The sequence below is a fragment of the Herbidospora mongoliensis genome, from assembly GCF_001570545.1.
Taxonomy (GTDB): Bacteria; Actinomycetota; Actinomycetes; order Streptosporangiales; family Streptosporangiaceae; genus Herbidospora; species Herbidospora mongoliensis.
This window is the reverse complement of sequence record NZ_BBXD01000008.1, coordinates 579610-810295: the sequence shown is the minus strand read 5'-3', so window position 1 is coordinate 810295 and position 230686 is coordinate 579610. Positions and strand designations below refer to the sequence as shown.

The 230686-nt window shown below is 68.1% G+C and carries 217 protein-coding genes and 3 pseudogenes; 79 read left to right on the top strand and 141 right to left on the bottom strand.

Translation table 11 applies throughout. From position 1 onward, the window contains the following. Positions 1 to 191 precede the first annotated feature (191 nt). Together AW272_RS03985 and AW272_RS03975 are read right to left on the bottom strand one after the other, a co-directional pair. Positions 192 to 386, bottom strand: a complete 195-nt coding sequence (locus AW272_RS03985; protein ID WP_066361059.1) for a hypothetical protein — start codon at positions 384 to 386, stop codon at positions 192 to 194. A gap of 714 nt (positions 387 to 1100) precedes the next feature. After that, the gene (locus tag AW272_RS03975) at positions 1101 to 1349 is read right to left on the bottom strand and encodes a hypothetical protein (protein WP_066361057.1); all 249 of its coding nucleotides are present in this window, start codon (positions 1347 to 1349) and stop codon (positions 1101 to 1103) included. 1366 nt (positions 1350 to 2715) lie between these two features. Between AW272_RS03975 and AW272_RS41730 the strand changes: the two genes are divergently transcribed. Beyond that, positions 2716 to 2946, top strand: coding sequence for a hypothetical protein (locus AW272_RS41730; RefSeq protein ID WP_157518270.1), 231 nt, complete (start codon positions 2716 to 2718; stop codon positions 2944 to 2946). A 682-nt stretch (positions 2947 to 3628) separates the two neighbouring features. On the opposite strand, the gene cas7c is transcribed toward AW272_RS41730, so the two are convergent. From cas7c to AW272_RS03950, 4 genes are read right to left on the bottom strand one after another with little or no spacing between them, the layout of a single operon-like run. Further along, positions 3629 to 4492, bottom strand: coding sequence for a type I-C CRISPR-associated protein Cas7/Csd2 (gene cas7c, locus AW272_RS03965; protein WP_066361055.1), 864 nt, complete (start codon positions 4490 to 4492; stop codon positions 3629 to 3631). 20 nt (positions 4493 to 4512) lie between these two features. After that, entirely contained in the window at positions 4513 to 6267 is a 1755-nt protein-coding gene (gene cas8c, locus AW272_RS03960) for a type I-C CRISPR-associated protein Cas8c/Csd1 (RefSeq protein WP_066361054.1), read from the bottom strand. Between the two features lie 4 nt (positions 6268 to 6271). Continuing rightward, positions 6272 to 6961: a type I-C CRISPR-associated protein Cas5c gene (gene cas5c, locus AW272_RS03955; RefSeq protein WP_245657178.1), complete on the bottom strand. Its 690-nt coding sequence runs from the start codon at positions 6959 to 6961 to the stop codon at positions 6272 to 6274. Beyond that, positions 6958 to 9162, bottom strand: a complete 2205-nt coding sequence (locus AW272_RS03950) for a CRISPR-associated helicase/endonuclease Cas3 (protein WP_066361052.1) — start codon at positions 9160 to 9162, stop codon at positions 6958 to 6960. Before AW272_RS03950 ends, cas5c begins: the two co-directional genes overlap by 4 nt. A 538-nt stretch (positions 9163 to 9700) precedes the next feature. Here AW272_RS03950 and AW272_RS03945 point away from each other — a divergent pair. Together AW272_RS03945 and AW272_RS03940 are read left to right on the top strand one after the other, a co-directional pair. Continuing rightward, complete coding sequence (locus tag AW272_RS03945; RefSeq protein ID WP_066361051.1) at positions 9701 to 9910, top strand: hypothetical protein; 210 nt, start codon at positions 9701 to 9703, stop codon at positions 9908 to 9910. A gap of 1441 nt (positions 9911 to 11351) precedes the next feature. Beyond that, complete coding sequence (locus tag AW272_RS03940; RefSeq protein WP_066361050.1) at positions 11352 to 12068, top strand: SDR family oxidoreductase; 717 nt, start codon at positions 11352 to 11354, stop codon at positions 12066 to 12068. 98 nt (positions 12069 to 12166) lie between these two features. Here the strand turns inward: AW272_RS03940 and AW272_RS03935 are convergent, their stop codons facing one another. Next, positions 12167 to 12385 (bottom strand): hypothetical protein, encoded by a 219-nt coding sequence (locus tag AW272_RS03935; RefSeq protein WP_066361049.1) that lies wholly within the window; start codon positions 12383 to 12385, stop codon positions 12167 to 12169. Positions 12386 to 12473: 88 nt separating this feature from the next. Here AW272_RS03935 and AW272_RS03930 point away from each other — a divergent pair, with 88 nt between their 5' ends. Together AW272_RS03930 and AW272_RS03925 are read left to right on the top strand one after the other, a co-directional pair. Next, entirely contained in the window at positions 12474 to 13463 is a 990-nt protein-coding gene (locus AW272_RS03930; RefSeq protein ID WP_157518268.1) for a hypothetical protein, read from the top strand. Positions 13464 to 13482: 19 nt separating this feature from the next. Further along, entirely contained in the window at positions 13483 to 14058 is a 576-nt protein-coding gene (locus tag AW272_RS03925; protein ID WP_066361047.1) for a pyridoxamine 5'-phosphate oxidase family protein, read from the top strand. Here AW272_RS03925 and AW272_RS03920 read toward each other — a convergent pair. The 7 genes from AW272_RS03920 to AW272_RS40295 form a co-directional block, all read right to left on the bottom strand. Then, the gene (locus AW272_RS03920) at positions 14055 to 14870 is read right to left on the bottom strand and encodes a M48 family metalloprotease (protein ID WP_066361046.1); all 816 of its coding nucleotides are present in this window, start codon (positions 14868 to 14870) and stop codon (positions 14055 to 14057) included. The genes AW272_RS03925 and AW272_RS03920 overlap by 4 nt on opposite strands. 606 nt (positions 14871 to 15476) lie before the next feature. Next, positions 15477 to 16892: an NADH-quinone oxidoreductase subunit N gene (locus AW272_RS03915; protein ID WP_066361045.1), complete on the bottom strand. Its 1416-nt coding sequence runs from the start codon at positions 16890 to 16892 to the stop codon at positions 15477 to 15479. Positions 16893 to 16941: 49 nt separating this feature from the next. Continuing rightward, a complete protein-coding gene (locus tag AW272_RS03910; protein WP_083958002.1) occupies positions 16942 to 18423 on the bottom strand; it encodes a complex I subunit 4 family protein in 1482 nt (493 codons plus the stop codon). Between the two features lie 220 nt (positions 18424 to 18643). Then, positions 18644 to 20470 (bottom strand): NADH-quinone oxidoreductase subunit 5 family protein, encoded by a 1827-nt coding sequence (locus AW272_RS03905; protein ID WP_218010773.1) that lies wholly within the window; start codon positions 20468 to 20470, stop codon positions 18644 to 18646. Continuing rightward, the gene (gene nuoK, locus AW272_RS03900) at positions 20467 to 20775 is read right to left on the bottom strand and encodes an NADH-quinone oxidoreductase subunit NuoK (RefSeq protein ID WP_066361043.1); all 309 of its coding nucleotides are present in this window, start codon (positions 20773 to 20775) and stop codon (positions 20467 to 20469) included. The genes AW272_RS03905 and nuoK (AW272_RS03900) overlap by 4 nt, the downstream gene beginning before the upstream one ends. Positions 20776 to 20779: 4 nt before the next feature. Beyond that, positions 20780 to 21229 (bottom strand): NADH-quinone oxidoreductase subunit J family protein, encoded by a 450-nt coding sequence (locus AW272_RS03895; RefSeq protein ID WP_083958000.1) that lies wholly within the window; start codon positions 21227 to 21229, stop codon positions 20780 to 20782. Positions 21230 to 21309: 80 nt separating this feature from the next. Continuing rightward, positions 21310 to 22098 carry a 4Fe-4S binding protein gene (locus AW272_RS40295; protein WP_083957921.1) on the bottom strand — a complete coding sequence of 263 codons (789 nt, stop codon included), beginning with the start codon at positions 22096 to 22098 and terminating at the stop codon, positions 21310 to 21312. 156 nt (positions 22099 to 22254) lie between these two features. On the opposite strand from AW272_RS40295, the gene AW272_RS03885 reads away from it, so the two are divergent. Beyond that, positions 22255 to 22875 carry a ComEA family DNA-binding protein gene (locus AW272_RS03885; protein ID WP_066361041.1) on the top strand — a complete coding sequence of 207 codons (621 nt, stop codon included), beginning with the start codon at positions 22255 to 22257 and terminating at the stop codon, positions 22873 to 22875. A 39-nt stretch (positions 22876 to 22914) separates the two neighbouring features. Then, positions 22915 to 24294: a serine/threonine-protein kinase gene (locus AW272_RS03880; protein WP_157518266.1), complete on the top strand. Its 1380-nt coding sequence runs from the start codon at positions 22915 to 22917 to the stop codon at positions 24292 to 24294. Here the strand turns inward: AW272_RS03880 and nuoH (AW272_RS03875) are convergent, their stop codons facing one another. Genes nuoH (AW272_RS03875) through AW272_RS03860 form a run of 4 tightly spaced genes read right to left on the bottom strand, consistent with a single transcriptional unit; the run spans position 24295 to position 26625 of the window. Continuing rightward, positions 24295 to 25242, bottom strand: a complete 948-nt coding sequence (gene nuoH / locus AW272_RS03875; RefSeq protein ID WP_066361039.1) for an NADH-quinone oxidoreductase subunit NuoH — start codon at positions 25240 to 25242, stop codon at positions 24295 to 24297. It abuts the gene before it with no gap. Further along, positions 25235 to 25756 carry an NADH-quinone oxidoreductase subunit C gene (locus AW272_RS03870; protein WP_066361038.1) on the bottom strand — a complete coding sequence of 174 codons (522 nt, stop codon included), beginning with the start codon at positions 25754 to 25756 and terminating at the stop codon, positions 25235 to 25237. The genes nuoH (AW272_RS03875) and AW272_RS03870 overlap by 8 nt, the downstream gene beginning before the upstream one ends. Further along, the gene (locus tag AW272_RS03865; protein WP_066361037.1) at positions 25753 to 26250 is read right to left on the bottom strand and encodes an NADH-quinone oxidoreductase subunit B; all 498 of its coding nucleotides are present in this window, start codon (positions 26248 to 26250) and stop codon (positions 25753 to 25755) included. The genes AW272_RS03870 and AW272_RS03865 overlap by 4 nt, the downstream gene beginning before the upstream one ends. Before the next feature lie 3 nt (positions 26251 to 26253). After that, positions 26254 to 26625: an NADH-quinone oxidoreductase subunit A gene (locus AW272_RS03860; RefSeq protein ID WP_066361036.1), complete on the bottom strand. Its 372-nt coding sequence runs from the start codon at positions 26623 to 26625 to the stop codon at positions 26254 to 26256. Positions 26626 to 26722: 97 nt separating this feature from the next. Between AW272_RS03860 and AW272_RS03855 the strand changes: the two genes are divergently transcribed. The 4 genes from AW272_RS03855 (at position 26723) to AW272_RS03845 (ending at position 31299) form a co-directional block, all read left to right on the top strand. Beyond that, complete coding sequence (locus AW272_RS03855; RefSeq protein ID WP_157518264.1) at positions 26723 to 28165, top strand: polysaccharide deacetylase family protein; 1443 nt, start codon at positions 26723 to 26725, stop codon at positions 28163 to 28165. Between the two features lie 28 nt (positions 28166 to 28193). Further along, positions 28194 to 28277, top strand: coding sequence for a putative leader peptide (locus AW272_RS45925; protein ID WP_369408714.1), 84 nt, complete (start codon positions 28194 to 28196; stop codon positions 28275 to 28277). Positions 28278 to 28412: 135 nt separating this feature from the next. Further along, positions 28413 to 30260, top strand: a complete 1848-nt coding sequence (locus AW272_RS03850; RefSeq protein WP_066361034.1) for a 2-oxoacid:acceptor oxidoreductase subunit alpha — start codon at positions 28413 to 28415, stop codon at positions 30258 to 30260. Further along, on the top strand, positions 30253 to 31299 hold the full coding sequence (locus AW272_RS03845) for a 2-oxoacid:ferredoxin oxidoreductase subunit beta (RefSeq protein ID WP_066361033.1): 1047 nt from the start codon (positions 30253 to 30255) through the stop codon (positions 31297 to 31299). The genes AW272_RS03850 and AW272_RS03845 overlap by 8 nt, the downstream gene beginning before the upstream one ends. On the opposite strand, the gene rfbC is transcribed toward AW272_RS03845, so the two are convergent. The 5 genes from rfbC to AW272_RS03820 all read right to left on the bottom strand — a co-directional run bounded on the left by rfbC (position 31292) and on the right by AW272_RS03820 (position 40769). Continuing rightward, a complete protein-coding gene (gene rfbC / locus AW272_RS03840; RefSeq protein WP_066361228.1) occupies positions 31292 to 31879 on the bottom strand; it encodes a dTDP-4-dehydrorhamnose 3,5-epimerase in 588 nt (195 codons plus the stop codon). The genes AW272_RS03845 and rfbC overlap by 8 nt on opposite strands. 62 nt (positions 31880 to 31941) lie before the next feature. Then, a complete protein-coding gene (locus AW272_RS03835) occupies positions 31942 to 36114 on the bottom strand; it encodes a LamG-like jellyroll fold domain-containing protein (protein WP_066361032.1) in 4173 nt (1390 codons plus the stop codon). A gap of 119 nt (positions 36115 to 36233) precedes the next feature. Continuing rightward, positions 36234 to 37910: a right-handed parallel beta-helix repeat-containing protein gene (locus AW272_RS03830; RefSeq protein WP_066361031.1), complete on the bottom strand. Its 1677-nt coding sequence runs from the start codon at positions 37908 to 37910 to the stop codon at positions 36234 to 36236. Further along, on the bottom strand, positions 37907 to 39535 hold the full coding sequence (locus tag AW272_RS03825) for a hypothetical protein (protein ID WP_066361030.1): 1629 nt from the start codon (positions 39533 to 39535) through the stop codon (positions 37907 to 37909). The genes AW272_RS03830 and AW272_RS03825 overlap by 4 nt, the downstream gene beginning before the upstream one ends. A 10-nt stretch (positions 39536 to 39545) precedes the next feature. Next, complete coding sequence (locus AW272_RS03820) at positions 39546 to 40769, bottom strand: O-antigen ligase family protein (protein WP_157518262.1); 1224 nt, start codon at positions 40767 to 40769, stop codon at positions 39546 to 39548. A 147-nt stretch (positions 40770 to 40916) separates the two neighbouring features. Here AW272_RS03820 and AW272_RS03815 point away from each other — a divergent pair, with 147 nt between their 5' ends. Beyond that, positions 40917 to 41813, top strand: coding sequence for a sulfotransferase domain-containing protein (locus tag AW272_RS03815; RefSeq protein WP_169807484.1), 897 nt, complete (start codon positions 40917 to 40919; stop codon positions 41811 to 41813). Here AW272_RS03815 and AW272_RS03810 read toward each other — a convergent pair. Then, positions 41791 to 42648: a phosphotransferase gene (locus AW272_RS03810; RefSeq protein WP_157518260.1), complete on the bottom strand. Its 858-nt coding sequence runs from the start codon at positions 42646 to 42648 to the stop codon at positions 41791 to 41793. The genes AW272_RS03815 and AW272_RS03810 overlap by 23 nt on opposite strands. After that, positions 42645 to 43736, bottom strand: coding sequence for a DUF1972 domain-containing protein (locus AW272_RS03805; RefSeq protein WP_066361026.1), 1092 nt, complete (start codon positions 43734 to 43736; stop codon positions 42645 to 42647). The genes AW272_RS03810 and AW272_RS03805 overlap by 4 nt, the downstream gene beginning before the upstream one ends. Before the next feature lie 72 nt (positions 43737 to 43808). On the opposite strand from AW272_RS03805, the gene AW272_RS03800 reads away from it, so the two are divergent. From AW272_RS03800 to AW272_RS03775, 6 genes are all read left to right on the top strand, one after another. Continuing rightward, on the top strand, positions 43809 to 44918 hold the full coding sequence (locus AW272_RS03800) for a glycosyltransferase family 4 protein (RefSeq protein ID WP_066361025.1): 1110 nt from the start codon (positions 43809 to 43811) through the stop codon (positions 44916 to 44918). Between the two features lie 62 nt (positions 44919 to 44980). Next, a complete protein-coding gene (locus tag AW272_RS03795) occupies positions 44981 to 46123 on the top strand; it encodes a GumC domain-containing protein (protein WP_157518258.1) in 1143 nt (380 codons plus the stop codon). Continuing rightward, positions 46123 to 47391 carry an MATE family efflux transporter gene (locus tag AW272_RS03790; RefSeq protein ID WP_066361023.1) on the top strand — a complete coding sequence of 423 codons (1269 nt, stop codon included), beginning with the start codon at positions 46123 to 46125 and terminating at the stop codon, positions 47389 to 47391. The genes AW272_RS03795 and AW272_RS03790 overlap by 1 nt, the downstream gene beginning before the upstream one ends. Further along, the gene (locus tag AW272_RS03785) at positions 47366 to 48382 is read left to right on the top strand and encodes a YncE family protein (RefSeq protein ID WP_066361022.1); all 1017 of its coding nucleotides are present in this window, start codon (positions 47366 to 47368) and stop codon (positions 48380 to 48382) included. Before AW272_RS03790 ends, AW272_RS03785 begins: the two co-directional genes overlap by 26 nt. 19 nt (positions 48383 to 48401) lie before the next feature. Beyond that, positions 48402 to 50021, top strand: coding sequence for a PQQ-binding-like beta-propeller repeat protein (locus AW272_RS03780; RefSeq protein WP_066361021.1), 1620 nt, complete (start codon positions 48402 to 48404; stop codon positions 50019 to 50021). 82 nt (positions 50022 to 50103) lie between these two features. Then, positions 50104 to 51060, top strand: coding sequence for an FkbM family methyltransferase (locus tag AW272_RS03775; RefSeq protein WP_066361020.1), 957 nt, complete (start codon positions 50104 to 50106; stop codon positions 51058 to 51060). Here AW272_RS03775 and rfbD read toward each other — a convergent pair. After that, complete coding sequence (gene rfbD / locus AW272_RS03770) at positions 51057 to 51863, bottom strand: dTDP-4-dehydrorhamnose reductase (RefSeq protein ID WP_066361019.1); 807 nt, start codon at positions 51861 to 51863, stop codon at positions 51057 to 51059. The two genes, AW272_RS03775 and rfbD, sit on opposite strands and share 4 nt — an antisense overlap. After that, positions 51860 to 52789 carry a dTDP-glucose 4,6-dehydratase gene (gene rfbB / locus AW272_RS03765; protein ID WP_066361018.1) on the bottom strand — a complete coding sequence of 310 codons (930 nt, stop codon included), beginning with the start codon at positions 52787 to 52789 and terminating at the stop codon, positions 51860 to 51862. The genes rfbD and rfbB overlap by 4 nt, the downstream gene beginning before the upstream one ends. A gap of 116 nt (positions 52790 to 52905) precedes the next feature. Here rfbB and AW272_RS03760 point away from each other — a divergent pair, with 116 nt between their 5' ends. After that, on the top strand, positions 52906 to 54075 hold the full coding sequence (locus AW272_RS03760; protein ID WP_157518256.1) for an RNA-guided endonuclease InsQ/TnpB family protein: 1170 nt from the start codon (positions 52906 to 52908) through the stop codon (positions 54073 to 54075). Between the two features lie 52 nt (positions 54076 to 54127). On the opposite strand, the gene AW272_RS03755 is transcribed toward AW272_RS03760, so the two are convergent. Continuing rightward, complete coding sequence (locus tag AW272_RS03755) at positions 54128 to 55195, bottom strand: glucose-1-phosphate thymidylyltransferase (RefSeq protein WP_066361017.1); 1068 nt, start codon at positions 55193 to 55195, stop codon at positions 54128 to 54130. 5 nt (positions 55196 to 55200) lie between these two features. Then, positions 55201 to 56646 (bottom strand): sugar transferase, encoded by a 1446-nt coding sequence (locus AW272_RS03750; RefSeq protein WP_066361016.1) that lies wholly within the window; start codon positions 56644 to 56646, stop codon positions 55201 to 55203. Positions 56647 to 56995: 349 nt separating this feature from the next. On the opposite strand from AW272_RS03750, the gene AW272_RS03745 reads away from it, so the two are divergent. Continuing rightward, a complete protein-coding gene (locus AW272_RS03745) occupies positions 56996 to 57931 on the top strand; it encodes an LCP family protein (RefSeq protein ID WP_169807483.1) in 936 nt (311 codons plus the stop codon). Here AW272_RS03745 and AW272_RS03740 read toward each other — a convergent pair. The 7 genes from AW272_RS03740 to AW272_RS03710 all read right to left on the bottom strand — a co-directional run bounded on the left by AW272_RS03740 (position 57924) and on the right by AW272_RS03710 (position 63584). Beyond that, positions 57924 to 59030, bottom strand: coding sequence for a hypothetical protein (locus AW272_RS03740; protein ID WP_066361014.1), 1107 nt, complete (start codon positions 59028 to 59030; stop codon positions 57924 to 57926). The genes AW272_RS03745 and AW272_RS03740 overlap by 8 nt on opposite strands. Before the next feature lie 29 nt (positions 59031 to 59059). Continuing rightward, entirely contained in the window at positions 59060 to 59620 is a 561-nt protein-coding gene (locus tag AW272_RS03735; protein ID WP_157518254.1) for a DUF4365 domain-containing protein, read from the bottom strand. A 46-nt stretch (positions 59621 to 59666) separates the two neighbouring features. Further along, on the bottom strand, positions 59667 to 60566 hold the full coding sequence (locus AW272_RS03730; protein ID WP_157518252.1) for an NmrA family NAD(P)-binding protein: 900 nt from the start codon (positions 60564 to 60566) through the stop codon (positions 59667 to 59669). Between the two features lie 44 nt (positions 60567 to 60610). Next, entirely contained in the window at positions 60611 to 61675 is a 1065-nt protein-coding gene (locus AW272_RS03725) for an aminoglycoside phosphotransferase/kinase family protein (RefSeq protein WP_066361012.1), read from the bottom strand. 71 nt (positions 61676 to 61746) lie between these two features. Then, positions 61747 to 62088, bottom strand: a complete 342-nt coding sequence (locus AW272_RS03720) for a hypothetical protein (protein WP_066361011.1) — start codon at positions 62086 to 62088, stop codon at positions 61747 to 61749. Between the two features lie 45 nt (positions 62089 to 62133). Further along, a complete protein-coding gene (locus AW272_RS03715) occupies positions 62134 to 62742 on the bottom strand; it encodes a GntR family transcriptional regulator (protein WP_066361010.1) in 609 nt (202 codons plus the stop codon). Continuing rightward, positions 62739 to 63584, bottom strand: a complete 846-nt coding sequence (locus AW272_RS03710; RefSeq protein WP_066361009.1) for an EamA family transporter — start codon at positions 63582 to 63584, stop codon at positions 62739 to 62741. The genes AW272_RS03715 and AW272_RS03710 overlap by 4 nt, the downstream gene beginning before the upstream one ends. Positions 63585 to 63804: 220 nt before the next feature. Between AW272_RS03710 and AW272_RS03705 the strand changes: the two genes are divergently transcribed. The 3 genes from AW272_RS03705 to AW272_RS03695 all read left to right on the top strand — a co-directional run bounded on the left by AW272_RS03705 (position 63805) and on the right by AW272_RS03695 (position 67086). After that, on the top strand, positions 63805 to 64179 hold the full coding sequence (locus AW272_RS03705) for a barstar family protein (RefSeq protein WP_066361008.1): 375 nt from the start codon (positions 63805 to 63807) through the stop codon (positions 64177 to 64179). 421 nt (positions 64180 to 64600) lie between these two features. Further along, entirely contained in the window at positions 64601 to 66748 is a 2148-nt protein-coding gene (locus tag AW272_RS03700) for a sensor histidine kinase (RefSeq protein WP_066361007.1), read from the top strand. Further along, positions 66745 to 67086 (top strand): DUF742 domain-containing protein, encoded by a 342-nt coding sequence (locus AW272_RS03695; RefSeq protein WP_218010772.1) that lies wholly within the window; start codon positions 66745 to 66747, stop codon positions 67084 to 67086. Before AW272_RS03700 ends, AW272_RS03695 begins: the two co-directional genes overlap by 4 nt. Here AW272_RS03695 and AW272_RS03690 read toward each other — a convergent pair. Next, complete coding sequence (locus tag AW272_RS03690) at positions 67061 to 67426, bottom strand: hypothetical protein (RefSeq protein ID WP_066361005.1); 366 nt, start codon at positions 67424 to 67426, stop codon at positions 67061 to 67063. The two genes, AW272_RS03695 and AW272_RS03690, sit on opposite strands and share 26 nt — an antisense overlap. A 109-nt stretch (positions 67427 to 67535) precedes the next feature. Between AW272_RS03690 and AW272_RS03685 the strand changes: the two genes are divergently transcribed. Beyond that, on the top strand, positions 67536 to 69893 hold the full coding sequence (locus AW272_RS03685) for a right-handed parallel beta-helix repeat-containing protein (RefSeq protein ID WP_218010771.1): 2358 nt from the start codon (positions 67536 to 67538) through the stop codon (positions 69891 to 69893). Here the strand turns inward: AW272_RS03685 and AW272_RS03680 are convergent. From AW272_RS03680 to AW272_RS03665, 4 genes are read right to left on the bottom strand one after another with little or no spacing between them, the layout of a single operon-like run. Next, positions 69875 to 70990: an acyltransferase family protein gene (locus tag AW272_RS03680; RefSeq protein WP_066361003.1), complete on the bottom strand. Its 1116-nt coding sequence runs from the start codon at positions 70988 to 70990 to the stop codon at positions 69875 to 69877. The two genes, AW272_RS03685 and AW272_RS03680, sit on opposite strands and share 19 nt — an antisense overlap. Positions 70991 to 71018: 28 nt before the next feature. Then, complete coding sequence (locus AW272_RS03675; RefSeq protein ID WP_066361002.1) at positions 71019 to 71954, bottom strand: NADP-dependent oxidoreductase; 936 nt, start codon at positions 71952 to 71954, stop codon at positions 71019 to 71021. Beyond that, positions 71951 to 72343: a VOC family protein gene (locus AW272_RS03670; RefSeq protein ID WP_066361001.1), complete on the bottom strand. Its 393-nt coding sequence runs from the start codon at positions 72341 to 72343 to the stop codon at positions 71951 to 71953. The genes AW272_RS03675 and AW272_RS03670 overlap by 4 nt, the downstream gene beginning before the upstream one ends. Further along, positions 72336 to 72671, bottom strand: a complete 336-nt coding sequence (locus AW272_RS03665; RefSeq protein ID WP_066361000.1) for a winged helix-turn-helix transcriptional regulator — start codon at positions 72669 to 72671, stop codon at positions 72336 to 72338. Before AW272_RS03665 ends, AW272_RS03670 begins: the two co-directional genes overlap by 8 nt. 57 nt (positions 72672 to 72728) lie before the next feature. On the opposite strand from AW272_RS03665, the gene AW272_RS03660 reads away from it, so the two are divergent. Next, positions 72729 to 73547, top strand: a complete 819-nt coding sequence (locus tag AW272_RS03660) for an NAD(P)-dependent oxidoreductase (protein ID WP_066360999.1) — start codon at positions 72729 to 72731, stop codon at positions 73545 to 73547. Here AW272_RS03660 and AW272_RS03655 read toward each other — a convergent pair. Both AW272_RS03655 and AW272_RS03650 read right to left on the bottom strand, forming a co-directional pair. After that, the gene (locus AW272_RS03655) at positions 73544 to 73987 is read right to left on the bottom strand and encodes a hypothetical protein (RefSeq protein ID WP_066360998.1); all 444 of its coding nucleotides are present in this window, start codon (positions 73985 to 73987) and stop codon (positions 73544 to 73546) included. The genes AW272_RS03660 and AW272_RS03655 overlap by 4 nt on opposite strands. A 4-nt stretch (positions 73988 to 73991) precedes the next feature. Then, the gene (locus AW272_RS03650; protein WP_066360997.1) at positions 73992 to 74444 is read right to left on the bottom strand and encodes a hypothetical protein; all 453 of its coding nucleotides are present in this window, start codon (positions 74442 to 74444) and stop codon (positions 73992 to 73994) included. Between the two features lie 39 nt (positions 74445 to 74483). On the opposite strand from AW272_RS03650, the gene AW272_RS03645 reads away from it, so the two are divergent. Next, positions 74484 to 75398, top strand: a complete 915-nt coding sequence (locus AW272_RS03645; protein ID WP_066360996.1) for a helix-turn-helix transcriptional regulator — start codon at positions 74484 to 74486, stop codon at positions 75396 to 75398. On the opposite strand, the gene AW272_RS03640 is transcribed toward AW272_RS03645, so the two are convergent. Both AW272_RS03640 and AW272_RS03635 read right to left on the bottom strand, forming a co-directional pair. Further along, positions 75350 to 75685 carry a hypothetical protein gene (locus tag AW272_RS03640; protein WP_066360995.1) on the bottom strand — a complete coding sequence of 112 codons (336 nt, stop codon included), beginning with the start codon at positions 75683 to 75685 and terminating at the stop codon, positions 75350 to 75352. The genes AW272_RS03645 and AW272_RS03640 overlap by 49 nt on opposite strands. After that, a complete protein-coding gene (locus AW272_RS03635; protein ID WP_066360994.1) occupies positions 75678 to 76208 on the bottom strand; it encodes a DUF6232 family protein in 531 nt (176 codons plus the stop codon). Before AW272_RS03635 ends, AW272_RS03640 begins: the two co-directional genes overlap by 8 nt. Before the next feature lie 73 nt (positions 76209 to 76281). Between AW272_RS03635 and AW272_RS03630 the strand changes: the two genes are divergently transcribed. Both AW272_RS03630 and AW272_RS03625 read left to right on the top strand, forming a co-directional pair. Further along, positions 76282 to 76731 (top strand): MSMEG_6728 family protein, encoded by a 450-nt coding sequence (locus tag AW272_RS03630; protein WP_066360993.1) that lies wholly within the window; start codon positions 76282 to 76284, stop codon positions 76729 to 76731. Between the two features lie 9 nt (positions 76732 to 76740). Beyond that, positions 76741 to 77055 (top strand): nucleotide pyrophosphohydrolase, encoded by a 315-nt coding sequence (locus AW272_RS03625; protein WP_066360992.1) that lies wholly within the window; start codon positions 76741 to 76743, stop codon positions 77053 to 77055. Here the strand turns inward: AW272_RS03625 and AW272_RS03620 are convergent. Next, positions 77033 to 78136 (bottom strand): carboxylate-amine ligase, encoded by a 1104-nt coding sequence (locus tag AW272_RS03620; protein WP_066360991.1) that lies wholly within the window; start codon positions 78134 to 78136, stop codon positions 77033 to 77035. The two genes, AW272_RS03625 and AW272_RS03620, sit on opposite strands and share 23 nt — an antisense overlap. 65 nt (positions 78137 to 78201) lie before the next feature. On the opposite strand from AW272_RS03620, the gene AW272_RS03615 reads away from it, so the two are divergent. Next, positions 78202 to 78534: a metalloregulator ArsR/SmtB family transcription factor gene (locus tag AW272_RS03615; protein ID WP_066360990.1), complete on the top strand. Its 333-nt coding sequence runs from the start codon at positions 78202 to 78204 to the stop codon at positions 78532 to 78534. Continuing rightward, on the top strand, positions 78531 to 79004 hold the full coding sequence (locus tag AW272_RS03610; RefSeq protein ID WP_066360989.1) for an SRPBCC family protein: 474 nt from the start codon (positions 78531 to 78533) through the stop codon (positions 79002 to 79004). The genes AW272_RS03615 and AW272_RS03610 overlap by 4 nt, the downstream gene beginning before the upstream one ends. 73 nt (positions 79005 to 79077) lie before the next feature. Here the strand turns inward: AW272_RS03610 and AW272_RS03605 are convergent, their stop codons facing one another. From AW272_RS03605 to AW272_RS03585, 5 genes are all read right to left on the bottom strand, one after another. Then, positions 79078 to 79371 (bottom strand): PASTA domain-containing protein, encoded by a 294-nt coding sequence (locus tag AW272_RS03605; protein WP_066360988.1) that lies wholly within the window; start codon positions 79369 to 79371, stop codon positions 79078 to 79080. 31 nt (positions 79372 to 79402) lie between these two features. Beyond that, complete coding sequence (locus AW272_RS03600) at positions 79403 to 80389, bottom strand: right-handed parallel beta-helix repeat-containing protein (RefSeq protein ID WP_157518250.1); 987 nt, start codon at positions 80387 to 80389, stop codon at positions 79403 to 79405. A gap of 59 nt (positions 80390 to 80448) precedes the next feature. Next, positions 80449 to 81228, bottom strand: coding sequence for a maleylpyruvate isomerase family mycothiol-dependent enzyme (locus AW272_RS03595; RefSeq protein WP_066360986.1), 780 nt, complete (start codon positions 81226 to 81228; stop codon positions 80449 to 80451). Between the two features lie 81 nt (positions 81229 to 81309). Further along, a complete protein-coding gene (locus tag AW272_RS03590) occupies positions 81310 to 82827 on the bottom strand; it encodes a gamma-glutamyltransferase family protein (protein WP_066360985.1) in 1518 nt (505 codons plus the stop codon). Between the two features lie 129 nt (positions 82828 to 82956). Continuing rightward, positions 82957 to 86277, bottom strand: a complete 3321-nt coding sequence (locus AW272_RS03585) for a S8 family serine peptidase (RefSeq protein WP_245657177.1) — start codon at positions 86275 to 86277, stop codon at positions 82957 to 82959. Between the two features lie 414 nt (positions 86278 to 86691). Here AW272_RS03585 and AW272_RS03580 point away from each other — a divergent pair, with 414 nt between their 5' ends. From AW272_RS03580 to AW272_RS03555, 6 genes are all read left to right on the top strand, one after another. After that, a complete protein-coding gene (locus AW272_RS03580; RefSeq protein WP_083957912.1) occupies positions 86692 to 87420 on the top strand; it encodes an MBL fold metallo-hydrolase in 729 nt (242 codons plus the stop codon). 287 nt (positions 87421 to 87707) lie between these two features. After that, on the top strand, positions 87708 to 90206 hold the full coding sequence (locus tag AW272_RS03575; RefSeq protein ID WP_157518248.1) for a Z1 domain-containing protein: 2499 nt from the start codon (positions 87708 to 87710) through the stop codon (positions 90204 to 90206). Then, entirely contained in the window at positions 90203 to 91189 is a 987-nt protein-coding gene (locus tag AW272_RS03570; RefSeq protein ID WP_066360983.1) for a PD-(D/E)XK motif protein, read from the top strand. Before AW272_RS03575 ends, AW272_RS03570 begins: the two co-directional genes overlap by 4 nt. Continuing rightward, positions 91186 to 93078, top strand: a complete 1893-nt coding sequence (locus AW272_RS03565; RefSeq protein ID WP_066360982.1) for a hypothetical protein — start codon at positions 91186 to 91188, stop codon at positions 93076 to 93078. Before AW272_RS03570 ends, AW272_RS03565 begins: the two co-directional genes overlap by 4 nt. After that, complete coding sequence (locus AW272_RS03560) at positions 93068 to 93955, top strand: hypothetical protein (RefSeq protein WP_157518246.1); 888 nt, start codon at positions 93068 to 93070, stop codon at positions 93953 to 93955. The genes AW272_RS03565 and AW272_RS03560 overlap by 11 nt, the downstream gene beginning before the upstream one ends. 41 nt (positions 93956 to 93996) lie before the next feature. Continuing rightward, positions 93997 to 94704, top strand: coding sequence for a DUF6339 family protein (locus tag AW272_RS03555; protein ID WP_157518244.1), 708 nt, complete (start codon positions 93997 to 93999; stop codon positions 94702 to 94704). A 15-nt stretch (positions 94705 to 94719) separates the two neighbouring features. Here the strand turns inward: AW272_RS03555 and AW272_RS03550 are convergent, their stop codons facing one another. Next, entirely contained in the window at positions 94720 to 95148 is a 429-nt protein-coding gene (locus tag AW272_RS03550) for a very short patch repair endonuclease (RefSeq protein ID WP_066360979.1), read from the bottom strand. Positions 95149 to 95442: 294 nt separating this feature from the next. On the opposite strand from AW272_RS03550, the gene AW272_RS03545 reads away from it, so the two are divergent. Both AW272_RS03545 and AW272_RS03540 read left to right on the top strand, forming a co-directional pair. Continuing rightward, entirely contained in the window at positions 95443 to 96543 is a 1101-nt protein-coding gene (locus tag AW272_RS03545) for a DNA cytosine methyltransferase (protein ID WP_083957909.1), read from the top strand. A gap of 57 nt (positions 96544 to 96600) precedes the next feature. Beyond that, positions 96601 to 97497, top strand: coding sequence for an IS982 family transposase (locus tag AW272_RS03540; protein WP_066360978.1), 897 nt, complete (start codon positions 96601 to 96603; stop codon positions 97495 to 97497). A 141-nt stretch (positions 97498 to 97638) separates the two neighbouring features. Here the strand turns inward: AW272_RS03540 and AW272_RS03535 are convergent, their stop codons facing one another. After that, positions 97639 to 98637, bottom strand: a complete 999-nt coding sequence (locus AW272_RS03535) for a hypothetical protein (RefSeq protein ID WP_066360977.1) — start codon at positions 98635 to 98637, stop codon at positions 97639 to 97641. Positions 98638 to 98803: 166 nt separating this feature from the next. Here AW272_RS03535 and AW272_RS03530 point away from each other — a divergent pair, with 166 nt between their 5' ends. Together AW272_RS03530 and AW272_RS03525 are read left to right on the top strand one after the other, a co-directional pair. Next, positions 98804 to 99811, top strand: a complete 1008-nt coding sequence (locus AW272_RS03530; protein WP_066360976.1) for a sensor histidine kinase — start codon at positions 98804 to 98806, stop codon at positions 99809 to 99811. Further along, on the top strand, positions 99808 to 100461 hold the full coding sequence (locus AW272_RS03525) for a response regulator (RefSeq protein WP_066360975.1): 654 nt from the start codon (positions 99808 to 99810) through the stop codon (positions 100459 to 100461). The genes AW272_RS03530 and AW272_RS03525 overlap by 4 nt, the downstream gene beginning before the upstream one ends. Here AW272_RS03525 and AW272_RS03520 read toward each other — a convergent pair. Further along, positions 100449 to 101348: an SDR family oxidoreductase gene (locus tag AW272_RS03520; RefSeq protein ID WP_066361224.1), complete on the bottom strand. Its 900-nt coding sequence runs from the start codon at positions 101346 to 101348 to the stop codon at positions 100449 to 100451. The genes AW272_RS03525 and AW272_RS03520 overlap by 13 nt on opposite strands. A gap of 99 nt (positions 101349 to 101447) precedes the next feature. On the opposite strand from AW272_RS03520, the gene AW272_RS03515 reads away from it, so the two are divergent. Beyond that, positions 101448 to 102014 carry a TetR family transcriptional regulator gene (locus AW272_RS03515; RefSeq protein ID WP_066360974.1) on the top strand — a complete coding sequence of 189 codons (567 nt, stop codon included), beginning with the start codon at positions 101448 to 101450 and terminating at the stop codon, positions 102012 to 102014. Positions 102015 to 102087: 73 nt separating this feature from the next. Here the strand turns inward: AW272_RS03515 and AW272_RS03510 are convergent, their stop codons facing one another. Beyond that, positions 102088 to 103299 (bottom strand): cellulose binding domain-containing protein, encoded by a 1212-nt coding sequence (locus AW272_RS03510; RefSeq protein ID WP_066361223.1) that lies wholly within the window; start codon positions 103297 to 103299, stop codon positions 102088 to 102090. Between the two features lie 312 nt (positions 103300 to 103611). Continuing rightward, positions 103612 to 104559, bottom strand: a complete 948-nt coding sequence (locus AW272_RS03505) for a PaaX family transcriptional regulator (RefSeq protein WP_066360973.1) — start codon at positions 104557 to 104559, stop codon at positions 103612 to 103614. 193 nt (positions 104560 to 104752) lie between these two features. Here AW272_RS03505 and AW272_RS03500 point away from each other — a divergent pair, with 193 nt between their 5' ends. The 3 genes from AW272_RS03500 to AW272_RS03490 all read left to right on the top strand — a co-directional run bounded on the left by AW272_RS03500 (position 104753) and on the right by AW272_RS03490 (position 107049). Then, positions 104753 to 105601 (top strand): TNT domain-containing protein, encoded by an 849-nt coding sequence (locus AW272_RS03500; RefSeq protein WP_218010770.1) that lies wholly within the window; start codon positions 104753 to 104755, stop codon positions 105599 to 105601. A gap of 78 nt (positions 105602 to 105679) precedes the next feature. Then, positions 105680 to 106018, top strand: coding sequence for a PadR family transcriptional regulator (locus tag AW272_RS03495; RefSeq protein ID WP_245657175.1), 339 nt, complete (start codon positions 105680 to 105682; stop codon positions 106016 to 106018). Next, positions 106015 to 107049 (top strand): hypothetical protein, encoded by a 1035-nt coding sequence (locus tag AW272_RS03490; RefSeq protein WP_157518242.1) that lies wholly within the window; start codon positions 106015 to 106017, stop codon positions 107047 to 107049. Before AW272_RS03495 ends, AW272_RS03490 begins: the two co-directional genes overlap by 4 nt. 155 nt (positions 107050 to 107204) lie before the next feature. On the opposite strand, the gene AW272_RS03485 is transcribed toward AW272_RS03490, so the two are convergent. The 3 genes and pseudogenes from AW272_RS03485 to AW272_RS44805 all read right to left on the bottom strand — a co-directional run. After that, positions 107205 to 107987, bottom strand: a complete 783-nt coding sequence (locus AW272_RS03485) for a hypothetical protein (RefSeq protein WP_157518240.1) — start codon at positions 107985 to 107987, stop codon at positions 107205 to 107207. Positions 107988 to 108210: 223 nt separating this feature from the next. After that, positions 108211 to 108801: a DUF6461 domain-containing protein gene (locus tag AW272_RS03480; RefSeq protein WP_066360969.1), complete on the bottom strand. Its 591-nt coding sequence runs from the start codon at positions 108799 to 108801 to the stop codon at positions 108211 to 108213. 507 nt (positions 108802 to 109308) lie between these two features. Next, positions 109309 to 109407 (bottom strand): annotated as a pseudogene (locus AW272_RS44805) (peptide-methionine (S)-S-oxide reductase MsrA); the annotation flags it as partial. Positions 109408 to 109447: 40 nt separating this feature from the next. Here AW272_RS44805 and AW272_RS03475 point away from each other — a divergent pair. Both AW272_RS03475 and AW272_RS45920 read left to right on the top strand, forming a co-directional pair. Continuing rightward, complete coding sequence (locus tag AW272_RS03475; protein WP_066360968.1) at positions 109448 to 110956, top strand: recombinase family protein; 1509 nt, start codon at positions 109448 to 109450, stop codon at positions 110954 to 110956. A gap of 583 nt (positions 110957 to 111539) precedes the next feature. Then, positions 111540 to 113036 (top strand): annotated as a pseudogene (locus tag AW272_RS45920) (replication initiator). Between the two features lie 554 nt (positions 113037 to 113590). Here the strand turns inward: AW272_RS45920 and AW272_RS03465 are convergent. Continuing rightward, entirely contained in the window at positions 113591 to 114541 is a 951-nt protein-coding gene (locus AW272_RS03465; RefSeq protein ID WP_066360967.1) for a helix-turn-helix domain-containing protein, read from the bottom strand. A gap of 221 nt (positions 114542 to 114762) precedes the next feature. Between AW272_RS03465 and AW272_RS41720 the strand changes: the two genes are divergently transcribed. Next, complete coding sequence (locus AW272_RS41720; protein ID WP_157518238.1) at positions 114763 to 115131, top strand: hypothetical protein; 369 nt, start codon at positions 114763 to 114765, stop codon at positions 115129 to 115131. Between the two features lie 465 nt (positions 115132 to 115596). Here AW272_RS41720 and AW272_RS40290 read toward each other — a convergent pair whose 3' ends face one another. The 3 genes from AW272_RS40290 to msrA all read right to left on the bottom strand — a co-directional run bounded on the left by AW272_RS40290 (position 115597) and on the right by msrA (position 119386). Continuing rightward, complete coding sequence (locus AW272_RS40290; protein ID WP_169807480.1) at positions 115597 to 117969, bottom strand: tetratricopeptide repeat protein; 2373 nt, start codon at positions 117967 to 117969, stop codon at positions 115597 to 115599. A 4-nt stretch (positions 117970 to 117973) separates the two neighbouring features. After that, positions 117974 to 118465, bottom strand: coding sequence for a hypothetical protein (locus tag AW272_RS41715; RefSeq protein ID WP_157518236.1), 492 nt, complete (start codon positions 118463 to 118465; stop codon positions 117974 to 117976). Positions 118466 to 118723: 258 nt separating this feature from the next. Continuing rightward, positions 118724 to 119386 carry a peptide-methionine (S)-S-oxide reductase MsrA gene (msrA, locus tag AW272_RS03460; protein ID WP_066360966.1) on the bottom strand — a complete coding sequence of 221 codons (663 nt, stop codon included), beginning with the start codon at positions 119384 to 119386 and terminating at the stop codon, positions 118724 to 118726. Positions 119387 to 119505: 119 nt separating this feature from the next. On the opposite strand from msrA, the gene rarD reads away from it, so the two are divergent. Next, positions 119506 to 120408, top strand: a complete 903-nt coding sequence (gene rarD / locus AW272_RS03455; protein ID WP_066360965.1) for an EamA family transporter RarD — start codon at positions 119506 to 119508, stop codon at positions 120406 to 120408. Here rarD and AW272_RS03450 read toward each other — a convergent pair. From AW272_RS03450 to AW272_RS03370, 17 genes are all read right to left on the bottom strand, one after another. Then, complete coding sequence (locus tag AW272_RS03450; protein ID WP_066360964.1) at positions 120405 to 121388, bottom strand: polyprenyl synthetase family protein; 984 nt, start codon at positions 121386 to 121388, stop codon at positions 120405 to 120407. The genes rarD and AW272_RS03450 overlap by 4 nt on opposite strands. 12 nt (positions 121389 to 121400) lie before the next feature. Beyond that, positions 121401 to 122951, bottom strand: coding sequence for an NADH-quinone oxidoreductase subunit NuoN (gene nuoN, locus AW272_RS03445; protein WP_066360963.1), 1551 nt, complete (start codon positions 122949 to 122951; stop codon positions 121401 to 121403). Beyond that, a complete protein-coding gene (locus AW272_RS03440; RefSeq protein ID WP_066361222.1) occupies positions 122948 to 124459 on the bottom strand; it encodes an NADH-quinone oxidoreductase subunit M in 1512 nt (503 codons plus the stop codon). Before AW272_RS03440 ends, nuoN begins: the two co-directional genes overlap by 4 nt. Continuing rightward, positions 124459 to 126324 carry an NADH-quinone oxidoreductase subunit L gene (nuoL, locus tag AW272_RS03435; RefSeq protein ID WP_066361221.1) on the bottom strand — a complete coding sequence of 622 codons (1866 nt, stop codon included), beginning with the start codon at positions 126322 to 126324 and terminating at the stop codon, positions 124459 to 124461. Before nuoL ends, AW272_RS03440 begins: the two co-directional genes overlap by 1 nt. Positions 126325 to 126372: 48 nt before the next feature. Further along, the gene (gene nuoK, locus AW272_RS03430) at positions 126373 to 126669 is read right to left on the bottom strand and encodes an NADH-quinone oxidoreductase subunit NuoK (protein ID WP_066360962.1); all 297 of its coding nucleotides are present in this window, start codon (positions 126667 to 126669) and stop codon (positions 126373 to 126375) included. Next, positions 126666 to 127418, bottom strand: a complete 753-nt coding sequence (locus tag AW272_RS03425) for an NADH-quinone oxidoreductase subunit J (protein WP_066360961.1) — start codon at positions 127416 to 127418, stop codon at positions 126666 to 126668. The genes nuoK (AW272_RS03430) and AW272_RS03425 overlap by 4 nt, the downstream gene beginning before the upstream one ends. Continuing rightward, entirely contained in the window at positions 127411 to 127926 is a 516-nt protein-coding gene (nuoI, locus tag AW272_RS03420; RefSeq protein WP_083957905.1) for an NADH-quinone oxidoreductase subunit NuoI, read from the bottom strand. Before nuoI ends, AW272_RS03425 begins: the two co-directional genes overlap by 8 nt. Then, on the bottom strand, positions 127919 to 129262 hold the full coding sequence (gene nuoH / locus AW272_RS03415; protein WP_066360960.1) for an NADH-quinone oxidoreductase subunit NuoH: 1344 nt from the start codon (positions 129260 to 129262) through the stop codon (positions 127919 to 127921). The genes nuoI and nuoH (AW272_RS03415) overlap by 8 nt, the downstream gene beginning before the upstream one ends. Further along, complete coding sequence (locus AW272_RS03410) at positions 129259 to 131601, bottom strand: NADH-quinone oxidoreductase subunit G (RefSeq protein WP_066360959.1); 2343 nt, start codon at positions 131599 to 131601, stop codon at positions 129259 to 129261. Before AW272_RS03410 ends, nuoH (AW272_RS03415) begins: the two co-directional genes overlap by 4 nt. 41 nt (positions 131602 to 131642) lie before the next feature. After that, entirely contained in the window at positions 131643 to 132929 is a 1287-nt protein-coding gene (gene nuoF, locus AW272_RS03405; protein WP_066360958.1) for an NADH-quinone oxidoreductase subunit NuoF, read from the bottom strand. Continuing rightward, complete coding sequence (gene nuoE, locus AW272_RS03400) at positions 132926 to 133579, bottom strand: NADH-quinone oxidoreductase subunit NuoE (protein ID WP_066360957.1); 654 nt, start codon at positions 133577 to 133579, stop codon at positions 132926 to 132928. Before nuoE ends, nuoF begins: the two co-directional genes overlap by 4 nt. Further along, positions 133576 to 134892, bottom strand: a complete 1317-nt coding sequence (locus AW272_RS03395) for an NADH-quinone oxidoreductase subunit D (protein WP_066360956.1) — start codon at positions 134890 to 134892, stop codon at positions 133576 to 133578. The genes nuoE and AW272_RS03395 overlap by 4 nt, the downstream gene beginning before the upstream one ends. Further along, positions 134889 to 135542, bottom strand: a complete 654-nt coding sequence (locus tag AW272_RS03390) for an NADH-quinone oxidoreductase subunit C (protein WP_066360955.1) — start codon at positions 135540 to 135542, stop codon at positions 134889 to 134891. The genes AW272_RS03395 and AW272_RS03390 overlap by 4 nt, the downstream gene beginning before the upstream one ends. After that, positions 135539 to 136090 carry a NuoB/complex I 20 kDa subunit family protein gene (locus tag AW272_RS03385; protein WP_061300494.1) on the bottom strand — a complete coding sequence of 184 codons (552 nt, stop codon included), beginning with the start codon at positions 136088 to 136090 and terminating at the stop codon, positions 135539 to 135541. The genes AW272_RS03390 and AW272_RS03385 overlap by 4 nt, the downstream gene beginning before the upstream one ends. After that, entirely contained in the window at positions 136090 to 136449 is a 360-nt protein-coding gene (locus AW272_RS03380) for an NADH-quinone oxidoreductase subunit A (protein ID WP_066360954.1), read from the bottom strand. The genes AW272_RS03385 and AW272_RS03380 overlap by 1 nt, the downstream gene beginning before the upstream one ends. A gap of 53 nt (positions 136450 to 136502) precedes the next feature. Next, positions 136503 to 137768, bottom strand: coding sequence for a geranylgeranyl reductase family protein (locus tag AW272_RS03375; protein WP_066360953.1), 1266 nt, complete (start codon positions 137766 to 137768; stop codon positions 136503 to 136505). Positions 137769 to 137948: 180 nt separating this feature from the next. Next, a complete protein-coding gene (locus AW272_RS03370) occupies positions 137949 to 138677 on the bottom strand; it encodes a demethylmenaquinone methyltransferase (RefSeq protein ID WP_066360952.1) in 729 nt (242 codons plus the stop codon). Positions 138678 to 138777: 100 nt separating this feature from the next. Here AW272_RS03370 and AW272_RS03365 point away from each other — a divergent pair, with 100 nt between their 5' ends. Further along, positions 138778 to 139992, top strand: a complete 1215-nt coding sequence (locus tag AW272_RS03365; RefSeq protein WP_066361219.1) for an NHL repeat-containing protein — start codon at positions 138778 to 138780, stop codon at positions 139990 to 139992. Here AW272_RS03365 and AW272_RS03360 read toward each other — a convergent pair whose 3' ends face one another. Next, positions 139993 to 140199, bottom strand: a complete 207-nt coding sequence (locus tag AW272_RS03360) for a DUF4229 domain-containing protein (protein WP_066360951.1) — start codon at positions 140197 to 140199, stop codon at positions 139993 to 139995. A 240-nt stretch (positions 140200 to 140439) separates the two neighbouring features. On the opposite strand from AW272_RS03360, the gene AW272_RS03355 reads away from it, so the two are divergent. Beyond that, on the top strand, positions 140440 to 140664 hold the full coding sequence (locus tag AW272_RS03355) for a BldC family transcriptional regulator (RefSeq protein ID WP_030456135.1): 225 nt from the start codon (positions 140440 to 140442) through the stop codon (positions 140662 to 140664). Between the two features lie 127 nt (positions 140665 to 140791). On the opposite strand, the gene AW272_RS03350 is transcribed toward AW272_RS03355, so the two are convergent. Further along, positions 140792 to 141040 (bottom strand): hypothetical protein, encoded by a 249-nt coding sequence (locus AW272_RS03350; RefSeq protein WP_066360949.1) that lies wholly within the window; start codon positions 141038 to 141040, stop codon positions 140792 to 140794. A gap of 11 nt (positions 141041 to 141051) precedes the next feature. Then, positions 141052 to 141756, bottom strand: coding sequence for a hypothetical protein (locus tag AW272_RS03345; protein ID WP_066360947.1), 705 nt, complete (start codon positions 141754 to 141756; stop codon positions 141052 to 141054). Positions 141757 to 142071: 315 nt separating this feature from the next. Between AW272_RS03345 and AW272_RS03340 the strand changes: the two genes are divergently transcribed. Next, a complete protein-coding gene (locus AW272_RS03340) occupies positions 142072 to 142368 on the top strand; it encodes a PLDc N-terminal domain-containing protein (RefSeq protein ID WP_066360945.1) in 297 nt (98 codons plus the stop codon). A gap of 5 nt (positions 142369 to 142373) precedes the next feature. Here AW272_RS03340 and ccsB read toward each other — a convergent pair whose 3' ends face one another. The 4 genes from ccsB to AW272_RS03320 are packed head-to-tail and all read right to left on the bottom strand — an operon-like array spanning position 142374 to position 146133. After that, complete coding sequence (gene ccsB, locus AW272_RS03335) at positions 142374 to 143297, bottom strand: c-type cytochrome biogenesis protein CcsB (RefSeq protein ID WP_066360936.1); 924 nt, start codon at positions 143295 to 143297, stop codon at positions 142374 to 142376. After that, positions 143287 to 144831, bottom strand: a complete 1545-nt coding sequence (gene resB, locus AW272_RS03330; protein WP_066360934.1) for a cytochrome c biogenesis protein ResB — start codon at positions 144829 to 144831, stop codon at positions 143287 to 143289. The genes ccsB and resB overlap by 11 nt, the downstream gene beginning before the upstream one ends. Next, positions 144828 to 145556 carry a cytochrome c biogenesis CcdA family protein gene (locus AW272_RS03325; RefSeq protein ID WP_066360932.1) on the bottom strand — a complete coding sequence of 243 codons (729 nt, stop codon included), beginning with the start codon at positions 145554 to 145556 and terminating at the stop codon, positions 144828 to 144830. Before AW272_RS03325 ends, resB begins: the two co-directional genes overlap by 4 nt. Then, a complete protein-coding gene (locus tag AW272_RS03320; protein ID WP_066360930.1) occupies positions 145543 to 146133 on the bottom strand; it encodes a TlpA family protein disulfide reductase in 591 nt (196 codons plus the stop codon). Before AW272_RS03320 ends, AW272_RS03325 begins: the two co-directional genes overlap by 14 nt. Positions 146134 to 146831: 698 nt before the next feature. Here AW272_RS03320 and AW272_RS03315 point away from each other — a divergent pair. After that, positions 146832 to 147488 (top strand): C39 family peptidase, encoded by a 657-nt coding sequence (locus AW272_RS03315; protein ID WP_066360929.1) that lies wholly within the window; start codon positions 146832 to 146834, stop codon positions 147486 to 147488. A gap of 17 nt (positions 147489 to 147505) precedes the next feature. Further along, positions 147506 to 148090 (top strand): hypothetical protein, encoded by a 585-nt coding sequence (locus AW272_RS03310; protein ID WP_066360927.1) that lies wholly within the window; start codon positions 147506 to 147508, stop codon positions 148088 to 148090. 843 nt (positions 148091 to 148933) lie between these two features. Here the strand turns inward: AW272_RS03310 and AW272_RS03305 are convergent. From AW272_RS03305 to AW272_RS03260, 10 genes are all read right to left on the bottom strand, one after another. Continuing rightward, a complete protein-coding gene (locus tag AW272_RS03305; RefSeq protein ID WP_083957901.1) occupies positions 148934 to 150094 on the bottom strand; it encodes a DegT/DnrJ/EryC1/StrS family aminotransferase in 1161 nt (386 codons plus the stop codon). A gap of 42 nt (positions 150095 to 150136) precedes the next feature. After that, on the bottom strand, positions 150137 to 150763 hold the full coding sequence (locus AW272_RS03300) for a histidine phosphatase family protein (RefSeq protein WP_066360925.1): 627 nt from the start codon (positions 150761 to 150763) through the stop codon (positions 150137 to 150139). A 39-nt stretch (positions 150764 to 150802) separates the two neighbouring features. Next, positions 150803 to 151723 carry a LysR family transcriptional regulator gene (locus tag AW272_RS03295; protein WP_066360922.1) on the bottom strand — a complete coding sequence of 307 codons (921 nt, stop codon included), beginning with the start codon at positions 151721 to 151723 and terminating at the stop codon, positions 150803 to 150805. Positions 151724 to 151911: 188 nt separating this feature from the next. Next, entirely contained in the window at positions 151912 to 153204 is a 1293-nt protein-coding gene (hemL, locus tag AW272_RS03290; protein ID WP_066360920.1) for a glutamate-1-semialdehyde 2,1-aminomutase, read from the bottom strand. Positions 153205 to 153215: 11 nt separating this feature from the next. Then, positions 153216 to 153839: a bifunctional DNA primase/polymerase gene (locus AW272_RS03285; RefSeq protein WP_066360919.1), complete on the bottom strand. Its 624-nt coding sequence runs from the start codon at positions 153837 to 153839 to the stop codon at positions 153216 to 153218. A 100-nt stretch (positions 153840 to 153939) separates the two neighbouring features. Further along, entirely contained in the window at positions 153940 to 154926 is a 987-nt protein-coding gene (hemB, locus tag AW272_RS03280; protein WP_066360917.1) for a porphobilinogen synthase, read from the bottom strand. Positions 154927 to 154948: 22 nt separating this feature from the next. After that, positions 154949 to 156529 (bottom strand): bifunctional uroporphyrinogen-III C-methyltransferase/uroporphyrinogen-III synthase, encoded by a 1581-nt coding sequence (locus AW272_RS03275; protein WP_066360915.1) that lies wholly within the window; start codon positions 156527 to 156529, stop codon positions 154949 to 154951. Beyond that, positions 156526 to 157431, bottom strand: coding sequence for a hydroxymethylbilane synthase (hemC, locus tag AW272_RS03270; protein WP_275527275.1), 906 nt, complete (start codon positions 157429 to 157431; stop codon positions 156526 to 156528). Before hemC ends, AW272_RS03275 begins: the two co-directional genes overlap by 4 nt. After that, the gene (locus tag AW272_RS03265) at positions 157428 to 158708 is read right to left on the bottom strand and encodes a glutamyl-tRNA reductase (protein WP_066360913.1); all 1281 of its coding nucleotides are present in this window, start codon (positions 158706 to 158708) and stop codon (positions 157428 to 157430) included. The genes hemC and AW272_RS03265 overlap by 4 nt, the downstream gene beginning before the upstream one ends. Continuing rightward, entirely contained in the window at positions 158705 to 159403 is a 699-nt protein-coding gene (locus AW272_RS03260; RefSeq protein WP_066360911.1) for a redox-sensing transcriptional repressor Rex, read from the bottom strand. Before AW272_RS03260 ends, AW272_RS03265 begins: the two co-directional genes overlap by 4 nt. A gap of 157 nt (positions 159404 to 159560) precedes the next feature. Between AW272_RS03260 and AW272_RS03255 the strand changes: the two genes are divergently transcribed. Continuing rightward, positions 159561 to 159800 (top strand): glutaredoxin family protein, encoded by a 240-nt coding sequence (locus AW272_RS03255; protein ID WP_066361216.1) that lies wholly within the window; start codon positions 159561 to 159563, stop codon positions 159798 to 159800. On the opposite strand, the gene AW272_RS03250 is transcribed toward AW272_RS03255, so the two are convergent. Next, positions 159790 to 161391: a putative quinol monooxygenase gene (locus tag AW272_RS03250; RefSeq protein WP_066360908.1), complete on the bottom strand. Its 1602-nt coding sequence runs from the start codon at positions 161389 to 161391 to the stop codon at positions 159790 to 159792. The two genes, AW272_RS03255 and AW272_RS03250, sit on opposite strands and share 11 nt — an antisense overlap. A 166-nt stretch (positions 161392 to 161557) precedes the next feature. Between AW272_RS03250 and AW272_RS03245 the strand changes: the two genes are divergently transcribed. The 3 genes from AW272_RS03245 (at position 161558) to AW272_RS03235 (ending at position 163912) form a co-directional block, all read left to right on the top strand. Next, entirely contained in the window at positions 161558 to 162193 is a 636-nt protein-coding gene (locus AW272_RS03245) for a sigma-70 family RNA polymerase sigma factor (protein WP_066360906.1), read from the top strand. Between the two features lie 81 nt (positions 162194 to 162274). Then, positions 162275 to 162964 (top strand): DUF5667 domain-containing protein, encoded by a 690-nt coding sequence (locus tag AW272_RS03240; RefSeq protein WP_066360904.1) that lies wholly within the window; start codon positions 162275 to 162277, stop codon positions 162962 to 162964. Between the two features lie 57 nt (positions 162965 to 163021). Continuing rightward, positions 163022 to 163912 carry an HAD family hydrolase gene (locus AW272_RS03235; protein WP_066360902.1) on the top strand — a complete coding sequence of 297 codons (891 nt, stop codon included), beginning with the start codon at positions 163022 to 163024 and terminating at the stop codon, positions 163910 to 163912. Here AW272_RS03235 and AW272_RS03230 read toward each other — a convergent pair. The 13 genes from AW272_RS03230 to AW272_RS03175 form a co-directional block, all read right to left on the bottom strand. After that, positions 163909 to 164730: a lysophospholipid acyltransferase family protein gene (locus tag AW272_RS03230; RefSeq protein WP_066360900.1), complete on the bottom strand. Its 822-nt coding sequence runs from the start codon at positions 164728 to 164730 to the stop codon at positions 163909 to 163911. The two genes, AW272_RS03235 and AW272_RS03230, sit on opposite strands and share 4 nt — an antisense overlap. A gap of 31 nt (positions 164731 to 164761) precedes the next feature. After that, complete coding sequence (locus AW272_RS03225) at positions 164762 to 165748, bottom strand: NAD-dependent epimerase/dehydratase family protein (RefSeq protein ID WP_066360898.1); 987 nt, start codon at positions 165746 to 165748, stop codon at positions 164762 to 164764. 40 nt (positions 165749 to 165788) lie between these two features. Then, complete coding sequence (locus AW272_RS40285) at positions 165789 to 165887, bottom strand: 30S ribosomal protein bS22 (protein WP_018654693.1); 99 nt, start codon at positions 165885 to 165887, stop codon at positions 165789 to 165791. A gap of 138 nt (positions 165888 to 166025) precedes the next feature. Further along, complete coding sequence (locus tag AW272_RS03220) at positions 166026 to 166229, bottom strand: helix-turn-helix domain-containing protein (protein ID WP_030456159.1); 204 nt, start codon at positions 166227 to 166229, stop codon at positions 166026 to 166028. Positions 166230 to 166532: 303 nt separating this feature from the next. After that, complete coding sequence (locus tag AW272_RS03215) at positions 166533 to 167303, bottom strand: phosphatase (protein ID WP_066360897.1); 771 nt, start codon at positions 167301 to 167303, stop codon at positions 166533 to 166535. Next, positions 167300 to 168484: an acetoin utilization protein AcuC gene (locus AW272_RS03210; RefSeq protein ID WP_066360895.1), complete on the bottom strand. Its 1185-nt coding sequence runs from the start codon at positions 168482 to 168484 to the stop codon at positions 167300 to 167302. Before AW272_RS03210 ends, AW272_RS03215 begins: the two co-directional genes overlap by 4 nt. 21 nt (positions 168485 to 168505) lie before the next feature. Beyond that, positions 168506 to 169690 carry an ABC transporter permease gene (locus AW272_RS03205; protein ID WP_066360894.1) on the bottom strand — a complete coding sequence of 395 codons (1185 nt, stop codon included), beginning with the start codon at positions 169688 to 169690 and terminating at the stop codon, positions 168506 to 168508. Then, positions 169687 to 170367, bottom strand: a complete 681-nt coding sequence (locus AW272_RS03200; protein WP_066360891.1) for an ABC transporter ATP-binding protein — start codon at positions 170365 to 170367, stop codon at positions 169687 to 169689. Before AW272_RS03200 ends, AW272_RS03205 begins: the two co-directional genes overlap by 4 nt. Next, positions 170364 to 171677 carry an efflux RND transporter periplasmic adaptor subunit gene (locus tag AW272_RS03195; protein WP_169807478.1) on the bottom strand — a complete coding sequence of 438 codons (1314 nt, stop codon included), beginning with the start codon at positions 171675 to 171677 and terminating at the stop codon, positions 170364 to 170366. The genes AW272_RS03200 and AW272_RS03195 overlap by 4 nt, the downstream gene beginning before the upstream one ends. Positions 171678 to 171769: 92 nt before the next feature. Continuing rightward, the gene (locus AW272_RS03190; protein ID WP_245657172.1) at positions 171770 to 172972 is read right to left on the bottom strand and encodes an MFS transporter; all 1203 of its coding nucleotides are present in this window, start codon (positions 172970 to 172972) and stop codon (positions 171770 to 171772) included. 68 nt (positions 172973 to 173040) lie between these two features. Beyond that, positions 173041 to 173841, bottom strand: coding sequence for a pyrroline-5-carboxylate reductase (proC, locus tag AW272_RS03185; RefSeq protein WP_066360882.1), 801 nt, complete (start codon positions 173839 to 173841; stop codon positions 173041 to 173043). Between the two features lie 9 nt (positions 173842 to 173850). Next, positions 173851 to 174585 carry an ABC transporter permease gene (locus AW272_RS03180; RefSeq protein ID WP_066360881.1) on the bottom strand — a complete coding sequence of 245 codons (735 nt, stop codon included), beginning with the start codon at positions 174583 to 174585 and terminating at the stop codon, positions 173851 to 173853. 67 nt (positions 174586 to 174652) lie between these two features. After that, positions 174653 to 175381 (bottom strand): ABC transporter ATP-binding protein, encoded by a 729-nt coding sequence (locus AW272_RS03175; RefSeq protein ID WP_218010769.1) that lies wholly within the window; start codon positions 175379 to 175381, stop codon positions 174653 to 174655. 79 nt (positions 175382 to 175460) lie between these two features. Between AW272_RS03175 and AW272_RS03170 the strand changes: the two genes are divergently transcribed. From AW272_RS03170 to AW272_RS03135, 8 genes and pseudogenes are all read left to right on the top strand, one after another. Further along, a complete protein-coding gene (locus AW272_RS03170; protein ID WP_245657171.1) occupies positions 175461 to 175889 on the top strand; it encodes a hypothetical protein in 429 nt (142 codons plus the stop codon). Beyond that, positions 175886 to 176254 (top strand): hypothetical protein, encoded by a 369-nt coding sequence (locus AW272_RS03165; protein ID WP_083957898.1) that lies wholly within the window; start codon positions 175886 to 175888, stop codon positions 176252 to 176254. The genes AW272_RS03170 and AW272_RS03165 overlap by 4 nt, the downstream gene beginning before the upstream one ends. 162 nt (positions 176255 to 176416) lie before the next feature. Beyond that, a complete protein-coding gene (dnaK, locus tag AW272_RS03160) occupies positions 176417 to 178291 on the top strand; it encodes a molecular chaperone DnaK (RefSeq protein ID WP_066360878.1) in 1875 nt (624 codons plus the stop codon). Next, the gene (gene grpE, locus AW272_RS03155; protein ID WP_066360876.1) at positions 178288 to 178887 is read left to right on the top strand and encodes a nucleotide exchange factor GrpE; all 600 of its coding nucleotides are present in this window, start codon (positions 178288 to 178290) and stop codon (positions 178885 to 178887) included. Before dnaK ends, grpE begins: the two co-directional genes overlap by 4 nt. A 91-nt stretch (positions 178888 to 178978) precedes the next feature. Then, positions 178979 to 180151, top strand: coding sequence for a molecular chaperone DnaJ (dnaJ, locus tag AW272_RS03150; protein ID WP_066360874.1), 1173 nt, complete (start codon positions 178979 to 178981; stop codon positions 180149 to 180151). Positions 180152 to 180154: 3 nt separating this feature from the next. Next, positions 180155 to 180413: pseudogene (locus tag AW272_RS03145) on the top strand (heat shock protein transcriptional repressor HspR); the annotation flags it as partial. Between the two features lie 105 nt (positions 180414 to 180518). Beyond that, on the top strand, positions 180519 to 183098 hold the full coding sequence (gene clpB, locus AW272_RS03140) for an ATP-dependent chaperone ClpB (protein WP_066360872.1): 2580 nt from the start codon (positions 180519 to 180521) through the stop codon (positions 183096 to 183098). Positions 183099 to 183197: 99 nt separating this feature from the next. Beyond that, positions 183198 to 183899: a hypothetical protein gene (locus AW272_RS03135; RefSeq protein WP_066360870.1), complete on the top strand. Its 702-nt coding sequence runs from the start codon at positions 183198 to 183200 to the stop codon at positions 183897 to 183899. A gap of 168 nt (positions 183900 to 184067) precedes the next feature. Here AW272_RS03135 and AW272_RS03130 read toward each other — a convergent pair whose 3' ends face one another. Beyond that, on the bottom strand, positions 184068 to 184598 hold the full coding sequence (locus tag AW272_RS03130) for a tetratricopeptide repeat protein (RefSeq protein ID WP_245657170.1): 531 nt from the start codon (positions 184596 to 184598) through the stop codon (positions 184068 to 184070). A gap of 158 nt (positions 184599 to 184756) precedes the next feature. Here AW272_RS03130 and AW272_RS03125 point away from each other — a divergent pair, with 158 nt between their 5' ends. Then, positions 184757 to 185155 (top strand): hypothetical protein, encoded by a 399-nt coding sequence (locus AW272_RS03125; RefSeq protein ID WP_066360868.1) that lies wholly within the window; start codon positions 184757 to 184759, stop codon positions 185153 to 185155. Here AW272_RS03125 and AW272_RS03120 read toward each other — a convergent pair. Genes AW272_RS03120 through AW272_RS03110 form a run of 3 tightly spaced genes read right to left on the bottom strand, consistent with a single transcriptional unit; the run spans position 185106 to position 188245 of the window. Beyond that, the gene (locus AW272_RS03120) at positions 185106 to 185801 is read right to left on the bottom strand and encodes a TetR/AcrR family transcriptional regulator (protein ID WP_066360866.1); all 696 of its coding nucleotides are present in this window, start codon (positions 185799 to 185801) and stop codon (positions 185106 to 185108) included. The genes AW272_RS03125 and AW272_RS03120 overlap by 50 nt on opposite strands. 22 nt (positions 185802 to 185823) lie before the next feature. Beyond that, on the bottom strand, positions 185824 to 187119 hold the full coding sequence (locus tag AW272_RS03115; protein ID WP_066360865.1) for a DUF2252 domain-containing protein: 1296 nt from the start codon (positions 187117 to 187119) through the stop codon (positions 185824 to 185826). A 55-nt stretch (positions 187120 to 187174) separates the two neighbouring features. Next, entirely contained in the window at positions 187175 to 188245 is a 1071-nt protein-coding gene (locus tag AW272_RS03110) for a CapA family protein (RefSeq protein ID WP_083957894.1), read from the bottom strand. Between the two features lie 150 nt (positions 188246 to 188395). Here AW272_RS03110 and AW272_RS03105 point away from each other — a divergent pair, with 150 nt between their 5' ends. After that, positions 188396 to 189844 (top strand): catalase, encoded by a 1449-nt coding sequence (locus tag AW272_RS03105; protein WP_066360863.1) that lies wholly within the window; start codon positions 188396 to 188398, stop codon positions 189842 to 189844. A 64-nt stretch (positions 189845 to 189908) separates the two neighbouring features. On the opposite strand, the gene AW272_RS03100 is transcribed toward AW272_RS03105, so the two are convergent. From AW272_RS03100 to AW272_RS03095, 3 genes are all read right to left on the bottom strand, one after another. Next, positions 189909 to 190109 carry a DUF397 domain-containing protein gene (locus tag AW272_RS03100; RefSeq protein ID WP_369408712.1) on the bottom strand — a complete coding sequence of 67 codons (201 nt, stop codon included), beginning with the start codon at positions 190107 to 190109 and terminating at the stop codon, positions 189909 to 189911. Positions 190110 to 190235: 126 nt separating this feature from the next. Further along, entirely contained in the window at positions 190236 to 190424 is a 189-nt protein-coding gene (locus AW272_RS40280; protein ID WP_439649132.1) for a DUF397 domain-containing protein, read from the bottom strand. A 2-nt stretch (positions 190425 to 190426) separates the two neighbouring features. After that, complete coding sequence (locus AW272_RS03095; RefSeq protein ID WP_066360862.1) at positions 190427 to 191329, bottom strand: helix-turn-helix domain-containing protein; 903 nt, start codon at positions 191327 to 191329, stop codon at positions 190427 to 190429. Positions 191330 to 192069: 740 nt separating this feature from the next. On the opposite strand from AW272_RS03095, the gene AW272_RS03085 reads away from it, so the two are divergent. Genes AW272_RS03085 through AW272_RS03075 form a run of 3 tightly spaced genes read left to right on the top strand, consistent with a single transcriptional unit; the run spans position 192070 to position 195869 of the window. After that, the gene (locus tag AW272_RS03085) at positions 192070 to 194286 is read left to right on the top strand and encodes a molybdopterin-dependent oxidoreductase (RefSeq protein WP_066360859.1); all 2217 of its coding nucleotides are present in this window, start codon (positions 192070 to 192072) and stop codon (positions 194284 to 194286) included. Between the two features lie 23 nt (positions 194287 to 194309). Next, on the top strand, positions 194310 to 194912 hold the full coding sequence (locus AW272_RS03080) for an HD domain-containing protein (protein WP_066360855.1): 603 nt from the start codon (positions 194310 to 194312) through the stop codon (positions 194910 to 194912). A gap of 48 nt (positions 194913 to 194960) precedes the next feature. Continuing rightward, the gene (locus AW272_RS03075; protein ID WP_066360854.1) at positions 194961 to 195869 is read left to right on the top strand and encodes a Rieske (2Fe-2S) protein; all 909 of its coding nucleotides are present in this window, start codon (positions 194961 to 194963) and stop codon (positions 195867 to 195869) included. On the opposite strand, the gene AW272_RS03070 is transcribed toward AW272_RS03075, so the two are convergent. From AW272_RS03070 to AW272_RS03055, 4 genes are all read right to left on the bottom strand, one after another. Next, positions 195853 to 196080, bottom strand: a complete 228-nt coding sequence (locus AW272_RS03070) for a DUF8836 family protein (RefSeq protein ID WP_066361211.1) — start codon at positions 196078 to 196080, stop codon at positions 195853 to 195855. The two genes, AW272_RS03075 and AW272_RS03070, sit on opposite strands and share 17 nt — an antisense overlap. Positions 196081 to 196121: 41 nt before the next feature. Next, the gene (locus AW272_RS03065; RefSeq protein WP_066360853.1) at positions 196122 to 196868 is read right to left on the bottom strand and encodes a sulfite exporter TauE/SafE family protein; all 747 of its coding nucleotides are present in this window, start codon (positions 196866 to 196868) and stop codon (positions 196122 to 196124) included. A gap of 134 nt (positions 196869 to 197002) precedes the next feature. Then, positions 197003 to 198052, bottom strand: a complete 1050-nt coding sequence (locus AW272_RS03060) for an SPFH domain-containing protein (RefSeq protein ID WP_083957888.1) — start codon at positions 198050 to 198052, stop codon at positions 197003 to 197005. Between the two features lie 75 nt (positions 198053 to 198127). Next, entirely contained in the window at positions 198128 to 198916 is a 789-nt protein-coding gene (locus AW272_RS03055) for an ABC transporter ATP-binding protein (protein WP_066361210.1), read from the bottom strand. Positions 198917 to 198976: 60 nt separating this feature from the next. Here AW272_RS03055 and AW272_RS03050 point away from each other — a divergent pair, with 60 nt between their 5' ends. Together AW272_RS03050 and AW272_RS03045 are read left to right on the top strand one after the other, a co-directional pair. Continuing rightward, a complete protein-coding gene (locus AW272_RS03050) occupies positions 198977 to 199702 on the top strand; it encodes an Rv1486c family protein (RefSeq protein WP_174551787.1) in 726 nt (241 codons plus the stop codon). Positions 199703 to 199794: 92 nt separating this feature from the next. Beyond that, on the top strand, positions 199795 to 200715 hold the full coding sequence (locus AW272_RS03045; RefSeq protein WP_066360852.1) for an aldo/keto reductase: 921 nt from the start codon (positions 199795 to 199797) through the stop codon (positions 200713 to 200715). On the opposite strand, the gene AW272_RS03040 is transcribed toward AW272_RS03045, so the two are convergent. Further along, positions 200690 to 203461: a WD40 repeat domain-containing serine/threonine protein kinase gene (locus tag AW272_RS03040; protein WP_083957886.1), complete on the bottom strand. Its 2772-nt coding sequence runs from the start codon at positions 203459 to 203461 to the stop codon at positions 200690 to 200692. The genes AW272_RS03045 and AW272_RS03040 overlap by 26 nt on opposite strands. 154 nt (positions 203462 to 203615) lie before the next feature. Between AW272_RS03040 and AW272_RS03035 the strand changes: the two genes are divergently transcribed. Beyond that, entirely contained in the window at positions 203616 to 204260 is a 645-nt protein-coding gene (locus AW272_RS03035; protein ID WP_157518231.1) for a hypothetical protein, read from the top strand. Positions 204261 to 204264: 4 nt separating this feature from the next. Here the strand turns inward: AW272_RS03035 and AW272_RS03030 are convergent, their stop codons facing one another. Both AW272_RS03030 and AW272_RS03025 read right to left on the bottom strand, forming a co-directional pair. Beyond that, entirely contained in the window at positions 204265 to 204867 is a 603-nt protein-coding gene (locus AW272_RS03030; protein ID WP_066360849.1) for a response regulator, read from the bottom strand. Further along, positions 204864 to 205952, bottom strand: coding sequence for a GAF domain-containing sensor histidine kinase (locus AW272_RS03025; protein ID WP_245657169.1), 1089 nt, complete (start codon positions 205950 to 205952; stop codon positions 204864 to 204866). Before AW272_RS03025 ends, AW272_RS03030 begins: the two co-directional genes overlap by 4 nt. Before the next feature lie 128 nt (positions 205953 to 206080). On the opposite strand from AW272_RS03025, the gene AW272_RS03020 reads away from it, so the two are divergent. From AW272_RS03020 to AW272_RS03010, 3 genes are all read left to right on the top strand, one after another. Next, the gene (locus AW272_RS03020) at positions 206081 to 206743 is read left to right on the top strand and encodes an SDR family NAD(P)-dependent oxidoreductase (RefSeq protein WP_066360842.1); all 663 of its coding nucleotides are present in this window, start codon (positions 206081 to 206083) and stop codon (positions 206741 to 206743) included. Continuing rightward, complete coding sequence (locus AW272_RS03015; RefSeq protein ID WP_066360840.1) at positions 206740 to 207705, top strand: S-adenosylmethionine:tRNA ribosyltransferase-isomerase; 966 nt, start codon at positions 206740 to 206742, stop codon at positions 207703 to 207705. The genes AW272_RS03020 and AW272_RS03015 overlap by 4 nt, the downstream gene beginning before the upstream one ends. Positions 207706 to 207819: 114 nt before the next feature. Then, positions 207820 to 208359: a DUF11 domain-containing protein gene (locus AW272_RS03010; RefSeq protein WP_066360835.1), complete on the top strand. Its 540-nt coding sequence runs from the start codon at positions 207820 to 207822 to the stop codon at positions 208357 to 208359. Positions 208360 to 208426: 67 nt separating this feature from the next. Here the strand turns inward: AW272_RS03010 and AW272_RS03005 are convergent, their stop codons facing one another. The 4 genes from AW272_RS03005 to AW272_RS02990 are packed head-to-tail and all read right to left on the bottom strand — an operon-like array spanning position 208427 to position 212211. Beyond that, on the bottom strand, positions 208427 to 209476 hold the full coding sequence (locus AW272_RS03005) for an ABC transporter permease (RefSeq protein ID WP_157518228.1): 1050 nt from the start codon (positions 209474 to 209476) through the stop codon (positions 208427 to 208429). Next, positions 209473 to 210378, bottom strand: a complete 906-nt coding sequence (locus tag AW272_RS03000; RefSeq protein WP_083957884.1) for an ABC transporter ATP-binding protein — start codon at positions 210376 to 210378, stop codon at positions 209473 to 209475. Before AW272_RS03000 ends, AW272_RS03005 begins: the two co-directional genes overlap by 4 nt. Positions 210379 to 210436: 58 nt before the next feature. Then, a complete protein-coding gene (locus tag AW272_RS02995; protein ID WP_066360829.1) occupies positions 210437 to 210880 on the bottom strand; it encodes a GNAT family N-acetyltransferase in 444 nt (147 codons plus the stop codon). Then, positions 210880 to 212211, bottom strand: a complete 1332-nt coding sequence (locus AW272_RS02990) for an MFS transporter (RefSeq protein ID WP_245657188.1) — start codon at positions 212209 to 212211, stop codon at positions 210880 to 210882. Before AW272_RS02990 ends, AW272_RS02995 begins: the two co-directional genes overlap by 1 nt. Positions 212212 to 212302: 91 nt before the next feature. Between AW272_RS02990 and AW272_RS02985 the strand changes: the two genes are divergently transcribed. Further along, positions 212303 to 212959 (top strand): TetR/AcrR family transcriptional regulator, encoded by a 657-nt coding sequence (locus AW272_RS02985; RefSeq protein ID WP_083957882.1) that lies wholly within the window; start codon positions 212303 to 212305, stop codon positions 212957 to 212959. A gap of 8 nt (positions 212960 to 212967) precedes the next feature. Here AW272_RS02985 and AW272_RS02980 read toward each other — a convergent pair whose 3' ends face one another. Then, positions 212968 to 213852 (bottom strand): lysophospholipid acyltransferase family protein, encoded by an 885-nt coding sequence (locus AW272_RS02980; RefSeq protein WP_218010768.1) that lies wholly within the window; start codon positions 213850 to 213852, stop codon positions 212968 to 212970. After that, entirely contained in the window at positions 213849 to 214580 is a 732-nt protein-coding gene (locus AW272_RS02975) for a GNAT family N-acetyltransferase (RefSeq protein WP_066360825.1), read from the bottom strand. Before AW272_RS02975 ends, AW272_RS02980 begins: the two co-directional genes overlap by 4 nt. A gap of 145 nt (positions 214581 to 214725) precedes the next feature. Here AW272_RS02975 and serB point away from each other — a divergent pair, with 145 nt between their 5' ends. Beyond that, on the top strand, positions 214726 to 215946 hold the full coding sequence (serB, locus tag AW272_RS02970; RefSeq protein WP_066361206.1) for a phosphoserine phosphatase SerB: 1221 nt from the start codon (positions 214726 to 214728) through the stop codon (positions 215944 to 215946). Here the strand turns inward: serB and AW272_RS02965 are convergent. The 5 genes from AW272_RS02965 to AW272_RS02945 form a co-directional block, all read right to left on the bottom strand. Further along, positions 215930 to 218005 carry an FUSC family protein gene (locus AW272_RS02965; RefSeq protein WP_066360823.1) on the bottom strand — a complete coding sequence of 692 codons (2076 nt, stop codon included), beginning with the start codon at positions 218003 to 218005 and terminating at the stop codon, positions 215930 to 215932. The two genes, serB and AW272_RS02965, sit on opposite strands and share 17 nt — an antisense overlap. Further along, on the bottom strand, positions 217989 to 218447 hold the full coding sequence (locus tag AW272_RS02960) for a SixA phosphatase family protein (protein WP_066360821.1): 459 nt from the start codon (positions 218445 to 218447) through the stop codon (positions 217989 to 217991). The genes AW272_RS02965 and AW272_RS02960 overlap by 17 nt, the downstream gene beginning before the upstream one ends. Before the next feature lie 192 nt (positions 218448 to 218639). Next, a complete protein-coding gene (locus AW272_RS02955; RefSeq protein WP_066360819.1) occupies positions 218640 to 220940 on the bottom strand; it encodes a sodium-translocating pyrophosphatase in 2301 nt (766 codons plus the stop codon). A gap of 383 nt (positions 220941 to 221323) precedes the next feature. Continuing rightward, a complete protein-coding gene (locus tag AW272_RS02950) occupies positions 221324 to 221779 on the bottom strand; it encodes an ATP-binding protein (RefSeq protein WP_066360815.1) in 456 nt (151 codons plus the stop codon). A gap of 2 nt (positions 221780 to 221781) precedes the next feature. Next, a complete protein-coding gene (locus AW272_RS02945; protein ID WP_030456213.1) occupies positions 221782 to 222132 on the bottom strand; it encodes an STAS domain-containing protein in 351 nt (116 codons plus the stop codon). A gap of 157 nt (positions 222133 to 222289) precedes the next feature. Between AW272_RS02945 and AW272_RS02940 the strand changes: the two genes are divergently transcribed. Continuing rightward, the gene (locus AW272_RS02940) at positions 222290 to 224599 is read left to right on the top strand and encodes a DEAD/DEAH box helicase (RefSeq protein WP_083957876.1); all 2310 of its coding nucleotides are present in this window, start codon (positions 222290 to 222292) and stop codon (positions 224597 to 224599) included. Positions 224600 to 224674: 75 nt separating this feature from the next. Here the strand turns inward: AW272_RS02940 and AW272_RS02935 are convergent, their stop codons facing one another. The 5 genes from AW272_RS02935 to AW272_RS45915 form a co-directional block, all read right to left on the bottom strand. Continuing rightward, positions 224675 to 225292: a hemerythrin domain-containing protein gene (locus tag AW272_RS02935; RefSeq protein WP_066360811.1), complete on the bottom strand. Its 618-nt coding sequence runs from the start codon at positions 225290 to 225292 to the stop codon at positions 224675 to 224677. A gap of 65 nt (positions 225293 to 225357) precedes the next feature. Continuing rightward, on the bottom strand, positions 225358 to 228465 hold the full coding sequence (locus AW272_RS02930) for an ATP-binding protein (RefSeq protein ID WP_066360810.1): 3108 nt from the start codon (positions 228463 to 228465) through the stop codon (positions 225358 to 225360). Positions 228466 to 228950: 485 nt separating this feature from the next. Continuing rightward, positions 228951 to 229310, bottom strand: coding sequence for an Rv3654c family TadE-like protein (locus tag AW272_RS02925; protein WP_066360809.1), 360 nt, complete (start codon positions 229308 to 229310; stop codon positions 228951 to 228953). Between the two features lie 72 nt (positions 229311 to 229382). Continuing rightward, the gene (locus tag AW272_RS02920) at positions 229383 to 229739 is read right to left on the bottom strand and encodes a TadE family type IV pilus minor pilin (RefSeq protein WP_066360808.1); all 357 of its coding nucleotides are present in this window, start codon (positions 229737 to 229739) and stop codon (positions 229383 to 229385) included. Then, on the bottom strand, positions 229736 to 230107 hold the full coding sequence (locus tag AW272_RS45915) for a DUF4244 domain-containing protein (protein ID WP_369408711.1): 372 nt from the start codon (positions 230105 to 230107) through the stop codon (positions 229736 to 229738). Before AW272_RS45915 ends, AW272_RS02920 begins: the two co-directional genes overlap by 4 nt. Between the last annotated feature and the right edge of the window lie 579 nt (positions 230108 to 230686).

Genomic DNA, 230686 nt, shown 5'->3' with positions numbered 1-230686 from the left:
ATGTCACTGGCCATCTTGTACTGGCCTTGACGTTTAGCAGATCGAAATGCTCCCGTTGCGGTACCCATAACTTGGAGTGGCCGACGCTGGCGGGCATCCATTGCCCATCGTCCTCCTAAAGATTGCGTTCCTCACCGACCATGGCGGGCCGGTGCTGGGTCACCACGACTCCCGGCCGCGCTCGGGTCCATTCACACGTTGCGATCCTCACCGACCGCAGCGGGCCGGTGCTGGAGTCGCAGCCGGAGCAGCCGGCCGGTGTGCAACGAGTTGCGATCCTCACCGACCACGGCGGGCCGGTGCTGGCTGGCCATGCTGTACGGGACCGGCACCTTCGTGGCGTTGCGATCCTCACCGACCACGGCGGGCCGGTGCTGGCGCAGCACCGGCCCAGCGTCGGCCGGGTTCCGCGCGTTGCGATCCTCACCAACCCCGAAGGGCTGGTGCTGGAAGGGAGAGAAGATCCAGCAGCTGATTATGCTGACAGAGTTGCGATCCTCACCGAGCTCGAAGGGCTGGTGCTGGGCGGGCGATGTTCTCTGCGCGGGCCAGGCCGCCGTTGCTGCGATCCTCACCGGCTACGGCGAGTCGATGCTGCCCGGGTCCATCCGGGTCGACGTCATCCTAGAGGCCTCAGCGACCTTAGGGGCCGTCGCTGGCTCCGACTGGGGTTCGTGTCCGGCCCGCAGTTGACGAAGTTGCGGTCCTCCCGACCTCAGTGGGCCAGCGCTGGTTCATTGCGCCCGCCATGTCCTCGGCCCTAGTCCCGTTGCGATCCTCGCCGACTCCAGGGCGGGTGAGGGTGTTCCGGCTAGCCTCTCTGGTGGCCGTGCACGTCATTGCGATCCTCAGCGATCCCGAAGGGGTCGGTGCTGGCCCCCGTCACAGTCGGAGGGCACACGTAGGTGCCGGAGTTGCGATGCTCACCGGCCTCGAAAGGCCAGTGCTGGACGACCTCACACGCCTGCAAGACCTCGGCATCGTCCGGTTACGATCCTCACCGACCCCAAAGGGTTGGTGCTGGTGGCGTCACCATGCCGGAATTGGGCTTCTCGGAGGCGTTGCGACCCTCATGGACTCCGAAGATCAGGCGCTGACCTCTACCAGCGGCACCTGCTTATCACGGGTGTGTCGTTGCGATCCTCACCCACCTCGGAGAGCCGGTGCTGGCCGTCGGTCGTGCTGGAGTATTCACCGCCCGGGTAAGCGTTGTCATCCTCGCTGGTCCCGGAGGGCTGGTGCTGGTTCCAGGACGGCCAGTCGACGTTCTGGCTGAACGAGTTGCGATCCTCACCGACCCCGAAGGGCCGATGCTGGTGGCTGACCTTGAGAAGGAGACGCGTCTCCAACGTGTAGTTGCGATCCTCACTAACCGCGAAGGGCCGATGCTGGCCGGATTCGGTGATCGAGTTCCGGAACTCGTCCCAGTGGTTGCGATCCTCACCGACACCGAAGGGCCGATGCTGGGCTGGAGTCCGTGCCGCCGGTCGTGTCGTTGTCGTAGGCGTTGCGACCCTCACCGACCCCGAAGGGCCGATGCTGGCTTCCGAAGGCTTCACCACGGCAGCCCACTGCGGGTTGCGATCCTCACCGACTCCGAAGGGCCGATACTGGCCGAGATCACAGAACGCCTTCGACGCGTGGTCGCGCGCGTTGCGATCCTCACCGACCCCGGAGGGCCGGTGCTGGCTTGGCGGCCTGGTCCCAGTGCTGGCGGTAGACGCTGTTGCGATCCTCACCGACCTCGAAGGACCGGTGCTGGCTGTTCACGCCGCACGCGTCGGCCGGCGTCGCGCAGGTATTTCGATCCTCATCGACCCCGAAGGTCCGGTGCTAGCCGTCCTGGACCCCGTAGACAGGGTCGTCGAGTGTGAAGTTGCGGTCCTCACTGACCCCGGAGGGCCGGTACTGGCCTCTCCCCACGGTGCTGTTCTTCGGTCCCGAAGAGGAGTTGCGATCCTCACCAAATCCTGGAGGGTCGGCGCTGGGATCAAGTTGCGGCCGATCTTCACGTAGGTGTCGACATTGTGCGAGCCTCGCCGACCACGGCGGGCCGGTGCTGACCCGATCGTCGAAATCGGACATTACGAGACGATTCACAAGTTGCGATCCTCACCCGACCTCGAAGAGCCGGTGCTGGCGGGCATCATTGCCCATCGTCCTCCCAAAGATTGCGTTCCTCACAGACCATGGCGGGCCGGTGCTGGTGATGGTCTTCTGCCTCCCTCAGGAGGGGAAGTCGCAGTTGCGATCCTCACCGACCACGGCGGGCCGATGCTGGTGAAGCATCTCGTACTCCCAGTCCTGGCCGGTCACGTTGCGATCCTCGCCGACCACGGCGGGCCGGTGCTGGCCACGATCGCGCCCAAGGACATCCCCGTCCCGAAGTTGCAATCCTCACCGACCACGGCGGGCCGGTGCTGGGTCACCGCGGACGGGCTTCGCAGCGCCGTCGACGTGTTGCGATCCTCACCGACAAGGCGGGCCGATGCTGGTACTGGTACGCAGATAGAGGTCACCATCGACATGCAGTTGCGATCCTCACCGACCACACGGGCCGATGCGGGCCGTATGACCGAGACCGGGGCCAGCGCAGACCGGATGCGGTTACGATCCTCACCGACCATGGCGGGCCGGTGCTGGGGCTGATCCTGGTCCGCCGAGACGACCTCGACGCCTACGTGTTGCGATCCTCACCGACCACGGTCCTGCAACATGGCCCGCGTCGAGGGCATGTCCGAGGTTGCGGTCCTCACCGACCACGGCGGGCTGGTGCTGGTCCTGAGTTGCGAGTTCTTCGCCCCACCAAATGCCGCAATTGCGATCCTCATCGACCACGGCGGGCCGGTGCTGGTGCCACGAGACGACCGCGTTGTTGATGATGATCGGGTTGCGATTCTCACCGACCACGGCGGGCCGGTGCTGGGATCAGGACCGTGGCGCTGATGTACCGCTGCTGGCCGTTGCGATTCTCACCGACCACGGCGGGCCGGTGCTGGTGGATGAGGTCGCCCTGCTCGCGGGAGCGGACGTAGTTGCGATCCTCGCCGACCCCGACGGGCTGGTGCTGACTCGGCAACCGTCACCAGGTAGGGGGCGGCCTTCTCTTGGTTGCGATCCTCACCGACCCGAAGGGCCGGTGCTGGGGGACGACACTGCGACCGAGACGCTCTCGGTGTCCAACACGTTGCGATCCTCACCGATCCCTAAGGACCGGTGCTGGTCGCGATGAATACCTCGATGAAGCGCGTCCAGGGAAGGGGTTGCGATCCTCACCGACCCCGGATGGCCGGTGCTGCTGTCGGTTTGTCGTGCCGCTAAGCTGCTATGAATCGGGGTTGCGACCGTACTGCTCGGTACTGTAGGCCGACCAGGTGTCGTCGCCCGTGTTGCGATCCTCGCCAACCCCGAAGGGTTGATGCTGGCCGTCGGTCGTGCTGAAGTATTCACAGCCGGGCTAGGTGTTGCGATCCTCACGGGCTCAAGATCAACATCTTCACAGGCGCCGACGCAAAGGTTGCGCATTGGCTCCTTGCGGGGTTCTTAAGCAATTTACTTATCAAGTAACGGACAATCAAATCGGATGAACAAATGAATCTCGACTAGCACTGCGACTATCTATGCGCGACTATCCGACGATGCGGGCGAGTGTCACTCCATCCGGAATGACAGCTTCATCAATATCGATTCTGTAGTTATTGAAGTCCCGTACCGGCTGGCCGTCCGGGATGACGAGGGTGCTCGTAATCGCATCTGTGAGCACGTGAGCAGGGACTGTGCCGAACGCGTCTGCATGAGTGAACACGTAGAGGCCTCGCAGCGCCATCTGCGCCCGTCCCGAAGCTCGGTCGTGTTCGAACATGAAGGTGAGGGCCTTCCAGAGCATGGACAGGTCTTCGGAGGTGACGCCGGTCCTGGCGGCGAGTGGGGCGCTGAAGTGGCCGAGGCCACGGTAGAGGCCGTAGGCGATGGCGTGTTTGCCGCCCATCTCCGTTTCCTTGCTGTCGTCTTCCCTGGTGCGGGTTACCCGGGTGATTCCGTGTTCCTGAGGAAGGACAGGGTGGATGGAGCGGGAGAAGGTGAGCTGAAGCGGCCCCCTGACCCGGCCTGCTGTCTTTTTTCCGGTGGTCATGACGGCGCCGAACATGCGGACGTCGTAGAAGGTCTGGCACATCCATTGTTGGGCGGAGATCTCGGACGCCTTGCCGTCGGTCAGGCCGAGTTCGGCGTAGGAGCGTTCGTGTTGGGAGTTGAGGGAGACGCCGGCTTCGACGTAGATGTCGTAACCGGGTTTGCCTTCGCCCAGCAGGGTGATCATGTTGCGGATCTTCCGTTTGATCGCGACGTCGGTGACCAGCCCTTGCATGGTTTCGGGGTCGGTGCGGGGCATTCCGGCGGCGTCGGGGTCACCGTTGGGGTTGCCGTCGTGGATGTCGAAGTAGAAGACGAAGTCGTGCTTGCGGGTGGGATCCAGGTGGATGTCTCGCGTCATCTTCAGGTCTCCTTGCCGGATCAGGCGTCGGGGGTTTCGGAGGTGTTCTTGGCCGCTTTGGCTGCGCGTGCGGCTGCCATGTCGGCGGCGCGCTGATGGTCGTAGCCCAGGATGAACTGGACCTGTCCGCGGGCGTCCAGGTGGGCCGGGAGCCCGGTTTCGCGGTCGATGAGCTGGCTGATGTCGGCCAGCCGGCCATCGAGAGCTCGTCCGGCGGGGCGGGTGGCTTGTTTGCCGAGGAGTTTCTTCAAGTGCCCGTTGGCGTTGGTCCGCAGCATGCGCATGGTGGCGGCGGGCTGGGTCATGGCCAGGCCGAAGTAGCGGTCGCGGATGGTGGCGTTGGTGTCGGGGAGGGCTCGACGTTGGATCGCCTCCAGCAGGGCGAAGAGCCGTCCCCAGACGTAGGCGGGTTCGGTGGCGGTTTCGTCGAGGCCCGGCATGATGTTCTCCTCGTACGGGGGGCGGTTGAGCGCGAGCCGGAGCATCGCGGTTCTGGGCAGGTCAACGTGATGGTCGTTGCGGATGCGGTGCAAAAGTTGCGGGATCAGGCTCGGAGGTGGGGACGCTCCATGGAGGGCCGCGTGCAGCAGGTCACGTTCGATGCCATGGACGGCGGTACCCGGCTGGTACAGATTGCGTGCCCGGTTCCAGCGCCCGCTGGCTCGGACCATCTGCCACAGCGGAACGTATTTGACGCTGTCGCTCCAGAGTTCGACGGAGCGATGGTCCAGGAACCAGGCGGCGAATCGTCTTTTAATTTCTGGGAGGGGGACGTCCAGCCAGTCGCGGATGACCACTCGACTTTGGTTGGCCGACAGGGTTAAGGCATAGAAATGGTTTTCGTCGATTTCTGTGCCGGTCTGTCCGCGCCGGACTTCGTCGAGGAGTCGTTCGACGTCCTTCAACTCCGGGACGTCGATCATGATCGGGCTGAAGTAGTCGGGTTCGCGGAGCCACCAAGTGAACACGTTGTCATCGCCGCGACGGCGGTGCTGGTCGCTGGACAGCAGATGGTTGAGCCCGGCCATCGCCGAGCCGCCGCATTCTTCACAGATTGGCGTGTTGGCGAGTTGGAGCGTTCCCCCTCGGCCTTGCGCTGCCGTGTTCACCGACACCAACGCGGCGTCTCGGCCTCGCTTCGGTCGGCCACCCGCGTCGAGACCGACGGGGATGAGGGTGCTTTTGACCATGTCGGGGATCGTCTTCAGCAGCGGGCCCAGTTGGCCGCACGCCAAGCACAGCCCGTCATCACCGGAGCTTTTTCGCTGGCGGGCGACCTGAGCCCAGAAGCTGATCGCCGAGGGACGCAGGTGGGCCCATTCGCCGTCCACCAGGATGGCGACGATGTCGGAGGACTTGGCTTCCTCCGGAAGGTCAGACAGGAGACCAAGGTGACGTTCTTGTGCGAAGGTCTGCCACACCAGATCGGCGACCGGGTCGTTGCTGGCGTCCTTCCACGCCTTGAGGAGGTCGAGGTAAGCGTCGTTTCGACGGTCGGCCCCTGTTTGGGCTTTGTCGGTGTCGTCTTTGGCGACGGCGAAGACGTATTCCAGGGTGTCCACGAGGAGCATCGCGGCCACACCACTGGTACGAGTCACATACGGGGTCGCCAGTGACGATCCGGCTTTGTTGGTCGCGTCAGCACGGTTGATCAGCGAGAGCTTCCCACCGGGGTTGAGCATGATCGCCCACTGGACCGTGCGGTTCCGGTAATAGCGGGGAGTCGTGTCCCCTGCCGGCCTTTCGGCGTGCTCGGCCAGTCGCTGGATCAGCATGTGATCACGTCCGCGTCTTCGCGGCGGTGGAGGAGGGGAGTTCGAGGCCGTTCAGCGGCACATCCAAGACACCCTTGTCCAGTTTTGCAAGGAACCAGCGGTAGGTCTCGTTGGCACCCTCGTAGCCGATGCTGTGCAGCATGACGCCGAGCTCACGGTCCTCATTGATCGGCTTGAGGGAGCTGGGCATGCCAAATCGGGCCGAGAATTCCCGGGTGCCCAGGAAGGGCTGGGAGTAGCAGGCGCCTTTGGCGACTCTCCTGCGGAATTGCTCGCGGTACTTCGCCTCGTGACTGTCGGCATGCGGCCGAAGACGTACTTGAGCGTAGATGCGGTAGGCGACATCTCGCAGGGCCACAGTGTTGCGCTGGTCTCGGTCGTTTTCCACGTCGTAGCGGAGGCTGGGGTCGACCATCGCTCGCCGGACCCAGTCTTCAGAGATCACTGACTTGACCTCATTGCGGCGAATGGACAGCCATCGGATCGGTTGGAGGACCTCGATCCGGCAGATGGCGTAGTCGAACTCTGGCTTCCAGAAGATCGCGTCGAGGATGCCGCGGGCGGCCGATGGGGTCATGACCTCGTAGCTGAATCGTTCGGCTTTGAGCTCAGGCCGGGTGAAGCAGGCCAGGTCCCCACTGACCTCGACGACCAAAGGGGGATGCTGGTAGTTCGGGTGCTGATGAGTGCTCACCTGTTGTCGTCCTCCGGCTCGGGATAGGTGAACTCGATTCCACGGTTGGGGTGGTAGGTGCCGTGCCACTCGTATAGGTCGCCGAGTAGTTCGGTGGCTTTCCCGTCTTTGACCGCCTGCTGCGCAAGGCGTGTGGGGAGGGCGGCGAGGTAAGGCTGGATGCGCCGCAGAACCCATGGCTCGATGTGGTCTGCCCTGCGGAGCCGATTCCGGAGGCTGTTTCGTTCGACGTCGTTGCCATAAGGGACGAGCACGGGAACCGTCAACTCGTCGATCATCTTGAATTCCTTCGCCACGACAGGAAAGTCAAGAACGGCGCGGCGGTCCTGGATTCGCTTCCCCACTCCGCTTCCTTCCAGGTTCGTCACCGTGTACCTGGCCTTGTAGTACGTCCTTAGCGCGTCCAGATCATCAGGATCTTTTCCATGGGGGCCGATGTGAGCCCTGCTGGTTTCCAGGGCAGCGCCGTACACCATCTGGGTGCCCCAGACGTTTCCGTCGGCCGGCTCGAAGACGATCACTCGTCCCTCGGCGAGACGTCCATTGCGGTTCGACCGACCTGCCGCCTGCTGCAGCGCCTCGGCCGGGGCCATCGCCCGGTAGACCACGGGAAAGTCCAGGTCCACACCCGCCTCGATTAGTTGGGTACTCACCACAGCAACCGGGAGATCCGCGTTGAGCAACTCCCTGACCTTGTCCAGGATGTCGCGGCGGTGTGCTGCCGCCATGCGGGTGGACAAGTGCAGCACCGGACCGTTGTGCTTCCAGACCTTGGCGAGGGCGCCGTGCAGTTTGCCCGCATCCCCGGTGGTGTTCACGATGAGCAGCACCTGAGGTTCTTGTGCTGCCTCGTCCGCGATCTGCTTGAGGGTGGGTTTGGGACTGCAGCGCCACGTGTAGCGAACTCGCCGCAGCCGGTCATAGAGCGGTTGCGGTTGCGTGATCACCTCCCTCGGTTCCAGGTCGCGGAAGATGTCCAGGTCGAAGAAGGCCGGCTGTGTGGCCGAGGCCAGCACCACGCTCGCGCCGAAGTACTCGGTTAAGTGACGTAGCGCCGACAAGATCGGCAAGAGCATCTTGTCGGGGAGCGACTGGACCTCGTCCAGAACGATTACCGAGCCGGCCAGGCGGTGAACCTTCCGCATCGCCTCAGGTCGCCGGTCGAAAAGGGATTGGAACAGCTGAACGGTCGTCGTGACGACGACCGGCGCATCCCAATTCTCCGCAGCAAGGCGCTGCCATCGTCTGTTCGCCGGAAGCCGGTCCAGGTCCACGCTGCTGTGATGTTCCAGCACGTTCGCATCACCGAACAGAGTTCTGTATACGGTGGCATTCTGCTCGGTGATCGACGTGAATGGTACGGCGATGATCACCCGGCGCATGCCGTGCCGGGCCGCGTGATGCACCGCGAAACCGCCTGCGGCGATCGTCTTCCCGGCGCCGGTGGGAGCGGGGAACGGAAAGATTCCTCTCTCCTGTGATGCGGCGGCGACAACCTCTTCGTACACAGCCGTCCGAACGCCATCAACCGGGGAAGGCCGATGGCCAGGCTTGCGGAGATAGGCGGTCCGAGCGCGCTCGAACGCGTCCGCCAGTGCCGCCAGCGAAACCGTCGACGGCCGCTGCTGGCCTACACGGTGCCGAGCGGTGTCCAGACGATCAGCATCCACAACAGCGCTGAACACCATCCTCACCAAGAGCTCGAACGCATGCCGATCGGGTCGAGACCTCGCCCAGGCCGGGATTGACGGAATGGGCCCGCTGACTATCTCTGGCACTAGGGCGGCTACCTGGTCAATTGCTTCCCGGACCTGTTCCTTGGCGTCTGTCTTTGCCGTCTGAAGGCAGCGTTTGAGGTCTTGAGTGTCGGGAAGCCCGCCGTGGTGACCGAGCACCGGCATGCTGAGGGTGCCTAGATCTGCCCGATGGGCTGCCAGCCATGTGCCAGCCATCTTGTGATCGATGCTTTGACCCTGAGCATCACGCACTCTTCCGTTCGTGGGCTCCGCGACGAGAAGGCCCTCCTGCCAGATGCACTGGCCCTTGCCCACGTCATGGACCAGCCCGAGGTAGGCAGCTAGGTCACGAGCACCGAACGCATCCGCGAAATCGCCCGCCAGGGCAGCTGTGCCACGCAAGTGATCACTAAGGGCATGCCGCTGACCAGCATGATTCTTGCTGTGAGCCCACAGCTCCGCCATTACAGTCCGATCTAGGCCGCTAACGAAGAGTCGTTCCGGGACTATAGGGCCAGGGACCGACAAATTCGCCACACAGCAAAACATCACTTAGTGGAGACGCCGAAAATACTGTTACCACAGGCCGAAATAGCAGCCTGCGGTAACAGCGAGTGATCCGGTCAAAGGGCACCCGAACCAACCTCTTAGTTGCGATCCTCGACATACCACGACAAGTGGCGTCGCCATTAACTGTCCAGAGCGTAGCTCCTGCGGCCGTAGCCCCACGCCACTTCTAAGACGTCAGTCGGGGTACCATGAGAAATCGATCATTTCGTCGATCTAGCAGACGGCTGAAGCTCCCGGCCAGTAGCCTCTCGATCGCTCAGACGGGAAGACAAGGGCATCGCCCGGTTCTTGCAGCGAGCAGATGCGATGTCATTTGGTAGGGCGGGGAACACTGCGTGGACCAACTTCCTGTGTTGGCCAGCAGACCTGGGTTGCGGGTAAAGCCCTGTATGGGCAAAGGGCTGAGGATTACCCTCGATCGAGAGAGGCGTTTATGTACTTACTGACGATCCGTGCTGCGGTTGTCATTCTCGCGGCGTTCGTCGTGGCGGTGGTTACGGCAGGCGTGGTCCTATCGACCGGGAGCTTGTGGCAAGCGGCTGCCCTGTCCGCAGGCCCAGCTTTTGGGTTCAGTGTGATGTTTTTCAACGCGATCATCCCGCCGGCCCAAGCCAAGAACGACGAGGACCAGCAAGCCCGTTAATGATCGCCCTCACCAGCCCCGAAAGGGGCAGATCGATGTGGTTCCGATCCTCATCGGCCTTCAGAGGCCGGTCCTGCAGTTCGGCACACGCCCTAAGTCGACGCGCTACCTGCCGTGTTGCGATCCTCACCGGCCGCCAAGGGCCGGTGCTGCAGCCACCCCCCAACGCCCCGCCACTCGAACACCTCGCGGTTACGATCCTCACCGGCTACCAGGGGCCGGTGAGGCGCGATGGCCGCGCTCGTCGACCTCGTAGGCGTCCACAATGTTGCGATCCTCACCGGCCGCCAGGGGCCGGTGCTGCAGCCGTCACCGGCCTGCCGATCGACTTCCAGATCCAGTTGCGATCCTCACCGGCCGCCAGGGGCCGGCGCTGCGAGCCACCGAGGAGACCGCGGTGACGGGCCCTCCTGGGACGTTGTGATCCTCACCGGCCCAGGGGCCGCTGCTGCTCCCGACGAGCAGGAAGCACTTCACAGAGTAGCGTTATGACCTTTCTCAACTGTTCCCCATGTCCACATTTGAACCTTGGGGAGTTGGGCGCGACCTGCGTTTCGCGGACCCAATTGAGGTTCCTAGATCATTTTCGGCCCCGTCACGCGATCGCCGCATTGCGCCAAGGGTTGGCGCTGTACTTCGAATCCACTCAGTGCCACCAGCTGGCCAGCCGCGGCTCCCTTAGCGTGAAAGAGCGACGAGAACTCACCGAAACTGGTCGCTGCACCCGAAAGTAGACGCTCAAGCATGCAGCCCCGCAATCCGCCCGAATGATCGCTTTGAGAGGGCTTCTGCCGCACCGCTTCCGATGCTCGGGCCTGACGGCCCTGCGCTCCGGGTCGGCTTGCCACCGGGTTATCAGAGTTGATCACCGAAAAATGCCACATAGATGCACGTGGCTCCAGAGGCCGACAGGAAACACTACTGGGACCAAACGGCGCACGCTTCAGTCGGATCAACCCCGATCTAAGCGGCAGCGACAAGATCCGGAGCATACGTGGATTGATCATTACATCAGGCACGCCGCATATCACTTTCTGTCCAGTTCAGCGATCCGCTTACTTCAGCAAGACGCTCGGCTTCCTAAGCCCGGTGTCTTGTACCCGTGCCACCGGGTAAGTCGGGTTGATCACCGCAGGGCACAACGAGGGCACACGAGACCGAGAAACAGCCGCAGGGGACGACAACAACCGGCAGACATCTCCCAGGTCACCACCCAGATGCCGCGATCACCCCAGGTCACAGCGCCCCCCACGCAGTTCAAGAACTACCGCTGACCTCGCCGGACACGGCACATTCAGGGCACACGACCGCCGATCTCCAGACGGTCATGTGCCCTGAGCCTTTTCGAGCCCCCGACCAGCGAAGACGCCCGGCCCGGCGGCAGCCCCGCCGCACCTCCACTCGTTAGCATCGAAAGACAACGATCTTGGAGGGGGCCGCGATGTCATCGTCGCTGGACGGGCGTACCGTCGTCGTGATCGGGCGCGGCAGCGGGATCGCCCGCGCGGTCACTCTGGCCACACATGCCCACGGGGCCCGCGTCGTCGTCGCCGGGCGTGATCAGGATTCGCTCCGGGCCGCCTATAACGACGAGGGGATCACCGCCGAGCGCGTCGACATCACCGATGACGACAGCATCGCGGCGCTCGCGGAGCGGCTCGGGCAGGTGGATCATGTCGTTTCGACTGCTTCCGCGCGAGCTCGGGGCCGGCTGGCCGAGCTTGATCGGGAGGCGCTGCTGCGGTCGTTCGACACCAAGGTCATCGGGCCGGTCATGCTGGCCAAGCATTTCGCGCCGCGCATCGCCGAAGGCGGGTCCTTCGTCCTGTTCTCCGGCGTCGCCGCGTTCAAGCCCGCCGTCGGGTACCTCGGCGTGGCCATCACCAACGGCGCGGTCGACTTTCTGACCCGGTCGCTGGCGCTCGAACTCGGGCCCATCCGGGTGAACACGATCTCCCCCGGAGTGGTCGACACCGGCATCTGGGACTCTCTGGGCGAAGACGCCAAAAGCGCCTACTTCACCGACCTCCGCAGCCGCAATCCCGCGCGGCGGATCGGTGTCCCCGACGACATCGCCGCCGCCGTCATCTTCGCGATGACCAGCCCGTTCCTCACGGGCGTGACACTCCGAATCGACGGCGGCGAGCCGCTCACCTGACCTCTGGTACATCGGCCGCGCACAGGTGCGGGGGTCTCAAAAGCCGTTTTCTTTTACGGCTCCCGCACGCCCTCAAACCAGGGCGACCGCACGCCGCTCTACGAGGAGTGGAGCTGGCGCACCAGCAGACCACCGCGCACATCGAAGCTGATGTCCAGGACCGACTCGTAGCCTCCGGGCATCATGACGCCCCGAAGGGGCTCGTAGCTGCCGGAATAGGGCACAACATCGTCCGTGATCGCATAGCGGCCGACCAGGAAGGCACCGCCCCTACGGAGGATCAGGAGGTCGCCCAATAACTGGCGTGCGCGTTCCATTCGCCCGATCTCATCACATACCGGAAATCGAATCGCTGCCAACTTTCCCACCGGTTCCCGCATCTACTCCGGTGACGAAAGGAAACAGATGAAGACTCGCGCACTCGTGACCGCCGCCGTGACGGCGCTCGCGGTCATGTCGCCGGCGACGGTCGCGGAGGCGCGGACGGGAGCCGCCTCTGCACCGGCCCGGTATGTCTGGCTCAAGGCGTGCCCCAAAGACGACTACACGGTCCCGTGCGGCCAGTGGATGATCTCTCGCCGGGACGGCACCACGACGGCGCTAGCCGACGCGCAGGTCCACCGGGTCACGGCGTCGGGGGGCGTCGACCGGGAGAGCGCGCTGCAGCCGGCGCTGAGCGGGGACGGCACGCGGATCGCCTACTTCACCGCGAAGACCAAGAAGCTGGTCATCCGCGACCTCACCACCGGAAAGGTCGCCGCGATGCGCGGCGCGGCGGCGAAGCTGCCGAAGGGCATCTCGATCAACGACGTCGACACCCAGCTGTCGAACGACGGGAAGCACATCGCGGTCGACTACATCGACGAGGACGGCAAGCTGCCCACGAAGATCGTCGAGGTGGCGTCCGGCCGCTACTACACGCTGCCGGCCGACACCTCGCTCCAGGGGTTCGGCGCCGACGGGTCGTCGGTCATGGTGACCAGCGTTTCCGACCAGAACACGACGCTGTTCACGTCGATCGACGCGGACGGCGAGCTGAACAGCCAGGAGGTGCCGCAGGTCGTCGACCACAATTATCCGCTGGCCCTGGCCGGCGACGGACGTAGCGTCGCGGTGTTCATCGAGGGCCGCCAGGCGGCGTTACGGATCTACGACCTGTCGTCCGACTCGGTCGGGCCGCCGATCAAACTGACGATGCCGAAGGGCGAGCGGGCGAACAAGCTGGCCTGGGACTCCTCTGACCGGCTACGGCTGTGGACGTACCGGAACACCGGCGACGGCGTCGTCATCGGGGGCGGGGTGCGGACGATCGACATCCGTACCGGCGAGATCAAGAAGATCGACACCTGGTCTTTGAAGTCCAGCCTGTGGATATGGTGGCTGCCGGGCGAATGATCCGGGTTATCGTCCGTTTATGGGCAAGCAATATGACGTGATCAACGACCGGCTGCGGACGTTCGTGACCTCTCAGCCGGTCTATTTTGTCGCCACCGCCCCTGAGAGCGGCGGGCATGTGAACGTGTCGCCCAAGGGCTACGCCGACACCTTCGCCGTCCTCGACGACACCACCGTCGCCTACCTCGATCTTGACGGCAGCGGCGTCGAGACCATCTCCCACCTGCGAAACAACGGCCGCATCACCATCATGTTCGCGGCCTTCTCCGGTTCGCCGAACATCGTCCGCCTGTACGGCACCGGCGAGGTCGTCATCCCCGACGACCCCCGTTTCGAGGCGCTGCTGAAGAACTTCGGCCCGCATCCGGCCGTCCGGTCGGTGATCGTGGTCAGCTGCGACCGCATCACCGACTCCTGCGGCTATTCGGTGCCGTTCATGGAGTACGAGAAGGATCGTCCCCTCCTCGACGACCACCATGAACTCGCCAGCTCGAAGAAGCGCCTGGCCGAACGCTCCGGTGCGGCCAGGGAGAGCATCGACGGCCTGTTCGCCCTGCACGCCGGGGAGACCGACCCGGCGAACCGGCACAGCTAACGCAGCCGCTCCAGGTTGGCGACCCGCTCGGCGGTGGTCGGCCGGGTCGCGAACGGCCCGGCGAACAGCATGTGACTGGCGCTGGCGATCCGCCCGTTCCTCGGCAGCGGCCGGGCCCTGTTACTGGCGTCGACGCGCCTCAGCGCGGAGGCGAGAGCGAGCGGGTCACCCGTCATCCGCGCCGACGCCTCGTCGGCCGCGAACTCGCGGTCGGGCGGCAGCGCCAGCCTGACCAGGCCGGTAGTGATCGGCTGGAGCACCGCGCCGACGACCCGGGTCAGCGTGGCAGGGGTCTCGTCGTCGGTCCGCCGCACCCCGAAGATCGGGCCGAGATACCCCGACGTGGTGAACATCGTCGCCAGCGCTCCCGCGACCGAGGCGAGCAGGGTGTCATGGTTGTGTACGTGGGCCAGTTCGTGCCCGATGACCCCTCGCAACTCCCGCTCGTCGAGCAGCGAGAGCAGCCCGTGTGTGACGATGACGGCGGATTTGCGGGGCGTGCGGCCGGTGGCGTAGGCGTTGGGCTGGGCCAGCGGGGAGACGTAGAGGCGGGGCATGGGCCGCCGGGCCTGCGTGCAGAGCTCGCGGACGATCGCGTAGAGGACGGCGTGCTCGACCTCGCCGACGGGCCGCGCGCGGAGCGCCGCCAAGGCGAACCGATCAGAGAAGAAGTAGGCCACCCAAACGGTGACCACGGCGAGCGCCATCCCCGCCACCAGCCCGGTGATCCCTCCGAGCAGCCCCGCCACCAGGACGATCAGCACACCGGACGCGCCCAACACCCCGGCAGTACGCGCCCCGTTGCTCCGCATCGCCCACCTCCTCGCGCTCCTCCCTTACCCAACGTGAGGGGAGGTTTGGGCGTTCCCGTCCTAGATCATCCGAAGGCCTGGAGCCTGCTGAGTTCGCTCGATGCGAGAACGCCGAACCGGCTAGCCGCCGCGGCGAACATCACAGGTCAGAGCGGAACTCCACCATCGCGCCTTCAGACGCGGAGTGCGAGGAACGCGGCCGGGCGGAGAAAAGGCGACGGCAATCAGGCCGTTGACGTACTCCCCCGACGGACAACGCCACAACGGTGACCTCCCCTGCCTGAACACCGGCGAGAGTTACCCATGACGGGAGGGCATCGCAACAGGGCACACGCGGCGGGGGCGACGATCGCCCATACGCGTCGCACCAGCCTTCACCACGACCGACTCGCACGCGTGGCGCAGGTGACCATCGCTCATATGCGTGTCGCCTCGCGCCAGCGTTCACCACAGCCAACTCGCACGCATGGCACAGGCGACGATCGCTCATATGCGCGTCGCCTCGCGCCGACGTTCACCACAGCCAGCTCGCACGCCCCAGCGCAGGCGACGATCGCTCAGACCCTCATCGCGCCGGCGTTCACCACACGCGTGGGCGACGATGGCTCATCCCAGTGCGGAGAGGACGAGTTGCGGCGCGACCGAGAACGCCACCGCCACTGCCGTGGCCGCCCCCACCGCGATCCAGGCGGGCCCGGTCGTGGCGGGTCTGGTGGCGTCGGCGGGTGTGAAGAGGCGGGCCGTCCAGGCGATGTAGTAGTAGAGCCCGATCACCGTGTTGACCGCCATCACCACCGCCAGCCAGCCGAGCCCACCGGCCACGACCTCGCGGAACACGACGACCTTGGCGAACAGCCCGGCGAGCCCGGGAGGCAGCCCGGCCAGGCAGATCAGCGCGAAAGCCAGCGCCAGCCCCGCGCCCGGACGCCCGAAGGCCAGCCCCCGGTAACCGTCGAGCGTGTCGTGCGGGACGGCCATGACCACCGCGAAGGCCGTCAGGTTCATGGCGGCGTAGAAGACCAGATAGGCGGTGGCCGCCTGGGTGTCGGTGGTCGCGATGGGCGCGAGGATGTATCCCGACTGGGCCACCGACGACCAGGCCAGTAGCCGAACCGGATGGGTCTGCCGGAGCGCCAGCACGTTCCCGACGGTCATGGTCAACGCCGCCAAGACAGCCACGATCGGCGTCCAGGTCGCCGACTCACTCGGCAGCGCCTGGGTGAGGACGAGGATCAGCCCGGCGAACCCCGCCGCCTTCGACACGACCGACAGCAGGGCCGCGACCGGGATCGGAGCGCCCTGGTAGACATCTGCGGCCCAGAAGTGGAACGGCACGGCGGCGATCTTGAACCCGAACCCGGCGATGACCATGACGGCCCCGACCGCCACGACCGGCCCGGCCCCCGGGCGCTCCGGCTGCGCCAGCGCCGCCGCTATCGCGTCGAGGTGGACGGCGCCCGTGATGCCGTACAGGAGACTGACGCCGAACAGCATCACCGCCGTGGAGACGACGGAGACGACGAACAGCTTCAGCGCCGCCTCGGCCCCGCGGCCGTCGTAGCGGCGCATCGCGGTCAGCGCGAACACCGGCAGCGAGACGAGTTCGAGCGCCACGACCAGCATGATGAGGTCCCGCGACGCGGGCAGCGTGACGGCTCCGGTGAGGGCCGCGAGCAGCAGAAAATACCACTCCCCGACAGGGATATCGCCTTCGGCGAGTTGCCCCATCGACAGCAGCACCACAACGATGCCGGCACCCAGCGCCAGCCCCGCGAACACGATCGTGGTCGAGTCGACGACGTAGGAGCACCCAACAGACGGGACGCAGAACGTCTCCCTGGTACCTCTCTGGCCCACCACCACGGCGAACGCCCCCACCAGCGCGGCCAGTGTGACACAGCCGAGAGCCGTCCTGACTCCGCGACGAGCGGGCAGGAAGGCATCGAGCAGCAGAACGAGCCCGGCGGTCAACGCCAGAATCAGCGGCGCAGCGATCGCCCCGTAGTCGATCGACTGGATCACGACACCTCCCCAAAACCCTGCCCCTGCGGGAAGCACGCGGCCGGCGGGATCACGGCACCCCCAAAAGGCTCTGCACAGCCGGTGTGGTCAGGCCGAGCAGTGCCGAAGGCCACAGTCCGAACACCAGGATCAGCACGACCAGCGGTACCCAAGCGGTGAGTTCGACCCGAGTGGCGTCCTTCAGCCCCGGACCCGGCCCGCCCCACGGGCCGTGGGTGACTTTCGACAGCATGACCAGGAAGTAGGCCGCCGTCAGCACCGCCCCGAGCCCGCCGATCACCATGAACGTCAGGAACAGCGGCCGGGGCAGCCCGGCCGCCGGTTCGTAGGCACCCTGGAGGGCGAGCATCTCGCCCCAGAACCCCGCCAGCCCGGGTAGCCCGAGCGAGGCGACGCAGGCGAAGGTCAGCAACGACCCGACATAGGGCAGCCGTCCGAGCAGGCCGGACCCGAGCTGGTCGAGGTCAGCGGTGCCGTGCCGCTCTTTCAGCGCCCCCACCAGGAAGAACAGCAGGCCGGTGATCAGCCCGTGGGCGACGTTCCCGTAGAGGGCGGCGTTGATTCCGACCGGGGTGAGCGTCGCGAAGCCGAGCAGGACGAACCCCATGTGCCCTACGGACGAATAGGCGATCAGCCGCTTCAGATCCCGCTGCGCCAGACAGGCGAGCGCGCCGTAGACGATACCGACGACGGCCAGCGCCCCCAGCCACGGCGCGACGGCGGCGGCGCCCTCGGGCAGGATCGGGATGGCCACCCGGGCGAACCCGTAGGTGCCCATTTTGAGGAGCACCCCCGCGAGCAGCACCGATCCCACGGTCGGGGCCTCGGTGTGCGCGTCGGGCAGCCAGGTGTGCAGCGGCCACATCGGCGTCTTGACGGCGAGCCCGAGCCCGATGGCCACGAACGCGAGGATCTGCGCCGACCGGCTCATCGGATGCTCGGCCGCGAGCCGGACCATGTCGAGCGTCCCGGTCTGCGCCCAGACGAACAGCAGCCCGACCAGCAGCACGGCCGACCCGAGCAACGTGTAGAGAATGAATTTGTACGCCGCCGCCCGCCGCCCCGGCCCACCCCAGATGGCGATGACGAAGTACATCGGGATGAGCACGACCTCGAAGAACACGAAGAACAGCAGCAGGTCGAGCGAGAGGAACGTGCCGAGCATCCCCAGTTCGAGCAGCAGCAGCGCGAAGACGAACTCCCGAGCGCGCTCGGGTTCGTGTCCTGCCAGATAGACGAAGCACAGCAGGGTCAGCAGCGCGGTCAGCACGACAAGCGGCAGCGAGATCCCGTCGATCCCCAGGTGGAACCGCACCCCCAGCCCGGGGATCCAGGCGAAGTCGACGTTTCCCTGAATGCTCCCGGCATCGGCGTAGTCGAACACGGAAGCCGCCGCGACGGAGACCGCGAAAACCACACCGGAAACCAGGATCCCGAACCGCACCGCCGCCTTGCCCAGCGGCCCGGGAACGAGCAGGGCGGCGGCCCCCAGCAGGGGAACGGCAAGCAGCACAACCAGCAGAACACTCACGGCCACACCACCCCAACCACTCGCCGACGTAGCGGAACGACACCCTCGAATGCGGCAAGCTCAGGCGACCCGTCTTTCGCGTCAGCGAACGCCGCCTGGCACGCGTCAAGCGGCTGTCTCGACAATGTGAACTCGCTCAGTGAAGGCTGCGGACCCGCCGCGTTGCCAATGGGCGGTCCGGGAGCACGCGCCGTTCGTCTCAGCGGAGGGCGTTGGATCCTCATCCCAGCATCACCGCCCCGACCGCGATCAACAGCACCCCGGCGAGCACCCCCGTCACGTAAAGCTGCGCGTTGCCGTTCTGCAGGTGGCGGAGCAGCCCCGACAGCCCGACCGTCGCCCGCCCGGATCCGCGCACCGCCCCGTCGACCACGCCGTCGTCGGTCCGCACCACTCCACGGGCCAGCGCGAGCACCGGCCGCACGAACAGGGCCGCGTACAGGCGATCGACGTAAAAAGCCTGCTCGCACGGGTCTCGGAAAGCTCCCAGCAACCGGGCCGGGTCTCGTTCGGGCGACCCGCGCCAGACCACGTAGACGAACGCCGCGCCCAGCAGTGCCACGACCAGCGCGGTCACCGCGGGGGCCAGGTGGAACTCGCCGACGTCGGTGAAGCCGAGGAGCAGGGCCGGGACGGCCAGGACGCCCAAGGGCCACAGCATCGACGGCGGGGCCTCGCGGCCGTCGAAGATGTGGGCGGTGCCGGGGGCGGGTTCGGGGAGGGCCTGGATCTTGCCGGTGCCGAAGAAGGTCATCAGCCACGCCCGGGTCGCGTAAGCGCCGGTCACGCCTACGGTCAGCAGGGCCGAGCCGTAGAGGAGGAGCTGGATGGGGCTGGTCGAGCGCTCCAGGCCGTACAAGATCGCGTCTTTGCTGAAGAAGCCGCTGGCGGGGGGCAGGCCGATCAGGGCGGCGTAGCCGATGGTCATGGTCCAGAACGTCACCGGCATCGAGCGGCGCAGGCCGCCCATGTGGTGGAGCAGGTTCGAGCCCACGTGGTGGATGACCGCGCCGGCGCACAGGAACAGCAGGGCCTTGAAGGCGCCGTGGGTGACCAGGTGGAAGACGGCCGCGTCGCGGGCGCCGCCGGCCAGGGCGGCGGCCATGTAGGCGAGCTGGCTGATCGTCGAGTAGGCCAGGACGCGTTTCAGGTCGTTCTGGGCGAAGGCCGCCAGGGCCGCGCCAAGCATGCCGATCGCGGCGGCCACGCCCAGCACGTCGAGGGTGGGCTGCGGGAACAGCACGTAGAGGCGGGCCACCACGAAGATGCCGGCCGCCACCATCGTGGCGGCGTGGATCAGGGCGCTGATCGGGGTCGGGCCCGCCATCGCGTCGGGGAGCCACGTGTGCAGCGGGACCTGGGCGCTCTTGCCGGCCACGCCCGCGAGCAGCAGCAACGTCGCCAGGACCAGCGTCGACTGCGGGATGTCGGCGGCCAGGATGTCGGAGATGCGGAACGAGTCGGCCGCGAAGCCCAGGACGAAGATGCCGAACAGGAAGCCGACGTCACCCAGGCGCGTCACCAGGAAGGCCTTGATCGCGGCGCGGGAGTTGGCCCGCTCCTCCCACCAGTGCCCGACCAGGAGGTAGGAGCACAGGCCCATGATCTCCCAGCCGACGTACAGGACCATGAGGTCGGCGGCGAACACGACCAGCAGCATCGCGCTGGTGAACAGGCTGATGAAGGCACTGAAGGAGGGGTAGCGGGACTCGCCCCGCATGTATCCCACCGAGTAGACCTGCACCGCCAGCGCCACCACGCCGACGAGCATCGCCGTCAGCACCGACAGTTCGGTGACCTCCAGCCCGACGGTGATCGATATTCCGCCGGTGTCGATCACGGTCAGCACGTTCGTGGACGGCGTGTTCTCCCAGGCCAGCCAGCCGATGAGCGCGGCCGACAGCGCGGTCGGCACGACGCCGAACCAGGCCGCGCGCTTGTTGGCGGCCAGGTTCTCCGCGGGGCTGCGGCCGTGCGGGTAGCGGGACAGCAGCAGTCCGAGCAGGGCCCCCGCGAACGGCAGGACCACGATGAGCGCGGCGATCACGGCTCCCCCAAATCGCGCAGCCGGTCGAGTTCGATGGCCTTCCTGGTCCTGAAGACGGCCAGCACGATGGCCAGCCCGATCCCGACCTCGGCGGCGGCGATGACGATCACGAACAGGGTCAGGACCTGGCCGGAGTGCAGCACGTCCCGCAACCAGACGTCGAAGGCGATCAGGTTGAGGTTGACCGCGTTGAGCATGAGCTCGACCGACATCAGGACGAGGATGGTGTTGCGTCGCGCGAGGACGCCGTACACCCCGATGGAGAACAGGAGCGCGGCCACGACGGCGGGATAGACGACGTGCACGCCCTCACCCCCGGCCCTTGATGTCGGTACGCGACAGCACGATCGCCCCGATCAGCGCGGCCAGCAGCAGCACCGAGAGCGCCTCGAACGGGAGCACCCAGTTCCGGAAGATGCTCGCACCGAGTGTTTCCGCCGATCCGGCACCGGGCTGAAGATCCGCGTAAGCGTGCTGAAAACCGCCCACGACGACACTGACCAGCACTCCGGCGGTGGCCACGGCGACGACCGCCGCAGCCACCCGATTACCGGAGTCGAGATCGTCACTGCGCCCGATGGGCGCTCGCGTCAGCATGATCCCGAACAGCAGCAGCACCACAACGGCGCCGACGTAGATCAGCACCTGCACCCACGCGACGAACTCGGCCGTCAGCACGAGATAACACCCGGCCAGCGCCCCGAAACAGACCACCAGCCACAGCGCGGCGTGCACCAGTTGCTTGGTGGTCACCACCATCAGCGCCGAACCGACGGCGACCAGCCCGAGCAGCAGAAAGACAACCTCAAGCGTGGACGGCGGCCAGAAGCCGACACCGCTCACGGCCCCTCCTCATCGGACCGCTCCCCGCCCCCCGGCTCCCCCGATTCCGCTGAATCCGAAGAGCCGCCCGGCTTCCCCGGCCGACCCGGTTCATCGGCGTCTGAAGACGATCGCTCCGCAGATGTCCTCGACTCAGGCAACCGCCCCGGTGGCCGGATCGATCGCACATCGCGCGGCGGACGCGCTTTGGTCTCCGCCGGAGTCGTCGTGGCGTCGCGTGGGGCGCGGGCCTTGGTCTCCCCGGAACCCTCCGCTTCGGGCGGCGACGGCTGGGCTTTCGGGGCGTCGGAACTCTCCGCGGGTGTTTCGGGCTTCGGCGTGCCGGGGCCTCCCGGGCCGCGAGGAGGCTTGCGACTGGCCGTCAGTTCCTTCGGAGGTTCGGCGTTGTCCTCGTGTCGAGGCGGCACCGGGACGCTGGCCGCCCACTCGCCCAGCCGGTCTTTCTCGTGGAGGAGGTTGCGGATGTCGCCTTCGGCGTATTCGAACTCCGGGGCCCAGAAGAGCGCGTCGAACGGGCACACCTCGATGCAGATCCCGCAGTACATGCACAGCGAGAAGTCGATGGCGAAGCGGTCGAGCACGTTCCGTTGCCGGGGACGGCCGCCTTCGGGTGCGGGCAGGGTCTCCTTGTGGGAGTCGATGTAGATGCACCAGTCGGGGCACTCCCGTGCACAGAGCATGCACGACGTGCAGTTCTCCTCGACCAGCGCGATCACGCCGCGGGATCGGGGCGGAAGGTCCGGGCGGACCTCTGGGTATTGCTGCGTCACGGAGCGACTGAGCATGTGTCGCAGCGTTACGGCCAAGCCTTTGGCCAGGCCTGTTCCTGGTATGCGCGCCACGATCCAACATCATCCCCTAGAAGAGGGTCCCCGTGAATGTGACGACCCGGCCCTTTCGGTTTTCTCCAGGTCGAGACAGAAAGTCCGTATCCTTCGCATATGGACCAGGTGCCGCAGTCGGCGGCTCGCGGACTTCTGTGGGCGGTGGCGCCCCTGGTCACTATTGGTTTCGCGACGCCGTTCACCTTCCTGTGGGCCGCTTTCTGGCGGCGCAGCTGGTGGCTGGCCCTTTCCGGGCTTCTGTACGCCACCTCGATGGCCGCCTGGCTCCTCATCGGCAACGCGACGGGGACCGTCTCCGGGATCTGGGCCGTGGTGATGGTGCTGGGCCTCTTCGTGTCGTGGCTGGGCGGAACGCTCCACGCGTTCACGGTCAGGAAGAAGGTGTTCGGGCCCGCCTGCCCGTTCGAGCGGGCGCGGCTGCTGCGGCGGGAGGCGCGGGCGCTGGCCGATCGGAATCCGGGCCGGGCGCGGCGGTTAGGGGTCGGCCGGCCCGACCTGGGACTGCGGTTCGACGACGGCGGGCTGGTCGACATGAACCACGCGCCCGCGATCGTGCTCAGGACCGTTCCCGGGATGACGCCCGATCTGATCGAACGGGTGCTGGAGGCGCGTAGCCGCACAGTTACGTTCACGTCGGCCGAGGACCTGTCGGACCTGCTGGAACTGCCGGTCACATTGAATGATGAGCTCTCCGAATACGGCGTCTATCTCCCGTAATAGAGGCGCTTGCCGTCGGAAGTACGTATTGTTCGCGCTGTGCATCCGTACTGGCAACCGCCGCAGCAGCCGCAGAAGCCCGCGCCGAACGCGGCTGTCTCCTGGGTGTGGGCGCTGGTTCCACTGTTCACTTGCGGGTTCGGCACACCGTTCGTGATCGGGTACGCCGCGGCCAAGAAGCGCAGCCCCTGGCTGGTCGTCGCCACCGGTTTCTACGCCCTGAACTTCATCGTCTTCTTCATCGCCATCGGCAGCTACGAAGAAATCGACATGATGCCGACCTGGCTGGACACGACGACGACGCTGGGACTGCTCGCGGGCTGGTTCGGCGGGCTGGCCAACACGTTGATCATCCGGCGGAGCGTGTTCGAGCCGGGCCACGCCTGGCAGCCCGTCCAGCAGCAGCCGCAGCCGCAGCACCAGCAGCGGCCGATGCACATGCCGCCGCCCCGGCCGGCCTACCCGCCGCAGCATCACCCTCAGCAGCACCCCCAGCAGACGCATCAGCCGCCGCGGCCGGCCTATCCCCCGCAGCAGCAGCACATGAACACGCCGCCACCGCCGCACATGATGACGCCCCCTCCCCGGCCCTACACGCAGCCGACCCATCCCTCGACGATGGGGCCGCAGCCCCGCAGCGGGCATGGGCCGAAGTTCATCGGGCCCTACCAGGTGATCGGGGATCTCGGGCAGGGCGGTCAGGGGGCCGTCCACCTGTGTGTCGACCAGCGGGGGCGGAAGGTCGCCGTCAAGGTGCTGCACGCCCACATGGCCAAGGACAAGGACGCCCAGGCGCGGTTCCTGCGTGAGGTCGACGCGGCCCGCCGGGTGGCGCCGTTCTCCACGGCCCGGGTGCTCGACGTGAACATCACCGACGACCTGGCCTATGTCGTGTCGGAATACGTCGAGGGCGTGTCGCTGGAGCAGCTCGTCAAGGACCAGGGTCCCCGCAACGAAGACGGGCTGACCCGGCTCGCGCTCGCGACGTCGGGCGCGCTGGCCGCGATCCACAAGGCGGGGATCGTGCACCGCGACTTCAAGCCCAGCAACGTGCTGATCGGCTCCGACGGGCCGCGCGTGATCGACTTCGGCATCGCCAAGGCGCTCGACCAGGTCAACGCGACCGCGAGCCAGGTCATGGGCACCCCCGCCTACATGTCGCCCGAGCAGGTCGGCGGCCGGGTGGTCGGGCCGGAGACCGATATCTTCGCGTGGGCGGCCACGATGGTGTTCGCGGCGTCGGGCAAGAACGCGTTCGGCGAGGACACCATCCCGGCGATCCTCAACCGGATCATCAACCACCAGCCCGACCTGATGCGGCTGCCGCCCTCGTTACGGGACCTCGCGGCCTCCTGCCTGGACAAGAACCCGCAGAACCGGCCGACCGCGTCGGACATCATGCTGCGGATCGTCCACTAGCTAGAGGACCTTCACCACCCCGGTCAGCGCGAGCTGCACCAGCGCGAGAGGCACCAGGCCGACCCAGGCGAGCCGCTGAAGCTGGTCTTCCCGCATGCGCGGGAAACTGACCCGGACCCAGATGACGACGAACGCCAGCGCGAAGACCTTGATCAGGGTCCAGACCGGGCCGGGCAGCAGCGGGCCGTGCCAGCCGCCCAGGAACAGGACGGTCGTCAACGCCGACAGGACCACGATCCCGGCGTACTCGGTCAGCATGAACAGGGCGAACCTGATGCCGGTGTATTCGGTCATCGGGCCCATGATGAGCTCCGACTCGGCGATCGGCATGTCGAACGGCGGCCTGCGCAACTCGGCCAGGCCCGCCACGAAGAACACCACCGCGCCGATCGCCTGCCAGGCCAGCCACCAGGGCTCCCAGGCCTCCACGATGCCCTGGAGCGAGAGTGTCCCGGCGGCCATGGCCACGCTGGCGGCGGCCAGGACCAGCGGCAGCTCGTACGACATGAGCTGCGCCGCCGACCGCATCCCGCCCAGCACCGAATACTTGTTGCCGGACGACCACCCGGCCATGATCGACCCCAGCACGCCGACGCCCATCACGGCCAGCACGAAGAAGATCCCGGCGTCGAGATCGGCCCCGAGCAGACCGGGCCCCACCGGGATCACGACGAGGACGACCAGATAGGGCACCAGGGCCACGGCGGGGGCGAGCTTGAAGACGGTCCGGTCGGCCGCCGCCGGGATGATGTCCTCCTTCTGCATGAACTTGACGCCGTCGGCGATGAGCTGGGCCCAGCCGTGGAACCCGCCGGCGTACATGGGGCCGAGGCGCGACTGCATGTGGGCCATGACCTTGTGTTCCATCTGGCCGACGATCAGCGGCAGCAGCAGGAACACCCCGACGATCACGACCAGTCTGATCGCGACTTCCAGCAGTTCAGGCATTGCGCCCCCAGTCGGACGGCACTCCGGGCGGCAGCATCTTCCGTCTGGACGGTGAACTCGACTCGCCGGGCTCCTTCGCGCCGGGCCACGTCTTGGCGACCCGGGCGGCCAGCACGAAACTCTTGCGGAGCGGGTGACCCTCGAAGCCGTCGGGCAGCAGCAACGGCTTGAGGTCGGGATGGCCCTCGAAGATCACGCCGAACATCTCGAAGGTCTCCCGCTCGTGCCAGTCGGCGCCCCGGAACACGCCGACCGCCGTCGGGAGCACGGGATGGGTCAGCGGCACGTGGGCGCGTACCAGCAGACGACGGTGTTTCTCCTGGTCGGCGAGGTGGGCGACGACGGCGAAACCTTCGGGCGGGTCGTCGACGGCGGTGAGCCAGTCGAAGAAGGTGAACCCGTCATCGCGGCAGAAGGTGAGGACCTCGATCCAGTCGCCGGGACCGACGTCAGCGGTCGTCTCGCCGAAGGACTCGGAGATCACCACCCGGGAGCCGAACTCATCGAGAATCACGCCATGCCCTCCGCCGCGATCTTCTCCTGCAGCTTCATGATGCCGTTGAGCAGCGCCTCGGGCCGGGGCGGGCAGCCCGGCACGTAGACGTCGACCGGGATGATCTGGTCGACGCCCTTGGTGACGCAGTAGGAGTCCCAGTAGGGGCCGCCGGTGTTGGAGCAGGCGCCGAACGAGATGACGTATTTGGGATCGGGCATCTGCTCGTAGAGGCGCAGCACGGCGGGGGCCATCTTGTCGGTGACCGTACCGGAGACGATCATCAGGTCGGCCTGGCGGGGGCCGTTGGCGAACGGGATGACCCCGAAGCGGATGAAGTCGTGGCGGCTCATCGAGGTGGCGATGAACTCGATCGCGCAGCAGGCCAGGCCGAAGTTGAAGACCCACAGCGAGTAGCGGCGGCCCCAGTTCAGCACGAACTTCATCGGCTTCGGCGCCAGCCGGGCGGCGGGGCCGCCGGGAGGCCGGAACGTCGGGGTGGGGAGGTCAACCATGGGTCACGTCCAAGTCAGAACGCGCTTGCGCCACGCGTAGACGATGCCGAGGGCGATGAACGCCAGGAACACGAACATCTCGACGAGGGTGGTCATACCGAACCCGGGCGCGGCGAACACGGTCGCCCAGGGGAACAGGAAAACGGCGTCGACCGCGAAGACGACGTAGAGATAGGTGAAGACGTAGTACCTGACCTGTGACTGGGCCCAGCCGTCGCCGACGGGGTCGACGCCGCACTCGTAGGTGGTCAGTTTGGCCTCGGTCGGGTTGTCGGGGCGCAGCAGCCGGTTGATCAGCAGCGCGCCCGCGAAGATCGCCGCCCCGATAGCCAGCAGCACGGCCACGATGGCGTACGACCCGAAGTATCCGTCCACCCCTTGATAATCGCGCACCTGTGAGCTGAACCAAAGAAGCTCACGGACACTGCCAAGTCACAGCAAACCACTCGCTACCGCCAATAATCTGACATTCATGCCCTCTTTGCGATTCACCGGAGGAATCGCGCTCCTCGCCGCCGCCAGCTGCGCGTGTGGGGTGGCCTTCAACCCGCCGGGAGACGAACTCCCACCGTCCGAGCCGACGGTGCTGACTTTCGTCGACCCCGCCGCCGTTCCCGGCCTCCAGGTCAGGACGATCTATGAAGAGACGGGCACTTCCAACGTCCACCTCACCTACCCCGAGGTCCCCGGCACGACCCCTCTGAGCGACCAGGTAAAGGCCGAGCTCACCGCCGAGGCCAAGGCGTTCAGCGCGAAGGCCGCCAAGGGCAAGGCCACCCTCCCCAAGTCCGAGATCAACGTCGACTGGCAGCTCACCGCCGTGTCGCCGAAGGCCAGCGGCGTCCGCCTGCGCACCGGCCGCTACGAGGGCGCCACGTGGCTCAACGAGACCAGGACCCTCTGGTTCGACGGAGAGAAGGTCGTGAGCTCCGATCTGCTGGTCAAGGACCTGAACGGGCTCGCGCGGGCGGTGAAGGCCCGGCTGGCCGGCGACGCCGAGGTGAACCAGGCGGCGATCAAGGCGGACCCGGAGCTGTTCGACTCGCTCGACTTCAACTCGCGCGGCGACCTGGTGGTGGAGTTCGACGACTACGAGATCGGGCCGGGCGCCCTCGGCCGGATGGCCACCGCGATCCCGAAGAAGGACGCGGCGCCGCTGCTGTCGGACTTCGGCAGGGCCGCCCAGCAGTCGGTCGAGTCGGCCCGGCCGACCACCCCGCCCGAGCTGCGGGAAGCTCCGGAGGCCACCGCGCCGGCGGTGCCGGGGAAGGTCGACTGCCGGGTCGCCCGCTGCGTCGCCCTGACGTTCGACGAGGGGCCGGGGCCCTACACCGACCGGATCCTGACCGCGCTCGGCAGCGTCCGGGCCACCTTCTTCACCACCGGCACCAGCGCGGCCGCCCGTCCCGACCTCCTCAGGAGGATGGCCGCCGACGGCCACCTGGTCGGCAACCACACCTGGTCGCACCGCGACCTGACGACGCTCCCCGACAACCGCGTCTACGAACAGCTCTCCCGCGCCCAGGACGTCATCGCCCAGTCGACCGGCAACCTGCCGGCCCTGATGCGGCCCCCGTACGGCGCCGTCAACCCCGACGTCGCCAAGATCGCCGCCGAGCTCCACCTGAGCGTGGTCACCCATGACGTCGACAGCGGGGACAGCGGCGACGCCAAGGCGGCCGACATCGTCAAACGCGTCGTCTCCGGCGTGAAGCCCGGTTCGATCGTGCTCATGCACGACCTCGGCCCCGCCACCCCCGAGGCCCTCCCGCTGATCCTCAAGGAACTCAGGGACCGCGGGTACGTTTTTGTCACCGTTCCCGAGTTGTACGGAACACGCCCGATGCAGCCAGGCCGAACCTACGAATCGGCTGTGGACAGCGCCGTCTCGCGCTATGGTCGCCCGCTACCTTGAGCCAGGCGGGGACATATAGTTAGGCACCGTGACCCGAATCATCCTCTTCGCTCGTCGGCACGTCGACCTGTGCCGCATGGCGTCGGGACTGTGTCAAGCCCTTCCCGACTGACTCACGACCCCAGACGAGCGACCCAGGTCACAACCCCTACGCATTCGTACATGCGTGGCAAAGGGATCTAGCATTGAACTCACACATGTGCCACGAGCAGACCTTGCCTTGGTCTGTCGAGGAGGACTGAGCGCTGTGACCAAGCAGGTGCAGCAACTCGACCGCGTGATCATCCGGTTCGCGGGTGACTCCGGCGACGGTATGCAGCTGACCGGAGACCGTTTCACGGCGGAGACCGCGTCGTTCGGCAACGACCTGTCGACGCTGCCCAACTTCCCGGCCGAGATCCGCGCCCCGGCAGGCACGCTCCCCGGAGTGTCGAGCTTCCAGCTCCACTTCGCCGACCACGACATCCTCACGCCAGGCGACGCGCCCAACGTCCTGGTGGCGATGAACCCGGCCGCCCTCAAGGCGAACATCTCCGACCTGCCGCGCGGCGCCGACATCATCGCCAACGCCGACGAGTTCACCAAGCGGAACCTGCAGAAGGTCGGCTACGACGCCAACCCGCTCGAAGACGAGAGCCTGGCGGAGTGGCGGCTCCACTCGGTGCCGCTGACCTCGCTGACGGTCAAGGCGCTCGAAGAGTTCGACATCTCCAAGAAAGACGCCGAGCGCGCGAAGAACATGTTCGCCCTCGGCCTGCTCTCGTGGCTCTACGGCCGCCCGGTCGAGGCGACCATCAAGTTCATCGAGACCAAGTTCGCCAAGAAGCCCGCCATCGCCAAGTCCAACGTGGCCGCCTTCAACGCCGGCTACAACTACGGCGAGACGACCGAGGCGTTCTCGGTCTCGTACGAGATCAAGCCCGCCCCGCTGAAGGCGGGCCTCTACCGGAACATCTCCGGCAACCAGGCACTGGCCTACGGGCTGATCGCGGCGTCGGTCCAGGCCAAGCTGCCGTTGTTCCTGGGCTCCTACCCGATCACCCCGGCCTCCGACATCCTCCACGAGCTGTCGAAGCACAAGCGGTTCGGCATCCGCACCTTCCAGGCCGAAGACGAGATCGCCGGCGTCGGCGCCGCCCTGGGCGCCGCCTTCGGCGGCGCGCTCGGCGTGACCACCACGTCGGGGCCCGGTGTGGCGCTGAAGGCCGAGACCGTCGGCCTCGCGGTGGTCACCGAGCTGCCGCTGATCGTGGTCGACGTGCAGCGCGCCGGTCCGTCGACCGGCATGCCGACCAAGACCGAGCAGACCGACCTGCTGATGGCGCTCTACGGCCGCAACGGCGAGTCGCCGGTGCCGGTGATCGCCCCGGCGACGCCGTCGGACTGTTTCGACGCCGCCATCGAGGCCGCCCGGATCGCGGTGAAATATCGCACCCCGGTGATGCTGCTCTCCGACGGCTACCTGGCCAACGGCTCCGAGCCGTGGAAACTGCCCACCGCGGCCGAACTGCCCGACATCTCGGTGCCCTACACCGTCGAGCCCAACGGCGAAGACGGCGTGACGTTCCTGCCGTTCAAGCGGGACACCGAGACGCTGGCCCGCCCGTGGGCGATCCCCGGCACGCCCGGCCTCGAACACCGCATCGGCGGCATCGAGAAGGCCGACGGCACCGGCAACATCTCCTACGACCCGAACAACCACGACCTCATGGTCCGGCTGCGCCAGGCCAAGATCGACGGCATCGACGTGCCCGATCTCGAGGTCGACGACCCCGACGGCGACGCCCGGGTGCTGGTGCTCGGCTGGGGTTCGACCTACGGCCCGATCGCCGCGGCGACCCGCCGGGTGCGCCGGGGCGGCGCCAAGGTCGCCCAGGCCCACCTGCGTCACCTGAACCCGTTCCCGAAGAACATCGGCGAGGTGCTGAAGGCCTACGACAAGGTCCTCCTGCCGGAGATCAACCTGGGCCAGCTCGCGCTGCTGCTGCGGGCCAAGTTCCTCGTCGACATCATCAGCTACAACCGCGTGCGCGGACTTCCGTTCAAGGCCGAAGAGCTGGCCGGAGTGATCCAGGAAGTGATCGACAGTGAGTGAATCATTGAACGGCAAGGGCCTGGCGCTGGTGCCGAGGGCCGAGGGCAAGCAGACCCTGAAGGACTTCAAGTCCGACCAGGAGGTGCGCTGGTGCCCCGGGTGCGGTGACTACGCCATCCTGGCCGCCGTGCAGTCGTTCATGCCGGAGCTGGGGATCAAGCGCGAGAACACCGTGTTCGTGTCGGGCATCGGCTGCTCCTCGCGGTTCCCCTACTACATGAACACCTACGGGTTCCACTCGATCCACGGCCGCGCCCCGGCCATCGCGACCGGCCTGGCCGCCTCCCGGCCCGACCTGTCGGTCTGGGTGATCACCGGTGACGGCGACGCCCTGTCGATCGGCGGCAACCATCTGATCCACGCGCTGCGCCGCAACATCAACCTGAACATCCTGCTGTTCAACAACAGGATCTACGGTCTGACCAAGGGCCAGTACAGCCCCACCTCCGAGATCGGCAAGATCACCAAGTCGACCCCGATGGGCTCGCTCGACAAGCCGTTCAACCCGATCTCGCTGGCCGTCGGCGCCGAGGCCGGGTTCGTCGCCCGGACCATCGACTCCGACCGCAAGCACCTGCACAGCGTGCTGCGCGAGGCCGCCGCCCACCAGGGCACCTCGCTGGTGGAGATCTACCAGAACTGCAACATCTTCAACGACAACGCGTTCGAGCAGCTCAAGGACCCCGAGAAGCGTGACGTGATCACGCTCCGCCTGGAGCACGGGCAGCCGATCGCCAACGCGACCCAGGCGGTCAAGGTCGCCCCCACGGGCGGTCTCGAGGTCGTCGCGCGTGACTCGATCGCCGAGTCGGAGATCCTCGTCCACAACGTGCACAACCCCGACCCGTCGCTCGCGTTCGCGCTGAGCCGGCTCGACGAGCCGGCCTTCCAGCACGTTCCGATCGGCATCTTCCGGTCGGTCGACCGGCCGTCCTACGACAGCCTGATGAGCGAGCAGCTGGAAATGGCCGTGGCGCAGCGGGGTCAGGGCGACCTCGACGAACTGCTCCAGGGCGGCGACACGTGGAAGATCAGCTGAGGGTTCTGTAGAAGGTCGTACACGCATCGAGATCAGGAAGCAGGCCCTCGTCGAGGGCCTGCTTCATTGATGGCGCCTGTACGTCTTTCTCCGACAGCACCGGCTCGGAGACCTGCCAGTCGATGTTCAGAGCCGGGTCGAGCGGGTTGATGCCGCGCTCCCGCGCCGGGGCGTAGGGCTCCGAGCACAGGTAGAAGACGGTGGCGTTGTCGGTGAGGGCGGCGAAGCCGTGGCCGAGGCCCTCGGAGATGTAGACGCTCTGGAAGCTCTCCGCATCCAGCGGAACCGTCGTGTGCCGCCCGAACGTGGGTGAGCCCACGCGGAGGTCGACGATCACGTCGAGGATCCGGCCCGACACGCAGGTCACGTATTTTGCCTGGCTCGGCGGCACGTCGGCGTAGTGGATGCCCCTGATCACGCCCTTGGCCGAGACCGAGACGTTGGTCTGGGACAGGCGCAGACCATGGCCGGTGGCCTCGGACAGCTCGGTGGCCCGGAACGACTCCATGAACGTGCCCCGGTCGTCGCGGAACAGCCTCGGGGTGTACAGGTAGGCGCCCTTGATCGGCAGTTCTTCCATGCAGAACTCCTTCACATGACAGATGCCCCGCCGGTCTTCACCGGCGGGGCATCAGCGATCGATCAGGCGACGGTCACGGGATGGACCACGACCGAGGTCCGTCCGTCGGTGCCCGTCACGGTCAGGGTGATGTTGTAGGTGCCCGGAGCGGCGAACGCGTGCGAACCGGTCTGGCCGGTGCTGGGTGCACCGCCGTCACCGTAACTCCAGGTGTAGCTCGCGATCGCCGACGAACCGGCGGTCGAAGCCGAGGCGTCGACGCCGCAGGTCAGACCGGTGCAGCTGGAGGTGAACGCGGCCGTCGGGGCGGCGGCCAGGTTGCTCGCGGCGAGGTCGTCGACCGTCAGGGAGATCGGGGCGTTCGTCGCGGTGCCCGACAGGTAGGCGCCGATCCCAACACCGCCGGCGACCTGCATGTTCGCGGTGGCGTCGGTGGTGGTGGCCTGCCAGCCGGCGGGCTCGGCCCCGGCGGCGTTCCAGACCTTGCCGGAGATCGTCGTCGGGTTGGTGCCGGTGACGAGCACCCGCATGTTCAGCACCAGGCCCGGGGTGTAGGTCAGGCCGGGGACGGTGGTCTCCGAGGTGATGAGGGTGTCGGTGCTGGCCCCGGCGGTGCGGATCAGCGACAGGCCGACCCCCGACGGGAGCAGCCGCGCCCGGACCTTGTATTCGCCGACGCCCGCGACGCGGCGGCCGGAGGCGAACAGGTAGGTGCCGTTGCCGGTGCCGACCTTGTCGGAGGCGATCGAGAACGACAGATCGGTGGTGGTGCTGGACACGCCGTCGAGGTAGGCGCGCGGGTTGGCCGCCGTCGCCGGGAGGGCGAGCTTGGCCGCGTTGCCGTCGACGGCGAAGTTGCCGTTGCCGCCGACGAGCGTCCACGGGCCGCCGGTCTGGGCCGAGCCGAGCGAACTGGCGAGGGTCCGGCCGAACGTGTCGTTCGCGATGATCGACGGGGGGTTCGGGGCCGGGCGGGGCACGACCACGCCGCCGGTGTTGGCGGTGGCGTCGTCGTTGTCGGTGACGGTCAGGGTGACGGGGTAGTCACCGGCGGCCGGGTAGGTGTGGCTCGGCGTGGCGCCGGTGCCGGTCTGGCCGTCGCCGAAGTCCCAGGCGTAGCCGTCGACCGTGCCGTCGGAGTCGCCCGACGCCGACGCGTCGAAGGTGCACTCCAGGTCGGTGCAGCTGGAGGTGAACGACGCCGTCGGCGGCTGGTTGGCCGGGCCGGTGCCGCTGCCCTCCTGGTAGTGCTGGGCGACCTCGGCGGGGGTGAGGACCTTGGCGTAGATCGCGCCCTCGTCGAGGAAGCCGTTGAAGTTGTCGGAGGCCGGGCGGTCGGGCCAGGCGTTCAGGTTGTCGCCGCCGAAGCGCCAGTAACCGGAGTAGCCCTCGGCGCTGGTCTGCGCGTGGGTGCCCACGAGCGCGCCGTCGACGTAGAGCTTCATGCCGTCGGCGCCCTGCGTCGCCACGAGGTGGTGCCACTGGTTGTTGTTGTACGCGGCCGTCGTGGTGATCAGGTTGAACGCGCCGGTGTACGCGCCGAAGACCAGGCGGCCGTCGTTGCGCATGTAGACGTGGCGGTCGTAGTTGCCGCTGGTGCCGCTCGCGGTGTTGCCGAAGCCGACGATCTTGCCGCCCTGGTTCGACGAGCTGCGGAACCAGGTCTCGGCCGAGTAGGTCGTCGGGTTGCTCGTCAGGTTGCCGGAGAAGACCCGGCCGCCGCTCTGCACCCGGACCGCGTTGTTGGTCAGGCCGACGATCGCGCCGGTCTGGCCGTAGGTCACGCCGGTGCCGGTGTAGGAGCCGTTGACGCCGCTGGTGCTGGCGTCGACGGCCGTCGGGCCGGTGGCCTCGCCGAACCGGAGGTAGGTGACCGGCTCGTCGTCGTAGACGACACGGCCGTAGTCGTCGGCCGGGCGGGGCGGGATCGGGCTGGTGCGGCCCGAGGCGACGAAGTGGGCGTCGACCTTCGACGCCGCGAGGGCCGTCGGATAGATCGCCACGTCGTCGATCTGGCCGTTCAGGTAGAGGCTCGTCGGGCGGTTCGGCCAGCCGTTGAGGTTGTCGCCGCCGATGCGCCAGTAGCCGGAGTAGACCTGGGCACTGGTGACCGAGGGGTCCTGGCCGACGCGACGGCCGTCGACGTAGAGGGAGATGCCGCCACTGCCCTGGGTCGCGACGATGTGGTGCCACTGGCCGTCGTTGAAGCCGGGGGCGCTGTTCACCGTGCGGACCGCGTTGGGATAGACGCCGAAGTAGATGCGGCCGGCGTTGTCCATGTAGACGTGACGGTCGTAGCTGCCCGACTCGCCGGTGGGCGAGCCGCCGTACCCGACGATCTTGCCGCCCTGGGTCGACGTGGTCTTGACCCAGCTCTCGATCGAGAAGGCCGGGGTGGTGGCGACCGTGCTGTTGGTCTTCACCAGGCCGGTACCGGTGCCGTTGAAGCTGGCCGCGGCGTCGGCGTCACCGTTGATCGCGCCGGGGGTCGCCTGGGAGGTGCCCGCGTCGCGGGTGGCGTCGGTGAAGGCGGCGTAGTCGAAGGCGGTCGTGCCGGACGCCTCGCCGAGACGCCAGTAGGCGCTCGCGCCGTCGTCGATCACGGCTTCGGCGTAGTCGCTGAGCGCCCCCGCGGAGGCGATCGTGACGGGCGCCGAGGTCGCGCTGCCGACGGTGTTGCCCTGCGGGTCGACGGCGCGCACGCGGTAGGTGTGCGTCGATCCGGGTGTGAGACCGGTGTCGATGAAGCCGGTCGACGGGAGGGTCCAGAAGTTCGAGTCGACCTCGACCTCGCCGACGGGCGTGGTGCCGCCGTCGCGGAGCACCTGGTATTTGAGCTTCGCGTGGTCGCGGTCCCAGGTGGTCTGCCAGCTGATCCGGGCGGTGCCCGCGTTGAGCGAGACCGCGGTCGGGGTCAGGTCGGCGGAGGCGATCGGCCCGGAGGTCCTCGGCGCGTTCGGCTTCACCGCGAACCGGGTCAGGCCCTGCTGGGCGCTGCCGTTGACCGTGGTGAACTCGCCGCCCATGACCAGGTAGTTGCTGTTGCCCGACAGGGCCCAGCCACCCTGGTTCATGCCGGTGTAGGAACCGGCGTTGACCTGCGGGAACCAGTGGAGCAGCGTCGGCGTGGGCTGGCCGCTGTACTGGCTGTTGTTCGACGGCGGCATCGGGTCGGTGCCGGTCGGCGCGATCGTGGTGGCCAGCGCGCGCTGCCAGCGGGTCGGCGAGACCTCGGGGAAGCCGCGCACCGACTCGCAGTCGTGGGCGTGGCCGACGCTGTAGAGCACCTGGTTCATCGGGAAGACGCTGTAGCTGGCGCCGTAGCAGTTGTCGAGCCAGATCAGGTCGCCCGTGTTGGGCTCGACCGCGAACCGGCCGTCGAACCAGTGCCAGCCCTCGCCGTCGGCGGCGGCGTAGATGTTGGTGCCGTCGGTGGCCAGGTCGTAGGTCATGGAGTAGTCGTTGCCGATCCGGGCCGGGATCGGGTTGCTGCTCCACGGCTCCGAGGCGCCCGTGGTCGGGTTGAGCGCGCCGATGCCGATCCGGGTGACGTTGTTGAGCTGCTGGAACTTGCCGCCCACGATGACCCGGCTCTGGTCGGGCGACATGATCAGGGCGAAGACCTCGTCGTCGGTGTCCGGGGCCCACGGCTGGTTGGCGCCGTTGCTCCGGTTGACCGCAGCCAGGCGGTTGCGGCTCTGGCCGTTGACGTTGAAGAAGTTGCCGCCCAGGTAGACGGTCGAGGCGCTGACCGTGATCGCGCGGACCACGTTGCCGACCGAGGGCGCGAAGGATTCGAGGTTGCCGGTGGCGACGTCGAAGGCCGCGACGCGGTTGCGGGTCTGGCCGTTGACCTGAGTGAAGTCTCCACCGATGTAGATCTTCGTCTGGTCGGGCGAGACGGCGATGGTGCGGGCCTGCGCGTTCAGCGTCGGCGCGAAGCCGGTGACGTTGCCCGTGGTGATGTTGAAGGCCAGGATGTTCGACCGCACCACCTCGGCCGCGTTGCCGGGAGCGGTGCCCGGGGGCCGGGCGCGGGAGAAGCTGCCCACCGCGTAGACGGTGTTTCCGACCGTGGCCATCTTCCAGACGACGCCGTTGATCTGCCACGTGGGCAGCGCGTCGGCGGTGACGGTCTCGGGCACACCGGGGGCCGGGTCGATGTCGGCTCGGGCGGGGAGCGGGATCGTCGCGAGCGACGCCCCCAATAAGGTCGCGGCCAGGAAAGCGGCCACACGCGATGATCGAATTACCACGGTTACCTACATCTCAGAAGATCGTCCTCACACCGATGCAAGAGTAATGGAACGGTTTAATCAAGTCTGGAGTAACCCGTGTGTAACTTAGTAACGATTTAAAGTTCACCTTCCGGAGCGCCGGATTTAACGACGGCCCCGGCTTCCACCCCGAACAACCTGGCGACATCAGCGGGCAACGGCGCACCATCGGGCGAATCACCATATTCAGGCGATTCATAGCCGTTCATTTCCTGACCAGTCACCCGGCGGAGGTCGGCCAGCGTGCGCACCGTCGCATCGCTGCTCCTCCAGTCGGCCCAGTCGGCGAGCGGGGCGTTCCCGCGCCGGTAGTAGACGTTGTGGTCGAGGTCGGCCATGTCGCCGGCGCTCTTGCGGCGGGTCAGATCGCGGACCGCCACGAGCGGCTCGGCGCCGGCGGCGGAAAGCACGTTGTTGCGCACTTCGACGCCGCTCACATTCCAGCTCACTCCCGGTACGAGTTGCTGCCGCGCCCCATCGATCGCATAGATCTGGCGGCCTTTGTTGTCGGCCACGGTGTTGTTCCAGATCCGCACGTCACTTGACTCGTTGACATAGATCCCGTTGCTCCCGTTGCCGGTCACGACGTTTCCGGCGATGAGCGCGTCGGCGGAGATCTCGAAATGAATGCCGTGGTGGGCGTTGTTCCTGGCCATGTTGCGGGCGACCACGGCGCCGACGATCGATTCGTCGAGCCAGATGCCGGGGCCGCGGTTGTCCTCCATGAGGTTGCCGACGACCGCCATGCGCCGCGACTCGGTGATCTTCAGACCGCCGGAGACCGGGGTCATCATGAACCGTTCGACGTTGTTGCCCCTGCTGATGTTGCCGACGATCGTGGCGTCGTCGGACTTGTGGCCGCCGAGGCCGACCTGGCCGTTGCCGGCGAACAGGTTGTTCCTGACGGTGATCCGGGCGCCCTTCAGCGAGAGGCCGGTGACCGAGGTCTCGGCGAAGACGTTGTTCTCGATGGTCATGTCGTCGGCGAACGCCTTCACTGCGGCGATCCTGGCCAGGGAGGTGGCGTAGCGGCGTACACCCACGCCTTTGAGCGAGGAACCGTGGGCGCCCTCGAAGTAGAGGGCCTCGTCGAGAGTGGTGGCGCGCACCTCGCGGCCGACCGGGTCGTCGCCGATGAAGAGCTGCCGGGTCTGGTAGTCGACGAAGAAGGCGCCGGGGCCGACCTCGTCGGCGGTCCGGACCTGGGCGAGCTGCCGGTCTTCGACGAAGACCTGGTCGGGCCAGTTGGCCATCGGGAACGCCGGGTCGACCATGTGCCAGTCTTCGCCGCCGCCGGCGGTGAAGTCGGTGTTGTCGAACTGGACGGCCCAGTCGTCGCGGCGCCAGCGGGAACCGTCCTTCACCCAGCCGTCGACCGGTTCGCTGCCGTCGAACCAGACGACCTCGCCGGGACGGTTCTGGATGGCCAGCCGTTTCCGGAAGATCTCCACCTTCTCGTGGTAGACGCCCTCGCGCAGCACGATCGTCGCGCCCTCGGGGGCGGTCTCCACCGCGTGGGCCAGCGTCCGCCACGGTTCTTCGATGTCGCCGGGCGAGGCGTCGTCGCCGGTCGGCGCGATGAAGAACGCGCCGTCGGGGACGGGATAGTCGGCCTGGCCCAGCGGGACCGGCCCGGCCGTCTCCCAGGACGGCTGGGCCGGCACACTCGCACCGGGCCGCATCAGCGCGGCCCAGATCAGGACGCCCGCCGTCGCGAGGGCCACGGCCCCCGCGACGGCGAGCCCCCGTCTCACGAAACCGTCACCGGCGCGCTGGTCGGAGAGGAGACGCGGTTGTTGTACGGGTCGATCGCGCGCACCCGGTAGGTGTGCGACGCGCCGGGGGTCCGGCCGATGTCCTGGCACGACAGGTTCGGCAGGCTCCAGAACACCGAGAAGCTCTCGGCGGTGCAGGCGACCTGACCGTCGTTGCGGAGCACCTCGTAGCTGACCTTGCGGTTGTCGAGGTCCCACGTGGCGCCCCAGCGGATGGTCACCTTGCCGCCGCCGTTGGCCTGGAGGGTCGGCGCGCCGAACCCTGCCTGGATGGGACCGCCCACGTCGGGGCTGGTCTCGTGGAAGGTCCAGCGGGTGAGGCCCTGCTGCGCCACGTCGTTGACCTCCAGGAAGTCACCGCCGGCCCACAGGTAGGTGCCGTCGTTGGCCATCGTCCACGGGCCCTGCACGTAGGGGTAGACGGTGCCAGGCGCCGAGTTGGGGAACCAGTGCAGGATCGTCTGCTTGGCGCCCTGCGCGGTGCCGGTCGGCTCGGCGATGTAGCGACGGTGCGGCTTGGTCTCGGGGAAGGCGTCGCCGCCATAGTAGGACTGCATGTTGCAGCGGTGGGCGTGGCTGCCGCTGTAGAGCACGCCGCCCATCACCGAGATCGCCTGGGTGGCGCCGAGGCAGTTGTTGATCCAGATGCGCGACCCGTTGTCGGGGTTGAAGGCCAGCCGGCCGTCGAAGGTTCCCTCGCCGTTGGCACTGGCGTACATGCGGGTGCCGTCGGAGACGATGTCGGTCACCCACGAGCGGCTGCTGGAGCTGTTGGCCGGGATGTCGTTGCTGTTGAACGTGCCCTTGGAGCCGTCGCTGACGTTGACGGCCGACAGGCCGTGCTGCTTGATGTTGTTGATGCGGTCGAAGTCGCCGCCGACGATCAGCCGGTTGCCGGCCGGGGTCAGCGCCATGGCCAGGACGCGCTTGTCGGCGGTCGGCGCCCACGAGGTGAGGGTGCCGCTGGGGTCGAAGGCCGCCAGCCGGGTGCGGGTCTCGCCGTCGACGGTGGTGAAGTGGCCGCCCGCGTAGACGGTCGTGTCGGACACGGCCAGCGCGCGCACCCGGTTGTTGACCACGGGGTTGAAGTCGGGGTCGAGCGCCCCGGTCGCGGTGTCGAAGGCCGCGATGCGGTCGCGCCGCGAGCTGTCGATCTTGTTGAAGTCGCCGCCGACGTAGATCTTCGAGCCGTCGGGCGAGGCCTTGATCTCGAAGACCGTGTCGCAGCGGTATTGGTTGGTGGCGATCTTGTCGCACTCGTTCTGCGCCTGGTCGTCGGTGAACGTCGGCGAGAACGCGACCGGGTTCCACGGCAGCAGATCGCCGGTGGCGGCGTCGAACGCGGCCAATCCGACCCGCGAGACCTCACCCGCGCCCCCCTTGGGGACGCCCGGCGGGCGGACATTGTCGAAGTTGCCGCCGACGTAGGTGACGCCGTTGACGATCTCCATCGCCAGCACGACGCCGTCGGTCTGCCAGGTCGGCAGCGCGTCGGCCGTGACCGTGGCGGGCTCGCCGGCCGCGGGTGCCGTGTCAGCCATGGCGGCGGGGACGGGGGTCACCGCTAGCGCGGCGAGCAGCCCCAATAAAAGGGTCTTGCGCATTTGGTCCCCTTCAGGGCACAGGTGAGGTCACATCGGCCCCACGCGTATCGTGACGCTCTTCGCGTCTCTCAGGTTTACGTGTGATAACACATGTCCACGCCACGATGAGGAACATCCAGATGGATGCGACGTTCGCCGCACCCGCCATCTGGTCGGCCGTCAGGCCGTCGACCACCAGGAAGATCAGCAGACCGAGGAGCAGCGCCGCCTCGACCCGCACCTCTTTGACCCTGGTGAACGACAGGTTCACCGTCAGCACGACGACGAGGAGCAGGCAGAAGATCGCCGCCCCGGTGAGCCCGCCCTCGACGACCACGTTGACGAAGATGTTGTGGCCGCCGCCGAGCCCGAGGGCGTCGAGGAACAGCCCGCGCGCCGACGACATGCCGTTGCCGAACACCGGCCGGTTCATCACCGCCTGGTAGGCGAAGGTCCACAGGTCGGTGCGTGAGTTGAGGCTTTCGAGCTGCGCGACGGTCTCGCCCCGGGTGGCGAACTCGATGAGCTTGTCGCCGTACAGCAGTGGCAGCAGCACCACGATCGGCACCCCGACCATGATCACCTCGGCCCGGCCGCGCGATCCCCGGGCGGTGAGCAGGAACGCCGCCACCCCCGCGACGATGCCGATGGCCGCGCCGCGGGTGCCGGTGGCGACCAGCGCCGCGCCCGAGACGACCGCCGAGACAGCGTAGACCGGCCATGGATAGCGCCTCGGCAGCCCGTTCGGCACCAGGAACGCCAGGCACAGCAGCAGCGCGACGCCCAGGAACATGCCGGCCGTGACCGGGTGGACGTAGAGCCAGTTGAACCGGTCTTGCGTGTTGGGGGTGCGTTTCAGCGGAAGCGCCACGCCGAACGCCACCGAGACGACCACCAGGCCGACGAAGAAGTGGGCCAGCCGGTAGAGGTCGTCGCGGGAGGCCCGGGTCGCGATCACGTGACAGACGATCGCGGTGACCAGCAACTGCGACGCCCGCACCGCGGCGAACGGCGGGAACGGGGTCCACAGCACCGACAGGGCGCAGTAGGCCGCGAACAGCCAGGCCAGGATCAGCGCGGCGGGCGCCGCCTGGCGCGGGGCCCGGAAGCCGAAACGCCGGTAGAGGTAGAGGGCGCACAGCCCGTAGACGCCGATCTCCAGCAGGATCGTCGCGTCGATTCCGCCGCCGACGGCTTCGGAGACGTCACGCGAACGAAACTTGTAGTCACTGGCGAGGATCATCCCGAGGGGCACGAGCGTGGGCCACCATTGCGTCCGAAGCCGCCGGTGGCGCGCACCTCTCACGCCGGTCCCCCCGAATCGCCGCTCCACCTGGTGACGTGTGCCAGCATACGAGCGGTTAATAACTTTTCACTATGACCGGTTGAAAGGATGACGTGGATGAACCTCCCCAAACCTGTTATTAACGCGGGCCGTACCGCCATCCGGAGCTGGGGCATGGCGACCGCGGGGTTCCGGCCCGATCCCGACTTCCTGCTCATCGGGGCCAAGCGCGGCGGGTCGACGTCGTTCTACTTCGCCCTGCTCGAGCATCCCCGCGTGATCCCGCTCTTCCCGGCGGCCGGGCTGCTGCCGAAGGCCAACCACACCAAGGGCGTCCACTACTTCGACTCGAACTACGCGCGCGGGATGCGGTGGTACCGGTCGCATCTGCCGAGCTGGTCCAGCCGTTCGAAGGCCGGGCGCAGGGCAGGCGGGCCGGTGGTGGCCGGCGAGGGTTCGCCCTACTACCTGCACCACCCCCTGGCCGCCGAACGTGCGGCCGGGAACGTGCCAAACACGCGCATCCTGCTCGTGTTACGCGACCCCGTGGAGCGCACGTTCTCCCACTACCGGGAGCGGGTGCGCGCGGGCGCCGAGAACCTGTCGTTCGAGGAGGCCCTGGCCGCCGAGCACGAAAGGACCGACGGGGAGGAGGCGAGGATCATCGCCGATCCGGCGTACCTGTCCTACGCCCACGAGCAGCAGTCCTACGTCGCCCAGAGCGAATACGCCCGCGGCCTGGAGCGCTGGTTCGCGCACTTCCCGCGCGACCGGTTCCACATCCTGACCAGCGAGGACTTCTACCGCGACCCGCAGGCGGCCTGCGATCGTGCGGCCGATTTCCTCGGGCTGCCGCCCGCGCCGCTGCGCGAGGCGGGCAAGGTCTGGAACGCCGCCGCCCCCGGTGACATCCCCGACGACGTGCGGAAGAGACTCGGCCGCCACTTCGCCCCGCACAACCGGCGGCTCGAGGAGATGCTCGGCCGCAGGCTCAGCGACTGGACGGCCGGCTGAGCACCTCGAGTGCGGCGAGCATGCCGCCGTTGAGCGGCAGGTCGTCGTGGCGCTTGGAGATCACGGCCTCCCAGTGGGCGGCCGCCTCGGCGTAACCCGTGGGCACCGGGTCGACCCCGAACAGGGTCGTCTCGGCGGCCCGGTAGTAGACCTCGTCGGCGCCGGGGGGCGCCCAGGCGGCGTCCTCCCAGTCGATCAGCCAGGGGATCCTGCCCCGGGTGCGGCGCAGGTTCCACGGGACGAGGTCGCCGTGCATCGGCAGCCAGTGATCGGGGGTGCCGGGCGGCTTGGGCAGCTTGGCGAGCAGCCGCTGGATCCTCGACGTCAGGTCGGAGATGTCAGGGACCCGGAAGGGCCTCGCCGGCACGGGTTCCATCGCCGAGATCACCAGCCACGACGGCCCCGCCCCCAAAACGACCGGGGCACGGAAGCCGTCGCCGCCGTCGAGCAGCCGCAGCACCTGGGCCTCCCGCTCCAGCCCTTCCCGCACTTTCAGGAATCCGACCGGGCGGCCCTTCCTCAGCAGCAGCGCGGCCGCCCCGGACCGGGTCGCCTGCGGGCGCAGGTACAGCGCCACCTCGTCGACCGGGCCGACCACCTCCTCGACGTCGCGCAGGACGGAGTCCCAGTGGTCGACCGGAGGGACCCACCGTTCGCGGCGGCCCGGCAGCAGCCACGGCCCGCCGATGAGCACCGCCCGGTGCAGCACCCGCTGCGCCAGCAGGGGCAGCGGTTTGGAGAAGGTGAGCAACGACAGCCCGGCCGCGGCCGACCGGGCGTCGCGGACCGGGACCCAGACGTTGGCCCGGCCCGGCGGGTAGCGCACGAAACTCATCCGCGCAGGTCCAGGCAGAGGCGCTCGTAGCGGGCGGCGACGTCGTCCCAGGTGTAGGAGGTGCGGGCGCGTTCGCGGGCCAGGTGGCCCCGGTGGCGGGCGGCGGGCGAGTCGTCTTCGGCCTGCTCGATCACCCGGGCGAGGTCGTCGGGGCCGCTGAAGAACGCGCCCGACTCGCCCAGGACCTCGCGGTTGAACACGACGTCGTAGGCGATGGTCGAGGCGCCCGCGCCCATGGCCCGCAGCAGCGACGGGTTGGTGCCGCCGACGGAGTGTCCGTGCAGGTAGGTGGCGCAGCCGGCGTAGAGGGCGTCGAGCAGGTCCTGGTTCCAGACGGCGCCGACCAGTTTCACCCGGTCGTCTCCGGCGGCCAGGTCGTTGATCTTCCGCACGTACTCCTCGGCGTAGGGCGCCGAGCCCACGACGATCAACGGCAGCTTCGCCCTGCTCCGCGTGTAGCCCTCGACGATCACGTCGACGTGGTTCTCCGGCTCGAAGCGGGCCACCACCAGGTGGTAGGCGCCGGGTTCATAGCCTTCGGCTTTCAGCAGGTCGTCGTCGCAGCGCTCCTGGATGGGGGCGCCGTAGGGGATCATCACGCTCTCGGCGTGGTATTTCTCCAGGTAGTAGTCCTGGATCGCCACAGCGTCGGCGATGATCTGCTTCGACCAGCGGACCGAGAGCTTCTCCACAGCCAGGTAGTAGCGCTGCCCTGCACCGTTCCATTTGGCCCGCTTCCACTCCAGCCCGTCGACGTGGGTGGCCACCGGGATGCGGGCCAGCTTCAGGAACGGCAGTAAGGGCGCGTTCGCCGCGTTGAACACCAGCGCGACGTCGGTGCGGTGGAACAGCACGTGGCCGACCGACAGTCCGGTGTGGCTGAGCGTTTCCATGATCTTGTGCTGGACGGCGGGCAGATGGACGAGCGTCATCCCCTTGTACGAAGGGATCTTCTCCACCGCCCCCCGGCAGTAGACCCGGACGTCGTGGCCCGCGTCGGCCAGGCGCGCCCCGATCTCCTCGACGGCGGTTTCGAAGCCCCCGTAACGGGCGGGCACCCCGCGAGTACCGATCATGGCGATACGCATGCGACCCCCTCGTTGGATGACAAGATGAACATCCAACCGTAAACGGTAACCAAACATTTGGATGCGGCAACCATGGTTCGAGTGGTGATGGCGCACCCGTCGCCTGATCTCTACGGCTCCGACCGCATGCTCGTCGAATCGGTACGGGCCCTGTCGGAATTGGCCGAAATAACGGTCGCTCTGCCCGCAGAGGGGCCTTTGTGCACCTTGATCAAAAAGGCCGGGGCCGAAGTCGAGATCCTGCCCGTCCCGGTGCTGCGCAAGGCCTACCTGAAGCCGGTCGGCCTGCTCAGGCTGGCCGCCGAGCTGGCCACCACGCTCCCCCGCATGGTGTCCCACCTGCGGAAGAACCGCCCTGCGGTCCTGTACGTCAACACGGTCACCATCCCCTGGTGGCTGCTGGCCGGGCGGCTCGCGCGGGTGCCGAGGGTCGTGTGCCACGTCCACGAGGCGGAGGAGAGCGTTCCAGGCCCGATCAGACGGGCGCTGGCGCTGCCGCTGCGGCTGGCCCATTCGATCATCGCGATCAGCCACAGTGTGCGCGACCGAATCACCGCCGACGGGGCCCCTGACGGGAAAACGACCGTCATCCACAACGGCGTCGCCGGTCCGCCCCCCACCGACCCCCGTCCGGAGCACGAGGGCCACCTGGTCCTGGTCGGCCGCCTGTCCCCGCGCAAGGGCAACGACGTCGCCGTCGAGGCGGCGAAACTGCTGGTCAGCAGGGGTCACACGATCAAGCTGACGCTGGCGGGCACCATCTTCCCCGGCTACGAGTGGTACGAGGCCGAGCTCCGCGCCAAAGCCGGACCCGAAGTGATCTTCGCCGGGTTCGCCGACCCGGTGTGGCCGCTTCTGGCCACCGCCGACGTCGTGCTGGTCCCCTCCCGGGTGGAACCCTTCGGGCTGGTGGCCGTCGAGGGCATGCTGTCCCGCCGCCCCGTGGTCGCCAGTGCGGTGCAGGGGCTGGCGGAAATCGTCCACGACGAGAAGACCGGTCTGCTCGTGCCGCCGGGCGACCCGGTCGCGCTGGCCGACGCGGTGGAAATTTTGCTTAACGACTGGACCGCCGCGAAGGCCCTTGCCAACAGGGGTTTTGACGATGCCGTGTCCCGCTTCGGACTACAGCGTTATACGGAGGCAATGAAGCGGGAGATTCTCGGGCCTGACGCGGATGTCTAAACTGTGAATCGACCGCTTCTTTACCGTGAAGAGGAATGCACAACGGGGGAGAACAGGCATTCGTGGCCACAGACCAACGTGACGAGACCCCGGAGGTCGGCCTTCTCGAGGCCGTGTGGCGCTACCGGTGGTCGTCCGTCGCACTGATCCTCGTCACCGCGGTCATCGCGGGGGCGGCGACCTTCTTCGTCTTCGGCAACGTCGAGGCGACCGCCCGGTTCGCGGTCGTCGACCCGCGCAGCACCACCTACCTGCGCATGGGTGTGTCCTCCGACAGCAGCTACATCGCCTACACCGCGCAGCGGGCCGCGTTCACGCAGTCGGCGGGCGTGCTCGACCGGGCCAGGCAGCTGCTGGAGAACGAGCAGCAGGTCGCGGTCGACCTCGAGACGCTGCGGCAGAACGTCACCGCCTCGCCGGGCACGGCCGGCGGCATCGTGGTGGTCACGGCGACGGCCAAGACCGACAAGCTGGCCGCGCAGATGTCCAACTCGGTCGTGGCGGCCTACCAGATCCTGACCGAGGCCGACGCGCAGCGCGACCAGGAGAAACTCCTCAAGAGCGTGCGAACCACCCGCGAACGCGTGCAAGACGACCTGAAGCGGACGCCGAAGGGCAGCGCCACCGAGGCGTCGCTGACCGAGGCGCTGGTGCAGCTCCAGCTCAAGGAGTCGGAGGCGACGATCGACCTCGCCCAGTTCGGCGGCGGAGTGCGGTTCGTCGACCAGGCCAACCCGCTGAAGCTCACCCCGAGCAAGGTGCCGACCAACATCGCGATCGGCCTGGCGGTCGGCGCGCTGCTGGCCATCGTCATCGCGTTCCTGCGCGCCACCAACCCGATCGGCACCGTCCGTCAGGCGACCATCGCGACCGGCCAGCGCCACAAGCCCGCACCGCCCCGCCGCCCGCTGCTGCCCCGGCCGGAGATCAACGGCTCGGCGTCGGTCAAGGCCGAATACGACGACCGTCCGACGGCCGCCTTCGAACGCATCAGCCTGCCCGCGAAAGCGCCGGATCAGCGGCCCGAACTCACGGCAGCCGAGAAGCCGCCGACCGAGAGACCCACGCCGCCGCCCCCTATCCGCAGCTGGCCAGAACCGCCGAAGGCCGCCAGGACACCGGCGGCCAAAGACACTCCCGCCGAGGACCCGCCCGATGACGACTCTGAGCCCGTGGTGACCATCGACACCGGCGCCGCCTCCTGATGGCCGGTCCTCTCCGTAAGATCCTCGCCCGAGCGGGCGGGTCGGTCACCTCCCAGGCCGTCACGGCCGGTGGCAGCGTCGTCTTACAGCTCATCGCGGTGCGGTTCCTCGGCCCCGAGGCCTTCGGCGCCTACGCGATCATGATGGCCGTGCTCGTCGCGGTCACCACTGTCTACTCGTCATGGGTGGGCGATTCGCTCAACGTATTGGACCGTTTCAATCCGCGCGTCCGGGCCGCCCTGTGCGCCTCGATCCTCGGGCTGACCACGGGCGGCACGGTCGTCGGGGTGGCGTTCGCGCTGCTGCTCGACCTGGCCGACGCGCCGGGTGTCGCGGCGTTCGCGCTGCTCATCGTCCTGTGGCTGCCGCAGGAGAGCGCGCGGCGGCTGCTCAACGCGCGGCTGGAGTTCGGCCGGCTGGTGCTCAACGACCTCGTCTACGTCGGGGTGACGCTGGCGATCCTGGCCGGGCTCTGGTTCACCGGCACCGCGTTCACGCTGACCTGGATCCTGGGCGCGATGTGCGCGGGACAGGTCGTCTCACTGGCGCTGACGCTGGTGCTGCTGCCGTCGGTGGAATACCGGCTGCCCCGGCCGCGCCTGGCCGGGCTCGGCGAGGTGTCCGCCTTCGCGGCGTGGCGATCCGCGCAGGCGTCGCTGCGGCCGGTCGCGCTCCTGGTCATGCGAGTGGCGATCGACGCGTTCGCCGGGCGGACCGTGCTGGCCGCCGTCGAGGCCGCGCGGCTGCTGATGTCACCGGCGCTCACGGTCGTCCAGGGCGCGGGGTCCTATCTGCTGCCGACGTTCGTGCGGCGGCGTGACGCGGGGGTGCCGATCCGGCCGCGCAACGCGCTCGCCGCCTCGGTGGTGCTCATCGTCGGCACGCTGGCCTGCGGTTTCGCGGCGATAGCCGTTCTCGGACAGGTCGGCCCGCTCATCACCGGGGGCGCTTTCACCCTCGACGCGATCACCGTCGGCGGCTGGATCGCCTACACGGTCAGCTTCTCCGCCACGCTGCCACTGGCGATGATGGCGGCGGCCTACACCCTGTCGCGCCTGGTGTTCCTGGTTCGGGCGGCCGAGACCGGCATCGGCCTGACCGCCATGCTGGTCATGCTCGCCGTCGCGCCCGACCTGGCGCATCTGGCGCCCTACTGCATCGGATTCGGCGGCCTCGCCTCGGGGTTCCTCCTCTGGTGGCACCTCCGCAAGGTCCCCGTCCCGTCACGGAATGAGATCCCGCATGCGACGACGCACGCTGCTGAGTAGCGCCGCCCTGGCGTTCGCCCTGACGGGTGCGGTCCCCGCGCACGCGGAGCCGGCCCCCCTGACGCAGGTGAAGCCGGCGTGGCGGCAGGACCGGCAGATCGCCGACCTGAAGATCAAGGAATCCAGCGGTCTGTACGCCTCCCCGCTCCACCCCGGCGTCATCTGGACCCACAACGACGGCCCCGGGGCGGCCACCCTCTACGCCATCGGCCCCGACGGCTCGACCCGGGCGGCCGTCACGATCGAGGGCGCCCCCGCCGTCGACGCCGAGGCGATGGGCGGCTTCGTCGACCAGCGCGGCAACGCCCTGATCTACCTGGCCGACACCGGCGACAACAACAAGACCCGCACCGCCGGGGTGACCCTGTTCGTCTTCCCCGAGCCGAAGACCCTGGCCGACGTCAAGGTGACCGCCGAGCGCTATCCGATCGTCTACCCCGACGGCCCACAGGACTCCGAGGCCGTCCTGGTCAACCCGGCGAACGGCAACCTCTACTTCGTCAGCAAGACCCCGACCGGCGGCGCCGTCTACGCCGCCCCCGCGTCGCTGGTGCCCGGCGTGCCCAACCGGCTCGAGAAGCTGGTGCCGGTCCCCCACGTCATCTCCGACGGGCTGATCGGCTACGACGGCCGCATGTACCTGCGCGGCCTGGCCAAGATCCGCGTCTTCTCCAATGTGACCGGCCAGGTGGTACAGACGATCGACGCGCCCAAACAGCCGCAGGGCGAGTCGATGACGCTGAGCGCCGACGGGAAGTCGCTGCTGGTCGGCAGCGAGGGCGAGAAGAGCGCGATCTGGACGATGGCGCTGCCGAAGGAGCTGGTCACCGGCCCGATCCGCAAGCCGGGGCCACAGCCCGACCCGAACGCGATCCAGCAGACCACCAAGGCGAAGGAGCCGTCGAAGCTGCCGCAGCTGATGCTCGGCGGGGCGGCCGGGCTCGTGGTGCTGATCGGGCTCGGGGCCGTGGTCCGTCGACTGAGGCGTTAATCAGGTTCATACTCCAGCCATGCGGAAGAAGTTCCTGGCCGTCTTATCCGTGGCGTTCCTGCTGACCGGCCTGATCGCGACCCCCGTCTGGGCGGCCGACTACTCGGGTCAGCCCCGGGCCGGCTGGCTGCCGAACGGGCGGGTGCTGGCCATCGTCCACACGGGTGATCGGGTGGTGATCGCGGGTGAGTTCACCAGCCTGCGGCACTCCACGACCGGCGAGAACGTGGGGCGGCAGCGCATCGCGCTGCTCGACGCGGCCAGTGGCGACCTGATCCGCACATGGTCGCCCGCCGTGAACGGCGCGGTGCAGGTGCTCGCGGTGGGAAACGGGCGCGTGTTCCTCGGCGGCGACTTCACGACCGTGGCGGGCCAGACCCGCACCCGGCTGGCCGCCCTCGACCTGTCGACCGGCGGTGTGATCGGCGGCTGGACCCCGGCCGCGAACAGCACGGTCCGCGGGCTGGCCGTGATCGGCGACACGCTCTACGCCGGCGGCGCGTTCACGCAGGTCGCCGGGCAGAACCGCACCCGGCTGGCGGCCGTCGACGTCAACAGCGGCGCGCTGCGCGGCTGGAACCCGGGCGCCAACAACACGATCATGGCCATGGCGCCCGCGCCCAACGGCGGGAGCGTGGTGGTCGGCGGGCAGTTCCGCACCCTCGGCGGCGCGACGCGGCTGTTCCTCGGCTCGGTCGACCTCAACGGCACCGTCACCGGCTGGACTCCGCCCGCGAGCTGTGACGTGGCGAGCAACCAGTGCTGGGTGCTCGATCTGGCCGCCGACAACGACAGTGTGTACGCCGCCATCGCCGGAGTCGGCGGACGACTGGCCGCCTACCGGCTGAGCGACGGCTCGCGGCGCTGGCAGCGCACCGCCGACGGAGACGTGGAGTCGGTCGCGGTCCGCGGCTCCTACGTGTACGCGGCCGGCCACTTCTGCCCCGACTTCGCCGGGTTCCAGCGGTGTGACTTCGCCGCCGTCGACACCGGGACGGGCGCGGTCGACACCGACTTCGCGCCCACGGCCAACGGGCAGGTGTTCGCGCTCAGCGCCGGACCCGACGCGCTCCGCGCGGGCGGCGGCTACGGCCAGCTCAACGGGGTCTCCCGGCCCAACTACACCGAGTTCCCGCTGATCCCGCCCTCGGGCGACGTGACGCTGATCCCGACGGGGTCGTCGTGGCGCTATCTCGACAACGGCAGCGACCAGGGCACGGCGTGGCGGGCGACGGGCTTCAACGACTCCGGCTGGCCGCAGGGCGCCGCGCAGTTCGGGTTCGGCGACGGCGACGAACGCCAGGTGATCGCCTCCGGCCGGACGACCTACTACTTCCGCACGACCTTCGGCGTGGCGAGTGCTCTCAGCCAGCTGACCATGAGCGTGATCAGGGACGACGGCGCGATCGTCTACGTCAACGGCAACGAGGTCTGGCGGAACAACCTGCCCGGCGGCACGATCACCGCCGGGAGCTTCGCCACCTCGACCATCTCCGGCACGGCCGAATCGCAGTGGACCGACGTGACGCTGTCGCCGGGCCTGCTCCAGCAGGGCCAGAACACGATCGCGGTGGAGATCCACCAGGACCGGCCCGACTCCAGCGACGTCAGTTTCGACCTGCGCCTGCGGGGGCGCTGAGGTACATCGGATTGAGACCCGACGACGGCCATGTACGCCCATATTCTGACTCGATACGGTTTGCCCCGATCGAGAGAAGTCCATGGCCGAGAAGCTTTCACCCACCGTGCGCGCCCGGGTCCTCGCCCGGCAGATGCTTTCACGCTCGCTGATCGTGGTGCCGCCCGGCGTGACGATGAAGGCCCGGTCGAGTTACCACTCCTCCTCCGGCGTCTCGCGCACGGTGCTCGGCCAGGTGGTGCGGGTGCTGCGGCACCGGCCGCTCGGATTCGTCTCGGACTTCGCGCTGCCCGACAACCCCCGGATCCGGCTGGCCGCCGTCGAGTCCCGGCTGGCGCGCATCCTGTTCTGGTACGGCGAACGCGGCTACGAGGGCATGGAGACGGCCTGCTGGCGTGACCTGTGCGCCAAGGCCAACGGCATCCTGGAGCTCGGTGCCAACATCGGCTATTACACCGTCCAGGGGGCCGATGCGGCCCGGGACGTGCCCTATGTCGCGGTGGAGGCCAACCCGGAGGCGGCCGGCATCGTGTCGCGCAACGCCGACCTCAACGGGCTGGACAACGTGAAGGTGGTCCAGGCCGCCGTGGTGCCCGACGACGCCCCGGCGACGCTGGAGCTGTCACTGCCCGACCAGGAGAGTTACGTCGCGCCCACCGGGGCCTACCTCTCGGAGGGCGGCGAGGGCATCAGCAACCGCCCGGCCAACCGCACGATCACGGTGCCGACGGTGCGCATGTCGGAGCTGGTCGACTTCGCCGACCTGATCAAGCTGGACATCGAGGGATACGAGGCCAACGTGCTGCGCGCGGTCTGGCCGCAGCTGCTGGCCAACCGGCCCACGATCGTGGTCGAGGTGCTGCGGAACGTCCCGGCGCTCCGCCAGGTGCTGCGCGACCTGCGCGCGGAGAACTACGAGGTCCGGGCCATCGGCGACGACGCGCTCCACGTCATCACCGACGCCGAACTCGCGTCCGAGGAGCCGCTGCCGCGCTACGGCTCCCGGGACGTGATCGTCGTTCCGGCGGAGAAGCTCTAGAGCTCTGGCCAGGCCTCGTGCAGGGCCTCGCGCCAGTCACGCATCGGCTTGGATCTGGTGTTGGCCAGCACGCTGTTCTTCGGGCGGGGCGCCGGGCGGGGGAACTCGGCCGAGGTGATCGGCCGGACCCTTTCCGGGTCGGCGCCCAGCAGGCGGAAGACCTCCTGGGCCAGGCCGTGCCAGGTGGTGGCGCCGGAGTTGGTGGCGTGGAAGACGCCCCGGGCGTCCGAGTTCGCCAGGTCGACGATCCGGCGGGCCAGGTCGCGGGTCCAGGTGGGCTGGCCGTGCTGGTCGGCGACGACGTTCACGACCTCGTGGGACCGTTCGAGGCGGGTCATCGTGCGAACGAAGTCGGGGCCGTGGGCGCCGTACAGCCAGGCTGTTCTGACGACGGTTCCCTGTGCGGCGAGGACGGCCTGTTCGCCGGCCAGCTTGGTGCGGCCGTAGGCGTTGATCGGGCCGGTCGGCGCGTCTTCCGGCCAGGGCTCGGCGCCCTCGCCGGAGAAGACGTAGTCGGTGGAGAGGTGGATGAGCTTGCGGCCCGCCAGTTCCGCGAGCTCCGCGAGCTTCGAAGGCGCGTTGACTCTCAGGGCTTCGGCTTCGCGGGTCTCCGCGTCGTCGACCGCCGTCCAGGCGGCGCAGTTCACCACGACGTCGACGTTCTTCAGAGCTTCGGCGACCTGCGCCTCGTCGGTGATGTCGAGTTCGGCCCGGGTGGGCGCGAGGACATCGGCGCCTTCGAGGACTCGTACGAGATCAGTGGCGAGCATCCCCCCGCCGCCGGTGACGAGCCAGCGGGTCATGCGGGCGTCCACCACGTCGGGTGGTCGCGGTACCAGGCGACCGTGTCGGCCAGGCCTTCTTCGAAGGTCCAGCGGGGGGCGTAACCCAGCGCGCGGAGTCTGGTGTCGTCGAGGCTGTAGCGGCGGTCGTGGCCCTTGCGGTCGTCGACGTACTCGACGCTGTCCCAGGTCGCGCCGCACGCGGTGAGCAGGCGGTCGGTCAGCTCCCGGTTGGACATCTCGGCCGTGCCGGCGATGTGGTAGACCTCGCCGCGCTCCCCGTGCTCTGCCACCAGGCGGATGCCCTGGCAGTGGTCGTCGACGTGGACCCAGTCGCGGATGTTGCCGCCGTCGCCGTAGAGCGGGACCTTCCGCCCGTTGAGGAGGTTGGTCACGAACAGCGGGATGACCTTCTCGGGGAACTGGTAGGGCCCGTAGTTGTTGCCGCAGCGGGTGATCGAGACGTTGAGGCCGTGGGTCACCGCGTAGGCCCGCGCGATCATGTCGCCGCCGGCCTTGGCCGCCGAATAGGGCGAGCGCGGGTTCACCGGGGCGCTCTCGTCCCAGGAGCCGGTCTCGATGGTGCCGTACACCTCGTCGGTGGAGACCTGCACCACTCTGTGGACGCCCGCGTCGAGGCAGGCCTGCATGAGGGTCTGCGTGCCCAGCACGTTGGTCCGGACGAAGTCGGCCGCCCCGTCGATCGACCGGTCGACGTGGGACTCGGCGGCGAAGTTCACCACCAGGTCGTGACCCGGCACCACCTGGGCCAGCAGGTCGGGGTCGCAGATGTCGCCGTGCACGAAGTCGTGGTCGACGCCCTCGATGTTGGCCCGATTGCCGGCGTAGGTCAGCTTGTCGAGCACGGTGATCTTCGCGTCGGGCAGGGTGCGCACGAAATGAGAGCCGATGAACCCGGCGCCGCCGGTGACCAGGACACGTGTCATCGAAACTCCCGAAGCATGGACAGCCCCGCCTTCAGACGGGGGAGGGGAGAAATCATGGAGTCACAGGATCGAACACATATTCGATCATCGGCGGATCCTGCATTAGATTGCGGATCGTGGCGCAGATCGTGAAGCGGACCTACAAGTACCGCTTCTACCCAACCCCAGAGCAGGCCGAGGAGCTCACCCGAACGTTCGGCTGTGTACGCCTGGTCTACAACAAGGCGCTGGAAGAGCGCACCCGGGCTTACAGGTTGGAAGGTCGGAAGATTTCCTACGTACAGTCTTCGGCCGTACTGACCGGCTGGAAGCGCACGAAGGATTTCGCCTTCCTCAACGAGGTGTCTTCGGTGCCGCTGCAGCAAGCGTTGCGACACCTCCAGGCGGCATTTACGAACTTCTTCGCCAGGCGGGCAAAGTATCCGGTCTTTAAGGCACGGAAGCGGTCTCGCCAGTCGGCCGAATACACCCGGTCGGCGTTTCGCTGGCGTGAGGGCAAGATCACCCTGGCGACGATGGGTGGCCCGCTGGACATCGTGTGGTCTCGACCGCTGCCCGCGAGTGCGGAGCCGTCTACACTCACCGTGTCCAGGGACGCGGCTGGACGTTGGTTCATATCGCTGCTGGTCGAGGAGAAGATCGCTCCACTGCCCCCGGCCAGAACGGTGGTCGGTGTGGACGTGGGGATCACCGTCTTGGCGACGTTGTCCACCGGCGAGAAGATTCTCAGTCCCGGGCATAAACGGGCCGAGCGGAAGAAACTCGCCAAAGTTCAGCGTGCCCTGGCTCGCAAGGTGAAGGGCAGCCGTAATCGGGCGAAGGCGAAGCTGGCCGTCGCTCGTTTTCACGCGCGGATCGTTGATCGCAGGCAGGACCATTTGCACAAGGTCACCACACGGCTTGTTCGCGAGAACCAAGTGATCGCCGTGGAAGACCTGGCCGTCCGCGCCATGGTCAAGAATCGTTCGCTGGCCCGCGCGATCTCGGATGCAAGTTGGCGGGAACTGCGCAGGATGCTGGAGTACAAGGCGGCCTGGTACGGGCGGGAAGTGCTGGTCGCCGACCGCTGGTTCCCGTCCAGCAAAATGTGCTCCACCTGCGGGGCCGTCCAGCAGTCCATGCCGCTGAATGTCCGGACCTGGGGATGCGCTTGCGGCGCATCCCACGACCGCGACGTCAACGCGGCCAAGAACATCCTCGCCGCAGGGCTTGCGGAGAGACGAAACGCCTGCGGAGCCGGTGTAAGACCTCAAAGAGACTCCTCTCTGGCGGGCGGCTGGCAGTGAAACAGGAAACCTCACGGGCGACCGTGAGAACTCCCTTCGGGAAGAGACGATGTCAAGCGGAGATTTGCACCTTGCTGTGGTCGCCGAGAACCAGCCGGTGGGCTCGGGGGGTGTTGGGGGCCGGGGTGACCTCGACGTCGTGGCCGATCAGCGACGCCTCGACCCGGCGCACTCCGGTGATGGACGAACGGGCCAGCAGGATCGAATATTCGATCTCGCTGTCGGCGATGACGCAGTCGGCCGCCACCGAGGTGAACGGCCCGACGTAGGAGTCGCTGACACGGGCGCCCGGACCGATGACGACGGGCCCGACGATGCGCGATCCCGTCACGACCGCGCCTTCTCCGACGACCACGCGGCCGATGAGTTCGGAGGCGGCGTCCACATGGCCGCGTACAGACGGAATCAAGGACTCCAGGACGAGGCGGTTGACCTCCAGCATGTCGGCGACGTTGCCGGTGTCCTTCCAGTAGCCCGAGATGATCGTCGACTCGACGCGGCGGCCGTCGTCGATGAGCCACTGGATCGCGTCGGTGATCTCCAGCTCGCCGCGCGCCGACGGCTTGAGCTCGGCCACCGCCTCGTGGACGGCGGCCGTGAACAGGTAGACGCCGACCAGCGCGAGGTCGCTCTTGGGGTTGGCCGGCTTCTCTTCGAGGTTCTTCACGCGCCCTGCCGGATCGAGTTCCGCGACGCCGAACTGCGTCGGATCGGGAACCTTCGTGAGCATGATCTGGGCCGCCGGGCGGTCGCTCCCGAATCTCGCGACCAGGGAGCTGATGCCGCCGACGATGAAGTTGTCACCCAGGTACATGACGAAGTCGTCGTCGCCCAGGAAGTCGCGCGCGATCTTCACCGCGTGGGCGAGCCCGAGCGGCGCGGTCTGCCGCAGGTAGGTGACGCTCAGCCCGAACCGCGACCCGTCGCCGACCGCCGCCTCGATCTCGGCCTGGGTGTCGCCGACGACGATGCCGACCTCACGGATGCCCGCGTCGGCGATGGCCTCCAGGCCGTAGAAGAGGACCGGCTTGTTCGCCACCGGTACGAGTTGCTTGGCGGACGTGTGCGTGATGGGCCGCAGGCGGGTGCCCGAGCCCCCAGCCAGAACCAGGGCCTTCATGTTTTTCAGTACGCTCCCCGCCCGCCGAACACGGCCGACCACGTCTTCCAGAGAATGAGCACGTCAAGGGTGAGCGACCAGTTCTCGACGTAACGCAGGTCGAGCCGGACCGACTCCTCCCACGTCAGATCGGACCGTCCGCTGACCTGCCACAGGCCCGTCATGCCGGGCTTGACCAGCAGCCGCCGCCGGACGTCGTCGCCGTACTGGGCGACTTCCTCAGGCAGCGGCGGGCGTGGCCCCACGAGGGACATCTCCCCCTTGACCACGTTGATGAGCTGGGTCAGCTCGTCGAGGGAGTAGCGCCGGAGCCACGTTCCGAGCGGGGTGACCCTTGGATCGTTCCGCAGTTTGAAGAGAACTCCGTTGCCGTCGTCGTCGAAAGTCCGCAACGTGATCTTCCGGCTCTCGGCGTCGATGGTCATCGTGCGGAACTTGTAGACGGTGAACTCCTCGCCGCCCTTGCCGACGCGGGCCTGCCGGAACAGCGCGGGCCCCGGGCTGGAGATCCGGATCGCCGCTGCGAGGGCCAGCATGAACGGCAGCAGCATCAGCAGCGCCACGGTCGCCATGACCCGGTCGAACACGCTCTTGATGACCTGCCGGATGCCCTTGATGTCGGGGTGTTCGACGTGCAGCAGCGCGAGCCCGGCCACCGGCCGGATGTTGATGCGCGGCCCGGCCACCTCCATCAGCGCGGTCGCGACGAGCAGTTCGGTGCCGCGGTCTTCGAGCTGCCAGGCCAGCCGCCGCAGCGCGTGGCCGTCGAGTTCCGGGCAGGCGAGCACGGCCACGCTGTCGGCCTGCGACGCCACGACCACCTCGGGGACGTTCTTGAAGTCTCCGAGCACCGGGAACCCGTCGACCTGCGCGGGCAGTTGCCCGGCCTGGTCGGGCGGCACGCACGCGGCCACGATGCGCATGCCGTGGTAACGCTCGCGGGAGAACTGGCCGTGCAGTTCGAGCACCGACGTCCAGTGGCCGACCACGACCACCCGCCGCAGGCACTCGCCGGCCCGCCGCCGGCGGTGCAGCCGTTTGCGCATGCCGTAGCGCACGCCCAGGGTGAGCAGCGCGCAGATGGGGATGCCGGCCATGACATAGGAGCGGGCGATGGATGTCTGGGTGACGTACGCGGTGATCGCGACGACCGACGCCAGGATTCCTGCGGAGTGGATGACCTTGCGATATTCGTCGGCGCCGTCACCGATGTTGCGCCGGTCGTAACCTCCGACGAGAGCAAGGGTGAGCGGCCAGGCGGTGGTGATGGCCAGGCCGAGCGGAATCTCGACGGGATGAGCTATCCCGAGCGCGATGCGGACGAGGACAACCCCTTGAATCGCCACGACACCACAGATGATGTCCATGCCGACAGCGGCGCGGATGTAGCGCCGTGACCATCCGGGATCACTGATCCCGGAGCGAACCACCTCTTCCAGAGCAACACCCATGTCGCAGATGCGCCTTTCCCCCACACTTGATACCTGACGGACGCCCCACGTGAACCGTCGGTTTACCGTCCTCACTGACTGATCTTGTTGACCATGAGGATGGTGAACGATGGAACGATCGTAAGATCGCCGCAACATGGAGGGAAAGTTCATCCGAACGTCCACATATGGCCACTTATACTTCAGCAGCAGCTCTGGACAGTTGTCACCGTACACGCATCGACCTGTACCTTTTCGGCAAACCCGCAGGTCTCCACCCCCGGATGGCCACGTGACCCAAACCGCAGACGAGCCGGTACCGAAAAAGCGATCTACACGAAGACGTAACATACTCATCATTTCCTTACTGGTGCTGTCAGTGCCGCTGGCCGCCGTCTTCACGGTCGCGATGGAGCGCCAGTACACCTACGACCGCAACATCAAGCGCATCGACGACGTCTTCCCCGCCGAGCCCGAGCGCCCCGCCAAACCCGTGGGTGAATCCCAGAACTGGCTGCTCATAGGCTCGGACGCCCGTCCGGGAGAGAAGGGCGCCCACCGCGCCGACTCGATCATGCTGGTCCACCTGCCGGCCGACCGGCAGAGGGTCTTCTTCGTCGGCATCCCCCGCGACTCCTACGTGCCGATCTCCGGGCACGGCACGGACAAGATCAATGCGGCGTACGCATACGGCGGACCCAAACTGCTGATCTTGACTGTGGAGAAACTCACCGGAGTTCGAATCGATCACTTCGCCGCGCTCGATTTCAGCGGTTTTGTCGCAATGAGCAAGGCCGTCGGCGGTGTGGACGTCGAGGTGTCAAAGGAGACCTACGACTCGGCGAACAAGGTCACCTGGCCGCAAGGAACCGTTCACCTGGAGGGCGAGAAGGCCCTGCTGTTCGTCCGTCAGCGCTACGGCCTGCCGGGCGGCGACTTCGACCGGATCAAGCGCCAGCAGGCCTTCCTCCGCGCGGTCGCCGACAAGCTCGTCAACGGCGGCGTGCTGACCGACCCGTTCGCCCTGAACGACTTCCTGAGCGCGCTGACCACGTCCATCAGCGTCGACGCGGGGGTGTCGATCGGGACGCTGCGCGATCTGGCGATCGAGCTACGGCACATCCGCGGCGGCAGCCTGGTGGCCTCGACCGTGCCGCTCGCCGGGACGGACACGGTCAAGGGGGCGAGCATCGTCCGCCTCGACGAGAAGGCGGCGAAGCTGATGTACGGGGCGATCAGGGACGACAAGCTGGAGCAGTACTTCGACGATCACGGGGGAACGTCGAACACCAAGCAGGTCAACTGACGGAGCGGATCCTCACCGGCGGACCCAGCCACCAGGAACGCTTTTCCAGCACGACGATGCCGGAGGCCACCACGGCCCGTCTTTCGTCATGCGCCCGAAGCGCCAGCCGGTAGTCGTCGCCCGCCAGCCGCATCTTCACGCGGCGCCTGGTCCGGCCGAGTGAACCGTCGATGACGACGACCCCCTCGTCCTGTCCTTCCGCGCGCTCCAGCCGGATGACCTGCCCGGTGACGTCGTCCTGTTCGACGACGGGTCGTTGGCGCAGCGCGTCCCGCACGAAGTGGATGCGATCGGGGTCGGGGCGCCGCAGCACGACCCGGCTCGCCGTATCGACCGGCTGTGGCTGACTCGGCGACCATCGGAAGGACACATCCAGGGCACGCAGGCCGGGGAACTGGCTCATCCGGTCGATGGAGTCGATCAACTCGGCGCTGGCGCCGTTCTGCACCGCCTCGTCGAGCTCGACCTGCTCCCCTTCCAGCAGATCACGGGAAGCGGTCAGGCCGGTGGCCAGCGTGGTCATCACCCGCCGCGTGTAGGTACCGATGGCAGCCGCCTCGGAACCTCCCTGGACGGGCAGCTCCTCCGACATCTCCTCGTCGTGCTGGGCGAGGATCGTGAGCACGAAACTGCCACGCAGCGTGTGCCCCATGCGCACCTCTTCGGCCAGGAACTCCTTCACCGCATCAGGCCGGCGTCCCTGGTTGGACGCCCTTGGGCGAATGGCGCTGCAGGCCGCCGCCGACAGCATCTGACTCACTCCCGTCAGCAGATTCTGGGCCTCGGAGAGGGGGATCGATCCGTCGACCGTCGTCTGATCAGCGCGGACGAGCAGGATGTCATGACGGGCACCGGCGATCTCCAAAGCAAGATCTTCGTCGTTGCCGATCTCGTAGACGTCGGCGATCGTCGCCAGCGCGTCGCGCAAGCGGGCCGGGAAATCACGATAGGAGCGGTCGAAGGGCACCATCAGGCTGGCCCGTTCGGTGGTGCTCTCCCAGATGGAGTACAGCCCTTCCCGCCAATCGGTCCGCAGCCATCCGCTCACCTTGAGAAATGTCTCGACCGCCGCCGGGGACAGATCCTCCACCGCCACCAAGGGTCGCGCTGCGAAGCCCCGGGCTGTGGTCATGGTGCCCCTCCGTCACCTATGCGCTGCAGTATCGCCAGAAGTTGTTCGACTGTGAAGACACGCTCCCTGGGAAGGACCACGGTCTTCGAATCTGTCTCGACGGGGTCATCGCCTTCGAGACACGTCCAGTAGGCCGATCTGCGGAGCAGCATGCCCTCGTCCCGCATCTCGAGCCAGTCGCCCAACCGTGACGGCACGAGAAGCACCGCCAGAATTTTGCGGTTGTAGGTATGTGGATCTCGTAGCGCGTCGTAGTGGTCACGGCTGAGGCGCCAGTGGACGCCGTCGTCCTTGAGCACTTCCTGCTCGGTGCATTTCATCTGCACATCGACCACCGCCGATGAGTAGACCCGATGGTTCGCCACCTGCCGGACCGTGAAATCGATCCGTTCATCGTCCACTTTGAGGTCCGACAGCTTGCATCGGGCGGCCGCGGTGATCGCGTGAACGAACGCGAGGCTGAACTGCTCCTTGCAGTGGGTCATGTGCATGGTGCCATAGGGGGCACCTTGAGATGTCCGCAGCTCATCCCAAGGATCCTGCGTGGAAAGCACCACCGATGTTTACCATATGGGATCAATCCATTACTCAGCGAATATGAAATCAGAGATAGATCGCCTTGTGCGCGGCCACGAACTGGCCGACGCTCTGGGCCGGCTGCCCGGTGACCCGGAAGACGTCGCCGGTGGCGCGGTCGTAGCGGTTCTCGCGGTGCAGTCTGGCCATGGTGGCGATGTGCTGCTGCGTGTGCGGCGGCAGGCCCGTCTTCGGCAGGACGTCTTCGACCCACTCGTCGAGCGGGACGTCCTGGTAGGTGACCGGCCGGTCGAGGGCCTGCGCGAACTGCTCGGCCACGCCGTTCATGTCGAGGGCCTTCGGGCCGGTGAGCTGGTAGACCTCGCCGAGGTGCGGCGTCGGGTCGCGCAGGATCACCGCGACCACCCGGGCGACGTCGTCGGTGGCGATCGGGGAGGTGCGGCCGGCGCCGAAGGGGAGCGCGAGGGTGCCGTTCCGGCGGATCGATCCCGCGGCCAGTGTGGTGAACAGCGGGTTGTCCAGGAAGACGGTCGGCCTGACGTGGGTCACCGGGAGGCCTGACCAGTTGAAGACCTGCTCGGCCAGGTAGTGGAGGCGCTGCTGGTGGGATTCGGCGGAGCTGGTGGCGGTCATCTGGGAGACCGTCATCTGTGACAGGTCGACCAGGCCGTCGAGTTCCCGCATCTCTCTGGCGACTGAGGCCACGACGGTCGCGGCGAGCAGGTGGTCGGGCGAGACGCTCATCCCGAAGTACATCCGCGAGACGCCCTTGAGCGCCTCGGCGACGGTCTCCGGTTCGGTCAGGTCGCCGACGACGACCTCGGTGCCCTGTGCCCTGAGCTCCTCGGCGCGCTCGTCGTCGTGCCGGACCATGGCCCGGACGGGCACGTCCATCCCGCGCAGCCGCTCCAGGACCTTACGACCCAGGCCCCGGGCCCCCGGGACGAGAACCAGCTTTCCGGCCACCGCACACCTCCGTCATCACTCTCAGTGATCATACGAAAGCGGACTCAGGGTGCCGCGTACACCCCGCCCTCGGACAGGACGTGGATGATCGCCGGGTAGATCGCCGGATTCCAGGCCGATCCGTCCAGGCGCTCCCGGTAGGCCCGGAGCGCCGTCTCCAGCAGGAACAGCCACGCCACCAGGGGACGGGCCTCCCTCGGCACGCCGAGTTCTCCCAGGAGGCGCACCGCCGCGTTGCCCGCCGCCGCCGACGCCTCGTGCAGGGACAGGCCGCGGGTCACCAGGGCGTCGTGGAAGTGCCAGTGCAGGATGTCGAAGCCCAGGGGCGCGTCGGGCGCGCTCAGGCCCCATCCGTCCAGCCGGGGGCGGCCGCCGGTCCACAGGACGTTCTCCGGGACCAGGTCGCCGTGCCAGCGGCCGAAGGTCAGGCCGACGTCGCCGTAGCAGCGCTCCAGGCGGTCGGCCAGGCGGTCGGTCACGGCGGCCAGGCGGGGGGCGTCGCGGAGGGACGCGATCTCGGTGCGCATCCGCTTCCAGTACGGCGCGTCGTACAGGATCGCGCGGCTCCTGGGACCGCTGAAGGCGATGTCCCTGATGATCTGGGGTGACGGCGCCGGGTCGCCCTGGCGGTGGGGGCGGCCGGTCCAGCTCGTCACGGTCACCGGGTGGCTCTGCCACTCCGCCTCGGCCAGCAGGGCGGGGGCGAGGCGGTGGCCGCGCAGGGTCGACAGGGTGACGGCCTCGTTGACGGCCAGGACGCTGGTCGCGGCGTTCCAGCCCACCGTCGCACGGGCGACCGCGCGGCCGCGGGCGTAGAGCCACACGTACGGGCGATCGGCGCGCAGGCCGAAGGCCGCGCGCAGCGGGCCCCGGCCCAGGAGGCCGCTGAGCCACGAGACGAGCAGGGTCTCGTCGGGGTCGGCGCCCTCGCGGACGCTGACGACAAGTGGGTACAGGGCGAAGACGCCCTGTGGACGGAGACGGTCGCCGGCGAACGAATAGCGTTCGGCCTCGCGGTAGCCCGGTGGGATCTCTCCCGTGGTCACGCGGACGACGTCGCCGGACGGTTCCCAGACGCGCGCGATGAGGCCGCGCAGATCGACGTTCATGGTCTGAATCCAAACCCAGGTGACAACAGACGCTCTTTGTCACTCTATGTCGGAATCAGGGGTGATCTTGGCTAGTCGTATTCCAAATCTGGGAGCGGATGAGGTGGATCGGGACTGCGCCAGACGACGACGTAGCCGTCGTCGGCGTTCTCGACGGCCGACGAGAGGCGGTCGAGGTCGAAGTCGGGGAGGTAGCGGAGGCGGGCCAGGAAGGTCGCGTCGGTGGCCGAGCGGGGCACCACGCAGTTGTCTCCCGCGCGGTCCTCCAGGACGATGTGCACGTCGGACTCGGTGACGCCACCGACTCTTACCTCGATGACGTCTTCCCACGCCAGCGCCTCGACGGAACCGTCGGCGTAGTGGCGGGTGACGCCTTCCTCGGTGACGTACACGTAGGTATCCGGCACGTGCATGGGCGCGATTGTGTCGGGCTTTGAGGGGTCCGGCAAGATGATGCGTCAGATGCGCCAGACGAGGTGCTCGCGGGCGGCTTCCGCGGCCTCCTGAGATGTCCCGGCCTCTAGTCGTTCGAGCAGTTCGCGGTGTTCCGTCACCATTTCGTCTCGGTCTGGGTACGCCTCCCGGAGGCGGACGACCCCGAGACGGGTTTCCGCCGAGAGGGACAGATACAACCGGAGCAATCTGGGGCTCCCGGCGGCGCGGGCGAGGGCCTCGTGCAGGGCCATGTGCTGGGCGACGATGCCGGCCCAGGGGGCGTCGTCGGGGAGCGCGGCCATGGTGTCGAGGGCCCTGCGGGCCTCCTCGACCCGGCGACCGGCCACCGCCGCGCCGACGAGGTCTTCCAGCGGGCGGCGTACATAGAGCAGGTCGTCGAGGTCGGCCGAGGTGAAATCGGGCACGTACGCCGACTTGTTGCGCTCCCGGCGCAGGATGCCCTCGTGGACGAGGGCGGCGATGGCCTCCCGGACGGTCGGGCGGGCCACGCCGTAGGTCGCCGAGATCTCCTGTTCGGGGAACTGGGTCCCGGCGGGGACGTCACCCGACAGGATGCGGGTGCGCAGGGCGTCCGCGAGGGCTTCCACGGTGGAGACGGGGCGCAGCTTCACGCCGGAGAGCCTACTTTTTCCGGCCGGGCCACCACGATCAAACTGAGCGCCAGCAGTCCCAGCCCGGCCCACGAAGGCAGGCTCAGGGTCTCGCCCAGGACCGCCACTCCCAGGACGGCGGCCACCGCCGGTTCGGCCAGGGCCAGGGTGCTGGCGGTGGCGACGGGGGTGCCGCGCAGGCCCCGGCCGTACAGGACATAGGAAAGGGCTGTGGTGGCCAGGCCCAGGTAGAAGAGCGTCAGCAGGCTGGCCGGGTCGGTGATCCAGGAGAGGTCGCCGGTCAGCAGGATGGGCAGCATGATCAGGGCCGAGACGCCGAACATGACGGCCATCACGCTGTCGCTGGGGTTGCCGGCGACGATGGCGCGGGCGGCGATGACGGCGTACGAGGCGTAGATGAACCCGCCGACCAGCGCCAGGCCGACGCCGAGCGGGTCGACGGTGCCGCCGCCGGGCAGCAGCAGCACGGCGCAGCCGAGGATCGCGGCGGCGGTCCCCCACATCCACTGACGCGACGGCGCCTGCCGGTCGAGGGCCCACGACAGCAGGCCGGTGAAGACGGGGCCGCTGCCGATGAGGATCACGGTGCCGATCGCGACGCCGGTCATGCTCACCGCGACGAAGAAGCAGAGCTGGTAGAGGGCCACGCACAGACCGCCCAGCAGCAGCACCGGGCTGGGCCGAAACCTCGCGCCCGGTCTGAGCAGCACGAACCCGGCCAGCGCCGTGCCGCCGATGACGAGCCGGGCGGCGGCCAGCGCGACCGCTCCGGCGGCGGCGAAGGTCCCGGCGGTGCCGGCGGTCCCCCAGAGGACGGCGGCGAGGACGACGAAGAGGGGCATGCGTCAGATTGTCTGACAACTAGACAGTTGGTGGCAAGTGCTTTATTCGCAACGGATCTTTATGACCGTGAGTAAAGATCTGACAGGAATCATTGACTTTCCAGGCCAGAGGTCATGACAATGCACCAAAGATCGGTCCATAAGCCAATAAGAAGAGATGTTTTTATCCGAAAGATTCCCGGAGAAGTGGGAAGCGCGTTCCTCGGGGAAGACCGCAACCATGTTGAGTCGGTTTGTACGGGCTCCCCGGACCGTCGGGGTCGCCACCGCCATCGCCGAGGCCAGGGAGCGGGGAGCCACCCCCCACCTCCTCGACGGCGCCGAGATGGTCACCTCCGCGGCGGCCTTCGAGGCCATCGCCCGCGCCCTGGAGTTCCCCGAGGGTTTCGGTCACTGCCTCGATGCCCTGTACGACCACCTGACGGACCTCTCCTGGCTGACGCCCGGGGAACACGTCCTCATCTGGTCGAAGCCGTCACTGCTCCGGAAGTCCGATGCGACGGCCTACGACGGCCTCGGCTCCGCCCTCTCGGACGCCACCACCGACGGCACCAAGGGCGACGCGACCTTGACGGTGATCATGCTGGACAACTGACAGCACCCCCGACTCCGCCGACACGGCCGGTCAGGGCGTCGACGGGCGCCGGCGGACGTTCCCCCACCGGCCACCCGAGCGTCACCATCGCCGACGATCGTCCATCAAGGTGACCGAAACGTTCCTTTCGGGTGGTGCTCTACCCTAAGATCGGAGTCGACGGACTACACAGCGGAGTGTGACCGCCGTCACCATCAAATCGGACAAATTCCCCATTAATGCAGGTAGCGAACACAGGCGAGTGCAACTCAGGGTCATATTCCGCACGGGCACCATTCGTGCAGGGTGCGCTGAAAGCCGCGAAACAGCGTCATACCCGAATAGCCCCCATTTCGTTGCGAACGCCACCTAGTTCCACAGCTCACGCGTTGCTATTGTTTCGCCACTATTAACGCATGTGTTCGCCCTCTGTTGAGGTCTCATGGCTGGCCGCAAACGCTCCATCCGCTTCAAGATCTTCGCGGTCTTGCTCGCTCCCGTGACCGCTCTCGCGGTCATCTGGGCGTTGACCGCGGCTATTACCCTCACATCCGGCCGGGAATATCTCCGGGTCGGGACGGTCTATGAGCACATCGTCCTTCCCTCCCGCGCCGTGCTGACCGAGTTACAGCACGAGCGCCTGATGTCGATCACCTTCCTCGGGGGGACCTCGGCCTTCCACGCCGACCTCGACGCCCAGCAGAAGCGCACCGACGAGGTCGCGGCCAGCCTGGCCGGGCACGCCATCTCCGGGCGCGAGTCGGCGCCGCCGGCGCTCTGGGACCGCACGCAGGAACTGCTCCGGCAACTCGACCGGCTCGACGCGGTGCGCAGCCAGGTGGAGAACCGGGAGATCGGGCGCCTCGACGCCCTCACCCAGTACAGCGAGATCGCCGAGGTCGGCTGGCAGGTCTACGACCGGATGATGATCGCCCCCGACCTCGACCTGATCAGCCAGACGAAGGCGGTCGTGCTGATCGGCCGGGCCCGCGAGATCGTCAGCCAGGAGTCGGCGCTGCTCGCCGGCACCCTGGGCACCGGCCGGATGAGCCAGCGCGAGCAGGACATGTTCGTCGACATCGCCGCCAAGCGCTCCCTCCTCTACAGCCTCGGCTTCAGTGGTCTCGAAGGCACCATGCGCGACCCGTACGTGAAGCTGAACGGGACCCAGGCCTACCTCGACTTCGTGAAGCTCGAAGGCACGGTCCGCGACAAGGTCAGGCCGGATCAGCCGCTGCCGCCGGAGGCCGGCCGCTGGCAGGCCACCGCGGAGACCCTCTCGGTCACCCTCGACAAGCTGGGCGGCGACGCCAGCCTCGAGATCGGCAACCGGATGCAGCCGGCCGTGCTGAACCTGCTCATCCGCCTCGGTGTGCTCGCCGTCGTCGGCCTGCTCGCCGTCGTGGTCACGCTGCTGGTGTCGGTGCGGTTCGGCCGCCGGATCTCCGCCGAGCTGGGCGCCCTGCAGAATGCCGCCGTCGACCTGTCGGACCGGCGGCTGCCCGACATCGTGGCGCGGCTCAGCCGGGGAGACAACGTCGACGTCGTGAGCGAGACCCCGCCGGTCATGGTGCCCGGCAACACCGCCGAGGTCGCCACGGTCACCAACGCGTTCACTTCGGTGCAGGCGACCGCCGTCCAAGCGGCGGTTGGCCAGGCCCGGCTCCGGCAGGGCGTCAACAAGGTGTTCCTCAACTTGGCCCGCAGAAACCAATCGCTGTTGCACCGGCAGCTCGGCATCCTCGACGGCCTGGAGCGGCAGACCGAGGACCCGAACCTGCTGGAGCAGCTGTTCGGCCTCGACCACCTGACCACCCGCATGCGCCGGCACGCCGAGGGCCTGATCATCCTGTCGGGCGCGACCCCGGGCCGCGGCTGGCGCGAACCGGTCGCCCTGTTCGACGTCGTCCGCGCCTCGGTCGAAGAGGTCGAGGACTACCTGCGGGTCGACGTGAACGTGTCGCACCACGCCAAACTGGTCGGCCCGGCCGTCACCGACGTCATCCACCTGATCGCCGAACTCGTCGAGAACGCCACGATCTTCTCCCCGCCGCACACCCGGATCTCGATCCACGGTGACCTGGCGGCGCGTGGATTCGTCCTGGAGATCGAAGACCGAGGGCTCGGGCTGAGCTCCGAGGAGATGGAAACGATCAACGAGCGGCTCGCCGACCCGCCGGAGTTCGACCTGTCCGACAGCGACCGGCTCGGCCTGTTCGTCGTCGGGCGACTGGCCAAGCGGCACGACATCATGGTCAACCTGCGGCCCTCGCCGTACGGCGGCACCACCGCCATCGCCCTCATCCCGGCCGAACTGGTCGTCGTGCCGGACGCCGCGGAGATCGCGGCGGCCGAGCAGCCGATGCCGGCCCGGCCGGCCAAGGCGCCACTGCTGGCGCCGGTGTCCGGCAAGCACGGGGCGCCCACCGCGACCACGGCCGGCACCCCCGGCACCGCGGCCGGGCTGAACCTGCCCCGGCGGGTCCGCCAGACCAACATGGCGCCGCAGTTGCGCGAGGAGCCGAGCAAGCCTGACTTGTTCTCGTCGTTCCAGGCCGGCTGGCGCCGAGCGGAGGAAGAGCAGCCGTGAGCGAAGAACCACCCCTGCTCCGTCCGTACACGCTCACCCGGGGCAGGACCCGGCCCACCGGGCCGGAGTTCGAGCTGATGACGATCATCCGGGCGGTCCCCGGGGTGCCGGTGGCCGGGCTCACGCCGGAGGAACTCAAGATCGTCCGGCTCTGCCAGGCACCGACGTCGGTGGCCGACCTCGCCTCCGACGTCCGGCTGTCGCTGAACGTCGTCCGGATCCTGCTGAGCGGTCTGCGGGACCGCAACCACATCACGGCCCGGCCGCAGGCCACCGTGGCCCAACTCCCGGAGGAGCGGCTCCTGCGCGAGGTCATCCAGGGTCTGCGAGCCCTGTAAGGGCCTCGTCGAGGTGCCGGCGCGCCGGCTCAAGCACCTGCTCGGTGTAGTGACCGAGCAGGTGCTCGGCCGTTTCAGGTAAGTGAAGTAACTCCTCGCCGTCAAGGTCGACCGTCCCCGCCACCACCCACGCCTGCCCGCGAGAGGTCAGCCGGACCTCGCACACCAGCTCACGGCCGTCCGGGAGCGTGAAAGAGACGCCGAGACGAACCCGCCCGACCAGATCCGTGATGGGAGACCAGCGCCGGATGTCGGGATGGAAATCGAGGTAAAGGTCACGGCCGACCTCGGAAAAAGCGCTGGCAGAGGCCATCACGGCCCGGAGAAGATCGTCGTGCACGGCTCGGATAATCCTCGTTAATACAGGTATTCACTGTGACCTGAGGGGCTCAGGCCGTTTTTGTAACTTCTGTGTACACGATCACGGTCCTCTCGGTATGAAAGGCCCTATGCCTCTTCGTTATAGAAGATTCGTCGTCTGTTCGCTTGCCATCGGCGGTGCGATCGGGGTCGACATGGCCACTCAGGCGATCGCGGCCCCGCCTTCGGCGAACGCGGTGCACGTGTCCGCGAGCTTGGGGAACGACGCCAACCCCGGAACCGAGAGCGCGCCGCTGCGGACCGTCGCCGCCGCGCTCAAGCGCGCCAAGGGCGGCGTGATGACGACGATCGTCCTGCGCGGCGGCGAATACCGGGAGTCCCTCGGCAGCATCGGCAAGCCCGTGACGATCCAGTCGGCCCCCGGGGAACAGGCCTGGTTCAAGGGCAGCACCGAGATCGCCCCCGCGAAATTCGCCCGGGACGGCGCCGCCTGGCGCCTCGACGGCTGGAACCCCGACATCTGCCGGACCGCCTGCGTGTATCCGCCCGACATCGCCTCGGGCAACGCCGTCGGCGGCGACCCCGAGATGGCCTTCTACGGCGGCAAGCCCCTCCAGCAGGTGACCTCCCGCGCGGCCGTCGTCCCCGGGACGTTCTACTGGGACGGCCGGAGCGCGCTCTACGTGGGCGACGACCCCGCCAGGGCGCGGGTGGAAGTGGCCTCCATCGCCTACGCCGTGCACTTCCTGCCGGGTTCGGAGAACTCCGTCCTGCGCGGCCTCGGCTTCGCCCACTACGCGACCAGCCAGGACTACCGCAAGAAGCCGGCCACGATCATCTCGCAGGCCAAGGGCGTCGTGCTCGAGGACAACACGGTCACCCTCAACGCGGCCGCCGGGGTGTCGGTGCTCGCGAACGACATGCGCTTAGCCGGGAACACGATCACCGCCAACGGCTTCACCGGGATCAGCTCCCACAAGGCCGGCAACCTGACGATGTACGGCAACGTCGTCTCGGGCAACAACACCGAGAAGATCGGCCTGGTGGCGGTCTCCAGCCTCGCCGGGGCCGGGATGAAGGCGACGTTCCTCGTCAACGCCAACATCCGCGACAACGTGTTCGACGGCAACCAGGGCGCCGGGTTCTGGTGCGACCTGTCGTGCGAGAACGTGCGGCTCGTCCGGAACGTGGCCAGGGGCAACACCAAGCACGGCATGTACTACGAGGTGTCCTCGCGGGGGCTGATCGCCTCCAACCTGCTGGCCGGGAACGGGCAGTTCGGCCTCAAGATCAGCGGGTCGAACAAGGTCAAGGTGTACAACAACACCCTCGCCGACAACGCCTCCCCGATCCAGATCGCCGAAGACCCCCGGCCCCACCTGGACCGCTGCAACGCCGACAACTGCCCCGCTCCCGACGCGGTGGCACGCGGGGTGACCTGGGACACCGCCGACGTCACCCTGATCAACAACATCTTCTCCGGCCGGTCGGGGGGCGGCGCCCTCGTGGACACCGTCGACGCCAACAGCGCGTCGTCGGGCAAGCGGGTCGGCGCGGCGAAGATGATCCCCGCCGGGCAGATGGACAACAACGGCTACTACCGCCCGACGACGGCCTCGCAGGTGGCGAAGTGGGCGGTCCCGACCGGCAACGACCAGGCCTTCACCAGCCTGACCCAGCTCAAGTCGACGGGCCGCGAGAACAACGCCCACTACCAGGAGGGCTCGGAGGGCTTCTTCAACGGGACCGACTACAAGCTGAAGTCGGGCTCGCCGGCGGCCGGAGCCGGCGCGCCGCTCCCGGCGGACGTGGCCGAGGCGATCGGCGTGACCGCGGGCAAGAAGGTGGCCCTGGGCGCACTGCGCGGCCCGACCGTGGAGACGACCCCACCGCCCCCCACGACGACGCCGACGCCGACGCCTTCACCATCGCCTTCGCCATCGCCTTCGAAGACGCCTACGGCTTCGCCCAGCCCCACACCGTCGGTCACGCCTTCGAAGACGCCCACGCCCACACCCACGCCTTCGCCGTCGAACACCCCGGCGCCGGTGCTGGAGCTGCTGCGCAGGCCCCTGTACGTCGTCACACACCCCACACAGGGCCACGCGCTGCTGACCCTGAGCCGAGGCGAGGCCGACAAGGCGGTGGCCCGCTACGGCTACACCGATGAGGGCGTGTCAGTGTTCGCCTCCGGCCGGATGGCCCCCGGACTGGTCCCCGTCCACCGGTTGGTCCACCCGACCACGGGTGACCGCCTGTTCGCCCGCAGCACCGTCGAGCGCGACAACGCGGTGGCCCGCTCGGGCTACGTCTACGAGGGCGTCACCTTCTACGCCGTCAACCAGAACACCCCGGGCACGACCGCTGTCTACCGCCTCAGGAAGGGCGCCTTCCACACCTACGTCGTCGGCCCGCAGGCCCGCGACGCGGCCATCGCCGGCGGCTGGACCTACGAACACATCGCGTTCTACGTCCGCCCGGCCTGACGCACCCCGAACAGCGCCCGCACGTAGGGCACCCGCCGGAGGATCTCGTACGCCGCCAGCGTCACCGCGAACGACACCGCGACGATGGCGGCGTACTTGACGAGAATCGGCGCATTCCACCGCACGACGTAATAGGCGGCCACCACCACGACGGGCTGGTGGACGATGTAGACGAAGAGGGCGGCGGTCGCCAGATAGCCGCCCTTCTCCGTCCAGGCGCGCCGGTCGAGAAAGCCGAGAATGGCGACGCAGATGCACCAGGAGGCGGCGCCGTAGAGCGCCCGGACGACGATGGGGAATGGCTCCATGTCGAGCATCGGATCGCCGTCGAGCAGCATGAACGCGGGCGCCCCGACGGCGAAGAGAACTCCGCCGATGAGAGCGGCCAGTGGCGCGTCCCTTCGCATGGCCGCCCTCAGTCGATCATCGCTGGCCATGATGTAGCCGTACAGGAAGAAGAGCAGGTAGGCCCATCTGCTCCAGGCGGCGAACACCTCTTCCAGGCCGACGAACGCGCACACCAGGGAAATCGGCAGGAAGGGCAGCAGGATCAGGCCCCGCCGGGCGAAGAAGCCGTAGTCCGAAGGGATCCACCGCGCGACCAGCGCCAGAATGAGCGACCAGACGATCAGCATCACCACGAAATACAGGTGGCCGGTCTCGAAATGCTCGCCGCGCAGGATGAAGGGGAAATTCTTGAGGTCCACGTCGACGTCGAAGAATTTCGGCAGGAATTCCCAGTAGCTCTCCGCCGTCCCGGCCCTGATCCACTGCGGAATCGGGATGATCGTCACCACGGCGATGACAAGCGGCAGGCCGAGGCGGAGTAATCGATCCCCGGCGAACGCCTCCGCCCCACGTCTCCGAAGCGAATGCCAGGCGGCCAGCCCGGAGACGAGGAAGAGCATCGGCATCGCCCAGATGACCATGAACCCGGCGAAGATCATCGTGAGGCCGGTGGTGTCGGCGTTCTTCACGTAGAAGTCGTCTTCGGAGTCGAACACCAGCGCGGTGTGGAAGAAGATCAGTCCGAAGACCACGACGATCCGGATCAGATCGAGTTCCGGCCGCCGCGTGGACGTCTGTTGGGCCCCCATGTCCGCCAGTGTCGACCGGCACGCCGGATCAGTCGACCGTCAACACGATCTTTCCGGTGGTACGACCTGACTCGCCCAGTTCCATCGCCTTCGCGAGTTCCTCCAGCGGGAAGACGGCCGCGATGGCGACCCGCAGCCGCCCGGCGCCGATCAGCGCCGCGAGGCTCCGCAGCGCCGACAGGTCGGGCTCGCACAGCATCGACTCGACCCGAACGCCGTGCTTCTCGCCGTGTTCCCGCAGGTCGGACACCTCCATCGAGCTGACCAGGGAGACGATGACGCCCCCGGGCCGCAGCACGGTGATCGAGCGCGGCCCGTAGTCGCCGCCGATGGTGTCGATCACCGCGTCGAGCCCCTCGACGACGGTGGTGAAGTCGGTCGACCGGTAGTCGATCACCTGGTCGACGCCGATCCGGCGCAGGAAGTCGTGCTTGGCCGCGCTGGCGGTGCCGTAGACGTAGGCGCCCCGGGCCTTGGCGATCTGCACCGCGAGGTGCCCGACTCCGCCGGCCGCCGCGTGGACCAGCACCCGGTCGCCGTCGCGGACCCTGGCCACGTCGACCAGCGCCTGCCAGGCCGTCAGCCCGGCCAGCGGCACCCCGGCGGCCTGCGTGTGGTCGAGCGAGACCGGTTTGGGGGCGAAGGTCCGCGACGGCGCGGTGACGTACTGGGCGAACGCGCCGTGCCCGACGGGGTAGCGCAGCATCCCGAAGACCTCGTCGCCGGGCTTGTAGATCGCCGCCCCCATGCCGACAGACTCGACGACGCCGGAGACGTCCCACCCGAGCACGAACGGCGGCTTCCCGAGCAGGCCCCCGGTCGACCGGTGCTTCCAGTCGGTCGGGTTCAGCCCGGCGGCCCGCACCCTGACCAGGACCTCCGTCGGCCCGGGAACGGGCTTGGGCAGGTCGATCTCGTGCAGCACGTCGGGTCCGCCCAGGGTGTCCTGGCTGATGGCCTTCATTCAAGCTCCTCGAACAGGGTCAGTTGCAGCCCGTCGGGGGCGGTCAGCCGGGCGTTCAGCGAGTTCCAGGGCGTGCGCGTGGGCGGCGCGAGCACGTCGGCGCCGTGCTCCTCGAGCAGCGCCGTCGTCGACTCGGTGTCGGGCACCTCCAGCGCGACCCTGATGTGCCCGGCCACCCGGTGACCGACCTCGGTCTCGTCGATGAACCGCGCCTGGCGGACATCGATGATCTCGACGGTGGCCCGGCCCGCCGACAGCAGCCGGACCTTCCCCTCGTCGGAGGAGAAGTCGGCGATCTCGGGGAGCCCGAGCACGTCGCGGTAGAAGTGCAGGGCCTCCTCGTAGTTCTCGGCCGTCACGACCAGCCGCAGTTCACGCACCTCAGTCACGGGGCATCGCCTCGATCGTCTCCATGTGACGATGGCCCCATTCCCCCAGCGGCTCCAAGGCAGCGTTGAGCGTCTGCCCGAATTCGGTCAGGGAATAGATCACCTTGGGCGGCACCTGCTCGAACACCTCGCGGTGCAGCACACCGTTGCGTTCGAGCTCGCGGACCTGCTGGGTCAGCATCTTCTCGCTGATGCCGCCGACCCGCCGCCGCAGCTCGCCGAACCGCAGCGGCTCGGCGTGCAGATGCCAGAGGATCAGCGCCTTCCACTTGCCGCCGACGACGTCCATCGCCGCGTCGAGACCGCAGCTGTAGGAGACCTTCTTCATACTTACAAAATAGTGGGTACTTGTCGGAAAGTTAGGACCCTGACGAAGATCGAGGGCATGACTCCAGTGACAGTTCTCGGGCTCGGCCCGATGGGCAGCGCCCTGGCCTCGGCCTTCGCCGCCGAAGGCCATCCGACGACCGTGTGGAACAGAACCCCGGGCAAGGCCCCGGCGGGCACACGTGAGGTCTCCTCTGTAAGAGATGCGGCCGGCCCTCTCACGATCGTCTGCGTGATCGACTACGCGGCGGCGGCGGCGATCCTCGACCCGGTCGCCCTGAAAGGCCACACGCTGGTCAACCTGACCGCCGACGCCCCCCACCGGGCTCGCGAGATGGCCGCCTGGGCTTTGAGCCACGGCATCGACTATCTCGACGGGGCGATCATGACTCCCGTACCGACGATAGGAACTCCAAGCGGCGTGGTGATCCTTTCCGGCCCTCAGGAGGTGTACGACCGGCACGCCGCCACCCTCGCCGCCGTCGGCGCCACCACCTATCTCGGCGCGGAGATCGGCCGGGCGGCGGCGTTCGACGTGGCGCTGCTCGACTTCTTCTGGACCTCGATGACCGGCTTGGTCCACGCCTTCACCCTCGCCGCCTCGGAGGGTGTGCCGCCCGCGGAACTGGCACCGTTTCTGCAGGGCATCGGCGCGATCATGCCGCCGATCATCGAGGAGTTCGCGCACCATCACACGACCGGTGACCATCCCGGTGACGCCTCGACGATCGTCTCGGCCCGCGCCGGGATGGCCCACATCGCCGAGACGGCCGACCGGCACGGCCTCGACGCCACGGTGCTCCGGGCCGCCCTCGGCCTGGCCGACGAAGCCATCGAGAGCGGGCGCGGGAGCAGGTCGTACTCGGCGTTGATCTAGCTGCGGGTGAAGTCCATGGTCCAGTTGGTCACCCAGGTCTGGCCGCCGTCCCGGGAGAAGGCCTGCTCCCAGTGGGCGGAGTTCTCGGTGATGTCCGACCAGATGAAGCGGGCGTAGATCTCCTCGCCGGCGTAGACGTCGTGGCCGAAGAACTCGCCCACGCCGTCGGTGAAGGTGCCGATGACGGGGGGCGTGAGGACCCCGTGCTTGGAGTTCGACCAGTTGAGGGACCACTCCTTCTTCTCGACGTCGAACAGCCGCAGCGTGATGCCACTGAACGTCGGGCAGACCATCTCCTCGATGTTGCCGCCACCGTCGAACAGGCGGCGGCTGGTGGAGTGGCCGGTGAACTCCTCCCACTCGCTGGTGGGGTCGACGTAGTTCAAGCGGCGGCGGTTGAGGACGGTCCAGTCGCCGACGAGGAAATCGAAGTCGGTCATGCGATCAGCCACTTTCCGGGAGGGAGTCGGCCAGGTATCCGGCCAGATCGGGGCGTTCAGGGGCGAGGACATGGCGTACCCAGGCGTCGCGCTCGTGGGTGATCGGCGGCAGTTCGTAGACGCAGCCGATGAAGTCGGACGCCAGCCGCACGAAATGGGCCGGATCGTCGTCGGGACAGCCGAGAAAGGGCTGGCCGCCGGCCGCGCCGGTGAACCGCAGCGCGTTGTCCCAGGCCCACGAGTAGACGTTGAGGTAGGCGCCGGTGTCGCCGCCCCGGTGCAGCACCACGAACGCGGCCGGCGGCGTGCCGTCGGGTTCGGGGAGCAGGTCGGGCAGCAGCGCGTAGGCCGCCTTCTCGACATGGGGTTCCGGGGAGCCGACGTGATAGCGCTTGATGTGGCGCCCACCGACCTCGATCGGCGGCGGCACGGTGAGGATCTTCTCCGCGAAAGCCATGTCTGGACCTTAAGGGGGCTTCACTGCCAAGGTGTGTCAGTGAAGTCGAGCCGACTGCTCGCGACGGTGCTGCTGCTCCAGACCAAGGGCCGCCGCACCGCCGCCCAGCTCGCCGAAGAACTCGAGGTGTCGGTACGCACCGTCTACCGGGACATCGAGTCGCTGCACGCCGCGGGCGTCCCCGTCTACGGAGACGCCGGCCACCAGGGCGGATATCAGCTCGTCGCGGGCTACCGCACCCACCTGACGGGGTTGAATCCAGCCGAGGCCGAAGCGCTGTTCCTGTCCGGCCTGCCCGGCCCGGCGGGCGAACTCGGCCTGGGCAACGCGCTGGCCGGAGCCCAGCTCAAACTGCGCGCCGCGCTGCCCCCCGAGCTGCGCGCCCAGGCCGACCGGATGCGGGCCCGGTTCCACCTCGACGCGCCCGGCTGGTACGCCAAGGACACCTCGGTGCCGTTCCTCCAGGAGGTCGCCGACGCGGTGTGGGGCGGGCGGGTGCTGAACGTGCGCTATCGCCGGTGGAAGACGCCGACGGATGTCGACCGGGTGCTCGAACCCTACGGACTCGTGTTGAAGGCGGGCCGGTGGTATCTGGTGGCGGGGCCCGGGCCGCGCACCTATCGCGTCGACCAGATCCTCACGCTCGAGGTGTCGGAGGCGGAGTGCGCGGTTCCGGATGACTTCGACCTTCCGGCCTACTGGCGCGACTACCAGGAAGGGTTCCGCACGTATCTGTACCGGGCCGAGGCGCTCGTCCGGATCGACGGCGTCGAGCAGACCGTCTCCATCGAGTCGATCCCGAAGGCGGCCCGGCACTTCCTGTCGCTGGGCCCCTCGGCCGAGGTGCTCGAACCGCCCGAGTTGCGCCGGGAGGTGGCCCGGCTGGCTACCGAGGTCGCCGCGCTCTACGCCCGCGACACCAGCGCCACGATCAGCGAGGCGACCCCGCCCTGAACGATCGACAGCACCGCGTCCTTGGCGCCGCCCGCGACCGCGGTCGCGAGCGCCCGCAGTCGTCCCGGCTGCTCCTGTACGGCGGCCACCACGGCGCCGGGATCGATCAGCGACCCGTCGGGTGCGATCGCCCCGTCGCGGCCGAGCTGCGCGATCAGCGACCGCAGTTCGGCCACCGCCGCCCCGACGTCGACCTGACCCTCGTTGTTGGTCACATGGAAGACGGCCCCCGAGCCGCCGACGTACTTGTCCCGCCCGACCTTGTCGCCGCCGATGTAGTCACCCATTGCGGACCCCCATCTGACTGTCGCTCTGGTACTTGTCGCGGCCGATCTTGTCTCCGGCGACCAGGTCACCGTGGACGTGGATGACCTGTTCGTGGTCGGGCGGGTCCTCGATGGCGCCGACGACGAGCCCCTCGATCCGGTGGATCTCATCCAGGTCGGTCCCTGACAGGGCGGTGAACTGGGTCCCGGCGGTCTCGATCATCAGGGCGTACTTGGTCCGCCGCAGCACCAGCCGGTAGAGCAGGACGAGCAGGAGCCAGGTCAGCCGGATGGCGGCGACCGCCATCGCGATGGGCAGATACTCCCGCGCCTCGGGGAGCACCTCCTGCACCGCGTACGACGCCCCCGCCATCAGCGCCGCCCAGACGATGATCTCCCCGAGGGGATGGAAGGTGGCGAGCCGTCCCTTGTAGACGATCCGCAACGTCTGCACACGCGAGATGTTCGCGAGCGGATACACCTCGTGCCCGATCCGCACGATCCGCTTGCTGATGCGAATCTCGCCGACACGTTTCTTGGCCATGCCGTCATGGTGGGCGCGTTCCCCACGGCGCGCTTGAGTAGCCCCCTACTCATCTCGCTCTAGCGTGAACCCGGTGCAGACCTTTCTGCCCTATCCCGATTTCACCGCGACCGCCCAGGTCCTGGACGACCGCCGCCTGGGCAAACAGCGCGTCGAGGCCATCCAGGTGTTGCGGGCGACGTCGATCGACGACTACGGCTGGCGGCACCACCCGGCGGCGAAGATGTGGCGCGGCTACGAGGAGGCCCTCGTCCGGTACGGCCTGGAGATCTGCGCCCAATGGTGTTCGACCGGCCGCGCCGACACCTGCGCGGCGACGCTGCGCACCGATCTGGGCCGGTTGAGAGGCGTGGCGAAGATCCGCTCACAGGCGGCCCTGGCGAAGGCCGGTGAGCTGCCGCCGTGGCTGGGCGACCCGGAATTCCACCTGAGCCACCGGTCGGCGCTGCTGCGCAAGGACCCGGCGTTCTACCGGCCGCTGTTCGGCGACGAGCCGGATGATCTGCCGTACGTCTGGCCCTAGCCTGAGGGCATGAGCGAGATCGAAGAGGTGGCGGCCCGGCTGCGGGCGTTCGCGGCGGCCCGCGACTGGGAGTCCTTCCACACGCCGAAGAACCTCGCGATGGCGCTGGCCGGGGAGGCCGGCGAACTGCTCGCCGAGTTCCAGTGGCTGACCCCTGAGGAGGCGGCCTCGCTCGACGAGGTGTCCCTCGCCCGGGTGAGGTCGGAGATGTCCGACGTGGCCACCTATCTGATCCGGCTGGCCGACGTCCTCGGCGTCGACCTGATCGACGCGATCCACACGAAGATGGCCGAGGTCGAGATCAGATATCCACCGAAGGCGTAGTCTGCGCGGCCAGCATGTCGACGACCGCCTTAGGCCCGCCCTCCGCCGCCGCCCTGCGTTGCCGTTCGGCTCCCGTGCCGGCCAGCTCGACCTGGGCCAGCAGCCGCCGCACCTCGTCGAACTCCCCCGACTCCTCCAGCGAGTCGCGCACGTGCGACAGCAGGCGGTCGACGAGCGACGACGCCGTCACCTCTCGCCCTTCGATCGGGCAGACCCCCACCCCGGCCAGCCCGTTGCGGGCCGCGTTGAACAGTGCCGCCGTGCCCACGGCCTCCGGGAGTTCGGGCCCCTCCCGGCCGGCGGCCAGTTCGGTCAGGGACGTCGTCACCAGGGCCCGGATGAGCAGCGCCAGGAGCGCGGCGTCGTCCACCGAACCGGCCGCGTCGGCGGCGCGGATCTCGATGGTCGGTTTGCGCACCCCCAGCCGGGCCAGCCAGAACGTCATCGCCGTGTCGACCAGGACGCCGGTGTCGACGAGCTGGTCGATGGTCTTGTCGTACTCCTCCGGGGAGGAGAAGCGGGGCGGGATCCCGGCTCCGGGGAACCTCATCTGCTCGGCGATCCGCCAGCTCGCGAAGCCGGAGTCGGTGCCCTTGTCGTACGGGGAATTGGCACTCAGCGCGACCAGTGTGGGCAGCCACGGCCGCACGTGGTTGAGCACGGCCACGGCGGTCGACCGGTCGGGCACGCCCACGTGGACGTGGCAGCCGCAGCACTGGTAGTCGCTGATCGTGCCGCGGTGGGTGCGGATGATGTCGGCGTAACGCTCACCGGCGGAGACGGGCGGGGCCGAGCCGGGTAGCACGGGGGTGCCCACCGAGACCAGCCGCAGGCCGTGCGCGCGCGCCGCCTCGGCCAGGCTCCGGCGGGCGCCGGTGAGCTGTGCGCGCAGGTCGGAGAGGTCATCGCAGACGCCGGACGCCGCCTCGACCTGGGTCTGGAACAGTTCCGCGCTGAAGACCCCGCCGGTGCCCGGATGAGGGCCTGCGTCGGCCAGCACCTTGTCGACCTCGGGGGCGGGCTGTCCCGTGACCCCGTCGACCAGCAGGAACTCTTCTTCAACGCCGAATGTGCGACCCATGCGGGTCCCCTACCCCGTCTGCGGGGGATATGTGAACGCGTAACCCGTAGGTTACGCTTCCGCGTATGGACCAGGCCGCAGAGGCGATCGCCGACCCGATCAGACGGGCTATTTTGCGCATGGTCCGCGACGAGCGGCTCACCGTCGGTGAGATCGCCGCCCGGTTCCCCGTCAGCCGGCCCGCCATCAGCCGCCACCTGCGGGTGCTCCGCGAGAGCGGGCTGGTTCGCGATGATCTGTCCGGCCGGCACCGCTACTACTCGCTCAATCCCGACGGCCTCGCCGAGTTGCATCAGTGGCTGTCGACGCTCATGACGCCGGCGGGCTGGGAGCAGCGCCTCGACGCGCTGACGACCGAGGTCTACCGGACCCGCAAAGACAACAGGGAGACCGCATGAACCCCACCGGCAGGCTCGTCGGGCACGACCTCCGCCTGACCCGCACCTTCAAGGCGTCCGCCGCCGACGTGTGGGCCAGTGTCACCGAGTCCGACCGGACCGCCCGCTGGTTCGGCCCGTGGCGTGGTGACGCCGACCCGATGATCCAGGTCCAGCTGACGTCCGAAGAGGGCGCTCCCTGGACGGACATGCGCGTCGAGGCGTGCGAGCCGCCCCGGCGGCTGGTCCTCTCGTCGGTGGACGAGCACGGCGCCTGGCACCTGGAGCTCATCGTCACCGAGACCGACGGGGTGACCGAACTGCTGTTCGTCCAGCACCTGACCGACGTGACCGGCGTCGGGGACATCGGTCCGGGCTGGGAGTTCTACCTCGACGCGCTGGTGGCGTCCCGCGAAGACGCGCCGGCACCGGAGTGGGACTCCTACTACCCGGCGATGAAGCCCTACTACGACGGCCTCGTGGCCGAATGAGCGATGGGGGCCGCCTTCAGAAGGCGGCCCCCCGGATTCGTCGTTTGTGTACGTCTGTCCGGAGCCCTGAGGCTCAGTGTTCGGGTAGATCCTTTGCCGTTCCGCCGACGGGTGGCCTCGGGGTGCGTGGTTCACGGACTCCCGCGGAGCCGCCTCCGCGGTTGGTCATCCACACCTTGACGGTCCCCCAGCGCAGCACCCGCGCTCCGGGGAGTGGTTCCTGTTTGGTCACGATGCCGTGCATGACGGACTCGGGGCCATCGGGGGACGGGCCGATCAGTAAGACGCCCGCGTCGTGGCCGACCAGCCATGCGTTGAGTGCCTGCATGCCCCGGAAATCCGGGACCTGCACTTCGATCAGGTTCATGCAACCTCCCAAACCCGATCGTAAGTGCCATTTACGAACATGCACCCTTTTTGAGAAGTGGCCCTCCGGTCACCTTGTTGTCACACGTGATCGTGTTTCCGCCGACGGTGTCGTTGATTCCGACACCTCGCGCGCCGGACAGATTGATGACGTTCTTCCGGAAGACGTTTCCGGTTCCCCAGCCGTCGACGATCTTGTGGGTCTGGAATCCGTCGAGCGGGGTGCTGCGGCCCCGGTTGCCCTCGACGACGTACTTGTTGCCCTTCACGTCGACCCAGGAGTCGTTCGTCCCGTCGTCGACCAGCTGGGAGCCGTCGAAGACGTTGCCGACGATCCAGCCGCCGCTGGTGCCCTCTTTGATGTCGATGGCCTCGGCGGTCGACTTGATCTCGTTGCCGCGGACCCAGTTTCCGTCGCTCGCGTCCATCCGGCCGCCGGTGACGGACTTCCAGTTCGACTCGGCGGTGCCGATGTAGACGCCCTCGCCGAACTTCGGCTTACGCAGACCGGTGTTGAAGATCCGGTTGTACTGGACGATGTTCGACTTGCTGAAATTGCGCAGATGAATGGCCTCGTCGCCGATCGAGTGCACGGTCAGCGACTGGATGATCGAACCGAAGCTGCGGTCGGCCATCACGCCTTTCTGGCTGTTCCTGACGGTGAATCCGACCAGGCGCCAGTAGTTTCCCCTGTCGATGTGGAAACCGTAGCCGCCTTTCGGGCCGCCGCCGTCAATCACCGAGGCGGCGGTGCCGCAGACGAAAATGGGGCGGCTCTTGACGCCCGATTTCCTGGCGACGAAATTCCCCCGGTAGATGCCCGGCCTCAACTTGATCACATCGCCCGCGCGGGCCGAGGCGAGCGCTTTCTCGAACTGGCTCGCACTACCCACGATCTTGGTCGGGCGGGGACATTTCACCATTCCAGGGCCGGTCGGGGCGGCGGCCTGAGCAGGGCTGGCGACAAGAACTCCAGTGGTGGCCACGAGCAACGCGCCCACTAAATATTTGATCTCCACCTAGACCATCCTGTCAGTGGAGTCACATGTGTCACAAGTTTCGCCAGCCCTGTCAATCATTAGAAGCCTGGGAAAACCGCGCGCAGTTCGTCCAAAGTAACCGAACCGGTCAGTTCGACCACGGGCGGCGTGTACTCGGCCGCGTGCCGTCCGGTCGCCAGCCGCAGCCACCACTCGGCCGGGGCGGTCAGGACGCCGTCGGGCTCGGCCGGCACGTCCACGATCTCCACCTTCTCGCCGATGGCCACCCCGAACGACCGCTCCGGCGCGGTCACGTGGAGGGCCAGCGTGGCCTCCCGGCCCAGCCGATCGCCCTTCCCGGCCCAGGCCAGCAGCCCGGCGACCCGGTCGAGCAGGAGGTCGGCGGCGTCCTCGCGCAGCACCGCGCCCGGGTCGAAGGCGACCTGGACGTCCCACGCGTGCAGGGCGAGTTCGGTCAGCCGGAACCCGGCGAACGCCTCGGCGTCGAGCGGCTCGGAGGGGAACCACAGGGCGATCCGCAGGGTCTCCCTGGTCTCCGGGTCGAGCCCCTCCAGCCGCCCGATGTGGTTCTCGTTGGCGTCGAGGAACGCGTTCGCCCGCTCGACCGGGGACATCGCGTCCCAGCGGGCCCAGATGGCGCGGATGGCGTCGCCTTCGGGGGCGCCGGTGCCGTTCAGCGCGCCTTCGAGGGCCAGGAGGTTGATCTCCGCGCCGCTGCCGAGGTGGCTGAGCACCTGGGAGACGTCCCAGTCGGCGGCGCCGGACTGCCGGACGAGATCCTCCGGCGCGAAGGCGCGGACCTGTGCGGCGAGCTCGTCATAGGTGGAACGCAGGATTTTCGTCGCCTGGTCGGTCATGGGTGAGGTTCTCCGTGTACGGGGGACGAATGGGGTTCACAACCGCGAACGCCGCAAACCCCACAGATCATCCCGTTTCCGTCAGCGGCCGAGGGCCGACCCGATGCGGGCCCGGGGGTCGGCCGCGCCCGCCAGCATCCCCGACGGCAGCACGTCGATCAGGTGGGCATGTCCGAAACCGTCGCCGTAGCTCTCCTGGACAATCCGGTGACCCCGTTCGGACAATCCTGGTCCCCAGGTCGCGCCGTCCTCGACCTCGACGACGACCTCGCCGCCCCGCCAGGTCTCGAACCCGGTCCCCGACCCGAGGGCCCAGCGCGACGCGCCGATCACCTCTCCAGGGGTCTGGTCGTGGACGAGGAGCCGCGTCACCAGCTGGAGCAGGATCTGCGGCTGGGCGTCGCCGCCCATGGTGCCGATGACGGTCCTCAGCGAACCGTCCTCCTTCGTGATGAGGGCGGGCGCGAGGGTGTGCGGCGGGCGCCGGCCGGGCCCGTATTCGGCCGGATGGCCCTCCGTCAGGGAGAAGCCGATGCCGCGGTTGTGCAGGTTGATGCCGGTCGAGGGCTCGAACAGGAGGCTGCCGAAACCGGCGGCGTTCGACTGGATCAGCGAGACGCCCATGCCGTCGCCGTCGACGACGCACAGATAGGTCGTGTCGCCCTTCTTCGCGTGGACGGGAAGGTCCGGCGCGCCGACCAGAGCCCGGCGGGCCGCCGCGGAGTCGAGGGGGGCCGTCGCGTTCTCGTACAGGACGTCGAGCCGGTCGTGCCCGGCGGCGCGGGCCGACTCGATCAGGAGGTGGGCCCAGGCCGGGTCGGCGGGGTCCTCGGGCAGGTCGAGGCCCTCCAGGATCCTGAGGGCGAGCAGCAGCAGGTAGCCCTGGGAGTTGGGCGGGATGGTGTGCACGTCATGGCCGAACACGCGGGTGGACAGCGGCGTGACCCAGTCGGCCTGCTCCCTGTCCAGGTCGTCTTCGGTGTACTCACCCGCGCCCAGCTTCAGCAGTCCCTGGCCGAACTCGCCCTGGTAGAAGCCGGTGCGGCCGCTCTTCGCGATGGCTTCCAACGCTCGGGCGGCGCCCGGCCGCCTGATCGGGTCGCCGACCGACTTCACCGACGCGTAGTCGCTCTGCAGCGTGCCGATGAACGACGCGCCCGGCGCCAGCAGCGGAGAGGCCGGGAAGCCGGTCGCCGCCAGGCGGATCGCGGGGGCCAGCACCTCGGCGAGCGGGAGGCGGCCGAACCGGGTGTGCAGCGCGAGCCAGCCGTCGACGCATCCCGGCACGGGGACGGATCTGATGTCGTACAGATGCGGCATGGTCGTCTGCCCCTCGGCCCGCAGCCGCGCCGGGTCCGCGCCACTGCCGGCGCGGCCGGAGGCGTTCAGGGCGTGGACGCCGGATCCGTCGTGGACCAGCGCGAACAGGTCACCCCCGAGGCCGCACATGTGCGGCGCGGTGACGGCGAGCACCGCGTTGGCCGCCACCGCCGCGTCCGCGGCGCTTCCACCCTTTTCGAGTACACCGACCCCTGCGGCGGACGCCAGGTGATCAATGGTGCAAACCATGCCGTTCGGTGCGTACCGGGTGGAAGTCATATCAGGACTTTACGGGGCACCCCGTCGAGCCTTTCATCGGCCACCAATGGGGCTTTCGTGACGACGTACACGCGGAAAAAGAAAAACGGGCCCGGCGGCTGACCGCCGGGCCCGTTTCCTTACCAGGGGTTACTGGACGGTGATCTTGTCCACTTCCTGGGTGACGCCGTTGACCTGGTCGGTGACCACCGAGGTGGTCACCGCGCCGACGCCGGTGATGACGCCCTTGACCTTCATGGTGTAGGTCAGGGTCTCGCCCGGCGCGCCGGGCGTGCTGGTCACGCGGTAGTCGGAGGTCACGCCGGTGCCGGCGGGGATCTGGCTACCCGCCGTGCCGTCGGCGTTCTCGGCGCCCACGGTCAGGCCGTACGCGGGGCCCGGGTAGGGCAGCGCGCCCGGGTAGGCGAAGGTGATGTCCTCGGCCCCTCCGTTGACGCCGATCCACGCCTGGAACGTGCGCAGGGTGTTGGTGCCGTAGAGCTTCAGCCGCCACTCGACGACGATCCACGTTCCCACGCCGTCGGTCAGCGTGGTCGCGTAGACGCCGGGAGCGGTGGTGCCGTCGAGGTCGGTCCAGAACGGCGCGAGAACGCCGTTCGGGCGGGTCGCGTCGGGCAGCGTCTGCGGGGTGAACTGGATGTCCGCCGAGCCGTTGGTGCCGCCGGCCACGAGGTAGCCGTTGGACGTGATGCCGATGCGGCTGAACGTCTGCCCGGCGAACTTGTACGACGGAACGTTGAAGTTCACCGCCTGCTCGTCGCCGACCGGGGTCGGGGCGGTGCCGAACGCGTCGAGCGGGATGTAGCCGAACAGCTCACCCGGCGCGATGACCGGCTCGTCCGGCTGGCGGCCGTCGAGCGTGGTGGTGACGGTGGCCTCCTGGGTGCTGACCTGGGTCGCGCCGGTGACGCTGTTCAGCCGCAGGCGGCCGTCGAGCACGCTGGTGGCGGTGACCTCGGTGTCGTTCAGGGTGCCGTTGTTCACGGTGACGGTGCAGGTCGACTCGCCGGTGTTCTTGGCGATGGTCGAGGGGGCGCAGGTCTGGTCGACCGGGATCGCGCCTTCCTGGCGGTAGAACGCCACCGGGATGTGGTGGTCCTTGTTGCCGTCCTCCTGGCGGAGGTCGATCTCACCGAAGTACTGGCCGTCCGGGACGTCCGGGGCGCTGATCGTGATGGTCAGCTCCTGGGTCGCGCCGGGCTCGACGGTGAAACGGGCCGGGGTGACGGTGATGGAGGTGCCGGCGGAGGTGTTCTTGCCGCGGGCGGTGTACTCGACCTGCTCGTCCGTGACGTTCTTCACGGTCCGCGTGGTGGTGATCTGGCCCGGCATGGTGGGCGCGTTCACCGACGGGATGTTCAGGTCGATGCGGTTCAGCGGGTCGGCCGCCGAGGCCGCGAAGTCGGCCGCGGTCTCGTCGATGGTCAGAACCGAGTTGTACGCCTGGCTCAGGTCGATGCGGCCGCCGCCCATGTCGAACGGGTCGGCCGGGGTGACCCGGTCCTGCTTGGTGACGTTGGTGCGGGCCGTCGTCTCCAGGGCGGACTTGACCTGGCCGGGGGTGAAGCCGGGGTTGGCCGCGAAGACCAGCGCCGCCGCACCCGCGACGTGCGGGGACGACATCGAGGTGCCGGCGATCACCTGGTAGAGGTTCCCGGGCGGGCCCTCCAGCGGGGACTCCGGCGTCGGGGTCGCGCCGGCCAGGATGTGCAGACCAGGGGCGGTCACGTCGGGCTTCAGGAAGTCGCCGCCGGGGCCACGCGAGGAGAACGTGGTGATGACGTCGCGCTGCCAGTTGGTCTTGGTGCCCTGGGTGAAGCTCGCCGTCGCACCGGGAGTGGCGGCGAGGTGAGCGAGCAGAACGTCGGTCGCCGGCTTGTCGATGTGCACGGTCGGCAACCAGTGGTTGTCGGTCATGATGTCGAGCGGCGTGCTGTTGTAAAGGATCATGCCGACTGCGCCGCCCTGCTTCACGTTGAAGCCCTTGAGCACGCGGTTCGGGCCACGCTCACACGCCACGATCTTGCCGACGAACAGGCCGGCCGGAGCGGGGGTGGTGCAGAGCGCGTTGCTGTACGGCGGCGCCGAGGCCAGGACCACGGGGGTCGCGGCCGCCACGCCGGCGGTGATCGAGGCGCCCTTGAGGGTCGGGCCGCCACCGGTGAAGGTGATGGTCGACTCGAAGGTCCGCTTCTGGGTGTTCGCCGCGACCGTGGTCACCCACGGCGAGCGGTGGTCGGTCGTGGCCGCGCCGGGACCGGAGTTGCCGGCCGAGGCCGCCACGAACACACCGGCCGCGTAGGCGTCGAGGAACGCCAGCTCAACCGGGTCGGTGTACGGGTTCGCACCACCGGAGATGGAGAAGTTGATCACGTCGACACCGTCGAGGATCGCCTGCGCCACCGCCTGGGCGGAGTCGGACTGGTAGCAGCCGTCCGCGCCACAGACCTTGTAGACCGACAGGTGCGCGGCGGGCGCGATGCCGTGGATCGGGCCGCGCGAGATGCCGAGCGGGTTGGCGTCCGCGACCGGGCTGCCGGCTGCGGTGGTGGCGGTGTGGGTGCCGTGCCCGTTCGAGTCACGAGCCGAATCGGGGTACATGTCCCCACCCACGACGGCGTTGTAGGTGTCGAGGAACGGCTGGCCGCCGATCAGCTTGTTGTTGCAGACGAACACGTCGGTGGCCGGGGTGAGCGGGTTGTCCCCGAAGTCACAGGTGCGCGGCGTGCCGTCGGCCTTCGCCGGGGGCGCCGGGATGTTCGCGTTCGGCGCGGCCGACGGGTGCTCCGGCCAGAGACCGGAGTCCAGGATGCCGACGATGACACCCTTGCCCGAGTTCGGCGCACCGCCGAGCGAGTTGTAGACCGGCGTGGCGTCGATGGCGTCGGGGCTGGAGTCCGTGAGCGGCTGCGACAGACCGTCTTCCTGCACGGCGGCCACACCCGGCAGCTTCAGCAGGTCCTTGGCCTCGTTGGCCGGCACGGTCAGCGCGACGCCGCCGTAGACGGTCCGCAGCTTCTGCCCGACCTTGGCGCCCGCGACCTCACCCGGAAGCGCGGCGAGGAACTTGTTCTCGATGCCCTCGATGTGCGTGACGTACTTCTCGGCCGCGGCGCTGTCCGGGTCGAGATCCTTGCCGGTGACGCTCGGGCTGGTGGCCGCGAACCCGCTGACCCCGCCCTTGTAGGCGGCGAGCGAGTCGTAGTCGAGCTTCACGACGACGTTGACCGGCGCCGGCGAGGTCGCCTTGAGCAGCGCCTCATCGCTTTCGGCAAGCTGGCCGGTGAGCGACTTGGCCCCGAACACCAGCTCGGGGTTGGTCAGCGGCGTCGCGGTGAACGACGGGGTCGGAGACGGCGTCGGATCGGCGATCGCCGATCCGGCCGGGACCAACGCAGCCACCAGGCCGACTGCTGCGGCCGTGGCGACGGTCAGTCTTAACCTTGACACGAAACCTCCATGGGTGCTGAGGGACTCGTCACCACACGCAGAGGAATCGCGGCACCCCCCGGGCAGCGTCCAAAAATGGACACGCAAAAGGGCCGCAACCCTCCCCGGTTGGTTGACGATAACCGGATCGTTCGGCTTAGAACGTTCCGATCTCTCACGGAGTTTAGTTAGCTGTCATATGTCCCGCTAGATGAGATATTGCCAACCGGCCTGTCCAGATTGGGACGCCGCGCACTTCACCTAACGGATAGCGTTCTACCTGCTGCTTTGTGTACGGGTAGGGCGGTGTGTCGGCCACTGAGGTCACTTGCCGACAGGCAGCATTGACCCGTGAGCAAGCATGTTAGTGAGCAAATACTGCCGAGACGTGTCTGCGCGGCGACGGTACTGGGCGGCCCGACGACCGTCATCGACATGGGCGGCCTGCGAATCGTCGTCGACCCCACTTTCGACGACGCCGGCCCCCATGGCTACCTGACCAAAACTCTTCCTCCTGTGGTGGATGAGACGGCGCTCGGCCCTGTTGACGTGGTCCTGGTCAGCCACGACGCCCACCCTGACAACCTTGACGACCGGGGGCGCGCCTTCGCTTCCGCGGCCCCTTTGACTCTTACGGTGCCGAGTGCGGCCGGCCGATTGAATGGACGGGGTCTTGAACCCTGGACGACCTTTACGGTGCTGCGCCCCGATGGAGGCGGCGACCTTTTCTTTCTCACGGTCCCCGCCGTCCACGGACCCGAAGACGGAGAACGGGACGCGGAGGGCTTCGTGAATTGCGAGGTGACCGGGTTCGTGCTGTCCGGACGGGGGCTGCCGACCGTTTATGTGAGCGGCGACAACGCGTCGATGCGGGTGGTGGGACAGATCGCCCGGGGTGTCCCGGAAATCGACGCGGCGGTACTCAACGCGGGGGCGGCCCGCGTTAAGGGAAAATTCCGCGAACGGCCGGTTTCCATGGACGGACGGCTGGTGGCGGCGACCGCCGCGGTACTGGGTGTGGACGTCGTCATTCCCGCGCACTACGACGGGTGGACCCATTTCACCGAAGGACGGGCCGAGGTGGAGACGGCCTTCGACGAGGCGGGGCTGTCGGCGGTGCTCAGCGTGGCCGACCACGGAATCTGGTCGGACCTACGCGTCTGAGCGGGTCGTGCGCCAGTGATCGTGAGGGCTCCGGAGCACCCCAGACCCGACCTGCCGGCAGCGGCAGCGCTCGGCGTCACGGACGACGCGGCTGACCCAGTTGCCGAGACACTCCCAAGGACACATGAGCATAAATCCCACTATTTGGGAGCTCCACTTAGGAGCTTCATGGTCGTCTTTGCTCTTCTCGGCTAAATTTCTCGCCTGAGGCAGGAAAAGGGTGAGGAATCTTGGGTCTGTACACAGTCTTCGCGGACTGGGCCAGGCGGCATGGCGTGGAAGCGGCCGTGGACAGCTTCTCTGACTCGTTGCCGGAACCGACCATCGACAAGTTCCGCCGACAGTTCGAGAGTGACAGAGCGAAGGTACAGGCAGGCGGTCCACCGATCATCACCGCCGGGTCCGACGACTGGTACAGCGGGCCCGGGGAGTCCGACCGTTACTGGTTGGCGCTCAAGGACCAGTTCAAGGCAGAAAACTGGCCTGACGAGCGCATCTCCTCCGTCGACCATTCGTCCAGCACTGTTGTCGCCCACACGCCCCGACCGGACCGTTCCACCTGGGACTCCAAAGGTCTCGTAGTGGGGTACGTGCAGAGCGGGAAGACCACCAACTTCACCGCAGTCATCGCGAAGATGGCGGACGTCCGGTACCGCCTCGTCATCGTCCTGTCCGGTATCCACAACGGACTTCGCCGTCAGACACAGGTACGACTCGACCAGTATCTGAAGGACCTCAATCCCGACCGGTGGATGACGCTGACGGGAGAGGCTCGCGATTTCGTGGAACAGACCCACGAGGCGTCGGCCGCGCTCAGCGATGAGAAGACCGTCCTGGCAGTCGTCAAGAAGAACGCAGCCGTCCTGGACAAACTCATCAAGTGGCTGGACACGACGAACAGCCGAAAGGCGCTCGCCTCCGCACCCGTACTGATCATCGACGACGAGGCGGACCAGGCCTCCGTGGCCACGGGGCGGATCAATCCGCTCATCCGCAAGCTCCTGAGCCTCATGCCGCGGTGCACCTACGTCGGATACACCGCGACGCCCTTCGCCAACGTGTTCGTGGATCCGACCCAGGACGACCTCTATCCGAAGTCGTTCATCCTCAACCTGCCGCGCCCGGATGGATACTTCGGCCCCGAGAAGATCTTCGGTCGTAATGCCGTAGAACAGGAGGCTTCCGACGAGCAGGGACCTCCTGACGGCTACGACATGGTTCGTCGGGTCGAGGAGGAGGACGTCCACCTCCTACGCCCTGGCAGCAAGGAGTCCGCAGACGGGTTCGCCCCCACGATGATCGACGAACTGAGGGATGCCGTCCGTTGGTTCTGGCTGGCGACCGCTGCTCGTCGTGCGCGTGGGGACAGCGATCACAGCACGATGCTCATCCACACGTCGGTCAAGATCGCGGTCCATGAGAGCTACCGAGCGCCTTTGCTGCGGTTGCAGCGGCAGGCAGCAGAGGGCCTCAGCTCAGGCCGGCCCGACGTTCTCGATGAGTGGCGGAACCTGTGGGAGAAGGAATCGTCCAAGGTCCCGGCCACGGACTTCGGCCGGACGCAGAACACGTTCGAGGATGTGCAGCCTTATCTGAGGGACGCCATCACCGACACACGGATCGTCCTCGACAACTACCGCAGTCAGGACCGGCTGGACTACTCCGAACCTTCCGTGGTCGCCATCGCGGTCGGCGGGAACACCCTGTCCCGAGGACTGACCCTGGAAGGGCTCGTCGTCAGCTTCTTCATCCGGGGTGCGACAGCGTACGACACGTTGCTCCAGATGGGCCGTTGGTTCGGGTATCGAACCGGGTATGAGGACCTCCCCCGGATCTGGATGACACCGAGTCTCGAGTCGGCGTTCCGGCATCTCGCCACCGTCGAGCACGAGATGCGGGACGACATCGACCGCTATCAGAGGGAGAACCTCACACCTTCCCAGGTGGCGGTGAGGATCCGGACACATCCCGCGCTTCGGATCACCGCCAAGATGGGCGCCGCCCAACCGGCTTTCATCTCCTATGCAGGGCGCCGGTTGCAGACCCGGTACTTCAACCACCTGGACACCGACTGGCTGGACCTCAATCGTCAGGCCGCGGAGAACCTGGTGCAGGAGGCTGTCCGGCACGGACAGGTCGAGGACCTCGGAGGGGCGCGGCTGATCCGCGACGTCCCCGTGTCACTGGTGAAGACCTTCCTGTCGCGATATCAGGTGCACAAGGAATCGCCTGACCTCGAGCCGACACTGATGATCAAATACATTGACCAGCAGCTCACCAGTGATCCCCCGAGCCTGGCGATGTGGTCCGTCGCCGTCGTTGTCGGCGACGGGGGTGACGCGACGCTGGGCGGCCTGGAAATCAAGTACGCGGTCCGGTCCAGGATGATCGGCGACAAGGACGGGCCGGCCGACATCAAGACCCTGATGAGCAAGCAGGACCGCGCGCTCGACCTCGGCCTCACGACAGCGCAGGCGAGGGCCAAGGGCGAGACCGAACTGGTCGCCCTGCGCAATCAGCACCCTGTTCTGCGCGACCGCGGCCTGGTCGTCCTTTATCTGATCGACCCCACGAGCGAGCCCGTCAAACCGCAGGACACCGAAGTGACGGTCCCGAGGCGGATGGCTCTGAACGCGGCGCAGGCGGTCGTCGGACTCGGCATCACGTTTCCGGGCGACGTCCGCACCAAGAGCATCCAGGCCACACACGTCGCGGTCGACCTGACCGACGTCGAGAGCGAGAACGTCGACGAGGCTCTCGGCATCGACACCGAGGACGTGACATGACGGACCTCGAACTCAGTGCGCTGGAACGGGCCTGGGCCGTCCTGATCCTGCCGCGCGCCAGGGAACTGGCTTCCTTCCCGCTGGATGTGGTGTGTCATGCGCAGCCGTGCCGCGTGGCGATCGACGGGGCGGGCGCCCGTCATCTTCTCGTTCCCGCGAGCGACGAGACCGTCTCGGTGGATCCGCGTCCGGCAGCGCTCAGCACAGTGATCCGGAAGCTCGACTTCGGCGGGTCCACGACCTCGTACGTCGACCTGTCGTGCACCGAACCCGGCCTGTTCCCGGAGTTCGACGAGGTCGTGACCGATGTGCTGGAAGCCGTCTCGGGCGCAGATCTGCCGGCGGCGGCAGCGATCGACGCCATCGCACGATGGCGGCGGCTCTTCCGCAATACCCCACTTCGCGGGCTCTCATATCAGGGCAAGATGGGGCTGTTCGCCGAGCTCACGGTACTCTCGTCGCTGGTCGGGGCCGATCCCCACTTTCCCGTGGGCGCATGGAGAGGTCCGCTCAGGGAACCCCACGACTTCGAGGCCGCCGCGCGGTGCATCGAGGTGAAGGCCCTGGGCCAGGCCAGTGACAGCATCGTCGTACATGGTTTGGAACAGTTGGACACGCACGACGGGCGGCCCTTGGACCTCGTGCTTCTCCGTGTGACCGAGGATCTCGACGGGTGGACCGTGACCGACCTCGTGGAGCATCTCCGAGGCTCAGTGGCGTCGCAGACCGAGTTCCGCTCGCGACTTTCGGCAGCGGGATGGTCGCAGCAACCGGATCACCCTGACGTGGATCGCTTCGCCACCGAGGAGATACGCAGAATCGTGGTCGGCCCGGACACCCCACGTGTCGTCCCGTCATCGCTCATCGCGGGCTCACTCCCCGACGGCGTCGGAGAACTCACTTATCAGATCGATCTTGCCGCTGTGCTCCCTCACAGTACTGGCGCGTCACTGGCGGAGATCGCGGAGGAGGCCGTCCGGTGAACGCTCGATGGTGGTCACAACCGTTCGCGCCGGAAGGCTCCGCCGCTGCCGAGGGCATCATCAAGCAGCTGGGGCGGCCCGCGCTCGATCCGTTGACGGTCCTGGTGAGGGAGGCGGCGCAGAACAGTTGGGATGCTCGCCTCCCCGAAGGCGAGGTGCACTTCCGCATCGATGTCCGGGTGCTCGGCGACGATGCGAGTACCTGGCGTGAACTCCTGCTGCCCGGGCCGTCGGGCGAGTCGAAAGTGGACCTTGGGCCCTTACTCCTGCCGGAGACCGTCGTGCTCGTGGTGTCCGACCGCAACACCAGAGGCCTCGGTGGTCCTCTCCGTGCCGGGGAGCGGGCTCGGGAGAGCGACACCCCGGACTTCGTGCAGTTCCTTCGGAACGTCGGGGAGCCCAGTGACCACCGTTTCGGCGGGGGCACATACGGATTCGGCAAGGGCATCTTCTACCGACTGAGTCGAGCCGGCGCGATCCTCGTCGACACCCACTCCTTCGCCACCGGCGGGCCTCAAGCCCGTCGGCTGATGGGTGCCGCGCTCGGGCACAGTTGGTACCTCGGCGAGCGCCGGTTCACCGGGCGGCACTGGTGGGGGGTCGTGGCGGACGACGACGTACCGGACCCCATCCTCTCCGCGGAGGCCGACACCGTCTCCAGGGCCTTGGGCCTGCCGGGCTTCGACAACCAAGGAACCGGCACGGACATCGTCGTCCTGGCCGCGGATCTGGGTGCCGTCGGATCGGCCTCGGAGGCGCGCGAACGTACTCCTGCTGAGGCGGTCAACTTCATCGCCTCGTCCATCCTGTGGAACCTCTGGCCGAAGATGGTCCCGGACGAACAAGGGCGCCGCATGCGATTCGTCGTGAGCGTCAACGGTTCGGACATACCCGTTCCCGAACCGCACACCTTCGACGAGTTGGCCCCGTTCGTCGAAGCCCTGCTCGAGATCAGGGCAGGTGTCGGGGCCGACTTCTCACGCACCGTCCCGCCGAGGCAAGGCGGTACCTTCGCCATGGCCTTGGGGGCAGCCGACAGCACCAGCACTCGTCTCCTGATCAAAGCGGCGCAACCGTTCGAAGGACCTTCGCATCACGTCGCCCGCATGCGTGTCGCCGAACTCGTGGTCGACTACCTCGCCGGTCCACCCCACCCTGACGCCCGTCTCGCGTACGGCGCCGTGTTCAAGGCGTCGGAGGATGCGGACACGCTGTTCGCGTCGGCCGAGCCGCCTACCCACGACGACTGGATCTCCAAAGGCCTGACCGGGACAGCGCGGGGGGTGGTGCAGGGAGCACGCACCTTCGTGCAGAGGCAATTGGACGAACGACTCGGTCTCGGACCCCAGACAGGCGGGTCAGGTGGCCACGGACTGGGGCAACTCTCCGCGATGCTCGCCGGTATCGTCCCCGCGCGGTCGAGCGAGCGTCCGGAGGAGCCGGGCGACGACAGCACTGTCCGAGACAGCGGCAGCGGAGCCACCGGCAGGTCACGCCCGACCGGCGGCCTGGGCGGTGGCAACGGATCCGGTGGGACCGCACCGCGACGAGGCGGCAAGCCGCGCTTGCAGGGAAGCCCAGTCCTGCGGGTGCATCAGGGACGACCGTATCTGGTCGCGACCGTCAAAGTTCCTGCGGCGGAGATCGAGCGATTCGTGGCTGCGGATGTCGAGGTCGTGGTGGAAGGTGGCGGCCGCGAGAGCGAACCCCCGCTCGGTGCCGCTGTGCCACAGATCTTGCAGTGGCAGTCGGCCAGTGGTGTCCTGGAGCCAGGAAGGATCGTCCGGATACCGGCAGGGCCGGAATCGAACTGGTATGTGTACGGCACACACGTACCTGACGCTGTCGTGCGTTTCCGAGTGAGTCAGGTCGGGTCCGATGCCGGCTGACGTCCGACCATATCTGGTACCGAATCCAGGGACCGTCGTCTGGGAGCCGTGGTTCCTGCTGGACGCGCAGGAATGGAAGTCCTTGCCGAGCACGATCGATGGTTGGGACCCAGGAACTGATCTGCGAGCAGCTCGCCGGGTGCGGGTCGACGTCGGGCGTTTCGTCGAAGAGACAGGTCTTGACCTCGCCGATGTCGCAGTGACCCTCTCCTGGACGAGCTCGACCACCGACATGACGGAAGCGGCACCCCCGGCGTACTTCGACATGAACGGTGCGGCTGTCGTGGACACTACTCTCAAGGGCGAGCGCCTGTCCGGGACACTGTCCTTGCGGAGCACCATCAGTCTCGTCCGCCCCTCCTTCGATCGGGCAGCCGGTGTGGCCACCGTCCCCGGCTCGGTGCTCGCCGACGATGTTCAACGAGTGGTACTCGAGAGCATGTCCTCGATGTTCCCGGTGCACGAGATCGACTTCTCTCACACGCGGCTGTCCCCCACGGCCAGTTGGCACCTCGAGACCAGCACAGACCTCTCGGCGCCGTTCTACGGATCGTTCCGTGTCCTTGTCAACAAACGCGACCGCGAGTTGCGCGCAGCGGTGACTCGTGGCACCAAGGACAGGAGACAACAGGCCCTGCTCGACGAGCTCCAGGCGGGGGTCGCCATGCTGCTCCTGGAACTGGCCCTGCACCTGCGCGCCGAACTCGTGGAACGTGACGAATGGCCGCCGGACAGCGTGGGGGACATCCTGGCGAGAACACTCGCCGCGTCACCGTCGCACTCCGTCGCGCCGCCGTCAGCAGGGGACCTCGCGGAGTTCAGAACCCAGATCGCCGGTGCGACGAGAAACCTGGGCAGGGGACGGATCTTTCAATGAGCGAACTTTGGCCGCATCTCCCCGCGGTCGTCGGAGCCGCCGTGTACGACGAAGTCGTCGCAGGGCGACCACCCGCGTACAAGGAAAGCCATCCTGACCAGATGTGGGCACCGGTCGGAGGCCGGGTGTCGACGAGGCGCGTACGAGGGCTGATCGACGCCGTGACGACCTTGGCCAGGGAGAACGGGTTCCCGGAAACAGCGGGGATCGACGCCCGGATCTCCTTCGACCGGCACGCGGCCAAAGTGATCCGCGGTCATTTGGATCTGTCATGGGCGGAAGCAGGCAATCGGGATCTGTGGTCCTTCCTCTCTCTGGTGGCTCTTCCTCACGTGACCATGTGGCGTTTCGGGCCCGACAACAAGGAACGATGGATCGCCACCGACCTCACTAGACACACCTGGGCCCGTCTCTGGTGGCAGGCAGTGGTGTTCGCCGGGCACGAACATGTCCTGGCCGCGCTGAACGAGAGCGATCTCAATCAGCTCTTGGAACGTCGCAGCATCGGTGGCGATCCCCGGCTGACGAGGGAGTTGGCTCGAGCGGTCATCGAACTCGGTGCCGAGGCTCCTCGTAGAGCCGTGATCCGCGACGTCACGGCCCGGCTGCGCCGATACCTGGCCTTCCTCGACGTACGCGCCCTTTCTGATCAGCAGGTCAAGGACCTGTGCCTCGCGCTTACAGGTGAGACAGTCACACGTCTGCAGGGTGACGGCGCGGGTCTCCAGAAAAATGTGGCATCTGACTGAGCACGGACCGCCCCATCACTCTCGGGCCGGCACCTGCAACAGGGAACCTGTGCCCGGAGACGTCCTGTCGGTCAGTGACCGCATCACTTCTTCGATGATGCGAGTCACCGCCTCCACGGGATCCTCGTGCTCCCAGACCCGGACCACCCGCCACCCCGCCTGCAGCAGGTGCTCGTTCGTGGCCACATCGCGGGCGGTGTTCTTCGCCAGCTTCTCCGACCACCACGTGTCATTCGCAGCAGGGCGCGTGGCGTGCTCAGGACAGGAGTGCCAGAAACAACCATCGATGAAGACCGCGACCTTCGCCCGCGTGAAGGCCACATCGACCGACCTGCGCTTCATCCCGGGAATCGGCCATGCCACCCGATACCGCAGCCCCTGGGCGTGCAGAAGTTTTCGCACAGAGATCTCCGGAGCGGTGTCCCTGCGACGCTGCTTGCTCATTCGAGCCGACACACCGATCGAACTGGGAGAAGGCATGGATACCACATGACAACCGTACCGCCCGGCTCTGATCTCCTGTCGGGAATGAAATGATCAGCCGCGCCAACGAGATCGTGATCCGGGCGGAATCACGTCGACCGGTGCGTCGAGCAACCGACTACGAAAAGTAGCGACGCCAATACTGTCGGATGTCATCAGTACTCTGTGTCGACATCGGCCCCGCTTGACGTCTTCGGCGCAAACCCAGCGAAGCCGTGGCAACATCGTCCCGAACGAAACACCCCTGGAGATCAAGTGCACCCTGTCAAAATCGTCGATCTGTTCGCCGGTCCAGGTGGGCTCGACGTGGCGGCGGAGAAGCTCGGCATTTCCACGGTGGGCGTCGAATGGGATGCCTCGGCGTGCGAGACACGTCGGGCCGCGGGCCTGGCCACGGTGGAGGACGACGTACGACGCCGTGGTCCTTCCGACTTTCCAGAAGCGGATGTCCTGGCAGGTGGACCACCTTGCCAGACTTTCACCGTTGCCGGCACAGGAGCGGGGCGCAGAGCGCTCGACGATGTCCTCGGCTTCGTGAAACGAATGGTCGCAAGGGAAGATCGAGAAGGGATCGATCGGGATCTCGGCAAACTGGAGGACGAACGAACCGGTCTCGTCCTGGAGCCTCTTCGCTGGGCACTGGAGGCCATCGACGACGACAGGAACACCGCGTACCGCGCGATCGTGCTCGAACAGGTTCCAGCAGTCCTTCCGGTGTGGGAAGCGTATGCCAGAGCACTGGAGGACGAAGGTTATTCCGTGGACTGCGGCATCCTGTGCACCGAGGAGTACGGCGTCCCGCAGACCCGAAGAAGGGCTGTGTTGATCGCGGGGAAAGGTGACGAGCCAGTGGCTCTGCCGCGCCCCACGCACCGGTCCTACCGGAAGGGAATACCGCGAGAAGCCGGAAACCAATCCCTTCTGCCATGGCGAAGCATGGCTGACGTGCTCGACCGACAGTCACCGTTCCTCGTGATCTCGAATTACGGGACCGGCGGCGACCCCAAAGCCCGCGGCCGTCGATCCTCCTCGAACCCTTCCACGACAGTGACCGGGAAGATATCCCGCAACCGCGTGGTCTCGCCGGACGGCGTCGAACTGGATCGCTTCTCTCTCGCGGAAGCCGGCTGTCTCCAGACTTTCCCCGTCGACTATCCGTGGTCGGGGAAAGACGTGGGCCAGCAGATCGGAAATGCCGTCCCTCCTCGACTGGCCATGCATATCCTTTGCGCCGCATTCGGGTGGGACCCTCCCGGCGAGGAATTGCTGCAGAGTCTGAGTAACTGGACATCGGTGGTGCCGCCGAACGAGCATTTCCTTGAGGTCCGGGTCGAGGACTCCCTCGAGTACATCTAGACGAGTAGTTCCAAATTCAGGGTTCTCCGACGTGGGGAGGGTGTCCAACATCGGGTTGTGACGACCGAATTAGACACCCTCTTAACGGCACTGTACGTCCACATCGATGACCGGCTGAAGACCCGGCGACGACGGGGACGTCCGCCCTGGCTCACCGACGCCGAACTGCTCACCCTGGCCGTAGCCCAAGCCATCCTCGGGTTCCACGGCGAAGCCCGCTGGCGGCGTTTCGCCCACGCCCACCTGCACGGCATGTTCCCCTACCTGCCTCAGCGGCCCGGCTACAACAAGCGCCTGCGCGCGGCGTTGCCCCTGGCCAAGCAGGTGATCCGGTCCTTGGCCGCCGACACCGACCTGTGGGCCGACCAGTGCTGGATCGTGGACTCCACCCCGGTGGAGTGCGTCCGCTCCCGGGCCGCCGTCCTGCGCTCGAACCTGGCCGGCTGGGCCAGCTACGGCTACTGCCACTCCCACTCGCGTTTCTACTGGGGACTGAAGCTCCATCTGATCTGCACACCGGCCGGGTTGCCCATCACCTGGGCCCTGGCCGACCCCAAGGTCGACGAACGCCAGGTGCTGATGGCGATCTGCGACCTGGAACCCGGCCTGCTCGCCGCCCGGCCCGGGCTGCTGATCCTGGCCGACAAGGGCTACATCGCCGCCGAGTTGGATCGTTTCCTGGCCGCCCGGGGTGTCAGCCTGCTGCGACCCTCCTACCGCAACCGCGGCACACCCCGCCCGGGAGAGTCGCTGCTCAAGACGGTCCGGCAGCTGATCGAGTCCGTCAACGACACCCTCAAAGGCCAGCTCGGCCTTGAACAGCACGGCGGCCGGACCATCGAAGGCGTCGGCATCCGGGTGGCTCAGCGCATCTTGGCGCTCACCTGCGCGATCTGGCACAACCGCACCATTGGAGCGCCCGTCACCAGGTCATTGATCGCCTACGACCACTGAGCCACATCGGAACTACTCGTCTAGCTGTTCTGGACACGAGCGTTTCATCCCAGACGAAGTGCCCGGGTTGACCGTGGTCTAGCGGAACCAGCGGTGGGACGTCGCGCAGATCGATCTCGACGACGTCGTGGTGCAGTGCACCTACTGAACACGTGACGCGCGCAGCCCATAGGCCCAGGCGGCGACCCCGAGGGCCACGCCCCACACGACCCACAGCATGCCCGGCCCGTTGAGGCCCCACGTGGCGGCATCGACGCCCATCCGGACGTTCATCAGCCCGGCGGGTATCAGGACGACCGCCACGAGCGACGCGGGAATGACAACCAGTGCCGGCGGGACTCGCCGGCCCGCCCGGAACCAGACCCAGCGCGGGTAGACCTCGCCCCACCGGCTGACCAGACCGTGGGTCAGGACGCCGCCGCAGATCGACGCGACGGCGCCGCCGAGGCCCACCTCCAGCATGCCGGGCGTCTGCTGCATCATCCGCGCGAAGTCTTCAGGAATCCCGAGCGGGATCCCGAGATACCAGGCGATCCTGGTGATCTCGTACGGGATCGGCGCGGCACACGCCACGTAGACGGCCCACCGGCCCCATCGGCGCAGCGTGTCCGGCGGGACCTGCGCACGCGCCCGGCCGGTCCGCCTCTGGTAGGCGAGGGTCGCCAGCGCCCACAGCAGGCCGCCGGCGAAGATGACGATCAGGTTCACCCGGTGCCAGTACAGGATGTCCCCGATGCCGTCCTGCGGTCCGGGCACCCCCGTGAAGGCGAACACCAACAGCAGCGGGGCGAAGGCCACCAGCGCGAGCAGGGTGTAGTCGGGGATCACCAGGGCGAGCGTGCCGGCCAGGGCCCACCCGAAGACCAGCAGGGCCGTGCGGGCGGCGTCCCGCCCCCACTCCCGCGCCATCGCCAGCGCCACCACCGCGCCGGCCAGCCCGACGACGGCCATGCCCGGCGCGACGATCCCGGCCTGGCTCCCCTCCAGGATCGAACCCGTCGCACGGTCCTCGGCCACGGGCGCGAACGGGAATCCGCCTCCGCCCAGCGCCCAGAACAGCCCGAGCGCCCCGTACGACAGCGACCACGCGGCCGCGGCGTATCCCGACCAGGCCGGCCGGTACCTCCACCAGAGCGACATCCGCCCATCACGTCCTCACATCCGGGAACCGTGTCCTGGATCCACCGTCGAGGAGGCCGGACCGCCGGCCCAGGTGCGGAAAGGACCGGTGGAGCGGTGATCGCGGGGAGGAAATGTGCCGTTCGGCACGGGGCGCCGGAACGACCGGATACCTAGGCTCGGGGGTATGCGCACACGAATCGGCGGGATCGCCGTGGTCACCGGCGGCGCGGGCCTCGTGTCGATCGCGGCGACCGCCGCCCTGCTGCTGGTCGGTGCGGAGCCCGCCGCGCCCGGCTGGGACGTCGGCGAGGCCGCCGTCCTGCTCGTCCTGATCGTCGTGGTGGTGCGCACCGCACCCGGCCGCGACGCACTGATCGCCGCGGGTCTCGCGGGCCTGGCCACACCGATCTCACTGCTGCGGTACGGGCTGGACCAGCCGAGCGCCGAGGGACTGGCCGGGCTCGCCGTCTGGGGCCTGTCGGCGGTTCTGGCGGCCACGATCGGGCTCTATCTCCGGTCTCTGGACGACCGTCGCACCCGCTCCGTCCACGCCGCCCGCCAGGCCCAGCGCACCCAGCTCGCCCGCGACCTGCACGACTTCGTCGCCCACGACGTCAGCGGGATGCTCGCCCAGGCCCAAGCCGGCCGGATCCTCGCCGAACAGGACCCGCGTCAGGCCGCGGCCGCCTTCCAGCGCATCGAACAGGCCGCGCTCCAGGCGCTGACCTCGATGGACCGGACCGTACGGATGCTGCACGACGCCGACGACCCCACCGGCCGCACCCCGCTCCCGACGCTGGCGGAGCTGCATGAGCTGGCCGACCGGTTCACCGCCTCCGGCACCGTGGCCGTCCACCTGGACCTGGCAGGCCTGCCGGACGTCGTGCCCCGGGAAGTGGCCGCCACGGCGTACCGGATCGTCGTGGAGGCCCTGACCAACGTCCGCCGCCACGCCGCGACGGCGAGCCGGGCGGACGTGTCCGTCCGGCTCGTCCACACCCTCGCCGGCCCTGCCCTGGAGGTCACCGTGACGGACGACGCCCGAACCGGCTCCGGCGGTGCCCGCCACGGCGGTTTCGGCCTGGCCGGCCTGACCGAACGGGTCGAGGCGCTCGGCGGCGGCCTGACCGCCGGACCGCATCCTCCCCCCGGCTGGCGGCTGGCCGCCACGATGCCCCTGGCCGCCTCATGACCGACGGGCCGACCCGCATCCTCATCGCCGACGATCAGGAGAACATCCGCAGCGCGTTCCGGATCATCCTGGACGCCCAGCCCGACATGACCGTCATCGCCGAGGCCGCCTGCGGCGCGACCGCCGTGGAACAGGCCCGCCATCTCCGCCCGGACGTCGTGCTCACCGACATCCGCATGCCCCGTGTCGACGGGCTGGAGGTCACCCGCCTGCTCGCCGGGCCGGACGTGGCCGACCCCATCCGTGTCGTGGTCGTCACCACCTTCGACCTCGACGACTACGTCCACACCGCACTGCGCGACGGGGCCTGCGGCTTCCTGCTGAAACGCTCGAGCCCGGCCATGCTGGCCGAGGCCGTCCGCGCCGCCATGTCGGGCGACACCCTCATCAGCCCGCAGATCACCGTACGGCTCCTGCGCGCTCTCACCGCTAAGCCACGACCCGATTCCGTGAGGCTCACCGGCCGCGAGCTCCAGATCGCCCGCCTGGTCGCCCAGGGCCTCACCAACGCCGAGATCGCGACCGCCCTGTTCATCTCCGCCGGTACGGTCAAGAACCACATCGCGGGCGTCCAGCGCAAACTCGGCGCCCGCAACCGTGTCGGCATCGCCGCCTGGGCCTGGTCCACCGGACACGCTCAGCCGGAGTAGCGCCCTGCGACCAGGTCGTCCAAGAGAGTGGGCCCGGTGGGCTCCCACGAGAACTCGGCCCTGGTGAAGGCGGACGACGCGGCGCTGTCGGTGGCGATGAGCGGAGCCAGCCAGGTGTAGTGGGCGGCGGCCTCCTCGGGCGCGAGGTCCACGACCGGAAGCTCCAGGCTCTTCCCGACGGCCTCCGCGACCTCCCGGAACTGCACACCCTCGTCCTGGACTGCGTGCAGCACCGATCCGGCGGGGGCCTTCTCAAGAGCCAGCACGAAGAGGCGGGCCGCGTCGTCGCGGTGTACAGCGGGCCAGCGCGCGTCGCCGACGTGGCCCGCGAGCCCTGCCGCACGCGACGCGGCGACGTAGGCCGCGATGAACCCGTTGTCCCCCGCGCCGTGCACGGTCGGCGGCAGCCGCAGCACGGAGGTGCGCACCCCCGTCTCGGCGAGGTCCAGGACCCGGCGGGCGGTCGCCACCCGTCCGTGCATCGGCGACCCGGAGGGCTCGGGGAAGTCCCGCTCGGTCCCGACCCGTCCGGGAGCCAGCCCGAGCAGGCCCGACGCCAGCACGAACGGGCGTCCCGTGCCTGCCAGCGCGCCGGCCATCGCCTCGGCGGCGGCCCGGTCGGCCCCGGAGGCCTCGGCGAAGCCGCCCGAGAAGGCGACGTCGTGCTTGAAGGCCAGGTGCACGACCCCGTCGGACGCAGCCGCCGCGCCCCGGAGCGTGTCGAGGTCGTCGAGGGTGCCGCGCACCACCTCCGCCCCCGCATCCTGGAGTGCCTGAGCCGAGGCGTCGGAGCGGGCGAGCCCGGCGACCCCGTGGCCCGCGGCCAGCAGTTCCGGCACGACGGCCGATCCGATCCAGCCGGACGCCCCTGTCACGAACACGCGCATGATCACTACCTCTTTCGATGTCATGAACTGACATCAGGCTATGCGATGTCAGTCCATGACATCAAGACGACAGTCACTGACATCGCCTAAACTCGCCGCATGGCGAGATGGGAGCCGAACGCGCGCGGCAGACTCGAAGACGCGGCCCTCGACCTCTTCACCGAACGCGGCTTCGACAAGACGACCATCGCCGAGATCGCCCAGCGCGCCGGCCTCACCGAACGCACCTTCTTCCGCCACTTCGCCGACAAGCGCGAAGTCCTCTTCGGCGGGTCGGCCCTGCTCCGCGACCTCCTCACCGGCGCAGTGGCCGAGGCCCCCGCCGACGCCTCGCCTCTGGACGCCGTGGCCGCCGCCCTGGAGAAGGCGGGCTCCCTCCTCCAGGAGCGCCACCCCTACGCCCGCCGCCGCCAGGCCGCCATCGAGGCCAACGAGGAACTCCTCGAACGCGAACTCGTGAAGCTCGCGAGCCTGGCCGACGCCCTCGCCACGGCCCTGCGCTCCCGTGGCGTCGCCGCCCCCGAGGCGTCCGTCGCCGCCGAAACGGGCATCGCCATCTTCCGCTCGGCCTACCCCCTGTGGGTCGCGGCCGACGACAGCACCCAGTTGCCCGACTGCATCCGCGCCGCCTTCGCCACCCTCCGCGGACTCACCGCCCCGGAATAGGGAACGGCCCCCAGCCGACTCCACATGGGGAGCCGGCCGAGGGCCGGTAGTTAAGGCCTCAGTACCCGCAGGATCAGAGGGCGGTGCAGGTGACGGTGGCACCCGCGCCGGTTCCCGTGCCCTGGAACCCGAGGTTGGTGCTCTGTCCGGCCGACAGACGACCGTTGTAGCTCTGGTTGGTGATGGTCACCGTGCCGGTGCTGCCCGAGATGACGCCGTTCCACCCGGAAGTGATCGCGGCTCCGGAGGGCAGGGTGACGGAGAGCCTCCAGCCGCTGATCGTGGCGCTGCCCGCGGTGACGTTGAGGGCGGAGACGAACCCGCCGGGCCACTGGTCCTGCACCGCGTAGGTCGCCGAGCAACCCTCCGTCCCACCGCTGGGCGACGGACTCGGGGACGGCGAGGGCGACGGGCTGGGAGACGGGCTCGGAGACGGGGAGGGGTCCAGCGTGAGGTTCTTCCGCTGGATCTGCCACTGGGTGTTGCACAGCCCGCAGTTGGTGCCGACGAAGTTGGCGCCCGCCGTCGAGTCGCCCTTCAGCCGCCACTTGAGGTACAGCACCGCCACGCGGCCGAACTCACCGCCGTTGGTCTGGCCGTAGGTGCCGCCGTGCCCGACGTTCAGATTGCCCATGAACGCGGGCAGCCCCGAGGGCAGCTTGCCCCAGTCGTCGATGGCGTTCGGGTAGGCGATGTCGCTGGTCCCGCCGATGAAGTAGGCGATCGGCTTCGTCAGCCGCCTGAGCTGGTAGTCGTCACCGTCGTTCAGCAGGCCGCTGCTGAAGATGGTGGTCGTGGTGACACGCGAGTCGTTGGAGACGGCGTAGGCCTCCAGCCCTCCGCAGGAGAAGCCGCCGACGGCGACCTTGCTGGTGTCGATCTTGTTGTAGTAGTTGCTGCCCTGACGGCTGTTCTCCGAGAACGCCCAGTCGATCGACTGGGTGAGCATCTGGGACGTCGTCGAGCCTGAGGCGTTCGGGCCGCCGTTGGCGATGACCAGGAATCCGTGCGAGGCGATCTCGCGCAGGAAGTTGTACTGGGACAGTCCGTTGGCGGAACAGCCTCCGTTGCCCCACACGTAAATGGGGAGTTTCGTCGACGGGAGGGTTCCCGGCCGGTAAATGGTGTGATTGGCCAGGCTGCTGGAGGTCTCGTAATCAGCCGGGTAAGGGCCCGAGCCGCCGACCGCCGCAGCGGCCGGCGTCGTGGTGAGCGCCGTTATCCCGGCGAATAATGGGACGACCGCGGCCGCCAATACCGCACTGATGATCGAGCGTTTTCTCATCTCACCCTCCGAGGTCAGACGCACGAGCCGGCGGGAGCAATGCAGTTACTATCACGACGGTGATAAAAAGTGTCAAACAACCGCACTCGGTCATTTGACCGGTGTGCGGGCAACCCGGGAACGCCCCCGCCCCTCATCCGGCGCCGGGAGAACGGGCCGATGCGGGCGGCTCCGCCGCAGCTCACCACACCTGTCCGACTGACGTGCCGATGGGATCTCTTCGGGCCCCGGGCAGCCGGGAAGCCGACGTGTCACGGCGACCACGCGACGCGCGCGGGCGGGCGGACAGTCGTCCAGTGATGAACGTTTCTTTCAGCAGTCCCTGCGGGCCGGGACCGAAACGAAGTCCTCCGACGCCTGGAAATGGGTGATCCAGGACGCGGCGTCCGACCAGTGCGGTGTCGCCACCTGGACGAGCCGCGCCTCCGCGAGCGAACCGAGCGCGGAATGGATCTCCAGCAGGAGGTCCCTGGCGGCCTGGCGGGGCCACGGCGTCGGCAGCAGGTGCTCGGGGAGGTCCGGATCTACGTCCGGGAACTTCCGCCAGGAATCCATGACGGAGGTCCGGGCCACCAGCGCCCGGGTCGCGTCGATCTCCCCGTCGCGGACGGCAGTCCGCAGGTCCGCGTACTGCGCGATGAAATCCTCGTAGGCCGAGGCGAGACCGGCCAGATCGTAGGCGGCGGCCGGACCGTGCGGGCCGGCCTCCTCGTCGAACCGGGTGTGCATCACCGACCATCGGCCGTCGCCGACGTCGTCCAGGATGTCGTGCAGCACCCGGCTCACCCCGCCGGACTCGGATCCGGGCCGGATCCACACGCTGTCGTACAGCCGGACGAAACCCAGCGCCCCCAGCGCCTTGCGGACCGCGTGCCGCAGCGCCTGGCCCGACTGGGGGATCGAGAAGGAGACGGTCACCCAGTCGCCGGTCCACCGCGGCGGCCGTGCGCCGAAACCCAGGAAATGATCCATCCGGGAGCGATGCCTGGCGATCGCCTGAGGCGTGAGGTGATAGACGGGCGGCCGTCCGGACCCCCGCACGGCGATCAGGCCACGCTTGGTCAGCCGCGACAACGCGGCCCGCGCGCTGGACTCACTGATGCCGAACTCCCCGAGCATCGCGACCACCGCCGCCGACGGAAGGTCGGCGTCGGAGGAGTCGAGGTACTCACCGAGCAGGGTCGCCAGCAGGTGCTGCGGGTTGGGGCCGGCCTGCGCCCGGGGGGTCCTGACATCGTCCGCAGACAGGTGGACATTCACGCCACAAGCTTGCCTCACGGCAACGCCCTCGCGGCCGACCCTTGCCGAATTTGTCACGAATTTCCGCATTTATCACAGGGTGGGAAAAATGATTTCCCGCCCCATCTTTTGCCCTTCCCTTATGACGCCCGTCAACGCAATCTCCGCGACACCGGGAATGTAGAAATCGACCACCGGCCCGAATTGAATGCCGGTGGTCGGTCAATTCCCATCCGCCTGCGTCAACGTCAACAGGGAAGTCATGCAACATTACCGACGGAGCGTCGTACTGGCCACCGCGATGTGCGCGATGGTCAGCGCCATGGGCGGTACGGCCGCGCACGCCGAAAGCTCACTGAACACCTCGGCGGTTTTCCGGCCCGCACCGCCCTCGGCCAAGAAAACGGCCCATGGTCAGCCCCCGCAGAACCTGGGACAGATCTGCGGCGCGCCGTACGTGACCGGCGACCCGGACCTCGGCCCGGTACGCCTGCCGCGGACCGGCTATCTCGGCTCGCTCCTGCGCGGCTACGTGCCGCTGAGCGGCCTCACACCCCAGCAGTTCCTCTCGCGCTACTGGAATTACACCGCGAACGACTATCGCTACCCGCCCAACGCCGGGTTCGCCCTCTCCGGCAATTACCCCAACGGCAGGCTGCTGGCCAAGACGACATTTCTTCAGATCGGCATGCTGCTCGACCGTTTCGGCGGCTACGGCGGCGCATTCTTCGCGCCGATGGGAGACCTTTTCACCAAGCGCGCACTGCCGCCGCGCAATCTCAACACCAACCCGCAGGATCCCACGCACCCGTGCAACTATCACGTGTTCAGGGTGAGCAAATCATTCCGCGTCGACGTGGGTCCGGTCTCCCCCGCGTTCCAGCAGCCAGGCGGCGGCACGCAGTACCACGTGCTCAGCAAGTACATTCCCGAGGCCCCGCAGTCGAGCGAAGAGGTCCCGGTGAGCTGGCTGCTGCAGAACGGTTACCTGCAGGAACTCTCACCGCCCGACCAGTCCGGCGCACGGATGAGCGCGTCCAAGAGAGAAAGCGTCCGCCACTGAGGTGTGGACGACGTCCCTGAACGGGCTCGCACCCTCGCGTCAGGCACTATATCTTTCCTAACAAGATATAGTGCCTACATGAACTCACGGCCCATGACGGAACAGGCGTTCCTCGTCCTCACCGCACTGGCAGACGAGTCCCGCCACGGCTACGGGATCGTCCAGGAGGTCGAGCGACTGTCGGAAGGTCGCGTGCAACTCAAGATCGGCACCCTGTACGGCGTGCTCGACCGCCTGGCCACAGACGAACTCGTATCGCTCGACCGCGAGGAGGCCCACCAGGGCCGACTGCGGCGCTACTACCGGCTCACCGACGAGGGCGCCCACGCCTTGGAGTCGGAGGCCGTACGCCTGACCGAGAACGCCCGCTACGCCACAGAGCGACTGCGCGCCCGGCACGCCGGAGGAACGGCGTGAACGCCCTGGAGAATCGCTACCGACAGGTGCTGCGGCTACTGCCGGCGGGCTACCGCGCCGAACGTGAGGACGAGATGGTCTCGGCGTTCCTCGACGGCGCGGGCTCAGCCGCAGCCGACCCCGCCGCGCGCCCACGCTGGCCGGAGATCATCAGCGTGGCCGCACTGGCGCTGCGGATCCGCCTGGGCGGCCCGGGCGCGACGCCGAGGAACCTCGCCTGGGGCCGGACCGTCCGGCTGACCGCCCTGATCGGTCTGGCCTTCCAGGCGATGATGAGCTGCGTCTACCTGGCGCAGACCCTGGGCGTCTATGGCGTCCTCCCCCTGCCGTACACAACCGGCGAAATGCCGATCGGCGACCCCGCGTCAGCCGAGCGGCTCTGGCACCTGACCAGGGACCTGGCGCCCGTCCTCTGGATCGTCGGCTACGCCGCGCTGGTCCGAGGCCGCCCGCGCGTCGCGAAGGTCGCCGCGGCCCTCGGCCTCACCGACTCCGTAGTCTCCTGGACAGGCGCGCCGGAGATATCGGCGCTCACCCAGGTTCTCATCCTCGCCGTCCCCACCCTCGCCCTGCTGGCCGGATACCACAGGGACACCAAGGCACACCGCCATCCGGTACGACTGGCAGCGCTCCCCCTGGTCGCCGGGGCGGCACTCTTCCTGATCATGATGCTGTCGACCTGGGCCATGGCCACGTCGAACCGCTCGCCGCAGTGGCCCGGCGCGTGGGCCTGGATCTGGTCGTGGCTGCCGCCCTCAGGCCTGTTCTGCCTGACGCTGCTGGTGGCAGGCGCGGGATATGTCGTGGCACACCTGGCGGCACCCCGGTGGCGGTCCGCTTCCGTACCGCTGGCGCTGGCGATCCTCACCGTGCCCGTGACACTGTCGCGGCTCTCCTACCTGAACCCGGGCGTTGACCAGGTCACCGAGACACTGAACGCCGTCACCCTCGCGCAGTCCATCGCGCTCCTGCTCATCGGCATGCTCCTCGCCGTGATCGGCGCCAAGTCACTGCCCGCCCGGGCCATGTAGACGTACCCGACGTCGCCGCGGTCATGACCGTCCCAGCGCGCATTGCGCGGTCGGCCGTGCAGGGCGTGCACTGCCCCGTCCTTCCACTCGACGTCGGACAGCCGGCCTCGGACTTGAGTAGTGGTGGCCGTTCTTATGCCGCCTCAACCAGACCGTCAGGATTCGCGGCTGACTTCCCAGAGCACGCCGATGTTCCCTGCCAAAGGTGAGTAGGTGACTTTGACAAGAACGGGCTGCTTCAAGCGCTTGAGAACCGCGGTCATCTGACGGGCGTCGCAGTAATAGGAGCCCAGGCCCTCCTTGTCGGCCGAGCCCGGTGCACCAGAGAGCCAGTCGGCGCTGCAATCGGCGTTGAGTCGGTTGAATCCCACCATTCCGTCGTACCGGAGTCTCATCGGCCGGCCGCCCTCCGGAGTGAAGGTCACGATGCCGCTGATGCTGGGTCCCGGAGTTCCATCTCCGCGGTACCGCAGGGCGCCAAAGGCGGTCTTGGGCCTCTCGCCCGCGACGCCGGCCCAGAACTGATGGATCTTGATGGCCTTGGTGCCGTCATGAGCGATGCGGACCAGCGTCGGGCCGAGAGTGAAAACGAAACCGAGGTCACCAGCAGCACACTTGGTCTTGCCAAGCCCCAGGGAGCTTATGGCGTATTTGCCGGCGGTTTCCCTGGCGTCACAGGTGGTCGATATCCGATAAAAGGAGGCCGAGGAGTAGTCGAGCTGAATCTCCTTGACTCCAGCCACAGGCTTCAGACGGTAAGTCTTGATTCCGTAGTGCGCTGTGTACAGCTTGGCCGCACGCGGCACGATACGGAGCTTTCCTTTTCCATCCGGCCAGGCCCAGCCATACGCGACCTTCGGGGCGGCGGCCTGGGCCGGCACGGCGGTCAGACCAGTCGCGATGAGGGCGGCAATGGCAGCGGAGGCTAACAAGCGCACGAGATTCTCCTGGAACAAGGCACGGAGCAACACGGGACGCACAGCCTACGCACCCGGTACGACATCCACCGGGACCCAGCCCGGTTATCAGAGGCGCACGGGATTCCGGCTCCGCCTTAGCACCTATGCCAGGGTCCACGACCGGCCGAAAGGCCGCATGGCGGTCCGCTCTAACCGTGTAGAAAACACGTCTGGCCCGAGATCAGCTCCCAAGGGAAGCCGATCAAGGGCATTCGGGACGGACGGGTGAGATCGGGCCGCCGACGAAAGTCAGCTCTTCGAGGAGTCTGGGAGTCATGTTGATGCCGGTGAGGTCCTCGGCCCACATGAAGACCGGACCGACGTTGATCTCGGGCATACCCGGGAATCGGGCGTCGGAGCGGGCCAGGATCGGGGCGAACGTCACCGGCATCTGGTCGGGCATGACCATCTGTTCGTCGATGACGAAGCCGTCCTCGCCGTAGAACCCAACCTCGGTCCGCCCGTCCTCGACCCAGTGGAAGTAGTAGATCCCGGTGATGTCCTGCAGATAATGCGCGACCACCCGGGTGCCCGCCGACAGCGACTCGACTATTCCGTCGTAGAAACCGACCATGTTGCTGTCGACGATCAACGTCCACTCACCAAGAGAGGCGACGGCGGCCAGCGTGACGCCCTCATTGCCCCAGGAGCGGGTCCGCGCGACCTTCTCGACGGACATGGGGGCGAAGGTGGCGATGTCCCCGCCGAAACGGGCGACGACGTCGGCGGGGGGCACGCCCCTGATGTAGGTCAGGGTGACGTCATCGAGTGAGTTGGCCAGGTCGTGGTACATGCGCGGATGATCTCAGGACGTACCGACAAATCAGGCTTGTGGGGTCACGGGGTTGTGCAGGGCGCGCGAGAAGTCCGGGCAGGGCAAGTCGGCGCTAACGTCGGGGCCGAGGGTCGCGTCGTCGGGTTCGTAAAGCCCGGCCGGGTTGCTCGGTCGCTGCTCGGTGGTACGGACAGTACGTGATACGGACCGCCACCGACCGGCACTAGAGCCGGGATATTGGCGGGCCAAACAGCAGGGCTCTGCACGTCGCGACAGTAGGTGACATTTAACCCTCGAACTTTCATCCGAAAATCCAGAATTCGAGTCCACTTCCGACGCGGTCTGTCGTCGACGCCCCTCCGGGAGGGGTTTACTCGCCGTTTCGTCCACACAGAGGGACGACTCCCGAACCCTTTGACCTTGACCTTGTAGAGAAACTCGTCGCCAAAAAACACGTCTGGCCCAAGATCAGCTCCACTCACGGAGCCGACCAAGGGCCAGCAGTTTCAGGCTAAAGCCTCAGCTCTACGCCTCGCCGGAAGTAAGGCCGACAGGACAGGCGACACCCGTCCCGCCGATCCCGCAGTACCCGCCCGGATTCTTCAGAAGGTACTGCTGGTGGTAAAACTTAACCCTCCGCAACAGTTCATGCGAGGAGGGTTACATGGGTCAGGTTTCGGTTGTCTCCTACGCTCGCATCTCCGCCGACGTCAGGCGGGATGAACATGGTGTTCAGGACCAACACAAGCTGAACCGCGAGACGGCGGCTCGGCTCGGGTGGACGGTCGTCCACGAGTACACCGACAACGACAAATCGGCGGCCAAGGCAGACGTAGTCCGCGGCGACTTCGAGTCCATGCTCAAGGCTCTTCGAGCCGGTGAACTCCCCAACGGCACTGCGGTGCAGGGAGTCGTGATCGTCGCGGAAGACCGACTCGCGCGCCGACCGGGAGACTACGAACGCTTCGCCGAAGCGATCACGTACCAAGATGGCCGGGTCTTCGCCGACGCTCGCGGAGCGAAGGACCTCTACAACGAAGACGCCGAGAGCATGGGCCTCTTCGGCGCGGTTATCTCCAAGATGGAAGTCCGGAAGATGCAGCGGCGGATGCGCCGTTCACATCGGACCCGCGCCGAGCAGGGAGTGCCTGTTGGAGGCAATCGCCCGTTCGGATGGCTACCTGACCGGCTCACCCTTGACCCCGCCGAGGCTCCCCTTCTTCGGCAAGCGATCCTTGACCTGGTCTCCGGCCGGTCGCTTCATTCGATCGCGATGCAGTGGCAGCGAGAAGGCGTCACCACATCGCTCGGGAACCCGTGGACCTCTCGCTCTCTGAAGCTCAGCGCCTCGAACCCAAGGGTCTGCGGCTGGCGGCAGATCAACGACGAGTTGGTTCGCGGACCGGACGGCAACCCTGTCGTCGGCTCCTGGGAACCGATCGTGACGCCGGAGCAGTGGATGGCCGTGAAGAGCCACTTCGACGCGAGGAAGGGGCACTACGTCTATCCGGACGGTCGTGTCGGCCATATCCTTCCGCAGGACTTCCGCGAGCCCAACTACCTGCTCACCGGCATACTCCGCTGCGGCAGACCGAAAGCGGACGGCTCGCTCTGCAACACCTCGCTCCGCGTGACCCACACCAAAGACTGCGTCCAGCACATCTACCTGTGCCCCACCAAGACTGCCGGCGGCTGTGGTGGTCTGGGTCGTCGCGGCGACATGGTGGACCTCTACATTTCCGAAGCGGTGTTAGCCAAGCTCGAAGAGGTGCAGCTCTCCGCGTCGTCCGAACAGGCCACCTGGGCGAAGCAGACCGAGTACGACGGCGCGAAAGACCGTCTGGAAACGCTGCGTACCCAATGGGCCTTGGGCAACGTCAGCAACGAACTCTTCTTCCCGACCGCAGCCGACCTGGAGAAGCAGATCGCGCGACTGCGGACGGAGGCCCAAGGCTTCGCCGCGTCCGTTCAGCGGCAACGGAGCCGCTCCAACGCTGACGTGAGCGAGATCCGGCGACGCTGGTTCCTTGCGGAGGAGGACGGCGGGCTCCCGCTGACGGTGAAACGGACCTACATCCGCGAGGCCCTCCACGCGGTGATCATTCACCCCTGCGGCGGCGGGCGAAAGAAGTTCAACCCCGATCTTCTTGAGCCCATCTGGAGAGAGGACTGATCCGCAGGACGTCCGAGGACGTCTTCAGGGAGCTACGGCCTTACCAATCGGCCACAGCTCCCTTTCTTTTCTCATAGGCAGCGGGACGTCTAGGAGCACCAGGGGACGCAGGGGGACGCCACGGAACGTCAGGAGACATCCCCGCCTCACATCTCGTGACCTGCATCAACGCTCGCCGGAGTGGTACAAACGAAGCAATGCAAGAAGCCATCGTCTTCCCCACGGCACGGCACAGCGAGCATCTCGGCGAACCACTCAGGCGCACACACGAGACCGGGCACAACACCACGAACTGATCACCGATGATCCGCCGGAGAGACCCGGCCCGGCGGTAGGTGTCCACCCAGAGAGCGCCATCCCCACTCTCGCCGCACTCCATTTCTGTTCTCGCTGCCGCTCACCATCGCCAAGAGCTGTCTTCAGGCTGCCTCGGCGTCGGTGATGCATGTCGCGACCCGCCCGGTACGGCGGTGGCTCCGTCCACTAGGAAAGGAGCCCACCTGAACTCTGAACCCGGTCCTGTGTCTGCTCGGGAGTGGGGCAGACGACAAGCCGCCCGATCTCCACGTTGGTCCGAGGAGAAATGGCGACGGGTCGCCACCGTCCTGAGCGTCCGCATCACGAACGGCGTCAAGCGCGACGCCTCCTCGGGCGGGGATGCCACATGAACGACGTGCCCTCTCTGCCCTTCGACGTACTGGCAGCCGTACGACGTGCAGCGATGCCCGACTTCTCCCGCTGGTGGCAGATGATCAAAGCCACGGGCGGGTGCTCCCAACCGATCCGACTGCACGGTGAGCGCTACACGGTCGACGTGCCAACCGGTGAGGTGGTCGATTCCTATCGGACGGCTTACGAGCCGACCGGCTACCTGCTCACGGCGTGCGGCAACCGGCGCGCCTCCCGGTGTCCGGCCTGCTCGGAGGTGTACCGGGATGACACCGTCCATCTGATCATCTCCGGGTTGCAGGGCGGCAAGGGCGTACCGGAAGAAGTCAGCGCTCATCCTCGGATGTTCGCCACCTTCACCGCACCGTCATTCGGCTCGGTCCACGCCCGACGCGTACGCAACGGCAAGACCTTGCCGTGCCGTCCTCGACGGGATGATCCGCTCTGCGCTCACGGTCGGCCGGAAGGATGCAGGGTGCGTCATGGGGACGACGACTCCCGGCTCGGGCAGCCCATCTGCGTCGACTGCTACAACTACTCGGGTGCGGTGTTGTGGAACGCCCATGCCGGTGAGCTGTGGCGGCGCTTCACCCGTGACCTGCTCGCGGTGCTGGCTCGACAACGCGGGGTGTCCCGGGCGGACCTGCGGCGGCAGCTCCGGGTGTCCTACGCCAAGGTTGCCGAATATCAGGCGCGGGGCCTGGTCCACTTCCATGCTGTGATCCGTCTCGACGGCTCCGAAGGTCCCGGCGATCCTCCGCCTTCATGGGCGACCGTCCCCCTGCTGGAAGAGGCCATCCGGCGCACTGCCGAACAAGTGACCGTCACAGCCTCGACCGGAGTACGCGGCGACAACGGGCCGGGTGTCGCCCTGAGGTGAGGCAAGCAACTCGACGTGCAACCGGTCTACCTCGGCGCGGAACTGGGTGGGATGTCTGACAGCCGGGTGGCGGCCTACATCGCCAAGTACGCCACCAAGGGCGCGGAGTCAGCCGGGACCGTAGACCGGCCGGTCAAAGAGCCCATCCAGATCGAAGATCTGAGGGTGAGCGAGCACGCCCGGAGGATGATCTACACCTGCTGGGCGCTCTCGATGATGCCGGGCTTCGATCACCTGCGACTTAAACAGTGGTCACACATGCTCGGCTACCGGGGACACTTCTCGACCAAGTCACGCCACTTCTCCATCACCCTTGGCGCGCTCCGCCAGGCCCGCGCCGACTACCGAGCCGAGTTCGCCCGCGCTGCCTCGGGGCTGCTGCTGGTTGGCCGAGAAACAGTGACGGTGTCGCAGTGGCGGTATGCCGGGAGCGGGCTCAGTGAGGGAGAACGCTTCTGGGCGGAGATCGCCCGACAACAGATTTCCACTGCTCGGCGCATCAAGCGGGAGAACGAACGCCAGAAGGCATGAACAACTCCGGAGCGGAGCGGCCGGCGCCAATGCGAAGCACCCGAAGGGCCGCGAAGCGGTTGGGGCCGGCGGCTTCGCGTCCCATCGGGCGGCGGCGTGTCGCGGAGGTCGGCGCGATCGTTCGGCAACGGCGGCCGGGCCGGTCGGTGGACGGCCCGCGCCGCGTCGTCCGGGACCGGCCCCCAGGCCGCAGCCCGGACGGCAGGCGGCGAAGGGCCGAGTACGGCGGTGCGGCACGCCGCCGCCTGGTCTTCCGCTCAATTCGACATGCTGACGTGTTCGACACAGGCAGGCCGCGGGTCGGACCCGCACACCTTGGTTCGCCGGTCTCCCGTCTGCCGTCGCCCACCCCTCCGGGGAGCGGGCCGGACGTGCGGGGTCAAGGCTCACGGCGTCTGTCGTGATCGTCGAGCTTGCCTTGACCTCGTGCGGCTGGTCTGCTGGCTTGCCCTGGGCGGCGGCAGGTAGGGAGACCGGCCCCCACCTCAACCATCACAAGGACTCGCACTGATGAACCTCTATGCTCCCGGAGCCGGAGCCCCCTGCGGAGCGAATCAGAAGTCGAGCAGACGGACGACGATGTCCTTGCTGGCCCACGGCTCAAGAGTTCCGTCCTCGGCAGCGAGCCGCTCCAACCAACGGATCTGGTCGACGAAGTAGTTGTACGCGGAGGTCTCCCCGCTGAACGTGATGACGGGTCCTTGGGTGCCGCGCTTTCCGTGCCCGTAGAGCATGACGCGGCAGACGTCGTCGATCTCCTCGATGGCGAACGAGCAAGGGAAGTTGTACGTGAAGACCTTGAGATTCGAGTGGACGAGCATCGACTGATGCAAAGGCCGGAGAATCTCCCGGATGTACCTCTCGGGGTCCTCCATCGCAGCCTCGGACGGCTCGATCCGGTAGCGGTCGCGGCGGGAGTCGCAGTAGGGGTCCATCACGAAGATCTGGACCGGGACGTGTGCCGACTTCTCCTCGAAGATCGGCAGGATGCCGTCCCGGCGGTAGAAGTTCCGAGTCAGACCGAACATGTTGATCCGCTGCCGGGCAGCCTGCACCCGCGAGATCAGATCCCCCTCAGAAGCCTGGCTCGTGTAGGAGTAGGCGTCGATGATGCCTACCCGTTCGATGTGGCCGACGTCGGCCGGACTGTGATCGATTCCGAAGCCGAGCTTGTCAGGGCGGGTGCGGTAGAGGCGGCAGAGGTATTCGATCCTCTCATCGCTGGGCCGTCGCTCTCCGTGCTCCCACCGGCAGATGGACGCCTGGTCGATACCGGGTGGAGCCAGTCCGGCCGACTGATAGAGCTGATCGAGTCGCGCGCTGACTTCTCCGCGAGTCCATCCGTTCGCGAATCGCCACGCTTCGAGGGACAGTAGGTCAGGAACGGCGCGCACTATGCGATCCACCGTTTCTTCCGTCGCCAGGCCACGACGGAGGGAGTCGTGCATGATCTCCCTCGCTTCGCGCTCGATGGCGCGTCGCCGCTCCGCTGAGATCTTCGTCATTTCCGCCTCACGTCATAATGCTTGACGACTAACGGCAATCCCGGTTCCGGGCAATCACATTGAGCCAGTGTGACGCCTAAAGGCAATCTCAGAGGGAAGGCGCGAGCCCGTCAACCCCGGAGCAGATCATGCCTGATCAGGTGCACCACTTACGCGATGCAACTGCCTCCCACAGGACGCTCGTCCCGGTAGAGGGGTGCTCACACGCAGTGGATGGGCCGATGGACGAGCAGTACATGGCGTTGCGGGCGGTCCATGAGCTGCTGACTCGCGCGGGCGTGTGCTGCTACCAGACGAGAACCGTGCGTTTAGTCTTGTTTCCGGGCTCGTCATCGCTGACAGCTCCGCTGACCTGGGAAGCTCCTGAACTGGTGGCCTTCGACTCCACGGGCGCAACATCGGCGACCGTCCACCTAGCCGAAGTGAGCGGACACTACATCGTCAGGGTTTGGGGCGACGACCAAGGTTGTCGCGAAGTGACTGTCCCATCGGTCGAGCTGGCCGCATCTCATGTGCCGGGCTATGCGGCGGGAGCCGGTGACCGGCCGAGTGCGAGGGGTCGACTGGAATCAGAAGGGACCGACCAGTGATCGTGCCGTATTCCGATCACGGGAGTGTCCCGGTAGGCGATGTGGACCAGCGACCCGACCTTGAAACCGTACAGCGGGTGTTGCAGGTTACGGGAAGTCTGGTGGCATGGATGGTTCGCTCCCGTTTTGCAGTCGAATGCGTGCGGCAGTCAGGCTCTCTGAGCCGGGCATGGGTAGACGAGGCGGCGGCAATTGAGGGACTAGCGGCAATGACCGATGCGGAGTGGACGGAGCTATCCGGACCTGGCCCTGTGTGAAGGTCGTGTGGTCTGGGACTACTGGAGTCCACCCGGTAGCGACCGGCGCTTAACGGTTTTCAAGACCACTGCGATTTTCATATTCGCACTGGCTCCGACCTGTGGAGAAATCATAGGAGGAGAGCGGAGAAGTGAATATCATCCCGAACCTATCCCGCACTCAGCTACTCGACACCCGTTACGGGTAGCCCATCACCAATCCAGCGCCTTACGAGTTCTCGCGGCAACAGCGTTTTTGCTTCTTATTGGACCCGCAAGGACAGGGAGAATTATTCTCGATATTACCGAATAATTTACGGAGATCCTTTGATTCCAATAGCTTTATGCTGCGCGCATAACGCTCTAAATTTCCCTGGCTGATCAATGTCAGCGGATTACTCTCGCCCAGCGCCCGCACCATTGCATCACGGACCAATCTCTCCTCTTTCTCGGCTTCTGCCATTCTCCCCATCCCAAACAGAGCACTTGCCCTGTTGCTCCGGACTGTTAATGTTTCTGGATGCTCATCACCCCGAGCTTTTCGCAAAACCTCCCACAATACATAGCCTTCTTTCTCGGCCTCCTCAGCTCGCCCCATCTCCAAGAGGAGAACAACCCTACTGTTACGGCTTGCCAACGTTACCCGATGTTCATCACCCAGAACTCTTCGCGACACCTCCAACACTGAATGGCATTCACTTTCGGCTTCCTCGACCCGCCCCATTCGCCAAAGTGCACTCGCTCTATTAAGTCGACCGATCAACGTTTCCGGATGTTCCTCACCCCGTATACTCACCATGGCCTGCCAAGCTAGATAGTACTCCGATTCAGCCTCTTCCAGGTTCCCCTTGCGCTCCAGTATGTGCGCTAAATTGTTTCGACTAATGTGCGTTTCCGGGTGCCCCTCACCCAACACTTGAACTCGGGCCTGCAATACTGTTCGATTTTCAGCTTCAGCCTCCTCTAGTTGACCCAGGTCTCCCAAAATTACTGCAAGGTTAGATCGACTGGTAAGTGATGATCGATGCATTTTACCCAATACTTTTTCTTGGATCTGCAACACCACCTGGTGTTCGCCCTTGGACTCCTTCCATAGGCCCATGCGACCCAAGAGCAAAGCCAAATTATTTCGCTCTTCTAGCGTCCTTGGGTCCTCGTCACCAAACGCAGCAGAAACAATAGACAAGGCACATAAAATCAGCCTGTGGGCACGAAAATAATTGCCTTCGCCTCGCTCGTGAGAAGCAGCTGCATGAAATATGCCAGCATTCTCTCGAAACTCAGCAGTGACCGGATAGTGACGGATCAAACTCTCCACATGAGGACTCAGCGTCCGCCGCCGTGCGACCCGATCTGAGGGAGTTTGCTCTGTAGAGAGCAACCATGCATCGGCCAGCCAAGCCAAAGCGAGTTCCGGAGCAGAATCCTTCACAAGAGCGGATCGGGTCTCGTCTTCGGCTGATACCACAGCCTGAATAAGTCGATGGATCGAAACAGTTTCCTCATCTAAAGTGATGAGGCTGTAGCAATACAGTAGCCGTAGCGCGTCCAACACCAAGAGTCTGTCACTGTCAGCGCCCAGGATGCTACGAGGGATATCGTTGGGAGCGTAGCAAGCTAGCACCTGAAGCAGACGCACCGCATAAGCATTACGCTCGCGGATGGCGTCCAAATGCGTGCGCCAGAGCCGAGCGATAGTACGCTCGGCATGGCCACCTTCAAAAGACGCGGCATACATGTGCGCGGGATATCGAGCCAGAAGGGATAGGTACTCTTCAGGGCTGATCCGTGACTCGCGGATGTAGGCACCGGCCTGTTCCAAGGCCAGCGGCAGATAGCCTAGTTCTGCCGCGATCACCTCCAAGGCTGATCGCTCTCGCGGGTCAATGGTTCGTTCGCTGGTTAAAGCAATGAGCTCGATAGCAGCGTCCTCGGCCAAAATGTCCAGCGGCAATCGGATGATTTCCGCCGGCCAGGCCACTAGACGCCGAGTGGTGATGACGATGTGCCCGTTGCGAAGCTGGGCCAGGAGCTCGCTCACGTGCTTGGGGTCTTCGACGTTATCGAGCACGAGTAGCCAGTCGTTATGAGCCTGCAACCAACTCAGTGCCCAATGAGCCGCCTGTTCGACGCCGAGTGCCGTCGACAGCACCAGAGCCTCCGGCAGCGGTGGATGCAGGCGTCCAGCGAGCAACGCAAGATCAGCTTTGATCTCTTCGTCGCTGGTTGCGGTGATCCACCAAACCAACCTATACCGCCGCGAATGCATAGCGATGTACCGACGTGCCAGCTCGCTCTTGCCGATACCTCCCATGCCGTGGATCACCTGGCCGATAGCCATCTGAACGGAGGTGCCAGTAAGCGTCTCCGTCATTACAGCAAGGACGTCTTCCCTTCCGACAAAGACCCTCGAGAGCGCTTCGGGTAGGTTCGTCATTGGCCCGGCCAACTTCACCTGAGACGGGGCCTTCAGTGTGTCTGGCTCCAGCTTGATAATCGGTGAATGGTCCCCGGCTGTCGCTGCTCCAATGCTCTGGCCAGCAATCGAGCGGTCACCCACAGCGCGGATGGTCCCGTTGAAGGGTGGAATCTGGTCGGCCATACGCTCAACCCGCCGTAGAAGTCGGAAGGGCGTCACCAGTGGAGGCGGATCCGATGTTCTGCCCAGCGATCGAGCGCTCGCCACTCGCCTCGATCTGCACATGAGTGGGGGGATCGGATACTACAGAGTCCGATCTTTCCGCAAGATGGCCCTGAGACCTGGGGCTATGTGCCGAAGATGTCGCTTCATGAACAGGAGAGGATCCGTCTCCTGTTGAGGCGAATCCGATGTTTTGCCCGGCGATTGAGCGGTGTCCACGTGCGGCGATGTGGGTGCCGACCATTGGTGTGCTAGACATCAGAGCGCGTCGAGCAAGGACTGTTTGATAGAGCGACAGCGGCACGCCGATAAGCACCGTCACGGTCATGCCGATGACGCTCGACCACTTGTCGGCGCTATCAAGCCCCCCCTTGAACAGCAGCACCCCCACCACAGTAATGATCAAAACAAACGCCGCTCCGCTGACCAAGGCCGATGCCCGCCACTTGTTGCTCATGCCCTAATGATGGTCCATCGTTGCGCAAGACTCGGACGATTGCCACTGATCTTGCCCGTATAACGGCAAACGAGCCGAGTGGACTTGAGCGCGTTGGCGGCGCGGGCCGCGACCGGCCGAAGAGCCGCAGCGCGGCACGCCGCAGGCGGGTCGCCTTGACCTTGTAGAGAAACTCGTCGCCGAAAACACGTCTGGCCCAAGATCAGCTCCACTCACGGAGCCGACCAAGGGCCAGCAGTTCAGGCTAAAGCCGCAGCTCTACGCCTCACCAGAAGTAAGGCCCACAGGACAGGCGACGCCCGTCCCGCCAATCCCGCAGTACCCGTTAACGTTGCGGTGAAGGTACTGCTGGTGATAGTTCTCGGCGTAATAGAACTCCGGCGCCGGACGCACCTCGGTAGTGATCTCCCCATACCCCGCCGAGGAGAGCACCTCCTGGTAGGCCGCCAGCGAAGCCGCAGCCGACTTCTCCTGCGCCTCGGAGTGCGTGTAGATCGCCGACCGATACTGAGTCCCGACGTCGTTCCCCTGCCGCATCCCCTGCGTAGGGTCGTGCGACTCCCAGAACACTCGCAGCAGCTCCTCATAGGAGACCCGCGACGGATCGAACACCACCCGTACGACCTCGGCATGCCCGGTCAGCCCGGAACACGCCTCCTCGTACGTGGGGTTGGCGGTGAACCCGCCCTGGTACCCCACAGCGGTCGACACCACCCCTGGCGTCTCCCAGAACTTGCGCTCCGCGCCCCAGAAGCACCCGAGCCCGAAGTCCGCGACCTCGGTTCCCTCGGGCCACGGCGGCGTCAGCGACCCTCCTAGAACGAGGTGCGTAGCGGCCACCGGCATGGTGGAGGACCGTCCTGGCAGCGCGTCGGCGGCGCTCACCATGGAAGCCTTGTTCGTACCGAAGATCCAGCCCATGTCTACCTCCTGACCGTCTCAACCAAGGCACGCCAAGCTTTGTTCCGTTAGAACCACTTAACCATCAAGCCAACATCGCTTATTTGTAATAAACAAGGTAAGCAGTCAAACTAGGGTTCATGCCTGATTTGCGCCGTGGAGTCTGGTACGGCATCGCCGCCTACGCTCTCTGGGGATTGTTCCCCCTCTACTGGCCCCTCCTGAAGCCCAGCGGCGCCATCGAGATTCTCGCCCACCGCATGCTCTGGTCGCTCGCCGTGGTGGTAGTCATTCTGGCGGTCACCAGGAACTGGTCGTGGATCCGGCAGATCTCAAAGAGACAGCTTCTCCTGCTCGCCGGCGCGGGCGTGCTCGTGTCCACGAACTGGGGCGTCTACATCTACGCCGTCAACACCGGTCACGTCGTGGAGAGCGCCCTCGGCTACTTCATCAACCCGCTGGTCAGCATCCTCTTCGGCGTGATCATCCTCGGGGAGCGGCTGCGGCGGTGGCAGTGGGTCGCCGTCGGGCTCGGCGCCGCGGCGGTCGTCATCCTGACCCTCGGCTACGGCAAGCTGCCCTGGATCGCCCTCACACTGGCCTTCAGTTTCGGTCTGTACGGCCTGGTCAAGAAGAAGGCCCAGGTAGGTGCGGCCGAAAGCCTCACGATCGAGACCCTGGTCATGCTGATCCCCGCCGGGATCTATTTGACCACCCTCGGCAGCGCCAACACCTTCGGCAACCACGGCACCGGCCATGCCGTCCTGCTGATCAGCTCCGGCGTCGTGACCGCGATCCCGCTGCTCTTCTTCGCCGCGTCGGTCATCACCGTGCCGCTGACGATCGTGGGGCTGCTGCAGTACATCGCGCCGGTCCTGCAGTTCCTCGTCGGGGTGCTGATCATCAAGGAGACCATGCCCGCCGAGCGCTGGCTCGGGTTCGGGGTGGTCTGGCTGGCCCTGGCCGTCTTCACGTGGGACAGCATCCGGCACGGTCTCGCGAAGAAGCCCGTACCGGAGAAGGAACTGGCCCCGGTCGGTTAGGCCGAGCGCTCCACCACGAAGTCGCACAGGGACAGCAGCGCGGCCCTGGCGGGGATGTCGGGCAGCTCGGAGAGCTGGTCTTTCGCGCGGGAGGCCCAGCGCTCCAGCTCCGCCCGCGCCATCTTCAGCGCCTCGGAGGCGCGCAGCAGCTCCAGCGCCTCCTCGATGTCCGCCTCGGGCACCGGGCCGGAGACGAGGGCCCGCAGCCGGGGGTCGTCCCCAGAGGCCAGCGCGTAGAGAACGGGAAGGGTGCGGATCCCTTCCCGCAGGTCGGTGCCGGGCGTCTTGCCCGAGGTCTCGGAGGCGACGTCGATGATGTCGTCGCCCAGCTGGAACGCCACCCCGATGGCCTCGCACGCCGAGGTCAGGCGCAGCACCACGTCCTGCGGGGCCCCGGCCAGCATCGCCCCGAGCCGCCCGCTCGTCGCGATCAGCGAACCCGTCTTGTCGGCCAGCACGTCGATGTAGTGCTCGATCGGGTCGACGCCCTCGGCGGGGCCGACGGTCTCGCGGATCTGGCCGCGGACCAGCCTGGCGAAGGTCTTGGCCTGGATGCGGACCGGCTCCGGCCCGAGGTCGGCCATGATGTCGGCGGCCTGGGCGAACACGTAGTCGCCGGTGAGGATCGCCACCGTGTTGTTCCACCGGGCGTTGGCCGAGGGCTTGCCGCGCCGCTCTGACGCCTCGTCCATCACGTCGTCGTGGTAGAGCGTGGCCACATGGGTCAGTTCCATGACAACGGCGCCCGGGATGACCCCGGGCGCCGTCGGATCGCCGAACTGGGCGGCGAGCAGAACCAGCATCGCGCGGAAGCGCTTGCCGCCGGCCTCGATGAGGTGCTTGGACGCGTCCGTGACGAACGCGTCCTCGCTCTCGACAGCCGAACGGAGTTGCTTCTCCACAGCCGCGAGGCCCTCGGAGATGTCCTCGGCCAGCCGCTCGTCGGCGACAGGCAGGTCAACAACGGGCGGCGCGGCCATAGAAAAGCTCCCTTATTGCACGAACAACGTCTTCGCAGCCTTTTCCGCCAAATCGAGGACGGGCTGCGGGAAAACCCCCAAGGCTACCGTAGCGAATGCGGAGAACCCGACCACAGCCGACGTGGCCCACGACGGCGTGACGACCGTGGGACCGTCGGCCGAGGGGTCGCTGAAGAACATCAGCACGATGACCCGGACGTAGAAGAACGCCGCCGCGGCCGAGGCCACCACCGCGAGCACGACCAGGCCGGTCAGCCAGGCCTCGCCCAGGGCGACCGCCGAACGGAAGACCGCGTACTTGCCGAAGAAACCGCTGGTGAGCGGGATTCCGGCGAAGGCCAGCAGGAAGAAGGCGAACAGGCCCGCCAGCTTCGGCGAGCGCTTGCCCAGACCCGCCCAGCGCGACAGGTGCCACGCCTCGCCGCCCGGGTCGCGCACCAGCGTCACGATGGCGAACGCGCCGACCGTCGTGATGCCGTAGGTGAGCAGGTAGAACAGCAGGCCCGACAGGGCCAGCGCGTTCTGCCCGGCGTCGCCGACGGCCATGACGCCGATCAGCAGGAAGCCCGCGTGAGCGATCGACGAGTAGGCCAGCATGCGCTTGATGTCGGTCTGGGTGATCGCCAGGATCGAGCCGACCACCATCGTGAGGGCGGCGACGCCCCACATGATGGGGGTCCAGTTCCAGTCGAGGTTGCCCAGGGCGACCCAGAAGACCCGCAGCAGCGCGCCGAAGGCGGCCACCAGGGTTCCGGAGGCCATCAGCGCCGTGATCGGGGTCGGGGCGCCCTGGTAGACGTCGGGCTTCCAGGCCTGGAAGGGCGCGGCACCGATCTTGAAGAGCAGGCCGACGCCCAGCATGGCCATGCCGATGTAGAGCAGGGTGTCGGTGCCGTTCGCGACGGCCAGGGCCTGCGAGATCGCGTGCAGGTCGACCGAGCCGGCGTAGCCGTACAGGAGGGCCGTGCCATACAGGAAGAAGGCCGAGGAGAACGCGCCGAGCAGGAAGTACTTGACCGACGCCTCCTGCGACAGCAGGCGGCGGCGACGTGCGAGGCCACACAGCAGGTAGAGCGGCAGCGACATGACCTCGAGGGCGACGAACATGATGAGCAGGTCGTTCGAGGCCGGGAAGAGGAGCATGCCCGCGATGGCGAACAGCGCCAGCGGGTAGACCTCGGTGTGCGCGTTGCCCTCGGTGATCGCCTTCTCCTCCTCGGCGGAGCCGGGGACGGCCGCCGCCGAGGGCACGAACTGCTCTTCGTCGTTGATCAGCAGGACGCTGACGAACGACAGCACCAGGATGGTGCCCCAGATGAACAGGGTCGGGCCGTCGACCGCGACCGCGCCCATCGCCGACGGACTCGTCGGGACCCCGCGGATCGTCTGGAGGATGACCAGCGCGAACGCGCCGACCAGCGACAGCAGTGTCAGCGGGACGTGGATGGCCCGCCGCAGGTAGCGAGGCGCGAACGCCTCGACGAGGACCCCCACGACCGCCGCGCCCAGGAGGACGAGCAGCGGGGCCAGTTGGAAGTACTCGATGGTGGGAGCCGTGATCACTGGCCCTCCTTAACAGCGACGACCGGAGCCGGGTCGGTGACCTTCACGTTGACGAGCGACTCCTTGACGGCCGGGTTGATCACGTCGAGAAGCGGCTTGGGGAAGAAGCCCAAGACCACGATCAGGGCGATCAGCGGCGCGACGACCCAGCGTTCGCGACCGTTGAGGTCCTTCATCTCGGCGACCGACTCGGCGGTGGGGCCGTTCATGGTGCGCTGGTACATCCACAGGATGTAGATGGCGGCGAGGATGACGCCGGTCGTGCCGATGATGGCCGGCACGGCGTAGCGCTGGTAGGTGCCCAGGAGCACCATGAACTCGCTGACGAACGTGCTCAGACCGGGCAGCGACAGACCCGACAGACCCGCGATCAGGAACGCGCCCGCCAGCAGCGGGGCGACCTTCTGCACGCCTCCGTAGTCGGCGATGAACTGCGAGCCGCGACGGTAGATCAGGAAGCCCGCGACCAGGAACAGCACGCCGGTCGAGAACCCGTGGTTGACCATGTAGAGCGTCGCGCCCGAGGTCGCCGTGGTGGTCATCGCGAACACGCCCATCGTGATGAACCCGAAGTGCGAGATCGAGGTGTACGCCACCAGCCGCTTGATGTCGGTCTGCCCGATCGCCACGATCGCGCCGTAGACGATGCCGATCACCGACAGCGCGATGACGACCGGGGTCGCCCACTTGGCCGCGTCGGGGAACAGCTCCAGGCAGAACCGCAGCATGCCGTAGGTGCCGACCTTGTCGAGCACACCCACCAGCAGGACCGCGGCGCCGGCCGGGGCCTGCGCGGCGGCGTCGGGCAGCCAGGTGTGCACCGGCCAGAGCGGGGCCTTGATCGCGAACGCGATGAAGAAGCCCAGGAAGAGCCACTTCTGCGTCGTCGGGTCGGTGACCGCGCCGATGAGGTCGGGGAACAGGAAGCTGTTCTTGTCGGCCACGTTGTAGAGCGCGATCACGGCCACCAGCATCAGCAGGCCGCCGAACAGCGAGTAGAGCAGGAACTTGACCGCCGCGTAGGACCGCTGCGCGCCGCCGTACGACCCGATCATGAAGTACATCGGGATCAGCATGGCCTCGAAGAACACGTAGAACAGGAAGACGTCGGTCGCCGCGAAGACGCCGATCATCATCGCCTCGAGGACCAGCAGCAACGCGAAGTAGGTCCGGACCGAGCGCTTGCCCTGCTCGGCGTCGTGCCAGGAGGCCAGCACGACGATCGGCACCAGGATGGCCGACAGCAGGATCAGCACCAGCGCGATGCCGTCGACCGCGACCGCGTAGTGGACCCCGAAGGAGGGGATCCAGTCGTAGGTCTCGGCGAACTGGAAGCGGTCGCCGTTCGGGCTGAACTGCACCGCCATGACGACCGTCAGCACCAGGATCAGCAGCGACACGCCGAGCGTGGTCTGCTTGGCGACCTTGTCGTTCTTGAGGAACGCCACGACGATCGCGCCGACGACGGACAGGCCGATCAGGAAGGACAGCCAGGGAAGCTCGAGCATCACAGGGTCCCAACCACGAACCAGGCACCGGCCAGTACGGCGGCACCGACGAATATCGACAGGGCGTACGACCGGACGTAACCGGTCTGGATCTTCCGCAACCTGCCGGAGGATCCGCCGACACCGGCGGCCAGACCGTTGACCACGCCGTCGATGCCCCGGTTGTCGAAGAAGACCGCGAAGCGGGTCAGCCACTGGCCGGGGCGCATGAACAGCGCCTCGTTCAGGGCGTCGCCGTAGAGGTCACGACGGGCGAAGACGGTGAGGAACGAGCCGCGCGGCTGCACGACGGGCACCTCGGCGCGGCCGTACTTGACGATCGCGAGCCCGGCGCCGACGGCCACCAGGGCGAGCGTGGCCAGGCCGGTCACGGCGAACGGCGCGAAGTGCGGCAGTTCCTCGGGCCGGCCGACGGCCGGCGCGAGGAAGACCATCAGGCGGTTGCTGAGGATCAGGTAGGCGCCCAGGCCGATCGAGAAGACCGACAGGATGATCAGCGGCCAGGTCATCACGGCCGGCGACTCGTGCGGGTGGGCCTTCTCGTCCCAGCGCTTCGGGCCGAAGAAGGTCATCACCACCATGCGGGTCATGTAGAAGCCGGTGATGCCGGCGCCCACCACCGCGAGCCAGCCGAGGATCGCGTTGTGGTGCATGACCGACTCGATGATGCCGTCCTTGGTGAAGTAACCGGACAGCAGCGGGAAGCCGATGATCGCCAGGTAGCCGATGAAGAAGGTGACGAACGTGATCGGCAGCACCTTGCGCAGGCCGCCGTACCGCCGCATGTCGACCTCGTCGTTCATGGCGTGCATGACCGAGCCGGCGCCGAGGAACAGGTCGGCCTTGAAGAAGCCGTGCGAGATCAGGTGGGCGATCGCGAAGGCGTAACCCGCCGGGCCGATGCCCGCGGCGAGCATCATGTAGCCGATCTGCGACATCGTCGAGCCGGCCAGGCCCTTCTTGATGTCGTCCTTGGCGGTACCGATGATCGCACCGGCGAGGAGCGTGGCCACACCGACGATCGTCACGACCAGACCGGCCGTGCTGCCCTCGGGGAAGAAGGCCGAGCCGGAGCGGACCACCAGGTAGACACCTGCGGTGACCATCGTCGCGGCGTGGATGAGGGCCGAGACCGGGGTCGGGCCCTCCATCGCGTCGAGCAACCACGACTGCAGCGGGAGCTGCGCCGACTTGCCGCAGGCGCCGAGCAGGAGCAGCAGGCCGATCGCCGTCGACACGCCCTGCGAGGCCTCGCCGGCGGCCGGGAAGACCTCGGCGAACTGCAGGCTGCCGAACTGGGCGAAGATGATGAACATCGCGACCAGCAGGCCGAAGTCACCGACCCGGTTGACCACGAACGCCTTCTTCGCGGCCACCGCCGCCGACGGCTTGTACTGCCAGAAGCCGATCAGCAGGTAGGACGCGAGGCCCACACCCTCCCAGCCGATGAACAGGGCGACGTAGTTGTCGGCCAGCACCAGCAGGAGCATCGCCGCGACGAACAGGTTCAGGTAGGCGAAGAAGCGCCGCCTGTCCGGGTCGTGCGACATGTAGCCGATGGAGTAGATGTGGATCAGCGAGCCGACGAAGGTGATCAGCAGGCAGAAGGCGATCGACAGCGGGTCGATCAGCAGCCCGATGTCCGCGACGCCCGGGATGAAGTCCCAGAGGTGCACCGACTGGCGGCGCTGCGCGGGGTCGAGCCCGATCAGCTGGAAGAACGCCAGGGCCGCCACCACGAAGGCGGCGACCGACATGAGCACGGCGAGAAAGTGGCCCCACTTGTTCGTGGCGCGGCCACCGATAAGGAGAATCGCGGCACCGATGAGCGGAAGGGCGATCATCAGCCAGGCGACTGAGATCACACCGCCCCCGGTGTGCGAGAGAATCTCTACGGGTTCCACGGCCACCTCTTAGTACTTCAGCAGGCTGGCGTCGTCGACGGACGCGGACCTGCGGGTTCGGAAGATCGTCACGATGATGGCCAGGCCGATGACGACCTCGGCGGCGGCCACGATCATCACGAAGAAGGCGATGACCTGACCGTCGATGTTGCCGTGCTGGCGGGCGAAGGTGACGAACGCCAGGTTGCACGCGTTGAGCATGAGCTCGACACACATGAACACGACGATCGCGTTGCGCCGGACGAGTACGCCGATCCCGCCGATCGCGAACAGCAGCGTGCTGAGCACGAGGTAGTGGGTGGTCACTTGCCGTCACCTTCCAGGATCTCGGCCACCTTCGGGTCGATGGTGCCCTCTTCGGCCTCGTACCTGGCGATGTAGCGGTTGACCGACAGCTTGGAGATCGTGCCGTCGGGCAGCAGCGCGGGCATGTCGATCGCGTTGGCGCGAGCGTAGGTGCCGGGGCCGGGCAGCGGCGAGGGGTCGAGACCCTCCTCGCCGAACTTGACGAAGCGTTCGCGGGACAGTTCGCGCTGGGTGGCGCGCTGCTCCATGCGCTCGCGGTGCGCCAGCACCATCGCGCCCAGCGCGGCGGTGATCAGCAGCGCCGAGGTGACCTCGAAGGCGAACACGTAGCGCGTGAAGATCAGCTCGGCCAGCGACGGCACGTTGCCCGCCGCGGTCACCGCGGCGAGGCCGGTCGGCGGGGCGAACGCCACGTTGCCGATGCCCAGCGCCAGCAGGGCGGCGAAGCCGAACCCGGCGACGACCGCCCAGAAGCGCTGGCCCCTGATCGTCTCGACGAGCGAGTCGGACGAGTCGACGCCGACCAGCATGAGCACGAACAGGAACAGCATCATCACGGCGCCGGTGTAGACGATGATCTGCACGGCGGCGAGGAACGGCGCGTCCTGGACGGCGTAGAGAACCGCCAGCGAGAGCATGACCACGCCCAGCATCAGGGCGCAGTAGACCGCTCTGCGGCTGAAGACGAGCCCGAGTGCCGCGCTGACCGAGACGACGGCGAGCACCCAGAACGTGATGGTCTCACCCATTGTCGCGTCCCAGTCGGTAGTAGTCCTCTTCGGTCTCCCCGAGGCGCATCGGGTGGGGCGGCTGCTCCATGCCCGCCAGCAGCGGGGCGAGCAGCATCTCCTTGGTGTAGATGAGCGCCTCGCGGCTGGAGTCGGCCAGTTCGTACTCGTTGGTCATCGTGAGTGCCCGCGTGGGGCACGCCTCGATGCACAACCCGCACAGGATGCAGCGCGCGTAGTTGATCTGGTAGGTCCGGCCGTAGCGCTCTCCCGGGGAGAAACGCTCCTCGTCGGTGTTGTCCGCGCCCTCCACGAAGATCGCGTCGGCGGGACACGCCCAGGCGCACAGTTCGCAGCCGACGCACTTCTCCAGGCCGTCGGGCCACCGGTTGAGCTGGTGCCGCCCGTGGAAACGCGGCGCGGTGGGCCGCTTCTCCTCCGGGTAGTTCACCGTGACCGGCTTCTTGAACATGTGGTGGAAGGTGACGCCGAACCCCTTGACGGGGTTCAGCCAGTCAAAACTAGGCACTGGGGACCTCCTTGCGATTCGCCCCGTGGTAGTGCGGCAGGTCCAGCGGCGGGACCGGGAATCCACCGGCGGTGGGCTCCTCACGGAGCTGCTCGTACTCCTCTTCGACCTGCGCGGCGTGTGCCTCGCGGCGGCGCTGCTGCACGGTGTCGAAGCGGAAGAAGACCGCGAGTGCGCCGATGACCACGATCGCCATCAGGGCGATGACCGCGGGGCTGTTGTCGACGCGCAGCGCGCGGAAGGTGGCGACCAGGAGGATCCACGCGAGGTTCAGCGGGATGAGGACCTTCCAGCCGAAGGCCATGAGCTGGTCGTACCGGACTCGTGGCAGCGAGGCACGGACCCAGACGAAGACGCAGAACAGCAGCACGAGCTTGCCGAAGAACCAGAGCATCGGCAGCCAGCCGACGTTCGCGCCGTCCCACAGCGAGATGGGCCAGGGAGCCCGCCAGCCGCCGAGGAACAGGGTGATCGCCACGCCGGAGACGGTGAACACGTTCACGTACTCGGCGAGCTGGAACATCGCGAACTTCAGCGAGGAGCTGTATTCGGTGTGGTAGCCGGCCACCAGTTCGCCTTCGCCCTCGGGGAGGTCGAAGGGGACGCGGTTGGTCTCGCCGAACATCGTCAGGACGTAGATCAGGAACGACGGGATCAGCAGGACGGCGTACCAGCTCGGCAGCGGGATGTCGATCCCGCCCAGCGTGAAGGTGCCGCCGTCGGCCTGCTTGGCGACGATCTCGGAGGTGGAGAGCGTCCCGGCGTACAGGAAGACCGCCACGAACGACAGGCCCATCGCGATCTCGTAGGAGACCACCTGGGCCGAGGAGCGCAGACCGCCGAGGATCGCGTAGGGCGACTTGGACGACCAGCCCGCGAGCACGATGCCGTAGACGCCGATCGAGGACATCGCCAGGATCAGCAGCACCGCCACCGGCAGGTCGGTGAGCTGGAGCGGGGTCTTGACCCCGAACATCGAGACCACCGGGCCGAACGGGATGACCGTCCAGGCCAGGAACGCCGGCACCGCGATGATCACCGGCGCCAGGAAGAAGATGACCTTGTCGACCTTGCGGGGCATCAGGTCTTCCTTGAGCCCCATCTTCAGGCCGTCGGCGACGGTCTGCAGCAGACCGAACTTGCCGGCCCGGTTGGGTCCGTAGCGGTGCTGCATGCGCGAGATGAGCTTGCGCTCGGTCCACACGCCGTAGAGCACGCCCACCATCAGGAAGACGAAGAGGAAGACGGCCTTGATGATGGTGATCCACAGCGGATCGTGGCCGAAGTCTTCCGGAAACGACGGGCCGGGGCTCGTCGGGCTCGCCAAGAGGCTCATGAGGCACTTCCGATCGTGACGACGTCGCCCGCCTCGGCCCGCAGGTCGCGGGTGACCGAGACACCGCCGGAGTTGGCCGGCACCCAGACGACCCGGTCGGGCAGGTCGGCGATCCGCAGCGGCAGGGTGACGCCGTTGACGGTGACCTTGTCGACCGCGCCGATCTCGGCGGCGGTGGCCGGGGACAGCAGCGCGACCGCGTCGCGGGCGGTGCCCGCGAGGAAGGGCTCGCCGTCCTGCAGCTTCCCGTCGTCGAGCAGCAGGTGCCAGCTCGCCAGGACGGCCTGACCCGCGTCGGTCGCGGCGGCGATGCCACCGGTCACGCTCGGCGCGGCCGGGCGGGTGCCCTTGTAGGTGCCCAGCGCGCCCAGCTCGCGGCGGACCGCGGCGAGGTCGGGCAGGCCCAGGTGGACGTCCATCGCGTCGGCGATCGCGGTGACCGCGCGCAGGTCGCTCATCAGGCCCGGCTGCGGGACGGCCGCCTCGAAGGATCGGCCACGGCCCTCCCAGTCGACGAACGTGCCGGCCTTCTCGGCGACCGCCGCGACCGGCAGCACCACGTCGGCGCGGTCGGTGACGGCGCTGGCCCGGATCTCCAGGCTGACGATGAACGGCGTGTTCTCCAGGGCCCGCAGGGCGAGCTCGGGATCGGGCAGGTCGTAGGGGTCGACGCCCGAGACGACCAGCGCGTCGATCCGCTCGTCGAGAGCGGCCCGGAGGATCTCGCTCGTGTCGCGGCCGATCTGGCCGGGCAGCGAGGCGACGTTCCAGAGCCGGGCCACTTCGGCGCGGGCGGCCTCGTCGTCGACCGGACGGCCGATCGGCAGCAGGTTGGGCAGCGCGCCCGCCTCGATGGCGCCGCGCTCACCGGCCCGGCGCGGCACCCAGGCCAGCCGGGCGCCGGTCGAACCGGACAGCCGGACCAGCGCGGAAAGCGCGCCCTTGGACGAGGCCAGCCGCTCACCCGCGAGGATGATCGTGCCCGCCGGGAGCTTGACGCCGTCGGTGATCAGCTCGCCGATCGCCTCGGCCTCGCCGCCGGGGACGGTGCGGATCAGCGTGCCGCCCATCTTGGCCAGGCCCGGCGTGGCGAACGGTGCCAGCGCGTAGACCGTGAGCCCCTTCTTCTGGGCCGCCTTGCGCAGCCGCAGGAAGATGATGGGCGACTCCTCCTCGGGCTCGAACCCGGCCAGCAGCACGGCGGGCGCGTTCTCGAGGTCGGTGTAGGAGATCTCGATGCCCTTGCCGGCCACCGAGTGGGCCAGGAACTGGGCCTCCTCGGCGGAGTGGGGCCGGGCTCGCATGTCGATGTCGTTGGTGCCGAGGGCGACCCGCGCGAACTTGCTGTACGCGTAGGCGTCTTCGACCGTCAGACGGCCGCCGACCAGGACACCGGCGCGACGGCCGGACAGCCCGGCGGCGACGGCGGCGAAGGCCTCCGGCCAGGAGGCCGGCACCAGCACGCCTTCTTCGTTACGGACCAGCGGGGTGCGCAGGCGGTCGGGCTGGGTGGCGTAGGAGAACGCCCACCGGCCCTTGTCGCAGTTCCACTCCTCGTTGACCTGCGGGTCGTCCCCGGCGAGGCGGCGGGTGACCTTGCCGCGCCGGTGGTCGGTGCGCAGGGAGCAGCCGGAGGCGCAGTGCTCGCACGCGCTCCCCTGGGAGACCAGGTCGAACGGGCGGGACTGGAACCGGTAGGCCGAGCCGGTCAGCGCGCCCACCGGGCAGATCTGGATGGTGTTGCCGGAGAAGTAGGACTGGAACGGCTCGCCGTCGGCGACGCCCACCTGCTCCTTGGCCCCGCGCTCGAAGAACTCGATGAACGGGTCGCCCGCGATCTGGTCGGAGAAGCGCAGGCAGCGCGCGCACTGCACGCACCGCTCGCGGTCGAGCAGCACCTCGGTCGACAGCGCGATCGGCTTCTCGAAGGTGCGCTTGGTCTCCTGGAACCGCGACTCGCCCTGCCCGTTGGACATCGCCTGGTTCTGCAGGGGGCACTCGCCGCCCTTGTCGCAGACCGGGCAGTCGAGCGGGTGGTTGAGCAGCAGCATCTCCATCACACCGCGCTGCGCCTTCTCGGCGACCGGCGAGGTGAGCTGGCTCTGCACGACCATGCCCGGCGCGACCTCGATCGCGCAGGAGGGCTGCGGCTTGGGGAAGCCCCGGCCGTTGCCCGCGTCGGGGATGTCGACGAGACACTGGCGGCAGTTGGCCGCCGGGTCGAGCAGCGGGTGGTCGCAGAAGCGGGGGATCTGGATCCCCAGCAGCTCGGCCGCCCGGATGATCATGGTGCCCTTCGGCACGCTGATCTGGAAGCCGTCGATGGTCAGAGTGACCATGTCGACGACCGCCCGCTCCTGGGGCTCAGTAGCTTGGATGGTCACTTGGTCCCCCACACAGTGGCGAGTGCGGGATCGAACGGGCAGCCGCCGATCTCGAAGTGCTTGAGGTATTCGTCGCGGAAGTGCTGCACCGAGGAGTAGATCGGGCTGGTCGCGCCGTCGCCCAGGGCGCAGAACGACCGGCCCAGGATGTTGTCCGCGATGTCGGTGATCGTGGTCAGGTCGTCTTCCGAGCCCTGACCCTTCTCCAGCCGCTTGAGCACCTGCTTGAGCCAGAAGGTGCCCTCACGACAGGGGGTGCACTTGCCGCACGACTCGTGGGCGTAGAACTCGGTCCAGCGCAGCACCGAGCGGACCACGCAGGTGGTCTCGTCGAAGATCTGCAGGGCGCGGGTGCCGAGCATGGAGCCCTTGGCGCCGACCGACTCGAAGTCGAGCGGCACGTCGAGGTGCTCGTCGGTGAAGATCGGCGTCGAGGAGCCGCCCGGCGTCCAGAACTTCAGCCGGTGGCCCTCGCGGATGCCGCCCGCCATGTCGAGGAGCTCCCGCAGCGTGATGCCGAGCGGGGCCTCGTATTGGCCGGGCCTGGTCACGTGGCCGCTGAGCGAGAAGATGCCGAAGCCCTTGGACTTCTCGGTGCCCATGCCGGCGAACCAGTCGGCGCCGTTGGCCACGATCGAGGGGACCGAGGCGATCGACTCGACGTTGTTCACGACCGTCGGCGCGGCGTAGAGGCCCGCGACGGCCGGGAACGGGGGCTTGAGCCGGGGCTGGCCCCGGAAGCCCTCGAGCGAGTCGAGCAGCGCCGTCTCCTCACCGCAGATGTACGCCCCGGCGCCGCTGTGCACGACGATCTCCAGGTCGTAGCCGCTGCCGAAGATGCCGCGCCCGATGTAGCCCTTCTCGTAGGCCTCGCGGACCGCCGCCTGCACCCGCCGGATGACGTGGACGACCTCGCCCCGGATGTAGATGAAGGCGTAGTTGGCCCGGATCGCGAACGCGGTGATGATGACGCCCTCGATCAGCGAGTGCGGGTTGGCCATCATCAGCGGGATGTCTTTGCAGGTGCCCGGCTCCGACTCGTCGGCGTTGACGACGAGGTAGTGCGGCTTGCCGTCACCCTGCGGGATGAAGCCCCACTTCATGCCGGTGGGGAAGCCCGCGCCGCCGCGGCCGCGCAGGCCGGAGTCCTTGACCGACTGGATGATCGCGTCGGGGTCCATGCCCAGCGCGGTGCGGGCGGCGGCGTAGTCGCCGTAGCCCTCCAGGGTGAAGGAGTTGGGCAGGTCCCAGTTCTTGGTGAGGACCGGAGTCAGCGTGGTCACTTGGGAGCCTCCCAGCCGTTGGCCTTGGCGACGCGCAGGCCCTCAAGCGAGGGACCGACGGCCGAGGGACCCTCGCCGGCGAGCTCGTCGGGCAGGCCCGAGAGCACCCGCGAGGTCTCCTTGAAGGAGCAGAGCCTGCTGGGGCCGCGCGTCGGGACGACGGGCTTGCCGGCCCGCAGGTCGTCGACGAGCTGCTTGGCCGAGTCGGGCGTCTGGTTGTCGAAGAACTCCCAGTTGACCATCATCACCGGCGCGAAGTCGCAGGCCGCGTTGCACTCGATGCGCTCCAGCGACACCTTGCCGTCGGAGGTCGCCTCTTCGTGCCCGATGCCGGTGTGCTCGCTGAGCTCTTCCCAGATCTGGTCGCCGCCCATCACCGCGCACAGGGTGTTGATGCAGACGCCGACGTGGTATTCACCGGCGGGCTTGCGCTTGTACATCGTGTAGAACGTCGAGACGCCCACGACCTCGGCCTTGGACAGGCCCAGCAGCTCGGCGCAGAACTCCTGGCCGTCGTCGGAGACGTAGCCGTCTTCCGACTGGACGAGGTGGAGCAGCGGGAGCAGCGCCGACCTGGCCTTGGGGTACCTGCCGATGATCTCTTTGGCGTCGGTCTCCAGACGCACGCGGACCTCTGGGGAGTAGGTCATCGGTCCACACCTCCCATGACGGGGTCGAGCGAGGCCACCGCCGAGATGACGTCGGCGATGTATCCGCCTTCGCACATGGCGGGCACCGCCTGCAGGTTGGTGAAGGACGGGTCGCGGAAGTGGACCCGGTAGGGCCGGGTGCCGCCGTCGCTGACCACATGGGCGCCCAGCTCGCCGCGCGGCGACTCGACCGGCACGTAGGCCTGGCCGGCCGGCACGCGGAAGCCCTCGGTCACCAGTTTGAAGTGGTGGATCAGGGCCTCCATCGAGCTGCTCATGATGTGCGCGATGTGGTCGGGCGAGTTGCCGAGGCCGTCGGGGCCGAGCGCGAGCTGCGCGGGCCAGCCGATCTTCTTGTCCTCGATCATGACGGGCTGGTTCTTCAGCGGCCCGGTGAGCCGGTCGAGCGCCTGCTCGATCAGCTTCAGCGACTCTTCCATCTCCGTGACGCGGACCTGGTAGCGCCCGTAGACGTCACAGGTGGTCTGGGTGGCGATGTCGAAGTCGTAGGTCTCGTAGCCGCAGTAGGGCTGCGACTTGCGCAGGTCCCACGGCAGGCCGGCGGCCTTGAGCACCGGGCCTGTGATGCCCAGCGCCATGCAGCCGGTCAGGTCGAGGTAGGCGATGTCCTTGGTGCGCCGGGTGTAGACCGGGTTGGCGTCCAGGAGCTTGCGCATGTCCTTGATCCGGCCCGGCATGACCTTGAGCAGCTCGCCGATCTTGTCGACGGCGCCGGCCGGCAGGTCGACGCTGACGCCGCCCGGCCGGATGTAGGCCATGTTCATCCGGAGCCCGGTGATGTACTCCATGATGTCGAGCACCATCTCGCGGTCGCGCAGGCCGTAGAGGAACGGGGTGGTGGCCCCGAGCTCCATGCCGTAGGTGCAGATCGCCATCAGGTGGGAGGAGATGCGGGTGAGCTCCATCGTGAGCACCCGGATCGCCTGCGCCCGGTCGGGGATGCGGTCCTCGATGCCGAGGAGGCGCTCCACGCCCAGGCAGTAGGTCGTCTCGTTGAAGATCGGCGACAGGTAGTCCATGCGCGTCACGAACGTGACGCCCTGCGTCCAGGTGCGGTATTCGAGGTTCTTCTCGATGCCGGTGTGCAGGTAGCCGATGACGGTCCGGGCCTCGGTGACCGTCTCACCGTCGAGGGTGAGCACCAGCCGGAGCACGCCGTGGGTCGACGGGTGCTGCGGGCCCATGTTGATGACCAGTCGCTCCTCGGAGGACTCGGCCACCGCCTCGGTGAGCTTGTCCCAGTCCTGACCGGCGACGTCGTAGACCTTGCCCTCGGTCGCTTCCGTGGTCATGCGTACGACCTCCTCTGGTCCGGCGCGGGGATCTCGGCGCCGCGGTATTCGACCGGGATGCCGCCCAGCGGGTAGTCCTTCCGCTGCGGGTGGCCCTCCCAGTCGTCGGGCATCTCGATCCGGGTGAGCCCCGGGTGCCCGTCGAAGATGATGCCGAAGAAGTCGAACGTCTCCCGCTCGTGCCAGTTGTGCGTCGGGTAGACCGAGACCGTCGAAGGCACGTGGCGGTCGTCGTCGGGCGTCGCGCACTCCACCCGCACCCGGCGGTTGTGGGTGATCGAGCACAGGTGGTAGACCGCGCGCAGCTCCGACCCGACCTCGTGGGGGTAGTGCACCCCCGAGACGCCCAGGGACAGTTCGAACCGCAGGGCGGGGTCGTCGCGCAGCTTCTGCATGACCTCGAGGAGGTGCTCGCGCGCGACGTGGACGGTGAGTTCGCCCCGGTCGACCACGACCCGCTCGACGCCCTCGTGGTCGAGGCCGTCGACGATCTCGTCGAAGTAGCTCCCGTAGGGGCGCGGGGTGGAGACGGGGACGGGCCTGCGGACGACGAGGCCGCCGTAGCCGGAGGTGTCGCCGGAGCCGGAGGTCCCGAACATGCCGGTACGAGCGATCGGCTGCTCCGGAACCTCAGGAAGGTTCTCGCTCATTTGTGCCCTCCCTGATCGATGAGCGGCAGGGTGCGCAGCGCCTGGAGCTCGAGCTCCTCGACCTGCTTCTCCCGGTGGGCGCCGAACTTCATGTTCTGGATCTTGTCGTGCAGCTTGACGATCGCGTCGATGAGCATCTCGGGCCGCGGCGGGCAGCCCGGCAGGTAGATGTCGACGGGCACGACGTGGTCGACGCCCTGGACCACCGCGTAGTTGTTGAACATGCCGCCGCTTGAGGCGCACACGCCCATGGAGATGACCCACTTGGGCTCGGCCATCTGGTCGTAGATCTGGCGCAGCACCGGCGCCATCTTCTGCGACAGGCGACCGGCCACGATCATCAGGTCGGCCTGGCGGGGCGACGCGGACGCGCGCTCCATGCCGAAGCGGGCCAGGTCGTGCTTGGGGCCACCGGTGGACATGAGCTCGATCGCGCAGCAGGCCAGCCCGAAGGTGGCCGGCCACACCGAGTTCTTGCGCGCCCACCCGGCGAGCGCCTCGACGGTGGTCAGTGCGAAGCCGCTGGGCAGTTTCTCTTCAAGGCCCATTAGTCCCAGTCCAATCCGCGACGCCGCCACACGTAGGCGTACGCCACGAGCACGGTGGCGATGAACAGCACCATCTCGACCAGGCCGAAGACCCCGAGCTTGTCGAAGGCCACGGCCCACGGGTAAAGGAAGATGATCTCGATGTCGAAGACGATGAAGAGCATCGCGGTGATCATGTACTTCAGCGGGAACCGGCCGCCGCCGATCGGCTGCGGCGTGGGGTCGATACCGCACTCGTACGCATCGAGCTTGGCGCGGTTCCACCTCTTCGGCCCGGTGAACGGGGCGATGCTCACGGAGAAGACGGCGAATCCCGCCGCGAGAACCGCGAGCACCAGGATGGGGGCGTAGAGCTCCATCGCTTAAGGCGTCCTCTCGGTGATTGTGGTCATGATTCTTCGATCCTGTGGTCTCATGCCGACGGCGCGACCTTCGACAGGGCGTTGATGATCCGGTCTGACGCGTCGCCACCGTGGTCGGTGAGGTTGCCCAGGAGTTTCAGGCTGAACTTCATCAACTGGGGGTGCGGCAGCGCGTGTCGCGTCAGGAAGTTCATCACGCCGGGCTTGCCGATCGCCTCGACGAAGGCACGCCCCAGTGTGAAATAGCCGCCGTACGCGTCTTTGAGTATCCGCGGGTAGGCCCGCAGGACCCGCTCGCACGCGGCGGGGGTCGGCTGGGCCAGCGCGGTCACCACGGCGTCGGCCGCGATGCGGCCCGTTTCCATCGCGTACGCGATGCCCTCGCCGTTGAAGGGGTTGATCATGCCACCGGCGTCGCCGACGAGAACCAGGCCACGCGTGTAGTGGGGCTGCCGGTTGAAGGCCATCGGCAGCGCGGCGCCACGGATCGGGCCGACCATGTTCTCTTCGGTGAAGCCCCACTCGGCCGGCATGTTCTTGGTCCAGCGCCGGAGCAGGTCGCGGTAGTCGATCTTCTTGAACGCCTCGCTGGTGTTGAGCAGTCCGAGGCCGACGTTGGAGGTGCCGTCGCCGACGCCGAAGACCCAGCCGTAGCCGGGCAGCAGGCGTTGGCCGTCATACAGCTCCAGCCAGGTCTCGAGGTAGTCGTCGGTGTGGCGCGGGCTGAGGTAATAGGTGCGGACCGCGACCCCGATCGGGCGGTCTTCGCGCTTGTGCAGGCCCATGGCCAGCGAGATGCGGGTCGAGTTGCCGTCGGCCGCGATGACCAGGCGGGAGCGGTAGACGTCGCCGGAGGCGGTCTTCACGCCGACGACGTGGCCGCTGCGCTCGTCGATCACCGGGGCGGTCACGTTCACGCCCTGCAGCAGGGTGACGCCTCTGGACACCGCGTGGTCGGCCAGGATGGAGTCGAAGTCCTTGCGGGTCCGGACCAGCCCGAAGTCGGGGAAGCTGGACAGCTCCGGCCAGTCGAGTTCGAACGACAGGCCGCCGCCGACGACGCGCAGGCCCTTGTTCCTGATCCAGCCGGGGGCGTTGACGTCGACGCCCATCGAGAGCAGTTCCTTGACCGCGCGCGGCGTGAGGCCGTCGCCGCAGACCTTCTCCCTGGGGAAGGTCGTCTTCTCGAGAAGCAGGACCGACAGCCCGGACTGCGCCAGATAAAACGCGGTCGTCGATCCGGCGGGGCCGGCACCGACGACGATCACATCGGCATCGGTCTCGCTCCGCCGCGCCGCAAGGGCTGGCTCGCTCACGAGGGGACCTGTCCTGTCCTTTTGAGTTCTTTCGTGCCTTTGTGAACTACTTCACAAACTTGTCGCGCCGCAGTCTAGTCCCTCCCCCGACAAGTTCGTCAGGGGGTAGACGGCTACCGACGGGTAAACATGCACCTTCCTGGCGAAAAGATCGCCAGCCCTGGCGCCGCGGTGCAATTTTCATGACATTTCCGGTCGAGTAGCCCGGTGGAGTGCCACGATCCCCATGCTCAGGTCACGCCACGCCACCCGCTTCCACCCGGCGCCCTGGATGACCGCCGCCAGGCTCCGCTGGTCGTGCCAGTCGCGGATGGACTCGGCGAGGTATTCGTAGGACTCGGGGTTGGAACTGACCGCCCGCGCCACCACCGGCAGCAGCCGCATGAGGTATTGCGTGTAGATCGTGTCGAACGCCTTCGGCTTCGGCCGCGAGAACTCGCAGACGACCAGCCGCCCGCCGGGACGCGTGACCCGCAGCAGTTCCTCCAGCGCCTGGCCGGTGTCGGCGACGTTGCGCAGCCCGAACGAGATCGTGACCGCGTCGAACACCCCGTCGGCGAACGGCAGCTTGAGCGCGTCACCGGCGACGAACGTCACACCCGCGACGCCGCCGGTCAGCCCCGACGAACCCCGGCGCTCGACGCCGGTGCGCAGCATGCCGAGCGAGAAGTCGCAGGCGATGGCGCGCGCGCCGAGCTGGGTGAACGTGTCGGTCGAGGTGCCGGTGCCGGCCGCGAGGTCGAGGACCAGCTCGCCGGGCCCGGCGTCGATCGCGGACGCGGTGGCCCGCCGCCACAGCCGGTCCTGGCCGAGCGACAGCACGTCGTTGACGAGGTCGTAGCGCGCGGCCGTGCGGTCGAACATGGCCGCGACCTCATGGGGCTGTTTGTCCAGCGAAGCGCGCGTCATGGTGCCCAGCCTAGGACTCCCTCACACACCGTCATGCCACGCCTGGTCGAATGCGCGCAACGTAGTGCGTTGATTACTCTGCGTCTGCTAGGACTTGGCCATGCGTGCCAGATTCATGATCACAGTAAGCGCTCTCGCGCTCGTCGCCACTCCGGCGTCGGCGGGCGTCCGACACCCGTCGGTCGTGTCGGCGAACCCCGTGAACCACACACCCCATGTGTTAGACGGCATCGTCAACGCGCTGGCGCTGGTGGGCGGCACGGTGGTGGTCGGCGGGGAGTTCTCCTCGGTCAGGTCCGGCACGGCGACCTACCGCCGCACCAACCTGTTCGCCTTCGACCTGACGACCGGCCGCGTCTCCCCCTTCGCCCCCTACCTCGACGGCCCGGTCAACGCCCTGGCCACCGGGACCAACGGCACGGTCTACGCCGGCGGCTCCTTCTCCCGGGGCATCGCCGCGGTGTCGGTCCCGTCGGGCGCCGCGGTCCCGTCGTTCGGGGCCACCGCCTACGGCGGCGAGATCACCTCTCTCGTACGTCAGGGCGCACACCTCTACGTCGGCGGTGACTTCTCCCACATCGGCAGAGCGCAGCGCACCGCGCTGGCCCGCCTCGACGCGAACACCGGCGCGGTCGACCCCACGTTCACCGTGAGCCCCGGTGGCGGCAGGTCCGACGCCGACCCGAAGGTCCACGCGATGGCCGCGACGAAAGACCGCCTGATTCTCGACGGCTCCTTCACCACCCTCGACGGCAGGCCCCGCGACCAACTCGGCCAGATCGATCTCAAGACCGGCAAGGTGGCCGCATGGCGCACCGACGCCTATGCCCCGCATTGCCGCGACGGATTTCCCTCTTATGTACGCGGACTCGACGTCTCCCCCGACGGAACCTATTTCGTGGTGGTCACCACCGGAGGCGCGTCCCCCAAGACGGGAAAACTCTGCGACACGGCGGCGCGCTTCGAGACGTACGCGAAAGGCGCGAACGTGAAGCCCACGTGGGTCAACCACACCGGTGGAGATTCGCTCTACAGCGTCGCGATCACCGGCAAGGCCGTTTACGTCGGGGGCCATCAGCGCTGGATGGACAACCCGCTGGGAAAGGACTCCGCCGGGCGCGGAGCGGTCCCGCGAGAGGGCATCGCAGCGATCCATCCGCGCACTGGAATGGCGCTCGGTTGGAATCCAGGCCGCGAGAGAGGAATCGGGGTGAAGGCCTTTCTCGCGGTAAAGAAGGGGCTTTTGGTGGGAAGCGACACCACGAACCTCGGGCACGAGTACCATGCCCGAGTCGGAATGTTCCCGATGCCCTGACTAGCCCTCGGGCTGGTGTCTCTTCTCGCTGATCCGCTCACTGACCGCGTCCCGCTGCTTCGACAGCAGAACGTAACTGGCGAGCCCGCTCAGCACCACGGCCACGGCGAGCAGCGCGACCGATCGCAGGCCCAGCAGATAGAGGACGCCCAGGGCGACGGCGAACAGCCCAAGGCGGGACAGGGTGTAGACGATTACCGGATGCACGCCGTAGAGGTTACGTCACTGTCCCGTATGGCGGACTCTCTTCGCATCCGTCGCGAGCGCTGCTAGTGTGCCCATCACGGCGCTTTCGTAAAGAAACACCCACGAGCGCCCCAAAGAGGCTCTATCATATAACAATCGGGCACTGAGCCGGTAACATCCCGTGATCTTCTCTGAAAACCACGGATAAATCAGGCTTCGCTCGGCACACTGGTTACCTGTCCGCCCGCTGCAGGACGCGGGATGCGAGGGGGAGAGATTGTGGAGAGTAGCAGCGAGCGTCTGCTGACCCCTGGAGAGGTTGCCGCCCTCTTCAGGGTCGACCCGAAGACCGTGACTCGCTGGGCCGCGGCGGGGAGAATCAGCAGCATCCGTACCCCCGGAGGGCACCGGCGTTTCCGCGAGTCGGAAGTGCACGCCCTTCTCCGCGGAGAGGACGTCCTTACGGCTGACAAGCCGAACGGGTAGCTTCGCGGTAGAGATGCAGTAAGGCGCGGCAGACCAAGAGCCGCGCCTTTTCTGTTTTCAGGCTGATGTCCAAGGTTCTGTTGTCGGGGCGCCATCCGCGCCGGCAACAGAATGGACTTATAAAATATTACCCATTGGACGTGTCCTGCTCCGCCTTGAAGGCCAGGAATTCACGTTCGAGCTCGTCGTTCTCTTCCTGCCATCTGCGCCGCCGCTCGGCTTCTTCTTCCTCGGTGATGGACTCTTCCAGCCACTGGTCGTAGTCCGGCTCGCCGGGCGCGATCTCGACATACGCGTTGCCGATCAGGCGGCCGTCGTCGCTGGTCAACGACTGCGGGACCCGCAGCGTGCCGTCAGCGAGCCGGATCACGAACATCAGGGACCTACCTAGATTCCGTAGCGCCTGTTGAAGAAGAGCATGACGTTGAGTGCGGTTCTGGTGTCCCCGCCCAGCATGTCTATCAGGGCGGGACGCTGCCTCGACGCGATGGCGGCGAAGGCGTCGGCGAAGAACTCCTTGCGGCCGAGTTCTCCGGACTGCTTGTGGAAGGTCGAGGCCAGATGGGGGATGCACTCGTCGTAGAGAGCGGCGAACTCGGGTGAGTCCGACACCCACTCTCCCGGACGGGAGTCCACATCGTCCAGCGCATGACCGACTTCGTGCATCATCACATCGGGCGTGGGACTCGGGCGGTCACCGACGACGATCTTGCGGTCGCCGTACGCGCCGGCGCAGATGTCCCAGGTCGCGCGGCCACTCGGGAGCGGGGCGCCGCGCAGGTAACCCATGTCGTCGAGGTCGGGGACGCCTCCCGGGCCAATGTAGATGCCGTCGAGGCCGACGGCGAGCGTCTCCTTCAGCCGGTCGGGCAACCGGGCCAGGCTGTCGACCGCGCGGATGATGTCGGGGGGCGGCGGGCCGTCCATGGAGTCCCACTGCCGGTAGAGGATCGTCTCCAGGGCGCCACAGTAGCGGCGGCCGTCACGGTAGTCGGGGCTGTCGGGGTGGTGCGGTTCGGCGCGTGCGGGCTGGTCGTCCAGCTCGAAGTCGCGCCAGGTGTACTGCGGGCGGTCAACGACCGGGGCGGTCACCGGGGTCTCGACGACTCGGGGGGTGTCCGCCCAGAAGTCGGTCCGTTCGGTGACCTTCGTTTCCCTGCGCTCCTGCGTTGCCTCGACCCCACGAATCGAGACATAGCTGGCTTCTGCGTGGCTCCGCTGCCACCACCGATTCCCTCGCCGGTGGCGGCCTCTGTCGCCCTGCTGCGCCATCGCACCTCTCTCTAGGTCGGGAAGGTGCTGTACCGGCCCACAGTACGATGCCCGTCTGGTCCGAGTCATCCCGCTTCGTCGGCTGCTATCAGTGACGCAACACGATCAGGCCACGACATGGCATACCGTGTTGGAATGGCGAACGTGGTTGTCGGGCTGGCGCTGCTGGCCTTCTGGCTCTACTGCCTCTTCGATGTCATCACCACTCCCCCAGAAATCGTGCGGACGCTCCCCAAGGCCGCGTGGGTCCTGGTCGTGATGATTCCGGCGATGGGCGGGGTGTTGTGGCTGCTCGCCGGGCGACCGGTGCCCGAACCGATCACTCCCGGACAGAACCTGCTCCCCTCGCCGCCGCCCCCGGCGCCGAGGGGTCCTGACGACGACCCCGACTTCCTCCGCAGCCTCGAGCGCAAGTTGCGCGAAGAGGACTAGCCCCCCTACTTGCTGACGTCGGCGTAGGAGTGCATGCCGCCGATGAAGATGTTCACCCCGACCAGGTTGAACATCAGGCAGGCGAACGCGATCAGCGACACGATCATCGCGGCCTTGCCCTTCCAGCCGGCGGTCGCACGCGCGTGCAGGTAGGCGGCGTAGGCGACCCACGTGATGAACGCCCAGACCTCTTTCGGGTCCCAGCCCCAGTAACGGCCCCACGCCTTGTCGGCCCACAGCGCGCCCGAGATGACGGCGAAGGTCCAGATGGGGAACGCGATGACGATGACGCGGTGGGCGACCCGTTCGAGGTCGGCCCGCGCGGGCAGCCGCGACGGGCCCTCCTTGCGCACCAGGAACAGCGCCGCGGCGACGCCGCCGACGATGAACAGGCCGCTGGCCGCGATGGCGGCGCTGACGTGGATGGCCACCCAGTAGGAGTCGAGCGCGGGCACGACCGGCCCGGCCTGCGTGTAGAGGACGCGGACCGCGAACCCGAGGCCGATCGCGGCGACCACGGCGACGAACGCACCGAGGAACCTGACCGGGTAGCGGACCTGGAGGAACAAGAACACCGTCACCGCCGCGAGCAGCATGGCGACGACGAACTCGTACATGTTGCCCCACGGCCAGCGGTCGACCGCCAGGCCGCGCGTGAGCGTGCCGCCCACGTTGGCGGCCCAGCCGAGCCACAGGGCCACGGTGCCGGCGAGACCTGCCTTGGGCGCCCAGGAGGCGGGTTCCGGCGCGGCGGCCTCCGGGACCTCCTCGGCGGGACCGCCGACGGAGACCAGCTTGCGTTCGCGCACCGTTTCGGTGACGCGGCCGAAGGCCAGTTCCAGGGCGTAGCCGACCATCGCGGCCAGGTAGAGGAGAATGGCGGCCAGCACGAGCTGGTCGCTCAATGTGGCCAAGCGATCAGGGGACATCCTTCACCTCTGCACGAGCGTGCTGTTCCAGGGCTTTCGTCAGTTCGGCGAACTCCTCGCCGAAGTCACCGCCCTCGGTGCGGGTCAATCCTCCCACTGTGACCCCTCCGTCCCTCAGCCGCACCCACACCCGGCGGCGGCGGATCTGGAGGGACAGCAGCAGGCCGAGGATCGCGGCGCCGGAGGCCAGCAGGGCCGGGAAGCGGCCCGGGTCGTAGGTGGTCTGGAGGGTGATCCACTCCTTGACGCCGGTGAACTCGATCTTTCCGGCGCCTTCGGGCAGGTCGATGGCCTCGCCGACGGCCATGGGCTTGGGCGAGGCGGTCATCTGGCCGAGGGGCTTGAGGTTCTGGTGGGCGCCCAGGTCGTACACGGACTGGGGGGTTCCCGCATCGAGCCCCAGGTCGCCCTTGAACGGCCAGATCTGCACGGTCGGGTTGGCCGCGCCAGGGAAGATGGACAGCCACTCCTCGCCGTTCGGCACGGTCGAGGGCAGGAAGCGGCCGAGGAAGGCGAGCTGGTCGGGGGCTGCGTCGGGCACCTTGATGACGCACTCGGACTCGAAGGTCGCGGTGTTGTTCACCAGGCACGGGACCGGGCCCTCGAACGCCACCTTGCCGTCGCCACCGGTGATGCGGAACGTGGGGGCGTAGCCGTGGCCGATCAGGTAGGTCAGCGCGCCGTCGGCTTCGAGAGGCTCGTTGACCCGCAGTTCGACCTCGCGCTCGGGGGCGCCCGGCGCGTCTTGCACAGCCAGCTTGGCGAAGTAGTCGAGCGGCTGGCCCTGCTTCTCGTGACCGGGCCCGACGTAGGTCGCCTGGAAGTCCTTCAGCGTGAACGAGAACGGCTGCAGATCCTCGGGCGACACCTGCGACCCGGGCAGGTAGCGGTCGTAGGCGGCCACCGTGTTGGAGAACCCGTCGCCCTCGACCACGAGCACGTTGCCCCGGTAGCCGAACAGCCCGCCCGCGCCCACCGCGACCAGCAGCACGAGCAGCGCGACGTGGAAGAGCAGGTTGCCGGTTTCGCGCAGGTGGCCCTTCTCGGCCGACACCCAGCCCTCGCCGGTCGCCACCCGCCAGCGCTTCGACCGCAGATAGGCCTCGGCCGAGGCGAGGTCGCCCTCGATGTCGGCGTGGTGCGGCAGCCGGGCCAGGTTGCGCGGCGCGGGTGGCGGCGTGCGCCGGATCTCCTTCAGATGCACCGCCAGGCGCGGCAGCACGCAGCCGACCAGCGACAGGAACAGCAGCAGGTAGATGGCCGCGAACCAGGGCGCCTTGAAGACGTCGAACAGCCAGAACCGGTCGAGCCACTCGGCCTTGACCGGGTCGTCGGTCAGGTAGCGGGCCACCGCGCCCGGATCGACCCCGCGCTGCGGGAACAGCGACCCCGGCACCGAGGCCAGCGCCAGCAGGAACAGCAGGATGAGGGCGGTGCGCATCGAGGTGAGCACCCGCCAGCCCCAGCGCAGCCAGCCGATCGGGCCGAGCCCCTTCGGGCGCTCCTGAGTCGTCTTCTCTTCGGTCAGCGTCATATCACCGGCTCGAATCCGCCGACCCAGGTCTGGAGACCGGCGATGAGCTCGCCCCACAGACCGGTGACCAGCAGCAACCCGACGGCGACCAGCATGGCTCCTCCGATCCGCGTGATGAGCTGGGAGTGTCGGCGCACCGCGCGGAACGTGTGGAGCGCCTTGCGATAGGCGAGCCCGGCCGCCACGAACGGCAGCCCGAGCCCGAGTGCGTAGCCGAACGCGAGCAGCGCCCCTCTGGCCGCGCTGCCCTGGTCGACCGAGAGGGTCAGCACGACGGCCAGCGTGGGGCCGATGCACGGTGTCCAGCCGAGCCCGAACACGATACCCAGCAGCGGGGCCCCCGCGAGCCCGGCGGCGGGGAGCTTGTGGATGCGGAAGTCACGCTGCATCCCCGGGATGATCCCGATGAACGCCAGCCCGAGCACGATCGTGATCCCGCCGAGCACCCGCGTGATCACCTCGGCGTTGCCGAGCAGCGTCGACCCGAGCCCGCCGAACAGCGCGCCGCCCAGCACGAAAACGAGGGCGAACCCGAGCACGAACAGCAGGGATCCGAGCACCAGGCGCCCCCGCTTGGGGTCGGCGCTCATGCCGGTCACGTAGGACAGATAGCCCGGCACCAGCGGCAGCACGCACGGCGACAGGAACGACACCAGGCCCGCGAGCAGCGCGATCGGCAGGGCGACCAGCAGCGACCCCGAGGCGACGGTGTCAGCGAGATTCACTGGAGACCTTGGTCACGGCGTCGAGCAGCGCCTGGTATTTCACGGCGCCCAGGGCGCGGGCCGCGATCCTGCCCTCTTTGTCGATGATGAGGGTGGAGGGGATGGCGGCGGGCGGGACCGTGCCGGAGAAACCGAGCAGGACCTTGCCGGCCTGGTCGTGGATGCTCGGGTAGCCCGGCGCCAGCTGGGTGTCGTAGGCGGTGGCCGCGGCCTGCTGGTCTTTGAAGTTGATGCCGAGGAAGTCGACGCCGGTGGACTTGGTGCGGGCGGCGACGTCTTTGAGCGTCGGCCCCTCGGCCCGGCACGGCGCGCACCACGAGGCCCAGAAGTTGATGACGGTGACCTTGCCCTCAGCCATCGAGGTCTGGCCGCCTTCGAGGGTCCGGCCCTCGACGACCGGGGCGGGCTTGCGCTCGCCGGGCTCGAAGATCTGCACCTTGCCGTCACCGGCGACGAAGCGGGTGTCGTCGGACTCAGGCTGCCCCGTGCCCCCGACGTTTCCGGCGCACCCGGCCAGCACCAGCATCGGCAGCAGCGCCGAGCACACGGCGACGACAGCACGCGAAAAGGGGGACATGGAGGAGATCTCCTTGAACTACAGCCGGTAGAGCATCCATATTATCGGCCCACCCTGCGGGTGGTCGGTCCGGGCGCTCTGATCCGGTGTCTTCCCTCCTCGCTCCGGTTCGCTCCAGAGCCTCCACTGATGATCCCGGACCGCTTCAGCCGAGCCTGAAAGCGAGCACGTCAGAGAAGGCGCGCCAGCTGATGGTCAGGTGCCCGCGCCGCGCAGGGGACGCGCACAACACCACGCCACGACGGCGTGCGGATCGCCATGTCCAGGGGGAGACCTCACCTTGCTCAACGCCCCTTTCGCCCGCCTGATCATCCGGCCGCACCCGCCCCCCGGCAAGGGCTCGGCCCTGACGGATGCGAGGTTGGCCGGATCTGGACACCGTTCCTTATGGAACGCGCCACTCACGCACGCCATCGCCAGCCTCACCGAGGTTCTGGCACCCCGCCCCCGTACTCACTGACCGCGCACGTCAGCACCCAAATGACGGCTGGCGACAGCCGCCTTGACGGAACCTCAGCCGGGCTCAGAGGCTCGAGTTTCTCGGCTCCACTCCGGATAAATCTGCCCATTTACATTCTCGGCTGTCCGGTTAAAGCTCTGCCAAGGATGCCGTTGAAATCATCAACACGAAGACGGCGACGACGTAACCGGCGTAGCGAAAGGAATGACGTCGCGTGTCACAACCAGACGAGGGCGTAATGATCAAGAGCCTCGGCTCGACATACTGGCGCAGCATTCAATACCAGGAACAAACATTCTGGTGTTGGAACGCGACGACGATCAGCGTCGCGAACTTCTACGCCAACGCGCAAGTTTGGACCCAGTGCGGATTCGCCGCCGCAGTCCTCAACAGGGACGACTCCCGGCTCGCCGACCAACGTCCGTTCAGGTGCTGCCCGGATGGCGAGTTACGCGGGGACTGCAACCAGGGCTGGTGGCCGGATGCGGGGCCGCTGCAGCAAGCCGGGATTCAGGTCCCGGTTGCCGAAGCCGACAGGCATCGCGTCGACCAGACGTGGACGGGCGGCAGGTGGGTGGGGCTCAAAAGGCTCACGGAGCTGACGAAGAACGAGGTCAAGGCGGAGATAGACGCCGGACGCCCGATCATCATGAACATCGGCTGGGGGGGCGGCCTCTCCGGCCACGTCGTCAACATCTGGGGGTACAGCTACCGCCCGGAGACCGGTGAACTGGTGCACGTATGGGTGCACGACCCGTGGGAGGACACGGGGGGCGTATACGAGGGCATGGAGGACGCTCCCATCATGTGGATCGCGTGGGAGACGCTCTTCGGCGGCTACCCGGGCGGCCAGAACGGCACCTGGAACAGGACCTTCAAGACTCGGCGCAACTAGCCTCAGGGAGCTTCGCAATGCCGTTGAACACGCCTGAACCGCCGGGACGGATCCGCGACGAAACACGCTCCCATCTCGGCCAAATCGCCAGAGCCAGCGGAGACGGCCCGAAACTGCTGGGCGAGTTCGCCCTGAATGACGTGAAGGTGTCCACCCCACACCAGGTGTTCGCACTGCTCGTGCGAGACATCGAGGCCGGCGGCGGCCTGGAAGCGGCGCAGCCGGTGGGCTGGCGATTCCTGCTGGAGTCCGGCGGCAATGTGCTCGCCGGCGCCGAAGTCTCCGAAACGCCGGAACGCACCTTTCCGCCAACGTTCTACAGAGGCTCATCCGTTGGAGCCACCGCGACCGCGGTCAAGGCCGCACGAGCCCTGCCGCAGCTCCAACTGGCCGGGTTCGACCTCCGGCTCCTACGGATCCCCGAGCTCTACCAGATGGCCCTGTGGTTGCACTCACCCACCACCGACCTGCTCATACCGCTGGCGCCCTCCCCGATCGGGCGCGAGGGCCAGGTCACACCATCACCGCTGTTCGTCCGAGAACTCACCGCCCGTGCCCGGGACTACAGAGCCCACCAGCCTCCCAACCCGGAGCCGGTCTAACGCCATCCGCTCGCCCTTCCTGGAGGTCGTCCAGAAGACCGCCGGTCGGCGTGAGCTGCTCGGGGAAGCGGGGGTGACCCATGACCTGGTCATTCTGCTAGCACAGCAACCACCTGGCGGGGATCGCACGAGCGGCGGAACGCCGCGCCCTCCCGCCGGGTGTGCGACGAGACCCAACCTCAAGGCCGCTGCATCGATCCACCTACCTGGGCGGTCCTCAACCTGAGCTCCACCGTGGCAGCGCAACGGCTTCGGACTCAAGCCTTGTCCGCCGAGCCCTTTCCCGAAACACTCTCAGGCCGCACATTCCTCTGCGCTGTCACACCTTCACGTTCACATGAACGGAATGCGGCACAACCTGTGCCAGTTTTCGCGGCACTCAATCCTTCTCTGCGGTCGTCACATAAAGTATCGGGCGAACATAAGCGCCCTCATTTGGTGTGAACAAGCGCGGATGCCCAGCGAGGGCATCCGCGCTTTCTGCTGTACAACAGAAGTCCGTGGGGCCAGGTTGCCGATGATCCGTACATTGGAAATCCCCCGATTCAACACCTCTTGCCGAATGAGCTGACGACGCACCTCAGTCCACCCTCCGCGCTACTGCCGGGGATGTCCCACCGCCGCCCGTACGTCTCCGCCGGCTCCGACAGCTTCACCGCACCCACCACCGCTTATCGCGACGACGAGAGAGCCGACGACTCATCCCGTGATCCGCCCAGAACGAAGACGGGGCAGCGAGCACACACGCGAACGGCTTCGCCCAGCCCTTCGGGTCATGACCCGAACCAGTAGACACGCATGCCCACCCCGGGCTGAACAGGACCAGCTCCCGGGCAAGCATGACTAGACCTGGCGAAAAGGCACGACTATGGGCCCGTCGCACATGTGGAAGTCGCGGACGGCGGCGGCGATTCGGCCCGCTTCTTCGTCGGTGAGCTCGGGGTAGAGGGGCAGGCAGATCAGGTGCGGGTTGACGGCCGCGGCCTGGGGCGTGGGATGGGCCCGGTGGACGAAGTCCGCGAAGGCGGGCTGGTCGGGGAGGAGATAGGGGTAGACCTGCTCGCTTTCGATGCCCCGGCGGTCGAGGTGCTCGGCGAGGGCGGGCACGTCGGGGACCTGGAGGACGTACTTGTAATAGACGTGCTCGTGGCCCGGTGCGACGGACGGCGTGCGGACGGGCAGGTCGGCGAAGGACTCGTCGAAGAACGCGGCGAGTTCGCGGCGGCGGGCCGCCCAGCCGGGGAGCAGTCCGAGCTGGTGGGTGATGATCGCGGCGTTGGCCTCGCCGAGCCGGGCTCGGGCGCCCGCTTCGTGGTGGGTGTGCCGGTCGGCGGTGGTGCGGCCCATGTTGGTGAGGCGGCGCAGCAGCGGCACCGCGTCCGGCCGGTTGGTGAGGATGAGCCCCCCGTCGTCGAGACCGCCGATCACCTTGCCGACCCACAGGGAGAAGCAGCCGAAGTCGCCGAAGGTCCCGGCGGGCCGTCCGTGGAGGGTCGCGCCGGCGGCCTGGGCGCAGTCTTCGATGACCGTGAGCCCGTGCCGGGCGGCCAGCGCGCACAGCGCGGGCATGTCGGCCATGTGGCCGTGCAGGTGGACGGGGATCACCGCGCGGGTGCGCGGGGTGAGGGCCGTTTCGACGGCCGCGACGCTGATGCAGCGGGTGTCGGGCTCGACGTCCACGATGACCGGGACCGCGCCGACCGCCGCGACGGCGAACGCGGTGGCCGCGAAGGTCGCGGCCGGGACGACGACCTCGTCCCCCGCCCCGATCCCGGCCGCCCGGAGCGCGAGCTGTAGGGCCTGGGTGCAGGAGGTCGTGGCGACGGCGTGGCCGCCCCAGGACCGCTCGAAGGCCTTCTCCATCGCGGCGGTGCGCGGTCCGTAGTGGAAGGCGCCCGAAGCCGCGACGTCGTCGACGATCTCCAGGATCACCTGGCGCATGCCCACGACCCGGCGGGCATGGCCCTCGGCCCGGATCCTCGTCACTGTGCCGACTACTGTCATGATCTTCCTTACGTTCGGAGATCACTCACAGTAGGGGCTCGGCTACACGTTCTTGAGCAACGCCGCCGCCGGTTCGCTGTAGCCCACGCTGACCAGGCGGTCGCCGTCGAACGTGAACGTCGTCAGGCTGGCCAGGCTGCACTGGCGGCGACGGGGGTCGTGCCAGAGGCGCTTGCTCTCGGTGGCCAGGCGGATGATCCAGATCGGGAGCTGGTGGGAGACCAGCAGCGCCTCGTGACCCCGCGACTCGGCGCGCGCGTCGTCGATCACCGACTTCATGCGGGCCACGACGTCGCGGTAGGCCTCGCCCCAGGACGGGCGGCGCGGATCGCGGAAGTGCCAGAAGTTGCGTGGGTCGCGGAAGAAGGCGCGGTTGTCGTTGGCCACCTTCTTGCCCTCGAAGACGTTCATGGCCTCGGTCAGCCGCACGTCGAGGGTGACCGGCAGCTTGAGCACCTCGGCCGACGCCGCGGCGGTCTCCTGGGCCCGCTCCATCGGCGAGCTCCAGAGAGTCACGATGTCGCGGTTCGCTATGGATTTCGCCACCATGTCGGCCATCGCCCGGCCATTGTCCGACAGGTGGAAGCCGGGCAGCCTGCCGTAGAGGACCCCGGTCGGGTTGTACACCTCACCATGGCGCAAGAGGTGAACGACGGTCGTCTCAGTCATGGTGGCGCCAGCCTACTCGTACCGTCCGACGAGAGGGCGTCAGGCCAGCCGAAGCGTGGTCTCCAGTTGCGTGCAGACCGTCCGCAGCGCGTCGACGGCGGCCCGGATGGCCGGGCGGCGGGCCGCGTCGGTCCGCCACACCGCGTAGATGCGCCGGGTCGGCCGGGGCAGGATCGGGATGATCCGGACCCCTTCCGGTACGACCCCCCGCCCGAGCCTCGGGATCAGCGCGTGGCCGTGACCACCCGCGACCAGCGCGAGCTGGGTCGGATATTCGTCGGCCATGCAGACGATGTCGGGTTCCTTGCCCGCCGAACGCACCAGGAACAGCAGGAAGTCGTGGCAGACCGTGTTCGGCGCGGAGGTGATCCAGCGGTCGTCGGGCAGATCCGCCAGCGCGATCTCACGCCGGTCGGCCAGCAGGTGGTCGGCCGGGACGGCGATGTCGGCCACGTCGTCGAGCAGGGCGTGGCGGGACAGGCCCTCGGGCATGGCCATCGGGCGGTTCAGCCAGTCCTGCACCACAGCGAGGTCGATCTCACCACGCGAGACCTCGCGGATCATCCGTTCCGGCTCGCGCTCCCAGAACAGCAGGCCGAGATCGGGGTGCTGATCGTGGAGCACCTTCAGCGCCGCGGGGAAGATGCCGCGCGCGGCCGTCGGGAAGGCCGCGATCGACAGCCGCCCGACCACCGCGCCACGCAGCGCCTCGAAGTCGGCCTCGGCCGTCTCGACCAGCGCGAGGATCCTCTCGGCGTGTTCGGCGAGCAGGCCGGCCGCGTCGGTGAGCTTCACGCCGCGGCCGTTGCGCTCGACGAGCACCGCGCCGGTCTCCTTCTCCAGCTTCGCGAGCTGCTGGGAGATGGCCGACGGGGTGACCATCAGCGCCTCGGCCGCGGCGCCGACGGAACCGTAGGTGGCGACGGCGTGGAGGGCCTTGAGCCGGTGCAAGTCCAACATGTAGCCAGTCTAAAGCGTTCACCCAAGAAAATCTCGCTTGTCCTCAACTATTAAGTATTGCAAGATGAAGACATGCGAATCATCAACAACCTCTTCACGAAGCAGTCGCCCGCCGCCCGCGTTTCCTACCTCGAGACGCTGGCCACCAACGCCCGTCAGTCGAGGGCCAAGAACCGCGCCCGGTCCGTCTAACCCACTGCCTGAGCCGCGGCCTTGGCCGCGATCGGGAGGGCATCGACGACCTTCGACAAGGCCGTGTCGTCGTGGGCGGACGACAGAAACCAGGCCTCGAAGGCCGACGGGGGAAGATAGACACCCTGGTCGAGCATCGCGTGGAAGAACGCGGTGAACGCGGCCGTGTTCTGAGCCTTCGCCGACGCGAAATCGGTCACCGCGCCGTCGGCGAAGAAGATCGAGAAAAGATTTCCGGCCCGCTGCAGCCGATGGGGGACACCGGCGGCGGCCAGCGCGCCGGCGACCGCGTCACCCACGGCCAGGGCGGCGGCGTCGACCCGAGCGTAGACGTCGTCGTCACAGGCCCGCAGTGTCGCCAGCCCGGCGGCGCAGGCCAGCGGGTTACCCGACAGGGTGCCCGCCTGGTAGACCGGGCCCTCCGGGGCCAGCCGGGCCATCACATCGGCCCGTCCGCCGAACGCGGCGGCGGGCAGACCACCGCCCATGACCTTGCCGAACGTCACCAGGTCGGCGTCGACGGGGTCGAGGCCGTACCAACCCGCGGCCGAGACCCGGAAGCCGGTCAGCACCTCGTCGACGATGAGCAGCGCGCCGTTCTCCCGGCACAGCTCCTTGAGCCGACGGTTGAAGCCCTCCGCGGGCGGCACCACGCCCATGTTCGCCGGGCACGCCTCGGTGATCACGGCGGCGACCTCGTGGAGCGCGAACGCCTCCTCGACCGCCGTCAGGTCGTTGTAGGGCAGCACCAGCGTGTCGGCCGCCGACGCGCCGGTCACGCCCGGGGTGTCGGGCAGTCCGAAGGTCACCACGCCGGAGCCGGCCGAGGCCAGCAGCGCGTCGACGTGGCCGTGGTAGCAGCCGGCGAACTTGACGATCTTCGAGCGGCCGGTGAAGCCGCGCGCCAGGCGGACCGCGCTCATGGTCGCCTCGGTGCCCGAGCTGACCAGGCGGACCTTCTCCACGGGCGCCACCCGGGAGACGATCTCCTCGGCCAGCAGCACCTCGCCCTCGGTCGCCGTGCCGTAGGAGAACCCGCCGGACATCGCGTTCGTGACGGCCTCCACCACCGCCGGATGACGGTGGCCGAGGATCATCGGCCCCCACGAGCAGACCAGGTCGACGTAGGTGTTCCCGTCGACGTCGGTGATGTAGGGCCCCTGCCCGGACGCCATGAACCTGGGCGTGCCGCCCACGGCGCCGAACGCCCGGACCGGCGAGTTGACCCCACCCGGGACGATCTCCTTGGCCCGCGCGAACAGGGCCGCTGAATTGTCGGTACGACTCACGCCCACCGAGCCTAGTCGGCGAGCACGTCCAGCACGCGCAGCGGATCGGGCAGCGGACGCCCGTCAGGCGGCCGGACCCAGCTCACCGAACCCCCGCCGACCAGCGACGACGGCGGCGCCAGGACGTAGGAGTCACGGCAGTGCCAGCGCAGCCCCGGATTGGATTCGATCGTCTCAGGACCGGTGTCGATCGACGACGTCCACCACTCGTCCTCATCCTCCGGGTTACCGCGCGTGGCGACGAAAAAAAGAACCCGGTCGCCGTTGACGGCGACCGGGCCTGAAGACTCCAGCGAGGTGAGGGCGGACATTCCGATTTCCGCCGGCACGTCGAACACGTCGAATACGCGTCCGGTGGGCAGGACCACATTGGCCTCTGGTTCCTGCTCGAACCACCGGGTGAGCTGGGCCGTGTCGGTCGTGGCCTGGTTGCGCCAGGCGGGCGACAGCGGATGGGCGCCCGGATCGGGACAGCCCACACGATCACATGAACACGCCCGCTGCCCCTCGCGCAGCGGATGTGCTCCCAAGCAGCTCGCCCAGCCCAGCCGGGCGTAGTCGACTACCGCCTCGAGCCGGTGCGGTATTCGGTGCGCACGGCGCTTCGAACGGCGAGCAAGCGGGACCCCGACCATCTGATGCTGTTCCTCCCCCACAGAGAAAAAACGGGCTGTTGCCCCCGATAATGCCCGGACTCACAGGATCTTCGCAGGGCGACCCCAGGAAAACGGAACCTCAGCTCAGTCTGCGCGCCACTTCGGTCGCCCAGTAGGTGAGGATCATGTCGGCCCCCGCGCGACGGATCGCGATCAGCGATTCCATGATCGCGCGGTCGCGGTCGATCCAGCCGTTGGCGGCGGCGGCCTCGACCATGGCGTACTCCCCCGACACCTGGTAGGCGGCCACCGGGACGTCGACCAGCTCTCTGACCTGGTGGATGACGTCGAGGTAGGCCAGGGCGGGCTTGACCATGACGGCGTCGGCGCCCTCGGCCAGGTCGAGCCTGACCTCGCGCAGGGCCTCGCCGATCGGGCCGGCCGGGTCTTGCTGGTAGGCGTTGCGGTCGCCGAACTGGGGGGCACACTCGGCGGCGTCGCGGAAGGGGCCGTAGAACGCCGAGGCGTATTTGACCGAGTAGGCCAGGATCGGGATCTCGGCGTGGCCGTCGGCGTCGAGGGCCGTGCGGATCGCGCCGACCTGGCCGTCCATCATGCCGCTGGGCGCGATCACCTGGGCGCCGGCGCGGGCCTGAGCGACCGCGGCGGCGGCGTAGCGCTCCAGGGTGAGGTCGTTGTCGACCTCACCGGTCGCCGTCAGGATGCCGCAGTGGCCGTGGTCGGTGTATTCGTCGAGGCAGGTGTCGGCCATCACGACCAGCGCGTCGCCGACCTCTGACGCGAGGTCCTGGAGCGCCAGCTGGACGACGCCCTCCGGGTCGTCGGCGCCGGAACCCCGGCCGTCCTTGACCGCCGGGATGCCGAACAGGATGACGCCACCCACGCCCGCCTCGGCGGCCTCGTGGGCCGCCTTGCGGAGGCTGTCACGGGTGTGCTGGACGACGCCCGGCATCGACCCCACCGGAGCCGGCTCGGCGATGCCCTCCTTGACGAACATCGGCAGGATCAGCTCAGCCGGGTGGAGCCGGGTCCCGGCCACCATCCGACGCAGCGGAACGGTCCGGCGCAGCCGTCGTGGGCGGGCGACCGGGAACTCGGCACTCATGCGAAAACCACCTTCGTGGGGGTCACTTGGGACGTCGCCGGGCACCCCTTCGAGTCTGCGAGGGGCGGCGCGGGATCTCGCCGGCGGAGACGGCCGCCTGGCGCTGCTTGGCACCATACTCCGCCAGTGCGGCGGCCAGCGCGGAAGCCGACGGCTTGTCGGCCATCACGTCGACGCGCAGGTTGAACTCCTCGGCCGTCTTGGCGGTCTGCGGCCCGATGACCGCGATGACCGTGACGTTGTGCGGCTTGCCGGCGATGCCGACGAGGTTGCGCACCGTCGAGGACGAGGTGAACAGGACGGCGTCGAAGCCGCCGGTCTTGATGGCGTTGCGGATCTCCTCGGGCGGCGGAGCGGCCCGGACGGTCCGGTAGGCCGTCACGTCGTCGCACTCCCAGCCGAGCTCGGTCAGCCCCGCCACCAGCGTGTCGGTGGCGATGTCGGCCCTCGGGAGCAGCACCCGGTTGATCGGGTCGAGCATCGAGTCGTAGGGCGGCCACTCCTCGATCAGGCCCTCCGACGACTGCTCGCCGGTCGGCATCAGGTCGGGCTTGACCCCGAACTCGACCAGCGCCCTGGCGGTCGCGTCGCCGACGGCGGCCACCTTCAGCCCGGCGAAGGCGCGGGCGTCGAGGCCGTATTCGTCGAACTTCTCCTTGACCGCTTTCACCGCGTTGGCGCTGGTGAAGGCCACCCACTCGTAGCGTCCGGTGACCAGGCCCTTGATGGCGCGGTCCATCTGCTGCGGTGTGCGCGGCGGCTCGACGGAGATCGTCGGGACCTCTTCCGGCACCGCGCCGTAGCTCCGCAACTGCTCCGACAGGCCCGCGGCCTGTTCTTTGGTACGAGGCACGAGCACCCGCCACCCGAACAGCGGCTTGGTCTCGAACCACGAGTGCTTCTCCCGCTGGCCCACGGCGTCGCCGACCACGATGAGCGCCGGTTCGGTCATCCCGGCGTGCTTCAGGTCGGGCCCGAGACGGCCCAGCGAGGAGACCACGGTGTACTGCTCCGTGGTGGTGCCGTCGCTGGTCACCGCGACCGGCGTGTAGTCGGGCAGACCCGCGGCGATCAGCGACTTGCCGATCGCGGGCGCCTCTGCCACCCCGTTGTAGATCACCAGCGTGCCGTCGACCGACGCGTGCCGCGACCAGTCGTCGATCTGGGCGGCGTCGACGATCCGGAACTCCGGCCCCGACGACGCCGGCGGGATGCCCGCGTAGGTCAGCACGGCGGTCGCCGGCGGCACCCCGGGCACGATCTCGAAGTCGACCTCGCCCCGGGCGCAGGCCGCGACCTCCTCGGACACCGAGGAGAAGAACGACGGATCACCCGGGCACACCCGGACGACCAGCTTCCCGTTCTTGGCGGCGCCGACCGCGCCGGCGAGCGCGTCGGGGTCGGCGACGACGTCGCGCACGTCGACCGTCGGACGGCAGTGCCGCAGCAACGGGCCGTACGACTCCCGGTCGACGACCACGACGTCGGCCTTGGACAACAGGTCGGCGCCCCGGAGTGTCAGCAGGTTCTCGTCACCGGGACCGGCGCCCACGAAGGCGACGAAGCCCCCGATGCCGATCTCATGATGCTCTGACGCGGTCAATGGGCCTGCTCTCCCATCAATTGCCCGGCCCCCTCCGCGATCATGGTGGTCGCGAGCTCCCGCCCGAGTTCCATGGCCGCGGAGCGAGGTCCGGTGGTGGACTTACGCACCGCCGAGGTGCCGTCGATCGACACCACGGTGGCGGTCAGGGTGAGCACATGGCCGTCATCGACGGCATAGGCGCCGACGGGGGCGGAACAACCCGCCTCCAGTGCGGCGAGCACGGCACGCTCGGCGGTGACGGCGTCGCGGGTACGCACGTCGTCGAGCGTGCTCAGCAGTTCGATCAGGTCGGGCCGGTCGGCCCGGCACTCCACCGCGAGCGCGCCCTGGCCGGGGGCCGGCAGCATCTCGTCGGTGTCGAAGAAGTTGGCGATCTCGTCGTCACGCCGCAGCCGGACCAGCCCTGCGGCGGCCAGCACGACGCCGTCGAGCTGGCCGGAGGTCACCTTGCCGATCCGGGTGTCGGCGTTGCCGCGGATCGGGACGTACTCAAGGTCGGGGCGCAGCTGCCGTAGCTGGGCGATGCGGCGCGGCGAACCGGTGCCGACGCGGGCCCCACGGGAGAGATCGGCGAGCTTCAGCGGGCCGACCAGCGCGTCGCGCGGGTCGTCGCGCCGGGGGATCGCGGCCAGCGTGAGCCGCGAGTCGGGGTAGGTCGGCAGATCCTTGAGCGAGTGGACGGCGAAGTCGATCTCGTCGCGGGCCAGCGACTCGCGCAGCTCGCTGACGAAGACCCCGGTGCCGCCGAGCTGGGAGAGCTGTGCCTTGGTGACGTCGCCGAAGGTGGTGATCCCGACGAGGTCGACGCCGCGACCGGTGAGCTCGGTCAGCCGGTCCGCCACCTGCTGCGACTGTGTCGTCGCCATCAGGCTCTTGCGGGTGCCCAGCCTCAGGTTCACTGCTCGATCTCCATCCGGGAAACGGCGTCTGGCGCCTTCGGGTCCAGGTTGAACAGCTCGCGCAGCGCCTCGGCATAATGATCGCCTGCCGGAGACGCAGCGAGCTGCTTGACACGCACAGTCGGCTCGTGGAGCAGTTTGTCTACCACCCGCCGGACCGCCTGTGCCACTTCGTCTCGCTGACGTTCGTCGAGGTCGGGCATGCGGGAGTGGAGCCTGCCGAGTTCGGCCTCGACCACCTGGGCCGCGCGACTGCGCAGCGCCACCACAGTAGGCGTCACCTTGGCCGCGCGGGCGGAGTTGAGATATGCGGTGACCTCGTCGGCCACGATGCCGCGCACGGCCGCGATGTCGGCGGCCCGGCCCCCGTCGAAACCGGCGCCCGACCGCTGCATGTCTTCGAGGTCGACCAGGGTGACCTGCGGCAGCGCACGGACAGCGGTGTCGATGTCGTGGGGCAGCGCGAGGTCGAGCAGGAACAGCGGGACCTGCCGGGCCGGGATCATCTCAGGGGTGATCACGCGGGTGCCCGCGCCGACGCAGGAGACGACCAGGTCGGCGGTGGCGAGCTCGGCGGCGATCTCCGAGAGCGGGACGGCCCGGCCGCCCACGGTCTCGGCGAGGCGCTCGGCCCGCTCGAAGGTCCGGTTGGCGATGACGATCTCGGTCACGCCCGCGCGCGCGAGCGTCGCCGCCGTCAGCGCGCTCATCGAGCCCGCCCCGACAACCAGCGCCCGGCGGCCCTCGATGGGCCCGAGCACGGTCTCGGCCAGGGAGACGCCGACGCCGATGAGGGAGGCGCCCGCGCGGTCGATGCCGGTCTCGCTGTGGGAGCGCTTGCCGACCCGCAGGGCGTGCTGGACGAGCTCGTTGAGGATCGAGCCGACCGCGTCTTCCTGCTGTGCCAGCCGCAGCGCGGCCCGGATCTGGCCGAGGATCTGGCCCTCGCCGACCACCATCGAGTCGAGCCCGGAGGCCACCGACATCAGGTGGTGGACGGCCTGGTCTTCGTAGTGCACGTAGAGGTGGGGGGCGAGATCGGCCCCCGCGTGCCGGTCGAGCAGCGTGGTGATCGCCGAAACCCCGCCGTGGAACCGGTCGACCTCGGCGTAGACCTCGACCCGGTTGCACGTGGACACCACCATCGCCTCCGCGACATGCGCGTCCTGCCGCACGTCGTGGAGGAGTTTCACCAGGGCGTCGCCGGAGATCGTCACCTGCTCGAGCACCGAGACGGGTGCGCTCCGGTGGCTCAGCCCCACGATCAGCAGACTCATGAGACCTCCCCCGCCCATTCCTCGCCCATCACGGGCCCCCCATTCACCTTGCGCTGCTCATGGAACGCGAGGATCTGCAGTTCGATGGACAGATCGACCTTGCGGACGTCGACGCCGGCAGGGACGGTGAGCACAACGGGGGCGAAGTTCAAGATACTCGTCACACCGGACGCGATGACCCGGTCGCAGACCGCCTGCGCGGCGGGCGCCGGAGTCGCGATGACCACGATCGACACCCCCCGCTTTGCGATCACCGATTCCAGGCCGTCGCTGTGTTCCACGACGAGCCCGGCGATGTGGTCGCCCACGACCTCCGGGTCGGCGTCGAGCAGCCCGGCCACCCGGAACCCCCGGGAGACGAAACCGCCGTAGTTGGCGAGGGCGCGGCCCAGGTTTCCGACCCCGACGATCGCGACCGCCCAGTCCTGGGTCAGGCCGAGTTCGCGGGATATCTGGTAGATGAGGTACTGAACGTCGTAGCCGACGCCCCGTGTTCCATAAGATCCCAGATGAGACAGATCTTTGCGGAGTTTGGCGGAATTGACCCCCGCCGCGACCGCGAGATCTTCGGAACTGACTGTGGCTACGGCCCGCTCGGCCAAACCGTTCAACGCACGCAGGTAGAGCGGCAGCCGGGCGACGGTCGCGTCGGGGATGCCACGTTCACGCGGTTGTTGCGGGGTTCGGCGAATCACAGGCCGGCACTCCAGAGGGGGAATCGGTTTCGGGGCCGTCTTCCAGGTTAGTGCCTTTGTGAAGTAATGCACAAAGTCGAACGACCCCGTTGTCGTGCTCACTCCCAGGGTGTCAGGGATGTCCGCCGGTCCGGAATCCGGCCCGTACGGTAGGCGCATGGCTCACCGCATCACCCTGCTCGGCAAACCCGGCTGCCACCTGTGTGACGACGCCCGTGCGACCATCACGCGCGTCGCCGCCGAACTCGGCGTCGAATGGGACGAGCGCGACATCACCCAGGACCCCGCTGACCTGGAGAAATACTGGGAGATGATCCCCGTGACACTGATCGACGGGGTTCAGCACGACTATTGGCGGGTCGACGAGAACCGGCTGCGGGCCGCGCTCACAGCTTGAACGTGGTCGGCAGCGGCACGACCTTTGCCGCGTTGACGGTGAGTTCGATCACATTCGTGGCCAGCACCAGCGGCTGACGCTCGGTGGCGAACCGCTCCATGTGGGGCTGCCGCTGGTGGTCGAGGTAGGCGGTCTGGTCGCGGTAGAGCTCGTAGACCAGCCGCTGGAGCGGGGCCGACTTCACGCCGTGGGAGACGAACAGGAGCGTGTCGGGCTCGTTGCGGAGCACCTGCTCGACGGTGTCCTCCGCCAGCTTGTCGAAGGCGTCGCCGGCGCCGTCCATCAGGGTGAAGACGGTCAGCATGCCGTAGATGGTCGGCGAGGGCCGGACCGAACCGGTGGCGGGAGCCGGGACCTGTGGCATCTGGGGTGGCATCTGGGCCTGGACCTGGCCTGGGTAGAGCACTCCGGTGTTCGGCATCGCGAACTCGGTGGAGGCCGTCGGGGGCGGCAGCGGCATGCCGTATTCGGGGACCTGCTGGTTGTAGGCGTCGGCGGCCATCAGGGTGCCGGTCGCCGGGCCGCCGAAATCGGGGGGCAGCGGCGGCTGCTGGGGTGACTGGGGCTGCATGCGGGCGCCGTAGTCGAAACCGCCCTGCTGTTCGCCGGCCCGGTATTCGGCGACCAGATCGCCCAGCCCGGATCGGGTGGCGCCCGGTGGGATCGCCGGCTGCGGCCCGGTCGAGGGCATCGGGGGGCCACCCATCGGAGGGCTGCCCATGGGACTGGACATCGGGCTTCCCATCGGAGGGCTGCCCATGGGCCCGGTCATCGGGCTGGCCATCGGCTGTGGCGGCGGCATTCCGGCCACGCGGCGGCCGAGGCTCTGCTCCTGCCACATCGGCTGCTGCGGCTGCACCGGCATCGGGCCGCTGGGCGGGCCCTGCTGCTGCGGCGAAGGAGCCTGCGCCGCTTCCTCGTCGTCGTAGGGGGCGAGGGGGCGGCTGACGGCGTACCAGATGCCACCGGGGATGGCGGCCAGCAGCGTCGCGACGAAGATGCCCTGCACGGTGAAGAGCTGGGAGCCGATCACGGCCATGCCGATCGGGGCCAGCACGACGGTGGCGTTCATGTTGTCGGCGTCGTAGTCGTCGCCCGAGCGCATCCGCACCAGCGCCACGATCAACGCGACGAACAGGACCAGCAGGTCGAGGCCGTGGACGCCGCGCAGCAGCCACTCGGGCCAGATGTCCCAGTGGGTGGCGCCGATCGGCAGGGTCTTGGTGAAGCCGCTCAGCACCGGGTCGAGAGTCATGATGACCGCGCCCACGAAGCTGAGGCCACCGGCCAGCAGCCAGCCCCCGAGCCGCGCGGAACGTGACTCCGCGAGCAACTGGATCAGTCCACCGGCAAGCCACAGCGGCGCCAGCAGCGCGCCGCCGACCTGGAACACGCGGAAGGTCAGGGGGCCGAACCCGAGGAGGGTGCCGATGGCGATCGCACCGAGCCCGAGGCACACCGCGACCGTGGTGATCGCCCACGCGACGAGCCAGCCGGAGGACTCCTCACGGATCCGCCCGACGAGGACGCCTGTGGTGACCGCAGCGAGGATCGCCCCCGCGAACGCGATGACTGCGACAACGAGTTCCATGACGGACCAACTCTATGGCCTGTCCCTGTCGCCACGCCCAGCCAGCGAAGGTCGTCGGAAGCGTCCGTTACGGAAGGGATTACAGAGACGGCCCTCATTGTGTAATTTATGGGGGATTTCTAGAGTGGCGAGCACGCCGACTTCCCCTATCCCATGGGATATCCGGATGCTGAACAGTTGGTCGTTAGCCGGGCTGGCCCCTGCGGTCACCGCTGGAGCGTTGCAGCCCGCACCCGAGGCGGTCTCGCCTGAGTTCGACGAGATGCGCGTCCTCGTGCTGCGCGCCAAGACGGGCGACACCGAGGCCTTCGGGCAGCTTTACGACCGGTACGTCGATCTCGTCTACCGGTACGTCTTCTTCCGCGTGGGCTCCCACCCCCTCGCCGAGGACCTGACGAGTGACACCTTCCTGCGCGCGCTCCGCAACATCTCCGACTTCACCTGGCAGGGCCGCGACTTCGGGGCCTGGCTCGTGACGATCGCCCGCAACCTGATCACCGATCACTTCAAGTCGGGCCGCAGCCGCCTTGAGGTGTCCACCGCCGAGGTCCTCGACACCCCGCTCGACGGCCCCCACATCCCCGAGAACGCCGCGATCACCAACATGGTGAACGAGCACGTCATGCGCGCCGTCCAGCAGCTCGGCCCCGAACAGCAGGAGTGCGTGATCATGCGTTTCCTGTACGGGATGTCGCTCGCCGAGACCGCCGCGGCGATGGGCAAGAAGAGCGGCGCGATCAAAGCCCTCCAGTTCCGGGCCATCAAGGCGCTGGCCAGGACGCTCCCGAAAGATCTCAGTTGAGACACGCCCCGTAACCCCTCCGACGCAGCGTCGTTGGTCCATTCGCAGGGGTGGGTGGATCTTCGAGCGGGAGCTCTGGCGATGGGGTGGTGGCGTCTTTCGCGTGCCCGGCGTGCCGCGCGTGTCGCCGCCAGGCTGGGAGAGCTCGGCCACCATGCGGACAACCACGTCGGCAGCGGCCCCCGGGCCGAGTTCCGCGACGGGCTGCGGGCCGAGCTGCTGCGTACCCACCAGGAGGAACGCGCCGCCGCCCCGAAGCGTCCCGGCCCGGCCCACGCACGGCCGCGCATCCGGCGGATTCCGCTGCTGGTGCGGCTCCGCCCGTGGCTGACCCTCGGCGGGATGGTCGCGGCGACCGTGTCGATGGCCGCGCTGACCTACTCGACCGTGCCCGGTGAGCTGCTCTATCCGCTGAAGCGGGCGGCCGAGTCGACGCTGCTGACGCTCACCACGAGCGACGCCGAGCGGACCGACCGGCAGATGACGGTGGCCCGCTCGCGCGCCTCCGAGGCGGCCGAGTTGCTGAAGGCCGCCACGCCCGACAGCGAAGAGTTGCTCGGACAGACCCTGGAAGACATGGAGACCACCACGCGGGCCGCGCTGGAGAGGGTGAAACAGCCCACCAAGCCGCCCGCGAAGGTCCGCAGGTTCGCCCGGGATCAGAAGAAGGTCGTCGAGAAGATGGTGCCGAAGCTCGACGCCGAGAACCGCGAGATCGCGACGCAGTACCTGTCCCTCATCTCCGGCTACGCCGGCGTGGCGGCCAACTAGCGCTGTTCACGCGCGGGCAACCGGTCGATGGAACCCCAGCGGTTAAGCTCGGAGGCTATGAAGCGGCTACTGAGACGGCGGGAAGCAGCGGAACTCGCGGGTGAGGTGGCGGCCGCCGCCGCGATCCCGCTTCCCGTCGCGAGCGCCGAGCCCGATCTGACCGCCGCCGCCTTCTTCGACGTCGACAACACGATGGTCCGCGGGGCATCGATCTACCACTTCGCGCGTGGCCTGGCCGCGCGCGGCCTGTTCACCACCGGCGACCTGGTCAAGTTCGCGGTCGGTCAGGCGATGTTCCGGGTCCGGGGCAACGAGAACCCCGACCACGTCGCCAAGGCCAAGGAGATGGCGCTGGCGTTCGTCGCCGGGCTGAAAGTCGACGAGGTCGTCCTGCTCGGCGAGGAGATCTACGACGAGGTGATGGCCGACCGCATCTGGTCGGGCACCCGCGCGCTGGCCCAGGCCCACCTCGACGCCGGTCAGCGGGTGTGGCTGGTCACCGCGACCCCGGTGGAGCTCGCCCACGTCATCGCCCGCCGCCTCGGCCTGACGGGCGCCCTCGGCACCGTGTCGGAGACGGAGGACGGCGCCTACACCGGCCATCTGGTGGGTGATTTACTGCACGGCCCGGCCAAGGCGGAGGCCGTCAGGGCGCTGGCCCGGCGCGAGGGGCTCGACCTGACCCGCTGCTCGGCCTACAGCGACTCGGCCAACGACCTGCCCATGCTGTCGCTGGTCGGCCACCCCTACGCCATCAACCCCGACGCCGAACTGCGCGAACACGCCCGGCAGCGCGGCTGGCAGGTACGTGACTTCCGCACCACCCGCAAGGCGACCATGATCGGACTGCCCATCGCGGCCACGGCGGGCGCTGTGGCCGGCGGTGTGGCGGCGGGCGTCGCGCTGCGGCGCCTCTACAAACTGCGGCGCCTCTACAAAAAGGGCTAAAGGAAGAACGCCGGTCCGCGTCGCAGGCGCAGCGCGTTGAGCGAGCGCTGGATCGTCTCCCGCACCTGGTCGGTGAGCTCGAAGACGACCATCGGGTCGTCGGCCTCTTCGGGGTCGACCTCGTCGGCCCTGATCGGCTCGCCGAACTCGATCAGCCACTTCGACGGCAGCGGCACCAGCCCGAGCGCCCCAAACCAGGGGAACAGCGGGGTCATCGGCAGGTAGGGCAGGCCGAGCAGGCGGGCCAGCAACGGCAGATCGCCGATCTTCGGATAGATCTCCTCGGCGCCGACGATCGAGCACGGCACGATCGGCACCCCGGCCCTGATCGCGGAGGCGACGAACCCGCCCCGGCCGAACCGCTGAAGCTTGTAGCGCTCGGCCCAGGGCTTGCCGATGCCCTTGAACCCTTCGGGGAAGACCCCGACGAGCTCGCCCTTGCGCAGCAGCCGGTCGGCGTCTTCCTTGCAGGCCAGCGTGTGGCCGGTCTTGCGGGACAGATGGCCCAGCACCGGCAGGCGGTAGACGAGGTCGGCGCCGAGCAGCCGGACCGCCCGCCCGGCCTCGTCGTGCAGGGCGACCTGCAACATCAGGGCGTCGATGGGCAGCGTGCCCGAGTGGTTGGCGACCACGAGAGCGCCCTCGGGCGGCAGGTTGTGCAGGCCGATCGTCTCGACCCGGAACCAGTGGCGGTAGAGCGGACGCAGCAGTTCGAGCAGCACCTTGTCGTTGAGCTCGGCGTCATAGCCGAACTCGTCGACCTCGTAGCGCCCGGAGAGGCGGCGGGCGGCGAAGCTGAGAATCTCCTCGGCGGTCACGACACGCCCCGATCAAGACCAGCCAGGCTGATCATCGTACCGACCTGCCCAATCGTGTCTGGAGGAAGTCGTCGAACGCCGACGCCGTGGTGAATTTCGGCGCCCAGCCGAGCTCGTGGCCCAGTTTGGCGGAGTCGACCACCCGCCCGTGGCTCATCAGGGCCAGCTGTTCGGGGGTGAAGTCCATCCGGCCGAGAGCGCGGGCGCCCTCGCCCAGGAATCGGAACGCGGGTGACGGCACCGGCAGCCAGAACCGGCCCGCTCGCCGCAGGCACTGCGAGAGCAGGAGCACGCCGTCGCCGGCGACGTTGAAGACGCCGGGATGATCGTCGAGCGCGACCCGCCGGAGCAGCTCGACCCCGTCGTCCTCGTGGATGAACTGGAGGCGGGGGTCGAAGCCGAGCACCGTCGGCAGGATCGGCGACTGGAAGTAGCGCGTCAGCGGGGAGTCGACCCTGGGCCCGATGAAGTTCGCGAACCGCAGAGTCGTGGTCACCACGTCGGGCCGCCGCCGGGAATAGCCGCGGACATAGCCCTCGACCTCGGACGCGTCCTTGCCGTAGCCGGTGTGGGGGACCTCCACCGGCTCGCTGTCTTCGGTGAAGACGGCGGGGTCGGTGGGTGAGGAGCCGTAGACGGCAGTGGTGGAACGCACGACGACCCGCCGCACGGTCTCAGAGCGCTGGCACGCGGCGAGCAGCTGCATCGTGCCGATGACGTTGTGCTCTTTCATCGCCGGGCGGCTGCCGCCCGGCCCGCTCATCAGGCTCATGTGGACGACCGTGTCGATGTCGGCCGCCGCGATGACCTGGGCGATGTCAGGACTGCGCAGGTCGACGCGGACGAACTCGACTCGGCCCAAGGGATCGGATGGGGCGCCGCCATCGCGTACGAGTGACGCCGGCGGCACCGTGTCGACCCCGATGACCCGGCTGACGGCCGGGTCGGCTGCGAGGACGCTCGCCAACCGAGCGCCGATGTGCCGCGATATCCCGGTGACCAGGACTGTCCGGGTCACGGGACTCATAGACTCTTCCCTCGCAGGGACCGCGGGTGGGCTACTTCTTGTTACGCCGCTGGATGCGGGTCTTCTTGAGCAGCTTGCGGTGCTTCTTCTTGGCCATGCGCTTACGGCGCTTCTTGATCACAGAGCCCACGGGACCCCCAGGTGAAGGTAACAGTCGTACCGGTGCGCGAGCGCACACCGGCACAACAGCCTACCGGCGATCCACGGTTGATCGTTCCCCCGGGGGGACCCGCGTGGCCCTTGGTGTTGCTAATCGCTAGTCGTCACTTCATCCAGCCTCGATGAAAGCGTCCCTCAGATAGTCGTGCACCGCCTGTTCGGGCACTCTGAAGGACCGGCCTACCCTGATGGCCGGCAACTCGCCCGAGTGCACGAGCCGGTACACCGTCATCTTGGACACCCGCATGACGGTGGCCACTTCTGCCACCGTCAGGAACTTCACCTCGCTGAGAGGTCTTTCGCCTGCACCCATCGGACGCCTCTTCCGCACGTGTATCCGGGTTATCCCCACTGGTGCCATTGCTCACGCACGTGTACTGCTGTCAGCGTAAGTCGGGACTTCACGGAGGCAAACCCCCCATTTCATCAGCCCTCGGGGAATCTTGCCCACGAAACCACGAAAAACGCTGGCCAGCAGCCGGACCGTGCCCCTCGCCTTGATCTTGGAACGGACCAACTTCTCTCACATTAGAGTCGCCCAGGATCACCAAAAAGTTGGCAACCGGTCGACACACTGGTGCAAAAGCGGGCGCGTAATCCCACAAATGGGACGCCCTTAAAGGCCAGCGGCGACCCTGCGGAGCAGGTGGTCGGTCAACGGTCCGTAATACCGAGGGAGCACATTGTCATCCAGCGGGACGGTCACCGCGATCTTCCCCTCGGCTTCTCCCACGAAAAGGGCGGGATCGTTGCAGTCGGCGAACCCGACCGTCTCGATGCCGGCCTCTCCGGCCCCGCCCGCCCAGCCGTGGTCGGCGATGACGAAATCCGGTCTTTCCTCTTCGAGCATCCTGCGCATCGGAGCGGAGTCGTGCGTGTGCACAAGGGCACCGCCGTCGTCGAGAAGCGCGACGTCGTCGATGTAGCGGATCGCGCGCCGGCGGCCGAACGAACCGGGAAGGTACGTCCACCCTTCCGCCGGAGTAAGGAGAGTAGCCCCCTGAGTCACGACGAAACGAGCGATAGCCATGTGAACGACCATCAGCCCGGTCGGATGCCCGGTAGCGATGATCATCTTCGGGTTCGGCTTCCGCAGCGCCGCCGCGATCCGGTCGCCCATCGCCTCCAGAGCCGTCAGGGTCCGCTCGGGATCGATCGTGTCCTGGCCGGAGCGGTGGCCGGGATCGGCCACCACGCCCGCCGATTTGGCCATCAGGTCGAGCACGTCGCGGTAGGCCCAGGCGCCCTCGAAGGTCAGCCCGAACATGTAGTGGGGGTCACGCACCGCGAGCGACCGGTAGTGGTCGAGGTTGTTCTCGCGGCTCGTGGCCACGTCACCGGCGATGCGGGTGCGGACGAGGTGGTCGATGAGCTCTTCGCGCGTCATGGCAGGGGATCCAGACCGTGGTAGGGGAAGACCGCGTTCCGGGTGGCCATAATCGCGCGGTCGATCGGATCGGCCGGGTCGTAACCCTCCGAAATGGGCCGGTATTCAGGGGTGCGCCCGTCGGTCATCGTGAGCGGCGGCATTTCCCCGGTCCGCTCACGGACGTACGCACGCCACGCCTCGGGCGTCGCGGTGCCGGGCTCGACGGGGGCGCCCGCGGCCTCGGCGATCAGGTGGGTCCAGGCCCTCGGCACGACCTGGACGAGCTCGTATCCCCCGCCACCGGTGGCCAGCCACCGCCCACCGGCCGTCTCGTGGGCGAGTGTGTGAAGTTCTCGGTACGCCGTCCGCTGACCGTCCAGAGACAGCATCAGATGGGCCAGGGGATCGAGGGCGTGGGAGTCGCAGCCGTGCTGGGTAACCAGGAAGTCGGGCGCGAACTCGCGCAGCAGCGGCGGCACCACCGCGTGGAAGGCCCGCAGCCAGCCCGAGTCGCCGCAGCCGGCCGGGAGCGGCACGTTGACCGCGGTCCCCTCGGCACCGGTCTCCTCGGCGAAGCCGGTGCCGGGGAACAGGGTGCGCGGCGACTCGTGGAGGCTGATCGTCAGCACCCGGGGGTCGTCGAAGAACATCGCCTGCACCCCGTCGCCGTGGTGGACGTCGACGTCGACGTAGGCGACCTTCTCGACGCCCTGGGCGAGCAGCCAGGCAATGGCGACGGCCGGGTCGTTGTAGACGCAGAAGCCGCTGGCCGTCGCGGGCATGGCGTGGTGAAGGCCCCCGGCGATGTTCAGGGCGTGCACGGCCCCGCCCTGGTGAACCTGCTTCACGCCCTCCAACGTGGCCCCGGCGATCAGCGCGGAGGCCTCGTGGACGCCGACGAAGGCCGGGTTGTCGCTGGTGCCCAGGCCCGCCCGCAGGTCGGGACGGCCGTGCTCGGAGACCCGCTTGACCGCCTCGATGTAGTCGCGCTTGTGCACGCTCGCGAGATCGTCGTCGGTGGCGGGCACGCAGGGCACGATCTCGACCGTGTCGAGCACGCCGAGCTCCCGGGCCAGCGCCATGGTCAGCTCGACCCGCACCGGCGCGAGAGGATGGTGAGGACCGAAGTCATACGACGTCAGGGCGTCGTCCCAGACGACCCGCACGGGTCCGCAGGCGCCACGCGAGAAGTCGTTCATAGCCAGCAAATTACCGCACGGTCACTCGGATCGAAGCGCCACCACCGGGTCGAGCCTCCCTGCGCGGCGGGCCGGGGCCACCCCGAAGAAGACGCCGACGACGACCGAGACGCCGAAGGCCAGCAAGATCGACCAGAGCGTGATCGAGGCGGGGACCGGGGAGAGCGCCTCGATCAGCAGGGAGCCGCCTACGCCCAGGGCGATGCCGATCAGGCCGCCGATCGTGGTGAGGAGCACGGCCTCGATGAGGAACTGGCCGAGGACGTCCCGCTGGCGGGCGCCCAGTGCCTTGCGCAGGCCGATCTCCTTGGTTCGCTCCCTGACGCTGACCAGCATGATGTTCGAGACGCCGACGCCACCGACCAGCAGCGAGATGCCCGCGATGGCGGCCAGCACGCCGGTCAGCATGCCGAGGACGGTGCCGATCGTGCCGAGGAGCTGGGTCTGGGTGACGGCGGAGAACTTCTCACCGGGGTAGCGGGCGACCAGGGCGTCCACGACCTTCTTCCCGAGGGAGTCGATCACGTCGGGGCCGGAGGCGCCGATCGCGATGCCGTTGACGCGCTGGACGCCGAGGAGCCGCTGGGCCGTGGTGACCGGGATGTGCACCTCCCGGTCGCGCGCGACTCCGAAGGTGGCGCCGACCTTGTCGTACACGCCGACGACCCGGAACCGCACCCCGGCGATCGTGGCCTGCCTGCCCACCGGGTCGAGGTCGCCGAAGAGCTGGCCGGAGACCTCCGAGCCGAGGACGGCGACCCGGCGGCGGGTGTCGATGTCGCTCTCGGTGAGGTAGCGGCCTCTCTTCAGCGGGCGGTCGAAGACGTTGGGGATGTTCTCGTCGGTGCCGACGATCGTCACGAACGCCTCGTTGCGGCCGACCCGCATGCTCTCCCCCGACTGGACCGAGACGGTGACCTGGCCGGGGTCGCCGACCACCCGGCGGACGTAGGCGACGTCGGCGAGGTCGAGGCGGCTCTGGGTGGGGGCGGCCTGGAAGTTCAGCTGGCCGGGGACGACCAGGATGATGTTGGAGCCGAGGCCGGAGATCTCGTCTTCGATGGCGTCTTTGGCGCCGGTGCCGATCGCGACCAGGATCACCACCGCCGAGACGCCGATGATCACGCCGAGCATGGTGAGGGCGCTGCGCAGCCGGTTGACCCGCAGCGCTTCGAGGGCCATCCGGAACGCCTCGGCGGTCCTCACGCGACATCCCGCTCGATCAGCCCGTCGCGGACGTGGATCTGCCTGCGGGCCCGGACCGCGACCTCGGGTTCGTGGGTGACCAGCACGATCGCCACGCCCTGGTCGGCGTTGAGGCGTTCGAGCAGGCCCATGACCTCGTCGCCGTTGCGGGTGTCGAGGTTGCCGGTCGGTTCGTCGGCCAGGACGACCTGGGGATCGCCGACGAGCGCGCGGGCGATGGCGACCCGCTGCTGCTCCCCGCCGGACATCTGGGAGGGACGGTGGTCGAGCCGGTGAGCCAGGCCGACGGCTGTCAAAGCTTCACGAGCTTTCGCCCGTCTCTCAGCCTTCGCGACGCCCCGATAGACCAGCGGCAGAGCCACGTTGTCCAGGGCCGAGGTGCGGGCGAGCAGGTGGAACGACTGGAAGACGAAGCCGATCATCCGGTTGCGCAGCTCGGCCAGCTGCGTGTCGTCGAGGGTCGAGACGTCGACGCCGCCCACTTTCAGCACACCCGAGGTCGGCCGGTCGAGGCAGCCGAGCAGGTGCATGAGGGTGGATTTCCCCGACCCCGACGGGCCGATGATCGCGGCGAACTCGCCGTCGCCGATGGTCAGGTCGACGCCGCGCAGCGCGTCCACGGTCACGCCTTCGAGTTGGTACGACCTGGTCAGCCCCGCCGCTTCGAACGCGGTCACCGGATCTCCTGGCCCTGCCGCACGCCGTCGGCCCCTCGGGTGATGACCTGATCGCCGACGTTCACCCCGTCGACGACCTCGACGAAGGCGTCCCCTTCCGCTCCGAGCTTGACGGTCCGGCGTTCGGCCTTCCCGCCGACAACGGCCCAGACGACCGTGTCGCGCCCGCTGGTCACCACGGCGGCGGCCGGGACCGCGACGGCCTCGGGCGACTCCTTGACGATCATGCGGACCACGGCGCTCATGCCGGGTTTGGGGTCGGGCGCCTCGGAGCCGTCGTCGAAACGGCCGTCTGCGAGCTGAAGGCGTACCGGATAACTGACACCGCCCGTCGCGCCCTCCTGGGGCGTGACCCCCACTCCGGTGACCTCGGCGTCGTAGACCGCGCCGGGAACGGCGTCGAACTCGACCTCGGCCCTGGTCCCCTTCTCCACGAGCAGGACGTCGGTCTCGTCGACGTCGGCCCGCAGGCTCAGCTCGGAGACGTCGGTGACGGTCAGCAGGGCCGCGCCCTGGGAGACCGGGACGCCCTCCGCGATCGTCCCCGCCGAACTCCCCGTCGACTGGGCGGGGATCCCGCCACCGGACACCAGATCAGACAGATCGGGCAACGACGGCGCGGCCGAGCCACCGCCGCCGAGCGTGACGACCCCGCTGAACGGCGCCTTGACCGTGAGCCCCTTGACCGTGTCCTCAGCGGCCTTCACCGCCGCCCGCGTCTGACTGCGGGAGGCGGCCTGCAATGAGGTCATGGACGACGAGAGCCCGCTCATCCCCGCCCCGAGCTGCCCCGTGAACGAGGTCAGGGTCCGATTGAGCCCACTCACGATCCCGTTCAGCGCCCTCTGCTGGGATCGGTGCTGCTCTTCGGCCAGCGCGATGGCCGACAGCAACTGCCTGCGGATCGCCTTGTCCGCGACCTCGCGGGCCGCCGCGCGCGCTTTCGCGAACGATTTCCGTACGTGTACGTCAAGCCCCGAAGGCAGGGTCAGCGACGGCACCCGCGGCGCTCCCCCGAACGAGACCGGCTTCGCCGCCTGCTTGTCGGCCTTCTTGGCCTCTTTGAGCCGGGCCCGCGCCTGCGGCGCACCGATGCGGACGAGGATCTCGCCCTTCTTCACGGTGTCGCCGTCGGAGACGTAGAGCTTGACGACCGTCCCGGCGGCGGGCGAGGTCAGGCTGGCGGTGGCCCGCGCCCCGACGGTCGCCGGGGCCTCCACCACCTCGCTGACAGGGGCCCGTGCCACGGCAGCGGTCTGGACGAGGGGCGCCTCCTCAGCCGTACAGGCCGGTAAGAGCAGAAGCGCCAACAGGGGGATACCACGCCGGATCACCACAACCGCCCATCGTAAAGGGCGGGTCATCCGGTCGTGCGGACACGTTCACCGCAGAGCGGAGGGCGTCAACGACCCACCGCGCGCAGGTTCCTGACCGGGCGGATGGCCAGCAGCACGCCGATCCCGGCCAACCCGACGACGAAGCCCGCCAGCAGGACGTTCCGGGGGCCGATGGCCTCGCCGACGATGGGGCCGAGCGACTGGCCGATGGGGATGCTCAGCACCGAGCCGGCCACCTCGTAGGCGGTCACCCGGTTGAGGACCTCGCCCGGGACCTGGGTCTGGACACTGGTCGCCCACATCACCGACCAGAAGGCCCAGGCCGCGCCCGCGAGGGTGAAGCCGACGACGATCACCGGGACCGGCGCGGCCAGGGCGACCACGAGGGGCATGGCCATGAAGGCGATCATCGCGATCGCACCCGAGAACAGCGGCCGGACCGGCCGGTATCGCAGGGCCACGAGTCCTCCGACGATGCTGCCGAGGCCCTCGCCCGTGATGGCCAGGACATAGGCCGCCGGCCCGCCGTCACCCTCGGAGATGACCTGGGCGCCCACCGGCCACATCGGGCCGAACAGGACGATCCCGTAGACAGCCCAGACGAGGATGACCGACCACATCCACGTACGGGACCGGAACTCCGCCCAGCCCTCCCGCAGATCGCTGATCAGGGAGGTCGCCGCGGCCTTCGTCAGCTTCACCCGCATGGCGATCAGGCACAGGCCGCTGATCAGGAACGTTCCGGCGTTGATGGCGTACACGAACCCTGGCCCCCCGAGCAGCACGATCGCCCCCGCGATCCCGGGGCCGATCAGCCTGGCCACCGCGTCGGCGACCCGCAGGACCGCGTTGGCGCGCTGGGGGTCGGCGGCGATCTGCGGGATCATGCTGTTCACGCCGGGCTGGAAGAGCGCCGCCCCGAGGCCGCTCAGGAACGACATGGTGACCAGGAGCCAGAGCGCGGGCTGCCCGATGAAGAAGGTCACCGCGATGACCGACTGGGTGCCGACGCGCAGGACGTCCGCGAAGATCATCATCCGCCGGGCCGTGAACCAGTCGGCCAGCACCCCGCCGAACAGAACGAGGCCGCCGAAGGCCGCCATCCAGGCCGCCAGCACGATGCCGACCCCGACGGGGCCGTAGATGCCGAGGACGCCGAGCGTCACCGCCACCGGCAACATCGCGTCACCCATGAGGGCGATGGCCCGGCCGACGAAGTAGAGGGAGAAGTCACGCGTCCACAGGCGCGCCGGGGAGAGTACGACCACTCGCCCCAGCCTATAAGGAAAGCTTCCTAACCATTAAGTTCTTTTCGCCTGGTCACAGGCGGTGACGGCTACTTGTTCGTGCTGCCGAGCTCGCGGCTGCGGTCGCGGGCCGCCTCGATGGCGTCCAGGAAGGCCGCCCGCACGCGGTGGCGCTCCAGCTCGGCGATGGCCGCGATGGTGGTCCCGCCCGGGGAGGTGACCGCCTCGCGGAGGATCACCGGGTGCTCCCCCGAGTCGCGCAGCATGATCGCCGCGCCCACGATCGACTGCGTGACCATGTCGAGCGCCGCCTTCCTCGGCATGCCGAGCAGGATGCCGGCGTCGACCATGGCCTCGACCAGGTAGAAGAAGTAGGCGGGGCCCGAGCCGCTCAGCGCGGTCGCGCCGTCTTGCTGGGACTCGGGGATGCGCAGCACCTTGCCGACCGGCTGGAGCAGGTCTTCGGTCAGCTTGAGGTGCTCCTCGGTGGCGTGTGCCCCGGCGGAGATGACACTCATCGCCTCGTCGACCAGCACCGGTGTGTTCGACATGACCCGGACGACCGGGATCGGGCCGCCCAACCGGGCCTGCACGAAGTCGGTGGTGATGCCCGCCGCGACCGAGATGACCAGTTTGCCGGCCGGCATCACGGGGGCGATCTCCCGGAGGAGCGCCCCCATGTCCTGGGGCTTCACCGCCAGGATCAGCGCGTCGGCCTGCTCGGCCGCCTCGACGTTGCTGACGACCCTGACGCCGTAGGTGTCGGTGAGCGCCTTGGCCCGGTCGGGCCGGCGGGTGGTGACCATGATCTGGTCAGCCGCCCGTCCTGCCCGGACCAGGCCGGAGAGCAGCGCCTCACCCATCTTGCCGGTGCCCAGGATCGCGATCATTCCGGCAGTTTAGGGGGTACGCCGACGCAGCGTCGCGGCCCCCAGGATCAGCGCCAGCACCACCGATCCGGCCACCACCGCGATGTCCCGCCAGAAGTCGAAGCCCAGGTCGCCGCTAACCACGGCCAGCTTCATGGCCTCCAGCGAGTAGGACATCGGCAGCACGTTGGAGATCCACTCCAGGACGGTGGCCATCTGGTCGCGCGGCACGATGATGCCGCCGAGGAGGAGCTGGGGGAACATCACCAGCGGCATGAACTGCACCGCCTGGAACTCCGAGCGGGCGAACGCGCTGCAGAACAGCCCGAGCGCGGTGCCCAGCAGCGAGTTGAGCAGGGCGACCAGGACCAGCGCCCAGAGCTCGCCCCGCAGGTCGAGGCCCAGCCAGGTCAGCGAGACGGTGAGCGCCAGCGCCACCTGGAGGACGGCGGCGGCGCCGAAGGCGAGGCCGTACCCGAGGAGAAGGTCGAGCTGGGCGAGCGGGGAGGCCATCAGCCGCTCCAGCGTGCCCGAGGTGCGCTCGCGGAGCGTGGCGATCGAGGTGACCAGGAACATCACCAGGAACGGGAAGATCGACAACAGCACGGGGGCCCACTGGGCGAAGACCAGCTCGTTGTCGATCACGTAGTAGAGAAGGATCATGATCAAGGTCGGCACTAAGACCAGAAGGGCGACCGTGCGACGGTCGTTGCGAAGCTGACCGCCGATGCGGCGTGCCGTGGCCAGGGTGATGGTGGCGCTCATGCCGTCCGCCTCTGTGCGACGTCGTTGCGGAGCCGGCCCATGATCCGGCACGAGGTGGCGACCGCGCTCATGCCGCTTGCCTCTCTTCGATGAGGCGCAGGAAGGCCTGCTCCAGATCCACGGTGTCGGTCCGGGCCCGCAGGCCCGCGGGGCTGTCGTCGGCGAGGATGTCGCCGTCGCGCAGGATGACCAGACGCTGGCAGCGGGCCGCCTCGTCCATGACGTGGCTGGAGACCAGGATCGTGACGCCCCGGTCGGCCAGGCCCTGGAACAGCTCCCACAGCTCCTTGCGCAGCACCGGGTCGAGCCCGACCGTCGGCTCGTCGAGGGTGAGGAGCCGCGGCGAGCCGAGCAGCGAGACCGCCAGGCTGGCCCGGCTGAGCTGGCCGCCCGACAGGGTGCCGCCGAGCTGGTGGGCGGCGCCTTCCAGGCCCACTTCGGCGAGGACCCGGGCGGGGTCGGTCTTCGGCGCGCCGAGCACGGCGGCGAAGTAGCGCAGGTTCTCCAGCACCGACAGGTCGCGGTAGATCGCCGGGTTCTGGGTGGAGTATCCGATCAGCCGGCGCAGCTCCGGTGACCCGGCCGGACGCCCCAGCACGCTCACCTCGCCCCCGGCGACGATCTGAACGCCCACGATCGCCCGGATCAGCGTGGTCTTGCCGCAGCCGCTCGGCCCGAGCAGCCCGGTGATCTGCCCCTTCGGCACCTCGAACGACAGCCCGTGGAGCACCTCGCGGGCCCCTCGGACGACCCGCAGCCCGGTGACGGCTATCGCGGGTTCCTCAAAACTCATCATGCGATGAAATTAGACCCCGGGGGCATACCAGAGTCAACGGGTTGATGAACCCCTTCGAAGTGACACCCGTCATACGGGCATGAGAAGGATCTGGCTCGTCACCGCGGTCATGCTCACGGCCGTGGCCTGCGGAAAGGGAGAAGCCGTGGACAGCGGTTCGCCGATCGGTCCCGACCAGCCCGCCGCCCCGCCGGCCTCGGCCATGCCGAGCCCCGGGCCGTCGCTGGTGCAGCCCAAGGGCGGGACGGTGGAACCCCGGAAGGTGCCCTGGACCCGCGCCACCCCCGCCGGTGACGGCGTGATGATTTCCTGGAGTTCGGGGGTCGAGCCCTGCTACACCCTCGACCGCGTGGATGTGAAGGAAGCCGAGACGGAAGTCACGGTGACCCTCTGGGAGGGCACCACCGACCCCGAGGCGGTGTGCATCCAGATCGCGATCGAGAAGGAGACGTTCGTCAAGCTGGCCAAACCCCTGGCCGGCCGTGAAGTCCTGGATGGTGCCAAGTGAGACTGTTAGTCGTCGCCGCGGCCGTCGCCGCCCTGCTCGTCCCGGCCGCCCCCGCGCAGGCCGCCGCCCCCGGGCCGAAGGTGGTCAAGGTCCAGAAGGGCGCGCTGTCGCCGAAGAAGGTGCGCTGGCTGACCGCCAAACCCCACATGCGCGGGGTGCGCGTCGTGTGGTGGTCGGGGGTCGAGCCGTGCACCGTGCTCACCAAGGTCGTGGTCAAGGAGACGAAGAAAACGGTCCGGATCACCCTGTACGACGGCTCGGTCAAGGACGCCGGTATGTGCGTGGCCATGGCGATCAAGAAGGCCACGTACGTGCGGCTCAAGAACCCGGTCGGGAAGAGGGTGATCCTCGACGGGTCCCGGTAACCCCTAAGGGTCGAATCAGGGATATCTAGGGAACATTCCGCTCGTGCTGAGAGTTGAGCCCACTAGACTCAAGACCGTTGACAGGACAGCGTTTGACAAGCGCTTCCGCACTCACCGAATATTGAGTTACATCGACTCAACTTTGACTACAAGGACGTACTCATGGCACGTGCGGTAGGTATCGACCTGGGGACGACCAACTCCGTCGTCTCGATCCTCGAAGGTGGTGAGCCCACCGTTATCGCCAACGCGCAGGGCTCCCGCACCACCCCGTCGGTGGTGGCCTTCGCGAAGAACGGAGAGGTCCTCGTCGGCGAGGTCGCCAAGCGACAGGCCGTGACCAACGTCGACCGGACCATCCGCTCGGTCAAGCGTGAGATCGGCACCAACTGGTCTGTGGAGATCGACGGCAAGAAGTTCACTCCGCAGCAGATCAGCGCCTTCGTCCTCCAGAAGCTGAAGCAGGACGCCGAGGCCTACCTGGGCGAGAAGATCACCGACGCGGTGATCACCGTCCCGGCCTACTTCAACGACGCCCAGCGCCAGGCCACCAAGGAGGCCGGCACGATCGCGGGCCTCAACGTGCTCCGCATCATCAACGAGCCGACCTCCGCGGCCCTGGCCTACGGCCTCGACAAGGACAAGGACCAGACCATCCTGGTCTTCGACCTCGGCGGCGGCACCTTCGACGTGTCCCTGCTCGACGTCGGTCAGGAAGACGGCCACAGCTTCGTCGAGGTGAAGGCCACCTCCGGTGACAACCACCTGGGCGGCGACGACTGGGACCAGCGCGTCGTCGACGAGCTCGTCACCCGGTTCAAGAACGCCCACGGGGTCGACCTGTCCAAGGACAAGATGGCCCTCCAGCGTCTCCGCGAGGCGGCCGAGAAGGCCAAGATCGAGCTCTCGGCGCAGACCGAGACCACGATCAACCTCCCCTACATCACCGCCTCCGCCGAGGGCCCTCTCCACCTCGAGGAGAAGCTGACCCGCTCGGAGTTCCAGCGCATCACGGCCGACCTGCTCGACCGCTGCAAGGGCCCGTTCCACCAGGTCATCAAGGACGCCGGCATCAAGGTCTCCGACATCGCCCACGTGGTGCTCGTCGGCGGCTCGACCCGCATGCCCGCCGTGACCGAGCTGGTCAAGGAGCTCACCGGCGGCCAGGAGCCCAACAAGGGCGTCAACCCCGACGAGGTCGTGGCCATCGGCGCCGCGCTCCAGGCCGGTGTGCTCAAGGGTGAGGTCAAGGACGTCCTGCTGCTCGACGTGACCCCGCTCTCGCTGGGCATCGAGACCAAGGGCGGCATCTTCACCAAGATCATCGAGCGCAACACGACGATTCCGACCAAGCGCTCCGAGGTCTTCACGACGGCGGAAGACAACCAGCCGTCCGTGCAGATCCAGGTCTACCAGGGCGAGCGCGAGATCGCCTCGCGCAACAAGAAGCTGGCGACCTTCGAGCTCACCGGCATCGCCCCGGCCCCGCGCGGCATCCCGCAGATCGAGGTCACCTTCGACATCGACGCCAACGGCATCGTCAACGTCGGCGCGAAGGACCTGGGCACCGGGAAGGAGCAGTCGATGACCATCACCGGCGGTTCCTCCCTGGGCAAGGACGACATCGACCGCATGGTCCGCGAGGCCGAGTCCTACGCCGAGGAAGACAAGCAGCGTCGCGACGAGGCCGAGGTCCGCAACAACGCCGACTCGCTGGCCTACCAGACCGACAAGTTCCTCCGCGAGAACGACGACAAGGTCCCGGCCGACATCAAGGCCGAGGTCACCGAGGCGCTGGCCGAGCTGAAGAAGGAGCTCGAGGGCACCGACGTCGCGGCCATCCGGGCCTCCGCCGACAAGCTCGCGACCGTCAGCCAGAAGATGGGCACGGCGATCTACGCCAACTCCCAGGGCCAGTCCGGCGAAGGCGCTCCCGGCGCCACCGACCAGGACGGCGACACGGCCAAGGGCGACGACGACGTCGTCGAGGCCGAGATCGTCGACGACGAGCCGAAGCGGGAGGGCGGCGCCAAGTGACCCCGCGTGAGAACGGTTCCGAGCAGGAGCCGGTGATCCGCGACAACCGCAAGATCGACCCCGAGACGCTGGCGGCACGCGAAACCGCGCCCGCGCCCGACGAGACCGTGGCCGACGCCTCCGCCCTGGGCGGAGCGGCCGCGGAGCTCCTCGCCGAGCGCACCGCCGACCTGCAGCGCCTCCAAGCGGAGTTCTCGAACTACCGCAAGCGGGTCGAGCGCGACCGGATCACCGTTCGTGAACAGGCCGTCGCCGGTGTGATCAACGAGCTGCTGCCGGTGCTCGACGACATCGGCCGGGCGCGCGACCACGGGGAGCTCACCGGTGGTTTCGCCAAGGTGAGCGAGTCGCTCGAATCGGCTGTCGGCAAGCTGGGCCTGACGACGTACGGCTCGAAGGGCGACCCCTTCGACCCGACGATCCACGAGGCCCTGATGCACAGTTACTCGGCAGACGTCGCCGAGGCGACCTGTGTCGAGATCCTGCAGCCCGGTTACCGTCTCGGCGAGCGCGTCCTGCGTCCCGCGCGGGTCGCGGTGGCCGAGCCGGAGTCCGGTGGTGGCGACGTCCTCGACGACGAGCCCACCGGCGCCTGATTCTCTGAGGGATTCTCTGAGGGAGCCCCCTCCCGCGACAGCGGGAGGGGCACCCATCACATATGTGTATTTCACGCGGAGGAAGCGCTAGATGAGCACCAAGGACTACCTGGAGAAGGACTACTACGGCGTCCTCGGTGTGCCCAAGACCGCGACTCCCGAAGAGATCAAAAAGGCGTACCGCAAACTGGCGCGCCAGTACCACCCCGATGCGAACAAGGGCGACAAGGGGACCGAGGAGAAGTTCAAGGCGGTCTCCGAGGCCTACGACACCCTCAGCGACACCAAGCGCCGCAAGGAGTACGACGAGGCCAGGAGCCTGTTCGGCGGCGGCCTCGGCGGTTACAACCGTGGCCAGCGCCCCGGCGCCGGTCAGCAGGGTTTCGACTTCGGCGACCTGTTCGGCGGCACCACCAACCAGGCGGGCGACCGCATCGGCGACCTGTTCGGCGGCCTGTTCAACCGTGGCGGCGGCCCGAAGGCCAACACCACCGGCCGGGCCCGCCGTGGCCAGGACATCGAGTCCGAGGTCACCCTGTCGTTCGCCGAGTCGATCGACGGCGCGACCGTCTCGCTCCGGCTGACCAGTTCCTCGGCCTGCCCGGCCTGTTCCGGCACGGGCGCCAAGGCCGGCACCACGCCCCGGGTCTGCCCGACCTGTGACGGCACCGGTGCGGCCAGCCGCAACCTGGGCAACTTCGCCTTCTCCGAGCCCTGCCGCGACTGCCGGGGCCGGGGCCTGCTGGTCGACGACCCGTGCCCGGTCTGCGAGGGCAGCGGCCGTGGCCGCAGCACCCGCACCATCCAGGCCCGCATCCCGGCGGGCGTCAGCGACGGCGGCCGGGTCAAGCTGAAGGCCAAGGGCGCCCCCGGCGAGAACGGCGGCCCCGCGGGCGACCTCTACGTGCTCGTGCACGTCCAGCCCCACCCCGTCTTCGGCCGCAGCGGCGAGAACCTGACGATCACCGTCCCGGTGACCTTCCCCGAGGCCGCGCTGGGCGCGGAGATCAGAGTTCCGGTCCTGCGCGGCATGCCGGTCACGCTCCGCATCCCCGAGGGCACTCCCAACGGCCGCACCTTCCGGGTGCGCGGCCGGGGCGCCCCCCGCAAAGACGGCACCAAGGGCGACATGCTGGCGACCGTCCAGGTGGCGGTGCCCGAACACCTCGACGAGAAGGCACGGGCCGCGCTGGAGCAGTTCCGCGACGCGACCGACGGCCACGACCTGCGCGAAGAACTGATCAAGCAGGCCAGAAGCGAGTAGCGGATGGACGCCAATTTCTTCGACCTGTCCGACGAGACGCCCGTTTATGTGATCTCCGTGGCGGCCCAGCTCTCGGGCCTCCACCCGCAAACACTCCGTCAGTACGACCGCCTGGGCCTGGTCAGCCCCGGTCGCACCGCCGGCCGGGGCCGCCTCTACTCGACCCGCGACATCGTGCTCCTGCGCGAGGTCCAGCGGCTGTCGCAGGAAGAGGGCATCAACCTGGCAGGCATCAAACGCATCCTCGAACTCGAGACAGAGAACCTCCGGCTCCGCGACGAGATCAACCGCGTCGCCGGCGAACTCCGCCTCATCCGAGCCGTCGTCCGCTACGAGTTGCCGCCTTCATAGATCGGGGGGTCATCTTATGGATTACAAGCTGACGCAGAAGAGCCAGGAAGCGCTTGCGGGGGCGGTGCGCCGGGCGGCTGCCGAGGGGCACCCCGAGGTGGGGCCGGCCCATCTCCTGACCACGTTGCTGGCTCAGGGCGGCGGCACCGCCGTCCCGCTGCTCGAAGCCGTGGGGGCCGACTGGAAGGGCCTGCGGACGCGGGCCGAAACCCTGCTGGCGGCGCTGCCCAAGGCGCAGGGCGCCACGGTGAGCGCGCCGTCGACCTCCCGCCAGTTGCTGACCGTGCTGCACACCGCCGCCCAGCGGGCCGCGCAGCTCGAAGACGACTATGTCTCCACCGAACACCTGCTGGTAGGGCTGGCCACCGACGGCGGGCCGGTCGCCGACCTGCTAAAGGCCCAGGGCGCGACCGCGCAGACGTTGCTTGATGCGTTCGAGAAGGTGCGCGGCCACACGCGCGTCACCAGCGAGAACCCCGAGGACACCTACCGGTCGCTGGAGAAGTACGGCGTCGACCTGACCGAGCGGGCCCGCCACGGCAAGCTCGACCCGGTCATCGGGCGTGACTCCGAGATCCGCCGGGTCGTGCAGGTGCTCTCCCGGCGGACCAAGAACAACCCGGTCCTCATCGGGGAGCCCGGCGTCGGCAAGACCGCCGTGGTCGAGGGCCTGGCCCAGCGGGTGGTCGCGGGCGACGTACCGGAGAGCCTGCGGAACAAGCGGCTCGTGGCGCTCGACCTGGGCGCGATGGTCGCCGGGGCCAAATACCGGGGCGAGTTCGAAGAGCGTCTGAAGGCCGTGCTCAACGAGATCAAGGAGAGCGACGGCCAGGTCATCACGTTCATCGACGAGCTGCACACGATGGTCGGCGCGGGCGCCGCCGAAGGCGCGATGGACGCGGGCAACATGCTCAAGCCCATGCTGGCCCGGGGCGAGCTGCGCATGATCGGCGCGACCACGCTCGACGAATACCGCGAGCGCATCGAGAAGGACCCGGCGCTGGAGCGCCGTTTCCAGCAGGTGTACGTGGGTGAGCCCACCGTCGACGACACGATCGCGATCCTGCGTGGCCTGAAGGGCCGCTACGAGGCCCACCACCAGGTCCAGATCGCCGACGGCGCCCTGGTGGCCGCCGCGACCCTGTCCGACCGCTACATCACCGCCCGGTTCCTGCCCGACAAGGCCATCGACCTCGTCGACGAGGCGGCCTCCCGGCTCCGCATGGAGATCGACTCGCGGCCGGTGCAGATCGACGAACTGCAGCGCATCGTCGACCGGCTCAAGATGGAGGAGCTGGCCCTGGCCAAGGAGACCGACGAGGCGAGCGTGGCCCGCCTCGAACGCCTCCGCGAAGAACTGGCCAACCGCCAGGAGGAGCTCAACGGCCTGGTCGGCCGCTGGGAGGCCGAGAAGGCCGGCCTCAACCGCGTCGGCGACCTGAAGAAGAGCCTCGACGAGACCCGCAGCCAGGCCGAACGCGCCCAGCGCGACGGCGACTTCGAAGAGGCCGCCAAGCTCATGTACGGCGAGGTGCCCCGCCTGGAGAAGGAGCTGGCCGACGCGATCCAGGCCTCCCAGCGCGAGCAGACCATGGTCAAGGAGGAGGTCGGCCCCGACGACATCGCCGAGGTCATCTCCGCCTGGACGGGCATCCCGTCGGGCCGCCTGCTCGAGGGCGAGACGGCCAAGCTGCTGCGCATGGAAGACGAGCTCGGCAGGCGCCTGATCGGCCAGAAGGCCGCCGTCCAGGCCGTCAGCGACGCCGTCAGGCGGGCGCGGGCGGGCGTGGCCGACCCCGACCGGCCGACCGGCTCGTTCCTGTTCCTCGGCCCGACCGGCGTCGGCAAGACCGAGCTGGCCAAGGCGCTGGCCGACTTCCTGTTCGACGACGAGCGGGCGATGACCCGCATCGACATGAGCGAATACGGCGAGAAGCACAGCGTGGCCCGCCTGGTCGGCGCTCCTCCCGGCTACATCGGCTACGAGGAGGGCGGCCAGCTCACCGAGGCCGTGCGGCGCCGTCCTTACGGGGTCGTGCTGCTGGACGAGGTCGAGAAGGCCCATCCCGAGGTCTTCGACATCCTGCTCCAGGTGCTCGACGACGGCCGGCTGACCGACGGCCAGGGCCGGACCGTCGACTTCCGGAACACGATCCTGATCCTGACGTCCAACATCGGTTCGCAGTTCCTGGTCGACCCGGCGCTGGAGCCGGGCGCCAAGCGCGACGCGGTGCTGGCGGCGGTGCGCAAATCGTTCAAGCCCGAGTTTCTCAACCGGCTCGACGACGTGATCATCTTCGACGCGCTCGGGTCCGAGGAGCTCGCGCAGATCGTCGACCTCCAGGTCCTCCACCTGGCCAAGCGGCTGGCCGACCGGCGGCTGACGCTGACGGTCACCCCGGCGGCCCGCGAGTGGCTGACGCTGACGGGATACGACCCGCTCTACGGAGCCCGGCCGCTGCGCCGCCTGGTGCAGTCGGCCATCGGCGACAAACTGGCCCGCGCGCTGCTGTCCGGGGAGATCCGCGACGGCGACGAGGTGGTCGTCGACCTCGACGAGGCCGGCGACACGCTGAGCGTCCGGCCCGGCGTGTAATCACTTCTCCACGACTGGGACAAGCGCCTCCCGGCTGCGAAAACCCCGCTGCTACGTTCGGCACTCACCGAACTACCGCAAGCGAACAGGGGGACGTCGATGTCGTCGACATCACGTAGCATCCGGGGGCGACTCGTCGCCCTGGCGGTCGTCACCGCCGGGGTGAGCTGGTTGTCCGCCGCCGGCCACCAGGCGCATGCCGACGACGGTCTGTGCGTGACCGGTTACCGCGCCGCCGCCAAGACCGGCGCGGTCGCCGCGTCGGTCGTGAAGGGCACCGCCGACGTCGCGAAGGCCGCGGGGGCGGCCGGGCAGACGGTCCGCGACCTGACCCGCACGGGCGGTTCCGCGGCGATCACCATGGCCCAGGCCGGTCGTCTGGCCGGGGTGCCGTGCGGTCGGGTGGCCCCCGGTGACGAGGTGTCCCGGACGGTCCAGCGGGCCGCCGCCCTGCTCGGCCTGGGGGGCCTGGCACGGACCGACGGGGTGCTCGGCATCGCGTCGGGGTCGGCGCTGCCGGGGATGCCCAACGTGATTCCCGACCTGTCCGTGCTGCCCGACCTGCCGGGGGTGCCGCCGGTTCCCCAGGTGTCCAGGATGCTGCCGAAGGTGCCGAAGGTCGGCGTCCTGCCCGGCGGGATCACTGATTCGGTGGGCGGGGTCGTCGACGGCGTCCAGCCCCGCAAGGCTCCCGCGAAGAGCGGTCCCGCCGCTCGGAGCGGCGGCGGCCTGGGAGGCGCCGACCTGGCCGGTATCACCGGGCTCGCCGGGAACCTCCTCGGCGGCGCTCTCCTTAACTGATCTTCTTCCCCGTATTTCCCTATCGCCTCCGGCCAACGCTCCCAAAGCGTGCGGGCCGTTGATATATGCCTTTTGGCAAAAGAACGGGCCGCGAGTGTTCTTTCTCGCGGCCCGGCTTCTCAGTCACACAGCAGGTCGCGGGTGTTCTCACCCGCGACCTGTTCTGTTTTACGACGCCAGGGCGTCGAGGTCGTCTTCCGGAAGGCCCAGGTCTATGCGGATGCGGTAGCGCGTGCGCAAAAGCGATTCGCGGATCGAGTTTCCCGGGGGGCACGCCGTGACGCCCTCGGTGGCCCATTCGTGGGCTCCCGCCAGGTCTCCGTACGCCGCCAGGGTCTCCGCCACGTTCAGCACGGTCGCCGGGGAGCACGGCGCGGCGCGCAGCGTCTCGATCATCTCGCGGGCCTCTTCCGGCCGATCGAGCTCGAACAGGGTGTCGGCGATGCCGGCCCTCGGGTCGACGTTGACGTCGCCCTCGTCGTCTTCGGCCGCCTGCTGGTAGCGGTCGAGGGCCGCGTCGGGCTGGCCCGCCTGACGCCACTCCTCGGCCGCCAGAGCCAGGATGTAGGCCCGGGAGACCTCCCCTGATTCGTACCCCTGTGCCAGCTCGTCGAGGCGCCTCGCGAGGGCACCGTGGTCGTCGGACAGCAGGGTCTGTTCGAGCAGACGATCAAGCTGCTCCCGCGTCACATGTGCCACAGGGATGAGGCTATCGAGAGCGGCGGGTCTTTGCCCGGACAACCGCAGGCATTCCTCTGGCAACGATTCGCACCGATTCACCTACAGAGCGTGTGTCGTTCCAGCTCAAGGGCATATTTGACGGGACCTGAGCTCCATATGGAGGTGACGGGACTGCGATGGGCGTTGGAAAGCAGACGACCTTCACAGTGGCCTGCGCGCTCATGGCAGCGGCAATTCTGCCCGGTTTGGCGGGTTATGTCGCAGCGCGTTTCGAGGCCCACGACCAAGCTGTCAGAGAAGTGCTCCGCCTGCGGGCGCAATTGCAGGACATCCGAACGGCCCGGGGCGCCGACATGCGCACCCTCGAACTGCGCGACGCCGAGTTGCGCGCCGCGCAGGTTCGCTACCAAACGGCTCAACGACAACCGTGCAAGCCCCAGCTGGAACGCATCACCCTGGTCGTGCCGCGCACGCCGACGCCGGTTTCTGTGAGGCAGGTTCACAGCGCGGCCGTCGAGGCGATCATCAGGAGCCAGATCGAGCGGCAGGCGTGGGCCGGCCGGCCGGCCCGTTGAAGTCGCGTAGCTGGCGGGACAGATAGCTGCGTACCAGCGTCTTGGCCTCCGCGATGATCTCGGGGTCACCGTCGGGGTGACGCCGGAAGGCGAGTTTCATCACGGCGTCGCCGGCCTCGACGGCCACCACCACGGCGGTGTCGAGACGTTCGCTGTCGGCCATCCCGAACTCCTTCAGCAGGAGCCCGCGCAGGCGGCCGGCGATGACGGTGTTGTTGTCGCTGCCCGCGTCGAGCAGGTTGAGGTCGACCGCGTCGCCGAACCGGAGCGACTTGAAACCCGGGACCGAGCGATGCATCTCGACGTACTCGTCGATGATCGCGTCGACCGCGTCCCACCATCCGGCGTATTCCTCGCGGATGAAGCGGCGGCCCACCCGGCCCACGAACAGCTCGACGTTTCGCCTGGTCAGAGCCTGGCTGATGGCTCGTTTGTCGGGGAAGAACTGGTAGACCGAGCCGATCGCCACGTCGGCGCGCTCGGCGATCCTGGTCGTCGACAGGCCGTCGTAACCGAGCTCGTCCAGCAGCTCCGCGCAGGCGTCGAGCATCCGCTCGACCCGGCGCGCGCTGCGGCGCTGCGTCGGCTGACGGCGTAGAGAGGAGTTTCCGGCATCGTCACAGTAGTCAAGGGGCTGGCTGGACACTCTCCCTATCTTGCCCGGAGAACTACAGACCGCGGAATCGGCCGTTACGGAACAGATCCACGAAAAGCTGATGGTCTTGGCGAGCGCGGGCGCCGTAGCGGTGGGCGAAGTCGACGAGCAGGGCGGTGAACTCGGCGTGCTTGTCGCCGATCGCCGCGACGATCGCCTCCTCGGTGGAGAAGTCGACCAGGTCGTGGCTCGACTCGTCGTCGGCGACCGAGTGCATGCGGGCGACCGCGCGGCCCAGGTCGGTGATCACCGAGGCGATCTCGGCGGGCTCGTTGACGTCGCTCCAGTCGAGGTCGGCCGAGTAGGGCGAGACCTCGGCGACGAGCTGGCCGACGCCCTTGAGGCTGGCGTATCCGAGCCAGGAGTCGGCGTAGGCCTGGAGAGCGCGCTGCGACTCGGCGGTGCGGTGGCCCTGGTGCTTGAAGTAGCCGTGCACCTTCTCGTCGTCGATGTAGCGGGCGACCGCGGGGACCTGGGCCTGCTTCATGTACAGGATGACGTCGTTCTCCAGCGCCTGCGTGTGCCCTTCGAGCAGCAGGTTGTACGACGGCAGCCCCGCCGACCCGATGCCGATGCCCTGACGGAGGGCGATGTCCTTGACGACGTGTTCGAGCGGGTTGAGCGGCTGCGGCAGCGTGGCCAGGTAGCCCTCGTAGGCCGCCAGCACGGCGTCGCGGGTCTCGTCGTCGACCGCGTGGCGGTTCTCGGCGATCGTGAACCGGCGCTCGTAGTTCTCGATCGTGGTCTCCCCGTCGAGCAGCGAGACCCGCGTGTTCAACCGCGCGGTCTGCAGCACCCGGTGGAGCACCCCGGTGGTCGTCTCGAGCGTGAGCGACCCGATGGCGTCGTCGCCGCCGTGCGCGATCGCGCCGAGTTCGTGCAGGTAGGAGCCGGCGAACTCGCTCACCAGGTCGGTGATGACGTCGTCGGACAGCGCCTTGGCGTAACCGATGAGCGCGACGCTCGCCACGAACCGCTTCAGGTCCCAGATGTACGGCCCGACATACGCCTCGTCGAAGTCGTTCACGTTGAAGACGAGGCGGCCGGAGGAGTTCATGTAGGTGCCGAAGTTCTCGGCGTGCAGGTCGCCGTGGATCCAGACGCGGCGGGTCAGGTCGTCGAGGAACCCGTCGTCGGCCAGTTCGCCCGAGAGGTCGGCGTAGAACAGGCAGGCGCTGCCCCGGTAGAAGGCGAACGGCGAGGCCGCCATCTTGCGGAACTTCGCCCGGAACGCTCCCGGCTCACGGCCGATGGAGTCGCCGAACTCGCCCATCAGGACGTCGAGAATGAACTGGGACCGCTGCGTCATGAGAAGACGCTAGTGCTGGTGGGGCTTACTGCGCCATGACCAGGCCCTTAACAATTCACGGCTTGGCCGAAAGCCCGGAACACTCCCGCAGCGACCGCCAGTAGGCGATCTCCTGCCGTCCCGCCGACCCGGTGACCTGCACCGGCACCCCGCCGTTGATGCGCGCGGGTGTCCAGGTGTCCTTCATCACCTTGCGGCCGTTGATCGTCAGGGTCAGCACGCCGGTACGACCGGTGTCCGGGCCCCAGTTGTAGAAGACGAAGTTGCCCAGGCCGTAGCTGATGTAGGCGTTGTCCAGGTAGCCGGCGCCGAGCAGGATGTGCGCGTGCCCGCCGACCACGACGTCGGCGCCCGCCTCGACCAGCTTGGGGGCCAGGGAGAGCTGCGCCTCGTTGGGGCACTTCTGCAGCTCGGTCCCCCAGTGCAGGTGGACGATCACGGTGTCGTTGTTCTTCCTGGCGTTCCTGACCGCCTGGAGCAGGCGCTCCTCCTCCTTGGCGGAGGCGAGGCCGCCCTGGCCGCCGGTGGCCGTCCAGGCGGAGATGAACTCGGCGTCGAGGACCTGGGTCGCGCCGATGATCGCGACCTTGTTGCCGTTCACGACCTTTCTCCAGGGCTTGTACGCCTCGGTCGCGTTGCGCCCGATCCCGACCACGGGGAACCTGGCCTTCTTGATGGCGGCGAGAGAGTCGTCCAGGCCACTCTGCATGTAGTCCATGCCGTGGTTGTTGGCCATCGACACGACGTCGACCCCGGCGGCCTTCAGCGCGGTGAACGCGGTGGCCGGGGCGCGGAAGGTGAACTGCTTGCCCGGCGCGGGGGTGCCCGCCTCGGTGATGGCGGTCTCCAGGTTGACCATCGCGAGATCGGCCTTCGACAGCACCTTGGCGATCGGCCCGAGCGCGGTCTTGGGGTTGGTGTTCAGCCGCGTCCGCAGCATCCCCTCGAAGTGGACGTCACCGCCGAACGCGATGGTGAACGGCTTCTTGACCGGTTTGGGAGACGCGCTAGCCCGTGCGGGCGCCTGCTCGGGCGCTTTGACGCGCTCGACGCCGGGATCGTCCACGGCGGCGGCACATCCGACACTTAGGACAGCTACGGCGAACATCGCAATTGCACGTCTCACGGGTCAGAGCATGCCATCTCATGAAGGTTCGCGCCTTATAGAGACTCTTGCCGGTCAAACCAGGTCAACCCCTTTACTTGAGTCATTCAAGTTAAGAGTCGTACGGTGGGGAGAGTGGTGGTAGACCAGACCGCTTCTGGAGGACACCCCATGACTGACAGGCCTCGTACGACGACGGATTCCGGCACCCCGGCTCCGAGCGACGAGTTTTCGCTCTCCGCCGGCCCGAACGGCCCGCTTCTGCTGCAGGACCACTACCTGATCCAGAAAATGGCCCAGTTCAACCGGGAGAGGGTGCCCGAGCGCGTCGTCCACGCGAAGGGCGGCGGCGCCCACGGGTTCATGGAGATCACCGAGGACGTCAGCCAGTTCACCAAGGCCGGGCTGTTCCAGAAGGGCGCCCGGACCGATCTGTTCCTGCGCTTCTCGACGGTCGCCGGTGAGCTCGGCAGCGCCGACACCCAGCGCGACCCGCGCGGATTCGCGATCAAGTTCTACACGGACGAGGGCAATTACGACCTCGTCGGCAACAACACCCCGATCTTCTTCGTCCGGGACCCGTCGAAGTTCCAGGACTTCATCCACAGCCAGAAGCGCCGCGCCGACAACCACATGCGCGACCACAACATGCAGTGGGACTTCTGGACCCTGTCCCCCGAGTCGGCCCACCAGGTGACGTTCCTGATGAGCGACCGGGGCACCCCGGCGTCGTGGCGGCACATGCACGGCTTCGGCTCGCACACATTCCTCTGGTACAACGCGGCCGGCGAGAAGTTCTGGATCAAATACCACCTGCGCACCGAACAGGGCATCAAGAACTTCACCGACGCCGAGGCGAACGCGATGATCGGCATGGACGCCGACTTCCACATCCGCGACCTCTACGACGCCATCAAGCGCGGCGACCACCCGTCATGGACGGTGAACGTCCAGGTCATGCCGTTCGAGGAGGCGGCCGACTACCGCTTCAACCCGTTCGACCTGACGAAGGTCTGGCCGCACGGCGACTACCCGGAGATCACCATCGGCCGGTTCACCCTGAACCGGAACCCTGCGAACTACTTCGCCGAAGTGGAACAGGCGGGCTTCGAGCCGTCGAACTTCGTGCCGGGAATCGGGCCTTCGCCCGACAAGATGCTCCAGGGGCGGCTGTTCTCCTACCCGGACACCCACCGGTACCGGATCGGGCCCAACTACCAGCAGCTGCCGATCAACGCGCCTCGCGTTCCCGTCCACAGCTACAACAAGGACGGCGCGATGCGGTACGCGAACATGCCCGACCCGGTGTACGCGCCCAACAGCATGAACGGCCCCGCCGCGCTGAACGACCTCTACGCGGACGACACCTACGAGGTGACGGGCGAGATCATGCGGAGCGCGTACCAGCCGCATGCCGAGGACGACGACTTCGTGCAGCCCCGGGCGCTGTGGGAGAACGTGCTGAGTGACGAGGACAGGGCGAACCTGAAGGACAACATCGTCGGGCACGCGTCGGCGCCGGAGATGACTCCTGACGTGCAGAAGCGCGTGGTGGAGTACTGGACCAACGTGCACAAGGACCTCGGCCAGGGCGTGGCCCGGGGTCTCGGCATCGACTAACCAGGACAAGGTTACGGCCCGCGCCCTCCCCACCGAGGATGCGGGCCGTTCGGTCTCTTCCCCTTTAGTCGAACTCGCCGTCCTTCATCCCATGGGAGAAGGCGGCCCACTCGGCGCCAGTGAAGATCAGAACAGGCCCATCCGGGTCCCGGCTGTTGCGGAGCGCGAACAAACTACCTGCGAGTCGAGCCACTTCAACACAGTTGCCCTGGTTGCTGTATCGGCTCTTCTGCCAGACGGCATCGGACATGTCGACACTCGACACGGCCCACCCCTTTTCGTCTTGGTCACACTAAGGATGACGATAGGGAGCCAAAGGCCTCAATGTCCCAAAACGTGAGGCTTAGGGTCCGATTGGAGGCTCGAAGCCTCAATCGGACCCCGCGTCACGTTAGATGTCGAATTCCCCATCCTTCACTCCGCCGACAAAGGCGCGCCATTCAGCAGGTGTAAAGACGAGGGCGGGGCCGGTCTGGTTCTTACTGTCCCGGACTCCTACCTGGCCACCGTCGAGTTGAGCTACCTCGACACAGTTGCCCTGAGCACTCCAGGAGCTTTTCTTCCAGACCGCACCGCTCATGTTCATTGACTGGCCGACTCTTTCTCCTGGTCAAGGCATGCTGCGGCCTGCCATGACCTCAGGTGCTCATTGATAAGGTGCCGCGAGGATCCCTCATCGAGCGCCACCCCCATCAAATGATCGAACACCCGTTCGTAATAATAGACTTGCTGAACGTCACTTAGGTACCTCGACCCCTCAAGAACCTCAAGGTAAACAGTGTCGGGAAAGTCATCGAATTTGAAGTGGACGAACGGCGCGGAGTTCACCGGTGAAGGCGTCATTCGCGAGATGACCCTGATCTCAATGTGCCCGAGTTCAGAGATCTTGAGCAGATGTTGGAGCTGCCTGGACATGACATCCGGAGCTGCCACCCGACGCCCGAGAGTGCCCTCGTCGAGCACGGCCAGCAGCTGAAGCGGATCCTTGCTGAACAAGTGCATCTGCTGCCGACGCATCCGCACCTCCAGACGATCGCGCTGCCACGTGGGCGGAATCTGCACGATCGGCTGCATGGTGTTCTCCATGAGAGCCCGCGCATAGTCCTCGATCTGCAACAGACCAGGGATCACCTGCGGTTCCCAGTTACGCAATGTGGTGGCTTCCGCCTCAAGGCCGACAAACACGCCGAAACCCTGGTCCAGGGAATCGCCGTACTTCTCCCACCAGCCCTTTTGGACGGCGTCGTGGCGGAGCTTGCGCGCGCCTTGGTGGGTTGCTTCATCCACCTTGTAGAGATCGGCCAAGATGGAGATGTCGTCCTCGCTGGGAAGCGTTTTGGCGGTCTCGATGCGACTCACCTTTGCGGCGGACCAGCCCACGCGGGCCGCCGCTTGCTCTCCGGTCATACCGGTGGATTCACGAAGGTTGCGTAACAGCTGACCAAGTCGGCGTCGGCGAGGGCTGGCACTTTCGTTGTCAGCCATCCCGGTCTCCCGCCATCGAGGTCGAGCAGGACTGGGGGCGATCATCTGGAAAGCCCAACCCCGCATCCTAGTGCAATTTGCAGGCTTCCTTGCAGTGTATGCTTCAGGAATTTTTTCGCCACGTCTTGCCGACAATTATCTTCTGATGGAACATCGGGATAGAAAGCTTCACAGAAGATCGCTAACCGGACACTCAGCGCCTATGCGACCTTCCGGCAAGGAAAAAAGGCCGGGCCGAAGGCTGCCACCTACGACCCGACCCGAGAGCTCCACTCGAAGCCACCGATAAGGAGTCTCCAATGCTGCCCTTCCACCGTACCAACGCACTCTTGCTATGCAAGGCCCGACTCATACTGCTCCGTGATGGAGCCGATCGGCGGCTGTGCTCAGCGCAGGATCGTTGGGCCTACGAGCTGGAGTGGACCACCACACGCAAAGGCTTCGGGAGCCGTGTCTACCGCGACCCCCGTTTCGACGTCGTCCGTGTCGTCGAGGAGGCCGCTCGGCTCGTCCTGGCGGGAGCGGCCTGACCGTTATGAGACAGATTCCAAGCGCGAGCCACGACCGGCCGGCGGCCGTTCGCGTCTCGCTTTGAGCTGGGTCGTGCCCACCGGGCGCCGGGCATGGCTCAGGGGGAGGCCCGGACGGTCCGCGGGGGCGTCTGGGCGTGGTGGAAGTCCTAGAATTTTATTCCGTTCTGGGGCTTCCGCCCCCTCCTGTTCACGGCGCACGATGAAATCATGACGACCGTCCACCGAACCTGTCCGCTCTGCGAGGCCGTCTGCGGTCTCACGCTCACCCTCGACGGAACACACGTCACGAAGGTGACCGGCGATCGGGACGACCCGTTCAGCAAGGGCTACATCTGCCCGAAGGGCGCCTCGCTCGGGCGGCTCGACGAAGACCCCGACCGGCTCTCCGCACCATTGGTTCGCGAGGGTGACCAGTGGCGCGAGGTGAGCTGGCCGGAGGCCTTCGCAGCCGTCGAAAAGGGCCTGAAGGCCATCTCGGGACCCGAGCGGGCGATCTATCTGGGGAACCCCAGCGCCCACAGCATGGCCGGCGCCCTCTACGGCGGGCCGCTGGTCAGGGCGCTGGGGACCCGCAACGTCTTCTCCGCGAGCACGGCCGACCAGATGCCGAAACACGTCGCCTCGGGGCTGATGTTCGGCCACCCGATGACCATCGCGGTGCCCGACCTCGATCGCACCGACTTCCTGCTCATGCTGGGCGCCAACCCGCTGGAGTCGAACGGGTCGCTCTGCACCGCGCCCGACTTCCCCGGCCGACTCAAGGCGTTGCAGAAGCGCGGCGGCACGTTCATCGTGGTCGACCCCCGCAGGACCCGTACCGCCGAACTGGCCGACGAGCACGTCTTCATCAGGCCGGGCACCGACGCGTTCCTGCTGGCGGGCATCGCGCACACGCTCTTCGCCGAGGACCTCGTCTCCATCGGACTGCCCGTCGAGGGGCTCGCCGAGGTCGAGGCGGTCGTCAAGGACTTCCCGCCGCACGTGGTTGAGGCCGCCTGCGGCGTCCCCGCAGAGGTCTCTGTACGACTTGCGCGCGCCCTCGCAGCCGCCCCCAGCGCCGCCGTCTACGGCCGCATCGGCACCTGCACCGCCGAGTTCGGCACGGTGACCCAGTGGCTGGTCGACGTCCTGAACGTGCTCACGGGCAACCTCGACCGCCCGGGTGGGGCCATGTTCGCGACGCCGGCGACGGAGGGGCCGCGCAGGCGCAAGCCGTACAGGACCGGAAGATGGGCCAGCCGGGTACGCGGCCTGAAAGAGACCAACGGCGAGCTCCCCGTCGCGACCCTGGCGGACGAGATCGAGACCCCCGGCGAGGGGCGCATCAGGGCCCTGGTGACCGTGGCCGGGAACCCGGCCAGCTCGGCGCCGAACGCGGCGAAGCTCGCGAAGGCGCTGGAGCGGCTCGATTTCATGGTCAGCGTCGACATCTACCTCAACGAGACGACGCGGCACGCGAACGTCATCCTGCCCCCACCGAGACTCCTCGCCACCGGCCACTACGACTTCGCCCTGCTCAATTTCGCGGTGCGCAACTACGCCCGCTACTCCCCGCCGATCATCGACACGCCAGACATCGAAACACCGAGTGCTGAAGCGTCGGGTGCCGCAGTGTCGGCCACCGAAGGACCGGGCACCGAACGACCGGCCTCGCCGACCACGGGGAACAGGCCGTCGGAGTCGGAGATCCTGGCACGCCTGGCGATGATCGCCTCCGGTTACGGCGCCGACGCCGACCCGGCCGCGCTCGACGAGATGATCATCGGTCAGCTCGTCGGCGACCACGATCCCGCCGAGCTCGACGGGGACGACGAAGCGGAGAAGCGCCTCGACGCCATGCTCAGGCTGGGGCCGTACGGGAAATGGAACGGCGGTGACCTCACGCTGCGCAAACTCCGTGACGAGCACCCCCACGGCCTGGACCTGGGGCCGCTCCAGTCGCGCCTCCCCGAGATCCTCACCACCGCCTCGGGCAAGGTCGAGCTCGCCCCGCCGGAGATCATCGAGGATGTGGAGAGGCTCAGGGCCAGGCTCGACGAGGCCCATCCGGAGTTCGTGCTCATCGGCCGGCGCCATCTGAGATCGAACAACTCGTGGCTGCACAACATCGGGCCGCTCGTCGGCGGCACGAACCGCTGCACCCTCCAGATCAACCCCGCCGACGTCGACCGGCTCGGGCTCGGGGAGCACGCCCTCATCCAGTCGGCCGCCGGAGAGCTGACCGTCGTCCTCGAGCCGACCGACAAGATCATGCCGGGCGTGGTGAGCCTTCCGCACGGCTGGGGGCACGACGGAGTGAGGCAACGGGTGGCGTCCGGAAACGCCGGAGTGAACGTCAACGTGCTCACGGATGAAAAAATCATCGATCCGCTGTCCGGGAATGCCGTGTTCAACGGTGTTCCGGTGATCCTGTGCCGCGTTTGATCACCAGAGAATAGGGTGGCGCGGTGACCATCGCGCAGCACCGGGATCGCCTCGACGCTCAGCTCGCCTTCGTGGTGGAGATCGACAAGCTCAAGCGCGTCATCCGCCGCAACACCCTCATCGACGGATCGCGCCGTGAGAACGACGCCGAGCACTCGTGGCAGCTCGGCGTCTGGGCGCTGGTGATGGCCGAGCACGCCCCGGCCGGCACCGACATCGACCGGGTGGTGCGGATGCTGCTCGTCCACGACATCGTCGAGATCGACGCCGGTGACACCTTCATCTACGACCGGGTGGCCGTCGAGGCCCAAGAGGCGGCAGAGCGGGACGCCGCCGACCGGATCTTCGGGTTACTCCCCGGTGACCAGGCCAGGCCCCTTCGAGAGCTGTGGGACGAGTTCGAGGCCAGGCTGACCCCGGAGTCCCGCTACGCCAAGGCCCTCGACCGGCTCGCGCCGATCATGGCCAACCACCACAACGACGGGGGCACCTGGGCGCTCTACAAGGTCACCGCCTCCCAGGTGCTCGCCAACGTCGCGATCATCGAGGAAGGCTCCCCCACGCTGGGCGCCTACGCCCACGACCTGGTGGAGACCTCCGTGGCCCGAGGTCACCTCGCGCGATGATGTTCGTCTCCTGACAGGCCGGGTACGTCGTGTCAGGGGGTGACATCGATGGACAGATCCACCGAGAAGTCCGCGAAGCCACGCAAAAATGGCAATGGTGGCGGCGACCTGCTCGACCGGCTCGAACACGTCACGACGCTCGACAAGCCGATCAGAAGTCTCGCCAAGGCCGTCAGAGCCCGGATCGGGCCCGGCTGGGTGCGCGACGCCCTGCACGGCGTGCCGATCGGCCATCCGGTGCACCCGCCGCTGGCGACCGTGGCCGTCGGCTGTTTCGTGGCCACCGCCATTCTCGACGTGACCAAGTCAGATCCCATGGCCGCCCGGACCGTGTTGGCCGCGGGCCTGGCGAGCGCCTTCCCGACCGCCGCGGCGGGCATCACCGACTGGTCGACTCTGCACCGGGAACAGCAGCGGGTCGGGTTCGTGCACGCCCTCACGAACGCCGCCGCCGTCGGCCTCTACGCCGGATCACTGGCCTTCCGGATCGCCGGGAGGGAGAAGGCCGGGCGGGCGTTCGCCCTGGCCGGGCTGATGGCCGCGAGCGCCGGCGCCTACCTGGGCGGTCATCTGGCCTACCGGCTCGCCGCCGGGGCCAACCACGCCGAGCAGGTCAGCCATCTGGTGCCGACCGGCTGGCACGACCTGGGCCCGATCAGCGACCTGCCCAACGGGCGCCCGGTGGCCCGCAGGCTGGGCTACATCGATCTGTTCGTGCTGCGCCTGGGCGAGGGCGTGACGGTGCTGGCCGACGGGTGTTCCCATCTGGCCGGGCCGCTGCACCAGGGCCGGGTGACGGTCGAGAACGGCGAGCCGTGCGTGGTGTGCCCGTGGCACGGCAGCGTGTTCCGGATCGCCGACGGCGCGGTGATCCACGGCCCGGCGACGGCGAAGCAACCCTCGTTCGAGACTCGGGTGCGCCGCGACGGCGTGGTTCAGGTCAGGCCGGCTCACTAGCGTCGATCGGGTGCTCCACGAGAGCGAGCACCCTGCTCTGCATGAACCGGGCGGTGCGGACCGGAGTGCCGTTCCTGGTCACCTCGGAGACCTCGACGACGCCCCGGCCGGTGGTCACCTCGACCCGGCGGCCTGCCTTCGTCGCGATGACCTCGTAGGTTTTGGGAGTGCCTCCGGCGTCGATGACGATTTCTACGCGATCGCCTTTCACGTGGGTTTTCATACCCGTTTTCGATAATTTGTACGCATAAATCAAGCCAACAACTTCACGATCGCGACGACTCCCACCACCACGATCACCCCGCGCAGGATCGGCGACGGGATGCGCCGCCCGATCCTGGCCCCGAGGTATCCGCCGAGCGCCGAACCCACCGCGATCAGCGCCACCACGAGCCAGTCGACCTCGGCGATCGCGATGAACAGGATCGCCGCGGTGAAGTTGACCAGCAGCGCCAGCAGGTTCTTGGCCGCGTTGAGGCGCTGCAGCTCCTCGTTGAGGAACAGGCCCATCAGCCCGATGAGCACGACCCCCTGGGCGGCCCCGAAGTAGCCGCCGTACATGCCGCCGCCGAAGACCCCCAGCCAGAGCCACGGGCCGCCGTGGTCCTTGTGGGGGCGGCCGGAGATCCACCCGGCCATCTTGGGCTGGATGACGACCAGGACCAGCGCGATGGCGATCAGCACCGGCACGATCACCTGGAAGGCCTCGGCCGGGAGCCGGAGCAGCAGGAACGCGCCCAGCAGGGACCCGAGGACCGAGGCGACGCCGAGCCTGATCAGCCGGTCCTTCTGGCCTTTGAGCTCGGCACGATAGCCGAGCACCCCCGTGACACCGCCGGGCACCAGCCCGATGTTGTTGGACACGTTCGCGACGATCGGCGGGTAGCCGAGCGCGAGCAGCGTCGGGAATGTGATCAGCGAACCGGAGCCGACGACGGCGTTGATGCCGCCCGCCCCGACGCCGGCCGCGAACACCGCGACCGCTTCCCACGGTGTCACAGACCCTCATTCCGTTACGGCTGACGCGATCCTAGGCGTCAGCCGCCCGAGGTCAGGACGCGGGGCGGAGCTTCCGGTCAGAACACGGGGGCTTGGCGCCCGGGCCGATTCCCGTCAGCCGCCCGAAACACCGGTCAGGATGCCGGAGGCTTGGCGGGAAGCTCGTTCGCCAGGCTGGCCGAGGGCGCGGCTGGGAGCTCGTTCGCCAGGCTGGCCGAGGGCGCGGCTGGGAGCTCGTTCGCGGAGCCCGCAGGGAGCTTGGCCGGGAGCTCGTTCGCGGAGCCGGCCGGGGGCTGGAACAGGCCGCCCAGGTTCTCCAGCGCTCTGCCCATTTCGGACGGCACGATCCAGAGTTTGTTCGCGTCGCCCTTGGCGATCTCCGGGAGCATCTGGAGGTACTGATAGGCCAGCAGCTTCTGATCCGGGTTGCCGTCGTGGATGGCCTTGAAGACCATGCCGATCGCGTCGGCCTCACCCTTCGCGCGCATCGCGCGGGCCTCGGCGTCGGCCTGGGCCCGCAGCACCACGGCCTCGGCCTCGCCGCGCGCCTTCAGCACGGCCGCCTCGCGCTCGCCCTGGGCGGTGAGGATGGCCGCCTGCTTGCTGCCCTCGGCGGTGAGGATGGCCGCGCGCTTGTCACGGTCGGCGCGCATCTGCTTCTCCATCGCGGTCTGGATGGAGGCGGGCGGGTCGATGGCCTTGAGCTCGACCCGGTTGACCCGGATGCCCCAGCGGCCGGTCGCGTCGTCGAGCACCCCGCGCAGCTCGGTGTTGATCTCCTCGCGGGAGGTCAGAGTGCGTTCCAGGTCCATGCCGCCGACCACGTTGCGCAGGGTCGTCACGGTCAGCTGCTCGACCGCGACGATGAAACTCGCGATCTCGTACGTCGCCGCCTTCGGATCGGTCACCTGGAAATAGATCACCGTGTCGATGGAGACGACCAGGTTGTCGGAGGTGATGACCGGCTGCGGAGGGAACGTCACCACCTGCTCGCGCAGGTCGACCTCGACTTTGATGCGGTCGATGAACGGAACGACGATGTTCAGCCCCGCGTTCAGAGTGCGGTGATATCGGCCGAATCGTTCAACAATTCTCGCGGTCGCCTGCGGCACGATCCGAATCGTCCGGGCCAGCGCGAACGCGGCGAGGAAGACCACGACGAGGGTGATGACGAGCTGGGTCATGCGTCCACTCCAGTCTGTGCGACTGGAGTCGATGATATTTGGGCGCCGCTTTACCTGAGGGGCGAGAACGGAATATCAGAATGGCCGGGCGTACCAACGGCCGGAGGCGTTGCGCTCCAGATTCAGCGGAACTCCGAACGTTTTCGACAGATTGTCGCTCGTCATCACGTATTCGAGCGGCCCCTGGGCGACGACAGAACCGTGCCGCAGCATGATCGCGTGGGTGAATCCGGCCGGGATCTCCTCGACGTGGTGGGTCACGAGCACCATCGTGGGCGCCTTCGGGTCTTGCGCGAGCTGGGACAGACGGCGGACGAGGTCTTCGCGGGCGGCGACGTCGAGCCCGGCGGCCGGCTCGTCGAGCAGCAGCAGCTCGGGGTCGGGCATGAGGGCGCGGGCGATCTGGACGCGCTTGCGCTCGCCCTCGGACAGGGTGCCGAACCGGCGGCGGATCAGGTGGGCGCACCCGAGCTGGTCGATCAGCTCGACGGCGCGGGTGACGTCGTGGGAGTCGTACTCCTCGGTCCAGCGGCCGAGGATCGCGTAGGAGGCGGTCAGGACGAGGTCGATGACCTTCTCCTCCGGCGGGACCTTCTCGGCCAGCGCCGAGCTGGCCAGGCCGATGCGGGGACGCAGCTCGAACACGTCGGTCTGGCCCAGGCGCTCGCCCAGGATGTCGACCGCACCGTCGGTGGGGAACAGCAATGCGGCGGCGATCTGCAGCAATGTGGTCTTGCCGGCGCCGTTTGGACCGATCACCACCCAGCGTTCGTCTTCCGCCACCGCCCAGTCGATGTCGCGTACCAGGACCGCGCCGTCGCGCCGAATTGCGACGCCACGCATGTTGAGCACCTGACCGCCCACGACGATCCCCCTCACGTCCGAATCCGTCCGCGTAAAATCTATTGCCTTATCGTGGTTGGGGTGCGCACCGATTCACCGATCTCCGCGGCCCTGGTCTCCTGGGGGAACGCCTGGCTGACCGGCCACGCCGGTCTCGACGATGCCGTCGACGCGCTTGAGCGGTCGGCCGGTCCCCAGATCGTGACGGACATCACTGGCGAGTCGCCGTTGCGCGTGTTTCTCGCGCAGCTGCGGACGACCGGGCTGACCTCGTTCCGGCTGGCACTGCCCATTCCGGGAGATCTTCTCGGGCTCACCGGTCCGCCGGTGTTCAACGGCGCCGCGCTGGAGGCGGGCCAGGCCGTCATCGCCGTGCTCGGCAACCGGCGGCTCGGGCTGGTGCCCTCGCCCGACCGGCGCGGATCTTCCTACTCGGGCATCCGCTGGACCAGCCACGACGCCCACTCCGCCGACGCCGACGTGCCACAGCTCGCCGACGCCGAACGCGCCCTGTCTGCCGCGATGCGGTCGGCGACCGACGCGCTGACCTCGGTCGACGGGCCGATGCAGGGCTTCCCCGCGCTCGACCACGTCGACGGCGCGCTGGCGCCCGGCTATCCCGGGCGCGCCCACCGCGTCGGCCACCTCGCGGCCCGCCTCTCGCTCGCGCTGCGGCTGGCCGAGGAGCGCGGCCTGACCTCCGGTCAGCTCGCCTCGCGACGCGAGGCGCTCAAAGCCCTGGATCATGCGGTACGCCGTGCGCGCGTCGCCGCCCACCACGCGATCCTCGAACAGCTCAGCGCGTAGCGGAGTGGTAGAATCTACCCATTGATCAGGCCTTCCCGGCTCGCCGGGGAGGCTTTTTTCATGCCCACACCCCGCCAGGCAAGGACCTGACCATGACCACACGGACCACCCCCGCCGCAGCGGCCGGCACCTGGACCCTCGGCGACCTGACCGTCAACCGGATCGGCTTCGGCGCGATGCGCCTGACCGGCAGCGTCGCCTTCGGACCCGGCGTCCCGGGTGACCGCGATCGTTCGATCGGGGTGCTGCGGCGCGCGATCGACCTCGGGGTCGACCACATCGACACCGCCGCCTTCTACTTCTCGTCCCGGCTCTCGGCCAACGAGCTGATCAACCGCGCGCTGGCCCCCTACCCGGACGACCTCGTCATCACCACGAAGGTGTGGCCGGCACGGGACCCGTCGGGCGCGTGGTGGTGGGCCACGCCGGAGCAGCTGCGCGGCCAGGTCGAGGAGAACCTGCGCCAGCTCGGGCGCGACCACCTCGACGTCGTGAACCTGCGGATCCCCCCGAGCCGCACGACCGGCTCGATCGCCGATCACTTCGGCGCGCTGGCCGAACTCCGCGACGCCGGCCTCATCCGCCACCTGGGGGTGTCGAACGCCAAACCGGAGCACCTGGCCGAGGCCCAGGCCATCGCGCCGGTGGTGTGCGTGCAGAACCCCCTCGGCATCGGCACACCGGCCGAGGAGCGGGAACTCCTGCACAGGTGCGGCGAGCAGGGCATCGCCTTCGTGCCGTTCTTCGCCATCGCGGGCGCCGGGCGGGAGTCTGGGGCCACCTCGGCCGAGCACCCGCAGGTGCTCGCCATCGCCCGCGCCCACGGCGCGACCCCCGCGCAGGTCAGGCTGGCCTGGACGCTCCGGCTCGGACCGCACGTACTCGCGATCCCCGGCACCGGGAATCCGGACCATCTCGAGGAGAACGTGGCCGCCGGGACGCTGCGGCTGTCCGACGACGAGATGGCCCGGCTCCAGACCGTCTCGTCTAGTTCGCCAGCTTCCAGAACCTGACGCGCTTGTCCTCGCCGGCCGAGACGACCAGCGTCTCGCCGTCGACCTCGGCGAACCCGACCGAGTAGACGTTCTTGCCGTCGTGCGCCTTCACCGGCTTGCCGACCTCCTCGGACTCCGCCAGGTCCCACATCCGCAGCGTGCCGTCGGTGGAGCCGGAGACCGCCATCGGGTGGCCGCCGATCTCCCGGTAGGCCAGCGAGTAGACGTTGTCCTTGTGGCCCGTCAGCGACTTGCCGATCTGCTTGCCGGTCTTCAGGTTCCAGACGCGGATCTTCTTGTCCTCGCCGCCCGAGATCGCGACGGGCGTGCCGTCGACCTCGCCGGTGGCGACGGAGTAGACGGGCTTGCCGTGACCCCTGAACGTCTTGCCCGACTGCTTCCTGGACGAGGCGTCCCAGACCTTGAGCGTCTTGTCCTCGCTGGCCGAGACGATGACGGTCTTGCCGCCCACCTCGCCGAAGGCGAGCCAGTTGATGACGTCGTTGTGGGCCCGGATGCCCCCGCCGATGGGCTGGCGGGTCTTCAGGTCCCAGAGCCGGATCCTGCCGTCGGCGCCGCCGGAGGCGGCCACCCACTTGCTGCCGACCTTGCCGATCGCGACCGTGTAGACGGAGTCACCGTGGCCCCACAGGCCGCCGCCGACGGCTTTGCGCTTGTCGACGTCCCAGACGCGGACCGAGCCGTCGCGGCTGCCGGTGACGGCGAGCGGGCGGCCGTTGACCTCGGCGGTGGCGACGGCGTAGACCCAGTCGCCGTGGGCGTAGATCGGCTTGCCGAGCGCCTTGTGCGACTCGGCGCTCCACATCCGCACCGACCGGTCGACACTGGCGGAGACGACGACCGGGTTGTCCTTCTCGCCGCCGACGGCGACCGAATAGACCGAACTCCGGTGACCGGCCATGGAGCGGCCGTCCTGCTTGCCCAGCGCGGGGACCGGGGCCGCCGTCGGGGTCGGGGACGCGGACGGGCTAGGGGAGGGCGCCGGGGACGGGGACGCCGCGACCGGCGAAGGGACCGAGGCCGAGGCGGTCGTGGCCGGCAGGTCGACGACCGGCTCCTGGGTGATCCCGCCCTGGGCGGCGGCCGGGATCGGCTCCGGCTCGTCCTCGCCCTGGAAGAGGTTCGGCACGAGGAACAGCGCGGTGGCCGCCACCGCGAGCATGCCGACGAGGACCCCGGTGACCAGCCCCGCCCTGCTCTTCGTCGGGGGCTCCTCACCCAGCCAGCCGCCGGTGGGATCGGGGCGGGGGTGGAACGTGGTCGCGTCGGAGTCGGCGAGCGGCGGCGCGTCCTTAGGGGGCTTGGACTTCGCCTTGCCCTTGCCCTTGGCCGGGACCAGGGGCTGGCCGGGTGGGGGGAAGCCCTGGTTCGGGCCAGGCTGCACCTGGTAACCCGGAGGGGGAAAGCTCTGACCGGGCTGCGGATGGTAGCCGGGGGGCGGGTAACTCTGACCAGGTCCTTGCGGGTAACCCGGACCGGGCTGATACCCGGGCGGCGGATAGCTCTGCCCCGGACCCGGCTGGTAGTTCGGGCCGGGACCCTGCGGATAGCTCTGCGGATAACCCTGCGGGGGAGGGTTCTGACCGGGGCCGGGCTGATGACCCGGCGGCGGGAAACTCTGGCCCGGACCCTGCGGGTAACCCGGCTGCGCCTGGTGGCCCGGCGGCGGAAAGCTCTGACCGGGCGGCGGGAAGCTCTGCCCCGGTGGCCGGAGATGGGGCGCCTGCGGGTCCGGTGGTGCGAAGCCCGGCGTCGCCTGCTGGGGTGTGCTCGCGGGCCGCTGGGGCGTCTGTGTTGGCGTACCGGACTCTAAGGATTTCTCCGGCGGCGGCGTGGCGGCGACGAACGGGCGCGCGGGCGGCGCGGGGTCCTTCCTGCCGTTCTTCCCGTTCTTCGAGGCGGCGTTGAGGCCGGCCAGGAGGGACTTGTCGAGGTCGTCGTCGACCTGGTGGTCGAGCAGCGCGAACAGGGCCTCGCTCGCGGTGGGGCGGTTGTCGGCCTGCTTGTCGAGGCTGGCCTCGACGATCGGGCGGAGCAGGTCGGGCAGCGTCGAGATGTCGGGGGTGTCGTTCATGACCCGGTAGAGCACGGCGGGCAGGCTGTCGTGGCCGAACGCGGGCCGCCCGGTCGCCGCGTAGAACATCGTCACGGCCCAGCTGAACATGTCGGACGGCGGCCCGACCCGCTTGGCCTCGATCTGCTCCGGCGACATGTAGGCGGGTGTCCCGACCACGCCGCTCGACAGCGTCGACGACGAGTCGAGCGCCCGCGCGATGCCGAAGTCGATCACGCGCGGCCCGTCCTGGGCGATGAGCACGTTCGACGGCTTGAAGTCGCGGTGCACGATCCCGGCCCGGTGGATCGCGGCCAGCGCGGTGATGGTGCCGACCGCGAGGCGGTGCAGGTTGCCGCCGGTGCGTGGCCCGTCCTGCTGGACGACCTTCTGGAGCGAGATCCCGTCGACGAGTTCCGACACGATGTAGGGCCGGTCGCCGTCCATGTGGGCACCGAGCACCTGGGCCGTGCAGAACTGCGCGACACGTCGTGCGGCGGACACCTCCCGGAGGAAGGAGTCTGCGTCGATTGCGTCCGTAACGCGCAACAGTTTGATCGCGACCGGACTCCCGTCCGGTGCGGTCCCGGCGTACACGACACCCTGGGCGCCCTCCCCAAGGCGCCCGGTGATGCGGTAAACCCCCAGCTCAGTGGGCTCGCCAGGCCGTAATGGCGATGTAGGCGGCACTGCGATTCTCCCCCGTGCAAAACGATCAACTCTACGCGAAGTCTAGTAGTGCTCAACCGTTCCAAAGTGATAATGGTCTAGACATACGGGGAATGCCATGTCTTGTCCAACGGAGATTTTCATGCGCAGAACTTCCGGCATCGCAGCCGGACTCATGCTCTTAGTTCCGCTCGGGGTGAGCCTGCCCGCGATCGCCGCGCCGGCCGTCGTCAGCGCCGCCAAGAGCGTCACCGCGAAGAAGGATCCCTACGCGACCTTCAAGATTCACCACGTGGTCTATCCGAAGAAGGTGAAGGCCGGCGCCAAGATCACTTACTACTTCGAGATCACGAACCTCGGCCCGTACAGCGCCGACTACTACTACATCGGGGGCATCCTCCCGAAGGGCATCATCAGCACCCTGAAATGGAACGGCCCCAAGGGCACCTCGTGCACGTGGGAGGGCAACGAGTTCTGGTGCTGGCCGCCGCCCATCCTCTACCCCGAGCCGGAAGAGGACTGGCAGACCGACACGACGTGGCTGACGGTCCAGGTCACGCTGAACAAGAGGACCCGCGGCACCGCCACCGCCAAGCTGGGCGGCATGACCTTCGACGTGCCCGCGGGCGCAGGGGACCTCGACGAGAAGCGGCTCCGCGACCTCGGCATCAAGGGCTGGATCTACACCAAGACCGTGAAGACCCAGATCGTCGCCCCTTCGATCAAGAAGAAGAGCAAGAAGCCGGTGTACGTGCCGCCGCCCCCGCCCCCGCCCAAGCCCGACCGCGCCCCCACGCGCAACCGCAAGAAGGGCACCTGATCGCTTAGGCGAGTCCGTGCCGCACGGCGTACAGGGCAGCTTGGGTGCGGTCCTGTACGCCCAGCTTCATCAGCACGTTCGACACATGCGTCTTCACGGTCTTCTCGGCCACGTCGAGCGCCCGTGCGATCTCCCGGTTGGACCGGCCGCCGGCGATCAGCGTCAGGACCTCGCGTTCCCGGTCGGTCAGCGCGACCACCTCGGCCGACGGGCGCAGCATCGCCTCGGCCGCCTCGGGCGCGAGCGCGACCTGCCCGCCGTGGACGGCCCGGATGGCCGACACCAGGGCCGACGGGTCGACGTCCTTGTAGAGGAATCCGGCCGCCCCGGCCCGCATCGCGGGCGCGACGTCACCGCGATCGGTCATCGAGGTCAGCACGATCGTCTTGGCGAGCCCGCCGAGCTCGGCCAGCGCGCCAAGCCCGTCGAGGACGGGCATCTTCAGGTCGAGCAACACCACATCGGGTGACAGGGCGCGGGCCAGCTTGACCGCCTCGGCGCCGTCACCGGCCTCCCCCACGACCTCGATGTCACCCTGTACCTCGAGAAACGTGCGCAGGCCCTGGCGCACGATCGGATGGTCGTCGGCGATCAGCACCCGGATCATGTCGGCACCACCATCCTCACCGTCGTCCCGGCCCCCGGCCGGGAGATCACCTCCAGCCTGCCACCGACCCCGGCCGCCCGGTCACGCATCGACTCCAGCCCGAGCCCCCGGGTGGGCTCGCCGTCGAAGCCGCAGCCGTCGTCGGCGACCTCGAGGACGAGGCCCGCGCGATCGTGGTTCAGCCGTATCCGCAGCTCGGAGCAGCCCGAGTGACGCAGCGCGTTGTGCCCGGCCTCCTGGGCGACCCGCAGCACCGCGACCTCGATCGCGGCCGGGAGTTCGCCCTCGAACTGACCCTCGAAGGTGATCGTCGCGGTGTGCAGCCGGTCGAGGAGGCGGGCGTTCTTCCGCAGCGTCTCGATCAGGCCGTGGCTGTCGAGCTCGGCCGGCCTGAGCTCGACGATGACCTCTCTCAGCTCGGCGAGCGCTTCCCCGGCCATCCGCTGGACGGTGTCGATCTCCCGCGCGGCCCGTTCCGGATCGGTGGCCACCAGCGCGGACGCGGCCCGCGCGGTGAGCCGGAGGGAGAAGAGCTTCTGCGTGACGGCGTCGTGGAGTTCGCGCGCCATCCGCTGACGCTCCTCGATGACCGTGAGTTCGCGGGCGCGCTCGTAGAGACGGGAGTTGGTCAGCGCGATGGCGGCGTGGGCGGCGAACAGGGTGAGGACGTCCTGGTCTTCGGGGGTGAAGGGGCCGCACGCCTTGTTGGCCAGGAAGATGATGCCCAGGACCTGGTCGCCGTCCTGGATGGGCACGCCGAGGAAGTCCTTCAGCACCGGATGGGCCTTCGGCCAGCCGTCGAATCTCGGGTCGCGCCGCACGTCGCCGAGCCGGACCGGCGTGCCCTCCCGCAGCATCGCGCCCAGCAGCCCGTGCTGACGGGGAGTGGGACCGATCGCGGCCCACTGCTCGGAGCTGATGCCGTCGGCGACGAACTCGGCGAAGCTTCCGTCGTCGTCGGGGACACCGAGCGCGGCATAGCGCGCGTCGAGGAGCTCCCGGGCCGAACGCACGATGACCTGCAGCACCTCCCGAGGAGAGAGGTGCCGGGTGACCGCGAGAACGGCGGCGCTGACAGCCTGCAACAGAGCGTCCTGGCTAACCCCCACCCCGTCACCCTATTCGGCCACCACAAGACCTAGCCCGGAAGGCCTAGGACCGGCCCGCCCTGGGCCCGATGTGGTGAAAGGCCGGACTTCCTAGCGTGAGACCCATGAAGAACGCACTGATCACCGGCGCCTCCCGGGGGCTCGGGCTGGCGCTGGCCACCGAACTCGCCAAGGACGGCTGGAACCTCACGCTGACCGCCAGGGGCGCCGACGACCTCGCGGCGGTGGCCCACCGGCTGGGGGCCGTCGCGATTCCGGGAGACGTCGCCGACGCCGCGCATCGTCAGAGGCTGGCGGAAGCCGTACACGACCTGGATCTGCTGGTGAACAACGCCAGTGGGCTCGGGGCCGTGCCGCTGCCGGCGCTGGCCGACTATCCCGTGCCCGTGCTGCGGGAGCTGCTGGAGACCAATGTGGTCGCGCCGCTGGCGCTCACCCAGGCGGTGCTGCCGGCGCTGCGGCGCAGCAGGGGCGCCGTTCTGAACATCTCCTCCGACGCCGCCGTCGAGGCCTACGAGGGCTGGGGCGGGTACGGCGCCTCCAAGGCCGCGCTCGAACAGATCTCCAACGTGCTGGCCGCAGAGGAGCGCGACCTGGCCGTCTGGTGGCTCGACCCGGGTGAGATGCGCACGCGGATGCTGGCCGACGCCGTCGGCCCTCAGGAGGCGGGCGAGGCCCCGCTCCCCGAGGAGGTCGCCCCGCTGATCGTCAAGCTGGTCAATGAGCGCCGCGCGAGCGGGCGGCACACCCGCGGGAGCCTGGCATGAGCATCGACTTCGCGCTGCCCTCGGTCAACGAGGCCCATCGACCGCCCGAGGCCCGTGACTCGGTGAAACTCATGGTCTCCCGCCGCGACACCGGTGAGATCACCCACCACGCCTTCACCGATCTGCCGGAACTGCTCGATCCGGGCGATCTCGTCGTCGTCAACAACTCGCGCACCCTCCCGGCCGCGGTGAAGCTCGACCGGCTCTGGGTGCACTTCTCGACCGAGCTGCCCTGGGGAGAGTGGCTGGTCGAGCTCCGGTGCCCGGGTGGCACCACATACAGGGGCGGCGCCCCCGGGGAGTGGCTGCCACTGCCGGGCGGGGCCACGCTGCGGCTGGTCGAACGCTTCACCCCGCGCCTGTGGAAGGCGCGGCTCGACACCGACGTCATCGCCTATCTGCAGCGGTACGGCACCCCGATCCGCTACTCCTACGTCGACCGCGACTGGCCCATCGACGACTACCAGACCGTGTTCGGCCGGGTGCCGGGCAGCGCCGAGATGCCCAGCGCCGGACGCCCGTTCACCACCCGCCTGGTCACCGACCTGGTCGCCCGGGGGATCACGATCGCGCCCATCACCCTGCACACAGGGGTGGCCTCACCGGAGAAGGACGAACCGCCCTACGCCGAACGGTTCACCGTCCCGGCCTCCACCCGGCGGCTGGTCGCGATGACCAAGGAGAACGGCGGACGGGTCGTCGCGGTCGGCACCACGGTCGTGCGGGCGCTGGAAACGGGGCACGACGAGGGCTGGACGTCGCGGATCATCTCACCGGAGGAGCCGACGAAGGTCGTCGACGGGCTGCTCACGGGGCTGCACGAACCCAGGTCGACCCACCTCATGATGCTGTCGGCCATCGGGGGCGCCGATCTTGTCATGAAGTCGTACGAGGCCGCGCTCACCCACGGTTATCTGTGGCACGAGTTCGGCGATGTCCATCTCATCCTTACAACGCACTGAATCTACACATAAAAGATCTTTCGAAGTTCGCTCAAGGAATGGTAAAAACTCCCTTCGAGTATTCACGGGGGTTCCTTCTCTCTCCCCGTCTGTTCCCTGGGAGACATCAAACTCATGCGCACTGTCACGCGCGCCATCGCGGGGGTCGCACTGCTCGCCGCGGCGGCCCTGGTCGCCCCCGCCTCCGCATCGGCCACCACCGCCGACGACCCTTGGTCGCTGTTCAAGATCACCAAGCTGTCGTACACCAAGAAGGCGAAGCCGGGCGGCTACGTCACCTACACCTTCACCGTGACCAACAAGGGCCCGCACGCCGCCGACTACTTCGACATCGGCGGCACCCTGCCCAAGCACGTCGACCTCAAGAAGAGGATCAGCTACGGCGCCGGCAACGGCCTGGAGTGCTTCCTCGACGGCCGCGACTTCCTCTGCCCCAACGACTTCCTCCTGGAGGTCGGCGACTCCACCTGGGTGAGCCTGCGGTTCCAGCTCAAGAAGAACGCCACGGGCGTCCAGACCGGCAAGGTCGGCGCCTGGGTCTACGACATCCCCGCCGGTGCCGAGAACCTCGACCGGGCGCGGCTGCGTGAGCAGAACCTGAAGGGCTGGGAAATGATGCGCACCGTCAAGACCGCAGTCGTGAAGAAGAAGTAGCAGCTCAGAAAAACCGAGACCCGCCGTCGTGGCCGCGACGGCGGGTCTTTCGTTTCCCAGACGTGTCTCAGACGCTGTCCCAGCGGAAGACCTTCATCGCGATCAGTCCGATGACCAGGCCGAATCCCAGCACGATGCCCAGCTCCGGCAGCACCGACAGCGGTCCCTGGCCGCGCACCATCACGTCGAGCAGTGCCTGGTTGAGGTGCTTGAGCGGGAAGACGTTCGACACCGCCTGGAGCCAGGAGGGCGCGGCCTCCAGCGGGATGAAGGCGCCCGACAGGAACGCCATCGGCAGCACGATCAGGTTGGAGATGCCCGCCGCCGCCTCCGCCGACTTGGCCAGGCCGCCCGCGACCAGGCCGATCGCCATGAATGTCAGGGTGCCCGCGATGACCAGCGGGATGGACATCCACCAGTAGGCCGACAGCTGCAGCCCGAAGAACGGCAGCGAGGCGACGACGAGGAAGATCGCGGTCTGGATCATGGCGATCGCGACGCTCACGCCGATCCGCGCGCCCACGACCGAGCCGAGGGAGACCGGGGCCAGCCGCAACCGGCGCAGGATGCGCTTCTCCCGCCAGGTGACCAGCGTCGCCGACGCGCCGAAGGTGGCGCCCATGGCGACGGCCCAGCTCAGCAGGCCGGGGGTGGTGTACTGGATGGCCTTGAGCGAGTCGTCCTCGACCTGCTGGGCGGTCATCGTGAACTTCTGCGGTACGCCCACGGCGTTGGCCTGGGCGACGACCTGCCGCAGGATGCCCTGGACGGTCCCCGACCGCACCTGGTCGGCGGCCGAGTAGCTGACCTGGAGCGCGTCGCCCTGCTGGCTGATCGCGGCGACCACGTCGCCGTCCTTGACCTTCTGCCGCGCGGCGGCCGCGTCCTGGCTCTTCTGGATGTCCAGCACGTCGCCGAGCCCGGCCGCGCTCTGCTCCAGCAGCGGCGCCGGGCCGACCTGGATCACCGCCAGCTTGGAGGTGGTGCCCATGCCGCTGAAGATGCCGCCGAACAGGACCAGGAACATCAGCGGGAACAGGATGGAGAAGAACAGGGCCGACTTGTCGCGGAACCATCCGAGCAGCATCGCCCGGGACAGGGAGGTGAAGGCGGTCACGCGCGGTACTCCCGACCGGTGAGGTTGAGGAAGACGTCTTCGAGGGTGGCGCCGCGCACCTGGATGCCGGTCAGCAGGTTGCGGTCGGCCAGCGCGGTCAGCACCCGCGCCGGGTCGTCGGTGCCGATGGTGACCGAGACGCCGTCGTCGTCGACGGTGGCGCCGGGGCCGGCGAGTTCGGTGGCCGACTCGACGCTGAGCGTGCCGGTCTCCAGGCTGATCCTGGTGACCGCTTCCAGTCCTCTGACCAGGGAGGCGGGCGGTCCCAGTTCGAGGATGGCGCCGTTGTCCATGATGGCGACGCGGTCGCAGAGCGACTCGGCCTCGTCCATGTAGTGGGTGGTCAGCACGACCGTGCGGCCGCTGTCGTTGATCTGGCGCAGCAGGTCCCAGAGGTTGCGGCGGGCCTGCGGGTCGAGGGCGGCGCTGGGTTCGTCCAGGAAGACGATGTCGGGGTCGTGGACGAGCGCGCAGGCGATGGACAGGCGCTGGCCCTGGCCGCCGGACAGTCGTTCGGCGGGGGTGTCGGCCTTGTCCTCCAGCCCGACCTGGGCGAGCATCTCGTCGGCCTTCTTGGGGGCGACGCCGTACAGGGAGGCGAAGGTTCTGATCTGTTCGCGGGCGGTGAGGCGTTCGAAGAACGACGTCGCCTGCAACTGCACGCCGATCCGCGTCAACAGCTTGGGATTGCGCGGCCAGGGGCTCATGCCCAGGATCTCGACGGTGCCGGAGTCGGCCTCCCGGAGACCTTCGATGATCTCCAGGGTGGTCGTCTTCCCGGCGCCGTTCGGGCCGAGGATCCCGAAGAACTCGCCCTGTTCGACGGAGAACGAGACGCCGTCCACCGCGCGTACCTGCCCGTAATGTTTTTGAAGATCATTGACGATGATCGTCTGCCCCATGGGCGGAACACTACCGACGAATGCCATCCTTTGGGCGTTTCGTTCACCTCAGGCGGCGTCATGCCGTCGGCTGCCAGCGGCAGATCTGCTTGGAGACGAGCGTCGCGCCGATGCGCTCGTAGAACCGTCGTGCCGCCACGTTGGTCTCCGCCACCTCCCACCGGATCACCCTGCCGTTCGCGGCCTCGGCGGCGGCCCGCATCAACCGCTCTCCCACGCCGTGACCGCGTTCGGCGGCAACGACGAACAGGTCGTCGAGCGCGAAGTGCTCGTCGCCGGTCCAGAAACCGGTCCGCTCCAGCCAGGAGACGTAACCGATGGGCCGGCCGTCCCGTTCGGCCACCAGGTAGGCGACCTCCGGGCGGGCGAGCATCCGTTCGAGATCGGCGACGTTCACCGTCACGGCGTCGGCGTGACCTTGGTGTTCGGCCAGGGCGCGGATGAGCGAGTGCACGGTGGCGGCGTCGGCCGGTCCCGCCCGCCGGATCGCGATGGTCGTCATCAGGCGAGGACCTTTCGCGCGGGGACCAGGACGAAAGCGAGCACGGCCGACACGGCGGCCGTGACGGCGGCGAACGTGAAGCCGTGGGCGAAGCCCGCATCCGTGCTTCCGGCGATGCTCGCGGCGGCGATGCTCGACACGACCGCGACGCCGAGAGACGCGCCGAACTCGTGGAAGGTGCTCAGCAACCCAGAGGCCAGGCCCGCTTCGTGCGGGGCGACCTGGGAGAGCGCCGTCGTCGAGGCGGCGACGAAGGCGGCGCCGATGCCCGCCGCGCCCACGCTGACCCCGACGACGACCAGTGCGGGTCCCTGGAGGAAGGCCGGGATAGCGATGCCGGCGGCCGCGATCAGCATGCTCGCGACCGCGATCGGGCGGGCGCCGACTTCGCCGACGAGCCGTCCGGCCACCTGGGCGCCGATGATCGTGGCCACCGCGACCGGCAGGAACAGCAGGCCGGTGTGCAGGGCGCCGAAGCCCTCGTAGTGCTGCAGGTAGAAGGAGCCCAGGAAGAACACCGAGATCATCAAGGCGGTGGCCACCAGGATCAGGAAGACGCCGGAGATCACCGGACGGCGGGTCAGGATCCGCGGGTCCATCAACGGCGAACGACCGGTGCGCTGCACGACGAAGAAGACGGCGTAGAGGACGGCGGCGGCCACCAGCAGGCCGAGTGTCGCCGCCGAGGCCCAGCCGCGATCTCCGGCGCCGATCAGCGCGTAGATCGCCGTGCCGGTGCCGGCGGTGACCAGCAGTGCGCCGGGAACGTCCAGGCGCGCGCGAGGAGCGGTGGACGGTTCGGCGGGCAACGTCCGGCCGAGCGCGACCAGGACGGCGACGCCGATCGGCACGTTGAGGTAGAAGACCCACTGCCAGCCCGGCCCTCCCGTCAGCACGCCGCCGAGCAGGACGCCAACCGCGGCGCCGCCGCCACCCAGGGCCGACCAGATGCCCAGGGCCTTGTTGAGCTCCTCGCCCTGGAACGTCCTGGTCACCACGGACAGGGCGGCGGGCGAGAGCATGGCCGCGCCCAGCCCCTGGGCGATCCGGCCGCCGATGAGCAGGGGCGCGCTCTGGGCGAGGCCAGTGACGAGCGAGGCGACCATGAACAGGACGAGCCCGGCCAGGACCACGCGCCGGGCGCCGACCAGGTCGGCCGCCCTGCCCCCGAGCAGCATGAAGCCGCCGAACATCAGGGTGTAGGCGCTCACCACCCAGGTCAGGGTGTCGCGGGCCAGGCCGAGGTCGGCGCCGATATGGGGTAACGCGATCGCCACCACGGTGACGTCGAGGATGAGCATGAACTGCGCGACGCCCAGCAGCGCCAGCATTCGCCACACGGTGACACCCCTAACTTGAACACTCATGTATGAGTTATGACTCGTACACTAACTCGTACACGGGTGTTCGACAAGGAGAGACATGACCAGGACGGCGGCCCGGCGGGCGGACGCTCAGCGCAGCATCGCGGCGATCCTCCAGGCGGCGGTGGACGCCTTGAGCCGCGACCCCGACGCCAGCGTCAGCGAGATCGCCAAGGTCGCGGGGGTCGGCCGGGTCACCGTGTACGGCCACTTCCCCAACCGCGCCGACCTGATCGACGCCGCCCTCGCCCACGCCATCGCGCTGGGGCACTTCAGCCTCGACGACGTCGATCTCACGGGCGACCCCCGCGAGGCCCTCGCCCGGCTGATCGACACGAGCTGGCACCTGGTCGACCGGTCCCGGTCGCTGCTGATGGCCGCGCAGAGCGTGCTGCCGCCCAGCCGGATCCGCGCCCTGCACGCGGGCCCGGCGGAACGGGTGCAGAAGCTGGTCGAGCGCGGCCGCGACGAGGGGGTCTTCCGGACCGACCTCCCCGTCGAATGGCTGGTCGGCGTGATGCACAGCGTCATGCACCACGCCGCCGACGAGATCAACGCCGATCGGCTCGCGCCCGAACTGGCCGCGAAGTACATCGCGGCCACCGTGCTCGCCGCGTTCAGCAGGCCTGGATCTTCATGGGCCGAGGATCCTGAAGAGGATTCGCCCTGTTCGACGGAGAACGAGACGCCGTCGACGGCGCGTACCCGGCCCTGACGGTCCGCCTACGAATGCAGGCCCGCGGGCGTTCTGCCCAGGCCGGTCCGCACCTGCGCCTCGGCCACCCCGGCGAGCGACCGCCGCGTCTGCCCGGCGCCGCCGACCGGCGGGAACAGGGTCACCTCGGCGATCATGTGCTTGGTCGAGGCCACCCGGGTGATCGAGCCGACCAGGGAGTCGCCGCCGACGTAGCTGGGCCGGGCGGAGGTGGTCTCGTCCTCGGTGTAGCGGATCGTCGCGGGGCGTACGGCCGCGCCCGCGTCGATGGCGGCCTGGAACATCGCCGGACGGAACCCGCCCATGCTCTGGCCGCACCACGTGGTGCCCTCGGGGAAGGCGATCACGGTGTCGCCGGCGCGCAACGCTCCGGTGACCTCGCCGACCGTGCCGGGAAGCAGGCTGAGCCGTTCACGGTCGATGAAGATGGCGCCCGAGCCCGCGACGAGGGTCCTGATGAGCGGCCAGGCGGCGATCTCGCTCTTGGCCAGCAGGCGGGCCGGCATGACGGCCGCCATCACGAGCGGATCGAGCCAGGAGATGTGGTTGGCCACCATGAGCGAGCCTGCCTCGCCGGAGACGGCCTTGGCCGCCACGGCCGAACCGCCGACGAACGAGAATCCGCGCGACACCGAGACCTTGACCCCGAGGGTCCGCAGCAGCAGCCGCGACCAGGCCATGGTGATCCTGGACAGGGTGTCGGGCGACAGCCGCCGGGCGAACATCGCGAAGACCAGCCCGGCCAGCAGCACGAGGACGGCGCCGGTCAGCCGGGCCGTCTGCCGGACCACCCCGGCCGGTCGGCGCGCGGGCGCCACGCAGGTGACCGGCTCACACGGAGCCAGCGGCAGCCAGGGCGTGAGCGACCGCATCGGTGGCGCCGTGATGGTCATGCCGCTTCTCCCAGGAAATGCCGCAGGTAGCGGGTGTCGACGTTGGCCAGCGAGAGCAGCACGAAGAAGTCGGCCGTGCCGAAGTCGGTGTCATGGGCGGGCGCGCCGCAGATCCAGGAGCCGAGGCGCAGGTAGCCGCGCAGCAGCGGCGGGATCACGAAGCGCTGCGGCGGGGTGCCGCCCGACCACGGCCTGCGCGGGTGGACGCGGTGCTCGGCCGGTCCGAGGTCGATGTTGGCGACCACACCGGCGGCGGCCGTCCCGTCGTCGTCGAGGGGAACCGAGCAGCATCCGGCGAGCCAGGTGTGCCCGCCGCCGACCATGTAGTGGGCGATGCCCGCCCACATCAGCCCCATGACCGCGCCGCTGCGGTGGTCGGCGCGCACGCAGGTGCGGCCCACCTCCACCAGACCGCTCCGGATCTCCGGCGACAGCCCGCCCAGGTCGAAGTAGCCCTCGGAGTAGAGGCGGTCGGTCCGTCCCGGCGGCAGCATCCGGTAGGTGCCGACGACCTCGGTGCCCGAGCGCACGATGAGGTGGTCGCAGTAGGCGTCGAACCGGTCGGCGTCGAGCCCGGAGACCGGGGAGTCGAGCCGCGCGCCCATTTCCCCGGCGAACACCTCGTAGCGCAGCCGCTGGGCCGCCCGCACGTCGGCCGCGCTGGTGGCGAGGCTGACGGAGTAACGCCCGCGGGCGTCTGTGAGGTGAAGTTCCCTTTCAGTCTTCATGACTGAAATGACGACATGAGCAAGTGACGAAGATCTCTCACTTTTCGGGCGTGTCGGCGTCCGCATGGTGAACCTGGTGTACGGGTTCAGGATCAGGCCCAGTAGCTTTGAGTCGACGGAACCGTCCTACGCCCAGAGATCCGGGATGAAACAGCGCACTCTTCTGATCACGCTCACCGGTCCTGACCGCCCTGGGGTCACCTCCCGACTGTTCTCCGTACTCTCCGGTTTCCCCGTGACCGTCGCCGACGTCGAGCAGGTGGTCATCCGTGGCCGCCTGACGCTGGGCGTCCTGGTGGCCTACGCGGGAGGCAAACCGAAGGGCACCGGTGAGACCATCGGCGGCCTGTGGACCGCCATCGAGCAGGTCGCCGCCGACCTGGACATGGACCTCGAACTGACCACCGGGACGGCCTCCAAGGAGGCCCGCAGGCGAGGGCGCCTGCACATCTCGGTGCTCGGCAACCCGCTCACCCCGGCCGCGATGGCCGGGATCACCGGCCGCATCGCCGCCAGTGGGGCCAACATCGACCGCATCGAACGCCTGTCGGCCTACCCGGTGACGTGCATCGAGATGGCCGTGTCCGGCGCCGACTCCAAGACGCTGCGGGCCGGGCTCGCCGTCGAGGCCAGCCTCCAGCAGGTCGACGTGGCCGTCCAGCGCACCGGCATCCTCCGCCGGGCCAAGCGCATGGTGGTCATGGACGTCGACTCGACCCTCATCCAGGGCGAGGTGATCGAACTGCTGGCCCGCCACGCGGGCAACCTCGACGAGGTGGCCCGGGTGACCGAGGAGGCGATGCGCGGCGAGCTCGACTTCGCCGAGTCGCTGATCCGCCGGGTGGCCCTGCTCGAGGGCCTGCCGCAGGAGGTCTTCGAGAAGGTCGCCAAGGAGGTCGTGCTGACTCCCGGCGCCCGCACCCTGGTCCGCACGCTGAAGCGGCTCGACTACAAGTTCGCGATCGTCAGCGGCGGGTTCACCCAGATCACCGACACCCTGGTGGCCGACCTGGGCATCGACTACTCGGCCGCCAACACCCTCGAAGTGGTCGACGGCCGGCTGACCGGCCGCGTCGTCGGCGAGATCGTCGACCGGCCCGGCAAGGCGCGCGCCCTGGAGCGTTTCGCCGAGCAGGCCGGGATCGCGGTCACCCAGACGGTCGCGGTCGGCGACGGCGCCAACGACCTCGACATGCTGGAGGTCGCCGGCCTCGGCATCGCCTTCAACGCCAAGCCGGTGGTCCGGGCCAAGGCCGACACCGCGCTGAACGTGCCCTATCTCGACTCGATCCTCTACCTGCTCGGGATCTCCCGCGAGGAGGTCGAGGCGGCCGACGCCGAAGACGGCCTCACGGGTCCCCGGTAGCCAGGCTCACCACCCGCGCCGAGTCGTCGGCGAGGGCCTTGAGCGCGTGGTCGGCGGCGGCCGCGTGCAGCAGGGCCCTCCTGACCTCGGTGCGGGAGTCGGCCGGGTCGGTGTCCAGCTCATCCAGTCTTCTCAGAGCCAGCTGCCCGAGCCACATCCGCAGGTCGGAAAGCTTCTGGTCCACGTCGCCCTGAGGTTCATAAGGGCCGTTTTCTTTTACGGCTTCCGCCCCCCGCTCCAGCCGATCCGCCACCGCGTGCAGTACAGCCGGAGCCGGTCCGACGTCGTTGCCCGGATCCTCGCGCAGCACCGAGGTCAGCGTGATGAGCCCGTCGCGGACCCGGGTGACCTCCTCCAGCAGGTCGGCGATGTGGCCGGTCTCGCCCGCGCCGGGTTCGTGGACCATCGCCGCGATGGCCGACTCGACCCTCTCCGCCTCGTCGGCGGCCTTCCTGATGGCCAGCTCGGCGGCGCCCTCCGGCCGTCTCCCCCTGGTCGTCTCGGCCAGGGTCCGGACCGCGACCGCGTGAGCCTTCAGCAGCCCGGCCAGCCTGTTGCGCAGCCTGACCGCCTCCCCGCGCGGCCACAGCAGCCGCACGCAGGCCAGCGCGATGGCCCCGCCGAGGACGTTCAGCCCGATCCGGAACCCGGCGATCTCCCAGGTCTGCATGGCCTGGATGTCGATCAGCAGCAGCACGCACATCGTCATGAACGTGGCCCAGTAGGCGTAGTGGACGGCGTACAGCCCGAACCCCAGGCCGGCGCTGACGACGATGAGGGCGGCGAGCCAGCCGTACCCGGGAGCGATCAGCAGCACCACGGCGGCGATCAGCGCGCCGGCGATGCTGCCGCCGACGCGGGCGCCCGCCTTGTCGAGCGTCTCGCCGAAGGTCGGCTGGATGGTCAGCAGCACGCCCAGCGCCAGCCACTGCGCGTGCTCCGGCGTGAAGATCGCGATGATCACGCACGCCATCGCGGTGCCGAGCGTCGCCCGCAGCAGATGCCGGAACCCGGGATCGTCCCTGGTCATCCGCATCGACCGGGATCTCGGGACGATCATGACGGCGTCGGTGACCGGGCTCTGCGCGGGCAGCCGCGGGATCGGGATCAGCACCGACTTCAGCCTCATCGACGGCGTTCTCGCCTGGTCGAGCGTCGCCCTGATGCGCGTGGCGGCGTGGTCGATCTGCCGCAGCAGCACCAGCCGCAGGAGTTCGCGCTCGTCGTCGGGCCGGTCTCCCCGCAGCTCGTCGATCCGGGCTGCGAAGTCGACCTCGGCGATCTCGACGTCGTCGTGGAACAGGGCCCGGGTCCGCGCGGCCAGCTCGGTGGTGAGCGGCTCGATCTCCTCGCGCCGGCCCGCCGCCTCGGCGAGCTCGCGCAGCGTGACGGCCTCGTAGAAGACCCTCCGCAGCGCCGTGGTGATCCGCTCGGCGTCCCGCGACCGGCGTTCCCACCGGTGGCGGGCGCAGGCGGTGCGGGCCTTCTGGAGCGCGTCGGCGACCTCGCCGCGCAGGTCCTCCCAGCGGTCGTCGTCGAAGGTCGCCTCGAAGAGGTCGGCCAGCGACCCGGCGGTCTCCTTCAGCGTCGCCGCGAGCGGCCGGGTGCGCCGCCACGCCCACGGGAGCGTCAGCAGGAAGGCAGCCAGCAGCCCACCGGCCACCTGGAGAACCAGGTGCGGGACCGGGTCGACCGGCAGCGGGTTGGCCGCCGTCAGCAGCAGCGCCAGCGGCGCGGTGAAGCCCACGACCGGGAACCGGATCGCCAGGGCCGCGGCCACCGTCGCCACGGGGATCAGCAGCAGGTCGTTCGCGGCGAGTAACACACCGGCGACCGACCCGGCGGCCAGCACGAGAACGCCGGCGAGCATGAAGCCGAGACGTACACCCGGCGGATCGGGGTTGGCCCGGATGGTCACCAGGAACGCGCCGAGCGCCACCACGCCGCCCTGGGCGGGCTGTCCGACGGCCAGGCCGACGAGGAGCGGGATGAGCAGGCCGGCCGCGCCGACGAGGCCGTAGCCGACGGCGAGACCGCGGTCTCTAAGGCTGGTGGCCATCGACCAGGGTGCCGGTGCCCGGGTCGAGCTCCTCCCACGGCCCCGGCAGCTCGATCACGGCGAACGCCCCCGGCTTGAACGCCTCGGTCTCCGGCCCCGCGAGCTGGACGACCAGGTCGTGGACCGACGGGTTGTGCCCGACCAGCACCAGCGTGCCGACCTCGGGGTCGATCCGCCGCAGGATCGCGACCAGATCGTCGGTGTAGGCCTCGTACACATCCCGCTCGAAGGCGATGGGCACGTCGGCGAGGCCGAGCAGCTCGGCGGTCAGCCGGGTGCGGGCCGACGGCGACGACACGATCAGGTCGGGCGCCAGCTTCGCGATCAGCTCACCGGCCTCGCGGGCGTTGCGCTCGCCGCGCTCGGTCAGCACCCGGTCGTAGTCGAGGACCCCGGGCGTGTGCTCGGCCTTGGCGTGCCGCAGCACGATCAGCTTCTTCATCCGGTCTGCTCCGTTAAGGCATTGCCCATACAGCGAGGGCCACGATCACAGCGAACATCAAAGCCATGCCCAGCAGGATGCCCACCAGGCTACGGCCGCTCGACGACGGCTTCTCTTCCATGAACCACGAGTCTATGAACGACGACGGCCCCCCGGCACGTCGGGTGCCGGAGGGCCGCTCGCACCGATGGACTAGCTGACCACCGGCTCCAGCTTCTTCTCGTTGTCGCTGTTCGGCTTGTCGATCGCCACCGAACGCCGCTTCGACACGACGATCGCGCCGACGACGACGGCCACCGCCACGACCGTGACGCCGATCCGCAGGCCGACGTTGTCGTAATAGGTCACCACAGCCGGTGCGATCAGCAGCGCGACCAGGTTCATCACCTTGATCAGCGGGTTGATGGCCGGGCCCGCGGTGTCCTTGAACGGGTCGCCGACGGTGTCGCCGATGATGGTCGCCTCGTGGGCGGCGGAACCCTTGCCGCCGTGGTGACCGTCTTCGACGAGCTTCTTGGCGTTGTCCCAGGCGCCGCCCGAGTTCGACAGGAAGACAGCCATCAGCGTGCCGGCCGCGATGGCTCCGGCCAGGAACGCGCCCAGCGGCGCGTAACCCAGCGCGAAACCGACCGCGATCGGCGTCAGGACGGCCAGCAGACCCGGCGTCGCGAGCTCACGCAGCGAGTCCTTGGTGCAGATGTCGACCACACGGGAGTAGTCGGGCAGTTCGGTGCCCGCCATGATCCCAGGCTTGGTGCGGAACTGCTCGCGCACCTCGAAGACCACCCGCATCGCCGCGCGCCCGACGGCCATGATCGCCAGGCCGGAGAACAGGAACACCACGGCCGCGCCGATGATCAGACCGACCAGCACGTTCGGCGCGTCGACGCTGAGCGAGAAGCTCGAGAAACTCCCGAGCATGCTCTTGACCTCCGCCGAGGCCCCGGCCAGCGCCGTTTCCACGGCTGTTCGGAACGAGCCGAACAAGGCCGTCGCCGCGAGCACTGCGGTCGCGATCGCGATGCCCTTGGTGATCGCCTTCGTCGTGTTGCCCACGGCGTCGAGCGAGGTGAGCACCGCGGCGCCCTCGCCCGTGACGTCACCGGACATCTCGGCGATGCCCTGCGCGTTGTCGGAGACCGGGCCGAAGGTGTCCATCGACACGATCACGCCGACCGTGGTCAGCAGACCGGTGCCCGCCAGCGCGACCGCGAACAGCGCCACGGTGACGTTGCCGAAGCCGAGCAGGAAGGCGCCGTACACGGCACCGCCGATGAGCAGCGCCGAGTAGACCGCCGACTCCAGACCGACCGCGATGCCGGAAAGGATCACGGTCGCCGCGCCGGTCAGCGAGCTCTCGCCGATCTCCTTCACCGGGCGACGGTTCGTCTCGGTGAAGTAGCCGGTGAGGACCTGGATGGCGCTGGCCAGCACGAGGCCGATCAGCACCGCGCCGATGGCGATCCAGCGCGGGTCGGCGTCGAGCGTCTGCACGCCGCCGTTCAGCTCGGAGAAGCTGCCCGGCAGGTAGAGGAACGCCGCCACCGCGACCAGGACCGCCGAGATGATCGCCGAGATGAAGAAGCCGCGGTTGATGGCGGCCATCGCGTTGCGGTCACCCGCGCGGGGCGCGGTGATGAAGATGCCGATGATCGCGGTGAGAACACCGATCATCGGGACGATCAGCGGGAACACCAGACCCTCGGTGCCGAAGGCCACCTTGCCCAGGATCAGCGAGGCGACCAGCATGACCGCGTAGGACTCGAACAGGTCGGCCGCCATGCCGGCGCAGTCGCCGACGTTGTCGCCCACGTTGTCGGCGATGGTCGCCGGGTTGCGCGGGTCGTCTTCCGGGATGCCCTGCTCGACCTTGCCGACCAGGTCGGCGCCGACGTCGGCGGCCTTGGTGAAGATGCCGCCGCCGACACGCATGAACATCGCGAGAAGAGCGGCACCGAAGCCGAAGCCCTCAAGGACGCTGGGCGCGTCCCCCTTGTAGAAGAACACCACGATCGCCGCGCCCAGCAGGCCCAGGCCGACCGTGAACATGCCCGCCACACCACCGGTGCGGAAGGCGATGCGCATCGCTACCTTCTCACCGGAGTCACGGGCCGCCGCGGCGACGCGGACGTTGCCGCGCACCGCCAGCCACATGCCGATGAATCCGGTCAGCGCGGAGAAGACCGCGCCGACCACGAAGAAGACGCTGCGTCCGATACGTACCCCTGTCGTCTCCGCCGGTAGCAAAAGGAGCACCAGAGGGATCAGAACGACAAAGATGGCAAGCGTCTTGAACTGCCGGGTGAGATAGGCGGAGGCGCCTTGCTGAACCGCTTTCGCGATGTTCTGCATGCGCTCGGTGCCCTGGCCTGCTGCGAGAACCTCGCGTACGAGCGCGCCGGCGACAGCCAGAGCGAGCAGGGCCACGGCCGCCACCACAACCACGAGGGTGAGGTGACCGCCAGTCAGGGTAACCGTTGGGCCTTCAGCCACGGCTAGGAAATGTGCAGGAGCAGACAATCCGTCCTCCTCGGCCAGACGGGTAGGTCCTGCCCGGGAGTGGCTGCCCAAAAATGTTACGGCTGCCCCGTTGGAGGAGAGCTCCGGCGGCGCACTTCCGGGTCATTGGCAGTGCCGCTTCCGGTTGCGTTCCGCAATACCTTGGCCGGTGCCGGGTACTCTACGCAGCACTCCGCCATATAAGAACCCCCTGCGCCCCGCAAATTGGTGAACAGATCGGCTGAGGAATTGGCATCGCCGTATGTCCAGGGGATTGCGGTCAGGTAAAAAATGGGCTCCCGCGTGACCGGGAGCCCTGTCTTTGAGTCAAGTCCACAGCACGAGCCACGACCGGCCATCGGCCGTCCGCGTCTCGCTCAGACAGCAGCCAGCCCGTTGGGGGTCGGGGTGGCCGGCCAGCTCATTCGGATCTTCACACCGGTCGGACCGGGTGAGACCTCGACATCATCGGCCAGGCCCGCGATCACCGCGATCCCGAGGCCGGGCATCTCGGGCACTATCCCGAGCATCGCGTCGACGAGCCGATAACCGTCAGATGAGTCGACGGCTTTCAGATCGTCGCTGGGGGCGGCGTCGGTCACTGTGACCTCGAACCGCCCCGAGTCGTCTTTGAGCTCGATCCGGATCGGCTCCCCCGGGCAGTGGAGACGGTGAGCCTCCACAGCCCGGGAGCACGCCTCTCCGACGGCGAGCCGCACTTCGTCCAGCAGCGCCTCGGCGACGCCCGTGCGGCGAGCGATGGCCGTAGCGACCAACCGAGCGGTACGCACGTGGGCCGGGAGCGCGCTGAATGTCAGCTCGACGGTGGCCATGACTACTTGTCTCGGCCGTGGGCTTCCTTGGCCTCCTCCACCGAGGCGTAGATCCCGAAGACCTTGGTCAATCCGGTGATCCGGAAGATCTTCAGAATCCGCTCCTGAGTGCAGACGAGTTCCAGGGAGCCATCATGCGCCCGCACCCGCTTGAGCCCGCCGACCAGCACACCAAGGCCGGTCGAGTCGAGGAAGTCGACCTTCTCCATGTTGACGAGAAGGTGGAAGTTCCCCTTGTTCACCAAATCGATGAGCAGCTCACGCAATCTGGGCGCGGTGTAGACGTCGATCTCACCCTCAACCTCGACAATGGTGAGTCGGTCCTCGGTACGGTGGTCCAACTTCAGATCCACAGATCCTCCAGCGCCTTGCCTGCGTAGGTCCGATGAGGGTCGCGCATCATAAGAACGCACGACCCCGACGCGCGGCATTCAACCACGCCACGCCCCTGTGTCTATACGAAATCGCGACTCCGGGCGACTCTCCCCCGAGATGCCATGATGGAAACCCATGACTTCTCCGACTTCCCCAGCTCGCTCCCCAGAGCCTAGGCCAGACCGAGGCGGCCATCTACTCGACCGTCTGGTCACGGTCCCGGGCCGCCACGGGAGAGTCACTCATGTGGAGCATGTTCCGGCACGTCAGGCAGGTCAAGCCCAGTGGCCATCCTGGGTTCCCATGCTGGTGCGGGAGAGTTTCGAGGGGCTCGGGATACAGGGGTTGTGGAGCCACCAGTCAGAAGCAGCCGATCTGATTCGCCGTGGCCAAAACGTGATCATCGCCACAGGCACCGCATCGGGGAAATCCCTGGCCTATCTGGTGCCGGCCCTCACCGAGGCCCTGTCTGGCGGGACCGTCCTCTACCTGACCCCGACCAAGGCGCTGGCGGCCGACCAGCTCCGCTCGGTCCTGGCGCTGGGCCTCGACGGGGTGCGGGCGGCGACCTTCGACGGCGACACCCCGCACGAGGAACGGACCTGGGTCAGGCGCAACGCCAACTACGTGCTGACCAACCCCGACATGCTGCACCGCTCGATGCTGCCGAGGCATTCGGCCTGGACGTCGTTCTGGCGCCGCCTGCGCCTGGTGATCGTCGACGAGTGCCACGGCTACCGAGGCGTCTTCGGCTCCCACGTGGCCCAGATCCTGCGCCGCCTACGGCGGGTGTCTTCCAAATACGGATCCTCCCCCCTGTTCTTCCTGGCCTCCGCGACGGCGAGCGACCCGGCGACGACGGGCATGCGCCTGACGGGCCTCCAGATGGCCGAGGTGACGCGGGACGCCTCCCCGAGAGGCAGGACGACGATCGCGCTGTGGGAGCCGCCCCTGACGGATCTGCGCGGCGAAGGTGGAGCTCCCATTCGTCGGGCCGCCACGGCGGAGGTGGCCGACCTGCTGGCCGACCTCGTGGTCGACGGCGTGCGGACGCTGGCGTTCGTCCGGTCGCGCCGCGCGGCCGAGAACGTGGCCCTGACGGCCAAGAGCCATCTGGACGAGGCCGGAGTGCCCTCCGGCGACAAGATCGCGGCCTACCGGGCGGGCTATCTGGCCGAAGATCGGCGCCTCCTGGAGAAGTCGCTCCGATCGGGCGAACTGCTCGGCGTGGCCACGACCAACGCCCTGGAACTCGGCGTCGACGTGTCCGGCCTCGACGCGGTCCTGATCGCCGGCTGGCCCGGCACCCGGGCGTCGCTCTGGCAGCAGGCCGGCCGCGCCGGTCGGGACGGCCAAGACGCCCTGGCCGTTCTGATCGCCCGGGACGACCCGCTCGACACGTATGTGGTGCACCACCCCGAGGCGCTCTTCGGCCGTCCGGTCGAGGCGACGGTCCTGGATCCGGACAACCCTTATGTGCTGGCGCCGCACCTGTGCGCGGCCGCCGCCGAGGTGCCGCTCACCGAGGCCGACCTGGAGATCTTCGGACCGGCCGCGCTGGCGGTGCTGGCCGAACTGGTGGAGGGCGGCCTGCTGCGGCGACGCCCGACCGGCTGGTTCTGGACCCGCCGCGACCGCCCCACCGACCTGGCCGACATCCGGGGCTCCGGAGGTTCACCGGTGCAGATCGTCGAGAACCACACCGGGCGGCTGCTGGGGACGTGCGACGAGGCGTCCTCCCACTCCTCGGTTCACACCGGGGCGGTCCACCTGCACCAGGGGCAGACGTTCGTCGTCGACGAACTCGACCTGGAGATGGGCGTGGCCCTCGTCACGGCGGGCACGCCCGACTACTCGACCTTCGCGCGCGACGTGACCGACATCGCGGTCATCGAGTCGCTGCGGTCGCACGCTCTTGGGCCGGGCGAACTGCACTTCGGTTCGGTCGAGGTGACCCGCCAGGTTGTCTCCTACCTGAAAAGAAGGGTGTCGACCGGGGAGATGCTCGGCGACGAACCCCTCGACCTGCCGCCGCGCAGCCTCCGGACCAAAGCCGTGTGGTGGACACTGCCTCCCGAGTCGCTGCCGGCCAGCATCGGCGACCTGGGCGGGGCGGCCCACGCGGCGGAACACGCGTCGATCGGGCTGCTGCCGCTGTTCGCGACCTGCGACCGCTGGGACATCGGCGGAGTCTCGACCGAGCTGCACCCCGACACGGGGCGGTTGACGGTTTTCGTGTACGACGGGCACGCGGGCGGCGCGGGGTTCGCCGAGCGTGGCTTCGGGAACGCGGTGGCGTGGCTGACGGCCACCCGCGACGCGATCGCGTCCTGCGAGTGCGGCCACGGATGCCCGAGCTGCATCCAGTCACCGAAGTGCGGCAACGGAAACGAACCACTGAGCAAACGCGGCGCCCTCGAAATGCTGGACATCCTCCTGAGCTAGCCCCCTTGAAGTCTTGGACGTCGTCCTCTTGGCGCAAGCGGGCCCTCAAGTCGGCGCCTGTGGATCCCGTTTCGGTCAGCCGAAAACTGAAGTGATCCGGCGCTCGTAGCTGCGGCGCCAGCTCAGGCGGTAGAGGACCCGGAGGATCACCGGCGCGGTCCGCAGAATGTGCTCGCGCTGCTCCGGAGTGGCGGCGTCGAGCGTCCACGCGGCGACGAAGGGCAGGTCGCGGCCGTGGCTCTTGGTCACCTCCTTGCCCGCCTCCTCCCACCAGTCGGCCGGGATGTGCGCCCGGATCAGCGGAACGACCTCCCCTTCTTCCAGATCCAGGTGGGAGTTCAGGAGGTCGTGGAGCCGGCGCAGGTCACGGGCCTGCTCGGCAGCCGTCCGGGTCGGCCCGGTGAGGCGCTCGATGACCCGGTCCATCTCCTGGTGCTCCTCTTCCAGCCGGTCGAGCACTTCTCCGGCCTGCGGCGCCTCCTTTCTCAGGTAGGGCCAGATGTTGGCGTCCTCGTCGGAGTGGTGGTGGTGCAGGGCGCGGAGCTGGAGGGAGGTGTGGTCGTCGATGAGGGCCCGCCGGGCGGTGTCACCTGCGGGGAGGCGGTCGAGGGCGTCGGCCAGCCGACCGAAGTCACGGCGCAGGCCGCGGTGGAAGGCCAGGAAGGTGACCAGGTCAGGTGAGGTTGTCGTCATGCCCTTGACGATGGACGAGCGCTATTCACGCCGACTCAACGACCACTTGAAGATCGCTCCCCCGCTCAGCGTTCGTTCGAGGCACGCTCCGCCCACCAGGCGAGGCCGTTCTCCGCGCAGCGTTCGATCGTCCTGGCCAAGTGGTCGTCCCGGGTGTGCGTGTCCGGTGCCACGAGGGCCAGGAAATAGCCCACCGGCCCCGACGGGAAGGTGCCGGCGCCGATGGAGAGGCGGTCCTCGTACGGGAGGAGTCTTCGGTAGAGCTCGGGGTGGGGGCGGCGGAACGCGTCGGCGTACATGCAGAGGGCGCCGAGTTCGACGAAGTCCCGGGGCGGCGCGACCCAGGAAAGGCCGGGTTCCGGCTGACCGGAATATCGAGCTGACAGGGCCCTGATAACCCGGCGATGCACCTCGAACGGAGAGGACTCGTCGATCAGGTCAGCCGGTTCCACCGGAACCCGGCGGGTCAGCGCCAGCGAGATCAGGGCGGACGCGAGGGAGCTCCGGGTGTGCCAGAGGTTCAGCCGCTCCCCCGCCTCGGCCGCCGCCGTGTAAGCGTCTTCGGCCCCGCTCAGGTCACCGTCGATCTGCCTGCGAGCGCCCGACCAGAGAAGGTTCTGGAACCTCGGCCACGGCAGATCGAGCCGGTCGATCAAGGTCTTCACCCGGGCGGCGGCGGCGTCGGCGCCGGGGAGGTCGAAGAGTTCGAGGCGGGTACGTTCCTGGATCAGCCACCCCAGCAGCTCGAACCCGGGCAGACCGAGCGTGGTCAGCTCGGCCCCGATCTCGTCGAGCTCAGGGATCATCTCGGCACGCTGCACCCCGAGATAGCGCGCGTTCAATGTGATCGCCAGCAGCCGCCGGTCCCCGATCCGCCGGGCCATCGCCAGCGCCTCTTCGGTGGCGCTGTCGCCCCGGGGGTCGGCCGATCCGTCGTACACCTCGACACCCAGGCACCCCAGCAGGCGGCACCGGGCGGCCGAGTCGTCGTGGGGGATGTCGTCCAGGATCGTGGCGATCCGCTCGACGCTGTGCAGTTCGATGTCGCCGTAGTGGTAGAACTTCCACAGCGCGGGAGCGTCGAGGCTGGTCAGAGCCTTGGCTTTGAGCAACGGATCAGCGGTACGGTCGGCGGCCAGCACCGCCCGCGCCCGGGTCTCCCTGGCTCCGTATCCGTCTCCCGCGTCGAGCCGGGCCCTGGTCAGGTTGAGCAGGAGTTCCACGTGGGTCCGCGGATCGGCGCCGGGCAGGTGACCGTGCAGATCGGCGGCCTGGTGCCACCATTCGACGGCGTCGTCATAGGCGTGCCGCCGCGCGGCCTCCTCAGCCGTCGCCGCCGACCAGGTCACCGCCGCCTCCGAACCCGCCGACTTCGCGTGCCTGGCCAGCGAGGCGACATCGGTGGCAGGCCGGTGCTCCAACGTCTTCAGCGCGTTGGCGTGCAGGGCGATGCGCCGGGGAGCCGGCAGGTCGGCGTACCAGATCTCCCGCACCAGCTCATGAGCGAACCGCCCCTGATCGTTGACGAGGTGCAGCGAGGTCGCCGCCTCCAGCGCCTCTTCGACCTGCGGCTGGTCCTGACCGGTGATCTCGGCCAGCAGCCGCGAGTCGGCCGCGTGCCCGATGACGGCGGCGGCGTCGAGAGTCGGCCGATGGGTCTCGGGCAGAGCGTGAAGACGCTGCCGGATGACGTCGCCGAGCGCTTCGGGGACGGTGGTGAGAGCGGTCCCGATGCCACGATCCTCGGCGAGCCGGAGCGTTTCGCGAATGAAGAGCGGATTGCCCCTGGTCCGTTCGGCCAGCTTGGCCACGGCGCCGGGATCGGTGATGCCGCTCGACCCCGCCATCGCCTCGACCGCGTCCCGCCCCAGCCCCGCGAGAGGCAGCCGAAGGGCGTTGTCACGACTGATCAGCCCAAGGGCGTCATAGACGGCAGGAGCCCCCTCACCCGCCCGCACCGTGACAATGATCGCGATCCGCCCACGCTTCTGGATGTGGACGAAATCCGTCAGCAGCCCCAGCGAAGCGGAGTCGGCCCATTGAAGGTCGTCCAGAACGATCAGCAGCGGCCGAGACCCGGCGAGCCCGGCCAGATGAGCCGCGGTGGCCTGGTGCAACCGGAACCGCGCCTCCCCCGCCTCGGTCTCACCGGTCGGCGCGGGATCATCGGTGACCAGCGGGTCGAGCTCGGACCCGGGTTCCGCGCCGAGGTCCCGGATGATCTGACGCCAGGGCCAGAGCGGCGGCGTCCCGGACGTCTCATGACACCGCCCCCAGGCGACCCGCCAGCCGTCGTCCTCACACCTCCGCGCGAACTCCTCCGCGAGCCAGGTCTTCCCGATACCGGGCTCACCGGAAATGACCGCGGCCCTCGGAGTACCTTTCCTGACGTCTTGACCGAGTTCGTTTAGCCGATCAAGCTGCGCGTCGCGCCCGCTCGCCTCTCTGGGCGTCTTCGGAGACCCCTCCAACATCGGATCCTGCGTGAGGATCATCGACTCCAGGCGGCGCAGACCCGGCCCGGGATCGATGCCCAACTCCTCGGCGAGGTTGGCGCGAGCGGTCCTGATCGCCTCCAGCGCGTCGGCCTGGCGGCCCAGCCGGTAGAGCGTGCGGGCGAGTGCTTCCCAGAGGGTTTCCCTGAGCGGATGTTCCCTGGCGAGACTCTCCAGCTGACCTGCGGCTTCCGCGTCCGGGCGTGCCGTCAGAGCTTTTTCCCGTACGTCGAGATGCGCCTCCAGCAGGCGATCGATCTCCGGCCGGAGCCAGGCGACGTCGGCGAACTCTTCGTAAGGGGGTCCTTGCCAGAGGGCTAGCGCTCTGTCGTAGTGACCGGATTTGGCCTGGTCGGCGAACTGCTCGGCATCGAGCGTGTGGGGTCCGAGGGCGTAGCCCTGGGGGCGGCTGAGGATGGTGGCCGACGGGGTTCTTGGGGATCTGCCGGGTTCGAGGACTTTGCGCAGGTTGGAGAGGTAGCTGTGGAGCGTTCCGTGGGCGCGTGGCGGGGGTGCGCCTTCGTAGATGTCCTCAAGGAGGGTGTCCACGGAGACGGTGGCACCTCGGGCGATGATCAGCCGAGCGAGCAGGAGCCGAGGCCGCGGGCCACCCACGTCGACCTGTTCACCATCGACGCGGGCCTGGAAGGGACCAAGGACCCGAAACGCCAGAGCCATGGTGCGAGATCGTACCTGTCCGGCCATATGGCGGTCTTTAACCTCCGTGAGCAGCACGTGCCCGGGGAGACCGGCCCCTTTTCTGAGGCTTTCCCGCCGGACCATGTCGATCTTCCAGGCGGGCCCCGCGCTTGGGCCCGCGACGAGCGTGACGACCCGGTCGGGAGTAGAACCGAAGCTTCACCTCACTCCGGCGTAGCGGCCTGGCCCAACCGTGACGACCCGGTCGGCTAGTAAGACTTCCACCGAACGAACAGTCGCCGATCCGTCGTAGTTACTGGACAAACCGGAGTAATCGGCGGATGGTCGAGCTTCCGCCCAGGCGCAGCAGTCACCGATGCTTTGCGCCGCTCGGGTCTGGTGACCGGACTGAGCCGTGACTTGTCCACGGCGATCAACCTCCCGTCCACGCCCAACGCTCTTACTGAGGGGGGTGGGTGCCCGGACCAGTTCTGACGTCGCGCTGTGGTCGTCCTGAACGCTTTCTAGCGCTCCGCGTTCAGGTAGACGGGTCCGGCGCGGGACTTGGCCGAGGCCTCGCGTTGGTTGAGCCCCGGAAACCGGAGCTCGACCGTCGCGGTCACCTGGGAGACGCCCCCGTTGATCTCACAGGAGGTGAGTCTCGCGTCGTTGGCGACGACCACCTCCGCAGCGTGTTCACAAGCCTCGCCGGGGGCCGCGATCGCCAGTTCGGCAGCGGCCAAGGCGCCCAGGTCGGCGGCGGTCCGGGCCGCGTGGGCGGCCACTCTCGCCATTCCAACCTGGACGAACACATAAGCCAGCCCCCACACCACGGCCATGGCCGCGACGACCCAGACGGTCGCCGACCCCCGATCACGTCTCAACCGGCCACTTCGACGTACCTCACACTCACTCATCGTCGACACCGTTCGCCTCCTGCTGTCACCAACTGAACGTCAGGGCAGAACGCCCTTCTCCGTCGCCGAGGTCGCCGACGCGGAAACCACCACGCCGGGCAGCATCACCGCCCACGACGGACGAACACGGGCCCGCACCGTCACCTCCGTGAGCGACGCGCCCACCGTCACCTCGACCGAGGCGCCCGACGGCGCCACCGCCAGCGCACCCTCCCGGACGGCCGGGACCCCGTCTCCCCTCGCCGCGGCCCGCGCACCGGCCCGGGCGGCGTCGACGCACTCCAGGCGGGCTCCGACCACGGCCACCGCCCACAGGGCCGCACCGAGAACGACCACCAGCGCCGGCAACGCCGCAGCCATCTCGGCGGTGACCGAACCGCGATCGCGCCGGATCATCCGGTCAGCGCCAGCGCCTTCTGCACGAGCGAGGAGAGCATCTCCTGAACATCAGGCGAGGTCACCACCTTGAACAACAGCCCCGCGAACCCACAGGCCGCGATGGTGCCGACCGCGTACTCGGCGGTCGACATCCCCGCGTCCGGCCGATGGACGCCACCCCGCTCGGCCAGCACCCGAGCCGCCCGAGCGGCCGCCTCCCGCAACCGCTCAGCACCGCGAGCTCGCTTGGCGTCGGCGGTCAGGGCGGGGGCGGTCAAGGTGCCGGCGGTCTGGATATAGGCGGTCTGCGTGTCGACGGTCTGAGCGTCGGCGGTCTGAGCGTCGGCGGCCCTAGTCCACGAGATGCCTTTGGTCTTGACGTTCACGCGTCCTCCTGTCGCCGGACCGGACCCTCCGCCCCGGCACCGCCAGCCTGCCGACCCAAACCCTCTTTCCACCGACCTCGACCTTGGTCTGTGGATAACGAAAGACCTGTGGATAACTCAAAAGTCCATCGTGTACTGGGGTTTTGCGACCACAACCCACATGGAGGCCGCGCGTTATCCACATCTGTGGACAACTTCCGTCCACAGGCTGTGCAGAAACGGGGACAAGCGCCACGGCGCATCAACAGGCGGCGCGAACAAGCCGCCAACCACCGCGCCGAGATCATGACAGGCCCCCGAGCGACACGCCACGTGACCCCAATCCTCAACCACGCCGAAGAGACGACCTCGCGCCAACGCAGGGCCCGAATGAACGGAGGCCTTGAGTCCACAGCTAGTGCCCTGAGCAGGTCCGCGCCGTCAGGCGCCGAAGATCGCGCTCAATCGAGTGGCTGCTCTCCCGCGCCCGCAGCTGCACCAGCCGATCTGAGGAACACAACCTCCCCACCACCCCGGGACCCTCCCGACCACCCCGGGACCCTCCCGACCACCCCGGGACCCTCCCGACCACCCCGGGAC

Coding starts and splice junctions, on each gene's coding strand:
- AW272_RS03725 (WP_066361012.1), bottom strand. CDS start 61,675: ATGAACGTCGATCTGCGCGGCCTCATCGCGCGCGTCTGGGAACCGTCC.
- AW272_RS03045 (WP_066360852.1), top strand. CDS start 199,795: ATGACCACACGGACCACCCCCGCCGCAGCGGCCGGCACCTGGACCCTC.
- proC (WP_066360882.1), bottom strand. CDS start 173,841: ATGATCGCGATCCTGGGCACCGGCAAGATGGGTGAGGCGCTGCTCTCC.
- AW272_RS03945 (WP_066361051.1), top strand. CDS start 9,701: ATGTACTTACTGACGATCCGTGCTGCGGTTGTCATTCTCGCGGCGTTC.
- AW272_RS03410 (WP_066360959.1), bottom strand. CDS start 131,601: ATGGTCACTCTGACCATCGACGGCTTCCAGATCAGCGTGCCGAAGGGC.
- AW272_RS03700 (WP_066361007.1), top strand. CDS start 64,601: ATGGCTGGCCGCAAACGCTCCATCCGCTTCAAGATCTTCGCGGTCTTG.
- AW272_RS03180 (WP_066360881.1), bottom strand. CDS start 174,585: ATGAGCGCCACCATCACCCTGGCCACGGCACGCCGCATCGGCGGTCAG.
- AW272_RS03235 (WP_066360902.1), top strand. CDS start 163,022: ATGAAGCGGCTACTGAGACGGCGGGAAGCAGCGGAACTCGCGGGTGAG.
- AW272_RS03550 (WP_066360979.1), bottom strand. CDS start 95,148: ATGAGCAAGCAGCGTCGCAGGGACACCGCTCCGGAGATCTCTGTGCGA.
- AW272_RS03035 (WP_157518231.1), top strand. CDS start 203,616: ATGCTCTTAGTTCCGCTCGGGGTGAGCCTGCCCGCGATCGCCGCGCCG.
- AW272_RS03380 (WP_066360954.1), bottom strand. CDS start 136,449: ATGGAGCTCTACGCCCCCATCCTGGTGCTCGCGGTTCTCGCGGCGGGA.
- AW272_RS03535 (WP_066360977.1), bottom strand. CDS start 98,637: ATGTCGCTCTGGTGGAGGTACCGGCCGGCCTGGTCGGGATACGCCGCG.
- AW272_RS03935 (WP_066361049.1), bottom strand. CDS start 12,385: ATGGAACGCGCACGCCAGTTATTGGGCGACCTCCTGATCCTCCGTAGG.
- AW272_RS03450 (WP_066360964.1), bottom strand. CDS start 121,388: ATGGCCGCGCCGCCCGTTGTTGACCTGCCTGTCGCCGACGAGCGGCTG.
- AW272_RS03595 (WP_066360986.1), bottom strand. CDS start 81,228: ATGACCGACCAGGCGACGAAAATCCTGCGTTCCACCTATGACGAGCTC.
- AW272_RS03515 (WP_066360974.1), top strand. CDS start 101,448: ATGGCGAGATGGGAGCCGAACGCGCGCGGCAGACTCGAAGACGCGGCC.
- AW272_RS03095 (WP_066360862.1), bottom strand. CDS start 191,329: ATGGCTGACAACGAAAGTGCCAGCCCTCGCCGACGCCGACTTGGTCAG.
- AW272_RS03240 (WP_066360904.1), top strand. CDS start 162,275: ATGGGGTGGTGGCGTCTTTCGCGTGCCCGGCGTGCCGCGCGTGTCGCC.
- AW272_RS03610 (WP_066360989.1), top strand. CDS start 78,531: ATGAACCCCACCGGCAGGCTCGTCGGGCACGACCTCCGCCTGACCCGC.
- cas7c (WP_066361055.1), bottom strand. CDS start 4,492: ATGACGCGAGACATCCACCTGGATCCCACCCGCAAGCACGACTTCGTC.
- AW272_RS02995 (WP_066360829.1), bottom strand. CDS start 210,880: ATGACGACCATCGCGATCCGGCGGGCGGGACCGGCCGACGCCGCCACC.
- AW272_RS03370 (WP_066360952.1), bottom strand. CDS start 138,677: ATGACGCGCGCTTCGCTGGACAAACAGCCCCATGAGGTCGCGGCCATG.
- AW272_RS02960 (WP_066360821.1), bottom strand. CDS start 218,447: ATGAAGAAGCTGATCGTGCTGCGGCACGCCAAGGCCGAGCACACGCCC.
- AW272_RS03940 (WP_066361050.1), top strand. CDS start 11,352: ATGTCATCGTCGCTGGACGGGCGTACCGTCGTCGTGATCGGGCGCGGC.
- nuoE (WP_066360957.1), bottom strand. CDS start 133,579: ATGACCTACTCCCCAGAGGTCCGCGTGCGTCTGGAGACCGACGCCAAA.
- AW272_RS03390 (WP_066360955.1), bottom strand. CDS start 135,542: ATGAGCGAGAACCTTCCTGAGGTTCCGGAGCAGCCGATCGCTCGTACC.
- AW272_RS03570 (WP_066360983.1), top strand. CDS start 90,203: ATGACGGACCTCGAACTCAGTGCGCTGGAACGGGCCTGGGCCGTCCTG.
- AW272_RS03465 (WP_066360967.1), bottom strand. CDS start 114,541: ATGACGAAGATCTCAGCGGAGCGGCGACGCGCCATCGAGCGCGAAGCG.
- serB (WP_066361206.1), top strand. CDS start 214,726: ATGAAACAGCGCACTCTTCTGATCACGCTCACCGGTCCTGACCGCCCT.
- nuoH (WP_066361039.1), bottom strand. CDS start 25,242: ATGCCTGAACTGCTGGAAGTCGCGATCAGACTGGTCGTGATCGTCGGG.
- AW272_RS03930 (WP_157518268.1), top strand. CDS start 12,474: ATGAAGACTCGCGCACTCGTGACCGCCGCCGTGACGGCGCTCGCGGTC.
- cas8c (WP_066361054.1), bottom strand. CDS start 6,267: ATGCTGATCCAGCGACTGGCCGAGCACGCCGAAAGGCCGGCAGGGGAC.
- AW272_RS02980 (WP_218010768.1), bottom strand. CDS start 213,852: ATGACCATCACGGCGCCACCGATGCGGTCGCTCACGCCCTGGCTGCCG.
- AW272_RS02935 (WP_066360811.1), bottom strand. CDS start 225,292: ATGACGACAACCTCACCTGACCTGGTCACCTTCCTGGCCTTCCACCGC.
- AW272_RS03105 (WP_066360863.1), top strand. CDS start 188,396: ATGACTGACAGGCCTCGTACGACGACGGATTCCGGCACCCCGGCTCCG.
- AW272_RS03780 (WP_066361021.1), top strand. CDS start 48,402: ATGCGGAAGAAGTTCCTGGCCGTCTTATCCGTGGCGTTCCTGCTGACC.
- AW272_RS40280 (WP_439649132.1), bottom strand. CDS start 190,424: ATGAGCGGTGCGGTCTGGAAGAAAAGCTCCTGGAGTGCTCAGGGCAAC.
- AW272_RS03810 (WP_157518260.1), bottom strand. CDS start 42,648: ATGAGTTTCGTGCGCTACCCGCCGGGCCGGGCCAACGTCTGGGTCCCG.
- AW272_RS03115 (WP_066360865.1), bottom strand. CDS start 187,119: ATGACGCAGCGGTCCCAGTTCATTCTCGACGTCCTGATGGGCGAGTTC.
- AW272_RS03855 (WP_157518264.1), top strand. CDS start 26,723: ATGCCCTCTTTGCGATTCACCGGAGGAATCGCGCTCCTCGCCGCCGCC.
- AW272_RS03480 (WP_066360969.1), bottom strand. CDS start 108,801: ATGTACCACGACCTGGCCAACTCACTCGATGACGTCACCCTGACCTAC.
- AW272_RS03755 (WP_066361017.1), bottom strand. CDS start 55,195: ATGAAGGCCCTGGTTCTGGCTGGGGGCTCGGGCACCCGCCTGCGGCCC.
- rfbD (WP_066361019.1), bottom strand. CDS start 51,863: ATGACCCGCTGGCTCGTCACCGGCGGCGGGGGGATGCTCGCCACTGAT.
- AW272_RS03800 (WP_066361025.1), top strand. CDS start 43,809: ATGGTTCGAGTGGTGATGGCGCACCCGTCGCCTGATCTCTACGGCTCC.
- AW272_RS03655 (WP_066360998.1), bottom strand. CDS start 73,987: ATGACCGACTTCGATTTCCTCGTCGGCGACTGGACCGTCCTCAACCGC.
- AW272_RS03865 (WP_066361037.1), bottom strand. CDS start 26,250: ATGGTTGACCTCCCCACCCCGACGTTCCGGCCTCCCGGCGGCCCCGCC.
- nuoH (WP_066360960.1), bottom strand. CDS start 129,262: ATGAGCCTCTTGGCGAGCCCGACGAGCCCCGGCCCGTCGTTTCCGGAA.
- AW272_RS03675 (WP_066361002.1), bottom strand. CDS start 71,954: ATGAAGGCCATCAGCCAGGACACCCTGGGCGGACCCGACGTGCTGCAC.
- AW272_RS02975 (WP_066360825.1), bottom strand. CDS start 214,580: ATGAAGACTGAAAGGGAACTTCACCTCACAGACGCCCGCGGGCGTTAC.
- AW272_RS03775 (WP_066361020.1), top strand. CDS start 50,104: ATGGCCGAGAAGCTTTCACCCACCGTGCGCGCCCGGGTCCTCGCCCGG.
- AW272_RS03175 (WP_218010769.1), bottom strand. CDS start 175,381: ATGATGAGTTTTGAGGAACCCGCGATAGCCGTCACCGGGCTGCGGGTC.
- rarD (WP_066360965.1), top strand. CDS start 119,506: ATGCCTGATTTGCGCCGTGGAGTCTGGTACGGCATCGCCGCCTACGCT.
- AW272_RS03580 (WP_083957912.1), top strand. CDS start 86,692: ATGGGCGGCCTGCGAATCGTCGTCGACCCCACTTTCGACGACGCCGGC.
- AW272_RS03650 (WP_066360997.1), bottom strand. CDS start 74,444: ATGGCTTTCGCGGAGAAGATCCTCACCGTGCCGCCGCCGATCGAGGTC.
- dnaK (WP_066360878.1), top strand. CDS start 176,417: ATGGCACGTGCGGTAGGTATCGACCTGGGGACGACCAACTCCGTCGTC.
- AW272_RS03920 (WP_066361046.1), bottom strand. CDS start 14,870: ATGCGGAGCAACGGGGCGCGTACTGCCGGGGTGTTGGGCGCGTCCGGT.
- AW272_RS02940 (WP_083957876.1), top strand. CDS start 222,290: ATGACTTCTCCGACTTCCCCAGCTCGCTCCCCAGAGCCTAGGCCAGAC.
- AW272_RS03265 (WP_066360913.1), bottom strand. CDS start 158,708: ATGAGTCTGCTGATCGTGGGGCTGAGCCACCGGAGCGCACCCGTCTCG.
- dnaJ (WP_066360874.1), top strand. CDS start 178,979: ATGAGCACCAAGGACTACCTGGAGAAGGACTACTACGGCGTCCTCGGT.
- AW272_RS03020 (WP_066360842.1), top strand. CDS start 206,081: ATGAAGAACGCACTGATCACCGGCGCCTCCCGGGGGCTCGGGCTGGCG.
- AW272_RS03475 (WP_066360968.1), top strand. CDS start 109,448: ATGGGTCAGGTTTCGGTTGTCTCCTACGCTCGCATCTCCGCCGACGTC.
- AW272_RS02965 (WP_066360823.1), bottom strand. CDS start 218,005: ATGGCCACCAGCCTTAGAGACCGCGGTCTCGCCGTCGGCTACGGCCTC.
- AW272_RS03660 (WP_066360999.1), top strand. CDS start 72,729: ATGACTCCAGTGACAGTTCTCGGGCTCGGCCCGATGGGCAGCGCCCTG.
- AW272_RS03790 (WP_066361023.1), top strand. CDS start 46,123: ATGGCCGGTCCTCTCCGTAAGATCCTCGCCCGAGCGGGCGGGTCGGTC.
- AW272_RS03015 (WP_066360840.1), top strand. CDS start 206,740: ATGAGCATCGACTTCGCGCTGCCCTCGGTCAACGAGGCCCATCGACCG.
- AW272_RS03640 (WP_066360995.1), bottom strand. CDS start 75,685: ATGGGTGACTACATCGGCGGCGACAAGGTCGGGCGGGACAAGTACGTC.
- AW272_RS03170 (WP_245657171.1), top strand. CDS start 175,461: ATGAGAAGGATCTGGCTCGTCACCGCGGTCATGCTCACGGCCGTGGCC.
- AW272_RS03085 (WP_066360859.1), top strand. CDS start 192,070: ATGACGACCGTCCACCGAACCTGTCCGCTCTGCGAGGCCGTCTGCGGT.
- AW272_RS03605 (WP_066360988.1), bottom strand. CDS start 79,371: ATGAACCTGATCGAAGTGCAGGTCCCGGATTTCCGGGGCATGCAGGCA.
- AW272_RS03825 (WP_066361030.1), bottom strand. CDS start 39,535: ATGCGCAAGACCCTTTTATTGGGGCTGCTCGCCGCGCTAGCGGTGACC.
- AW272_RS03395 (WP_066360956.1), bottom strand. CDS start 134,892: ATGACCACGGAAGCGACCGAGGGCAAGGTCTACGACGTCGCCGGTCAG.
- AW272_RS03295 (WP_066360922.1), bottom strand. CDS start 151,723: ATGTTGGACTTGCACCGGCTCAAGGCCCTCCACGCCGTCGCCACCTAC.
- AW272_RS03785 (WP_066361022.1), top strand. CDS start 47,366: ATGCGACGACGCACGCTGCTGAGTAGCGCCGCCCTGGCGTTCGCCCTG.
- rfbC (WP_066361228.1), bottom strand. CDS start 31,879: ATGGAAGAACTGCCGATCAAGGGCGCCTACCTGTACACCCCGAGGCTG.
- AW272_RS02985 (WP_083957882.1), top strand. CDS start 212,303: ATGACCAGGACGGCGGCCCGGCGGGCGGACGCTCAGCGCAGCATCGCG.
- AW272_RS03135 (WP_066360870.1), top strand. CDS start 183,198: ATGTCGTCGACATCACGTAGCATCCGGGGGCGACTCGTCGCCCTGGCG.
- AW272_RS03925 (WP_066361047.1), top strand. CDS start 13,483: ATGGGCAAGCAATATGACGTGATCAACGACCGGCTGCGGACGTTCGTG.
- AW272_RS41715 (WP_157518236.1), bottom strand. CDS start 118,465: ATGAGCAACAAGTGGCGGGCATCGGCCTTGGTCAGCGGAGCGGCGTTT.
- AW272_RS03495 (WP_245657175.1), top strand. CDS start 105,680: ATGAACTCACGGCCCATGACGGAACAGGCGTTCCTCGTCCTCACCGCA.
- AW272_RS03705 (WP_066361008.1), top strand. CDS start 63,805: ATGTTGAGTCGGTTTGTACGGGCTCCCCGGACCGTCGGGGTCGCCACC.
- AW272_RS02930 (WP_066360810.1), bottom strand. CDS start 228,465: ATGGCTCTGGCGTTTCGGGTCCTTGGTCCCTTCCAGGCCCGCGTCGAT.
- AW272_RS03590 (WP_066360985.1), bottom strand. CDS start 82,827: ATGACTTCCACCCGGTACGCACCGAACGGCATGGTTTGCACCATTGAT.
- AW272_RS03010 (WP_066360835.1), top strand. CDS start 207,820: ATGCGCACTGTCACGCGCGCCATCGCGGGGGTCGCACTGCTCGCCGCG.
- AW272_RS03315 (WP_066360929.1), top strand. CDS start 146,832: ATGATCAAGAGCCTCGGCTCGACATACTGGCGCAGCATTCAATACCAG.
- msrA (WP_066360966.1), bottom strand. CDS start 119,386: ATGGGCTGGATCTTCGGTACGAACAAGGCTTCCATGGTGAGCGCCGCC.
- AW272_RS02920 (WP_066360808.1), bottom strand. CDS start 229,739: ATGATCCGGCGCGATCGCGGTTCGGTCACCGCCGAGATGGCTGCGGCG.
- AW272_RS03525 (WP_066360975.1), top strand. CDS start 99,808: ATGACCGACGGGCCGACCCGCATCCTCATCGCCGACGATCAGGAGAAC.
- AW272_RS41730 (WP_157518270.1), top strand. CDS start 2,716: ATGGCCCGCGTCGAGGGCATGTCCGAGGTTGCGGTCCTCACCGACCAC.
- AW272_RS03000 (WP_083957884.1), bottom strand. CDS start 210,378: ATGGGGCAGACGATCATCGTCAATGATCTTCAAAAACATTACGGGCAG.
- AW272_RS03560 (WP_157518246.1), top strand. CDS start 93,068: ATGCCGGCTGACGTCCGACCATATCTGGTACCGAATCCAGGGACCGTC.
- AW272_RS03310 (WP_066360927.1), top strand. CDS start 147,506: ATGCCGTTGAACACGCCTGAACCGCCGGGACGGATCCGCGACGAAACA.
- AW272_RS03665 (WP_066361000.1), bottom strand. CDS start 72,671: ATGAAGAAGGTCTCCTACAGCTGCGGTCTCGACGCGGCGATGGACGTC.
- AW272_RS03510 (WP_066361223.1), bottom strand. CDS start 103,299: ATGAGAAAACGCTCGATCATCAGTGCGGTATTGGCGGCCGCGGTCGTC.
- AW272_RS41720 (WP_157518238.1), top strand. CDS start 114,763: ATGGACGAGCAGTACATGGCGTTGCGGGCGGTCCATGAGCTGCTGACT.
- AW272_RS03255 (WP_066361216.1), top strand. CDS start 159,561: ATGGCTCACCGCATCACCCTGCTCGGCAAACCCGGCTGCCACCTGTGT.
- AW272_RS03320 (WP_066360930.1), bottom strand. CDS start 146,133: ATGTCCCCCTTTTCGCGTGCTGTCGTCGCCGTGTGCTCGGCGCTGCTG.
- AW272_RS03680 (WP_066361003.1), bottom strand. CDS start 70,990: ATGGGGGCCCAACAGACGTCCACGCGGCGGCCGGAACTCGATCTGATC.
- AW272_RS03250 (WP_066360908.1), bottom strand. CDS start 161,391: ATGGAACTCGTTGTCGCAGTCATCGCGTTCGCGGGGGCGATCCTCGCT.
- AW272_RS03615 (WP_066360990.1), top strand. CDS start 78,202: ATGGACCAGGCCGCAGAGGCGATCGCCGACCCGATCAGACGGGCTATT.
- AW272_RS40295 (WP_083957921.1), bottom strand. CDS start 22,098: ATGCTCAGTCGCTCCGTGACGCAGCAATACCCAGAGGTCCGCCCGGAC.
- clpB (WP_066360872.1), top strand. CDS start 180,519: ATGGATTACAAGCTGACGCAGAAGAGCCAGGAAGCGCTTGCGGGGGCG.
- AW272_RS03425 (WP_066360961.1), bottom strand. CDS start 127,418: ATGGGTGAGACCATCACGTTCTGGGTGCTCGCCGTCGTCTCGGTCAGC.
- AW272_RS02950 (WP_066360815.1), bottom strand. CDS start 221,779: ATGGCCACCGTCGAGCTGACATTCAGCGCGCTCCCGGCCCACGTGCGT.
- AW272_RS03220 (WP_030456159.1), bottom strand. CDS start 166,229: ATGGGTGCAGGCGAAAGACCTCTCAGCGAGGTGAAGTTCCTGACGGTG.
- AW272_RS03285 (WP_066360919.1), bottom strand. CDS start 153,839: ATGGTCGGGGTCCCGCTTGCTCGCCGTTCGAAGCGCCGTGCGCACCGA.
- AW272_RS03530 (WP_066360976.1), top strand. CDS start 98,804: ATGCGCACACGAATCGGCGGGATCGCCGTGGTCACCGGCGGCGCGGGC.
- AW272_RS03305 (WP_083957901.1), bottom strand. CDS start 150,094: ATGACAGTAGTCGGCACAGTGACGAGGATCCGGGCCGAGGGCCATGCC.
- AW272_RS03350 (WP_066360949.1), bottom strand. CDS start 141,040: ATGTTCGTGATCCGGCTCGCTGACGGCACGCTGCGGGTCCCGCAGTCG.
- AW272_RS03385 (WP_061300494.1), bottom strand. CDS start 136,090: ATGGGCCTTGAAGAGAAACTGCCCAGCGGCTTCGCACTGACCACCGTC.
- AW272_RS03625 (WP_066360992.1), top strand. CDS start 76,741: ATGAGCGAGATCGAAGAGGTGGCGGCCCGGCTGCGGGCGTTCGCGGCG.
- hemB (WP_066360917.1), bottom strand. CDS start 154,926: ATGAGTGCCGAGTTCCCGGTCGCCCGCCCACGACGGCTGCGCCGGACC.
- resB (WP_066360934.1), bottom strand. CDS start 144,831: ATGACGCTGACCGAAGAGAAGACGACTCAGGAGCGCCCGAAGGGGCTC.
- AW272_RS03245 (WP_066360906.1), top strand. CDS start 161,558: ATGCTGAACAGTTGGTCGTTAGCCGGGCTGGCCCCTGCGGTCACCGCT.
- rfbB (WP_066361018.1), bottom strand. CDS start 52,789: ATGACACGTGTCCTGGTCACCGGCGGCGCCGGGTTCATCGGCTCTCAT.
- AW272_RS03620 (WP_066360991.1), bottom strand. CDS start 78,136: ATGGGTCGCACATTCGGCGTTGAAGAAGAGTTCCTGCTGGTCGACGGG.
- AW272_RS03440 (WP_066361222.1), bottom strand. CDS start 124,459: ATGCTCGAGCTTCCCTGGCTGTCCTTCCTGATCGGCCTGTCCGTCGTC.
- AW272_RS03125 (WP_066360868.1), top strand. CDS start 184,757: ATGGGCGTTGGAAAGCAGACGACCTTCACAGTGGCCTGCGCGCTCATG.
- AW272_RS03815 (WP_169807484.1), top strand. CDS start 40,917: ATGAACCTCCCCAAACCTGTTATTAACGCGGGCCGTACCGCCATCCGG.
- AW272_RS03885 (WP_066361041.1), top strand. CDS start 22,255: ATGGACCAGGTGCCGCAGTCGGCGGCTCGCGGACTTCTGTGGGCGGTG.
- AW272_RS03895 (WP_083958000.1), bottom strand. CDS start 21,229: ATGGTGGTGACCACCAAGCAACTGGTGCACGCCGCGCTGTGGCTGGTG.
- AW272_RS03685 (WP_218010771.1), top strand. CDS start 67,536: ATGCCTCTTCGTTATAGAAGATTCGTCGTCTGTTCGCTTGCCATCGGC.
- AW272_RS02990 (WP_245657188.1), bottom strand. CDS start 212,211: ATGCTGGCGCTGCTGGGCGTCGCGCAGTTCATGCTCATCCTCGACGTC.
- ccsB (WP_066360936.1), bottom strand. CDS start 143,297: ATGTCCCCTGATCGCTTGGCCACATTGAGCGACCAGCTCGTGCTGGCC.
- AW272_RS03060 (WP_083957888.1), bottom strand. CDS start 198,052: ATGACCCAGCTCGTCATCACCCTCGTCGTGGTCTTCCTCGCCGCGTTC.
- AW272_RS03710 (WP_066361009.1), bottom strand. CDS start 63,584: ATGCCCCTCTTCGTCGTCCTCGCCGCCGTCCTCTGGGGGACCGCCGGC.
- AW272_RS03750 (WP_066361016.1), bottom strand. CDS start 56,646: ATGGGTGTTGCTCTGGAAGAGGTGGTTCGCTCCGGGATCAGTGATCCC.
- AW272_RS03720 (WP_066361011.1), bottom strand. CDS start 62,088: ATGCACGTGCCGGATACCTACGTGTACGTCACCGAGGAAGGCGTCACC.
- AW272_RS40290 (WP_169807480.1), bottom strand. CDS start 117,969: ATGGCCGACCAGATTCCACCCTTCAACGGGACCATCCGCGCTGTGGGT.
- AW272_RS03210 (WP_066360895.1), bottom strand. CDS start 168,484: ATGAACGACTTCTCGCGTGGCGCCTGCGGACCCGTGCGGGTCGTCTGG.
- AW272_RS03075 (WP_066360854.1), top strand. CDS start 194,961: ATGGACAGATCCACCGAGAAGTCCGCGAAGCCACGCAAAAATGGCAAT.
- AW272_RS03950 (WP_066361052.1), bottom strand. CDS start 9,162: ATGGCGGAGCTGTGGGCTCACAGCAAGAATCATGCTGGTCAGCGGCAT.
- AW272_RS03340 (WP_066360945.1), top strand. CDS start 142,072: ATGGCGAACGTGGTTGTCGGGCTGGCGCTGCTGGCCTTCTGGCTCTAC.
- AW272_RS03300 (WP_066360925.1), bottom strand. CDS start 150,763: ATGACTGAGACGACCGTCGTTCACCTCTTGCGCCATGGTGAGGTGTAC.
- AW272_RS03805 (WP_066361026.1), bottom strand. CDS start 43,736: ATGCGTATCGCCATGATCGGTACTCGCGGGGTGCCCGCCCGTTACGGG.
- AW272_RS03355 (WP_030456135.1), top strand. CDS start 140,440: ATGCGAGGGGGAGAGATTGTGGAGAGTAGCAGCGAGCGTCTGCTGACC.
- AW272_RS03030 (WP_066360849.1), bottom strand. CDS start 204,867: ATGATCCGGGTGCTGATCGCCGACGACCATCCGATCGTGCGCCAGGGC.
- AW272_RS03365 (WP_066361219.1), top strand. CDS start 138,778: ATGCGTGCCAGATTCATGATCACAGTAAGCGCTCTCGCGCTCGTCGCC.
- AW272_RS03520 (WP_066361224.1), bottom strand. CDS start 101,348: ATGCGCGTGTTCGTGACAGGGGCGTCCGGCTGGATCGGATCGGCCGTC.
- AW272_RS03635 (WP_066360994.1), bottom strand. CDS start 76,208: ATGGCCAAGAAACGTGTCGGCGAGATTCGCATCAGCAAGCGGATCGTG.
- AW272_RS03215 (WP_066360897.1), bottom strand. CDS start 167,303: ATGACGCGCGAAGAGCTCATCGACCACCTCGTCCGCACCCGCATCGCC.